Consider the following 225,392-nt stretch of genomic DNA (forward strand, 5'->3'; position numbering starts at 1 on the left):
TATTGCAGCTCCCCGATGGAACGGGATCCCAGGCCCAGCTGGCCAGGGTCGTGAGAACTATACTTGCTGCGCTGACAGCTCATTTACTAAAAGAGTTTAACCTTATCAGGAGAGCATTATGGCTGTAACCAATGTCGCTGAATTGAACGCGCTCGTCGCCCGTGTCAAAGAAGCCCAGCGCGAGTATGCCAACTTTACTCAAGAGCAAGTCGACAAAATCTTCCGTGCCGCTGCCCTCGCGGCCGCTGATGCCCGCATCCCCCTGGCGAAGATGGCCGTTGCTGAGTCCGGCATGGGTATTGTGGAAGACAAAGTCATCAAAAACCACTTTGCCTCTGAATATATCTACAATGCTTACAAAGATGAAAAAACCTGTGGCGTTCTGTCAGAAGATGACACTTTCGGCACCATCACCATCGCAGAACCCATTGGCCTGATTTGTGGGATTGTCCCCACCACCAACCCCACCTCCACCGCTATCTTTAAGGCGCTGATTAGCCTGAAAACCCGTAACGGCATCATCTTCTCTCCACACCCACGCGCCAAAAACGCCACCAACAAAGCAGCCGACATCGTGCTGCAAGCGGCCATTGCGGCTGGCGCGCCGAAAGACATCATTGGCTGGATTGACGAACCGTCTGTTGAGCTCTCCAACCAGCTGATGCACCACCCTGACCTGAACCTGATTCTGGCGACCGGTGGCCCGGGCATGGTGAAGGCCGCCTACAGCTCGGGTAAACCGGCTATCGGCGTGGGTGCCGGTAACACGCCAGTCGTTGTGGATGAGAGCGCTGACATCAAACGTGTGGTGGCCTCCATCCTGATGTCCAAGACCTTCGATAACGGCGTTATCTGCGCCTCCGAACAGTCAGTGATTGTGGTTGACGCCGTTTATGAAGCGGTGCGTGAGCGCTTTGCCACCCACGGCGGCTACCTGCTGCGCGGCCAGGAGCTGAAGGCAGTGCAGGAGATTATCCTGAAAAATGGCGGCCTGAACGCGGCCATCGTTGGCCAGCCGGCGGCTAAAATCGCCGAAATGGCTGGCATCAAAGTGCCAGCGTCTACCAAAGTGCTGATTGGCGAAGTCTCTCTGGTGGATGAGTCTGAACCGTTCGCCCATGAGAAGCTCTCCCCGACGCTGGCGATGTACCGGGCCAGCAACTTTGAAGACGCAGTCGTCAAAGCGGAGAAACTGGTGGCGATGGGCGGCATCGGCCACACTTCCTGCCTCTACACCGACCAGGACAACCAGCCAGAGCGCGTGAAGTACTTCGGCGACAAGATGAAGACCGCGCGTATCCTGATCAACACCCCGGCCTCCCAAGGGGGGATTGGTGACCTGTACAACTTCAAGCTGGCGCCTTCCCTGACACTGGGCTGCGGCTCTTGGGGCGGTAACTCCATCTCTGAAAACGTGGGTCCGAAACACCTGATCAACAAGAAAACGGTCGCGAAACGGGCAGAAAACATGCTGTGGCACAAACTTCCGAAATCCATCTATTTCCGTCGCGGCTCACTGCCGATTGCCCTGGAAGAAGTGGCGACCGATGGTGCCAAACGCGCCTTCATCGTGACTGACCGTTTCCTGTTCAACAACGGCTATGCCGACCAGGTGACCAGCGTACTGAAAGGCCACGGCATTGAGACTGAAGTCTTCTTTGAAGTGGAAGCTGACCCGACCCTGAGCATCGTGCGCAAGGGCGCAGAGCTGATGAACTCGTTCAAACCGGACGTCATCATCGCGCTGGGCGGCGGTTCACCGATGGATGCGGCGAAGATCATGTGGGTGATGTATGAACACCCGGAAACCCACTTCGAGGAGCTGGCGCTGCGCTTTATGGACATCCGTAAACGCATCTATAAATTCCCGAAAATGGGCGTGAAGGCGAAGATGGTTGCCATCACCACCACCTCTGGCACCGGTTCTGAAGTGACGCCGTTCGCCGTGGTGACGGATGATGCCACCGGCCAGAAATATCCGCTGGCGGACTATGCCCTGACCCCGGATATGGCGATTGTGGATGCCAACCTGGTGATGAACATGCCGAAATCCCTGTGCGCCTTTGGCGGCCTGGATGCGGTCACCCACGCGCTGGAAGCCTACGTTTCCGTGCTGGCGAACGAGTACTCAGACGGCCAGGCGCTGCAAGCGCTGAAACTGCTGAAAGAGAACCTGCCGCAGAGCTACCGTGATGGCGCGAAAAACCCGGTTGCCCGTGAGCGTGTGCACAACGCCGCCACCATCGCCGGTATCGCGTTTGCCAACGCCTTCCTTGGGGTGTGTCACTCCATCGCCCACAAACTGGGTTCAGAGTTCCACATTCCGCACGGTCTGGCGAACGCCATGCTGATCGCCAACGTCATTCGCTACAACGCCAATGACAACCCGACCAAGCAAACTGCGTTCAGCCAGTATGACCGTCCGCAGGCACGCCGTCGCTACGCAGAGATCGCTGACCATCTCGGCCTGAGCGCACCGGGCGACCGTACCGCGCAGAAGATTGAGAAGCTGCTTAACTGGCTGGATGAGATGAAGACCGAGCTGGGCATCCCAACCTCCATCCGTGAGGCGGGCGTGCAGGAAGCGGACTTCCTGGCGAAAGTGGATAAACTCTCTGAAGATGCCTTTGATGACCAGTGTACCGGTGCCAACCCGCGTTATCCGCTGATCTCTGAGCTGAAACAGATTCTGCTGGATACCTACTACGGCCGTAAATTTACCGAAGAGGAGCACGGCGAAGAGGCAAAAGAGCCAGTGCTGGCCTCCGCAGGTAAAGCGGACAAGAAAGCCAAGAAATAAGCGTCAGCCTTGCGAGGCGCAACGCTAATAAAAAACCCGCCCTATGGGCGGGTTTTTTATTGCTGCTAAAAAATTTACTACAGCGCGTCCTGAGACGGCTCGGCGCTGGCCAGCGCATCCTTATAGTGTCTACGGCACACTGACACGTAACGCTCATTGCCGCCAATCACCACCTGCTCGCCCGCCTGCATGGGTCGGCCATTCTGGTCGAGGCGTAATACCCGGTTGGCTTTGCGGCCACAGTGGCAGATGGTTTTTAACTCCACCAGCTTATCCGCCCAGGCCAGCAAATATTGGCTACCGATGAAGAGTTCACCCAAGAAATCAGTACGCAAGCCATAACACAATACCGGAATATCCAGGTCATCAACCACATCACACAATTGGTTAACCTGCTCTTTGGTAAGAAATTGGCTCTCATCCAGTAACACGCAATGTACGGGCTGCTGCACATGCTCCTGGTTAATCATCGCCAATAGATTGGTCTCTGCATTATAGAGTTGCGCTTGCGAAGATAGCCCAATACGTGAACTGACTTTGCCGACGCCAAAGCGTTGGTCAATTTCAGCAGTGAATACCAATGTCCGCATCCCTCGCTCCTGATAGTTATAGGAGGATTGCAGCAACGCCGTCGATTTACCGGCATTCATTGCGGAATAATAGAAATAGAGTTGAGCCATACGCCCTTGCGCTCCCTAACTGGCTTAGCAAAAAAATTGCCGCGAGTGTAGCACAGCCTCCCTAAGAGATCAGTGGCGATCGCCATAGCCCCTGTGGTGGCAGTAGCGTGAAGTAAATTACCGCAGGCCCGCCCCTTTACACTTTTCTTACAGAATAGCGCCACGGCCCTGATGTGGCTGGCGATAAATGCCGTGAAATATATTTTGTTATAGTAAGCCATTTAGCGGTTGCCGATTCCTGACAGGCTTTCTGCACTCTTTTGCTGCGCAATTCCCCGATGTTTACAGGCTCTTTTTTATAAAAATTTAATAATTTCACGAGTAAGATTACCAGAAGTAACTATTGCCAGTTGCAGAAGTTAAGCCCGCCCTCTATTATTACGCCGAATACCCCATATCATAATTAGAGAGTAGGACAATGAGTGAATCCTTAAAAATTTTAAACAACATCCGTACTCTGCGGGCGCAGGCAAGAGAGTGTTCTCTTGAAACGCTGGAAGAGATGCTGGAAAAACTGGATGTTGTTGTTACCGAACGCCGGGAAGAAGAACAACATGCAGCTGCGGAAAATGAAGAACGTTCCCGCAAATTGCAGCAATACCGCGAAATGTTAATTGCCGACGGTATTGATCCGAATGAGCTGATGCAAACCATGGCGGCATTGAAGCCTGCTGCGGGTAAAACCAAGCGTGCAGCCCGTCCGGCTAAATATCAGTATCAGGATGAGAACGGTGAAATGCGCACCTGGACCGGCCAGGGCCGTACTCCAGCGGTGATTAAAAAGGCAATGGATGAAGAAGGCAAATCATTGGATGATTTCCTGCTATAACGTTTTTTCTCCCTCTATTTAAAATACTCCCGCCTGGGAGTATTTTTTTATACATTTTATTTACAAAATCCAAACAAATAAGGGATAAAAAAAGAGCGCCGAAGCGCCCTCTTTTGTTTGCCGATTGTTATTGCTGGTAAAATTCCCGATACCACGCAACAAACCGGTTAATTCCCTCGTTAACGCTGGTCTGCGGTTTGAAGCCAATTGCCTCATAGAGCGCCTGCGTATCCGCGCTGGTTTCCAGCACGTCACCCGGCTGCATCGGCAACAGGTTCTTCCTCGCCTCCATCCCCAGCGCCGCTTCCAACGCCTCGATATACTCCATCAGCTTCACGGGTTGGCTGTTGCCGATGTTGTAGACGCGATAAGGGGCAGAACTGGTCGCTGCCGACCCCTGCTCTACCGTCCAATTCGCATCTGGCTGGGGGATCACATCCTGCAACCGCACAATCGCTTCCGCGATGTCATCGATGTAGGTGAAGTCACGGCGCATCTGGCCGTGGTTATAGACGTCGATCGCCTCGCCGGCCAGCATGGCACGGGTAAACTTGAACAACGCCATATCCGGGCGGCCCCACGGGCCATACACGGTGAAGAAGCGCAGGCCGGTGGTGGGCAAGCCATAGAGATGCGAATAAGTATGGGACATCAGCTCATTCGCTTTCTTGGTGGCTGCATAGAGGGAGACCGGATGATCGACAGAATCATCGGTCGAGAAAGGCATTTTCTGGTTCAGGCCGTAGACCGAACTGGAGGAGGCGTAGAGCAGATGCTCAACCTTATGGTGTCGGCACCCTTCCAGAATATTCAGGTGCCCCACCAAATTGGCCTCGGCATAGGCATGGGGGTTCTCCAGCGAGTAGCGCACCCCTGCCTGCGCAGCCAGGTGAATCACCCGCTGGAAGCGATGGGTAGCGAACAGATCCGCCATGCCCTGCCGATCGGCCAGGTCGCACTTAATAAACGTGAAACCTGGCTGCTCCAGTCTGGCCAGGCGCGCCAGCTTTAAATTGACGTCATAATAATCATTCAAATTATCGATCCCGACCACCTGATGGCCGGCGGCGAGCAACCGCTCGCTGACGTGATAACCAATAAAACCGGCGGCGCCTGTTACCAGAAATTTCATACCTACCTCTTAATCATGCACTTGCACCGAGGCGCCACGGCCGATGCCGTAGTAGGTGAAACCACGCTTGGCCAGACGCTCCGGATCGTAAAGGTTACGCCCATCAAAGATGATCGGCTGCTTCAGCGACGCCTTGATCACATCAAAGTCAGGGGCGCGGAAGTTTTTCCATTCGGTACAAATTACCAGTGCATCAGCGCCTTGCAAAGCAGCTTCTTTGGTGCCCATCAATTTCAGTGCGTCAGTGTGGCCATAGATGCGCTGGGTTTCGTCCATCGCTTCCGGGTCGAACGCCTGAATTTTTGCGCCAGCGGCCCACAGGGTTTCCATCAGCACACGGCTGGAGGCTTCACGCATGTCATCCGTGTTCGGCTTGAAGGAGAGGCCCCACAGCGCGAAGGTTTTGCCTTCCAGGTTCTCGCCAAACTCACGTTTGATGAACTGGGTCAGCTTGTATTTCTGCTGGTAGTTGACCTGCTCTACCGCCTGCAGCAGTTTCGGCTGGTAGCCAATCTGCTCGGAGGTGCGGATCAGCGCCTGCACATCTTTCGGGAAGCAGGAGCCACCGTAGCCGCAGCCCGGATAGATGAAGTGATAGCCAATACGGGAGTCAGAACCGATGCCCTGACGCACTTTCTCGATGTCCGCGCCCAGGATCTCCGCCAGGTTGGCGATTTCGTTCATGAAGCTGATTTTGGTCGCCAGCATACAGTTAGCGGCATATTTGGTCAGCTCGGCACTGCGCACATCCATCATGATCATGCGATCGTGATTGCGGTTGAACGGCTCGTACAGCTCGCGGATCGGCTCAATGACGTCCGGGTTGTCAGTACCGATAACGATACGTTCCGGGCGCATACAGTCTGCCACCGCCGCGCCCTCTTTGAGGAACTCCGGGTTGGAGACCACGTCAAAGGCATACTCTTCGCCACGCTGGCGCAGGGTTTCTGCCATGACGGCACGCACTTTGTCCGCGGTGCCGACCGGCACGGTAGACTTGTCGATCACCACTTTGCGATCGGTCATGTGCTGGGCGATGGTACGGGCCACGGCAGTAACGTACTTCAGGTCAGCGGAGCCATCTTCGTCCGGCGGGGTGCCGACGGCGATGAACTGCATGATGCCATGCGCCACGCCTTGGGCGGCGTCAGTGGTAAAGGTCAGGCGGCCCGCTTCATAGTTCTGTTGAACCAGCGGGGTCAGGCCCGGCTCATAAATGGGGATAATGCCCTTTTTCAGGTTCTCGACCTTGCGCTCATCCACATCCACACACAGGACATCGTGACCAACTTCAGCTAGGACGGCGGCTTGCACCAGGCCGACATAACCAATACCAAAAACTGTTACTTTCATAGGAAAATCCTAGTTTTTAAAATTGAAAAAAAAGAGGTGTCAGGCGTGCTTGGCGGCCTGGGCTTCGTCCTGCTTGACGAACTCGGCTACCCACTCACTGAATGCTTTGCCCAAACCCTGGTGGCGCATGCCGTACTCGACGAACGCCTGCATGTAGCCCAGTTTGTTGCCACAGTCGTGGCTCACGCCCTGCAGGTGGAACGCTTCAACCGTCTCTTTGTCCATCAGCGTGGCGATGGCATCAGTCAGTTGAATTTCGTCCCCTGCGCCGGGTTGGGTCTTGGCCAGCAGCGGCCAGATTTCGGCGGAGAGCACATAACGGCCCACGACCGCCAGGTTGGAAGGCGCGGCATCCACGGCCGGTTTCTCGACCATGCCGACCATCGCGACGCTCTCACCGGCCGCCAGCGGCTGGCCCTGGCAGTCCGCCACGCCATAGCTGGAGACCTCTTGTTCCGGCACCGGCTCAACCAGAATCTGGCTGTGGCCGCTCTCATCAAAGCGGGCCAGCATGGCGGCCAGGTTCTCTTTGCGCAGGTCAGCGCTGTACTCGTCCAGGATCACGTCCGGCAGCACCACGGCCACCGGCTCATCACCCACCAGCGGCTGGGCGCACAGGATAGCGTGGCCCAGGCCCTTCGCTTCGCCCTGGCGAATCTGCATGATGGTGACATGTTTCGGACAGATGGCCTGAACCTCTTCCAGCAGCTGGCGCTTGACGCGTTTTTCCAGCATCGCTTCCAGCTCAAAGCTGGTATCGAAATGGTTCTCAATGGAGTTTTTAGAGGAGTGGGTCACCAGGATGATCTCCTGGATGCCTGCGGCGATGCACTCATTGACCACATACTGGATCAGCGGTTTGTCTACCAGCGGCAACATCTCTTTAGGAATCGCTTTTGTAGCAGGCAGCATTCGCGTCCCAAGCCCCGCCACAGGTATCACAGCCTTTTTTACTTTTCTATTTGGTGCAGACATTGACTATCTCTCTCTTGCCTCGTTCATTTAATGAACATTAGCGGGTTCACCCTAAATTAGCGGATTTGAGTATACCACCTTCATTCGGGCGCGCTTATTTCATCGTGAGGTTTGAGAAAAATTAAGAAAATTACCTAATAAGGGGGATCCGCATTATATTGAATAGGGTTAATTAATGAATAAAACCGGATGAAAAACCGCTGACCCCAGATTAATCTGAAGTCAGCATCAGGCGCAGACGCCCGCCCGCGCCCCATACCTGGCACTGCCAGGCGGTACAACGCTGGGAAATTTGGTTCGAGTAGGTTGCGCCCAGTGTACCGAGTGGTACGCCATTACTGAGCTGAATCTGATTTTCACCCGTATTGACCGTGGCATGCAGACCTGCGGAGACTAATATTAAATTTTTATGTTCCGCATGATAATAACCCAGCAGCAGCGGGAATTGCCCCTCCAGGTGTGCCTGTTTTAATAGCTGATTCACCTGTTTTAAAATAGTGGACATTTGCGGCAAGCGCTGGCGTTGATTGGTTAAATGGTCACGCAGCAACCCGTTGAATATGGCACGCAGCAATAATGCCGCCAATACCCCATTCTCCCCCGCACGAGTGACATCCAGACAATAGAATGCCAGATCGTTGGGCGAGAGCGCGGCAATATCCAGCACCAGCCCCGGGTGCTCCGCCATCGTCAGCTGGCGGTAGTTGATGCGGCAACGCGCCAACACCTGCTGCACCGGCGGCTGCAACTGTTTGAGCAGCTTGGCCGCTTGGGTTGGATCCTGGCACAGGGCCGACCAATCCTGAATTAGGTCGTTTCCCTCCATCGCCTGCGAGGTGAACATGTTGGGATAGAGCAACGCCAGCAACGCCTCGCGCAGCCGGTTGAGGTCGGTAAGCGGTTTCAGCAACACATCTTCCACACCCAGACGCAACACTCTGGCGACATCGCTCATGTTGTCCGTCGCGGAGATCACCAGTACCGGGATCTTGTTGCCTTGCAGGCGCAGGTTCTCAACAAACTCGATGCCATCCATCTCAGGCATGGCCAAATCGCACAGGATCAGGTCAGGGACAATCTCCTCTACCGCAGATAATGCTTCCAGTCCATTCTCCGCCTCACTGGTGGTGGCCCCCAGTGTTTTTAGGTAGCCGACAAGCACTGAGCGAAAAACGGCTTCGTCTTCCACTATCAAGATATGTTTGCTTGTTAACGGTTTATCCATCTGGCCCCCTCACTGACTCCTCTCTAATAGTGGCCTAAAAAACGGTTTTTTTCCTGTCGGATGTAAAACCGGTGCACCAAACTGGTGAACCTGCCCCCGTCATCCGGGCGCGTTAGCCCCGGTAAACAGGTGACGCAAAGGTTAACCGGCGCACCATTGACCACAATATATCGCTCGCGATCGTACCCAATGTTCCTGCCAAGGTAAACGCTTGCATACATCTGCCAGCAGACAAAAGCGCACAGCCCCCCTCTCCCGCATTGTCAGCCGGCAAGATTGTTAGGTAACATAGTCTCCCTGCCAGATTCAAGTGCGCTGATGCACCAACCAGTTGTTAAATCAGGAGTCATTGTGTCCGAGACCTGCCCTTGCGGAAGCGGTTCAGCTTACGCCCTGTGCTGCCAGCCCTACCATACGGGCGCCAAGCCAGCCCCGACCCCGGTGGCCCTGATGCGCTCACGCTATACTGCCTATGTGCTGGGCGATGTGGAGTATCTGCTGGCCAGTTGGCACCCGGCGTGCCAGGCGCAACAGTGGCGCGACAGTCTGGTGCAGAGCGCGGCAGAGACGTGCTGGCTGGGGCTGCATATCCTGGAGGAGGCGCCCGGCGCGCAGCCTGACGAGGGGTATGTGGAGTTCGCCGCCCGTTTCAGCGACGGCCCGGCAGCCCCGGTACAGCTGCTGCATGAGCGTTCACGCTTTCTTCGTGTAAATGAACGCTGGTACTATAGGGACGGAGTCCACCTGCAGAGCGGCCGTAATGACGCCTGCCCTTGCGGGTCGGGCAAAAAATATAAAAAGTGTTGCGGACGATAATCCAGAACATTCCGATCGTTCAGCAGCGCTCACAACATCGCAAACGCAACAGGATTAACCCCCGATGTCACATCAGCACGTACAACGTAAAATTTTGCGCACCATCTGCCCGGACGCCAAGGGCCTGATCGCCAAGATCACCAACATCTGTTACAAGCATGAGCTGAACATCGTGCAGAACAATGAGTATGTTGATCACCGTACTGGCCGTTTCTTTATGCGCACCGAGCTGGAGGGAATTTTCAACGATCACACCCTGCTGGCCGATCTGGACAGCGCCCTGCCAGCCGGTTCCGTCCGTGAGCTGCACAGCGCTGGCCGCCGCCGCATTGTGGTGCTGGTGACCAAAGAGGCGCACTGTCTGGGCGACCTGTTGATGAAGAGCGCCTACGGCGGGTTGGATGTGGAGATTGCCGCGGTTATCGGTAACCATGACACGCTGCAAACTCTGGTGGAGCGTTTTGACATTCCTTTCCATCTGGTGAGCCACGAGGGACTGACGCGCGAGCAGCATGATACCCAGCTGGTTGCGCAGATTGACCAGTACCAGCCGGACTACGTGGTGCTGGCGAAGTACATGCGCGTCCTGACGCCGGAGTTCGTGCGCCACTACCCGAATCAGGTGATCAACATCCACCACTCCTTCCTGCCGGCCTTTATCGGCGCACGCCCGTACCATCAGGCTTATGAGCGTGGCGTGAAGATCATTGGTGCCACTGCGCACTATGTGAATGATAATTTGGATGAAGGCCCGATCATCATGCAGGATGTGATTCACGTCGATCACACCTACACGGCAGATGACATGATGCGCGCTGGCCGTGACGTCGAGAAAAACGTTCTGAGTCGTGCCCTGTTCAAGGTGCTGGCGCAGCGCGTCTTTGTCTACGGCAACCGTACAGTTATCCTGTAATGGCCGTGCCGGGCGTTGAAAAAGCTGAAGAATGCAGCGCCTGGGGCAAAAAACCGACAAACGATTCATTTTCTTCATTTTAAGGCTTTACAGGGGCGGTTCATTTGATATGATGCGCCCCGCTTACCGCGATAGAGCAGTAAGCAAGGCCAGTGGTGGGGTTCCCGAGCGGCCAAAGGGAGCAGACTGTAAATCTGCCGTCACAGACTTCGAAGGTTCGAATCCTTCCCCCACCACCACTTTCGATATCAGCGATGATATCAACACTCAGAGCCGCCAATAGCCAGGCAGTTTTGAGGAGGGAGAAATCCTTCATACAATTCGCAAATCCACGAATTTCGTGGTGGGGTTCCCGAGCGGCCAAAGGGAGCAGACTGTAAATCTGCCGTCACAGACTTCGAAGGTTCGAATCCTTCCCCCACCACCATCCTTTCTGATATTTCCCTACGTTGACTCAAGCATATAAGCTGTATAGATCTTCCCAATGGGGAAGGACGAGAACCTTCGACCAAGGTTCGAGCGAGCAGCGCGAGCAACGTTGCGCAGCAACGGCCCGCAGGGCGAGCCGCGTAGCGGCGAGTTATCCTTCCCCCACCACCATCCTTTCTGAAATCGCCTTAATCTTGTTTAAACACTGATGCTTCCTGTGTCTTCCCAATGGGGAAGGACGAGAACCTTCAACCAAGGTTCGAGCGAGCAGCGCGAGCAACGTTGCGCAGCAACGGCCCGCAGGGCGAGCCGCGTAGCGGCGAGTTATCCTTCCCCCACCACCATCCTTTCTGATATTTCTCTACGTTGATTCAAACATATAAGCTGCATAGAACTTCCTGACAGACGGTTACCCTCGTCTGTAAGCCCCCTGCCCGTTGGACAGGGAGACACTCAGTTGCGGGTGGTGCCTTTGGTCAGCGCGCCCTTGACCTGGCCAATCAAGTCGCGGCGGAAGTCGCCGAGGCGGGGTTTATCATCCTCCAGCCACGGCAGCGGGCGGCACAACTCCATCGCCTTGATGCCGAGCCGGGCGGTCAGCAGCCCGGCACCGATGCCCTGCGCCGCGCGGGCGGAGAGCCGGGCGGCCAGATCCTGCGACAACCAGTCCACCCCCACCTCGCGCACCAGCTCCGATGCGCCAGCAAAGGCGATGTTCAACAGCACCAGCCGGAACAGCCGCAGTCGGCTGAAGTAGCCCAGCTCAATGCCATACAGTTGCGCGATGCGGTTAACCAGCCGCAGGTTGCGCCAGGCGATAAAGGCCATGTCCACCAGCGCCAGCGGGCTGACGGCGATCATCAACGCTGACTCGGCGGCGGAGTGGCTGATCTCGCGGCGTGCCTGCTGATCGAGTACTGGCTGCACCAGCTGCGCGTAGAGCGCCACCACCTCGCGGTCGCTCTGCGTCTCATGCAACGAGGCTTGCCAGCGCTGAAGCGCCGGGTGGCCGCGGTCAATACCGGCCTGCTGTGCCAGATTTTCGCAGAACGCCCGCCCCTGCCCCAACGCGTGGCTGTGCAACAGGTCACGGGCGGTGTCGCGCATCTCCGCACGTTGCCGCAGGCGGTAGAGGCGTCGCCACTCGGTGATCAGCGACCCCGCCCCGGCGACCACTACCAGCCCACCGGCCACGCAGCCGCCCAGCGCAATCCACTCCTGCTGCACCCACGCCTGATGCGCCCACTGCACCCCCTGTGCCACCACGCTAATGCCAAAAATCCCCAGCCCCAGCGTCACCATGCGCCGCCACAGGCTGCGGCGTGGCTTCAGCGCCTGCGCCACTGCCGCTTCGGCCTCGCCCTCTGCCACCGGCTCCTCAGCGTGGGCTGGCAGGAAGTGCTCCGCCTCCTCACCGCTGAAGGCCTGTGCCGCACGCAGCGGCGGCGGCTCCGGGTGCGCCAGCGGCGCCTCAAAGTTGATGCGTGGTTTCAGCGGCTCGTTCATCGCAATTTATCTCCCAATAAAAACTCCATCACCGCATCCAGCCGGATGTGCGGCAGCGGCGTATCGACACCCATCGCCTGCGGCCGGAACTGCTCAAAGTGGAACCCCTGCCGCTGCCAGAAATCCGGGTCAGGCAGCCGGGCCGGCACCTCGCCGGGGAACAGGGTGAGCGGCGCGCCATCGGCCAGCCGTTGGCCCTTCAGCGCCGGTACCGGCTGGCCCTGATAGTCAATCATGCCCGCCTGTGTCGCCTGCACCGAGGCCAGCCCAACGCAGTCCATGCTGATCCCCTCGAAGGCGGCATTCTGCCACGCCTCCTGCACCAGCTGCTGCAACAGCGACACCAGATTGGCATGTTGGTCGCCGGTGATGTGGTCGGCCTTGGTGGCGGCAAACATCAGTTTGTCGATGCAGGGGGCGAACAGCCGACGGTAGAGCGTGCGTTTGCCATAGTGGAAACTCTGCATCAGCTGGGTCAGCGCCAGCCGCATGTCATTGAACGCCTGCGGCCCGCTGTTGAGGGGTTGCAGGCAGTCCACCAGCACAATCTGCCGATCGAAGCGAACAAAGTGCTCCTTATAGAAGCCTTTGACGACGTGCTGGCAGTAGTAGTGGAAGCGCTCACGCAACATGCCGATGTTGGTCTGCTTGCCAGCCTGCGCCAGCCGCGCCTCGCCCAGCGCATTGATCTCCGGCCAGGGGAAAAACTGCAACGCCGGTGCGCCAGCCAGTTCACCCGGCAACACAAAGCGGCCCGGCTGGATGAAGTGCAGCCCCTCCTCCTTGCAACGGATCAGGTAGTCGCTGTAGGCCTGAGCGATGGCCGCCAGCAGGTTCTCATCGGCCGGGGCCAGCGGATCGCAACGACGGCACAGCTCCAGCCAGGGTTTGGCCCATTCGGCGCGTTGCCCCTGCAACAGGCCGCCCATCTGCCGCGACCACTCCAGATAGGAGTGATCCAGCATCGGCAGGTCGAGCAGCCACTCGCCGGGATAGTCGACAATCTCCAGATAGAGGGTGGCGGTCTCCTTGAAGTGGCGCAGCAGCGACTCCTGCGAGCGGAAGCGCAGCGCCAGCCGCATCTCGCTGACGCCGCGGGTTGGCGCTGGCCAGGTGGGCGGCGCGCCATAGAGCGAGGCCAGCCCTTCATCATAACGGAAACGGGGAATGCCGAGATCGCGCTGGGGCACGCGTTTGACGCCCAGCAGGCGATCCTCCCGGGCGGCGGCGAACAGCGGCAAGCGGGCGCCGCTGTGCAGGTGGAGCAGTTGGTTGACGAAGGCGGTGATAAAGGCGGTTTTGCCGCTGCGGCTCAAGCCAGTGACGGCCAGCCGCAGATGCCGATCCATGCCGCGGTTGACCAAAGACGTTAACTCATTTTGTAATCGTTTCATTCGGCTCCTTGGTGAAACGGCCCAGCAGCGCGGTCAACCCACGCTTCAACAATGGTTCCAGCACCAGCGCCAGAACAAAACGCAACGGGCGGCTGCCCACCACGCCCAGAATGCGCGTCGCCACACCCGCCGGGCCATAACTGATCGCCATCATAAACAGAAAGCGCAGTACTTTTTTCAGTATATGGCTTTTCGCCGGTGCAGCAGAAGCATAGCGTGTCACGATGGCAACTCCTTGGAAAATCAGGCTACGGCGTGTGCGCCGGCACACGCCGCCGGGATCAAGGTGGGATTACAGCTGGCGGAAACGGCTGCGGACGCCAAAGGTTTCGGAGGTGACATAGCGCTCCATCTCTCGCAGCCGTTGCTCACTCTGGCTGAGCACCGCGTCTGCCTCATCCAGCAGCTCATGCGGGGTGGCTTCCGGCTCGTCCTGATAGCGGTTGGCTGGCACCGGATCGAGCACAAAGCAGAGGATCACATAGGCCAGCACGGTAAAGAAGAACAGCCCGAAGAACAGGGAGAGCACCACCATGACGCGCAGCAACTTCACCGGCACGTTGAAGTAGTGGGCCAAACCAGCCAGCACCCCTTTCAGCATCCCCTCTTCCGGCACACGGTACAGTTTCTTTTCGTTGGTCATTATGAGTCTCTCCATTGCGGGTGTTCAGCATCCAAAATCTCCTCCAGCGCGCGGATCCGCTCCTGCATCCGGCGCGCATCCTGCGTCAGCTGGGTCAGGTGGTGCAGATCCTGCTGGCTGAGCTGCCCGCCGCGCTGCTGGCGGCTGTAGTGCAGCCAGAGCCAGATCGGGGCGACGAACAGAACAAAGATGGTCAGCGGAATGGCTAAAAATAGGGCGCTCATTACTTCTCCTTAGTCTTGCTGTCAGGCCGCCGGCCCGCCGATGCAGGCCGGTCGCTGCCGGTTACTCCGGGCGTTGCATTTTGGCCTTCAGGGCCGCCAGCTGGGCGCTGATCTCATCGTCGGCCTTCAGTTCGGCGAACTCCTGGCTCAGTGACTTCTTCTTGCCAATGCTGTGGCTCTCCGCCTCGGCTTCCATCTGGTCGATGCGGCGCTCAAACTGTTCAAAGCGCACCATCGCCTCATCCAGCTTGCCGCTGTCGAGCTGGCGGCGTACATCACGCGAGGAGGCCGCCGCCTGATGGCGCAGGGTCAGCGCCTGCTGGCGTGCGCGCGTTTCGGTCAGCTTTTTCTCCAGCTCGCCAATCTCACCCTTCATGCGATCCAGCGTCTCTTCCACGACGGTCACCTCTTCTTTCAGGGTGGTGACCAGATCGGAGAGCTTCTGCTTCTCGATCAGCGCGGCGCGGGCCAGATCCTCTTTATCACGGCGCAGGGCCAGTTCGGCCTTCTCCTGCCACTCCGCCTGCTGGGCCTCGCCCTGCTCAATGCGGCGCAGCAGCTGTTTTTTCTCGGCCAGCGCGCGGGCGGAGGTGGAGCGCACCTCAACCAACGTATCTTCCATCTCCTGAATCATCAGGCGCACCAGCTTCTGTGGATCTTCCGCCTTGTCCAACAGGGCGTTGATGTTGGCATTTACGATGTCGGCGAAACGCGAAAAGATACCCATAAAATGCTTCCTCTTTGACGTTGGCGCATGATGCGCCTTAAACATAGGATTGCCATCCGGCACCAAGGGTAATTCAAGCGGCGTGCCAACTTTTTGGAAAAATTATCCTGCTGAAATAGATGCACTTTTTATCCAGCGGGCTGCTAAGCTAAAACAGGGCTATGTCATTTTCACTAACTAATGGCGAATTTCACCATGAGCGAATCCTTAGATAACCTGCTGGGCGAGGCCAATGAGTTTATTGAGGTGCTGGAGCAGGTGTCGCGTCTGGCAAAGCTGAACAAACCCGTGCTGGTGATTGGCGAGCGCGGTACCGGCAAGGAGTTGATTGCCCACCGGCTGCACTACCTCTCTGACCGTTGGCAAGGGCCGTTTATCTCGCTCAACTGCGCGGCGCTGAACGAGAACCTGCTGGACTCCGAACTGTTTGGCCATGAGGCGGGGGCGTTCACTGGCGCGCAGCGCCGCCATCTGGGACGATTTGAGCGCGCTGACGGCGGCACGCTGTTTTTGGATGAGCTGGCGACCGCGCCGATGCTGGTGCAGGAGAAGCTGTTGCGGGTGATTGAGTATGGCCAGCTGGAGCGCGTCGGCGGCAGCCAGCCGCTGCGGGTCGATGTGCGGCTGGTGTGTGCCACCCACGCTGACCTGCCAGCGCTGGCGGCGGCCGGCAAGTTCCGCGCCGACCTGCTCGACCGGCTGGCGTTTGACGTGGTGCCGCTGCCGCCGCTGCGCCGCCGCCAGCAGGACATCATGCTGCTGGCGGAGCACTTCGCCATCTCCATGTGCCGCGAGCTGCACCTGCCGCTGTTTCCCGGCTTCAGCGAGCGCGCCCGTGCCACCCTGCTGGGCTATGGCTGGCCGGGCAACGTGCGTGAACTGAAAAACGTAGTGGAGCGCTCGATGTATCGCCACGGCACCAGCGACCACGCGCTGGATGAGATCATCCTCAACCCCTTCCAGCCACAGGGAGCCGCGCCAGAGCCGTCCACCGCCCAGACTGGCGCACTGCCGCCGCTGCCGCTGGATCTGCGCGGCTGGCAGCACCAGCAGGAGCATGACCTGCTGCGGCAGGCGCTGGCTCAGGCGCACTATAACCAGCGCCGTGCCGCCACCCTGCTCGGCCTCACCTACCACCAGCTGCGCGGGATGCTGAAAAAACATGCTCTTTTGCCGGGCGAAGGGCCAGAAACGACAAAAAATCTCTGACCCAAGGCCCGCTACCGGCGCAACAGATTGGGGTGATCGCCAGAGTACGGTACAATCATCTTATTGCTTACTTAACAATGAAGCGCTTATGCGAGTTTTAACCTATTGGATGCTGGCGCTGGCCGGTCTGGCCAGCAGCGTCTGTGCCGCGCCCCGGCCGGTGCCCGCCACACCCCCGGACATCCGCCAGAGCGGGTTCGTCTACTGTGTCAGCGGCGTCCTCAACACCTTCAACCCGCAGATGGCCAGCAGCGGGCTGACGATCGACACTTTGGCGGCGCAGATCTACGATCGCCTGCTGGATGTTGACCCCTACACCTACCGGCTGATCCCGGAGCTGGCGCAACGCTGGGAAGTGCTCGACAACGGCGCGACCTACCGTTTCCACCTGCGCCGCGATGTGCCGTTCCAGACCACTGGCTGGTTCACGCCGACCCGCAAGCTGAATGCCGATGATGTGGTATTCAGCTTCCGGCGGATCATTGACGCGCACCACCCCTACCATGAGATCAACGGCGGCAGCTACCCCTACTTTGACAGCCTGCGCTTCGCGGAGAGCGTCAAGCGCATCCGCAAGCTGGATGACAATACGGTGGAGTTCCAGCTCAACCAGCCAGACGCCTCTTTCCTCTGGCATCTGGCGACCCACTACGCGCCGGTGCTGTCGGCCGAGTATGCCGATAACCTGACCCGGATTGGCCGTCAGGAGGAGCTGGATCGCGAACCAGTGGGCACCGGGCCGTTCATGCTTAATGAGTACCGCGCCGGGCAGTATATCCGTCTGGCGCGCAACGGCGCCTACTGGAAGGGCGTGCCGCGGATGCCGCAGGTGATCATTGATCTGGGTGCCGGTGGCACGGGCCGCTTGTCCAAATTGCTGACCGGCGAGTGCGACGTGCTGGCCTATCCGGCCGCCAGCCAGCTCACCATCCTGCGTGACGACCCGCGCCTGCGGATGACGCTGCGCCCCGGCATGAACGTCGCTTATCTGGCGTTCAATACTGGCAAGCCGCCCCTCGACAACCCGAAGGTGCGGGAAGCGATTGCGCTGGCGATCAATAATCAGCGCCTGATGCAGTCCATCTACTACGGCACCGCCGAAACCGCCGCCTCGATCCTGCCACGCGCCTCCTGGGCCTATGACAACGCCTCGCGCGTGACGGCCTATGACCCGGCGCGCGCGCGCCAGCTGCTGCAAAGTCAGGGCATCACCAATTTGCAACTGCACCTCTGGGTGCCGACCGCCTCACAATCCTATAACCCCAGTCCGCTGAAGACCGCGGAGCTGATCCAGGCTGATCTGGCTCAGGTGGGCATTCAGGTGGTGATTCGCCCGGTGGAGGGGCGCTATCAGGAGGCGCGGCTGATGGAGATGAACCACGACCTGACGCTGGCGGGCTGGGCCACGGACAGCAACGACCCGGACAGCTTCTTCCGGCCGCTGCTGAGCTGTGCGGCCATCGCCTCGCAGACCAACTACGCGCACTGGTGCAACAGCGAGTTTGATGCCCTGTTGCAACGCGCCTTGCGCTCCCAACAGCTGGCCCAGCGCATCGATGAGTACCAGCAGGCGCAGCGCATTCTGGCGGAGCAGCTGCCGGTGCTGCCGCTCGCCTCTTCGCTGCGCTTGCAGGCCTACCGTTATGACATCAAGGGGCTGGTGCTCAGCCCGTTTGGCAACGCCTCGTTCGCTGGGGTGTACCGCGAGGCCCCGGAGGGATCGCAACCATGATTATCTTTACCCTGCGCCGCCTGTTGCTGCTGGTGATCACGCTGTTCCTGCTGTCGCTGGTGGGCTTCAGCCTCAGCTACTTTACGCCCCACGCCCCGTTGAGCGGCGCGGCGCTGACCGATGCCTACGCTTTCTACTTCCACAGCCTGTTGCAGTGGGAGTTTGGCGTCTCCAGCATTAATGGCCAGCCGATCCGCGAGCAGCTGCATGAGGTGTTCCCGGCGACCCTGGAGCTGTGCCTACTGGCCTTCGGGCTGGCGCTGCTGATCGGCATCCCGCTCGGCATCACCGCCGGGGTGACGCGCCACAAGTGGCCCGACACCCTGATCAGCACGCTGGCGCTGATTGGTTTCTCCATGCCGGTGTTCTGGCTGGCGCTGCTGCTGATGCTCTTCTTCTCGCTGCACCTCGGCTGGTTGCCGGTCTCTGGCCGGCTGGATCTGCTCTACCAGCTGAAGCCAGTCACCGGCATTACGCTGGTGGATGCCTGGCTCTCTGACTCGCCCTACCGCCATGACATGCTGGTGAGCGCCCTGCGCCACCTGGTGCTGCCGGTGGCGGCGCTGGCGGTCGCCCCCACCACCGAGGTGGTGCGGCTGATGCGCATCAGCACCGATGAGGTGTTCAGCAAAAACTACATCAAGGCCGCCGCCACCCGTGGCCTGTCGCGCTTTACCGTGATCCGCCGCCATGTGCTGCACAACGCGCTGCCGCCGATCATCCCCAAGCTGGGGCTACAGTTCTCCACCATGCTGACGCTGGCGATGATCACCGAGGTGGTGTTCAGCTGGCCGGGGCTGGGGCGCTGGCTGGTCAACGCCATCCGCCAGCAGGACTATGCCGCCATCTCGGCCGGGGTGATGCTGGTCGGCGGGCTGGTGATTGTGGTGAACGTGCTCTCCGACATCCTGGGCGCGCTGACCAACCCATTGAAACATAAGGAGTGGTATGCCCTTCGATAACGTCTACCGCGAAAAGCGCACCATTGGCCCGATGCGGGCGCTCTGGCTGCACTTCTACCGCGACAGCCTGGCGATGATCGGCTTCTACGGCGTGCTGCTGCTGCTGGTGCTCTGCCTGTTCGGCCACTACTTCGCGCCCTATACGCTTGACCAGCAGTTCCTCGGCTACCAACTGCTGCCGCCCTCCTGGTCGCGCTATGGCAACGTCTCCTTCTTCCTCGGCACCGATGATCTGGGGCGCGACATCCTGAGCCGCCTGCTTTCCGGCGCAGCGCCGACGCTCGGCTCGGCCATCGTGGTCACCTTTGGCGCGGCGCTGTTTGGCATCCTGCTCGGGGTGCTGGCTGGCATCACCCACGGGCTGCGGTCGGCGGTGATGAACCATGTGCTGGATACGCTGCTCTCCATCCCGACCCTGCTGCTGGCGATTGTGGTGGTGGCCTTCATTGGGCCGAAGCTGGAGCACGCGATGCTGGCGGTGTGGCTGGCGCTGGTGCCGCGCATGGTGCGCACTGTCTACAGCGCGGTACACGACGAGCTGGAAAAAGAGTATGTGGTGGCGGCGCGGCTGGACGGTGCTTCTATTCGTTATCTGCTCTGGTATGCCATACTTCCTAATATTGCTGCGGTGCTGGTGAGTGAGTTCACCCGCGCCCTCTCGATGGCGATCCTGGACATCGCCGCCCTCGGTTTTCTCGATCTCGGTGCCCAGCTTCCCTCCCCGGAGTGGGGGGCGATGCTGGGAGACTCGCTGGAACTGGTCTACGTTGCCCCCTGGACAGTGATGCTGCCGGGCGCTGCCATTATGGTCAGCGTCCTGTTCATCAACCTGATGGGCGACGGTATGCGCCGGGCAATCAATGCGGGGATCGAATCATGACAGGTAGACAGATGCGTAATCTGATCCCGATGGGGGTGCGCTGATGCCCCTGCTGGATATCCGTAACCTCACCATTGAGTTCATGACGCCGGACGGCCCGGTCAAGGCGGTCGATCGCGTCAGCATCTCGCTGATGGAGGGGGAAGTGCGCGGGCTGGTGGGTGAGTCCGGCTCGGGCAAGAGCCTGATCGCCAAAGCAATCTGCGGCGTGACCAAGGACAACTGGCGTGTCACCGCCGACCGCTTCCGTTTCAATGACATCGATCTGCTGCAACTGACGCCGCGCGAGCGGCGCAAGGTGGTGGGCCACCATGTGTCGATGATCTTCCAGGAGCCGCAATCCTGCCTCGATCCCTCGGAGAACATTGGCCGCCAGCTGATGCAGGCGATCCCCGGCTGGACTTTCAAAGGCAAATGGTGGCAACGCTGGCACTGGCGCAAGCGCCGGGCGATTGAGCTGCTGCACCGGGTGGGCATCAAGGATCACAAGGACATCATGGGCAGTTACCCTTACGAGTTGACCGAGGGGGAGTGCCAGAAGGTGATGATCGCCATCGCGCTGGCCAACCAGCCACGGCTGCTGATTGCCGATGAGCCAACCAACGCGATGGAGCCGACCACTCAGGCGCAGATCTTCCGCCTGCTGGCGCGCCTGAACCAGAACAACAACACCACCATTCTGCTGATCAGCCACGATTTGCAGATGATGAGCAAGTGGGCCAACCGCATCAATGTGCTCTACTGCGGCCAGACGGTGGAGAGCGCCACCTGTGAGGATCTGCTCTCCACGCCGCACCACCCCTATACGCAGGCGCTGATCCGGGCGATGCCCGATTTTGGCCGCTCCCTGCCGCACAAGAGCCGGCTCAACACCCTGCCGGGGGCCATCCCCTCGCTGGAGCACCTGCCGATTGGCTGCCGGTTGGGGCCGCGCTGCCCCTATGCGCAGAAGAAGTGCATTGAGACGCCGCCGCTGAAGCCAGTGAAAAGCCACGCCTTCGCCTGCCACTTCCCGCTTAACATGGAGAAGTCGTGATGGAGACGCTGTTTGAGGTGCGCAACCTCAGCAAAACCTTCCGCTATCGCACCGGCATGTTCCGGCGCATGATGGTGGAAGCGGTGAAGCCCGTGAGCTTTACCCTGCGCGAGCGCCAGACGCTGGCGATCATCGGCGAGAACGGCTCCGGCAAATCGACGCTGGCGAAGATGCTCTCTGGCATGGTGGAGCCAAGCGGCGGCGAGATGCTGATCGACAACCATCCGCTGGAATTTGGTGATTACGGCTACCGCAGCCAGCGCATCCGCATGATTTTGCAAGACCCGAGCACCTCGCTCAATCCGCGCCAGCCCATCGGCCAACTGCTGGACGCGCCGCTGCGCATCAACACCGATCTGGACGCGCCGTCGCGCGAGCAGCGTATCTACCAGACCCTGCGCCAGGTGGGACTGCTGCCTGACCACGCCAGCTACTATCCGCACATGCTGGCCGCTGGCCAGACGCAGCGCGTGGCGCTGGCGCGCGCGCTGATCCTGCAACCCAAGGTGATCATCGCCGATGAGGCGCTGGCCTCACTGGATATGTCCATGCGCTCACAGATCATCAACCTGATGCTGGAATTGCAGGAAAAACACGGCCTATCCTACATTTACGTGACCCAGCACTTGGGAATGATGAAACATATCAGCGATCAGGTGCTGGTGATGCACAACGGCGAGGTGGTGGAGCGCGGCTGTACCGCCGAGGTGTTGGCGGCACCGCTGCACGACCTCACCCGCCGCCTGATCCACAGCCACTTTGGGGAGGCGCTGACCGCCGACGCCTGGCGGCGCGATGGCCGGTTTTGACCACTGATCGGAGCAGATCGCGAATCGTCTCCCAATTTCCTCCGGGCATGCTAGAATCGCCCGGTTTATTCACGCGGACGCGCGGCCAGGCCAGATGCCGGCGCGCCCTCCGCACGCAACAATGACCACAAGGATTATTGCTATGGGTTTTCTTACCGGCAAACGCATTCTGATTACTGGCGTTGCCAGCAAACTTTCCATTGCTTACGGTATCGCTCAGGCTATGCACCGCGAAGGCGCGGAACTGGCTTTCACTTACCAGAATGACAAGCTGAAATCCCGCGTTGAAGAGTTCGCGACCGAGCTGGGTTCTAACCTGGTGCTGCCGTGTGACGTGGCAGAAGATGAAAGCATCGATGCAATGTTTGCTGAACTGGCTAAATCCTGGCCGAAATTCGACGGTTTCGTTCACTCCATCGGCTTCGCGCCGGCCGACCAGCTGGACGGTGACTACGTGAACGCTGTAACCCGTCAGGGCTTTGGCATCGCGCACGACATCAGCTCCTACAGCTTCGTGGCGATGGCGAAAGCCTGCCGCAGCATGTTGAACCCGGACTCCGCCCTGCTGACCCTCTCCTACCTGGGTGCAGAGCGCGCGATCCCGAACTACAACGTAATGGGTCTGGCGAAAGCCTCCCTGGAAGCCAACGTGCGCTACATGGCGAACGCCATGGGCCCGGAAGGCGTGCGCGTCAACGGCATCTCCGCTGGCCCGATCCGCACCCTCGCCGCTTCCGGCATCAAGAACTTCCGTAAGATGCTCTCCCACTGCGAAGCAGTCACCCCGATCCGCCGTACCGTGACCACCGAGGACGTGGGCAACTCCGCCGCGTTCCTGTGCTCCAACCTGGCAGCGGGCATCTCCGGTGAAATCCTGCACGTTGACGGCGGCTTCAACATCGCTGCGATGAACGAGCTGGAACTGAACTAACCTCCCCCTGACGCGCCACGGCGCGCCTGACCAAACCGGCCATCTGGCCGGTTTTTTTATGCCTGTACGTCCCCTCTCCCCAACACCTCTTCCTTTACCTACCTCCTCGGCGTGACAAACCTCATTACAATACGCAACCGTTTGCTTGCACTGCTCATTTCGTGATCAGCATGTTATGTTTGTGTCGGAATTGTGATTTAAAACAGATAAAACCCTACCGTCTCCTGCCTTTTATTGGCCTTCCCGGTAAAAACATTTTTTTCAACCTGAAATTTAGGCAAAAAACGCGAACCAAGTCACATTTTTATATTCCTAACGGATATCAGAAAAATGCCATTTATTGTTAAACAGGGCGATATGATGGCAAAGCGTGGTCACACCCTATCATCGGCAGTAATGTAGTTTATGAGCAATCAGATAAACTGTATGACTTAAGAAAAGCAGAATATATCACTTCGTAAATTTTGATTGCTCATTAATCAAAATATTAATTTGGTAAATCCCCAAGCGGCAATCTTTCATGCTGCATTGTATTTGCAAGGGCTGCGCAATCTGTCGGCAGGGATGTTTGTAACAGATTATTTCTAATCCCTTGCCTGATTGACAAAGATAGGGAACATTACCAGCCGCTATTTATCTTATAACAACGCGAAGGATGCCACGGCATCACTTACGCCCCTCCCCTGTGCAACTTAAAACAGGTCGTGAAAAAAGAGGTTTTAGTGTCCACATCAAACAAACAATCATCACAAGAGGTCAGCCTTAACGCGTTTAAGCAACCCAAAGCGTTTTATCTGATCTTCTCCATCGAACTCTGGGAACGTTTCGGCTTTTATGGCCTGCAAGGCATCATGGCCGTCTATCTGGTCAAAATGCTGGGCCTGAGCGAAGCAGAATCCATTACGCTCTTCTCCTCCTTCAGTGCACTGGTCTATGGTTTCGTCGCCATTGGCGGCTGGCTGGGCGACAAGGTGCTGGGCACCAAGCGCGTGATCGTGCTCGGGGCGCTGGTGCTGGCAGTGGGCTATGCCTGCGTGGCCTACTCCGGCCATGACATCTTCTGGGTCTACCTTGGTATGGCGACCATCGCCGTTGGTAGTGGCCTGTTCAAGGCCAACCCATCGTCCCTGCTCTCAACCTGCTATGAGAAGGATGACCCGCGTCTCGATGGCGCATTCACCATGTACTACATGGCGATCAACATTGGCTCCTTCTTCTCGATGCTGGCAACCCCGTGGCTGGCCGCCCACTATGGCTGGAGCGTGGCCTTCTCACTGAGCGTGGTCGGGATGCTGATCACTCTGGTTAACTTCCTGTGCTGCAACCGCTGGGTGAAGGCGCATGGCTCCAAGCCAGACTTCGAGCCGCTCCAGATGGGCAAACTGCTGATGACCGTGGTGGGTGTGGCCGTGCTGGCCGCCATCTCCAGCTGGCTGCTGCACCATCAGGACATCGCCCGTCTGGCGCTGGCCGTGGTCTCTGTGGGCATCATCATTGTCTTTGCCAAAGAGACCTTCGCGCTGCATGGCATTGCCCGCCGCAAGATGATTGTCGCCTTCCTGCTGATGCTGGAAGCGGTAGTGTTCTTCGTGCTCTATAGCCAGATGCCGACCTCGCTGAACTTCTTCGCCATCCATAACGTTGAGCACACCATCTTCGGCCTCAACGTGGAGCCGGAGCAGTTCCAGGCACTCAACCCGTTCTGGATCATGCTGGCCAGCCCGCTGTTGGCTGCGGCCTACGCCAAATTCGGTGACCGCCTGCCCATGCCGCACAAATTTGCCATCGGCATGGTGCTCTGCTCCGCCGCCTTCCTGGTGCTGCCGTGGGGCGCGAGTCTGGCGAATGACGCTGGCATCGTCTCCGTGGGCTGGCTGGTGCTGAGCTATGGGCTGCAAAGCATTGGTGAACTGATGATCTCCGGCCTTGGTCTGGCGATGGTGGCCCAGCTGGTGCCGCAGCGCCTGATGGGCTTCATCATGGGTTCCTGGTTCCTGACCACCGCGGCGGCTGCCATCATTGCTGGCAAGGTAGCGAACCTGACCGCCGTGCCGCAGGATATCCCGGATGCCAACGCCTCACTGGCGATCTACAGCCATGTGTTCCTGCAAATCGGTATCGTGACCGGCGTGATTGCGCTGCTGATGATCCTGACCGCACCGAAGCTGTTCCGCATGACGCAAGAGACTGCGGCCGAGAGCGCACCGGCCAAGGCCCACGCGCAGTAAGCGAAGCTGACCCCATAAAAAACGCCCCGGATGGGGCGTTTTTTTTAGCGCGACGCCAGCAACTTCAGCGCCTTCGCCATGCAATTCTCAATGCCAACGATCACCGCCGCTGGCTTGAGCAACTGCTGCCGGGCCTGTTGTGCCTGCTCCGCGCCCTGCTGCAACGCCTCAGCCAGCACCGCGTAGTGGGCGGTCTGCGTGCCAATCACCTCCAGCAACAACCCCTTTTTCAGCGGGTAGAGTTGCGCCAATAACCCATCGGCCCGCTTGCCCGCACTGCCGCCGTCGGCACTGATGCGCTCCAACTCCGCCAGCACGGCATTCAATTGCTGTAATACCTGATTACTCATTGCTCCCCTCCTGCTCTGGCCTGTTCAGCAACAGCATCATCCGCTCCGTCTGGCCGACGCCCTGCCGGAAGTGCGCCAGCGCCGGGCGCGTCTCGCCGCCCTCCTCCAACTGCAACAGGGTGGCATGCTGGGCGCTCCGCAACTCCGTCAGCATCTCCACCAGCTGGTGCCCCAGTGTCTCGCCCTGTTCGCGCGCCTGCTCCGCCATCTCCAGCGCCGCCAGCGCATCGCGCCGCTGGCTGGCCGTGACCTGCGAATCAGTGAGCCGTTGCCGCGCATGGAGACGCAGCTCAGCCGCGCTGGTCAGGAACAGCGCCATATAGCCACTGCCCTCCGGGGAGAAATCCTCCACCAGTAGTTCGGTCAGCTGATCAACGGCGGGCTGGTAGAGCCGCATCAGGGTTTTTACCTGCGTGAGTTTGCGTTGCAGGAAGTGGCGCTCCGCCAGCTCGTCGCCCAGCGCCCGCAGGGGGGCCACCGGCAGGGCCAGCCCGGTCGCCGCCAGCGTGCTGTCAATCAAGCCACTGAAGGCAGCGGCGGCCTCTGGGCTACGATCCTGCCGCGCCAACGCAGTCAGCGCCTCGCCGTACTGCGCCAGCGCATTGGCCGCGGCCATGCGTTGCACGGTATGCTCCAGCGGCAGCGGCTGCCGCGCCGGAATGCCCGGCTGGCTCTCCAGCACCAGCTGCTGTTGGCGGCGGTTGAGCGCCCCAATGCCCCGATGCAGCTCCAGCAACGCCTGACCGCTGACCTGCCCGGCCCGGTTGCTGGTTACGGCAAAACTCTCCGCCGCCTGCTGCGTCTGCGTACTGGCGCACCCGGCCAGCCACAGCATCATCAACGGTAATACACGCCTCCACATCGTCTCGCATCCCCCTTCCACGGCAGCATGGGGGTAAGCGTAGTGCGCCACCTTGAGCACGATCACCTTGCCCACGGCTAAATGAGGAAAAATGAGGGGCGTGAGCGGCGGTTACAGATTGCTGATCCAGTTGAGGTGGGTGGCTGGTGCCTCGCGCCCGGCGGCCTGCCCCTGCAACGCCTGACGCAGATCGCGCGGCGACAATCCATACTCCTGCGACAGGATACGGCGCAGCGCCGTTGGTGAGAGGCCACAGCGGCGGGCAATGGTCGCCAGACTCTGGTCGGCAAGCGAGGTGGTGCGCATCAGCCGTCTGGCCAGCGTGGCGCGGCGGTTACGCACAAACTGCGCCACGCCGCCCATCGGTTCAAACAGCCGGTAGAGCGCGGCGCGCGAGAGGGCGAACTCCTTGCACAGCCCCTCCACGGAGAGCGGCTGCGCCAGATTCTGCTCAATGAAGAGGCAGATGCGCTCCAGCCGCGAACTGAAGGCGAACGGTGCCTCCAGCGGCTGGCCGCCCACCAGCGCCAGGGTGTGCAGGAACATGGCGCTGGCCCCCTCGCCGGTCGCCAGAATCTCCGCCTCGGTCAGGTTATCAAACACCTGTAACATGCTATTGAAGTGCTGGCGCAACAGGAAGTTCATCGGCGCGGCGGCTGGCAGCACATGCCCATGCAGGGCAGCGATATCCAGGTTCAGTGAGACCAGATGCTTGGGCAGGATAATGTACTGGTAGGTACAGAGGTGCGGCGGCTGCTTGCCGGGGTGGACGTGGATCAGGATCGGCTGCGAGGAGTCCTGAATCAAAATGTCCCCCTGCTGGAGCAGCGTCCGTCGGCCAAAGCAGCGGCAATCCATCGCCCCCATCACCACGATAAAGATCAGGATGTGATCGGGCATTGAGAACAGGTTGCCGCGCTGGCGGTGGATGTCATGCTCGCTGACATTCAGCACCCCGCCAATCAGCCGGCCAAAGTTATAGCCGGTGACATTCCAGTCAAAACCAGCAAAATCCTGCTTCGCCAGCTCCAGTTTCAGGCCGGCTGACGCCATCCCATCCTCCCACTCATAGAAGCGGGTATCGAAATCCTGATAAACGTGTGCGGAATCAGTAATTTTGCGCTGGCTCATAAAGCTCTCCATGTCATCTACAGGCGGCGTCGCACCCTGCGCCGCCTGCCTGCTGGCGTCAGCCCTATTATCGGCACCGGCTGCGCAACATTTACCCCACAAGCCAGGGGAAATGATTTATGGTTAACAGGGGCGGCAAGATAACGGAGAGACGAGATGCGAAAAATATTGGGCCGGAGTTCATCAATCAATGTGCGCAAGGTGCTGTGGGCCTGTGACGAGCTGCAACTGCCCTATCAGCAGGAGTCCTGGGGCGCGGGGCATCGCGATCCCCAGCAGCCGGAGTTTCTGGCGCTCAACCCGAATGGGATGGTGCCGGTATTGCAGGAGGGGGATTTTATCCTGTGGGAGTCGAACGCCATCTGCCGCTATCTGGCCAACAGCCAGCCGGACAGCCCACTCTACCCCGCCGATGCGCGCCGCCGGGCGGACATTGACCGCTGGATGGACTGGCAACTGGGCGATCTGAACAGCGCCTGGCGCTACGTGTTTAACGCCCGGATGCGCAACACCCCGCCCAACCCCAATGCCGCGCAGCTGGCTGAAGGCGAGCGGCAGTGGAACCACGCCATCGGCATTTTGGCGCAGCAGCTGGCGCATACCGGGGCCTACGTGACGGGCGCGCACTTCACGCTGGCGGACATCGTGCTGGGGCTGTCGCTGCACCGCTGGATGATGACGCCGCTCCAGCGGCCCCACTGGCCGGCCCTCGAACACTACTACGATCGACTGCGCGAGCGGCCGGCTTTCGCCCGTTACGCCTGCCAGCAGTGGCCTTGACCGCATAAAGCATGGGAAGTTGACGCTAAGGCGTGGTAAAGAAAAAGGAATTTCCCCTATGCCCCCACAATCTGCGCCAGAAATTGGCGCAATATATTCATGGAGATTATTCCCTCGCGTAATGCCTGCACTCTTTGCTACATTTAGGCCGCCAATGCCGCATGATTCCGCCCCTTTTAGTCGCCCAGCCCGCTGAGATGCCACGATGGAAAAACGAAAATTCCTGGATGAGTCGCGCCAACTCAAGCGGTTGAATGCCCTGACCCGTCGCCAGTCCCACCTCTATAAGTGGTTTGCCATTGTGGCAGCGCTGGATTGCCTGCTGGTCAGCCTGTATGACCAGGACATGCGCAACATTGTGTTCTCGGGCGCGGTCTGCGTGGTCAGCGCCTATCTCTACCTGCGTGACCGGGCCAAAGCGCGCCGCTACCGCCGTGAGTGGGATGAGAAGTACGGCCCGAAGCCCTAAGGCAGCGCGCCACCGCCAACCTGATAAAAACATGACTATGCATCTCAACGTCTACACGTTATTCGTGCTGGAACTCGTTGTTCTGGCCTTTTTGGCAATTTTGATGTTCTTTGCCTGGCTGGGGGGCCGCCGTGACCCGACCCTCGGCTACCTCGCCGCCACCATGCTGAGCGCCGTTTTTGGTACCCTGATGGGCAGCCTGCGCGGTCTCCATATGGACATCGTGCCAATCCTGTTTGGCAACATGACGCTGCTGCTGGCCTATGGCCTGCAATGGACGGCAATGCGGGTCTTCACCGGGCGCCCGCCCCACTGGCAGGGGGTGCTGGCTGGCCCGATCGTCTGGCTGCTGCTCTGCCTCTGTCCGCTGTTTATGCAGACCCTGACGCTGCGCATCATTGTCAGTGGCCTGCTGACCATGATCTATACCCTGCTGGCGGCGCGTGAGGTGTGGCGGGGCCGGCGGGCGCTGCTGGTGACCTACTGGCCAGCGCTGCTGCTGATGCTGCTGCACAGCGCCGTCTACTTTATCCGCCTGCTGTTTGACCGGGGCCAGCCGTTTGCCGAGCTGACCACCGTTCCCGGCGCCAGTTTCTTCGCCCTGCTGATCTTCGAAACCATCCTTTATGCCACCGGCATGGCCTTCACCACGCTGGCGATGGTCAATGAACGCGCCCAGCTGATGTACAAACATGCCTCTCTCAGCGATCCGCTGACCGGCATCGCCAACCGGCGCGCGCTGATTGAGCGCGGTGAACAGCTGCTGGCGCGGTGCGAGCGTGAGCAGGCACCGGTGACGCTGATCCTGTTCGATCTCGATAACTTCAAGGGCATCAATGACAGCCACGGCCACCACGGCGGCGACCGGGCGCTGGTGGCGTTCTGTGACATCGCCGCGCGCTGCCTGCAACCGCACCATATCTTCGCCCGTATTGGCGGCGAGGAGTTTGGCTGCCTGCTGCCGCTGCCCACCCAGGATGCCCAGTCGTTAGCGGAGCGCATCCGCTGCCAGGTGGCTGCCCAACAGCGGCTGGCGCACCCATTGACGGTGAGCGGTGGCATCGCCTCCAGTACCCAAAGTGGCTTCAATATCTCCAGTTTACTGGTCGAGGCAGACCACGCGCTCTACCGCGCCAAGGCTGGTGGAAAAAACCGCATTGAGGTGAATTAGGGGCAAAAATGGGTCTAATTCATCGATTTGCCTTAAGGGTGATGGATTTATCGCCGCATAAAATGCGGCCCAGTTTACTTAGCACATGATAAACAGCCGATGATTCTTAAATAATCAGAATGGCATTATGATTGTCTAAATAAATGAAAAAAATGAGTAAAATAATCCACTTATAGTCATGTGCAGTGGAGACGCCGCAATTTTTCAGTGCTAATCTTGCTGCTTCCCTCTGCTCAGGACGTTTGAAAATGTTCAATGACATCGCCATATGTCAAGCCGTGCTTAACGCACTCCCGGAAGCCACACTCATTAAAGATGACACACTGAAACTGGTGTTTATCAACCAGAAAGCCTGTGATTTATTTGGCTATTCGCATGATGAGCTGGTTGGGCAGGGTTTTGCTTTTTTTCTCGATGAGGAGCAGGCGCAACGCCACCATAACCGGGCGCTGGAGGTGTTGCAGAGCGGGGAGAAGCAGATGAGCGAAGAGGTGATCACCGATGGCAAAAACAAAAGCCGCACGGTGATGATCCGTAAGTCGCGCATCCTGATTGACCAGCGTGCCTACGTGCTCTCCATCATCAGCGACATCTCGCTGCTGCGCAGTTCAGAGGCCCAGATCCGCTACCTGGCCTACCATGACACCCTTACCGGGCTGCCCAACCGCACCTCGCTGAATGATGAACTGAACCAGCTGGCGGCACGCACCCTCTACCACCCGCAAAACTGCGCGCTGATTGTGCTCAACCTGAACCACTTCACGGTGCTGAACAACACCTACGGCTACCAGTCTGGCGACACCATCCTGTGCGAATTCAGCCAGCGGCTGCGCACGCTGGTGGGCCAGCAGGGGATGCTGGCGCGACTGAATGGCGATGAGTTCGCCATCCTGCTGCGCGGCATGTCCACGGAGCCGGAGGTGCTGCCGATTGCCCGGCAAATCATCGCCATGATGCATGAGCCTTTTACCCTGACGCAGGCCAAGCCGGTGGTGACCCTCTCCTGCGGCATTGTCAGCATCAACAGCGAAAACCTGACCGCTGGCGAGATCCTGCGGCGCGGCAACTCTGCCCTGCGTGAAGCGCAACGCCAGGGGCAGAATATCTTCTGCTTCTACTCCGAGACGCTGGACGCCAGTGCGGAGAATAAGCGGGTGATGGTGAAGGCGCTGGCGGAGTCCCTGACCAAAGAGGGGGAGCTGACTTGCGTCTACCAACCGATTTTGCGCAGCAGTGACGAGAAGATCATTGGCGTGGAGGCGCTGGCGCGCTGGAACCACCACCAGCTTGGCCCGGTGCCGCCGGTGCAGTTCATCGCCCTCGCGGAGGAGACCGGGCTGGTCAGCCAGCTGGGCGAGTGCGTGCTGCGGCAAGCCTGTCGCCATATCAAGCCGCTTGGCGATTTGCGGCTGGCGATCAATGTGTCAGCGGTGCAGTTGCGCGAGGGGCAGTTTGCTGAAAAGACCCTCGGCCTGCTGCGTGAGGAGGGCTTCCCCTGCCAGCGTCTGGAGCTGGAGCTGACGGAGACCGCGGTGATGAATGCCGATGCCAACAGCCTGCACCAGCTGATGCAGCTGCGCACCGCGGGCGTGAAGATCTCGCTGGATGACTTCGGCACCGGTTACTCCAGCCTCAGTCTGCTGAAGGACATTGCGGTGGACAGCGTGAAGATTGACCGTTCCTTTGTGCAGTACGTCAATGAGGTGACGGACACGGCGGCGATCGTCACCGCGGTCTCCCAGCTCGGCCATAAAATGAAGCTGAACGTGATTGCCGAAGGGGTGGAGAACGCCCAGCAGAAGACCTTCCTGCTGACCGCCGGCTGCTCACACATGCAGGGTTACCTCTTCTCCCGCCCGGTGCCGGTGGAGACCCTCACCGCCCTGCTCAGTGCCTGACCGGCCGCCGTTTCACCCTTTTGGCGGGTGAAACGGCCATATATAAGCAGCGTAAATAATCCCACAACCAGCATTAACCCATTGAATTGACATAAACCGGCGCCAAACGCATTATCTCCTCAGGCGCCACGGTGCGCCCCATGTGCCCTCATTCAATGGATTAGACGATGATGCAACCCGTTTCCTGCCTTGCCCAATGTGATGCCTTTCCGGCAGCCAGTGGCGCGGTGCGTCATATGAAGCTCAAGAAACAGCCGCTCATTTGACCGGGCGCTGTCCCGTCAGATGAGATGACAGGACAGCGGCCCACAGCAGTGTGACTCCCCCTGACCTCTCCTCCTGACGGCAAACCCAATGCGCGTTACCCTCTAAGACAGGAGAGAATTATGTCAGTATTTTCAGGTATTTGGATTCCGTTGGTCACCCCTTTCAGCCAGGGCAAGCTTGACCTGCCCGCCTTGCAGCGCCTGGCGGTCTCCCTGCTGGCGCGTGGCGCGGACGGGCTGGTAGTATGCGGCACCACCGGCGAGGCACCAGCGCTGAGCCAGGAGGAGCAGTTGCAGGCGCTGGACGCGGTGCTGGAAGTGGTACCAGCCGCCAAGGTGGTGATGGGGCTGGCCGGCAACCATATGCCCTCCATTTTGGCGATGCAGGATGCCATCATGCAGCGCCCGCTGGCGGGCCTACTGGTCTCCGCGCCCGCCTACATCCGTCCGACCCAAGCGTCGCTGGTGCACTACTTCACCCAACTGGCTGACCGTTCGACGGTGCCCTTGATCCTCTACAACGTGCCCTACCGTACCGGCATCGCGCTCTCCTGGGAGACGCTGCAACAGCTGAGTGACCACCCGCGCATCGTGGCGATCAAGGATTGCGGCGGCAACCCGGAGCTGACGCTGGATCTGATCAACGCTGGCAAGCTGGACGTGCTGACCGGCGAGGATACCCAGATCCTGACGGTGCTGGCGCTGGGCGGCACCGGGGCGATCACCGCCTCTGGCCACCTCTGCCCGGAGGCGCTGGCAACGCTGGTGAAGCAGGTACAGGCGGGCGATCTGCCTGCGGCGCGCGCCACCTTCTACGGCCTGCTGCCGATGATCCGCTTGCTGTTCTCCGTCGCCAACCCTACCGCCATCAAGTGCGCGCTGGCGCTGCATGGCGAGATGGAGCCAGACCTGCGCGAGCCGCTGCTGCCCTGCCCGCCCGAGGTAGAGCAGGCGCTGCGCGACCACTTCAACCTCCACAGCCGCTGAACCCCAGCCAGCCCGGCCGCCCTGGCCGGGCCATGAGAGTTTTCGTTTTCTTTTCGCACAGATACGTAATGACTTTTGACAGAATGGCTTCCAGGATAGAGGCTTAATTGCACTCCCCCACTACTGGAGCGTTACCATGAAACTGTATTACAAACCGGGCGCCTGCTCGCTCTCCCCGCATATCGTGCTGCGCGAGGCGGGTGTCGATTTCAGCATTGAGAAAGTTGACCTGGTGGCGAAAACCACCGAGCACGGCGCGGACTACCTGACCATTAACCCCAAGGGGCAGGTGCCGGCGCTGCAACTGGATGATGGCTCCATCCTGACGGAAAATGCGGTGATTGTGCAGTATCTGGCCGACCAGAAGCCCGATCGCCAGCTGTTGCCCGCAGCGGGTTCGCTGGCGCGCTACCACGCGCTCGAACTGCTCAACTTCATTGCCACGGAACTGCACAAGGGCTTCAGCCCGCTGTTCAACCCGCGTTTCCCGGAGGAAGCAAAAGAGGTGGCGCGTGAGCAGTTGCGGAAGAAACTGGCCTACATTGATGGCGAGTTGGCGGGGAAAGAGTATCTGCTCGGCAGCCGCTTCAGCGTGGCCGACGCCTACCTGTTCACTATCCTGAACTGGGCGCGAGTACTGAAGTTTAACCTGGATTTGCCGAACCTGACGGCCTTTATGGCACGGATGGCGGCGCGCCCGGCGGTGGATGCCGCACTGGCGGCGGAAGGGCTGAAGTGATGGGAGGGCGCGCACCCTGCGCGCCCCACCCGATTACAGCTTAACTGCCGGGAAGTAGTGGCGCGGGTTGACCAACGCATCTTGCGCCGCCACCACCTGCAACTCGTACTCGCCCATCTGCTGGGTCGCCAGCATCACCTCGTAGACTGCGGCAGTGACATGCTCCAGCGCCTTGTCGAGCGGCTCCCCCTTCAACAGGTTCACCAGCAGCAGGCCACTGGTGAGATCGCCCACGCCCACCGGCTGGCGATCGGCAAAGGCCACCAGCGGGCGGCTGATGTGCCATGCCTCGTCAGCGGTGACCAGCAGCATCTCAAAGCTCTCTGCCGAGCGGGCGGCGCGGGCCAGATGTTTCACCAGCACCACCTTTGGCCCCAGCGCGCACAGCTCACGCGCGGTGGCCACCGCCTGCTCCACGCTGTTCACCGCCTTGCCGCTCAGCTGCTCCAGCTCAATCAGGTTTGGCGCAATCACGTCGCTGCTCGGCAGTGACTGCTTGACGTGGAACTCCGCCACACCAGGGGCCACGATGCAGCCCTTCTCCGGGTGGCCCATCACCGGGTCACAGAAGTAGAGGGCATTCGGGTTGGCGGCCTTCACCTGGCGGACAATCGCCTGGATGTGCTCGCCCTGCTCTGATGCGCCAATATAGCCGCTCAGCACCGCGTCACACTTCGCCAGCTGGCCGATGTCCGCGATGCCCTGCACGATTTCGGTCAGGTGGCTGGGCGGCATCACGCAGCCTGTCCAGCGGCCATATTGGGTGTGGTTGGAGAACTGCACTGTGTTGAGCGGCCAGACGTTGGCGCCCATGCGGCGCATCGGGAATTCGGCAGCGCTGTTGCCGGCGTGGCCGAACACGACGTGGGACTGGATGGAGAGAATATTTTTCATCACGACAACCTGTACTCTTTTACCCTTGCCAAAGACACCGGCATGGCCGGTGGCCGGTGCCCCCTGCCAAGGCGGCGGCACTGTTCGTTATTATTGGGGCAAACCCCGTTAAAAATAAGGGGGGCTGCTAGCCCCCCGTTTTCACTCTGTCGCGCTTACTTCCAGCTGATCAGGCAGTAGTGCTTCTTGCCGCGGCGCAGCAAGGTGTACTTACCAAACAGGCGGTCGCTGTCGGTGAAGGTGTACTCCGCATCACCCTGCTTCTCGCCATTCACCTGCACGGCGTTCGAGTTGATCATGGTGCGTGCCTGTCCGCGGGAGGGCACCAGCTCGGCCGTGACCAGCGCCTGTTGCAGGTCGCTGCCCGCCTCCAGTTCGATGGTCGGCATACCGTCCTGCGCCAGCTGGGCGAAGTCCGCCTCGGTCATCTCACCCAGAGAGCCAGAGAACAGGCTGGCGGTGATGCGCGTGGCTGCAGCCAGCCCCTCTTCGCCATGCACCATGCGGGTCACCTCTTCCGCCAGCACATACTGGGCGCGCGGGGCCTTGCCGCTGTTTTTGTCCTCTTCTTCCAGCGCGTTGATCTCTTCCAGGCTGAGGAAGGTGAAGAACTTGAGGAAGCGGTACACATCGGCGTCCGCGGTGTTGATCCAGAACTGGTAGAACTTGTACGGGCTGGTCTTCTTCGGATCCAGCCACACTGCGCCGCCCTCGGTCTTGCCGAATTTGGTGCCGTCAGACTTGGTGATCAGCGGTACGGTCAGGCCAAACACCTGCTTCTGGTGCAGGCGACGCGTCAGGTCGATGCCAGAGGTGATGTTGCCCCACTGGTCAGAGCCGCCAATTTGCAACTCCACGCCGTGCTCGCCGCACAGCGAGGCGAAGTCATAGCCCTGCAACAGGTTGTAGGAGAACTCGGTGAAGGAGATGCCGCTGTCATCGCGGTTCAGGCGCTGCTTCACTGCCTCTTTGTTGATCATCTGGTTGACGGAGAAGTGCTTGCCGATGTCACGCAGGAAGGTCAGCACGTTCATGTTGCCGAACCAGTCGTAGTTGTTGGCGGCAATGGCGCTGTTGTCACCGCAGTCGAAATCGAGGAACGGCGAGACCTGGCGGCGGATCTTCTCTACCCACTCAGCGACGGTATCGCTGGTGTTGAGCTTGCGTTCAGCGGCCTTGAAGCTCGGGTCGCCAATCAGGCCGGTCGCCCCGCCCACCAGCGCCACTGGCTTGTGGCCAGCCAGCTGGAAGCGTTTCAGGCACAGCAACGGAACCAGATGGCCCAAGTGCAAGCTGTCTGCGGTGGGATCGAAACCGCAATAGAGTGCAATTGGCCCTTGCGCCAGTCGCTCTGCTAACGCTTTTTCGTCCGTAACCTGGGCAATGAGGCCCCGCTCTTGCAATTGAGTAATCAAGTTACTGCTTGTCATCAATGACTCCGTTGAGGGTTGGTAAAGGGAGTGTCCCGGCCGGCGGCGCTGACCTGTGTGGCCGCCTGATCCGAGGAAGCGCATAGAATAAAGCGCCCGTAGCCCGAGCGCCAGAAGTAAGCACGGATTTTGGCGTTCAGGGCGCCAGTCGGTCGATTTTCCAGCCATTCCCCTCGCGCAGGTAGAGGAAACGGTCATGCAGGCGGTGCTCGCCTCCCTGCCAGAACTCCACGGAATCAAAGGCCACGCGGTAGCCGCCCCAGAAACTGGGCAGTGGCACCTCACCCTGCTGGAACTTCTGTTTCAGCTCGAGGAATTTGCTCTCCAGCACCCCGCGCGCCGAGATGCGGGACGATTGCGGCGACACCCAGGCCCCAATCTGGCTCTCCTTGGGTCGGCTACTGAAGTACTTCATCACCTCCAGCGTGGAGAGGCGCTCGGCGCGGCCGGTGAAGCTGACCTGCCGCTCCAGCATGTGCCAAGGAAAGTGCAGGCTGATTTTCGGGTTGTGGCTCAGGTGCTGCGCCTTGCGGCTGCCCAGGTTGGTGTAGAACACCAGCCCGCGCTCATCGATGTGCTTGAGCAGCACAATGCGTTGGAATGGCTGGCCCTGCTCATCCACCGTCGCCACGCACATGGCGGTGGGGTCGGCCAGTTGCGCCTCGCACGCCTGTTGCAGCCACAGCCCGAAGAGATCCAGCGGGTCATCGGTCAGATCGTGGCGGCGCAGGCCGCCCTTGGTGTATTCGCGCCGCAGGTGGGCAATATCGAGTCTTTCAGTCATGGCAAGATCCTTGGAACGTCAGGGGGTCACGGCCATCAGCGGCTGACCACACAATCATTGATTATCACATCATCCCCGCGCTGCACCAGCGCCCGCGCCCCCTGTGACCAGAAGGTGTAGCGCCCGTCGCTGTAGCGCGCGCCGGAGGCCGCCTCCACCTGCGTCAGGTGGAGTTGCTCGCCATCCAGCAGCAGGCTGACGCTGTGGCGATCCGGGGCCAGCGTCACGGTCAGCGGCAGGGTGCCGCAACGGTAGTGGACAGGCTGGGCCGCTGGCGCGTGGCCGAAGTGGCTACACCCAGCCAGCGCCAGCAATGCGGCCCCGGTAAGCAGATACCTGAACATACTGCCTCCTCTCACTCGCCCGGCTGGCGCAGGCCAGCCGGGTAGATGGCGCCCAACACCGCCGGCGCGCGCGCGCCAGTCACCGAGGGCAGGTTGCCCGGCAGGCCGGACAGGGTACGCGCCGCCAGCCAGGCGAACGCCAGTGCCTCCATGTCATCGCCACGGATGCCGAACTGGTCGGTCGGGCACACCTCGGTACCCGGCAGCAGCGCCGCCAGACGGGCCATCACCAGCGGGTTGCGCGCGCCACCGCCACACACCAGTAGCCGGTCACAGCCGCCGGAGAGCTGTACCTGCTCTGAGATGGTGGTCGCGGTCAGTTCCGCCAGCGTGGCCTGCACATCCTCCGGGGCAAGATTGGGATGCCCGGCGAGATGGCGCTCCAGCCAGGCCAAATTGAAGTACTCACGCCCGGTACTCTTCGGCGCTGGCGCGGCAAAATAGGGGTCAGCCAGCATCTGCTGCAACAGGGCGATGTCAGGCAGGCCTGCCAGCCCCAGCGCCGCATCCTCATCGTAGGGCAGCGCCCGCTGCCGCCAGATCCAGGCGTCCATCAGCATGTTGCCGGGGCCGGTGTCATAGCCGCGCACCGGCTGGCCCGGCAGCTGCAGGGAGAGGTTGGCGATGCCGCCGATGTTGAGCACCATCCGGCGCTCGTCCGGGTGCGAGAGCAACGCATCATGGAACGCGGGCACCAGCGGCGCGCCCTGCCCGCCAAGCGCGATGTCCCGCCGGCGGAAGTCACCGATGGTAGTAATGCCGGTCAGGGCCGCGATGCGGTTATTGTCGCCCAGTTGCAGCGAGAACGGCGCCGGGCCGTTCGGCTCGTGCCAGACCGTCTGGCCGTGGCAGCCAATCGCGGTGATCTCTTCGGCACGCAGGTTGTGCTGCGCCAGCAGCGCCAAAATGGCCTCGGCGAACAGATCCCCCAGCTGCGCATCCAGCTGGCCCACTTGTGACAGTGTCACCTGCTGGCCCTGGCACATCCCTAAAATCGCCTGCCTGATGGCCAACGGCATCGGGTGGGTATAGCTGCCCTGCTGGGCTACCATACGCGCATCAATGGCGGCCAGCACCACATCGATCCCATCCAGGCTGGTGCCCGACATGACACCGATATAACGACCTGACTTCATAACCTCTCCCCTTCCCGGCAATGCAATGTTTTTCTCCCCCACTAAAGCAGATTTAACCGGTTAACGCTATGAAAGGGAGTGATTATTTACGGCCAGGCCGTTGATCTGTCGACGAGATCATTTTATCGAGGTTTATGGGGCATTGAGGCTATGGGGCATATGCTGGGGACTTTACATCAGGCAAAATAGCGATTGGGCCGCAGATCAGCCATACTTTTAGCGTCATTGTCCATTCGTAGTCAGGCAGGCAATGCTGAGGACTATGTTAAAAAATATAGGAGTCTTTATGATTAAGCGTCTTCTCGTGGTGGCGCTCGCTGGCGCCACGCTGGCGGGCTGTGTGAACGATAGCGCCCTGTCCGGTGATGTCTATTCCGCCAATCAGGCGAAACAGGTTCAAAACGTAACCTACGGCACCATCGTCTCAACCCGGCCGGTACAGATTCAGGGTGGCGACGAGAGCAACGTGATTGGCGCGATTGGCGGCGCAGTGTTGGGCGGCTTCCTGGGTAACACCGTCGGGGGTGGCACAGGCCGTAGCCTGGCGACCGCGGCCGGTGCCGTGGCCGGTGGCGTCGCAGGTCAGGGCGTGCAGGGTGCGTTAAACCGTAGCAATGGCGTAGAACTGGAGATCCGTAAGGATGATGGCAATACCATCATGGTGGTGCAGAAAGCAGATGCCACCAAATTCAGCGTGGGGCAGCGTGTGAGCATGGCCAGCAGTGGCAGCCAGGTAACTGTCTCGCCGCGTTAAGCAGCACAAAAACAAGACCGGCGGCCAAAGGCCGCCGGTCGGGTAGATTCGCTGTGAGTCAAAAAAAATCGCGTTATTTGTTTTGTAGTTGGATAATGTTCTCTTCTATCTGATCGATCATCCTGACCAGCAGCGAGAGCTCATCATGTGAGATGCCCGTCAGGATCTCATGCCGTGTAGAGTCAATCACCCTCTCCACCTCATCAATAATCGGTGCCGCTTCCGCCGTCAGCTTGATGCGTTTGGCGCGGCGATCGCTGGAGCAGGTATGGCGGGTAATCAGCCCCTTCTCCTCGAGTTGATCCAAGGTGCGCACCAGTGAAGGCTGCTCAATGCCGATCGCTTTGGCCAACTGAATCTGCGACTGCTCAGGCGGTAATTTGTTGATATTGTGCAAAGTCACCCAATGAGTTTGGGTCAATTCCAACGGTTTGAGCCGGTGGTCAATCAAGGCGCGCCATACTCGCACCAGCCGTGCTAAATCTGAACCTAATGATGAACCTAAATTGGAGTCCAATTCCCCCTCCTTATAATTAGCTTGCTAATAGTGCTTCCCAGAGTGTAGCCTATTTTGCGGAGTTAAGAACGGAAATTCAATTATATATGTAATATGAATGATATTTAGATCAATAATTTGGATGAAAAATAATTAGAGCCTTTTTACATCCTGCGCCTTATTCTCTGCCTGAATATTAACATGCCAAATTTGGCATAATTCCTTTGGCGAATGTTGCCTGTTTTGAGCTATCCCTTTGCTGTCTCTCTGCTTTTGTCCGGCGATTGGGCTGCGCTAATTTTGCCTGCGGCCACATGGGCCAAGCCAGGCGCACACCAGGCAAGTGTGGCTGCGACGGACATACTCCGTGCAATTTGTCAAATTTCGCTAAAATTTAAGGGGATAGCGTGGGCTAGGGTCAGTGGGGGTAAATAAATAGTGACAGTTACAAAAATAAAATACATTTTCTAACTTTGATCTGAATCGTGGCAATATCTAAACACTTCTGAATTAAATAAATTTGCCTACCCGTTATTGGCACTGGCCGGGCAAATGCCCAGCCAGCAGTCAGTCAAACTAAATCACACCACAAGCAATACGGCCACCGCCGCCACCCAAGGGTTTCGGCATATCCGCGTGGTTATCACCGCCCTCATGGATCATGAGCGCATGGTTCTCAACCTGCGACAGCTGTTTCAGGCGCGGTGCCAGTACCTGATCGCTGGCACTGCCATCCTGATGCACATAGATCACGGGCAGGTCACCCAGGTGGCCATTTTCATATGGCCCGAGGTGCTTGCCGGTTTTCTCTGGATCCAGGTGATCGCCGGCTGCTTGCGCCGCCACCTTCTTGCCATCCTTCTCTGCGGCCTCACAGCTGCCATTCTGGTGCACATGGAAACCGTGCACCCCCGGCGGCAGTGAGGTCAGTTTGGGGGTAAACAGCAGGCCATACTCGGTTTCACTGATGGTGACAGTGCCGATGGGCTGCGGTGCGCCCTCAGCCGACACCCGGTTCATAGTCACCACTTTACTGGCCGCCTGCGCGGCCCCGCAGGCCAGCATACATGCCAACGCCACGCCGGAAAGATACTTCATAACGCCTCCAATGCCTGTCGCTTCAGAGCGTTAAGTATAGGCAAAGCCTTCCTATGCTGGTTTGCCGTTCCGCTTTCCGGCCCTGCCCGGCTGATATTTGCGATCCAGTTCACAAAAACTGCCCCTAGGGCACGTCATAACCCAGCGCCGCCTTGCGGATGCGGAACCACTGCTGGCGGCTCAACGGCAGGGAGAGCGCCTCCCAGGCAGCACGCACGCGCTCAATCTTGCCGGTGCCCAGAATCGGCAACGGGCGGCTCGGCAGGCGCAGCACCCAAGCATAGACCACCTGCTCCAGGGATTGCGCGCCAATCTCCTCAGCGACGGCGTACAGCTCATCACGCAGCGGCTGGTAGCGCGGTTCCCGGAACAGCCGGCCGCCGCCCAGACATGACCACGCCATCGGCCGGATGCGCAACTGCTGGCACTGGTCGAGCGTGCCGTCCAGCGTCACCGTCTGATTGAGCGGCGAGATCTCCACCTGGTTGGTCGCCAGAGTAAAGGGCAGGCGCGATTGCAACAGCGAGAACTGCGCTGGCGTAAAGTTGGAGACACCAAAATGGCGCACCTTGCCGCTGCCATGCAGGGCGGTGAACGCTTCTGCCACCTCATCGGCATCCATCAGCGGATCGGGGCGGTGGATCAGCAGCAGGTCGAGGTAGTCAGTGTTCAGATGCTGCAATGACTGCTCGGCGCTGGCAATGATGTGGGACTTGTCCGTGATGTAGTGGCCAAGGCTATGGCCGGGTTTGGCGGTGGTGGCAATGCCGCACTTGCTGACCAGCTCCAGCTGGTGGCGCAGCGAGGGGGCCAGCCGCAACGCGTCGCCAAACGCGGCCTCACACTGGTAGTCGCCATAGATGTCAGCGTGATCGACGGTGGTGATGCCCAGCGCCAGATGCTGCTCAATAAAGGTCACCAGCTCCTGCGGGCGCATTGCCCACTCCATTAACCGCCAGTAGCCACAAATTAGCGGGGAAAACTCAGGGCCCTGCGGGGCAATCGGACTGCGAAGATTCATAACCGGCCTCCTTGGTTGGATGGGGAGAGCATACACAATTGCGTGGCCCGGCACGACGTTGGCGCACGGCTTTGCGCGGCGCCTCGCAAGAATTAAAACAGGGAGGGTTGTTCTGGCGGCGGGTCATCGGCTTTGCGCGCTTGCCGCTGCTGACGCAGGTAGCGCTGGCGGCAGAGATGGAGGACGTGGCGCTTCTGGGCGTCGCTCATGCTCATCCAGTTGAAACGCTCTTCCCGGCTGCGCAGGCAGCCACGGCAAAAACCGCGCTCATCTGACTGACAGATGCCGCGGCAGGGGCTGGGAATGGTGAAAAACTCAAGCTGCTCGGCCACAATCTCCCCTTTTGCGCAAACGGGCGGCACGTTGCGCGCTGGTTAATTTATCGCCCGCTTACTCATTGAAGCCCCTTTGCGCCGGGCTGGCAAGCCTGCCCGCCATTTTTCCCGCCCATGCCATCAAATTTCTGTCATAACCGGGTGATAGGGTGGCGTCGCGGTAAAGGCTCTTTGCCGCCGAGAACATCACGGCGTGGCCCTGTGCTGCGCAAACGTGAGCCTTTGGCGTGCCGCCCGCTGGCCACGCCCCTTGCGCCCCCTTCACCCGGCGTGCCTGTACGCCGGTTTCTTTCAACGCCTTAGAGCGCACGTTTGAACAATCTGCCCCAGCCTTTCCTCTGCATAGTGGCCCGGACACTTTTTCAGGAGGCATTGGCCATGAGCACACTCTTTACCCCGTTGACCATTGGCGGGCGCACCCTGCCGAACCGAATCTTTATGGCCCCCCTCACCCGCCTGCGTAGCCAGGAGCCGGGCGATTTGCCGACTGCCCTGATGGGCGAGTACTACAGCCAGCGCGCCAGCGCCGGGCTGATTATTAGCGAGGCGACGCAAATCTCCCTGCAGGGCAAGGGTTACGCCGGCGCGCCGGGCATCCACTCCCCTGAGCAGGTGGCCGCCTGGCGCCAGATCACGGACGCCGTCCACGCGCGCGGCGGCCACATCGCCCTGCAAATGTGGCACGTTGGCCGCATCTCCCACACCTCGCTGCAACCGGGCCAGCAGTCGCCGGTCGCCCCCTCGGCACAGACCGCCGACACCCGCACCACGATCCGGGATGAACAGGGCAACCTGACGCGCGTTCCCTGCTCGCCGCCGCGCGCCCTGACCGTGGCCGAGATCGCCGAGGTGGTGGCACAATTCCGCCAGGCCGCCATCCATGCGCGGGAAGCCGGGTTTGACTATGTGGAGATCCACGCTGCCCACGGCTACCTGCTGCACCAATTCCAGTCGCCGGAGTCCAACCTGCGGGATGATCAGTATGGTGGCAGTGTCGAGAACCGCCTGCGCCTGACGCTGGAAGTCGTGGAGAGCGTGGTGGCCGAGCTGGGGGCTGACCGCGTTGGCATCCGCATTTCGCCGGTCGGTGCCGTCGCTGGCATGGGCAATGGCGAGCAGGAGGAGCAGGACGCGCTGACGCTGGTGGAGCAACTGAGCGCCCGCCAACTGGCCTACCTGCACATCTCCGAGCCGGACTGGGTCGGCGGCCGCCCCTATTCGGAGGCGTTGCGCAAGGCGATTCGCGCCCGCTATCAGGGGGTGATCATCGGGGCCGGCGGCTATACGCAGCAGAAGGCGGAACAGTTGATTGACGCCGGTTACGTTGATGCCGCCGCCTTTGGCCGCGACTACATCGCCAACCCGGATCTGGTGGCGCGCTTTGCCCAGCAGGCGCCGCTCAACCCACCGCAGCCAGAGACCTTCTATGGCGGTGGCCGTGAGGGCTACACCGACTACCCAACGCTGTGACTATCTGCATCACATTGAATTTATTCGCCTGCGAAGGCTATACTTAACTGTTTTTATCCATGCGGCGAACACCTCGCCGCGTGCCAACCTGTTATCAGAGGACTTTATGCGCTTACTCCATACCATGCTTCGCGTCGGTGACCTGCAACGCTCCATCGACTTCTACACCAAGGTATTAGGCATGCGTCTGCTGCGTTCCAGTGAAAATACCGAATACAAATACTCCCTGGCGTTCGTCGGCTATACCGAAGAGAGCGAAGGCGCAGTGATTGAACTGACCTACAACTGGGGCGTCGAGAGCTACGACATGGGGACGGCCTACGGCCACATCGCGCTGGGCGTGGATGATGTCGCAGCAACCTGTGACCAGATCCGCAATGCTGGCGGCAATGTGACCCGTGAAGCTGGCCCGGTCAAGGGCGGCACCACCGTGATCGCCTTTGTGGAAGACCCGGATGGCTACAAGATTGAGCTGATTGAAAACAGCCACGCTGGCAAAGGCCTCGGCAACTGATAGCTTCCCTGATCCTACGGGCGCGGCACGCCGTCGCCCGTCTTCTCCTGCGTATTGCCCTTCCCCTGCATCGGCCGCGAAAATTTGCCATAATGCGCGCTGAATTCGAACCTGATAAGAAACTGATGGCTGATAAAAGTGATCCCAACGCCCTGAGTGGCCGCTTCCGCGGGTTCTATCCCGTGGTGATTGATGTTGAAACCGCTGGCTTTAACGCCCGTACCGATGCCCTGCTGGAGATCGCCGCCGTGACGTTGCGCATGGACGACGACGGCTGGCTGACGCGTGATGAGGCGCTGCACTTCCATGTCGCCCCGTTTGAGGGGGCGGTGCTGCAACCGGAGGCGCTGGCCTTCAACGGCATCGATCCGCACAACCCGCTGCGTGGCGCGGTGAGTGAGTATGAGGCGCTGCACGCCATCTTCAAGATGGTGCGCAAGGGCATGAAGGAGCAGAACTGCAACCGGGCGATTATTGTGGCGCACAATGCCAACTTTGATCACAGCTTCCTGATGGCGGCCGCCGAGCGCGCCAGCCTCAAGCGCAACCCTTTCCACCCCTTCGCCACCTTTGATACCGCGGCGCTGAGCGGGCTGGTGCTCGGGCAGACGGTGCTGGCGAAAGCCTGCATCACCGCCGGCATCCCCTTTGACAGCGCCCAGGCGCACTCCGCGCTGTATGACACTGAGCAGACGGCACTGCTGTTCTGTGAGCTGGTCAACCGCTGGAAACGGCTGGGTGGCTGGCCGCTGGCAACGCCAGAAGCCGACGAGTAAAACAAAACGGGCGACCCTAGGGTCGCCCGTTTTCATTGCCACTGAGGTTGCCCCCGCGCCCGGATTACTGTTGCTCTTCCTGGGAACGGTGCTTCTCGGCGGTCTCTTTAATCAGCTGTTGCAGTTCGCCGCGCTGGTACATCTCTAGCACGATGTCACAACCGCCAACCAGTTCGCCATCCACCCACAGCTGCGGGAAGGTCGGCCAGTTGGCGTACTTCGGCAGCTCGGCACGGATGTCCGGGTTCTGCAGAATGTCCACATAGGCAAAACGCTCACCGCACGCGGACAGCGCCTGTACCGCCTGAGCGGAGAAGCCGCAGCTTGGCAGCTTCGGAGAGCCTTTCATGTACAGCAGGATCGGGTTTTCCGCGATCTGGGCCTGGATCTTTTCAATTGTCGTCATTGTCTTGCTTCCTCAAGCCATTGGCTGGCTATTACGCGTCACATCAAATCAGCAGTGGCCTATTGTAACGAGGGCGGCAACGGGATGAAAACACCATTTTTTGCAGGGTTTTCTTACACGCCCTAAATTCGTCGGCCTGACTGCTAACAATAATTAAACATATGTTAACAGTAACAGATCTGAACGATGAGGTTTATCGGAAAAACGCGTTGCCTCACTGTGCCGCCAGGCCGCTAACCGCTTGAGTTGCGGATAAAAGCAGCATATCCCCCCCCTGGTTTTCACTAATGAAAAAAGCTATTAACTTTTTCTGACAATATGAATTAGAATCAGGGGGTTTCATGCTTTTTTGTGCGGCAGGTTTCAGTAATACTGGGCCTCCATGGATGTTTGTCGGACACTTTTGGTAGCGTTGCCATGCGTTTACTCGTTACGCTTTTCGTTTTGCTTTTTACTCAGCTCTGTATGAATCTGGCGCATGCGTCGCCCCATGCGCGCACGTCGGCCGACCCCCGCAAGGGCCATGCCAGTGAGGCCAGGACGGATGACCGTAAAAAGCGCAAGCCGGTGAAAACCAGCGTAAAGAAAAAAGCCACCAGCCGCGATAAGGCTCAGGTGGTCAAGGTCACGACCAAAAGCGGTAAAACGCGCAAAACCGCCTCCACCCACCTGGTCAAGGTGACGCCGCCGAAAAAGGGCTACAAAAAAGGCTATGGCCGCCAGCGCCTGCCCGGCCACGAGGCCAAGGCCGTGGAGAGCGGCCCGCTGGCACTCAGCCCGGCGCATAAAAAGCGCTACCAGAAAGCCAAGCAAACGGCGATGACCAAGCTGATGAAGCAGGTAGGCAAGCCCTACCGCTGGGGCGGCACCTCCCCCACCACCGGTTTCGATTGCAGCGGACTGGTCTATTACGCCTATAAAGATGTGATGAAGATCCGCCTGCCACGCACCGCCAACGAGATGTACCACCTGCGTGATGCCGCACCGGTCAAACGTGGCGAGCTGGAGAGCGGCGATCTGGTCTTCTTCCGCATCGCCAACCGTGGCGCGGCCGACCATGTTGGCGTCTATCTCGGCGATGGCAAATTTATCCAGTCGCCGCGCACCGGCGAGGACATCCGCATCAGCTATCTGGACAATGACTACTGGCAAGACCATTACGTCGGCGCCCGCCGCGTGATGACCCCCAAGACCGTACGCTGACCACCGCGAAACAAAAAAGACGCCCAAGGGCGTCTTTTTTGTTTCTGGTGCAGGCGGGTTAGCCCAAAACAGCGGTAAAGCTAAAGGCAATGATCACGGTGAGCGCTGCCACGGTGGTGCATAGCGACAGTTTCAAATTGGTATCCATGTGTTCTCCTGAATAACGCACACAAAACCACAATGTTTGTATGAGTTCCCATATTCTCACATTATGGCAGGCAATGCCTATCGCGTTGTGATGCGCAACGGGATAATTTTCTGCTTCCCCTTTGCGCAAGAATAGGGGAAAATTCGCGGTTTACACACTGCGTACCCGGCCACGGCTGCAATGCCCCACCGCTCCCCAGCGAAGATGACCGTCCTCTCCCCCTAGAATTCACTGCATCTCTTACGGTGGGCAGAAGAATAAACGCAGGCAAACGATTAACATTATAGTTACGTGCTGTAACACGTACTTTCAGGAGTCACTTTTCCCATGGCCACGATTAAAGATGTCGCCAAACGTGCTGGCGTGTCCACCACCACCGTGTCACACGTTATCAACAAAACACGTTTCGTCGCTGAAGAGACGAAGGCGGCGGTCTGGGCCGCCATCAAGGAGTTGCACTACTCCCCAAGCGCCGTGGCGCGCAGCCTGAAAGTCAACCACACCAAATCCATCGGGTTGCTGGCGACCTCCAGTGAGGCCCCCTACTTCGCTGAGGTGATTGAGTCCGTGGAGAACAGTTGCTACAGCAAGGGCTATACCCTGATCCTCTGCAACTCCCACAATAACCTCGACAAGCAGCAGGCTTACCTGGCGATGCTGGCGCAAAAGCGCGTCGACGGCCTGCTGGTGATGTGCTCTGAGTACCCGGATCAGCTGATCGGTATGCTCGAGGAGTACCGCAACATCCCGATGGTGGTGATGGACTGGGGTTCAGCACGCAGCGACTTTACCGACTCCATCATTGATAACGCCTTTGAGGGCGGCTACATCGCAGGCCGTTACCTGATCGAGCGCGGCCACCGCGACATCGGCATCATCCCCGGCCAGCTGTCACGCAACACCGGCGGCGGCCGCCATCAGGGTTTCCTGAAGGCGATGGAGGAGGCGAATATTACTGTGCGCCCGGAGTGGGTGGTACAGGGTGATTTTGAGCCGGAGTCCGGCTACAAGGCGATGCAGCAGATTTTGGTGCAGAAGCAGCGCCCAACGGCGGTGTTCTGCGGCGGCGACATCATGGCGATGGGCGCCATCTGCGCCGCCGACGAGATGGGCCTGCGCGTGCCGCAAGACATCTCGGTGATTGGCTATGACAACGTGCGTAACGCGCGCTACTTTACCCCGGCGCTGACCACCATCCACCAGCCGAAAGAGCGCCTTGGCGAGAGCGCTTTTGCCATGCTGTTGGATCGCATCACCAGCAAGCGTGAAGACCCGCAGACCATTGAAGTGCGCCCGAAACTGGTGGAGCGTCGCTCCGTGGCCGATGGCCCCTACCGCGACTACCGCCGTTAATCGGCCAGCCGGGGCCATGCGCCCCGTTTTTTACTCCCCACGCAACCACTCCCGGTTCAAGGTTTCGCTGTCCCCCAGATAATCCAGCAGCCAGCTGAGCGCCGGCGAGGCGCGCGCCTGATCCCAGGTCAGGCAACAGGCGCTGTCCGGGAAGGGTTGCGCCAGCGTCAGCAGCACCAACTCTCCACGATCGATCAGCGGTTGCGCCATGTGCGCCGGAATCATCCCCACGCACAGGCCAGCCAGCAGGCAATCCAGCGCGCTGGTCCAGTCTGGTGCCACCAGCCGCCGTTGGTTATCCAGCGTCCAGGTATCGCGCTTCGGCAGGGTGCGGGAGGTGTCCTCCAGACAGAGGGCTGGCCACGGGCGTAACTGCTCATCCGCCAACGGGCCGGGCAGTTGTGCCAGCGGATGGGTACGGCTCACCACACAGCGCCACGGCAGAAAGCCCATGTCGCGGAAGCGGTAGCTGCCGCCCACCGGCACGGCGCGGGTGGCCCCAATCGCTGCATCCACCCGTCCATCCGCCAGCGCATCCCAGACGCCGTTAAACACCTCCGGCGAGATCAGCAGCTCCATATCGGGAAACTCGCGGTAGAAATCGAGCACTAGCTGCCGGGTGCGATCCGCACGCACCACCCGATCCACCGCCAGATTGAGCTGCCCACGCCAGCCATTGGCCGCCTGTTGGCACTGGCGACGCGCGGCCTGCATTTTTTTGATAACACCGCGCGCCTCCTCAATAAAAACCTGCCCGGCTTCGGTAATTGCTACATCACGGTGGCGGCGCTCAAACAGTTCCACCGCCAGCCACTGTTCCAGCTGGCGCACGGTGTAACTGACTGCCGAGGGCACCCGGTGCAGCTCCTGCGCTGCCGCGCTAAAGCTGCCGGTACGCGCCACGGCGTCCACCACCTCCAGCGAATATTCTGACCACATGGCGCGGCCCCCCTGTTTCTGCTTGCAAAATTTTTCACAGCATGGCGCAAATTTTAACGTTTCACAATGCCCCGGCTGCTCCAGTAGAGTGCACACCGCTATGCGTTTTTCTTATCACCTGCTAACAAACCATAGGGATTTGCTATGACCCACTCCCCTCTTTTCATGCTCTATCTGGCCGGACTGAGCGTGCTTGGCTTTTTGGCCACTGACATGTACCTGCCGGCCTTCGCCCAGATGCAGGCGGATCTTTCGCTGACGCCCAATGCCATCAGCGCCAGCCTGAGCCTGTTTTTGGCCGGTTTCGCCTGCGCCCAGCTGATCTGGGGGCCGCTCTCTGACCGCATCGGCCGCAAGCCCGTGCTGGTGCTGGGGCTGTTGATGTTTGCCGTCGGCTGCGCCGGGATGCTGTGGGTGCAGGATGCGCGCCAGCTCTGGCTGATGCGCTTTGTGCAGGCGGTGGGGGTCTGTTCGGCGGCCGTAAGCTGGCAGGCGCTGGTGGTGGAACGCTGCACGGGCGAGCAGGCGAAACGGGTGTTTGCCACCATTATGCCGCTGGTGGCGCTGTCACCGGCGCTGGCCCCGCTGCTGGGTGCCTGGCTGCTGAACCACTTTGGCTGGCGCGCCATCTTCCTGGCGCTGCTCGCCATCACCCTGCTGCTGCTGGTGCCAACGCTGCGGCTCCAGCCTGCCAACCGGCCGGGCACTGATCACCCGGCCCCCAAGGTAGGGATGCTGGCGCTGCTCGGCTCCCGCGTCTTTAGCGGCAACGTGCTGATGTATGCCGCCTGCTCGGCAGGCTTCTTCGCCTGGCTGACCGGCTCGCCCTTCATCTTGCACGCCATGGGCTATGGCGCGGATGCCATCGGCCTGAGCTACGTGCCACAGACCTTTGCCTTCCTGATTGGTGGGTTTGGCTGCCGCTACGTGGTTAGCCGCCGTGATGGCAAGGTGCTGGTGCCGTGGCTGCTGGCTGGCTATGGCCTGAGCATCATCGCGCTGTTCCTGCTGGCCTGGCTCGCCACGCCGGGGCTGGCGCTGCTGCTGGTGCCATTTTGTGTGATGGCTTTGGCAAATGGCGCACTCTATCCCATAATTGTGGCTAACGCGCTGCTGCCCTTCCCACAAAGCACCGGCAAGGCCGCGGCCCTGCAGAACGCCCTGCAACTGGGACTCTGCTTCGTCGCCAGTCTGGTGGTGTCGGCCTTTATCAGCCAGCCGCTGATGGCAACCGTCAGTGTGATGCTGAGCACCGTGGGCCTGGCGTTGGCGGGCTACCTGCTCCAGCGTAATGCGCCGGCGCAGGCGGCCATCCGTCAGGAGCGGCATACTAACCAAACGGCATAATTGCCTTATTGAATAATCGCTTGATTATTCTTTGCGCCAGAAGGGATTGACTATTGAGTATCGTTTCTGGCGCGCCTATACTCTTTTTCAGTCGATAAAAACAACGGCTTTACAAAACTTTTATCAAGTCTTGGTGCGCGAGGAGTGCGCGCATTTTGTCAGGGATGATGCCCCGCTGCCCTGCCCCTGGGCCACCGGGATTCGTCCCACTTTCCTCTGTACATAGTCGAATATCAGATACGGCGGGTCACCCCGCGGGTTCTCGTATACGCCTGCAAATTGTCTATGCTTTTCCTTGCAGGTCATAAGTCAGAAGAAAAGGTGATGGAGAAGCTATGAGTTCATCGTGTATAGAAGATTTGAGCATTCAGGATAACCAGTGGTATCGCATTGCCCATGAGATGCTCAGCCAGGCGGATATCGAAATCAATGGCTCCCGGCCCTTCGATATCACCATCAATAACCCCGATTTTTTTAAGCGCGTATTGCAGGAAGGCTCACTGGGCCTTGGCGAAAGCTACATGGATGGCTGGTGGGAGTGCGAGCGGCTCGACATCTTCTTCCAGCGCGTGGTGGCCGCCGGTCTGGAGCACAAGCTGCCCCACCACCTGAAAGATACCCTGCGCATCGCTGCCGCCCGCCTGACCAACCTGCAATCCAAAAAGCGTGCCTGGATCGTCGGCAAGGAGCACTACGACCTTGGCAACGATCTCTTTACCCTGATGCTTGACCCCTACATGCAGTACTCCTGTGGCTACTGGAAAGAGGCGGAAACGCTTGAGCAGGCACAGGAGCACAAATTGCGCATGATCTGTGAGAAGCTGCAACTGAAGCCCGGCATGTCGCTGCTGGATATCGGCTGTGGCTGGGGTGGGCTGTCCGCCTTCGCCGCCCGTCACTACGGCGTCTCCGTGACCGGTGTCACCATCTCCGCCGAGCAGCAGAAGCTGGCCCAACAGCGCTGTGAGGGGCTGGACGTCACTATCCTGTTGCAGGACTACCGCGATCTGGACCAGCAGTTCGATCGCATCGTCTCCGTCGGGATGTTTGAGCACGTCGGGCCGAAAAATTACCAGACCTACTTTGACGTGGTGGCGCGCAACCTGCGGCCAGATGGCCTGTTCTTGCTGCACACCATTGGCTCGAATAAAACGGACATGCATGTCGATCCCTGGATCGACAAATATATCTTCCCCAACGGCTGCCTGCCGTCGGTCAAGCATATTGCCCAAGCCAGCGAGGGGCAGTTTGTGATGGAGGATTGGCACAACTTCGGCGCGGATTACGATCGCACGCTGATGGCCTGGCATGAGCGTTTCATCAAGGCGTGGCCGCAACTGGCGGAGAACTACTCCGACCGCTTCTACCGGATGTTCACCTACTACCTGAATGCCTGTGCGGGGGCCTTCCGCGCGCGCGATATCCAGCTCTGGCAGGTGCTGTTCAGCCCGCACGGCGTCGAGGGCGGGCTGCGGGTACCGCGCTAAACATGAAAAAACCGGCCAGGGGCCGGTTTTTTTTCGCCTGTACGCCGCTTAGAGATAGACGCGCAGATACTCGGAGAGGCAGAGGATCGCCATCGCCTGCCCATAGGGCATGGAAGTCAGCGGGATCTCGCGATAGAAGTCGAGGTCATTGCCCATCGCGGTGCCAAAGGAGACTTGGGTCAGCTCGCCCTGATCGTTGATGTGGCGCACCACCCCCTGTGCGGCGCGCAGCCCCATCTCCGCATACTGCTTGCCAACGTAGCGCTTGCGCACCGCCTTCATAATGCCGTAGGCAAAGCCAGCGGTGGCAGAGGCTTCCAGATAGGAGTTCGGGTCATCCAGCAGGGTGTGCCACAGGCCGGAGGCATCCTGATACTGTTGCAGCGCGGCGATCTGGCTCTCCAGCACCTGGATCAGGAAGCGGCGGGTGGCATCGTGCTCGGGCAGATCCACCATCTCCAGGAAGTCCGGGATGGCGACGGTCAGCCAGCTATTGCCGCGCGCCCAGCGTGCCTGCGCAAAGTTGTGGTTGCCCTCAAAGGTCCAGCCGTGGAACCAGAGGCCGCTCTGGCGATCCATCAGGTACTGGACATGGGTCAGGAACTGGAATTTCGCCTCTTCCACGTACTCCGGCCGATTGAGCAGCTTGCCAATCTTCGCCAGCGGCAGCACGCTCATCATCAGGGTGTCATCCCACAGCTGCTGGTGGTTCTCATTGTTGTAGACGATATGTTGCAGGCCGCCCTTCTCAGTGCGCGGCATCTCATACATCACCCACTCGGCCCACGCCTCCAGATAGGGCAGCCAGCTCTGGTTGCGCGTCTCTTCATAGCGGAAAGCCAGCGTCAGGAACGGGCAGACGGTGTTGACGTTTTTGGTCGGCATTGGCTCCTGCAGACGCGCGGCAAACCAGTCATCAATGATGGCGAGCGCCTGCGGGTCATTGGTCTGCTGGTAATATTTGTAGATGCCATACAGCCCGATGCCGTGCGTCCACTCCCAGCCCGCCCAGCCCTTGGTATCAATCACCCGCCCGTCATCCAGCCGCAGCAGGAACTCGCCGGTCTTGTCCTCGATATGGATCAAGTTGTCCGCCACCTGGTGGATCAACCGGCGCACCTCGTCACGGGTGATAAAGTAGTCGGGCTGGCGCAGCAGTTCACTATGTTTGACGGGAAATACGTTCATTTTTCACCTTTGCAAGAGAACGGGTTAGCAATCGCCGCAGTGTAGGCCAGCCGCCCGGCTATCGCCTTTGGCTGACTGCCAGCCCTGCGCGCGCGCTGGCAACGCCGGAAAGGGGTGGCGCGCGGGCCTCACAACTTTCACTTGGGCAAAAAAAGGGCATAAAAAAGCCCGGCGCAGAGGCCGGGCTTAAGGAGCGGCGGGCGTCAGGCTTTCGCCGGATCCTCGTCAGCCGCATCGGCATCGGCCTGCGCCAGATTCTCGCCGATGGCCTTGGCGGCCGCCATCGCGGCCTCGCGGCTGGCAAGCACGCGCTCCACGGTGTCCACCACCGCCTGAGTCTGCGGGTCAATCTCAATGTTGACCGTGTCCCCCAGACGCTTTTTGCCGAGCGTGGTGCGCTCCAGCGTCTCCGGGATCAGGTGCACGCAGAAGCGGTTCTTCACCACTTCGCCGATGGTCAGGCTAATGCCATCAATGCCGATGTAGCCCTTATGCAGGATGTACTTCATGTACTCCTCGTGGGCGATGCGGAACCACACCTGACGGTTGTTCTCAGAGGTGAGGATTTTGCTGATCTCGGCAGTGCAGATGATATGGCCGGACATCAGGTGCCCACCAATCTCATCGTTGAACTTCGCCGCCCGCTCCAGGTTGACCAGATCGCCCACCTTCAGCGCCCCCAGGTTGGTCAGGCGCAGCGTCTCTTTGATCAGGTCAAAGCTGACGCGGTCGCCCTCAATGGCCGTGACGGTCAGGCAGCAGCCGTTATGGGACACCGAGGCGCCCAGCTCCAGGCCCGGCAACAACTCCGGCGGGAGCTGCACCACGTGGGTACGGAAGTTCGGTTTTTCATCAATGGCAACCAGCGGCGCGGTGCCCTGTACAATACCGGTGAACATGCAAGCCTCTTCTCTTTTTTCCGGCGTAATCATTCCCCCCAGTGTGCCGCAGTTTGCCCGGCTTGCCAACTCAGCATCCGCCGCCGGGGGTTGCTTGCGGCGCGCAGGCAGGTACAATCCCGCTAACTTATTCTTAACACTTCATCCCTGCCGCCAGTGACGGCCGGCATTTCCCCCTCCCCATAATAAAAAAGGTGTAGTCGTGCAGAAGTATCTGATCGAAGCGCGCAGCTTGTTGGCCCTCGCCATTCCGGTAATCATTGCGCAAATCTCCCAGACCGCGATGGGGTTTGTCGATACCATCATGGCGGGCGCCGTCAGCGCCACCGACATGGCCGCCGTGGCGCTCGGCACCTCCATCTGGCTGCCCACCATCCTATTCGGCCACGGCATCCTGCTGGCGCTGACGCCGGTAGTGGCGCAACTCAACGGCGCGGGGCGGCGTGCCCACATCGCCCACCAAGTGCGCCAGGGCTTCTGGCTGGCGGGCGGCCTATCGCTGCTGGTGATTGGGGTGCTGTGGCACAGCGACCAATTGATCGGGCTGATGGACAATGTTGACCCGGCGCTGGAGGCGAAGGCGATCGGCTACCTGCACGCCATTATGTGGGGCGCGCCCGGCTACCTCTTCTTCCAGGTGTTGCGCAACCAATGCGAGGGGCTGTCGCGCACCCAGCCCGGCATGGTGTTCGGCTTCATTGGCCTGCTGGTCAACATCCCGGTGAACTACATCTTCATCTATGGCAAGTTTGGCGCACCGGCGCTGGGCGGCGTGGGCTGCGGCGTGGCCACCGGTACCGTCTACTGGGTGATGTTCCTGCTGATGAGCGCCTATGTGAAGCGCGCCTACTGGCTGCATGACATCCGCTTGCAGGGCGCGTTTGACAAGCCGGACTGGGCGGTGCTGCGCCGCCTGACGCAGCTCGGTTTGCCGATCGCTCTGGCGCTGTTTTTCGAGGTAACGCTGTTCGCGGTGGTCGCGCTGCTGGTGTCGCCGCTGGGGATTGTGTCGGTGGCTGGCCACCAGATTGCCCTGAACTTCAGCTCGATGATGTTCATGCTGCCGCTCTCCATTGGCGTGGCGGCGACCATCCGTGTCGGCCACCGGCTGGGGGAGGGATCGGCGGAAGGCGCGCGCACCGCCGCCCTCTCTGGCCTGAGCGTTGGTGTGGCGGTGGCGGTCTGCACCGCCATCTTTACCGTGCTGATGCGCGAGCGTATCGCCCTGCTCTACAATGAGAACCCGGCGGTGGTGGCGATGGCCAGCCAGCTAATGCTGCTGGCGGCGCTCTACCAGATCTCCGACTCGCTGCAGGTGATTGGCTCTGGCGTGCTGCGCGGCTATAAAGATACCCGCGCCATCTTCTTTATTACCTTTGTCGCCTACTGGGTGCTGGGGCTGCCAAGCGGCTACCTGTTGGCGCTGACCGATGTGCTGGTGCCACGCATGGGGCCGAGCGGATTCTGGTGTGGCTTTATCATCGGCCTGACCTTCGCGGCACTGATGGTGATGCTGCGGATACGCTGGCTGCAACGCCAGCCGACTGAGCAGATCCTGAAGCGCGCCGCCCATTAATGCAGCAATGCTCCCGGCGAGGATGGCCGGGAGCGCTGAAAAAAACAGCGGAGTGCGCACTCGCTCGGCAATCACGTGAAATATGGAAGAAAATTGCGTTTTTCCGCTTGCCAGCCACCCGCCGCGCCGTTAATATTCGTCCCCGTTGCCGGCACCGGCAATCAGAAAAACGATGCGTCCGTAGCTCAGTTGGTTAGAGCACCACCTTGACATGGTGGGGGTCGGTGGTTCGAGTCCACTCGGACGCACCAAATTTCTGGCAGGTCTTCTGATGTTGTGCGTCCGTAGCTCAGTTGGTTAGAGCACCACCTTGACATGGTGGGGGTCGGTGGTTCGAGTCCACTCGGACGCACCAAATCAGCTTCCCAATGCGTTCTTAGCTCAGTTGGTTAGAGCACCACCTTGACATGGTGGGGGTCGATGGTTCGAGTCCATTAGAACGCACCATTCTCGTTATCTCTTGTTCTCCCCTTTCCTATTTATCTCCATAAATTCAAACAGTTTACTCCGTTATTCTCTTCTGCGTATCTCTTGCTGCCCTGACACGCCCCAAGCCATTTTACGCCATTGACGCGACTGTTTTACCCTTGCTCAACAATCTGATCCCCCTTTCCTGACGGGTTGCGCAACTTCTTAAACGCAACTGCGCTATTTGCGTCACATTCCCTGCACTTTAATTGTTCAGCCTAGGCCTTTTCTGATTTTTGTTTTGTTTCCCCGTCGCTTACCCTCTATAATGCCTGCGTCAATTCAATTGAAAGGTTTCAGCGCCTTGAACTGTCGATACCTATTACAATTATCATCCCGACCCCTGCAACCGGCGTTTGCCCTGCCCGGCGCTGTCCCAACGAACATTTCCACCCTGAACCTGCTGCAATCGCCTACGCTTAACTATGTTTTGCAGCGCCCAACACCACTCAAATTCCGCGCTGGCGGCTCCGCAGCCAGCCCATTGCACTTTCCAATCCATCACAACTTGTAGAAACCATTGTCATGAAAAAGACCAAAATTGTTTGTACTATCGGCCCGAAAACAGAATCTGAAGAGATGCTGACCAAGCTGCTGGATGCCGGCATGAACGTAATGCGTCTGAACTTCTCCCACGGCAACTATGAGGAGCATGGCCAGCGCATCAGCAACCTGCGCGCTGTCATGGAAAAGAGCGGCAAGAAGGCAGCCATCCTGCTGGATACCAAGGGCCCGGAGATCCGCACCATGAAACTGGAGGGCGGCAAAGACGCCTCTCTGGTGGCGGGTCAGACCTTCACTTTCACCACCGATCAGGGCGTGATTGGCAACCATGAGCGCGTCGCCGTGACCTACTCCGGTTTTGCCTCTGACCTGAAAATCGGCAACACCGTGCTGGTGGACGATGGCCTGATCGGCATGGAAGTGGTCGAGGTTACCGAATCTGAGGTGATCTGTAAGGTGCTGAACAACGGCGACCTGGGCGAGAACAAAGGCGTGAACCTGCCGGGCGTCTCCATCCAGCTGCCAGCACTGGCGGAAAAAGACAAACGCGACCTGATTTTTGGTTGCGAGCAGGGCGTCGACTTCGTCGCGGCCTCATTTATCCGCAAACGCTCTGACGTCCTCGAGATCCGTGAGCACCTGAAAGCCCACGGCGGCGAGCACATCCAGATCATCTCCAAAATCGAGAACCAGGAAGGCCTGAACAACTTCGACGAGATCCTGGAAGCCTCTGACGGCATCATGGTTGCCCGTGGCGACCTGGGCGTGGAGATCCCGGTGGAAGAGGTGATCTTCGCCCAGAAGATGATGATTGAGAAGTGCAACCGCGCACGTAAAGTGGTCATCACCGCGACCCAGATGCTGGACTCCATGATCAAAAACCCGCGTCCGACCCGTGCGGAAGCAGGCGACGTGGCAAACGCCATCATCGATGGCACCGATGCGGTGATGCTCTCCGGCGAAAGCGCCAAGGGCAAGTACCCGCTGGAAGCCGTGACCATCATGGCAACCATCTGTGAGCGTACTGACCGTGTGATGCAGAGCCGCATCGACGTGCTGAATGACAGCCGCAAGCTGCGCATCACTGAAGCGGTCTGCCGCGGTGCGGTAGAGACAGCTGAAAAGCTGGATGCCCCGTTGATCGTGGTTGCTACCAGCGGCGGCAAGTCCGCCAAAGCCGTGCGTAAGTACTTCCCGCATGCCACCATTCTGGCACTGACCACCAATGAAACCACGGCTCGTCAGCTGATCCTGACCAAGGGCGTGATCACCCGTATCGTGAAAGAGATTGCCTCAACCGACGACTTCTACCGTATTGGTAAGGAAGCGGCGCTGGAGAGCGGCCTGGCACAGAAAGGGGATGTCGTGGTCATGGTCTCTGGCGCACTGGTGCCGAGCGGCACCACCAACACTGCGTCGGTACACGTGCTGTAATTTCGAACACGTTATTTCATCCTGCCAAAACGCCGCTTTCATGCGGCGTTTTTTTCATCATTCGCACGCCGATTTTCAGAATTTCGCTATTTTTTTAGCTGCTGAATAATTGAGACGGTTCCCATAGAAGCAGCATGTTTTCGCTGGTTTTTTTAACTTTTAAGTCAAATAAGATGCTTCTTTGAGCGAACGATCAAAATAAAGTGCTTCAGCCCCAAAAATTTATTCTCAACTCAAAAAACTTTGTGTAATACTTGTAACGCTACATGGAGATTAACTCAATCTAGAGGGTATTTATAATGAATCGCACTAAACTGGTACTGGGCGCTGTTATCCTGGGTTCCACTCTGCTGGCAGGCTGCTCCAGCAACGCTAAAATCGACCAACTGTCTTCCGACGTTCAGACTCTGAACGCGAAAGTTGACCAGCTGAGCAACGACGTGAACGCAATCCGTTCTGACGTTCAGGCTGCTAAAGATGACGCAGCACGCGCTAACCAGCGTCTGGACAACCAAGCTCACGCTTACAAAAAGTAATCGAGCTAGGTTAACGAAAATGGCGCACCCGGTGCGCCATTTTTTTTGCCCCTTCCCTGCCCTCTTTATCTACCCGCGCGCCTCCCTGCGCACTCGCTTACTGTACGCTCTCCGGCGTCGTCAGGTCAGTCACCGGCGATTGATGCGCTGCACTCTGCGGCATCGGCAACTCTGGCACCACCGCATCCACGGGCATCCCATTATTCACCAATACCGGCATACCCGAACGCCGCGCAATCACCTGTTCCACCACTTGGGCATCCGTTGAGGGATCATGGATAAAGGTCTTCACCGCCTTGACGGGCACAATCGGCATGGTTTGCGGATCGTCTGCGTCAGTGCGTGACAGGGGCTGGTGCACCTCCATATAGCGCTTGCCGTCCGGCTCTACCGCGAATTTGATCGGTTGGTTGATGACCTGCACGCGCGTCCCTTTGGGTACGCTGTTGAACAGCGCCTCAATGTCATCCGCCCGCAACCGGATACAGCCGGAACTGACGCGCATCCCAATGCCGAAATTGGCGTTGGTGCCGTGGATCAGGTAGACGCCGCCCCCGGACGCCAGACGCAGCGCAAACAGCCCCATCGGGTTATCTGGCCCGGCAGGCACCACCGCTGGCAAGGTGACGCCCTGTGCCAGGTAGTGCTTGCGGATATTGGCAGTGGGTGTCCAGGTGGGATTGGGCACCTTCTGGATCACCGACGTCACCATCGTCGGCGTATTGCGTCCCAGCTGGCCAATGCCTATCGGGTAGACCACCACGCGATTTTCCCCTTTCGGGTAGTAGTAGAGGCGCAGCTCAGCGAGATTGATGACGATGCCTTCGCGGGGCGTATCAGGCAGCAGCATCTGGGTGGGGATGGTCAGCACCGAGCCGGGGGTAGGCAGCCAGGGGTCGGTGCCGGGGTTGGCCTCCAGCATCGCCAGCAGGCCAATCTTGAACTCGGCGGCGATGGTCTCCAGCGAGTGGCCATCATTGGGTACGGTGTAGGTAATGTTCTCGCCAATCAACCGGCTGTTATCCGGTGGCAGAGGGTAATCGGTGGCTTTGGCAAGGGTACAGGCCAACAGCCAGAGGGTGGTGCCGAGGAGTAGTGAGGTCACTCTATTCATGCCTGTATCCTTATTACGTCACACAAAGGGTTGGGTGGCGGTTCCTGGCGCCCTGGGAGGGGCAAGGTCAAAGATACAGCCGCGCAGGGCGCGCGGCAACAGGTTCTAGCTCAGCTCTGCGGCGTTGGCACGGATGGCGCGGATCATCGCCTCCAGCCCTTGTGAGCGGGAAGGCGTCAGGTGCTGGCTCAACTCCAGCTCGGCAAAGAAGGGGCGGACGTCCAGCGCGACAATCTCTTCTGGCGTCATATTGCCATAAAGAATGAAGACAATGGTCAGCAGCCCCTTGACGATCGCGGCATCGCTATCGCCCTGGAAAACCACCCGGCCATCCACCTGCTCCATCGCAATCCACACCTGGCTCTGGCAGCCAGAGATGCGGTAGCGGTCCTGACGCAGTTCATCGCTGAGCGCCGGCAATTTGGCCCCCAGCTCGATGACATACAGGTACTTCTCTTCCCAATTTGCGCAACGGGAGAAGTTGCGCAGCAATTTCTGTTTATCTGGCAGCGTCGCCATAAAGCCCATCCTGCTCCAGTGATTAAAGGCTGCGGGTCAGCCCAGCAGCCGGTGGATGCGCTGTAGACCAGCGACTAAACGATCAACCTCTTCGCGGGTATTGTACATCGCCAGCGAGGCACGGCACATCGCCGGCACCTGGTAGTAGGCCATCAGCGGCATGGCGCAGTGGTGGCCGGTACGGATGGCGATGCCGTACTGATCGAGGAAACTGCCGACGTCATAGGCGTGGTGCTTGCCCAGATTGAACGGGATCACCCCGGTGCGGGTGGCAGGGCCATACAACGTGATGTCCGGCACCTGTGCCATCGCTTCCAGCGCGTAGCTCATCAGGGAGGTTTCATACTGATGAATGGCATCCAGACCCACCGACTCCACATAGTCGATGGCGGCGCCCAGCCCCATCATGCCAGCCGTATTGGGCGAACCGGCCTCAAAGCGCCACGGTGCGGCCACAAAAGTGGTGCCCTCGGTGAAGCTCACTTCGCGGATCATCGACCCGCCCCCTTCCCACGGCGGCATCTGCTCCAGCAGATCGGCCTTGCCGTAGAGGATGCCAATGCCCGACGGCCCATACAGCTTGTGGCCAGAGAAGACATAGAAGTCGCAATCCAGCGCCTGTACGTCCACTTTCTGGTGCATCACGGCCTGAGCACCATCCACCAGCACCTTCAGGCCCGCGGCCTTGGCTTGCGGGATGATCTGCTCCAGTGGGTTGATGGTGCCCAGCACGTTGGAGACCTGGGTCAGCGCCAGCAGCTTGGTCTGCGGCGTGATCAGCTGCTCCAGCATTCCCGGTTGCAGTTCACCTTCCGGGGTAATGGGCCAGACGTCAATGTGCAGGGAGCGCGCCTTTGCCAGCATCTGCCACGGCACGATGTTGGCGTGGTGCTCCATCTCGCTGATGATGATGCGATCGCCCGGTTGCAGGAAGGCATTGCCAAAGCTGTTGGCCACCAGATTGATGCCTTCGGTGGTGCCTTTGACAAAGACAATCTCCTCGGGAGTGGCGGCGTTGATGAAACGCGCCACCTGGGCGCGCACGCCCTCCATCTGCTCGGTGGCTTCGGCGCTCAGCGTATGGATGCCGCGGTGAACCGCGGCATAGCCATGACGATAGAACTCCGCCTCACGGGCAATGACCTGCTCCGGCTTCTGGGCGCTGGCGGCGCTGTCGAGGTAGGCCAGCGGCTGGCCATTCACCTCACGCGCCAGCAGCGGGAAATCCTGCCGGATCCGTTCAATCGGATAACTCATCGCTGTCCTCCACGCAGGCGGCCGGCGATACGGGTCAGAACCGTTTCGCGCAGCGCCTCGTCCTCCAGCGCCTCTGTCAGTTCAGCGGCAAAGGCAAAGATAATCATCTCCTGCGCCGCGTCGCCGGCAATGCCGCGCGAGCGCAGGTAGAAGAGCTGCTCATCGTCGATGCGGCCGACAGTCGCGCCGTGGCTGCACTTGACGTCATCCGCGTAGATCTCCAGCTGCGGCTTGGTGTCCACTTCCGCCTGCTTGCTCAACAACAGATTGTTGTTGGTCATCTGGCCGTCAGTTTTCAGCGCGTGCTGTGCCACCTTGATCATGCCGTTGAATACTGCCTTGGCGCGATCGTGGACAATCACCTTGTGCATCTGGCGGCTCTGGCAGTAGCCCTGATTGTGCTCCAGATAGGTGCGGGTGTCGCAGATTTCGTCATCCACCGGCAGGATCAGGCTGTTGATGCTCAGGTTGCTGTTCTCACCGTTCAGCTGCGCGCTGGTGTTGTGGCGGCAGAGGCCAGCACCCAACAGGAAGCTGTGGCTGCTCACCTGCGCGTCACGGCCCACCACCAGATCGTTGTGCGCCAGGTGGTAGCTGCTCTGGCTCTCAAACGCCAGTTTGACGTGGCGCAGCACCGCGTTGTCACCCACTTCCGCTGTCAGGCGCGCGCCGGTAAAGTGGCCGTGCTCATCCAGGCTGATGTAGTGCTCAATCACCTCGGCCTCAGCGCCACGGCCAATTTCCAGGTGGTAGCGGTGATGGACGGTATTGATCTCGCTCTGCTGTGCACGTCCGCTGGAGATGTGCAGCAGGTAGAGCGGCTTCTCCGCCTGCTGGCCCGCCGCCAGACGGATCAGGCGTGGCTGGTGCGCCAGACTTTCGGTCAGGTGCAGGAACACCTCGGACTGTACCGGGGCTGGCAGCGCGGTGTGCATTGACGGCGTCAAGGTTTCCACCACAAAGCGGCCGGTCTCGCTGTCGCTCAGCTCGGCATTGAACTCGCCATCCACAAACACCAGACGGTAGGCGTCAATCGGCAGTGCCTGTTGGTCGCAGTCAGCGCGGCTGAGGCTCTGGCTCTCCGGCGCGAAGAACTGCTTGCCCAGTAGCGGGGAAACCGGGGTGTATTTCCAGTTTTCCATCTTCGGGTGCGGGAACCCGAGGCGCATTACCTGCTGCCAATGAGTATGGGCGTGGGCGGAGTGCTCGCCGCCGCGGCTCTCAAACAGCCGGTAAAGTTGCTGCATGGCACGTGGGCTACCGGCCTGGGGTGCATCACTCTTGCTCGGTAAGCCAGCCATAACCCTGCTCCTCTAACTGTTTGACCAAGGTAAAGTCGCCAGACTTCACGATACGCCCCTGGTAAAGCACATGGACGTAGTCCGGCTTGATGTAGTCCAGGATGCGCTGGTAGTGGGTCACGATCACAAAGGAGCGTTTGCCGTCGCGCAGCGCGTTGACGCCGTTGGAGACGATCTTCAGCGCATCAATGTCCAGACCAGAGTCGGTCTCATCGAGGATGCACAGGGAAGGCTCCAGTGCCGCCATCTGCAGGATGTCATTACGCTTCTTCTCACCACCGGAGAAGCCCACGTTCACGGAACGGGTCAGCAGGTCAGACGGCATCTTCAGCAGTTCAATCTTCTCTTCGATGAAGTCCGCGAAGTCAAAGCGATCCAGCGGCTCCTGCTCACGGTATTTGCGCACCGCGTTCACCGCGGTTTGCAGGAAGAACTGGTTGCTGACGCCCGGGATCTCAACCGGGTACTGGAAGGCCATGAAGACGCCCTCGCCAGCGCGCTCCTCAGGGTCCAGCTCCAGCAGGTCTTTGCCGCGGAACAGGACGTCGCCGTCGGTCACTTCATACTCTTCGCGGCCCGCCAGCGTGGCGGAGAGCGTACTTTTGCCGGAGCCGTTTGGCCCCATGATGGCGTGAACTTCGCCCGGCTTGACCTCCAGGTTGATGCCCTTGAGGATCTCCTTGTCTTCGACGCTCACCTTCAAATCTTTAATGCTTAACATGTCTGTCCTTTAGCGCGCCTGCGCCCTGTTCAGCGTGGACCTGCACGCCTTTACTTGACTCAAAATTCGTTCTTAACGCCGGCTTAGCCGACGCTGTGTTCCAGACTGATGGCCAGCAGTTTTTGTGCCTCAACGGCAAACTCCAGCGGCAGCTCGGAAAAGACGTCCTTACAGAAACCATTCACGATCATGGAGATCGCGTCATCTTCGCTGATCCCGCGTTGCAGGCAGTAGAAGAGCTGGTCATCACCAATTTTCGAGGTGGTGGCCTCATGCTCCAGCTGTGCGCTGTTGTTGCGCACTTCCACATACGGGAAGGTGTGCGCCGCGCTGTCCGGGCCAATCAGCATCGAGTCGCACTGGGTAAAGTTACGGGCATTTTCTGCGCCCGGTAGCACTTTCACCAAGCCGCGGTAGCTGTTCTGGCTGTGGCCAGCGGAGATACCTTTCGAGATGATGGTGGACTTGGTGTTCTTACCAATGTGGATCATCTTGGTGCCGGTATCGGCCTGCTGCTTGCCGCTGGTGAGTGCCACGGAGAAGAATTCACCGATGGAGTTGTCACCCTTCAGGATCACGCTCGGGTACTTCCAGGTGATGGCGGAACCGGTTTCTGACTGGGTCCAGGACATCTTGGAACCCTGGCCTTCGCACAGCGCACGCTTGGTCACGAAGTTCAGGATGCCGCCGGTGCTCTCTTTGCTGCCGGAGAACCAGTTCTGGACGGTCGAATATTTCACTTCCGCGTTTTTGTGCAGGATCACTTCCACCACCGCCGCGTGCAGCTGGTAGGTGTCACGCACCGGTGCCGAGCAGCCCTCGATGTAGCTGACGTAGCTGTCTTCGTCGGCAATCAGGATGGTGCGCTCGAACTGGCCGGTTTTCGCCGCGTTGATGCGGAAATAGGTGGAAAGCTCCATCGGGCAGCGCACGCCTTTCGGCACGTAGACGAAGGTGCCGTCAGAGGCCACCGCCGCGTTCAGCGCTGCGAAGAAGTTGTCCTGCGCCGGCACCACGGTACCGAGGTACTTGCGCACCAGCTCCGGGTGCTCCTGGATCGCTTCGCCGAAGGAGCAGAAGATCACGCCCTGCTCGGCCAGCTTGCCACGGTAGGTGGTCGCCACGGAGACGGAGTCAAAGATCGCATCGACCGCCACTTCCGCGCCTTCACGTACCGGCACGCCAAGCTGGTTGAACGCCTCTTCCACCTCTGCGGTCAGGTAGTTTTTGTGGGTCTCCAGCGCCGGGACACCGAGCGCTTCCGCCGCCGTGGGCTGCTGGGTGGCGCCGGGCTGGGAGCCACAGGCATCATCGCAACTGCCACAGGAGGGGGCGGAGTAGTAGCTGTAGTCCTGGTAGTCGAGCGGCTTATAGTAGGCTTTCAACCAATGCGGCTCTTCCATTTTCGTCCAGGCGTGGTAGGCCTGCAGGCGGAATTCCAGCATCCACTCAGGTTCATTGCGCTTGGCGGAGATGGCACGCACCACATCCTCATTGATCCCTGACGCCAGCTCATCGGTGGCGAGCTGGGTGAAGAAACCTTCCTTGTATTTGCCCTCACCGACCCAAGCCTGTACGTTCTCAGGAATTTCTACATTGCTTCGTGTCATGTTGGAGTTCACTTAAACGCCAAAGCTCTCACCACACCCGCAGGCATGTTGAGCTTTAGGATTGTTAAATTTAAAAATCTGATTCAGCCCTTCGCGGACAAAATCGACCTCAGTACCGTCGATAAACGGCATGGCTTTCAGCGGAACATAGAGCCGCGCCCCATCCAGCTCAAACACCAGATCGTCATCAGCCGGGTTTTTGGTCAGGTCGAGGACGTAACCAAAGCCCGCACAGCCGGACTGCTTCACGGCCAGTTGTAGCCCCTTGATCTCAGGGTCTTGCTCAACCAGCTTCTTGATCTGCTGGGCAGCCGTCTCGGTTAATGTCAGTCCCTGCCAGATGTTCTCTTCCAGCGAGAAAGTGCCGACATTCTCTTTTGGCAACGTATTCTCTGTCTGCATGGTAACCACCTCATAATGAGCAATAATTGTGCGCACCGGCCTGTTTCGTTGACAAAACCCGCATGACGCCCAATCTGTTCTTACCTAAATTATAGTGTATCGGCACTGACCAGTTGAGCCGGCGGCCTGGCGGCGTTGTCGCATAGCGACTATCTTAGTGATAAGAGAAATCACTTCAACCTCTTGTTTTGAGAGGGTATACCGATTGTTACCCCATCTGAGGGGCCACAGGCAGGCGGGCCAGGCTTCTGATTCCACGCGCGCCGGGCGGGCGCAGCCAGAACGCATTGAAATTGTTGTGAATTTAATGTTAACGGTTTTGCGCCGCAGAGTTTATTCAATGTAACAATTTAAACGATCAGCCGATCACTGAAGATCTATCGGAAATACCTATTTATTTTACAGGTCCTGACAATGAAGCGAAACCTGTTTGACGGGCTTTGTTGCTTCTTAGTTACATGAGGGCGTAAAAGAGGATCTACAACCGTTGATCGCCATGAAATTTGTGCATATGATAATAATTATCATTCATAATCTGTGGGACACCCATGACGGTTTCCATGAATGCCTGGCTGCAAGGCAAAATTGACGATTATAAGTTCCAGGTACGTGACGCGACGGTGGATTTTTATATGGCCGACGCCGCGCTGAACCGCCCGCAGGCGGGCGTTGAACAGCTTACGCGCTATAACCGGGTCAGTCTGGAGATGGCCAACCTGTGTGCGATGAATGGCGATGAGGAGAGCTATGTGCATGCGCTGAGCAAGTTGCACAACCGGCTGATTCTTGAGATCAACAACCCCGAGCGTGAGTACCTGTTTCGCGTGCAGTGTTACACCTTTGCCCGCCATACGCTGAAACTGATCTGCCAGCACTACATGCTGCTGGGCATCTGGGAGAAGGCGAGCGCCTTCCAGAGTGATTTCCTCAAGCGGGTGCCCAACCCACTGTAAGCACGGGGGCCAGATGGCCCCCGTCATTGTTTCAGGCCGGGGCGTCGATGATGGAGGTGGTGAGCCGCGCCACGCAACAGAGTTGGCCCTGCTCATCCTCAATCTCAATCTGCCACACCTGATGCCGCCGCCCGGTGTGCAGCGCCCGGCAAATGCCGCGCACCTTGCCGCCGCGCACCGCGCGCAGGTGGTTGGCATTCACCTCCAGCCCCACCACCTGCTGCCCCTCGCGGCTACAGAGGTAGCCCGCCACTGATCCCAGCGTCTCTGCCAGCACCACTGACGCGCCGCCATGCAGCAGGCCAAAGGGCTGGGTGGTGCGGGCGTCCACCGGCATGGTCGCCTCCAGCCAGGTAGGCTCCAGCCGCGTGAACTGGATGCCGAGGTGGCCGACCATGTTCCCCTGCCCCATCTGGTTGAGCGCCTCCAGCGTGGCGTGGCGTTGCCAGATCATCACATCAGCTCCAGCAGGGCCTGCAACGGATGGCGCAGGCCGTTGCCCTCAATACGCTTCACCTGGCTGCGGCAGGAGTAGCCGGTCGCCAGACAGCGCTGGCGCGGCAGGCGCTGCAACGACTGGTGCCACGACAGCTCATAGATGCCGAGGGAGTTGGCGATGTTTTTCGCCTCATGGCCATAGGTGCCAGCCATGCCGCAGCACCCGACGCTGATGTTCTCCAGCTTCGCGCCGTAGCGGGCAAAGATTGCCGCCCACTGCTGGCTGCTGGAGGGGAGCGAGGTGGTCTCGGTACAGTGGCCGAACAGGTACCAGGACTCACCGCTGATCTGCTGCGCCGGGCGCGCCGCCAGCGCCTGCGTCAGCCACTCGTGCACCAGCTGCACCTGGAAGCTGCCACGGCTCTCGCCGAGCACCTGCTGGTACTCTTCGCGGTAGCAGAGCACCAGCGCCGGATCGACGCCCACCATCGGCATGTCGAGCTGGGCGAGGCGGTTGAGCAGATCCGCCGTCTTGCGCGCGGTCTTGGCAAAGCGCACCAAAAAGCCCTTGATGTGCTGCGCCTTGCCGTTCGGCGCAAAGGGCAGCAGCACCGGCCGCAGGCCAAGCTTCTCCACCAGATAGACCAGATCGCTCACCACTTCGGCGTCGTAGTAGCTGGTGAAGGGGTCTTGCACAATCAACACATACTGGTTGCGCTCATCGCGTGGCACCGCTTCCAGCTGCTCTAGCGTCATGGTGGTGGCGCGGTGGCCCAGCAGTTGCTGCTTCAGCGTCGGGCTGGAGAGCAGCGGCAGGTCAACCATGCCGAGCGCGTTGCGGCTCAGGTCACGCACCCAAGGCTGGCGGAAGAAGAAGTTGAACACCCGCGGCGCCTTTGCCATCAGCGGGGTGTAACTCTCGACGCTGGCCACCAGGTGGTCACGCGCCGGGCGCAGGTAGCGGGTGTGGTAGAGCTGCAAGAAGCGCGAGCGGAAGCCGGGCACGTCAATCTTGATCGGGCACTGGGTGGAGCAGGCCTTGCAGGCCAGACAGCCGGACATCGCCTCCTTTACCTCGTGGGAGAAGTCATACTCGCCCTTGCTGGCGTGCCAGCTATTGCGCGTGCGCTCAATCATGCCGCGCAGGCTGACGCGGTTTTCGCTCAGGCGCTTCTCCAGCTCCAGCGGATCGACCCCCTGCTCCGCCAACAGGCGCAGCCACTCCCGCACCAACCCGGCGCGCCCCTTGGGCGAGTGGATGCGGTTGCCGGTGATCTTCATTGACGGGCACATCGGGCTTTTGACATCAAAGTTGAAGCACAGGCCATTGCCGTTGCACTCCATCGCGCCACGGAAGGAGGTACGCACCGAGAGCGGGATGCGGCGGTCATAGGTGCCGCGCTTCACCGCGTCCACCTTCATCATCGGGTCATCCCGCTCCAGCGGCGGGCAGATCTTGCCGGGGTTGAGGCGGTTGTCCGGGTCAAAGGCTGACTTGATGCGGCGCAACTCAGTGTAGAGCGTCTCACCGAAGAAGGCCGGGCTGTACTCGGCGCGGAAACCCTTGCCATGCTCGCCCCACAGCAGCCCGCCATAGCGGGCGGTCAGCGCCACCACCTCATCAGAGATCTGCTTGAGCAGCACCTCCTGGCGCGGGTCGCACATGTCCAGCGCCGGGCGCACGTGCAGCACCCCGGCATCGACGTGGCCGAACATGCCGTAGCTCAGGTTGTGGCTGTCGAGCAGTTGGCGGAACTCGACGATATAGTCGGCCAGGTGTTGCGGCGGCACACAGGTGTCTTCGGCGAAGGGGAGCGGCTTGGCCTGCCCCTTGGCGTTGCCCAGCAGGCCCACCGCCTTTTTGCGCATCGCGTAGATGCGCTCGATATCCGCCAGTTCGCCACACACTTGATAGCCAATCACGCCATCCTTGCGGTCGGCCATCAGCCCATCCAGCCGCGAGCAGAGGTCGGTCACCTGATTCTCAATCAAATCATGGTCGTCGCCAGCGAACTCAACGATGTTCAGCCCCAGCATCTCCTGATTCGGCACGTCAGTGATCAGCGCCTTCACCGAGTGCCAGACAATGTCCTCACGCGCCAGATTGAGCACGCGCGAATCGACCGTCTCCACCGACAGGGCGTTGGCGCGCACCATAAAGGGCGCGTTGCGCAGCGCGGAGTCGAAGGAGTCATACTTGACGTTGACCAGCCGCCGCACCTTGGGGATGCGCGTGATGTTGAGGCGCGCCTCGGTAATGAAGGCCAGCGTCCCCTCGGCCCCGGTCAGGATGCGCGTCAGGTCGAAGGTTTGCAGGTCATCGCTCAGCACATGGCGCAGGTCATAGCCGGTGAGGAAGCGGTTGAGCTGCGGGAATTTCTCCAGAATCAATTGGCGTTGCTCACGGCAGCGCCCCAGCACGGTGCGGTAGATGGCGCCGGTGGGCGACTGCTCCTTGGCCAGCTGCTCCGCCAGCGCGGTTGGCATGGCGCGGGTGTCGAGGATCTCGCCGCCCAGCAGGATGGCGCGCAGCCCCAGCACGTGGTCGGAAGTTTTGCCGTAGACCAGCGAGCCTTGCCCGGAGGCGTCGGTGTTGATCATGCCGCCGAGGGTGGCGCGGTTGCTGGTAGAGAGTTCAGGGGAGAAGAAGTAGCCGAAGGGCTTCAGGTAGTCGTTGAGCTGATCCTTGATGACGCCCGCCTCCACCTTCACCCAGCCCTGCTCGAGGTTGAGATCCAGGATGCGGTTCATGTAGCGCGACATGTCCACCACAATGCCAGCGTTGAGGGCCTGGCCATTGGTGCCGGTGCCGCCGCCGCGCGGGGTGAAGGTCAGGGAGCGGAAACGCTCCTCGCCAGCGATGCGCGCCAGCAGCGCCACGTCGGAGGTGGAGCGCGGGAAGACCACCGCGTCCGGCATCAGTTGGTAGACGCTGTTGTCAGTCGCCATGGTCAGGCGGTCGGCATAGCTGGTGGCGGTATCGCCGTTAAACCCGTTCTTCTTTAAAGCTTCCAAAAAGTCCAGCACCCGCTGAATCAGCCCAGGTGCCTGAGATATCTGTGGGATCATTGCTGTTGACCCTGTCCGTCGGTTGTTGTGTTCACGCCTGTCTCGCCGGAGAACCGAGTACGCAGGCCCTTCCTGTCTGCCGCGCCTTACCCTTTTTGGTTGCGGATAATGTTTTACGGCCTACGTTGCCCAGAAAAACTACCACACTTCCTTTTTTAACGCGCCGTCACCTTAACGCTTTTCAGCCGCTGCGGCTAACAACTAATCCTGATGCCAGCAGGAAAAACTCCCTATAATGCGCCATGATACAGTCGTTCTATCAAGGCATAACGCCGTTTAATGAGATGAGACTCTTCCATGATGTATTCGAATAAGAATTATGATCTGCCGCAGATTATGTTTGGCGTCCTGTTCATCTCGCTGATGACCATCGCCAGCATCTGGGTGGTGCAACCCTTTATCCTCGGCTTTGCCTGGGCCAGCATGGTGGTGATCGCCACCTGGCCGCTGCTGATTAAATTGCAGGGGATCCTCTGGGGCCGCCGTTCGCTGGCGGTGCTGGTGATGACCCTGATGCTGATCCTGCTGTTTGTGCTGCCGATTGCCCTGCTGGTCAACAGCGCCATTGAGAATGGCGCGCCGCTGGTGGCGCTGGCGAGCGATCCGTCGCAGTTGAAACTGCCGACGCTGGAGTGGCTGCGTGACATCCCGATGGTGGGCGATAAGTTCTACCACGGCTGGAATAGCCTGCTGGATGGCGGCGGCAGCGCGCTGGTGGCGAAGCTGCAACCCTACATTGGCCGTACCGCCAGCTGGGTCGGCATTCAGGCGGCGCACCTTGGCCGCTTTATCATGCACTGTGCGCTGATGGTGCTGTTCAGCGCCCTGCTCTACAGCCGTGGCGAGCAGGTTGGCATGGGGATCCGCCACTTTGCCTACCGTCTGGCGGCCGAGCGCGGCGACGCGGCGGTGCTGCTGGCCGGTCAGGCGATCCGTGCCGTGGCGCTGGGGGTGGTGGTGACCGCCATTGTGCAGGCGGTACTGGGCGGCGTGGGGCTGGCGATTGCCGGCATCCCCTACGCGACCCTGCTGACGGTAGTGATGTTCACCCTCTGCGTGGCGCAACTGGGGCCGCTGCTGGTGCTGATCCCGGCGATTATCTGGCTCTACTGGTCAGGCGACACCACCTGGGGCACCGTGCTGCTGGTGTGGAGCTGTGTGGTGGGCACGCTGGATAACGTCCTGCGCCCGGTGCTGATTCGCATGGGTGCCGACCTGCCGATGATCCTGATCCTCTCTGGCGTTATCGGCGGCCTGCTGGCCTTCGGCATGATTGGCCTGTTCATTGGCCCGGTGGTGCTGGCGGTCTCCTACCGGCTGATCTCGGTCTGGGTCAGTGAAGCGCCGGAGCCAGAAAAAGATCAGCGTGATGCTGGCCACGGGCTGGACGATATTAAATAAAAAATTCCGCCAGACAGTGTAGCCATACTGAATTCCTCTGGCTGGCGGTAAAATTATTGGGCGGCCGCTAACTTCGCCGCCCGATTGATAAAAACAGAGTAAAATCATCCTGCCCTTAGGCTATTTTTCATGATAAATAGCGATCGGCGTCAAGAAATGGTTAATGATGGTAATCATTTATCTCATTAGACCCTAATGATTAGGATGATTCTTAAAGACTCTCCCGCCCCATCTCTCTAGTATTATTGGTAATTCGGATTTCAACCCACTGATTTATATACAACCTTTCCCCTGAGTGAGTATAGTGAATCATCGAATTGCTGTGTGTAGTCTTTGCCCGTCATCCTATGATGGGCTTTTTTTTGCCTATAATTTTTGCCCTCTATTTCCCGGCGGCAAAACAGTTTACTGCCCCCGCCCCTTCCCAGCGTGATATTCACTGGCCTGACCATGTCGTTTCCTCCCTCATCACACTCACAAAGAAAAATTATTATCCTGTCCTTTGCGCTGGCATAAAAAATGAGGAACGGGCGCGACAAAATTTAAAAAAGGTTGCGCTTGGTTATCACCATAAAAAAACCACGGCCGGGGCCGTGGTTTAAAGCGGGGTAAACTGGGATCAGGCTGGCTTGGCCGCCAGGTTCATCCAGGTTTGCACCACGGTGTCCGGGTTGAGCGACAGGCTATCAATGCCCTCATCCATCAGCCAGGCGGCGAAATCCTCATGGTCGGATGGCCCCTGCCCACAGATGCCGACATATTTACCCTGCCGTTTGGCCGCCTTGATCGCCATCGAGAGCAGCGCCTTCACCGCCTCATTGCGCTCGTCAAACAGCTCGGAGACCACGCCGGAGTCGCGATCCAGCCCCAGCGCCAGCTGCGTCATGTCATTGGAGCCGATGGAGAAGCCATCAAAGTGCGCCAGGAACTGGTCAGCCAGCAGGGCGTTGGAGGGGATCTCGCACATCATGATCACCTTCAGGCCATTTTCGCCACGCTTCAGCCCCTGCGCCGCCAGCTCGGCCACCACCGCCTCGGCCTGCGCCACGGTACGCACGAACGGCACCATCACCTCGACGTTGGTCAGCCCCATCTCATTGCGCACCCGTTTCATCGCCTCACACTCCAGCGCGAAGCAGGCGCGGAAGCTGTCCGCCACGTAGCGGCCCGCGCCACGGAAGCCGAGCATCGGGTTCTCCTCATGCGGCTCATACTTCTCGCCGCCCACCAGGTTGGCGTACTCATTGGACTTGAAGTCCGAGAGGCGCACAATCACGCGTTTCGGCCAGAAGGCCGCGCCCAGAGTGGCGATCCCTTCGGTCAGGCGTGCCACGTAGAACTCCACCGGATCGTCATAGCCCTGCATCAGGGTGCGGATCTCGGCCTGCAACGCTGGCTCCTGCTGGTCAAACTCCAGCAGCGCGCGCGGGTGGACGCCAATCATGCGGTTGATGATAAATTCCAGCCGCGCCAGCCCTACCCCCTCATTCGGCAGGCAGGCGAAGTCAAAGGCGCGGTCAGGGTTGCCGACGTTCATCATGATCTTCAGCGGCAGCTCAGGCAGCGCATCGACGGTGGAACTCTGTACGCTGAAGTCCAGCAGGTCGCCGTAGACGTAGCCGGTATCGCCCTCGGCACAGGAGACGGTGACCTTCTGGTTCTCCTGCAGGCGTTCGGTGGCGTCGCCACAGCCCACCACCGCCGGGATGCCCAGCTCACGGGCGATGATCGCCGCGTGGCAGGTACGGCCGCCACGGTTGGTAACGATGGCCGACGCCTTCTTCATGATCGGCTCCCAATCGGGGTCGGTCATGTCCGTGACCAGCACGTCGCCACTCTGGATACGGTTCATCTCACTGATGTCATGGATCACCTTCACCGGGCCAGCGCCGATGCGGTGGCCGATGGCACGCCCCTCCACCAGCACCTTGCCGCTGCTGTTGAGCTGGTAGCGCTCCATCACCTGGCCGTTGGAGCGCACTGTCTCCGGCCGCGCCTGCACGATAAACAGCTTGCCGGTGTGGCCATCCTTCGCCCACTCGATGTCCATCGGCCGGCCATAGTGCTGCTCAATCTGCACCGCCTGCTGCGCCAGCGCCTGCACCTCTTCATTGGTCAGGCAGAAGCGGCTGCGGTCGGCTTCTGGCACATCCTCAATCCTGACCTGCTTGCCATGCTCCTGGCTGGCGGCGTAGACCATGCGGATCTTTTTCGACCCGAGGGTGCGGCGCACGATGGCTGGCTTGCCATTGGCCAGCGTCGGTTTGTGGACGTAGAACTCGTCAGGGTTGACCGCGCCCTGCACCACCATCTCACCCAGCCCATAGGCGGCGGTGATGAACACCACCTGGTCAAAGCCCGATTCGGTGTCAATGGTAAACATCACGCCCGCGGAGGCCAGGTCGGAGCGCACCATGCGCTGCACACCAGCGGAGAGCGCCACGCCACGGTGGTCATAGCCCTGATGCACGCGGTAGGAGATGGCGCGGTCGTTGAACAGCGAGGCATAGACATGCTTCACCGCCACCAGCACCGCATCAAAGCCCTGCACGTTAAGGAAGGTCTCCTGCTGGCCAGCGAAGGAGGCGTCTGGCATATCCTCGGCGGTGGCTGAGGAGCGCACGGCGAAGGAGGCCTCCGGGTCATCGGCGGAGAGCTGCTCATACGCGTCACGGATCGCCTGCTCCAGTTCCGGCTGGAAAGGGGTGTCCACAATCCACTGGCGGATCTGGGTGCCCGCTTTGGCCAGTTCGGTGACGTCATCAATATCGGTCTGGTCCAGCAACTGATAGATACGCTGGTTGACGCCGCTCTGATCCAGGAAGTCGTTAAACGCCTGCGCGGTGGTCGCAAAACCGTTCGGCACGGAGACGCCCAGCTCAGAGAGGTTGGTAATCATTTCACCCAGAGAAGCATTCTTGCCCCCCACTTTATCTACGTCTTGCATGCCCAGCTGGTTGTACCAGAGGATATTACGCACGTCAGGCTCTTTATTGGACATCGAGGCAATCCTTTTGATATTCAGTAAGATACAAACGGATGCAAAACCCAACATCAGGTTCGGCAATGTCAGACTAGCATAATGCTCCATATGGCTTTACTGGGTGAATCGATACAACACCACAAAGTCTGCTCTTTAGGATTAATCCCGGTTGGCTTTGCCTCGGCCAGAAATATTCAAGCTATTGAAATGTATTCAATTAATTATATAGCCCACTGGTAAGCGAAATTTAATTTCCACTAAATGAAAAAATGGAATTTAATATTTCACCGGGTCGCGCCCTGCGGTTAATTGGCAATAGCTGGATTAACGCGCTAAAACAACATTTCATTTGCCAGAGTGCCTCACGCTTTACCGCTTTTCATTCGCCTGCCGATTTTCTCTGTGCCAGACTGGGGAAAAGCCGGAAAGTCTGGCTGGCCACTAAGGATTAACGGAGGGATAAATGGAAAGGTATGTATTTTATATTTCTGACGGCACGGCAATTACCGCCGAGGTGCTGGGCCACGCGGTGCTGTCGCAGTTTCCTATCAAATCCACCATCTTCTCGCTGCCCTTCGTGGAGAATGAGGGGCGCGCCAGAGCGGTCTGCCAGCAGATCAATGAGATCTACCAGAAGAGCGGCGTGCGGCCGCTGGTGTTCTACTCCATCATCTCGCCAGCGGTGCGCGACATCATCAACGGCAGCGAGGGGTTCTGTCAGGACATCGTGCAGGCACTGGTGGCACCGCTGCAACAGGAGCTGGGCATGGCGCCAACGCCGGTCGCCAACCGCACCCACGGCCTGACAGAGAGCAACCTCAGCAAATATGACGCGCGCATCGCGGCGATTGACTACACCCTGGCCCACGATGACGGCATCTCGCTGCGCAACCTCGATCAGGCCCAGGTGATCCTGCTTGGCGTGTCACGCTGCGGCAAGACGCCCACCAGCCTCTATCTGGCGATGCAGTTTGGCGTGCGCGCCGCCAACTACCCCTTTACCGCCGATGACATGGACAACATCCAGCTACCGGCGGCCCTGCGCCCCTACCACCACAAGCTGTTCGGGCTGACCATCAACCCGGAGCGGCTGGCGGCCATCCGCGAGGAGCGGCGCGAAAACAGCCGTTACGCCTCCCTGCGCCAGTGCCGGATGGAGGTGTCAGAGGTGGAGGCGCTGTTCCGCAAGCACCAGATCCGCTACCTCAACAGCACCAACTACTCGGTAGAAGAGATCTCCACCAAAATCCTCGACAGCTTCGGCATGAGCCGCCGCCTGTTCTGATGCCCCCGCTGGCGCATCCCCCGCGCCAGCTTCCCCTACCGCGGCCACAGAATGCGCGGTGGGTGGTTGAAATCAGCGGAATTTGCTTTATTGTGATCGCCATCACTTCCCGGCACTTCTGCCGCAGAGAAGAACTAATTTTGAGATCCCTATGAACAAGACCGATGAATTGCGGAGCACGCGCATCGACACCCTGATCACCCCGCAGGCGCTGGCTGACCGGCTGCCGATCTCGGCGCGGGTGGCGGACGGGGTAACGGCGGCGCGCCAACGCATTGAGAAGATCGTGAATGGCGATGACCGACGCCTGCTGGTTGTGATTGGCCCCTGCTCCATCCACGATGTGGAGGCGGCCATTGACTACGCCCAGCAACTGAACGCCCTGCGCCTGCAATACCAGGATCGTCTGGAGATTGTGATGCGCACCTACTTTGAGAAGCCGCGCACCGTGGTGGGCTGGAAGGGGCTGATCTCCGATCCGCATCTGGATGGCAGCTTCCGCGTCAATGAGGGCATTGAGCTGGCGCGCCGTCTGCTGCTGGCGGTGAACGAGATGGGCCTGCCAACCGCCACTGAGTTTTTGGATATGGTGATCGGCCAGTATATCGCTGACCTGATCAGCTGGGGCGCCATCGGCGCACGCACCACCGAGAGCCAGATCCACCGCGAAATGGCCTCCGCCCTCTCCTGCCCGGTGGGCTTCAAGAATGGCACCGACGGCAACACCCGCATCGCGATTGACGCCATCCGCGCCGCGCGCGTCAGCCACATGTTCCTTTCGCCAGACAAGGGCGGCCGGATGACGGTCTACCAGACCAGCGGCAACCCTTATGGCCACATCATCATGCGTGGCGGCAAGACGCCTAATTATCAGGCAGAGTTTATCCAGCAGGCGTGTGACAACCTGCGCGAGTTCGCCCTGCCAGAGCGGGTGGTGGTGGACTTCAGCCACGGCAATTGCCAGAAAATTCACCGTCGCCAGCTGGATGTGGCCGCTGACATCTGCCAGCAGATTCGCCAAGGCAGCACGCAGATTGCTGGTATCATGGCGGAGAGCTTCCTGGTAGAGGGCACCCAGCGGGTAATCGCTGGCGAGCCGCTGACCTACGGCCAGTCAATCACCGATCCTTGCCTCAACTGGGCAGACAGCCAGCGCCTGTTGGCGATGCTGGCGGACGCGGTTGACAGCCGCTTCTGATCCCAACGTTAGAGCATAAAAAAAGCCTTGCCGCAGCAAGGCTTTTTTTTAGCTGGAGCAGGAGATCTCCAGGTGCTTGCCCCAGTCCGGTGGCAGCGCGGCAAACTCCGCGTAAGCGGGATCGTCGCTGTAGGGGTTGCGCAACGCCTGATGCAAACGGCGCAACATCGCGGTGTCCTCTCTCTCCGCGCCATCAATCGCTTGCTGCGCCAGATAGTTGCGCAGGATGATGCGCGGGTTGACCGCCTTCATCGCCGCCTGCCGCTGGGCGTCACTGACGCCCTCCTGTACCAGCCGCTCGCGGTAGCCCTGATACCAGCGGTCAAACGCCTCACGATCGATAAACTCATCGCGCAGCGGCGACACCCGCTCCTCCTGCTGCACGTCGCTTAGCAGGCGGAAGGTGCGGGTATAGTCACGCCCTTCGTTCGCCATCAGGCCGAGCAGGCCGGTTAGCACATCGTTGTCCCGCTTGTCCTGCGTGAACAGCCCCAGCTTGGCGCGCATCCGCTCGCCAAAGGCGGCCATCAGCGCTGGCTCATAGGCCGCCAGCGCCGCCTGTAACACCTCAGTGCTCATCAGGTCAGAGAGCGCCTGCGCCAGCCGGTGCAGGTTCCAGAAGGCCACCGCTGGCTGGTTGTCAAAGGCGTAGCGCCCCTGATAGTCGGAGTGGTTGCAGATGTAGCCGGGCTGGTAGTCATCAAGGAAACCAAACGGGCCGAAGTCGATGGTCAGGCCCAGAATCGACATATTGTCGGTGTTCATCACCCCGTGGGCAAAGCCCACCGTCTGCCAGTGCGCCATCAGCCACGCGGTGCGCTCCACCACGTCCGTCAGCCAGCGCGCATAGCGATCCGGCTCACCCTCAAGCTGCGGCCAGTGCTTCTGGATGACATAGTCCGCCAACTGGCGCACCTGATCCGGCTGCTGCCGGTAGTAGAAGTGCTCGAAATGGCCGAACCGCACATGGCTCTCCGCCACCCGTAGCAGCATCGCCCCGCGCTCCTCGCGCTCGCGGTAGACCGGCTCATCGCTGGTGACAATGGTCAGCGCGCGGGTGGTCGGAATGCCCAGGTGATGCAGCGCCTCGGACGCCAAAAACTCCCGCACCACTGAACGCACCACCGCGCGGCCATCGCCCATGCGCGAATAGGGCGTCAGCCCTGCCCCTTTCAGGTGCCAGTCCAGATGGCGGCCATCTGCCAGTTGTTGCTCACCGAGCAGAATGCCGCGGCCATCGCCCAACTGGCCAGCCCAGACGCCAAACTGGTGACCGCTGTAGACCTGTGCCAGCGGCTGCATCCCCGGCAGCAGACGCTCACCAGCCCACACCGGATTGTTCTCCGGGCTGAACCAGCTGGCATCCAGCCCCAGCTCCTGCGCCAGCGGTTCGCTGTGGTAGAGCAGGCGGGCGTTTTTCAGTGGCGTGGGTGTCAGGGCCGTGTAGAAACCGGGCAGGCGTGAAAAATAGGTGTTATCAAAATGTGGCATAAATGTCCCCCTGCACACAGTGTAGAACGCCGGGCAGGCAATTGACACCGCTCAATGGCAGTGGCGGCGTCAATCAAACTCCGGCGGGGGGATCAGCAGGCTGTCCAACTGGCTACCCTCGCGGCCCGGCCAGAGTTGCCCCTGTACGCCAGCCAGCGGCAGCTCGGAAAAGGCGTTGAAATAGGTGCGGCTGTCCGCCCCTTCAATAATGATGCCGTGACAGAAGCGGTTGACGTTACGGATTAAGGAGGGCATGACAATGGTGAAGTGATCGCCATCCACCAGCTGCCAGAAGAAGGTCTTGTCCACCTTCACATAGTCGAACAGGCCATCAAACAGCGGGGTCAGGGTGGCGCTGCCGGAGCCGAAGTTGTCCAGCCAGAGGGTGAAGTCACGCCGCAGCGCCGCCAGCACCGGGTTGCGCTTGCCGCTCGAGAGGGAGGGAAAGGACTCGACAATCTCCAGGTGGATGAAGGGCAGCGCCATCAAATGGCGGCGCAAGACGCTCTCCTGCACGATGGCGCGCGCCGCCGGTTCGCCAATGTTCAGGTTCAGCGAGACACCCGCCCGCTGGAACCAGTCAGCGTGTTGCTCCGCCCAAGCCAGCTGCTCCGCCAGCAGTGCCACCACCTGCTCGCGCTCCAGGGATTTCATCACCAGCTCGGTGGGCGCGCTGAGCTTATGGTCTTCACTGTTAAAACGGACGATCAACTCCACTGCCAGCAGCTTACCCTGGAGGGTATAGATGGGCTGGAAGGCAAAGGTACTGATGAAAGCCGTGTCGCGTTGTATTTTCATCTCTGTTCCAAACGGGCACCACGATGTTGCCTGAACAATCCTCTCCTGCCTGTCAACGCTTTTGCCTCCAGACCGCAGCGCTCCCTGCGCCACACGCAACCTCACGCGGATAGAAGCATTATCTTGTTTTTCAAGAAAAAATTAAAGGCAGGGGACAAAATTAAGATTTTGTTTATTCTCTGCGCCGGGAAACGCTGAACCCCGGTTTAAGCATCGTCGCCGACGCGAAAGCGGCGAAAAAATAGCCGGCAATGCAGCCGGCTGATTTTGTGGTGATTGTGCCGCGCGCGGCGGTAGGAAAAGATAAAGCAGGAGTGATAAGTTTCGGGTGTCACTACTCCAGCACGCCAGCCAGCCACTCCGCGACCTGTGCCAGTTCGGTCTGCTGCTCGGGGTAGTCGGCGATCGTCCCCTGACAGCGTTCAACCACCGCCCCACTGCGGTAGGGACAGCCGACCAGCCGGGCGGCCAGCGCCTGCAACGGTGCCGGGTGCAGGCTGTCGGTAAACAGCTGTGCCCGGCTGATATGCCCCTGTTCAATGTCGAGGTGCAGATCCACCCCGCCCCAGCCAAAGCGCTCATCCAGCAGATGGGTAAAGGCCGGTGCCTTGCCAAAATTCCACTCCCAGCTGCTCTGCTTGGCGAACTGCTCCGGGAAGCCGGGCAGATCCGGCAGACGGTGTGGGGAGATCACCTCCGCCTCCACCCGCTCGCCATACCACGCAAAGAATGCCTCGGTCACCGCCTGGCAGATCTGCTCATGGCGGATGCCGGGCCGCAGCTCATTCAGGTTGGCGACGCGGCCACGCACCGAGGTGATCCCCTTCGCCTGCAACTTTTTCGGATCGGGGTTGAGATAGTCCGCCAGTCGGCTGAGGTCGGCATCCAGCAACAGGGTGCCGTGGTGGAAACCCCGGTCACTGGTTTCGCGGTAGGCCGAGCCGGAGATTTTGCGCTCCCCCTCCGGTGTGTTGACCACCAGATCGTTGCGTCCCGAGACCGTGGCCGGGATGCCCAACGAATGCAGGGCGTTGAGGATGATCTGCGTGGAGACGGTTTTGTCATACTCCGGCTTGCCGGCCATAAAGGTGAAACAGGTGTTGCCCAGATCGTGGAATACCGCGCCGCCACCGCTGCTGCGACGCGCCAGCTTGATGCCGTCTGCCGCCATGCGGCGGGTATTGCACTCTTTCCACGGGTTCTGCGCCTGACCAATCACCACGGTTTCGGCATTGCGCCACAAGAACAGCACCCGCTGGGTGGTGACCTGGCGGAAGATACACTCCTCCACGGCCAGGTTGAACCAGGGATCGTGGGAGTCTGACAACAACAGGCGTAAACGGGGCGCCATATACCCTCCTCGGTTGGCTGGCACCGGCGGGCGCTAGATGCGCCGCGCCTGCCAGTAAGCTTTTTTCCAATAGACATTGTCCAGCGAGGAGCGCGTCACCCCCTGGCTGGTGGAGGCGTGGATAAAGGCGTCGTCGGTATCATAGATGCCGACGTGCAAGCCATTTTCGCCCCGGCCGGTCTTGAAGAAGATCAGGTCGCCCGGCAGCAGCTCATCGCGGGAAATTTTGGTGCCGATCTCGGTCTGGGCGCGCGTGGTGCGCGGCAACTGGATGTCAAAGCGATCCTGGAAGGTGCGGTAGACAAAGCCCGAGCAGTCTACGCCGCGCCGATCCAGCCCGCCATAGCGGTAGGGGGCACCCCGCCACTGGCGCAGCTGGTCATGCAGTTGCGCCACCACGGTGATGGAGTCCGCCAGCCGGCCGCTGGGCGGCGGCGCATGGCTGCTGCACCCTACCAATAACCCACAGGCGAAGAGGACGCTGATAAGCAGAGGCCAGATTCTCATGGCGGAACATCCTTGATGTCGAGCGGAAAACCCTGTACAGGCCGTCAAAGGGGGCCGGATATGCTGCTCAATGTAGCCTGATTTTGGCGATCGGCCAATGAAAAAACGGTGGAAATACTGGGGTGTAGCCACTTTTTGCCACACCCCAGTAAGAAGCGGAGGGTCAGGCGCTGCGGGTCATGATCCAGTGGCGATCATCGGTGGTGTGGCGCTGGAACGCCACGCCATAGACCGGGCCAAGGCGCGCCGGATCAATCACCTGCTCGGGCGGGCCATCGGCCAGCAGTTCGCCGTGGTGCAGGAGCCACACGTGTTGCGCATGGTGCAGGCTCTGGTTGAGGTCATGGGCGCTGAGGATCACCGTCACGCCGTGGCGGCAGAGATCGGTGATCAGCTGCTCGAGGGCGGCGCGTTGCGCCACATCAAGGCTGTTGGCTGGCTCATCCAGCAGCAGCAGGCGCGCGTCGGGGTTCAGGGTGGGCCAGATTTGCAGCAGCACCGCCATCAGCCGCACCCGTTGCCACTCGCCGCCGGAGAGCGCGGTGGTGATGCGCGCCAGCTTGTCATCCATCCGCAGGCGCGCCGCCAGTTGCGCCGTCACCTGCTCCACTGCGCGCGGGTCAGCGGCCGGGGGGGCGTGCAGCGCCAGATACTGGAAAACCGGCATCATGGCGAGCGGCGGCTGTTGCTGGCTAAGGTAGGCGCGACAACCCGCCTGCTGCCGTCCACTGAGGGCGATGAGGGGCTGCCCAGCCAGCCGGGCCTCCCCGTGGCTGGGCATCACCCCAGCCAGTGCTGCCAGCAGCGAGCTTTTGCCCGCCCCATTCGGCCCAATCACATGCAACTGTTGGCCTGCCGCCACCTCGGCGCTGAACGGGGCCAGCCGCCCCGGCACGGCAAAGTGGCGCAGGTGCAGCATGTTATTTCGCCAGCGCGATTTTGATGGCTTCCATCACGATCGGGTCTTGCGGCCCCATGTCCGGCGCAAAGCGTTGGATCACCGTGCCGTCGCGGCCCACCAGGAACTTCTCAAAGTTCCACAAAATGTCTTGGGAGAATTTCGGCGCGCGCCCCTTGCTCACCAACTTCTGGTAAAACTCGCTCTCCTCTGGCTGCACCGCCGTCGGGCAGGCCTCCACCAACGCCTGATAGAGCGGGTGGCGGTTGTCGCCGTTGACCTCAATCTTGCTGAACATCGGGAAGCTGACGCCATAAGTGGTCTGGCAGAAGGCCTGAATCTCCGCCTCACTGCCCGGCTCCTGACCGGCGAACTCATTGCTCGGGAACCCCAGCACCTCAAAACCGCGCGGGTGCCACGCCTGATAGATCTCCTCCAGCTGCTCATACTGCTTGGTAAAGCCGCACTTGGAGGCGACGTTAACAATCAACAACACCGACCCTTTATAGGCCTCCAGCGTGGTGGCCTTACCGTCAATGGTCTGCAACGGGATAGTAAAATCGACTTGATTCATTGCTTCTCTCCTTCGTTCAGGTGGGTTGGGCAGTAGACTGCCACAGAAAAGGGGGTTGCCATTACACCTGCCGGCCCGGCAACCGAACCAGCAGCCAAATAAAGACCGGCGTGCCCAGCGTGGCAGTCACCACGCCAATCGGCAGTTCCGCCGCAGGCAGCACGACACGGGCCAGCACATCCGCCAGCAGCAGGATGCCCGCCCCGGCCAGCGCACAGCCGGGCAACAGGCGGCGTTGGTCAGTCAGGCCGCACAGCCGCAGGATGTGGGGGATCACCAGACCCACGAAGCCAATCACGCCAGCCAATGCCACGCTGACGCCAACCAGCCAGCCGACCGCCAGCACCAGCAGGTTACGCCAGAGGGCGACATCCAGCCCCAGCTGGCGCGCCGGGATAGCACCCAACGCCAACAGGTTGAGCGCCCGCCCCTGCCCCGCTAGCCAGAGCACCACCGGCACCAGCGCCAGCATCAGCCAGCCCTGTTGCCAGTCGACGCCGCCAAAGCCGCCCATCATCCAGTACATCAACTGGCGCAGATCGAGTTCGGTACTGAAGTAGACCGCCCAGGTCATGATGGCGCTGCCGACGATGCCAAGCGCCACGCCGACTAATAATAGCCGCGCATTGCTGAGCAGGCGCCGCCGCGCAACCATCAGTAACAAAAAGGTGACCAGCAGGGCGCCTGCCACGGCACTGAGGCTGACCAGCCAGCCGGGCAGCGCCCCCTGCCCGATAAACAGCGCCAGCACCAAGGCCACGCCAGCGCCATTGGCGACGCCAAGCAGGCCCGGCTCCGCCAGTGGGTTCTCAAACAGCGACTGCATCACCGCGCCCGCCATCGCCAGCGCCGCGCCAGTCAGCATCACAGCCAGCGCGCGCGGCAGGCGGATCTGCCAGACAAACAGGCGGCTGGTCGGCTCCCACCAGTGCGCAGGCCCAATCCAGCTGTCGCCGGCGCTCAGGCTGAGCACCACACCCACCAGCAGCAGCAGCGATAACAGCCCGAGACGGCGGGCATCATGGCGGCGTTGTTGCGCCAACAGCTGGGTGAAGGTGGCGGATGTAGGGACTGGAGTGGCGCGTCGCATAGGTTCTGGCATCACCGGGTCTGGCTGGGATCAAAGGGTTATCCTACCGGGAAGCGGCGGCAGCGGGAAGCGTGACGGCAACGAGGAGAAAAAAACAGGCCGCACAAGGGCGGCCTGAGAGGTGGGAGGGTTACGGGCGGTGGTCACTGCCCTGCGGCGGCACTGGCTCGCCACCGCGGTTGTCGCCGCCGCGGTTGCCACCGTGGTTATCCGGGCCGCCATGATTATTGGCGTTGCCGTGGTTGTCCGGGCCGCCCCGTCCGTGGTCGCCACCGCGGTTGTCATGGCCGCGCGGCCCATTGTTATGCGGCTCATTATTGCGATGCTCTGGACGGTGCTGCTGCCAGCCACCGCCATTCCAGTACATCCCACGCTCATTGCGGTCACCGATGTGGCCGCCCTTGTGGCTGTGCCACCACTGCGGCGGACGCCAGTCATAGCCATCCCAGTAGTAACCACGGTTATCCTGGTCACCCAGATGCAACGAGACGCCGGGAACATTAATATCCAGAGACACACCTGCCTGCGCAATCGCTGGCAACGCCAATACGCCGCACAACACCAGACTACGCACCAGTAATAGAGAAGTTTTCATTTTATGCTCACCTTATTTATTTAGGCATGGCTTCTTATATCAATTCCAAAATGGGGCCGCCATCACTTTATGGCGCGTTTGCATATCTATTTCGCTGGTCTTACACAATCCTTACACTTATTTATTTCTGTGCTTTTATTTTTAGCCCTTTATTAATAAGCACCCTCCTTAACATCTCTTAACGATAATCTTACGTGCTTTATTTAATGGCTTTCATATACTGGATTTCTTCAATGAGAGGGTTATAACAATGATGCGTAAATTAATTGCCCTGATGGGCGTTGCTCTGGTGGTCTCTTCTCTTTCTGGTTGCCTGTTCCCGCCTCCGGGCGGCGGCGGTGGCTGGGGCGGTGGCGGCGGCCCAGGCGGCGGTTTCCACCATATGCGCTAACGTGCACGGCACTTGCCATCCTGTGTGAAAATCTATTCAACCACATGATAGCCAACCAAATAATTAAGGGGAGCGATGCTCCCCTTTTTTATTCCCGCCGCCCTTAATTATTCCTTAACAGATATCAGAATAATCTTGAAGAGTATTTACATGAACTGAAGAAAGGAATTAATTGATGGAAGACGTCTCGCTGCAATCGGCGAAATCTTATTACGTTGGACGGGAATAAAAAAAGAAGGCCGCACTGGGCGGCCTTTTTTTACGGTGTTTGCTTACTCTTTCGGCGTCGCGTTTTCTACCCGGCTCTTTAACTTCTGGCCTGGACGGAAAGTTACCACACGACGCGCCGTAATCGGAATGTCCTCACCCGTCTTGGGGTTACGGCCCGGACGTTGGTTTTTGTCGCGCAGATCGAAGTTACCGAACCCGGACAACTTGACTTGTTCTCCATTCTCCAAAGCACGACGTACTTCTTCGAAGAACAACTCCACCAGGTCTTTCGCATCCCGTTTGCTCAGCCCGAGCTTCTCAAACAGGTGTTCTGACATTTCAGCTTTAGTAAGCGCCATAGGTTCAATCCCTCAAGGATGCTTGGAATCGCTGTTTCAGGGCCTCTACGCATTTTGCAACGGTAGCGGCGATCTCCTCTTCTTCCAGTGTACGAGCGGTATCCTGCAATACCAGACTGATAGCCAGGCTCTTAAAACCGTCTGCCACGCCCTTGCCACGGTACACATCAAACAAGTTTACGCCAACTACCTGATTTGCGCCAACTTTCTTACATTCGGCCAAAATATCGTCTGCCGGAACGTTTTCAGCCACGACAACAGCGATGTCACGGCGGTTTGCCGGGAAGCGGGAAATCTCGCTCGCGTCAGGCACCACGCGGTCTGCGGCCTTGTTCCAGAGGATTTCAAACACTACGGTGCGGCTGTTAAGATCCAGTTTGCGCTCGAGTTCTGGGTGCACGACACCAATGAAACCAATGTGTTCGCCGTGCAGATAGATGCCAGCGCTCTGGCCCGGATGCAGCGCCGGATTGGCCGCGGCACGGAACTGAATGTCCGCTGCTTTGCCAGTAAGTTCCAGAATTGCTTCGACATCCCCTTTCAGATCGTAGAAGTCCACTGGCTGGCGCGCCAGATCCCAGTGCTCTTCATAACGGTTACCCGCGATCACCCCTGCCAGCATGAGATCCTGTCGGATACCCAAATCGGCCGCCTGATCAGGCACAAAGCGCAGGCCGCTCTCGAACAGGCGTACCCGGCCCTGCTGGCGGTTCTGGTTGTAAACCACGGCAGAGAGCAGGCCCGTCCAGAGGGAGAGGCGCATGGCGGACATCTCAACCGAGATCGGGCTTGGCAGCACCAGCGATGCCTCGCCGGGGTGCAGCAGTGCCTGCACTTTCGGGTCAACGAAGCTATAGGTGATCGCTTCCTGATAGCCGCGATCCACCAGCAGGGTTTTCACGCGCTTCAGCGGCAGATCGGCCTCACGGTGCTTGGTCATCTCCAGATTGGCCCTGACCGGCACATCGGGAATATTGTTGTAGCCGTAGACGCGTGCCACCTCTTCCACCAGATCCTCTTCGATCTGCATGTCGAAGCGCCAGCTCGGTGCCACTGCCTGCCAGCCGTTCTCGGTGGCGGTCACGGTGCAGCCAAGGCGCGTCAGGATGTCGCTGACCTGCTCATCGGCAATCTCGATGCCGATCAGGCGCGCCAGCTTCTCGCGGCGCAGGGTGATGGTCGCTGGCTGCGGCAGGGTCGCCTCGTGGGTGGCATCAATCACCGGGCCAGCCTCACCGCCACAGATCGCCAGCAGCAGCGCCGTAGCGCGCTCCAGAGCCTTGGGTTGCAGCGCCGGATCCACGCCGCGCTCGTAGCGGTGGGAAGCGTCAGTGTGCAGACCATAGCGGCGCGCACGGCCGGTGATTGCCAGCGGGTCAAAGTAGGCGCACTCCAGCAGCACGTCCTGCGTCTCTTCATTGACGCCGGAGTGTTCGCCGCCGAAGATGCCGCCCATTGCCAGCGCTTTCTGGTGGTCTGCGATCACCAGGGTGTCATCGCGCAGCTTCACTTCGTTGCCATCCAGCAGCACCAGCGTCTCATCCGGTTGCGCCATACGTACTACGATGCCGCCTTCAATGCGGTTCAGGTCAAAGGCGTGCATCGGCTGGCCCAGCTCAAGCAGCACATAGTTGGTGACGTCCACCACCGGATCGATGGAGCGGATGCCGCAACGGCGCAGCTTCTCTTTCATCCACAGCGGGGTGGCCGCCTTGACGTTGATCCCTTTCACCACACGGCCCAGATAGCGTGGGCAGGCTTCCGTGGCTTCCACCTTGATTGGCAGCGTGTCAGCAATGGTAGCGGCAACCGGCGCAATTTCCGGCGCATTCAACGGCAGTTGGTTATTGACCGCCACATCGCGCGCAACGCCAATGATGCTCAGGCAGTCCGCACGGTTTGGCGTGACGCTGATCTCGATGGTGTTGTCATCCAGTTTGAGGAATTCACGGATGTCAGTGCCAATCGGCGCATCTTCTGGCAGCTCAATGATGCCGTTGTGGTCGTCCGAAATGCCCAGCTCAGAGAAGGAGCAGAGCATCCCCTCTGACGGCTCGCCACGCAGCTTGGCAGCCTTGATTTTGAAGTCGCCCGGCAGTACCGCGCCAACGGTGGCAACGGCCACTTTCAGGCCCTGACGGCAGTTTGGCGCGCCGCAGACGATGTCCAGCAGGCGCTCGCCGCCCACATTGACCTTGGTAACGCGCAGTTTGTCGGCGTTCGGGTGCTGGCCGCACTCCACCACCTCACCCACCACGACGCCGTGGAACGCGCCCGCCACTGGCTCGACGTCATCCACTTCCAAACCGGCCATGGTGATTTGCTCGGCCAGTTCATTGCTGCTGATGGCTGGGTTTACCCACTCACGCAACCAGAGTTCGCTGAATTTCATGTGATATTCCCGCCTTACTTAAACTGTTTGAGGAAACGCAGATCGTTTTCGAAGAATGCGCGCAGATCCGTCACGCCGTAGCGCAGCATGGTCAGACGCTCGATGCCCATGCCAAAGGCGAAGCCAGAGTAGACTTCTGGATCGATGCCAACATTGCGCAGGACGCTCGGGTGCACCATGCCGCAGCCCAGCACTTCCAACCACTTGCCGTTTTTACCCATCACATCCACTTCCGCAGAGGGTTCGGTGAACGGGAAGTAGGAGGGACGGAAGCGAATCTGCAGATCGGCCTCAAAGAAGTTGTTCAGGAAGTTGTGCAGCGTGCCCTTCAGGTTGGTGAAGCTGATGTCCTTATCCACGATCAGCCCCTCCATCTGGTGGAACATCGGGGTATGGGTCTGATCGTAGTCATTACGGTAGACGCGGCCCGGCGCAATGATGCGGATCGGCGGCTGCTGGTTCTCCATGGTGCGGATCTGCACGCCGGAGGTCTGGGTGCGCAGCAGGCGGGTGGCGTCAAACCAGAAGGTATCGTGGTCAGCGCGCGCCGGGTGGTGGCCTGGAATATTCAGGGCATCAAAGTTGTGGTAGTCATCCTCAATCTCCGGGCCGGTGGCGACGGAGAAGCCCAGCTCGCCAAAGAAGGCTTCCAGACGCTCCTGAGTGCGGGTGACCGGGTGCAGCCCACCATTCTCCATGCGGCGGCCGGGCAGCGAGACATCAATCGTCTCCTGCGCCAGACGCGCGTTCAGGGCGGCGCTGTCCAGTTCACTTTTACGGGCATTCAGGGCGTCCTGCACTTCCTGCTTCGCCTGATTGATCACCGCACCGGCAGCCGGGCGCTCCTCGGTCGGCACCTCGCGCAGGGATTGCATCTGCTGGGTAAAGTGGCCTTTTTTGCCAAAATATTCGACGCGCACCAACTCCAACGCGGCAGTATCTTTGGCGTCTTCTACGGCTGCCTTCGCGTTGGCAACCAGCTCTGCGAGATGTGGCATTGCTTTCCTCTTCTCGATCTTTGTTTATTATTCGCGCCGGACAACCCTCTCCCGCTCCTGCAAGGCACTGAATGGTTTGCAAGGGCGAGACACATTGCCTGCTCATGACGCCAAAAAAAAAGCCTCCGCGAGGGAGGCTTTGGCGCTACTTTTCGTTTCTTTTCTTACGCGCAGAAGCCTCCTGAAATCAGGCGCTAAAGTAAAAAAAGAAGCGGAAAACAGCGGTATTCATGCTTGCATTACCTTGGAAATCAACTGACGGCTATTGTCGGGGCTAGCGGCGGTAAAAGTCAATTGTTCTTTGAATTACAACGTAAAAAGAGGGAGCAAGCTCCCTCTTTTCATCTGACTTACGCCAGAGCTGCTTTCGCTTTCTCAACCAGTGCGCTGAAGGCCACTTTGTCGAAGACTGCGATGTCAGCCAGAATCTTACGGTCAATTTCAATAGAGGCTTTTTTCAGGCCGTTAATGAATTTGCTGTAAGACATGTCGTTCTGACGGGCCGCAGCGTTGATACGTGCGATCCACAGTTGACGGAACTGGCGTTTTTTCTGACGGCGGTCACGGTAAGCGTATTGTCCAGCTTTGATAACTGCCTGGAAGGCAACACGATATACGCGCGAACGAGCACCGTAGTAACCTTTCGCCTGTTTTAAGATTTTTTTGTGACGTGCACGTGCAATCACACCACGTTTTACGCGAGCCATATGCTCTCCTGAGTTCTATTCTGAGTTAAAAAAGTTAGTTATGCGTACGGCAGACAAGCGACGACAAGGCCCAAGTCATTCTTGGAAACCATGCCTTTAGGACGCAAGTGACGTTTACGTTTGGTAGCTTTTTTGGTCAGAATGTGACGCAGGTTAGCGTGCTTACGCTTAAAACCACCTTTAGCGGTCTTTTTGAAGCGTTTAGCGGCGCCACGTACAGTTTTAATCTTTGGCATTTTAATTTCCACTTCGCATTGTTAATTACAACGAATCAGCAGGCGAAAAAAACCCACACTGCGCGAACGCAGCGCGGGAGTTTTTACTTGGAAGCCTTACTGTTTCTTCTTAGGTGCGAGCACCATGATCATCTGACGGCCTTCGATCTTCGTAGGGAAGGATTCGACAACGGCCAGATCAGAATCTTCACACAGGTCTTTACGGACGCGGTTAAGCACTTCCATACCGATCTGTTGGTGCGCCATTTCACGCCCACGGAACCGCAGGGTGATTTTGGCTTTATCGCCATCTTCCAGAAAGCGAACCAGGTTGCGTAGTTTGACCTGATAGTCGCCATCATCGGTACCAGGCCGGAATTTGATTTCCTTGACCTGAATAACTTTCTGTTTTTTCTTCTGCTCTTTGGTAGATTTGCTCTTCTCATAGAGGAATTTGCCGTAATCCATAATACGGCACACCGGCGGCTCGGCATTTGGGCTGATTTCGACTAAATCAACGCCCGCTTCCTCAGCTTTCTCAAGAGCTTCATTCAGACTGACAATACCAATCTGCTCGCCATCGACGCCTGTTAGGCGAACTTCTTGGGCGCGAATTTCTCTGTTAATGCGATTCGGACGCGCCGGTTGAACTCGTTTTCCGCCTTTAATACTCTATTCCTCCAGTTGATGAAGACTTCTGCTGCGAATCTCGTTGAGCAGTTTGTCTACGACTTCGTTAACGTCCATGCTTCCCAGGTCTTTCCCGCGGCGGGTACGAACGGCCACTTTGCCTGCTTCGACCTCTTTATCACCACAGACCAACATATACGGGACACGACGTAACGTGTGTTCGCGAATTTTAAAGCCTATCTTCTCGTTTCTCAAGTCCGCTTTCACTCGAATGCCGACTTCTTGCAATTTTTTGGTCACTTGATCGACGTAATCGGACTGGCTGTCGGTGATGTTCATCACCACAACCTGCACCGGTGCCAGCCAGGTTGGGAAGAAGCCTGCGTACTCTTCGGTAAGGATACCGATGAAGCGCTCCATAGACCCCAAAATGGCGCGGTGGATCATGACCGGGACCTGACGGTCGTTACTCTCGCCAACGTAAGAGGCATTCAGACGGCCTGGCAGAGAGAAATCGAGCTGCACGGTACCACACTGCCACGCACGATCCAAACAATCATATAAGGTAAATTCAATTTTCGGGCCGTAGAAGGCGCCCTCGCCCGGCTGATACTCAAACGGAATATCGTTTTCAGTCAGCGCGGCAGCCAGGTCATCCTCAGCGCGGGTCCACATCTCGTCACTGCCGATGCGTTTTTCCGGACGGGTCGACAATTTTACCACAATTTTCTCAAAGCCGAAGGTGCTGTACATGTCGTACACCATCTTAATGCAGCTGTTCACCTCATCACGCACCTGGTCTTCGGTACAGAAGACGTGGGCATCATCCTGGGTGAAGCCGCGCACGCGCATCAGGCCATGCAGCGCGCCTGACGGCTCGTTGCGGTGGCAGCTGCCGAACTCGGCCATGCGCAGCGGCAGGTCGCGGTAGGACTTCAGGCCTTGGTTGAAGATCTGCACGTGGCCGGGGCAGTTCATCGGCTTGATGCAGTACTCACGGTTCTCAGAGGAGGTGGTGAACATCGCCTCTTTGTAGTTGTCCCAGTGGCCGGTCTTTTCCCACAGCACACGGTCCATCATGAACGGGCCTTTCACTTCCTGGTACTGGTACTCTTTCAGCTTCATGCGCACAAAGGCTTCCAGCTCACGGAACACGGTCCAGCCGTCGTTGTGCCAGAACACCATGCCCGGTGCCTCTTCCTGCATGTGGTAGAGGTCAAGCTGCTTGCCGATGCGGCGGTGGTCACGCTTGGCCGCCTCTTCCAGACGTTGCAGGTAGGCGTTCAGCTGCTTCTTGTCCGCCCAGGCGGTGCCATAGATGCGTTGCAGCATCTTGTTCTTGCTGTCACCGCGCCAGTAGGCGCCAGAGGTCTTTTGCAGCTTGAAGTGGTGGCAGAAGCGCATGTTCGGTACGTGCGGGCCGCGGCACATGTCCACGTACTCTTCGTGATGGTAGAGGCCGGGATGGTCATCATGGCTGATGTTCTCATCCAGAATCGCCATCTTATAGGTCTCACCGCGCGACTCGAAGGTGTCACGCGCTTCCTGCCAGCTCACGCGCTTCTTGATGACGTCGTAATCTTTGTCCGCCAGCTCGTGCATACGCTTTTCGAGCAGCGCCAGATCTTCGTCCGTCAAGGTGCGATCCAGGTCGACATCATAGTAGAAACCGTTGTCAATCACCGGGCCGATGGCCATTTTGGTATCCGGCCAGAGCTGCTTGATGGCATGGCCGAGCAGGTGCGCACAGGAGTGGCGCAGGATCTCCAGCCCCTCCTGATCCTTAACGGTGATGATGGCCAGCTGGGCATCCGCCTCAATCAGGTCGCTGGCGTCAACCAGCTCGCCGTTGACGCGGCCGGCAATACAGGCTTTCGCCAGACCCGGGCCGATATCCATGGCGACATCCATCGGGGAGACGGCATGGTCAAAGTGGCGCTGGCTTCCATCTGGAAGAGTAATAACAGGCATGATAATTCCTTATCTACAGTGGTGAACCACACGACAGTTCACATGCAGTAATAAATTTAAGTGTATATTCAGCGTGTTGAGCGAAAATCTAACCCACAATTGTTACATTTCCCCCCAACCGGGCAAACAGTGAATCCTCCGGCCAAAGCCGGACAGCCTGTGGATAGTAACACTAAATAATTTGCTGATTCCAACCCCTTTCTTGGCGATCGGCAGATTGGTTGACGCAGAGGGGGGAAAGCGAAGGCCCGGCCAGTGGCCGGGCCGGGGAATCACTGGGCCGGTGCCTGAGCGCCCAGCACACCGGTGCCAGCGGGGATGGTGGTGAAGCGGCTCAGGATCTCATTCCAGGTGCGGTTCGGGTCGAGGGCGGCGAACTGCTGCGGGTAGATGTCCTTGGCGAGGAACTCCAGCCCGACGATATTGTACGGATGGTTGTAGAAGTTGTGGTAAACGCCGTAGAAACGGTTGTCACGCAGCGCCTTCACTTCGCTGAAGCCCGCACGTGTGCGCAGCGTATTGAAAGCGGCATCCACTTGCTGTTGCGTGACGTTGTAACCGAACGGCACTGCCGCGTTATTCTTGCTGGCCCACTGGGAACCGGAGACGATATAGACATCCGGTTTCAGGCTGATCACCTTCTCCAGCGAGACGTCACCCGTCGGGCCGGGCAGCAGGGAGGAGCCGACATTGCGCGCGCCAACCGCTTCGACCAGCGCGCCCCACCCTACGTGGGCGTGGGTAAAGCAGCAGGCATCCAGCCCACCGAGGCCCGCTTTCGCCTCAATGAACACCAGCGGTTTTGGCTCAACGCTGGCGGTCTTGTCGAGCAGCATACGGTAGTGTTGCTGGTAGAAGTCCGTGTACTCCTTGGCCTCCTGCTCGCGATTGAGCACCTCGCCCAGCAGCGTGATGCTCTTCGGCGTGTCCTCCACCGGTTTTTGCATGGTGTCGATGAACAGCACCGGCACATTCAGCGCCTTCATCTTCTCCAGCACCCCGGTTTCGCTCAGGGCCGGTTTGGCGCGCAACTGCGCGATCATCAGGTCAGGGCGCTCAGCAATCACGCTCTCCAGATTGACTTCCCCTTTGTCACTGAAACCCATGTCGAGAATTTTTTTCGCCGCCGGCCATTTGGTGTCGAGGATCTGCCAGGTCGCGTTGTCGCCCTTTTTCAACAGGTTGTTCCAGGCCACCACGCGGCCAAATGGATTTTCACGATCCAGCAGCGCCAGCGCCAGAATGTCACGGCCATCCTGCACGATGATGCGTTTCGGCTCCTGTTTAAGGGTCAGGGTCTGCCCGGCGGTGTCAGTGACGGTCAACGGATAGGTGGTGGCAACCGCCGGCGCGGCACAGCTGAGCGCCACAGCGGCAGCCAGCAGGGAGAGGAAACGTGGCACAAGGAACTCCTGTAAATAAAGTGTGCCAAGATAGTAATGAGAATTGATTGCATTATCAATCTCCCCGGCCGCTTTTCCCCTCGCCAGTGTGCTGCCGTTTAGGCATCCGGGGTCAGCGACTGGTAGGCGGTGTTCACTTTCCACAGATAGCGCGGTGCCTGCGGGGCCGGATGCTTGGCCTGAATATGGGCGTAGAAGTCCTCTGGCGAGAGGCGGTTGATGGCGCGCACGGCCTGCTGGCGATCGGAGGAGAAGGTGCGCAGCAGCGCGCCCGCGCCGTTAACATAGGCCACGGTGATGGCATACCGCTGGGTCAGCGGGTTGTCGATGCCTGCCAGCTGGCGTTGCAGCATGCTGAGGTAGGCGGTGCCCAGATCGATATTGATGGCCGGATCCTTCAATTCGCGGCTGCTCGGCTGGCCGCGTCGGCCCTTAAGCTGATAAGCGTCCCGCCCAGCGGTCGAGGCTTTCAGCTGCATCAGCCCAATGGCATTGGAGCGGCTGACCACCGCTGGGTTGAAGCCCGACTCCACCTGGATAATCGCCTTCACCAGCGTCTCATCGACGTTATAGCGCCGGGCGGCCTGATGGATCACGTTCGCGTACTCCAGTGCCGCCATATTGGTGCCGGTGAACACCTGATTGCTGCCGCGCCGTGCGGGCTGTGGCGCCTCTTTATGGCTGGCGCAGCTGGCCAGCAGCAATACCGCCAGCAAATAACCGATCTGTCGCTTCACGTGGCTCTCTTCCTTATTCAAACGCGTTAAGCGGGGGTGCGCGTCAGCATACCGGCAGCGAAGCGGCACCTGAATAGGATTATTGGACTATCCTGATGAATATCTCATTAATCAGGAGGAACAGTATGGATATCCAACGCTATGTGGTGACGTTCCGCTATCAGGAGGAGAGTCTGGCAGACCCGGCCAACCTGACCAACCAGCTGACGCTGGCTGGCTTCACCACCACCCTGACGGATGAACAGGGCGTGCTACACGAACTGGGCAGCAACAGCTACGGCGTGACTGGCGTGCGCAGCGAGGAGGAGACGCGGGAACTGGCCGAACGGCTGGGTGAGACGGCACTGGGCCGCCGCCCGGAAGTGACGCTGGAGACGCTGGCGGACTATCTGGCGCAGATCGACCAGACGCGGCTGACGCCCAAGGAGTGAGTCGCGCCGGAAAAAGTTGCTCTTTTTTTAGCCGTAGTATCAAACGCGTATATACTTCTTAGGGCAACCTGCCCCGGCGGGCGCCCACGCGCCAGCCTGTGCGCCAGATCGTAATCAGTGATTTGCATGCAACCTGATGAATCATCGGCCGGACGGAGGGGAATAGTATGTGGCAAGCCATCAGTCACCTGTTGAATGATCACTTGGGCCCGGCGGAGATCCGCGAGCGCGTGTCACTGCCCGGCGGTGAGATCCACCCGGCCTGGCGGCTCAGTTACGGCGAGCACGAGGTGTTCGTCAAGGCTGACCGCCGCGATCTGCTGCCGATGTTCACTGCCGAGGCGGATCAGCTGGCGCTGCTGGCACGCAGCCAGACGGTGCGGGTGCCGGAGGTGTATGGCGTGGGGAGCGATCGTGAAGAGAGCTTCCTGCTGCTGGAGTTCATTCCCCTGCGCCCGCTGGATGGCCACGGGGCCTACCGCCTTGGCCAGCAGCTGGCCTGCCTGCACCAGTGGAGCGAGCAGTTGCAGTTTGGGCTGGATTTTGACAATGAACTGGCAACGCTGCCGCAGCCCAACAGCTGGCAGCGGCGCTGGAGCACCTTCTTCGCCGAGCAGCGCATTGGCTGGCAGTTACAGTTGGCGGCCGAACAGGGCATGACCTTCGGCAACATGGAGGAGATCATTGAGGCGGTCAAACAGCGGCTCTACGGCCACCAGCCCCAGCCCTCGCTGCTGCATGGCGATCTGTGGGCGGGTAACTGCGCCCTTGGCCCGTCGGGGCCAGTGCTGTTTGACCCAGCCTGCTACTGGGGCGACCGCGAGTGCGATTTGGCGCTGCTGCCGCGCTACCCGCAGATTGCCGCCCAGCTCTATGACGGCTACCAGAGCATCTGGCCGCTGCCCGCTGACTTTCTGGATCGCCAGCCGCTCTACCAGCTCTATACCCTGCTCAACCGCAGCAACCTGTTTGGCGGCCAGCATCTGGTGGCGGCGCAGCGCGCCGTCGACCAGTTGCTCTACCCAGAGAATGCCTGAGACGCGGCCTCAGGCAATCAGCCCCACCAGCCGCAGCACCAGCCAGGCCAGCACCGCAATGATCACCGGCAGCACATAGAGCGGGAAGAATTGCAGGAAGATGGTGTGGTGCGGCAGGCTAATTCTCTCCTCCACCTGCTCCCGGCTGCGCCCCTCCGTGCCGCGCGCCTGCTCGAGGATCATCTGGTCCTCCACCCCTTCACGCACATGGCGCACCTGACGTGACATCCGCGCGCCCGAGGCGCGCAGCGCCAGTCCGACAAAGATCAAAATATAGATGAGGATGAACATCAGGTTGGCACCGGCCAACCCCTGCCCCAGCACGGGCACCGGCGAATTTTGCCAGAAAGTGTTCAGGAAAGGCGTATTGAAGCGGGCCATCTCAATCATCACATGCATGAAATCGATCATGACCGCATTGATGCCCTGCGTCTGCTTGCTCTGCGCGTAGATAAAATTCAGCAATGACACCAGCGTCGAGAGCAGCGCCGGGATAAAGACCACCCAGCCCGCAATCCTTTTGAGCACGGCGATGCGCCCCGCCTGTTGATACGTCATGGTTTCCCCTTGTATAGACGTGATTTCCATCTGCCAAGTTTACCCACAGATAGAAATTCCGCCCAACCATTTAATCATTTAGCAGAGCGCGGCCACGGTGCTACAGTGGCGGCAGATTCCGTTCACTTGCCACGAGGAGCCGTTGCGCATGGCCTATGTTCGCCCGATACACGCCGTGATTTTTGATATGGATGGCCTGCTGATTGATTCAGAGCCGCTATGGACTCAAGCCGAGCTGGATATTTTCGGCACGCTGGGGCTGGATCTCTCCCAGCGTGACAGCCTGCCCGACACGCTGGGGTTACGCATCGATCAGGTGGTGGCGATGTGGTATCAAACGATGCCGTGGCAAGGCCCAAGTCAGGCGGAGGTGGCAGCGCGCATCATTGACCGCACCCTGGCGCTGGTTGAGCAGCAACAGCCGCTGCTGCCGGGCGTCGGCCACGCGCTGGCGCTCTGTCGCCAGCTGGGGCTGAAAATCGGCATCGCCTCTGCTTCGCCGCGTATGATGATTGACCGGGTATTGGCGATGTTTGGGCTGGAGGCGGATTTCCCGGTGCGCGTCTCGGCCCAGCCCCTCGCCTACAGCAAACCGCACCCGGAGGTCTACCTGCTGGCGGCGCAGCAACTGGGGGTCGATCCCTTGAACTGCGTAACGCTGGAGGATTCAGTCAACGGCATGATCGCCACCAAGGCGGCGCGGATGCGCTCTATCGTGGTGCCCGCGCCGGGGGATCGGGGGGACGTGCGCTGGGCGCTGGCTGACATCCGGCTGGACTCTCTGGCACAACTGACGGCGGCGCACTTGCGCTAAGGCGGCATGGCGGGCGGCGTGCCGCCCGTTCACGCACTTAGAGGAAGTCGGCGCGTTTTGGCGAAAAGGTGTCAATCAGCAGGCTGTTTGGCTCCAGCGCCACCACGCCGTGCATCTCATGTTTTACCGCCCGGTAGGCGTCGCCGGTTTTCAGCACCCGTTTCGCCCCCTCAATCTCCACCTCAAAACTGCCAGCGGCGACGTAGGCGATCTGGTCATGGATCTCATGGCTGTGCGGCGTGCCGATCGCCCTCTCATCAAACTGCACCGCCACCATCATTAAATCTTCGCTCCAGGTCATCACCTTGCGTCTGACGCCCCGCCCCAGATCTTCCCACGGGGTCTCCTGATCAAAAAAGAATGTGTTCATGCCCTGCTCCTGTCGCCATAAGTGGGATTACTTGGGCAATGATAGCAGCCCCGTCCGGCTGGGCGTCAGTTGCCGGGTGCAAAAGCATGACGCCGCTCAAAGTATAAATAAAACGTCATTTCATTTTTATTGAATTCATATACCGCCGGCACTATGCTTTGTGAAGACGAGGATGCACCGGGCGCCCAAGATGGGCAGGCTGTCGCTGCCACGCGGCCTCTCCCTCTGCCCGGCGCATCCCTCTCCCTTCCTCCCCAATCCCTATGAGGCACTGACATGCAAGTCCGTCAAAGCATCCACAGCGACCACGCCAAACAGCTCGACACCGCCGGCCTGCGCCGTGAGTTCCTGATCGAAAAGATTTTCGAAGACGATACCTACACCATGACCTACAGCCACATCGACCGCATCATCATTGGCGGCATCAAGCCGGTGCAGAAGACGGTCTCGATTGGCGGCGAGGTGGGCAAGCAGCTGGGGGTGAGTTACTTCCTGGAGCGCCGCGAACTGGGCGTGATCAACATTGGCGGGCCGGGGCTGATTGTGGTGGATGGCGAAACTTTCGAGGTAGGTAACGAAGAGGCGCTATACGTCGGCAAAGGTGCAGAGGTGGTGGAGTTCAGCAGCGTCGAGGCATCACGCCCGGCCAAGTTCTACTACAACAGCGCGCCGGCACATACCACCTACCCCAACCGCAAAATCACGCTGGCCGAGGCATCGCCGCAGACGCTGGGCGAGGACGCCACCAGCAACCGCCGCACCATCAACAAATTTATCGTGCCGGATGTGCTCCCCACCTGCCAGCTCACGATGGGGCTGACCAAGCTGGCCGACGGCAATCTGTGGAATACCATGCCGTGCCACACCCATGAGCGCCGGATGGAGGTCTACTTCTACTTCGACATGGATGAAGAGACCGCCGTGTTCCACATGATGGGCCAGCCGCAGGAGACGCGCCACCTGCTGGTGCAGAATGAGCAGGCGGTGATTTCACCCAGCTGGTCAATCCACGCGGGCGTCGGCACCAAGCGCTACACCTTCATCTGGGGCATGATCGGCGAAAATCAGGTCTTCGGCGATATGGACCACGTCGCCGTCCGCGACCTGCGCTAGACGCCGTGACCTTCACCTGCATAAAACAGCTGCCATAAGAGAGTGAACGATGATGCTGAGCGCGTTTGAACTGAAAGATCGAGTGGCCCTGGTAACGGGGTGCAACACCGGGTTGGGTCAGGGAATGGCCATCGGGCTGGCGCAGGCGGGATGCGACATTATTGGCGTCACCCACTCTGACGCTGGCGAGACCCAACAGGCGGTGGAAGCGCTCGGGCGTCGCTTCCTGAGTATCCGGGCGGATCTGAGCAGCATCGAGGTGATCCCCGGCATTCTGGAGCAGGCGGTGGCGCACTTTGGCCGCATCGATATCCTGGTCAACAACGCGGGCATTATCCGCCGCCAGGACGCCCTGGCGTTCAGTGAGCAGGAGTGGGATGAGGTGATGAACGTCAACATCAAAACCGTCTTCTTCCTGTCGCAAGCGGTGGCGAAGCAGTTTATCCAGCAGGGCGACGGCGGCAAGATCATCAACATCGCCTCAATGCTCTCTTATCAGGGCGGCATCCGCGTCCCCTCCTACACCGCTTCGAAGAGTGCGGTGCTGGGCGTCACCCGCCTGCTGGCCAACGAGTGGGCGAAGCATGGCATCAACGTCAACGCCATCGCGCCGGGTTACATGGTAACCAACAACACCCAGCAACTGCGTGAGGATGAGGATCGCAGCAAGGAGATCCTCGACCGCATCCCGGCGGGCCGCTGGGGGGTGCCAGAGGATATGATGGGGCCGGTGGTATTTTTGGCGTCCAAAGCCTCGGACTATGTCAACGGCTACACGCTGGCGGTTGACGGCGGTTGGCTGGCGCGCTAACGTCTTTCCTTTATCACGCGGCCAATGGCCGCGTTTTTTATGCGCGATATTTCCCTGTGCTTGCAAATAGTTACACCGTCACCGCTTCCGCCGTCCCTGAATATGCCTTATACTGGATAAAATAACAGTTTTACCCGTCAGGATGTTTGGTTATGACCGCCGAAGGGCATCTCATTTTTTCCGTTGCCTGCGCCATTTTTGCGAAAAAGGCCGAGCTTACCCCTGAGCTGGCCCAAGGCGACTGGTGGCACATTATTCCCGGCGCGCTGGTTACCTCCCTGCTGCCCGACATTGATCACCCCCGCTCGCTGCTTGGCCGACGGCTGAAGTGGATCTCCGTCCCGATCTCGCGCATGTTTGGCCACCGTGGCTTTACCCATAGCCTGCTGGCAGTGGCGATCGGCATTCTGCTGTTCCGCGCCAAACTGCCGCCGGAGTGGGGCATCCCGCTGGATGTGCTGCATGCCATGATTGTTGGCTACCTCAGCCACATCGTGGCAGATATGCTGACCCCGGCTGGCGTACCGCTGCTGTGGCCCTTCCGCTGGCGCTTCCGTATGCCGATCCTCAACAGCCAGCGCGGCAACCAGCGGGAGCGCACCCTCTGCCTGCTGCTGGTGGGGCTGGCGGTCTGGTGGCAACAAGGGCCAGCGCTGGCCAGCATGTTGCACTTGCAGGATGTCAGCGCGCTCATCAAAAACTTCACATCTATCTGACCGGCTTATCATCAAGCCGGTGAAAGATCGCACAAAAAAATACAAAAAGTTATAAGCCATAAGATCTGGTTATAAGGCCGCGCGATGCGGCCTGTTACCCTATGCGCCATCGCTTTATCAGGTGAAGGCACTGCAAAGTGGGCCAACCTGAAAATGATTCACTGTTTAACCCGTTTACTTCTGGAGAGATGAGTATGAACCTTGCGCTCGTCATAAATGTCGTGGTGTTTGTCGCGCTGCTGTGGCTGCTGGCGCTGACCCGCCGCACCCAATGGAGCCTGGCGAAAAAGGTGCTGGCCGGTCTGGTACTGGGCGTGCTGTTTGGCCTGGGGCTGCAAGCAGTCTATGGCGCAGAGAGCGCCACACTGAAAGAGTCCATCAGCTGGTTCAATATTGTTGGTAACGGCTACGTGCAGCTGTTGCAGATGATTGTGATGCCGCTGGTGTTCGCCTCTATCCTGAGCGCCGTTGCCAAGCTGCATAACGCCTCGTCGCTCGGCAAAATCAGCCTGCTGACCATCGGTACGCTGCTGATCACCACGCTTATCGCCGCACTGGTCGGCGTGTTCGTGACCTGGCTGTTCAACCTGACCGCCGAAGGGCTGGTGCAGGGTGCGCAGGAGAGCGCGCGTCTGGCCGCCATCCAGAGCAACTATGCGGGCAAGGTCTCTGACCTGACCGTGCCGCAGCTGCTGCTCTCTTTCGTGCCGAAAAACCCGTTCGCCGAACTGACCGGTGCCAACCCGACCTCCATCATCAGCGTGGTGATCTTCGCCGCCTTCCTGGGTGTGGCCGCGCTGCACCTGCTGAAAGATGACAAAGTCAAAGGCGAGCGCGTGCTGACCGCCATCGACACCCTGCAATCCTGGGTGATGAAGCTGGTGCGTCTGGTGATGAAGCTGACCCCGTATGGCGTGCTGGCGCTGATGACCAAAGTGGTCGCTGGCTCCAACGTGCAGGACATTATCAAGCTGGGCAGCTTTGTGGTCGCCTCCTACCTCGGCCTCGGCATCATGTTCGTGGTACACGCGCTGTTCCTGGCAGGCGTCGGCGTTAACCCTGGCCGCTTCTTCCGCAAGGTCTGGCCGGTGATCACCTTCGCCTTCACCAGCCGCTCCAGCGCCGCCAGCATCCCATTGAATGTGGAAGCGCAGACCCGCCGCCTTGGCGTGCCGGAGTCAATCGCCAGCTTCTCCGCCTCCTTTGGTGCCACCATCGGCCAGAATGGCTGTGCCGGCCTCTACCCGGCGATGCTGGCAGTCATGGTGGCCCCGACCGTGGGCATCAACCCGTTTGACCCGGCGTGGATCGCCACTCTGGCAGGCATCGTGACCCTCAGCTCAGCCGGTGTGGCAGGCGTGGGCGGCGGTGCGACCTTCGCCGCGCTGATCGTGCTGCCGGCGCTGGGCTTGCCCGTGACGCTGGTGGCGCTGCTGATCTCTGTGGAGCCGCTGATTGACATGGGCCGTACCGCGCTGAACGTCAGCGGTTCCATGACCGCCGGTACGGTGACCAGCCAGCTGATGCGCCAGACCGACAAGAGCGTGATGAACGCAGACGAGAGCGCCGAACTGGCACACCGTTAAGCGCATCGCACACAAAAAAGGCCGGGTTATCCCGGCCTTTTTTTATGGCTGCAATTTAGAAGGGGTAGTCGTGGTAGCCCATCTGCTCAGAGATATTGCGGGCGGCGGTGTGCAGCATCTCCACGTAGTGGGCCTTGGCCTCTTCCGAGAAACGGATGGTGGGGAAGGACATGCTCAGGCCAGCAATCACCACCCCAAAGCGGTCAAAGACCGGCACCGCCAGGCAGCGCAGCCCCTCCTCCTGCTCCTCATTGTCCTCACCGTAGCCCTGCTCGCGCACCGTCTCCAGCACCGGCATCAGCTCCTCGGCGCTGCCCACGGTACGCGTGGTACTGCGGGTGAACTCCACCTGCGACAGGATTTCAGCCACGTCATTACGGTCACGCCAGGCGAGCAGCACCTTGCCGATGGCGGTGCTGTGCAGCGGGTTGCGGCGGCCAATGCGCGAGTACATGCGCAGGTTATACATCGAGTCAATTTTGTGGATGTAGACGATGCTGTCCTCATCCAGCGCCCCGAGGTGGATGGTCTCGCGCGTCAATTTGGAGAGTTCACGCATCTCGATGTCCGCGCTACGGATCAGATCGACGTTTTGCAGCGCCTTGGCACCCAGCTCAAACAGCTTCAGCGTCAGTGAATACTTCTCCGACTCCCCCTCCTGCGCGACATAGCCCAATGACTTCATGGTCTGCAGAAAACGGTAGACGGTGCTCTTGGACATCATCACCCGCTGCGAAAGTTCGGTGATGCCGATCTCCCGCTCCTCCCCCAGCGCCTGAAGGATGCCGAAGACTTTCAGCACGGATGAGACGGAATCGGGTTGTTTATCAAGATCTGCAATCGCCATGGTGTCTTACCTGTTTCAGCGACCAATGGCCGCGGGCATGAATGGGTTTTAAAAAAATCAGAACAGCAATTCAGTATAAGAGAAATGCAATCACCATAGCAATCTACGGCACTTTTTCCGCCCTTTCACGCTTTCTCATGCCAAATGCGAAAATATCTCACCTGCGTCACAATTTAATGAAACGTCGGTTTATTTTTTTTATTTATGCGTTTTAATTAACACCATACCCCTATCTGACCGCTGCGGCGCGGCCTGTCTGAGTGAGAGAAACGTATGTATACCTTGCGCAGTGATGACTACTTCCCGCACCGGGAAGATGCGGTGGCCCTGGCATTCCGTGAGCCTCAGGAACCCTTCCCAGAGCACACCCATGACTTCAACGAAATCTTCATTGTTGACGGCGGCAGCGGCCTGCATGTGTTGAACGACTTCCCGTACACCATCAACTGCGGCATGTGCTTTTACATCAACGCCAGCGACCGCCATCTGTTTGAGCAGGTGGATGACCTGCGGCTGGTCAATATCCTCTACCGGCCCAGTGATAACTTCACCTTTATCAAAAACTTCACTCACCTGCTGCCAACGCCGGATGATGGCTGTGTCTGGAACATTAGCCCGACACTGAAAAAGGCGCTGAAAAGCCTGCTGGATGAGATGCGGCAGGAGACCAGCCCGGTGCCCCTGATTGAGCAGTGCCGCCAGGAGACGCTGTTCCTGCGCATTCTGCTGCTGTTGCATCAGGGCCGCTACCGCATCAGCCACAGCGACTCCAATCAGGATAAGCTGCAACAGATTCTGCTCTATCTACAGCAAAACCCGCTGGACGAGGTGAACTGGGAGGCGCTTGCTGAACGGTTTTATATCACGCCGCGCACCCTACACCGCCAGTTCCTCAGCCACACCGGCCAGACGCCCCAAAAATACCTCAACACCCTGCGGCTCAACCGGGCGAAGTACCAGATCCAATCCTCGGATGACACCCTGACCGAAATCGCCTTCGCCTGCGGTTTCAGCGACAGCAACAATTTTTCCACCTCGTTTAAAAAGGCGTTTGGCATCAGTCCCAGCCAGCTGCGCAAGTCCCTGCACTATAATTGACTGTTTGGGCGGGTGAAAAAGGCGTTATCTAATGCCCATCGCGGGCCGCCATAAAAGGTTAGCATGTTAATATTTTATACCTTTTGCTCTCCATTACATCGGATTTATGACCGCAACCCAAGCTGACGGCCTGCCCGTCCCCCAACGTTATGGCGCGATCCTGGCGATTGCGCTGGGCATCACCGTGTCCGTGCTGGATAGTGCCATCGCCAACGTGGCGCTGCCGACCATCGCCCATGACCTGAATGCCAGCCCGGCCGCCTCTATCTGGATCGTGAACGCCTACCAGCTGGCCATCACCATCTCCCTGCTCTCCCTCTCGTCACTGGGAGACATCCTTGGCTACCGGCGCATCTATCAGGCGGGATTGCTGGTGTTCAGCCTTACCTCGCTGCTTTGCGCGCTCTCAGACTCTCTGACCACCCTGACCATCGCCCGTATCCTACAGGGGTTTGGCGCGGCGGCCATCATGAGCGTCAATACCGCGCTGATTCGCATTATCTACCCGCAGCGCTATTTGGGGCGCGGCATGGGCATCAATGCGCTGATCGTCGCGGTCTCCTCCGCCGCCGGGCCAACGGTGGCCGCTGGCATCCTCTCCTTCGCCTCCTGGCCCTGGCTGTTCGCCATCAACCTGCCGATTGGCCTGCTGGCGTTGCTGCTGGGGCTGAAGTTCCTGCCAGCCAACAGCCGTAGTCAGGGGCAGAAATTCGATCTGGTCAGCGCTATCCTGAATGCCCTGACCTTCGGCCTGCTGATCAGCGCGCTGAGCGGCTTTGCCCAAGGGCAGAGCCTGCTGCTGACGTTGGGCGAGTTAGTGGCGCTGGCGGTGGTGGGCGTGATTTTTGTCCGTCGCCAGCTGGGCCAGCCCTTCCCGTTGCTGCCGGTTGACCTGCTGCGCATCCCGATTTTTGCCCTGTCACTGGGGACGTCGATCTGCTCCTTTAGCGCGCAGATGCTGGCGTTTGTCTCGCTGCCGTTCTTCTTGCAGACGGTGGTGGGACGTGATGAGGTGGCGACCGGGCTGCTGCTGACGCCCTGGCCGCTGGCGACCATGGTGCTGGCGCCCATCGCGGGCCGACTGGTGGAGCGTTACCACGCCGGGCTGCTGGGGGGAATTGGTCTGGCGGTGTTCGCCTCGGGCCTTGTCTCACTGGCGCTCCTGCCGGACAACCCCAGCGATCTGGACATCATCTGGCGGATGATAATCTGCGGTGCGGGCTTCGGGCTGTTCCAATCCCCGAACAACCACACCATCATCAGCGCCGCACCGCGCAACCGCAGTGGCGGCGCCAGCGGTATGCTCGGCACTGCCCGCCTGCTCGGCCAGACCACCGGGGCGGCGCTGGTGGCGCTGATGTTCAACCTGTTTGACCACAACGGCACCCACGCCTCGCTGTTGTTGGCCGGTACGCTGGCCGCGGGTGGCGCGGTAGTGAGTTTCCTGCGCATGACCCAACCTGGCACGGCGGCCAAAGGCCCCTCGCCACGCGCATAAAAAAAGCCCCGCTCTGCGGGGCTTTTTCTTGGTGCACTCTTACTTCAGGTACTGGCCGCTGCGCAGTGCTTCAATGCGCTTATCCAGCGGCGGGTGCGACATGAACAGCTCGCTCAAGGACTTGTTCTTGCCGTTGATGCAGAAGGCCATCATGCTGCTTGCCTCCTGCGGCTCGTGGCTGGTCTTCAGACGCTGCAACGCGGCGATCATCTTGTCACGGCCCACCAGTTTCGCGGAGCCTGCATCGGCGTAAAACTCACGGTGGCGCGAGAACCACATGGTGATGATGCTGGCCAAAATGCCAAACACCAGCTCCAGCACGGTTGCCACAGCGAAGTAGATCAGCGGGTTGCCGTTGCCACCCTCGCCCTCCTCCTCACGGTTGCCGCCGAGGAAGCCTGCCGCCACCTGCGCCAGCATACGGGAGATGAAGATGACGAAGGTATTCACCACACCCTGAATCAGGGTCATGGTCACCATGTCGCCGTTGGCGATGTGGCTGATCTCGTGGGCCAGCACGGCCTCCGCTTCGGCCTGGCTCATGCTCTGCAACAGGCCGGTACTCACGGCCACCAGCGATTTGTCGCGGCGGGCGCCCGTGGCAAAGGCGTTGATGTCCGGTGCATGGTAAATCGCCACCTGCGGCATCGCAATGCCCGCCTGTTGCGCCTGCTGGCGCACGGTATCCATCAACCAGCGCTCGGTCTGGTTGCGGGGTTGTTCAATCACTTCGCCGCCAACGGCGCGCAGCGCCATCCATTTGGACATCAGCAGCGAAACCAATGCGCCGCCGAAACCAAACAACCCGGCCATGATCATCAACCCCATGGCGCTGCTTGATTGGATCCCTGTCAGGCTGAGCACCAGCCCAAAGACCACCATGACTGCCAGGTTGGTCAGCAGGAATAACGCTATACGCATCATAAAATGTCACTTCCTCTTGTTGAAATGGTACACAGGCCACATGCCTGCCCCCCTAGATCCTATGGGCTTCCCCGCTCGTTTCAAGCGTTGAACGCGCTTAAGCTGCTAAAATCACAAAACTTTACATAATGCAGCGATCTGTCTCGCATCATGACAAAGTGTAAGCGAAATATTTTCCGGGCATAAAAAAAGGCGCACCTCGGTGCGCCTTTTCTGGCCTGCCGCTTACTTCGCGGCAGTGGTCTGGTCTGAAGTCTTCAACTCCCCGGCCAGATCCAGCGCGATGTGCGCCGTCTCATCCAGGTAAGGGTCTGGCTGCTGGTAATCCTTCGGCAGATCGTCGAGTGATTTCAGCGGCTTTTTCCCTTCACGCTTGAAGCGCTCATTGATGCGCGTCAGGCGGGTAGCGTCATCTTCCTGATTCTCTTTTTCACGCTGGGCGAAGTTGAGGGAGACGATGTCACGCTTGTCCTTGGTCGCTTTGTACTTCTCAATGTCCTGCGCGATGCTCTGGAACTCAGGATCCTTGGCGATGCGGTCATTGTGGGCCTTCAGCAGCTCCGGCACGAACGGCTTCATGTCGCCGGTCTTGCTGTAGGTAGCCGCGTTGATGCTGTCCCACGGCAGGGCGTTATCCTCGAACGCTTCGCCGGTGTCCGCCGCTTCCACGCCGGTCGGCATCAGGATATCAGGCGTTACGCCCTTACGCTGGGTACTGCCGCCATTCACCCGGTAGAACTTCTGGATGGTGTACTGCACTGAGCCAAGCGCCGGCCACTCTGGGCGCAGCATCTGGTCATAGATGCGGTTGAGCGAGCGGTACTGCTGCACGGTGCCCTTGCCGAAGGTCGGTTCGCCGACAATCAGCGCACGGCCGTAGTCCTGCATCGCCGCAGCGAAGATCTCGGACGCCGAGGCGCTGAAGCGGTCAACCAGCACCACCAGCGGGCCTTTGTAGTAGACCACGCCGTCCGTGTCGCTGTCTTCGCGCACCTTGCCGTTGTTGTCACGTACCTGCACCACCGGGCCGCTAGGAATAAACAGGCCGGAGAGCGACACCGCCTCGGTCAGCGCGCCGCCGCCGTTGGTGCGCAGGTCAATCACCAGACTGTTGACGTGCTGCTTCTCCATCTTCTGCAACTGCACCTTGACGTCATCCGTCAGGCCAACGTAGAAGCCGGGGATATCCATCACCGCCACTTTCTCTTTGCCGACGTTCTTCACCGTCATCTTCACCGCGCGGTCTTCCAAACGGATGCGCTCGCGGGTCAGGGTCACGGTGCGGGTTTTGGTGCCCTTGCCAGCTGGCAGGATCTCCAGGCGCACTTTGCTGCCCTTCGGCCCCTTAATCAGTGCCACCACGTCATCCAGACGCCAGCCAATCACATCCACCATCGGCTTGCCGCTCTGGCCGACGCCGACCACGCGATCGCCCACGGTGATGTTTTTGCTCTTGGCCGCCGGGCCACCCGGCACCATGGAGTTGATGACGGTGTAGTCATCATCCTGTTGCAGCACCGCGCCGATCCCCTCAAGGGAGAGGCTCATCTCGGTGTTGAACTGCTCGGTATTGCGCGGCGAGAGGTAGTTGGTGTGCGGATCGATCTCATGGGCGAAGGCGTTCATCATCAGCTGGAACACATCTTCGCTGTTGCTCTGCGCCAGTCGCTTGATGGCGAACTGATAGCGCTTGTTGAGGATCTCGCGGATCTCTTTCTCATCTTTGCCGGTCAGCTTGAGGTTCAGCTCGTCATATTTGACTTTCGCGTCCCACAGGCTGTTCAGCTCATTGATATCCTTCGGCCACGGCGCTTTGCTGCGGTCGAGGTCAATGGTGTCATTGCCGGTGAAGTCCATCGGTTTGGCCAACACCGTCAAAGCATATTGGAAGCGTTCGAACCGGCGTTTCTGCGCCAGGTTGAACAGGGCATAGGCGGTCTCGAGCTTGCCGGTTTTTAGCTCGTCGCCCAGCTCGCCCCGCTTGTCCGCAAATTGCGCCACATCCGCGGCCATCAACACATTGTGGTTGAAGTCCAGCATATTGAGGTAGCGATCAAAAATTTTGGCGGAGAATTCACTGTCCAGGTCAAACTGGCGATAGTGGGAGCGGGTAAAACGGGCCGTCACGCGTTCGCTGACGGTGGCATCCTGCGGCTCCTGCTGGAGCTGCGGAAGCGTATCCAGGGTCACGGGTGCGTCATTGGCAAAGCTTGCGCCCGCCAGCAACAGCCCCGCTACCGCGGTCAATCTGACAAATTTGTTCATGCCTGGGTTGGCCTCCGTATCAGAACTGCAAGTGTTCTGCGCGCACGATCATCGCGAGACCGGAAGAGAGCTGCACACGGACACCGTCTTTGGCAATTTCCAATACGGTTGCGTCCATCGCGCTCTTACCAGCACGGACTTTGATCTCTTGGCCAATTTGCAGTTTCGAGATATCGGTGACGGGCGCCGTTTGGCGGGCCGGGCTATCCTGGCGTTCAGCACGTGGCGCTTTGGCCTGCTGAGGACGCGGCTGGCGCGGCTTGCGAGGCTCCTGGGCAGCGGCGTTGTCACGGCGCGGCGCAGGCTTTTTCCCCGCTGGGCGCGGACGGCGCGCTTCCGGGGCTTCCCCGTTAGCGGCGGCGGCTTCGCGGCGCTTGGCCTGCTGCTCGGCGCGCTGGGCCTGGACGCGAGCTTTCGCCTCTTCCAGCTGCTTACGCGCGTGCTCGACGTGCTGCTCTTCCAGCTCACCGCACGGGTTGCCGTCAAGGTCTACGCGCTGCGCGCCGACTTTGACGCCGTACAGATAACGCCAGCTCGAGGTGTAGAGGCGCAGGGCAGAGCGCAGTTGCGTCTTGCTCAGGTTCTCCTCAGCTTGGACGCGCTCCACCAGATCCTGAAAAATGCCGATCTTTAATGGGCGCGCTTCGCCTTCGGCGGTGAAACAGAGCGGGAACCGCTCAGCCAAATAGGCGATGACTTCTTTACTACTGTTCAACTTAGGTTGATTTTCCATGAAATTTCCTGATTACAACGGGTTTGCCAACCGGCGCAGGCATGAACAGGCGCCATTATAATGACGCCATCAGTAAATGCCACGTTATCCGTTAATCATCGTGAGAAAGGCGAACATATTTTCCTGCTTCACATGCTTCCAGCAGGGTGCAGAGCGTCTCGACCACGGCCGCCAGACCGGTTTCGTCCTCCTGGTCGAAGCGGTTATAGACGGTGCTGTCGATATCCAGCACGCCAATCACTTCGCCATTGACCCGCAGCGGCAGGACAATTTCGGCATTGCTGGCAGCGTCGCACGCGATGTGGCCTGGGAACGCATGGACGTCCGCCACGCGCTGAATGGTGCCCTCGGCCACGGCGGTGCCGCACACGCCCTTCCCAACCGGGATGCGCACGCAGGCAATCTTGCCCTGGAACGGCCCGAGCACCAGCGTTTTACCATCCATCAGGTAGAACCCGGCCCAGTTGACGCCCTCCAGGCGCTCATAGAGCAGCGCGCTGGCGTTGGAGAGGGTGGCGATAAAGTTGGTCTCGCCGGCCAGCAGCGCGCCCATGTCACGTTTTAATTCGGTGTAGAATGCTTCTTTATTCATGTTATGACCATAGAATCTGTGGGGACAGCCAGCGTCGCACTGCGCTTAGCCCCTATAAAATAAGCATTAAATGCGTATCGTCACAAGGTTAATCGGCGGTTACTTCACAAAACACCCCGTGTCGCGGTATGTTGGCGGCACGAAGTTGCCGGATTTCTCCCAGCCATGCCTGATCACTTCCTAATTTCACGCTACGCTAAGTTTCTGGACGCGCATCAAAAAGTGATCGCGCCGGCCGGCCGGCAAGGCCGGGAGCGGATTGTGCCCCAGAGAGCCTGCCGGGCGCGCGCGTTTTTTTGTAACCAGGTGGCACAGACCCCATCCAGGCTGTTCACGCACCTTATGCCGAGACCGGGATCATGAAAATAGAGTCACTCTCCGGCCCCCTGCCGCAGGCCCACTACCGACGTTGCGGTGAATGCGACGCGCTGTTTACCCTGCCTCCGCTGCAACGCATCCAGGTCGCCTACTGCCCTCGCTGCAATGCCCGCATTGAGAAGGGCCATGACTGGTCGTTGACGCGGCTGGCGGCGGTAGCGGTGGCCGCGCTGGTGCTGATGCCCTTTGCCTTCAGCGAGCCGCTGATCGCCATCCGCCTGCTCGGTACGCGCATTACCGCCTCGCTGCTCGACGGCATCGGGCTGATGACCCAGCAAGGCTCGCCGCTCACCGCCAGCATGGTCGCCTTCTGTACCCTCGGCGCGCCGCTAACGCTGGTGCTGGCGATCCTCTACCTGTTTATCGGCCGCCAGCTGGGGATGAACCTACGGCCGGTGCTGTTGATGCTGGATCGCGTCAAGGAGTGGGTGATGCTCGACATCTACCTGATTGGCATGGCGGTAGCCTGCATCAAGGTCAAGGATTTCGCCGACATCTCCCCCGGCCCGGCGCTGGCCGCCTATCTGGCGATGCTGCTGCTGACGCTGCTGTTGCTGATCCACCTCAACGTTGACCAGCTCTGGCGGCGGCTCTACCCGCAGCCGCGGCCCACGGAGACGCCTGAGCAGCTGCGCCTCTGTTTGGCGTGCCACTTCACCGGCACCCCCGACAGCCGTGGCCGCTGCCCGCGCTGCCATGTGCCGATGCGCCTGCGCCGCCGCCACAGCCTGCAAAAGAGCTGGGCGGCGCTGATTGCCTCGATGGTCTTCCTGCTACCGGCCAACCTGCTGCCCATCTCGGTGATCTACACCAATGGCCAGCGGATGGAGGACACCATCTTCTCTGGCGTGGTCTCCCTCGCCACCTCCGGCAATGTGCCGATTGCTGGCATTGTCTTCATCGCCAGCGTGCTGGTGCCGTTTACCAAGGTTATCGTGCTGCTGGTGCTGCTGCTCAGCATCCATTTCCGTACCCAGCAGAGCCTGAAAACCCGTATCCGCTTGCTGCGTCTGGTGACCTGGATTGGCCGCTGGTCGATGCTGGATCTGTTTGTGATTGCGCTGATGATGTCACTCATCAACCGCGATCAACTCTTCTCGTTTACTATGGGGCCGGCTGCTTTCTACTTTGGCAGCGCGGTGATCTTAACTATTCTTGCCGTTCACTGGCTGGATAGCCGTTTGATTTGGGATGCACATGCAACAAGAAACGCCGAATACGCCGACTGAGGCGCGGGTCAAAAACAAGCGCCGGCTCTCCCCCTTCTGGTTACTGCCGTTCATCGCGCTGTTGATCGCCGGCTGGTTAATCTGGAGCAACTATCAGGAGCGCGGCACCACCGTCACCCTCTCCTTCCAGTCAGCGGAGGGGATTGTCGCGGGCCGCACCCCGGTACGCTATCAGGGGGTGGAGGTCGGCACCGTCCAGACCATTAGCCTGAGCAAGGATCTGCACAGCATTCTGGTGAAGGTGAGCATCCGCAGTGAGATGGAGGATGCGCTGCGCGAGGGCACCCAGTTCTGGCTGGTGACGCCCAAGGCCTCGCTGGCTGGCGTCTCCGGGTTGGATGCGCTGGTGGGCGGCAACTACATCGGCATGATGCCCGGTAAGGGCGAGCCGCAGGATCACTTCACCGCGCTCGACACCCAGCCCAAGTTCCGCCTCAACACCGGCGAACTGATGGTGCACCTGCGCGCCGCCGATCTTAGCTCGCTCAACACCGGCTCGCTGGTCTACTACCGCAAGGTGCCGGTCGGCAAGGTGTATGACTATGACATCTCCCCCGGCAAGGAGGGGGTGACCATCGATGTGCTGATCGATCGCCGTTTCGCCAATCTGGTGAAGACCGACAGCCGCTTCTGGAACGTCTCGGGCTTCCAGGGCGATTTCAGCCTACAGGGTGCCTCGGTGAAGATGGAGAGTCTGGCGGCGCTGGTCAACGGTGCCATCGCCTTTGACTCACCGCCCGGTGGCACGCAGGCCCGCTCCGAGCAGAACTATGAGCTCTACCCCGATCTGGCGCACAGCCAGCGCGGCGTGGTGATTCATCTGGCGCTGCCCTCTGGCGACGGCCTGAACGCTGGCCATACGCCGCTGATGTACCAAGGGTTGCAGGTCGGCACCCTGACGGACGTCACGCTGGAGAAAGGGGGCAAGGTCACCGGTGAGTTAACGGTAGATCCGTCGGTGGTGGAGCTGATGCGCAGCGGCACGCGCATTGAGCTTAACAGCCCGAAACTGAGCCTGACGGACACCCGCCTGAGTGCGCTGCTAACCGGCAGTACGCTGGAGTTGATCCCCGGCGAGGGCGAACCGCAGCAAACTTTCCAAGTGCTCGACAGCAGCCAGAAGCTGTTGCAGCAACCCGATGTGCTGACGCTGGAGCTGCTGGCCTCGCAGAGTTACGGCATCCATCCCGGCCAGCCGCTGGTGCTTTATGGCCTGAACGTCGGGCAGGTGCTGTCACGCGATCTGACGGATCAGGGCATCCTGTTCAAGGCGGCGATCAAGCCGGAGTACCGCCATCTGGTGCATCAGGACAGCAAGTTTGTGGTCAATAGCCGAGTCAGCGTGAAGGTGGGGCTGGATGGATTGCAGGTCACCGGCGCCAGCCCGGAGGAGTGGCTCAACGGCGGCATCAAGATCCTGCCGGGCGGCAAGGGCACGCCAGCGGGCCGCTACCCGCTCTACAGCGATGAGCAGAAGGCCGAAGAGGGCACGCTGGGCGAGCGGCCCAAGCCTTCGCTGACGCTGACCGCCGACAGCCTGCCGGATGTGCAGGCCGGTTCGGTGGTGCTCTACCGCAAATTCCAGGTGGGTGAGATCACGGACATCCGCCCGCGCGCCCACGCCTTTGACATCGACGTCTATATCCAGCCGGAGTACCGCAAGCTGTTGACGGAGAAGAGCATCTTCTGGGCAGAGGGCGGTGCCAAGGTGCAACTGAATGGCGCGGGCCTGTCGGTACAGGCGTCGCCACTGAACCGCGCCCTGAAGGGGGCGATCAGCTTCGACAACCTGGAGGGCGTGACGCTGAACAAAGGGGCGAAACGGATGCTCTACAGCAACGAGACCGCCGCCCGCGCGGTGGGCAGCCAGATCACCCTGACCACCTTTGACGCCAGCAAGCTCTCGCCGGGTATGCCAATCCGCTATCTGGGGATCGACATTGGCCAGGTGGAGTCGCTGAAACTGACGTCGGCCCGCAATCAGGTAGACGCCAAGGCAGTGCTCTACCCAGAGTTCGTGCAGACCTTTGCCCGCGCTGGCACCCGCTTCTCTATCGTCTCGCCGGAGATTTCGGCGGCTGGCGTCAGCAATCTGGACACGCTGATCCAGCCCTATATCAACGTCGAGCCGGGCGTGGGCAACATGACGCGCAGTTTTGAGTTGCAGGAGGCAACCATCACCGACTCCCGTTACACTGACGGGCTGGCGATTGTACTGGATGCCGTGGAGACCGGCTCGCTCACCATTGGCACGCCGATCCTCTACCGCGGTATTGAGGTCGGCACCATCACCGGCTTTGCCCTCGGCAACCTCGGCGACCGCGTGCACGTTTCCCTGCGCATCAGCAAAAAGTTCCAGCATCTGGTGCGCAACAACACCGTGTTCTGGCTCGCCTCGGGTTACAACCTGAAGTTTGGCCTGACCGGCGGCGTGGTGAAGAGCGGCACCTTCCAGCAATTTATCCGTGGCGGCATCGCCTTCATGACCCCGCCCAGCATCCCGCTTGCGCCGAAAGCCCAGCCGGGCAAGCACTTCCTGCTCAACAGCGAAGAGCCAAAAGAGTGGCAGAGCTGGGGCACCGCCATTCCGCAAGGGTAACCCTCCCCCCGGCAGCCTGCGGGCTGCCGGGTTTCCCCCATTTCACCGCCAACGCCGGAGTGTGCTAGACTGCGCGGCACTTTTTACCCTGTATCTGGATTGACTCCCCGTGGCTAAACACCTCTCTGCTTACCTGCCGCCTGAATTCCTGACGGCCACTCGCGCCATCATGCCTGCCGAACTGGATATGGAGGGGTTTATCGCCGCCTGCCAACGCCCGCTGCGCAGCAGCCTGCGCGTCAATACGCTGAAGATCAGCGTGGCGGATTTCCAGACGCTGGCTGCCCGCTACGGCTGGCAACTCGCCCCGATCCCGTGGTGTGAGGAGGGGTTCTGGATCGAGCGGATGGATGATGAGAGCCTGCGGCTCGGCAATATGCTGGAGCACCTGGCCGGGCTGTTCTATATCCAGGAGGCCAGCTCGATGCTGCCGGTCAGCGCGCTGTTCAACGACGGTGTGGAGCCGGAGCGGGTGTTGGACGTGGCGGCGGCCCCCGGCTCCAAAACCACCCAGATCGCCGCGCGGATGGGCAACCTTGGCGGCATCGTCGCCAATGAGTACTCCGCCAGCCGCGTTAAGGTGCTGCACGCCAACATCAGCCGCTGTGGCGTCAGCAACACCGCCCTCACCCATTTCGACGGCCGGGTGTTTGGCGCGGCGCTGCCAGAGAGCTTCGATGCCATCCTGCTGGACGCCCCCTGCTCCGGCGAGGGCGTGGTACGCAAAGACCCGGATGCAATGAGCAACTGGTCGCCGGAGAGCATCCTCTCCATCGCCGCCACCCAACGCGAGTTGATTGACAGCGCCTTCCACGCCCTGAAACCGGGCGGGGTGCTGGTCTACTCCACCTGTACGCTGAACGCGCAGGAGAACCAGGAGGTGTGCCGCTGGCTGCTGGCGCGTTACCCGGAGGCGGTCAGCGTGGAACCGCTGAATGGCCTCTTCCCGGAGGCCGCGCGCGCTGCCACGCCGGAGGGCTTCCTGCATGTCTTCCCACAGATTTTTGACAGCGAGGGCTTCTTTGTCGCACGGCTGCGCAAAACAGCGGCCGTCGCGCCGCTGCCCGTGCCCGGCTACAAGGTGGGAGCCTTCCCCTTTGCGCCGCTGCCCGGCAAAGAGCGCGCGCTGCTGGAGCAGGCGGCCGGGGCGGCTGGCCTGCCGCTGCCTGCCACCCATGCCCTGTGGCAGCGTGACAAAGAGATCTGGCTGTTCCCGGAGGCGCTGGCGCCGCTGTTTGGCAAGGTGCGCTTCTCACGCATCGGCCTGAAACTGGCGGAGCGATTCCCCAAGGGCTACCGCTGGCAGCATGAGGCAGTGATCGCGCTGGCCGATGCCGCTGGCCATGCAACGCTGGCGCTGGATGCCGAACTGGCGCAGGCGTGGTTTATGGGGCGCGATCTCTACCCAGAGAGCCTGCCGGCGGGCGATGACTTTATCCTGACCTACTGCGGGCAACCGGTAGGGTTGGCCAAGCGCATTGGCAGCCGCATCAAAAATGCCCTGCCGCGCGAACTGGTACGCGACGGCGCGGCCTTCGTCGCCCTGCCTGCGGCCGAATAACCCCTTTTCTCCTCCTCAAAGCGGGCACCTGCCCGCTTTCTTCACTTTTGCTTACCTGATAACCCGGTTTTCCTGCGCAAAAAAGCATCACACCCCGCCTTTCAGCCCTCATTTATATTAGCAATACTAATGCTTATCCTAAATGATTGAAGTTACACTCCTTATCCTTTCTTAACTCTCTCATAACATTTATTTGAAGCGATGGCCTTCAAACCGTGCGCGATTGTTGCATTACTGAACGATCGGCTGGTTTAGTGCGCAAGTTAACTTTTTTTAAATTTTGAGATGAAATATGTCAAAAGTTATCCTAATAATTAATCAGATTAATAAACCTAACCATTGTCATTGAGGAGGGGAATCGCAGCGTCTGTCATTCAACCACTGTTGCAGCTTTTGCTTTTACTTAAAGGAACAGGACATGAAGAAAACACTACTCACGCTGGCTTCCGTGCCGTTGATGATGTCCCTGACTGCGACACCGCTCTTCGCCGGGACAGTCACCGGCAACCTCGGCGTGACGCTCACCATCGGCGCCGGTTGCGAAGTGATTGGGGGCAACTCAACCGGGGCGGTGAACCAGTTCGGCACCCTGAGCTTTGGCGAGTACTCCTCACTGGCTAACATCATTAACTCCCAGTCCACCGATGCCGCCGGCACCGGCAACTTGCAGTTGCTGTGCACCACTGGCACGCCCTTCACGGTCGGGCTGGACAATGGCCTGAATGCGGCGGCCGGGCAGCGGCGCATGGCGGGCACGGGCGGGGCCTTTATTGTCTACAACCTCTATCAGGAGCCAGCGCGTACCACCCTGTGGGCACCTGGCACCCCGCTGGCGGGCACCGGCACCGGCACCCCGGTTAACCTGATTGTCTATGGTCAGGTGCCTTCTCAGGCGACACCCGCTGCGGGCACTTATACCGATACTGTGACCATGATCATCACCTGGTAAGCGTCACCTGGACGAAGGAGCGTACGGTGGGGAGATCGTTGTGGGTAAGCCCTCTGGTCTGGGGCATGGGCCTGCTGGCTGCCGGGGGGTGCTGGCCGGTTACCGCCGTGACCAAAACCGCCAGCGTCAATGTCAGTACGACGCTGGTGGCCTCCTGCACGGCGGGCACCACCGTCAATGGCGTGGTCAGCTTCGGCACGCTCAACTTTGGCACCACCGCTTTCCTCTCCCGCGCCGTGAATGTCACCGGCCAGCAAAACGCGGGCGCCATCCAGATTAAGTGCAATAACGGCACCGCCTGGCGAGTCCTGCTGGGCGGTGGCAACAGCGGCAACACCACCAGCCGCTATTTGGTCGGGGGGCCATCGGCCCAGCGCGTCACCTACAACCTGTACACCAGCGCGGCGTATACCACCGTCTGGGACAACGTCACCGGCGTGGCAGGCACGGGCACCGGCCAGACCCTGTTCTTGCCGGTGTATGGCCGTATCCCGGTACAGGCCACACCGGCCATTGGCACCTACAGCGACACGGTGCAAGTCACCGTCAGCTGGTAGCGGGTGGATGATGAACGCCTCCCGCCTGCGCCGCTGCTGGCCCCTGCTCTGCCTGCTGCCGTGGGGAGCATCGGGTGACACCGGCGTGGATGATTTGAGCAGAACCCAGGCGTTTACCGTCAACGCCACGCTGGTCAATGGCTGTGTGCTGGGCAGCGGCACCAGTGATGTCAGCACGTTCGGTACCCTGAGTTTTGGTAGCCGCTCCTCACTGGATACCGCTGCCGACGTGGCCTCCAATCAGGGCACTGGCTCGGTGGTGCTGCGCTGTACCCCCGGCACCAGCGTCACGCTGGCGCTGGGCAATGGCAATAACGTCACCGGTTCGATTGCCAGCGGCCGCCTGCTGCGCAATGCCTCGACCGGCGAAACGCTGCTCTACCAGATCTATCAGGATGCCGGTCGCACCACGGTTTGGGGCAACGGCAGTAACGGCGGCACCGTGCAGGCATTCAGCGCCACCGGGGCCGTGCAGGAGTACAAATTGTATGCCCGCCTGTTCGCCAGCAGCACGCTGCCGACCGCCGGCAACTACAGTGATAGCGTGCTGGTCACTGTCACGTACTGAATTTGAAAAGGATGTTTTATGACGTTACGCATGTTCGGCGCGCTGTTGGCCGCCCTCTCTACCCCGTTTCTCAGCGCCACGGCCCACGCCGCTGCCGCTATCCTGATCTGGCCCATTGATCCGGTGATCGAATCCTCTGAAACCGCCACCGCCCTCTGGCTGGAGAACCGCGACAGCCAGCCGGTCTACCTGCAAATCCGCGTGCTGGGCTGGCGGCAGGTGAATGGTGAGGAGAGCTACAACAGCCAGACCGAAGTGATCCCCAGCCCGCCGATGGCCACCATCGGCCCCGGCAAGCGCCAGCTGGTGCGGCTGGTGAAGAACAGCCAGGTGCCGCCCGGCCAGGAGCGCGCCTACCGCATCCTGGTGGATGAGGTGCCGCAAGGGCAGTCACCCCAGACAACCGGCTCACTGGGGCTGAAGTTCCAGATGCGCTACTCGGTGCCGCTGTTTGTGAGCGGCCAGGGGGTATGGACAAAACAGGATTACGAAAACCCGCGCGACTACAGCAAGGCGACCCAGCCGGCGCTGGCCTTCCGGCCAATCTCCATGCAGGGCAAGCCGGGGCTGCTGGTGCGCAATCAGGGGATTGTGCATGCCCGCATCTCCAAGGTGAGTTTGGTCAGTGGGTCGCGCCGCCAGACGGTCAATGACGGGCTGCTCGGCTATGTACTGCCGGGGCAGGAGGTGCGCTTCCCCCTGACGACGGCATTGGGTGGCGGTGGCCAGTTGGAGGCGACAGTCAATGACAATCCGCAGCCTGTCACCATCAGCCGTTACTGACCGGGGCCATTTATGATGATCACTGCCGTCCGCCGGGGGCACTGATGCCAGCCTGGCGCAGGCGGCCGCTGCCGCTGCTGATCACGCTGGCGCTGCTGGGCGGCCGGGCGTGGGCGGCTGACCTGCCGCCGCCGCCCACCGCCGCTGCCATGCCCAACGCGCAGCTCTATCTGGAGATTGTGGTCAATGGCCGACCCAGTGGACAGGTGCTGCCCGTGGAGTACCGCGACGGCCACTACTACCTCTCCCCTGACCAGTTGCAGCAAGCCGGGGTGCCGATGCTGCAAAAGGGCGACCAGCCGGTGGCGATTGACCAGATAGACAGTCGGCTGAAGGTCACGTACAGCGGCGAAACCCAGCAACTGCTGATCCAGGTGCCCAACGACTGGCTGCCGGAACAGCGCGTGGGCGATCCTCAGGCGGGTGACTACCTGCCGGCGCAGAGCAGTCTGGGGCTGCTGTTCAACTATGACATCTACGCCAACCAGACGCCGGACGCGCCGGAGGATGGCTACGTCTCCGCCTGGACGGAGCAGCGGCTGTTCGGCAACTTTGGCGCGTTGACCAACTCCGGCGTCTATCGGCGTGACATCGGCGCGGGTGAAGGGGTGGTGGCGCAGAACCGCTATATCCGTTATGACACCCAGTGGCAGTACAACGATGATCTCACCATGATGAGCTACAGCGCCGGTGACGTGATCACCGGTGCGCTGCCCTGGACCAACGCCGTGCGGCTCGGCGGCGTGCAGATTGCGCGCAACTTCTCCACCCGCCCGGATCTGGTCACCTACCCGCTGCCAGCCTTCGCCGGTCAGGCGGCGGTGCCCAGCACCGTCGATCTCTACATCAACAACTATAAAACCAGCAGTGCGCAGGTGAACCCCGGCCCCTTCACCCTCGACACCGTGCCCTATGTCAGCGGTGCTGGCGAGGCCACGGTGGTCACCACCGATGCGCTGGGCCGGCAGGTCTCTACCGTGGTGCCGTTCTACGTCGCCAGCGACCTGTTGCAGGCCGGGCTGACCGACTACAGCGTCAGCCTCGGGGCGCTGCGCCAGAATTATGGCATCAGTTCAATGGATTATGGCGAGCTGGCGGCCAGCGGCACGGTGCGCCACGGCCTGACCGACTGGCTGACGCTGGAGGGGCGCGCTGAAGGCGCGCGTGGCATGGCGGTGGCCGGTGCGGGCACCGGGCTGCGGCTCGGCCGCTTTGGGGTGCTGAACAGCGCCTGGAGCGCCAGCCAGAGCCAGTATAACGCCTTCGATCACGATGATGATGGCGCCGCGCGCGACAACCGTGCCGAGGGCAGTTTTACCGACAGCGACATCACCGATCCCTTTGCCGCCACCTCCGCCTATGGCCTCTATCAGGCGCCCACCGGCGGGCGCGGCAGCCAGACCGCCGTCGGCTACACCTACAGCACCTCCCTGTTCAGCCTGAGCGCGCAACGCATCCTGCGCAGTGAAAACTACGCCGATCTCTCCAACTACCAGACGCGCTACCGCCTGAGCCGCCGCAGCGACCAGCTGACCGGCAGCCTAAGCCTCGGGCGCTTCGGCACGCTGGGCAGCGGCTACTTTGACGTGCGCGACGCCGACGGCGGCCGCACCCGGCTGGTAAACCTGAGCTACAGCAAGAGCCTCGGGCGCAACATCTCCTTCTACGCCACTGCCAACCGTGAAATCGGCGGCAATGGCTTCAATGCCCAGCTGATGATCAGCATCCCGTTCGGCGACATGGGCACCGCCAGCTTTGGCGCGACGCGCGACACCGAAAACCGCTGGAACGGCCGCGCCACCTACAGCCGCGCCATCCCCACCGATGGCGGCTTCGGCTGGAACCTCGCCTATGCCGACGGGCAGACCAGCGACAGCCAATACCGGCAGGCCGATCTCAGCTGGCGTGGCGACCATACCGAAGTGCGCGGTGGCCTCTATGGCAGCCGCAGCAACTACACCCGCTGGGGGCAATTGAGTGGCTCGCTGGTGGCGATGGATGGGCGCGTCTACGCTGCCAACCAAGTAAATGACGCCTTCGCGCTGGTCTCCACCGATGGCTATAGCGGCATCCCGGTCTCCTATGAGAACCAGAAGATCGGCGAAACCGACGATCGCGGCTATTTGCTAGTGCCGACCGTCACCTCCTTCTACCACGCACGCTTCCAGATTGACCCGCTCGACCTGCCGGCGGATGTCAGTACCCCGACGGTGGAGCGCACCCTCTCCATCCGCCGCAACAGCGGCCTGCTGGTCAACTTCCCGGTGAAACAGCTCTCCGCCGCCAACCTGACGCTGGTCGGCCCGGATGGCAAGCCGCTGCCCAACGGCAGCACGGTGCGGGTGGAGGGACGCCCAAGCCCGATCTATGTGGGCTGGGATGGGCTGGTGTGGCTGGAGGAGGCCAAACAGGAGAACCGGCTGACCATCACACGGATGGATGACGGCAGCGTCTGTCATGTCACCGTGCGCCTGCCGCAGCCGAAAGGCCTTCACACCTTGGGGCCGCTGGTATGCCGCCCATGAAACAGGAGCGTTTAATGATGACCCCCTCCCTGCGCCGCGCGCCGCTGTGGGCCGCCACCCTGCTGCTGGGCCTACTGGGCCTCGGCCACGACGCCCGCGCCGACTGCGCCATCAGCAACGGCACCGTCAACCTCGGCAGCCAAAGCTCCTTCACTGCCTACAACAGCCGCCTGCGCGCTCAGGGCACCGGTGGCCTGACCTGCTCCGGGCTGACGGTCAACCTGGGCGGCGCCAACACCCTGCGCGCCACCATCGCCTCCACCAGCAACAATATGCGGCTGCTGAACACCGACGGCTCCGGTGACGCCATCCCCTACCTGATCTACCCGGACGCCAACTATCAGTACGCCTTCAGTAGCGGCCAGACCATCGACTACAACAGTCTCAACCTGGTGGCGGCGCTGTTCCAAAACCCCAACGTTACGGTACCGCTCTATATCCAGACCACCACCGGCGCCAATGTGCGCTCCGGCACCTACAGCGACGTCATTAGCGTCGTCTGGAACTACTCGGTCTGCTACCTTGGGGTGCTGACCTGCCTCGGTGCTTGGACTGGCACCGGCACCGCGCTGGTGACCGTGACCGCCATCATCACCAAGGATTGCGCCATCAACAGCGCGCCCAACGTCAACCTCGGCAGCGTGGCGCTGGTCGGCCAGTTCAACGCCGTCACCCAGAGCATCACCCTCACCTGCACCAAAACCGAGGGCTACAAAACCTACGTCACCAACGGCAACAACTACGTTAGCCCTTGGAAGCGGATGGCCAACACCACCACGCCCGGCACCTTCCTGCAATACCAGATCTACCAATCCAACGGCACCACCCTATGGGACAGCAACAACAAGCTGAACGGCAGCGGCACCGGGCTGAGCCAGAGCATCGCCTATGTGGTGCGGGTCAACGGCTCGCAGGCGCAGCAACCCGCCGGCAGCTACAGCGACAACGTGACCCTGACGCTCGAGTATTAGTCCTTGTTAGCGTTGAAAAAATCGGCAGTTCGCTGGTTTGGTATGATAAAAGCGTTGCGTGTAAGAATAATCCTAATAAGCTGGGGCAATAAAAATGGCCTGGCCGCCAGACCCCATGCCCCAGAGATTGTTGCCGGTTGGAGAGCACATCATGTTGAATGATGAGAAAGAAAAGATCCTCGCAGAAAACGCGATGCTGCGCGACGTCATCAGCTTGCGGGAGATGATAGACAATAACTCCGACTGGCTGTGGGAAGTTGACGCACAGGGGCGCTACACTTTTTCCTCCAACAAAAGCATCGAGTTCCTTGGCGTGCCGCCGGAGCAGGTGCTGGGCAAGACGCCGTTTGATTTCATGCCGCCGGATGAGGCGAAACGGGTCGGCGAGCAGTTTGCCGCCATCGTCGCCAGCCGCGCGCCCTTTGGTGGCCTGCTCAACCGCAACGTGCGCGCCGATGGCAGCGAGGTGGTGCTGGAGACCAGCGGCATCCCGCTGTTTGACGCGCAGGGCGCGTTCCGTGGCTACCGGGGCATTGACCGCAACCTCACCTCGCTCTACCACGCGCCGGGGCAGCGCCTGTTCCAGCTCGAGTCGATCTACGCCAACGCCCCCGTCGGCCTCTGCTTTGTCGATATGGCCGCCCGCTACGTGACGGTGAATGACGCGATGGCCGCCATCCTCGGGGTGGAGCCTTATCAGGCGATTGGCCGCCAGGTGGGCGACTTCATCCCGGCGCTCAGCCCGCTGCTGATGGACGCGCAGTCGCAGGCGGCCGGGCGGCAGGCGATGCTGGATCGCGAGTTCACCCTCGGCGAGCGCATCTACTTTATCCGCCTCAAGCCAGCCTATGACAGTCAGGGCGCGGCCCTCGGCCTGTCGCTGGCGATGATTGACATCACCACCATGAAGCAGATGGAGCGGGCGCTACGCGAGAGTCAGGAGCACTACCGCAACATGGTGGAGCTGAACCCGCAGATCCCGTGGACGGCCGACCCGGACGGGCTGCTGACCGATGTCAGTTCGCGGTTCCAGCGCATCAGCGGCCTGTCACGGCAGGAGATTTTGGCCGACCGCTGGGTGCAGGCGATCCATAGCGATGACCGGCGGCAGGCGCTGGAAGTGTGGGGCCACGCCCTCGCCACCGGCGCGCCGCTCGATATCGAGCTGCGCTTCTGCCACGTCGATCGCGGCTGGAACTGGATGCGCATCCGCGCCGCGCCCAGCCATGCACCAGATGGCCGCATTGAGCGCTGGTACGGCACCGCCGAGGATATCCATGAGCGCAAGCTGCTAGAGCTGAAGCTGGTGAAGGTCAATCGACGGCTGGCGATTCAGGCGCGCACCGACTCCCTGACCCGGCTGCCCAACCGCCGCGAGTTCAAAAAGGTGCTGAACCATGAGTTCCTGCGCGCCAAGCGCACGCTGACGCCCATTTCGTTGATGATGATCGACATCGACTACTTCAAGCATTTCAATGACCACTACGGCCACCTGTCAGGCGATGCCTGCCTGCGGCTGGTAGCGCGCACCCTGCGCCGGGCGCTGAAGCGCAGCACCGACGTGGTGACCCGCTTTGGTGGCGAAGAGTTCGCCGCCATCCTGCCGGACACCGACGCCGAGGGCGCGCGGGTGGTGGCGCACCACATCATGGAGGCGATCAGCGGGCTGGGGATCCATCACCAGATGAGCCCGTTCCAGCGCGTCACCATCAGCCTTGGCATGACCACCTACTCCCCCGGCGAGCAGGCGGAGGTGACCGATCAGGCGGAGCTGGTCAGCGCCGCCGACGAGGCGCTCTACCTGTCGAAAAACCGTGGCCGCAACCAGTTCAACATGATGGCCGTCACATCCCATCAGCCCGCCCCCTGACCTTTGTGCTCTGGGGCCGGGCGGCGCTGGCAAATTCCAGTCGCTCGGCTACGCTCACAGAGTCACCACACCGGACATCCCCCTCCCGCCAGCCATTGAGGAACCGATTATGGGCAAGACCACGGTTAGAATCGGCAGTTATGAGATCCAGGATGCCGAGCTGTCAGCGCCGGACACCTCCTGCGGCCACAATACCCTGCGCATTCCCTGTCAGTCTGACCCGGAGCTGTGTATGCAACTGGATGGCTGGGACGATCACACCAGCATTCCCGCCACGCTGGATGGCTGCCAACGTACGCTCTACAAGGAGCGCTATGACAAGCAGTGCGATGCGTGGGTACTGCGGATGGAGTAGCCGTCAGGCGCGCGCCTGTAGGGCAATGCCACGGCCAGCGTAGAAGCGGGCGAAGGTCGCCAGCGGCAAGGTAACGTGGGACTGGGTCTCCGGGCGATCGCCGGAGGGGTTGTGGAAGGTCAGCTGTTGCGCATCGGCGTGGGAGACCAGCACCAGATGGCCACCGGTCTTGGGCGGCTGGCTCTCCGGCTGGCGAATGCTGGGGTGCACCGAGGCGATGAACCAGCGGTAGCGGCGCAGCACTTCGGCAATCTCCGTCGCTGCGCGCCCGACCTCCACCTCCGCTGCCCAGCCCCACGCTTCCCGCACATACTCCACGAATGGCGCATAGATCAGGCCGCGGATGGCCGCGCCTTCGCGCACGTAGGTGCCATAGGGCAAGCTGGCGCGCGCCAGCGCCAGCAGCGGCGGTGGCTCACGCCCCTCCGCCGTCAGCGCCATCTGCAAGCAGCACATCCCGCACAGGTGGCTGGCCCACTCGACAAACTCCGCCTGGGTCAGCGCACCGGCCTCCCGCCAGTGGGGAATCTCTGCCAGCGTCTTGTCGCCGCTGACGATCGCTGCCGCGTCGCCGGGTGACGCCCACTGGCTGAAATAGGGCACCGGCCCGGCAGGCTGCTGCCCCATCGGTCAGAACGTCTCGACCACACGGAAATTCATCAGCACCAGCGTCATCTGCGGGGAGAACATCTCATACTCCTCGAAGAACGCCTGCTGCTGCTGACGCCAGTCAGCCAGGGTGCCATCCCCCTCGGCCTCGGCGCGCGCGTGGGACTCCGGCACCTGATCGAACGGCACCAGATCGGTGGAGGTCAGCTCAATGGCGCACACCGGCTGGTTGCGGCCATCCACCACCACAAAGGTGTCACCCACCTGCGGCACACCCTCATCATCCAGCGGGGCGCAGGTGGCGGTTTTCACCCCCTCCACCACCTTTTTCGCCAGCGCGTCGGCCAGCGCTTCATTGTCAGCGAATGCCCAGCGATCGGCATCCTGGTACTTCTCAGGCAAATTTTTCATGGGGTTCTCACTCTTCAGGCCCGGCGACGGGCCGGGCGTTATTATCATTGGCGGCGTCACAGCGCACCGGCAGGGAAGCCGGCCACTGGCGCTCACTGCCGGGGCCATACAGCACCCGTACGCCGCATTCGGTCACAATCCGTGCCAGCGGCCTGCCAGCGCGATCAATCATCATGGCGGTGGCACCGTTGGCAGCCACCGCCACCCCCTCGGAAAAGGGCGACACGGCGTCAAACACTGGTGGAATGACAAAGTTGCCGCGCACATCGACAAAGCCATAGTGGCCGGCGGTGCGGGCGAAGGCCAGGCCATCCGCTGGCAGGCCCAGCTCCTGATAGCGCACGTTGCCGATGGGCTGCCCCTGCCCATCAATCCAGATCTGCGTCTGCGGCCCCTGCGCCAGCACCGCGCGCCCATCCTGCATCTGGCTGCCGCGCCCGGCGATCGTCAGCGCCACGTGGCCATTGATGTCAGCATAGCGGGTGGTGGCTTCGCCGCCATTAGCCAGAATGCTGAAACTCATCTCACTGGCGGGCGGCCAGAACCACTGCCCGGCGGGCAGCTCCCCCACCTTCGCGCCAGTGGCGTCGATCACCTGCGTCAGCGGCCCCTGCCCGCGCAGCGCACGGCCATTGGCAAAGGCGGTGGCACTGCGGCCATCGGCCGGGATCTGCCAGCTGCCCTGCTCATTCAGGTAGCCCGCCTGCGGCAGGCGCGTCAATTTGATCCACTCCCCCAGCGCCTGAATGGTGGTGTCCTGCTCATTCAGCTCCGGCTCGCCGCTGGCCGACAACAGCCACGACTGGCCGTCGGCGGCGCTGGCCAAAATGCGGCCGTCGTTGAAGTGCCCATAGCGCAGGCCGCTGGTCGGCGGCACCCGCTGCTGGCCATCGGCACCAAGCAGGGTATGGCGGGTGGCCGCCTCGCCAGCCGGTGCTGGCAGCGTGGCGAACCAGAGCGCGTCATTGATGCGCTCCAGCGCCGCGTACTGCGGGGCGATCACCCAGTGGTTCTGGCTATCAATCACCCCCCACTGGCCGTCGGGCTGCTGCACCGCCACCTCGCCCCCGACGCTATTGGCAACCTGGCGGAAGGCGGGCGCGGCCACCTCGCGCCGGGCCAGCGCGTCAAAGATACCCCACGGCGCGTCCTGCGCCGCCGAGGCGCGGAAACGGAACCAGCCACCGCCAATCGACTCAATCTGCACCTCATCCGGCAGGGCGTAACGCTGGCCCTGATGGTCAACGGCGCTGAGCAGCCCATCGCGATACGCAAAAGCGTAACCCTGCACAAACGGGGTGATGTTATCCTCGCCGAAGGCCAGCCGCTGCTGCCCCTGGCTGTCCACCAGCCCCATGCCACCCTCGGTGGCAACGATGAATTGCAGCGGCGCGCTGCCCTCCACCGCGGCGTCCGCGCCATCGGCCAGCGTCACTGACTGCCAGTCCGGCTGTTGCAACAGGCTGCCGTCGGCGCGCAGCAGGCCAGCGTTGCCCGCCTGCCCCGGCACCGGGTCGATGCGCGCCAGCGGCAGATCCGGCTGCACCGCGCGCTGGGCGCGATCGTGGCCGTAGAGCGGTTGCAGCGGGTGCGCCGCCAGCGTCTCGAGGGTACGGGCGCTGAGCAGCGCCTTGCCCTCGGGATCAAGGATATTGAGCAGCTTGCCGCGCTCATCGCGCAACCAGAGGCGGCCATTGATCAGCTCAGCGGAGGCGGCCTGCCCGAGCCAACCGGCATTCAGCAGGGTGCCAGCAGGTGACACCACGCCATTGATCTTGCCCCCCGCGCCAGCCAGCGTCACCAGATAGGGCAAGGTGTCGCGCTCATCCATCACGCTGCCCGCTGGCAGGCTGAGCGGCCGCTCCTGCCCATCCAGATAGAGCGCGGGCGCGCCCTTGCCGCGCACCAGCACCGCGTGGTCATGCACCGTCAGGGTGGCATCGGCGGGCAGGCTGTGCAGCGCCTTGCCACGATCATTGAGCAACAGGGTCTGCCCATCCGGCTGGGTGGCCTGCCAGAGGCCCGCCGTCAGCGGCTCGGCCTGCGCATAGTGCCCCTCCATCCGCGAGCCATCGGCGCGGATCAGCGCCACCTCACCCCCCTGCTCGGCGCGCGCCAGCCCAGCGCCCTGCGGCGGCAGGGTAATGGCGCTGAATTGTGGCGCGATACGCCAGTTCAGGTCAGGGTCGGCAATGCCATACTGGTGCGCGCCGTTGCGGGCGATGAACAGCCCCTCGTTGCCGAAGGGCTGGACAATCTCCATCTTGTCGCTGGCGAAGTGGCGCTGGCCATCAGGTGAGATAAACACGGTGCGGGTAGTGAGGCGCAGCAGCAGCGGATTGCCATCCTCGAGGGTGAGGCTCTCGACCCGGTCATCAAGCGGCGGGCCGACGGGCGCGCCGCTGCGGTTAATCAGTTGCGGCCGGCCATCGCGCGTCACGGCTGCGAGGCCAGCCTGGGTAAAGTCGGCGGCGCTGTCGAACTGCGGAGCAATGGCCCAGTTGCCGCGGGCATCCAGGTAACCCCATTTGCCCTGCTGGCGCGCTGCCGCCAGATCGTGGTGGTAGTCGCCCACCTGTTCAAACACTGGCCGGATCACCAGTTGCCCGTTGCCGTCGAGGAATCCCCAACGGTGCCCGGTCAGGCCGGGCGACAGTGCCACATCGTCCACCGGCAGATCGGCGGAGGGGAGCAGCACCGCCGCCCGCCCCTGATGCAGATCGCGCAGGCAGAGGGGGATCGCCTGCGGCAATGCCGCCCGCGCCCGCGCCTCGGCCTGCACGCCCTCCTGCACCGGCATACTGCACGCCGTTTGCGCCTGCGCCTGCTGGCCGAGGGCCAGCAGGATCAGCACACCGCCGCCGCGCAATGCCCGGCCGGGGTCTGGTTTCATCTCTTCTCCCCTTGCGGGCTGCCCGCACAGGTCAGGGCCTTGGCCGGCCAGAGCGGGCGGCCTTTGGCGGTGATGACGATCCGCTGGTTGCAGCGCACCACTACCTGGGCCTGCACCTTGCCGTGGGAATCGATCAGTTTGGTGACGCCCTTGTGCACCACCCAAGCGCGATGGTCACTGAAGTCGCCTGCCGCGCTGTAGGCCGGCTTGATGGCGAAGTGACCATCCTTGTCAATATAGCCGTTGAGCGCGCCATAGGTGGCGCGTTTCACCGCGCGGGCGCGCTCATCATGCAGCGGCCCCAGCTGGTCGAAGTAGGCCGCCACACGGGTGGCGCCGCTCTCGTCGATCAGGCCGTAGCGGTTCCCCTCGCCACGCAGCGGCACCACGCCACCGCCAGCGGCCGCCACCAGAATGCTGTCCAGCCCTGGGTAGCGCTGGATCTCCTGGCCGCTGAAGTCACGCAGCACGCTCTGGCCGGTGGTTGGGTCATTTTCCGCCACGCGGTTCATGCCCGCCAGCGGCACGGCCGTGGGGAACTCCGGCAGCGGCTGGCCGCCGTTGCCATCAATCAGCAGGGTGTTCTGGTCACGGTGGGCCACCGCCCACTGGCGCGGGCCACTGAAGGTGAGCGGCGCGGTGTAGATCGGTGCCACCTGCCACTCGCCGCGTGCGTTGATCGCCCCGTAGCGCTGGCCAAAGCTGAGCAACACGCGCTCGCCGTCAATGGTCGCTTTCTCCACCGGCACCGCCTTCTCCATCACCGGGCGGCCATCGGCATCAATCAGCGCCACGCCGCCACTGGCTGGCTTCACCAGCCAGTGCGTCGGCCCGACGGCCCGCGGTTTCTCCAGCAGGTCAGCGGCCAGGGTGCGGCTGGTGGCAGCGTTGACCAGACTGAAGCGGCGCTCCGCCTCTTTGCCGGTTTCCAGCAGGTAGAGGCCGTGGCCCATCGCCTGCGGCTTGCCATGCCCCTCTTGTGCCGCAAGCGCCCAGCGGCCCTCTGGGGTGATCACGCCCCACGCCTTGCCACTGCGCGCCAGCGCGTAGCCCTCGGCGAAGGGTTCAATCTGCTCAAAGGTCGGTGCCAACAGCTCGCGTTTCGCGGCGATATCCCAGACGCCCCAGCGCTGCTGGTCGCCCTCGCCAGCCGCCGTCAGCAGCAGGTTGCCGGTGATGTCGCGCGCCATTTGCAGGGTGCGGGTCGGGATGTCCTGCACGTTGCCGCTGCGGTCAATCAGGCGGCGGCTTTCGGTTTTGCCGTCTGATACCGTGGCCCATGCGTAGTCGCCCGTGAAGGGCTGAACCTGCACGAACTGCGGTGCCACCACCCACTGGCCATTGGCATCCACCGCGCCCATCTTCTTGTCCTGCGTGCGCACGCGCAGCGGCGCGGCATCCGCGCCCGCTTCAAAGCCGGCCCACTGCGGGTCGGTCACGATCTCGCCATGCGCCGACAGCAGCGCCAGCGGCTGTTTGCTGTCGGTCGGGGTGAGGATCGCCAGCGGCAAGCGGCGGCTGGCGTCGGTGTCATCCGCCGCTGGCTCACCGCGCAACGCTTTCAGTTGGTAGCCTGCCAGCGCCTTCAGGGTGACATCCGAGAGCAGCCCCACGCCGCGGGTGTCAACGATCTGCTCCAGATGCGCGTCCTTGCCAGCGCGGATCCAGAGCGAGTCCGGCCGCACTTCCAGCTTCGCGTTTTCAGCGGGCAGCAGGGTGACATGGTTGTCCGGGCCAATCAGCACCACCCCGGCATCACTGGTTCCCACCTGCCACTGGTGCCACGGGCGCAGGGAGTCCCCCAGCCCGGCGGGCAGATCCGGCTGCTTCTCCAGCGCGCCGTTGAGCAGCTGCCACGCGCCCTCACTGGTCTGCACCAGCCAGTTGCCGTTGGCCAACGGGGCGGCGGTTTTATAAGGGGTTTTGCTGCGCAGCGTACCCTGACGATCAATGAAGAACCAACCGGCCTTGCCCTGCACCGCCAGCGTGTCGCCATTCAGCTTCGGCAGGGTGCGGCTCTTGATCTTCATCGGGTCAATCGCCCACTCGCCACCCTCATTGAGGTAGCCCCAGTAGCCGTTGTCATGGGTGTCACGTTTCTGGGCTGGTACTAAACCCGACTGCGGTGCCTCAAGCGCCATGACGTCATCGGGCAGGGCCAGCGCGCGATCGATGTCGGCGCGCCACAGGGCCGGTGCAATCTGCATCTGCACGCTGGCCAGCGATTGGCCGCCGACAAAGCCGTCGGTCGCCAGACTGACGGCGAATGGCAGGGTGCGAACCACCGCGCCCTGCTTGTCAATCAGCGCCAGACGATCGTTGATCTCCACCAGCGCGGTGCCCTCGGCATTGAACGGGGTGACGCGGGTGAAGCGCGCCGGGATGGCCCACTTGCCGCGCTGATCGATATAACCATATTTGCCATCCTGCGCCACGGCCGCCAGGCCATTCACGAAGCCTTGGGCGTCGCTGAATGCTGGCTCAATCACCAGATGGCCGGAGGTATCCATGAACCCCCACTTGCCCTGCTTCTCTTTGGCGCTGCCCAGCAGCACGGGTGCCAGCCCTTGCTGGAAGGGCTGCTGGCAGGCATTCAAGGTTTGTGAGGGTGCACAGCGTGACAGCCAGCTCTCATCGGCGCTGGCCGGAAACAGAAAGAGGGCGTTAATCGCCAGTGCCAACGCGCTGATTGCTCCAACGCGGGTAACATGTTCGGCGTAATGCATCCGATTCCCTTTATGGCAAAATTAGGTAAAAGTGTAGCGCACTCCGCATCAGGCCAGCCTGACGCCTCATCGCCCGGCGGCGGCCGGGGAGCGGTGCCCCAGCTGTCGCCATTCTGCGCAGCCTCTTGGCTGCTTATATCCAGGCATAAAGAGGAGGGTTCTCGCCAGCAAGCTCCGCGCCCTGCCTGACGCCATCCCTCTTCTTCACATTCAGAATAACCGCAGCGTTTATAACATAGGCGCGGAATTTTTAAAAACTGACCCACCCATCAGTCGCTTAGAGAAAGCCCTTAACCAGAATATTTCAGAAGATTTACCGCACAAGAACGTTATGCAGTTGTTAACTTTATTTCAGAGGCGTCTATTTTGTGCTCTAATAATTACGCACGTTAATAATAAGATAGCCGTCTATATAGAAGTCCAGATAGTGCAGAGCTAACGTATAACGATGGGTATAAGGAGAACGCCATGAAAGTCGGATTTGCGGGCCTGGGCGCGATGGGAAGCGCGATGGCCAAAAATATTCTGCAAGCGGGTCATACGGTGATGGTCTGGAACCGCAGCCCGCAGGCAGCAGATGACCTGGTGGCGTTAGGGGCAACCCGCGCTGCCGATCCTACTGAGCTGGCGTACGTGGATGTGTTGATCTCCATGTTGGCGGATGACCATGCCACCTGGTCTGTGATTGTCGAGAGTGGCCTGTTGAACCAAATGGCGCCGCACGCGGTGCATGTCAATATGGCGACCATCTCAGTGGCGCTGGCGCAGCAGCTGGATGCGCTGCATCAGGCGCGGCATGTGGGCTACATTGCCGCCCCGGTGCTCGGCCGCACGGAGGTGGCCGCCGCTGGCCAGCTGAATATCCTGGCGGCTGGCGACGCCGCCACCCTGGCAAAGGTGCAGCCGTTGTTGGACATCATGGGCCAGAAGACCTGGTACTTTGGCGATACGCCAGCGCAGGCCAACGTGGTCAAGATTGCCGCCAACTTCACCCTCGCCTCCGCCATTGAGACCATGGCGGAAGGGGCGGCGCTGGTACGCAACCACGGGGTCGGCGCACAGGATTTCCTGTCGATGCTCTCTGGTACGCTGTTCAACTGTCCCGCCTACAAGAATTATGGCGGCATGATTGCCGAGGAGCGTTTCTCGCCCGCTGGCTTCAAGCTGACGCTGGGGCTGAAGGATGTCAGTCTGGCGCTGGAGGCCAGCCAGCAGAGCAGAACCCCGCTGCCGTTCGCTGGCGTATTGCGTGACAATTTCATTGATGCGATAGCGCAGGGCGACGGCGATCTGGACTGGGCAGGGGTAGCGACCGTCTCTGCCCGTCGCGCTGGCCTGAAGTAGTTACGCCAAGGATTTGACCGGCCGGGCCGGCGTCCCGACACAGACGCTGTTGTCCGGCAGGTCATGCACCACCACACTCCCTGCCCCCACCACCACGTTGTTGCCAATGGTGACGCCGGGGCAGAGGGTGACATGCGCGCCAAGCCAGACATCATCCCCCAGCGTAATCGGCTTGACGAACTCCTCACCGGCGGCACGCCGCACCTTGTCCAGCGGATGCCCGGCGGTGGAGATCACCACATTGGGGGCAATAAACACATTTTTGCCCATCACGACCCGCGCCCCATCCAAAATGGTCAGCCCGTGGTTGGCGTAGAAGTTGTCCCCTACCAGTATGTTGTAACCATAATCCACATAGAGCGGTGGCTCGACATAGAAGCTGCCCTGAAAATTGATCAAGGCTGCCAGCTGCGCGTTGCGGCCCGCCTCGTCATCGTAGTCGCCCTGATTGATCAGCTGGCACGCCTTTTTCGCCTGCCGGCGATCGGCTGTCAATTGCGGATCGGTGGCGAGATAGGCCTCACCGGCCAACATCTTCTCTTTTTCCGTTTTCATGCCCTGCTCCTGTTGGTGGATATGTTGTCTGTTATAACGGCCTGACCAGAGGCTGTCATCTGGCGAGGTGGCATTATCGATTTTTGCGGAAAGGCTCTGTATTGATAAATAAACTGTATGTTTGTCCCGACCTATTATTAAATATATTTGGTGAAACCGCCCCCTATTTCATCCATTCTTCCACTTGCCGACCCAGGCTGATTACCCACGCTGATAAGTGGTTATTTACCTGCCTCTCCGCGGCTCAGCACCGCTTATCCTTTCCCGCCCTTCGCAATATGTTTCTCACTCGACATAGCAATAATTCATCACTCTGCGAACTTCTCCTAAAAAATAACGGACAACTTTCGGACGATTAAACCTTACTTTATTTAATAAACCAATTTACCTGACTTAATCCATTGTTTTAAATGATATAAAATACTTGGATTCTTTGGGATGATTCTTATTTAATGATGATAATTCTCTTTTTTACGTGCACAGAAAGCGTCATGCATTGCGGTTTCACGCGGTTTATTTACAATTCTCCCACTTATTAACCCTGGGAACCCACCATGATACCGAATAAGCGTTTTGAGGCGCTGGATAGCTTTCGCGGGTTGTGCGCCATGTCTGTGGTGATATTCCACGTTAATATTGTTGGCAGTTTGACCGAGCTGGCTTTTTTCCGCGAAAGCCACCTGCTGGTGGATTTCTTCTTTGTGCTAAGCGGCTTTGTGCTGACCCACGGCTATGGGTTTAAACGCGATGTGCGGTTCAGGGATTTCTTTATCTCACGCACCTTCCGCATCTTCCCGCTGCATATCGTGATGCTGGGCGTCTTTATCCTGCTGGAGGTGGGCAAATGGCTGGCGTACCAGAAGGGGTTCGTCTTCAACAGCCTGCCCTTCACTGGTGTGACCGCCCCGCAGGAGATACTGCCCAACCTGATGCTGGTGCAGTCCTGGACGCCGCTCACCTCGCCGCTCAGCTATAACTTCCCGGCGTGGAGCATCAGCGTTGAGTACTACATCTATATGATCTTCTTTGCCCTGACGCTGCTGCGCGGGCGCGGAAAAGTTGTGGCTTGGGCGCTGGTTGCTGGCGTAGCCCTTTATCTGCTGCTGCACGGCCACCCCTACCTGACGGAGAAGTCCCTGCATGGGCTGGCCTGCTTCTTTGGCGGGGCGCTGACCTATGTCCTTTATCGCCAAGTCAGCGACAAGATTGCACTGGGCTTTACCCTGGGATCGCTGGTGGAAGTGGTGGTGCTGGCGACCACCATCACCGTGGTGGCGCTGCCGCTGCCCGACAAGACTTTGCTCGCCATCCTGCTGTTCTGCCTGTGCGTTTTTACTTTCGCACTGGAACTGGGTGCCGTGTCGCACTTGATGAAGCGCCGGTTCTTCCTGCGGCTGGGCGTGCTCTCCTACTCCATCTATATGACCCACGCCGCGCTGCTGTTCTGCCTGATCTCCCTGCTGATCGTGGTGCAGAAGGTGACCGGTTGGCAGATTGCGCCAATGGTGGGCGAGCACCGCTACCTCGATTTTGGCAACCCGTTCATCAATGACCTGCTGCTGCTGGCCATTCTGGCTGGGGTGGCCGCGGTCGCCAGTTTTACCAATAGACATATTGAGAAGCGTTGGCAGCAAATTGGCCGCACGCTCCAACAGGGCATCACTCTCCGACGTGCAGAAAAACAATAATAAATACCCCCTCAGATTGGCCTCTTCGGAGGCCCTTTTTTTGCCTGCCGTAGGGCTGGCATGGCCACGATATCTACCGCTTCCAGTCACCTTTTCCGGCACTTCTATCTAAGATTTATCTTAGAAACCCCACGGAATGCTTAACTGTTTCCCGGCGGAACCACTACACTTTTATAAGATTATTCTTACAAAGGGGGAGTTATGGCTCTGTTTATTTTTCTGTTATGCAACGTGGCGTTAGTGCTTGCATCGTTGAAAGTACGTAGCTAAGACGCGCCCGCCGCGCCCCTTCCGGGGGCGCAACACGCCCGGCCCCTTGGCCGGGCTTTTAATTGCTTACGGTTCCAGGGGGGCAATCCCTGTCACCTGATGGTGAAACACATAGGGATCGGAGAGGAGTGCAAACTGCTCATCGTCTGGATAGGTAACGGCAACGTGGTAACGCTCACCCGCGAAGGCGCGCACGGCCTCCAGATCCTGCCACCAGGTCGCCAGAAAGAAGTGTTCATACTCCCCTTGGGTTTCGCGGCGCACCTGTGCCCCACAGCAACCGGGCAGGCCCTCGGCGTGCTGTACCCCGGTCAGCTGCAAATGTCTGGCAAAGCCCTCTGCATGTTCACGTGGCACGCACCCGTGCCAGGTTCGACAAATCATCCCTTTTCACTCCATATTTATTCATAATAGCAGCATAATTATTAACGCCTTGGGATCACAAAAACAACCTTTGCCCGCTGATAACCGTTGAAAAGCCCGCCCGCTCCCCTATGCTGGAACCCGTAACCAGGAGAGTGCCTATGCTGCTTTACCACTACACCAACCAGACCGGTTTTCTCGGCATCACGGAGAGCGCCACGCTCTGGGCGACCAAGATCCAATATCTCAACGACAATAAAGAGTTTTTCCTCGCGCTTAGCATCGCCGATGAGATTTTGAAAGAGCGCCTGCGCACCGAGATCGCACGCGACGTGGTGATCCGGTTGATCCGCTTCCGGGAGGCGCTACCGCGGATGAATGACGTCAATGTCTGTGTCTGTTCCCTCTCTGAGAATGGCGATCTGCTCAGCCAGTGGCGTGGCTATGCCGCCGGGCTGGGGGGCTATTCGATTGGTTTTGATTATGAAGGGCTGCGCCGCAGCCTTGCCCGGCAGGAGTATGTGCTGATGAAGTGCCTCTACCAGCCTGCGGAGCATGAGGCGGCGCTCAATGCCATGATCGATGAGGTGCTCAGCCAGTTTGCCGGCCAGCCGGAGCCAGACCACGCGCACATTGAGCAGCCCTCGGCCGCCTCGCGGCTGTTTCAGGAGAAGCTCTACTGCGTGGCGGCCGTGCTGAAGGACAGCAGCTTCAGCGAGGAGGCGGAGTGGCGCGCCATCTCCCGCCGGTCGCTCAGCCCAGTGGAGCTGGCCTTCCGCCCCGGCCGCTCGACGCTGGTGCCCTTCCATAAGCTGCCCTTTGATCAGCCGCAGGATCGCTGCATCCGTGAGATCATTGTGGGCCATACGCCCAACAGCGATCTGGCGCTGGCGGCCACCCATACCTTGATGCAGAAGATGGGACTGGAGGTGACGCTGCGCGCCAGCGGCATCCCGTTCCGCAACTGGTGAGGCCATGCCATCTACCGGCCGTCTGGCAGGGGGTTTCTCCGCGGCGGCCTTGCAAAACGATCACAAAACCCTAACCCAACGACATAATTCAGCGCAATTTTTCGCAACAATCGCCGCCAAGGATCGGGTAAAGTAGGCCCTGACCTTTCCGCCGCTGAAGAGATGCCATGTTTATGCCAGATTTTTCCCGATGCCTGCGCACATTATGCGCGCTGCTATTGATCGCCGCGGCCCCCCAAGCGCTGGCCCATGCCCACCTTGCCAGTGCCGAGCCGGCCGCCAATGCGCTGGTCGCGGCCAGCCCACAACAGTTGGTGCTGGGCTTTACTGAAGGGGTGGAGCCACGCTTCAGCCAGGTGACGCTCAGTGGCCCGGAGGAGGTGATTGTCTCTGCCAAGCAGCTGCGCAACGCGCAGGATGACAAAGCCCACCTGCTGGTGCCGATTCCGCACCGTCTGGCGGCTGGGGAGTATCTGGTAAACTGGAAAGTGGTCTCCGTTGATGGCCACCGCACCCAAGGAAGCTACCGCTTCACCCTCAAATGAGCACGCTCTCCCTGATTTGGGTTGTCTGCCGCTTCCTGCATTTTCTGGCGGTGATGCAACTGTTTGGCATCAGCGTTTTTACCCGCCTGCTGGCCCCGGCCTCTTTTGGGCCGGTGCTACTGCGCCAATTGCGCCGCTGGCAGGGCATCGCCGGGGTCATCACCCTGCTGACCGCCTTCGCGATGGTGGCGATTCAGGGCGGGCTGATGGGCGACGGGTGGCAGGATAGCTTCTCCTATCCCATCTGGCTGGCGGTGCTGGACACCGCGTTCGGCCAGGTGTGGCGCTGGCACCTGTTGTTCACCGCCCTGATGATGCTCTGCCTGCTGCTGCCTGCCGACCGCCTGCGTGAAGCGCTACTGCTGCTGGCCGCCACCGCGCTGCTGGCCGGGCTGGGTGCCGTCGGCCATGCCGCGATGCGTGACGGCTGGGTGGGCACGCTCCAACGCACTAACCATACGCTCCACCTGCTGGCCGCGGCTTACTGGTTCGGCGGCTTGCTGCCGCTGCTGGCTTGCCTGCGCCAGTGCCGTGGGCCACGGCGGACGGAAGCCATCACTACCCTGTTGCGCTTCTCCGCCTACGGCCATCTGGCCGTGGCGCTGGTGATCGGTACCGGTATGCTGGACACCCTGATGGTGGTCGGCACCTGGCCGGTGAACTGGCACTCGCCCTACCAGATGCTGTTGCTGCTCAAAATGGGGCTGGTGGTATTGATGGTCGGGGCAGCGCTCTATAACCGCTACCACATTGTGCCGGGCTTCGCGGCCGATCCGCAGCGGGCGCAGCGCGATGTGGTGCGTACCACATTGCTGCTGCTGGCGCTGTCATTGCTGGTGATTTTGCTGGTCAGCCTGTTTGCCACCCTGGAGCCGGTGCCGGCAGGCTAAGAATTCTCTGTCTATAAGGACTTTCCATGAAAAAAGTGATCCTCTCTCTGGTTTTGACCACCCTGTGCGGCAGCGCCGTGGCGGCGGACATTGTGACCGTCAGCCGTTTCCAGTTTGGCAAGGCATGGCCCTTCACCCGTGAGGAGGTGATGTTGCAGTGCCGCACTGGCAAGGCGCTGTTTGCCATTAATGACAGCACGCTGGTGCAGTACCCGCTGAATGAGGTGGCTGAAGCAGAGGTTAAAGCCGGCAAAACTCAGGCGCAGCCGATTGCCAAAATCCAGCTTGACGATCCGCAACAGCCGGGCCAGAAAATGAGCCTGGCCGCCGTGCAGCAGAAAGCGTTGACCCTCTGCGATTAAGCCAGAACGCACCGTGAAAAGTCATGAAAAAGGCAGAACGCCAATGTTAAGGAATTGTTTTGGGATAGTTATCACAAAAGTGAATTCCGATGGCGTTCACGCTCACACAGCCGGTGTGTGATGCTGGAAAAATCACCTCTGTCGTCTACGCTATAAAGTGCAAGGCATAACAGCCTGCATTAATGCCAACTTTTAGCGCACGGCTCTCTCCCAAGAGCCATTTCCCTAGACCGAATATAGGAATCGTATTCGGTCTTTTTTTATGCCTGCCATTTGGCAATTTCTCTACCCCCGCCCAAAAGGCACCGGCCCACCAGAGGTGGGCCGAGGGCAGCAGTACGCCAGTGGTTGAGTAAAGTGCTGGCTGCACTACCTTACTGGTGTCGTAACAAAAACCGTGCGATTCGCCCACTTCTTTTTCAGGAATTGACTGAACCTATCTTCAATGTATTTGTGGGTAAAGTGAGCAACGATAAAGGTCGTACTGATAGAAAGTAACATCAACCAGTATGGATGCGTAATCACACCGCCCGAGGCATGTTTGAAGAGTTTAATAAAAATGTTCTGGATATTGAATTGCAGCAAGTAGATCGAATAAGAGATAGTACCAACGTAGAGCAGGAGCGGGTTTTTAATAGCATAGCCGCACTTCTCCAGTTTCAATAAGGCAACAATCAGCAGCGCCAAATACCAACCGCGGGTGTGTATGCCATGCACATTGGTGTTGAGACTGTAGGTATTGACGACAAACACCCAAACCGTCGCGAGAATAAGCGCCCACCATAAGAGAGTAAGCCGTGCATTGATTTTCGGATAGAGCACACCAATTAGCACGCCTAACAAAAATTCCAGAATGATGGGGTGCGTCATCATTGATAAATAGGGCAGTGAGAACTGGAAACCATGTGAGAGGTAATCGGCCGGTACACCAAAAGCAATAAGCGGCATAATGATAATGGTACCGAGTGCCAGTGCAGTAAAGACCCACTTCTTCTTACCGAACATAAACGAGAGTGCAACGATAAAATAGAAGAACATCTCATAGTTCAATGTCCAGCCCTGCCCAATTCGCGCGCCACCATAAATAGGCCCTATGGCGCTGGCGGGCAGTGAAGTATTGCCCGCTGGGATAAATAGCATAGATTTTATGCTCTTCCACCACATTTCGCTGTCAGCACCAAAGCTACTGAGTGTCAGCAGGTAGTAAAGTGGAACAATACGGATTAGACGCTGAACAAAATAGTTGAGCGCCGGTGCATACCCTGCGACACCAGGTGGAATAGTATAAGCGGCAATAAATCCGCTGATAATAAAGAAGAGATCAACCCCCCATGAGGCACAGGAAAACAGAATGCCAAAAGGTTCCGTTTTTGGAATCTGAATGAATCCGTAATGATGGGTCAAGAGTACGGCGACTGCGGCGATGCCACGCAGTACATGTATTGAATAGATCGTTTGTTTGCTGTCGCTCATGGGGTGATGGTATTCCGTTACATAAAAAAGAGCCGCCAACCGGCCATGCTGCCTAAAGTACGGCAAGAGTGATGAGTAGACATTGCGCTGGGGCAGCTTAAAAGGCTGGCGTGTTATGCACCTCACTTATTATTTGTAAATATTCTTTAAAAATTGCCTCAACAAATATCTGGAGAAGGAATTATTCGTTACCTAATAATGGGCCAATCAATAATTTCCCCAGAGCAGCACCTCACTCCACCTCAAGTCCAATTAAAATAAATGGTGCAAGAAATAGCCATCAATAGGATAGAAAAAAGAGGTAAAACATGTTGATAAAACTACTCCCTCACCTTGCCAATCGCCATCCTTCATTGGTAAAGAACAAACAGGCTAACGATTTTCCCGTTGTTCACGCGATTAATGTTTAGTGCTGACATCAATAAAAAAGCCCGCACAAGGCGGGCTTTTAGGGAGCAGCGGGATTATGCCGTCGGCTCTACGCCGGGGGTCATGTTTTTCAGCTCTTTGTCGACAAAGAACAAGCCGTTGCCGGTATTGCTCACCAGACCCAGCTTGTCGAGCACCGACTTGAACAGCTTCTCCTCTTCATGCTGCTCGGCCACATACCATTGCAGGAAGTTAAAGGTGGAGTAGTCCTGCAAAGTCATCGCCAGATGCGCCAGCTCGTTGATTTTGCCCGTGATCAGCTGCTCATGTTCATAGGTCTGGGCGAACAGCTCAGACAGAGAGGCAAACTCCACCGGCGGCGCGGCAATCGCGCCCAGCAGCGGCAGGGCACCGGTGTCGCTGACATAATCAAACAGACGCTGCATGTGCTCCATCTCTTCACGCGAATGGGCTTTCAGGAAGGCGGCGGCCCCCTCAAAACCCTTGTCGCTGCACCAGGCGCTCATTTGCAAGTAGAGGTTGGCGGAATAGAACTCCAGGTTCAGTTGTTCATTGAGGCGGCTGACCATCTCTGGCTTTAACATAGGTGCATCCTTAAATATGACAGGCGAAAGCGATGATTAATTTTGCGCATTATGCCGCCCCACGCCGCAAATAGAAACCATCAATCGGAAATTTTTTAAATAAAATTACAATCCATTGAATTTAATAGTTTATTTAATATGATAATGTCAATATAAAACTCGATTTAATTAATAAATGAGAACCATTACCCTGCCAGAAATTAATAAGGAGAATCGTTCTTATTTATATTCTTGCATGGCGGTTGCCAGGATTTCCTCTTTTTGTCGTGATGTTGCTGCCTTGCCATTTGGCCGGGCTTGCTTTATTTTTGCCGCAGCACAACCAACGCCCGGAGAGAGAGCAATGGGATACAACCTGGCTGAACGGCCTATCGAAGAGATGAACCGAATCAATGTGGATCTGGCGGCGTCCGGCGTGGCCTTCAAAGAGCGCTACAATATGCCGGTGGTGCCGGAACTGGTGGAGCGGGAACAGCCAGAAGCGCTGCGCGCCTACTTCCGCGAGCGTGTGGCCTTCTATCGCGGCGAGTCCTACAAATATTCCCGCCTGCCCTACGAACCCAAAAAGTAACTGCCGCCCCGGCCGGGGCGGTCATGCCTTGCCGGCAAAGCGATCCGTGGCGCGGATCAGGCGATCCAGAATGCCCGGCTCGTCGAAGGAGTGGCCAGCCCCCTCAATGATATGTAACTCCGCTTCTGGCCAGCGCTGCGCCAGATCCCAGGCATTCTGTACCTGACAGGCCATATCATAGCGGCCATGCACAATCACGCCCGGCAGGTGGCTGATGCGCGGCATCTCGTCCAGCAACTGATTGTCATGTTCCAGAAAGCCATTGTGGCTGAAGTAGTGGTTTTCGATGCGCGCGAACGCCAGGGCAAACTCATCTTCGCCAAAGGAGGCGGAGTTGATGGCGGGCATCAGCGTCACCGTCTCCCCTTCCCACAGGCTCCAGAGGCGTGCGGCTTCCAGCTGTACCTCCAGATCGCTGCTGGTCAGGCGACGCCGGTAGGCGGCAATCACATCCTGCCGCTCCTCCTCTGACAGAATCGACAGCACTCGCTCCCACTTATCCGGGAAGAAACGTGACGCCCCCTCTTGGTAGTACCATGCCAGCTCGCGCTGCCGCAGCGTAAAGATGCCGCGCAGCACCAGTTCACTGACGCGATCAGGGTGCGCCTGCGCATAGGCCAGACCCAGGGTCGATCCCCAGGAGCCGCCGAACACCAGCCACTGCTCGACCTCTGCCATTTCACGCAGCTTCTCCATGTCCTCTATCAGGTGCCAGGTGGTGTTGTTGTCCAGACTGGCATGGGGACGCGACCGGCCACAGCCTCGCTGGTCAAACAACGTGACGTTGTAACGTTCAGGGTCGAATAACTGTCGGTGGATCGGCGAACAGCCGCCGCCGGGGCCACCGTGGATGAAAACTGCCGGCTTACCCGCCGGGTTGCCGCTACGTTCCCAGTAAACCTGATGGCCGTCGCCGGTGTTAAGCCAGCCACTGGCGTAAGCTCTGATGGGGGGATATAACCCCTTTAATGCCGTCATCTGCTGTCCCGATCTGCCTGCTCCTCGGGTTAATAAAACTGATTGTTATATTTACGTCAATGAATTAGCTCTTATTTGTAAGAAATCGCGTTCTTTCGGCCATTTTATCGTCAATCTTGCCGGATTTTGTAAGCAAAAAAAGAGTGACGAAAAAACAGTCGTTTTTGAAAAATCCGCTGAATTCTACTTGAAAAAATAGTTTAAACAGATGTTAATAAGGGTGCATACCAACCCAATCACCGGTATAGAGAGGCCACCATGAGTAAGGGAATGGATAGCAAAAAGAATGCGAAGAAGAAGCCGTTGAAAACCCCTGCTGAAAAACGGGCGGACAAGCGTGCCAAAAAAGCACATCCGCAAGAGTGATTCCGGCTGACCCGCGTACTTAAACCCGCTCAGGCGGGTTTTTTATTGTTTGATACCAAAAGGATTGATGGCATGAATAGAATTGTCATTGCAGCGGCGCAATACTGTAGTGTGCCATGCGATATTGAGAAAAATATCGCGTTGCACCGTGAGTTTGTGGCAATTGCTGCCGAAGAACAGGTCAACATGCTGATCTTCCCTGAACTCTCTATTACTGGTTATGAATTGGGTCAGGCCAGCGATCTGGCCCTGACTCTGGACGATCCGCGCCTGATGCCCCTCTGTCAGGATGCACAGCGCCATGCCATGACCATTGTGTTTGGCGCGCCGCTGCTGACCGATCCCCAGGGTACCTGCTGCATTGGCGCGATTGCCTGTGAAACTGACGGCTCGCTCTATGCCTATACCAAACAGCATCTGGTGGAGCACGAACTGGCCTACTTCAGCCAGGGCCAGGGCGGCCCGTTGGTGCGGGTTCAGGAGTACAATGTCGGGCTGGCCATCTGTGCCGATGTGACAGTGCCATCGCACCCGGAGCAGGCAGCGCTGGCCGGTGCCAACATCTATACCGCGGGTGTGCTGTTCTCTGAGGATAATTACGAGCGGGATAGCGGACGCTTGCAGGGGTATGCCAGCCGTCACCAGATGGCGGTATTGATGGCCAACCACGGCAGCCAGACCGGTGGCCTGCTGGGTGTGGGCCAGAGCGCCATCTGGGCGGAGGATGGCCGCTGCATCACCCGCGCCGGACGCACCGGCAATGCGCTGGTACTGGGCGAGCGGTTAAATGGCCAGTGGCAGGGCCGCACCATCTCTTTAGACAGCTAATTAACGAGGAGTACTATGATCCTGCGAGTCATTGACACTGAAACCTGCGGCCTTGACGGCGGCGTGGTGGAAGTTGCGTCAGTGGATGTGGTAGAGGGGCAGATTGTGAATCCAATGAGCGATCTGGTCTCGCCCGACCGGCCCATCAGCATTGAGGCGATGGCTATCCATCACATCACGGAAGAGATGGTGGAGGGCAAGCCACGGATTGCGAAAGTGATTGGCCGCTACCAAGGCAGCCCCTACTATGTGGCGCACAATGCGGCCTTTGACCGCGCCATGCTGCCAGAGATGCATGGCCGCTGGATCTGTACCGTCAAGCTGGCGCGCAAGGCGTTCCCCGGCCTGAAGTACAGCAACCAACACCTGCGCTATGCCCTGCGGCTGAAGGTAGATCTGCCAGAAGGGCTGTGGCCGCACCGCGCGCTCTATGACTGTTACGTCACCGCCGCTCTGTTGCAGCGCATCATGCAGGAGACGGGCTGGAGCGCCGAAGAGATGGCAGAGATCACCGAACAGCCGGTGCTACTGCGCACCCTTAAGTTCGGCAAGTACCGTGGCCGGCCGATTGAGGCGATTGCCCAGGAAGATCCCGGCTATCTGCGCTGGATGCTGAAATCCATCGATGACCTCAGCCCCGATATGCGCTACACCCTCACCCACTACCTCACGCCCTGACTGGCCAGGGGGCAGCGCTGACGCGCTGCCCCGGCAGGCATCAGGCCAGCGTGCCCTCGCTCAGCGCCAGCACAAAGGCATACTCCATCGCGATATCCTCATAGGCCTTGAAGCGCCCAGACTTGCCGCCGTGTCCGGCATCCATATCGGTATAGAGCAGCAGCGGGTTGCCGTCGGTCTTCAGCTCGCGCAATTTAGCGACCCACTTGGCCGGCTCCCAGTACTGCACCTGTGAGTCATGCAGGCCAGTGGTGACCATCATGCTTGGGTAGGCTTTCGCCTCCACCCGGTCATACGGGCTGTACTGCAACATATAGTGGTAGTACTCCGCCTGATTGGGGTTGCCCCACTCGTCGTACTCGCCAGTGGTCAGCGGAATGCTCTCATCCAGCATGGTGGTGACCACATCCACGAACGGTACTTGCGCCACGATGCCGTGGTAGAGGTCGCCAGCCTGATTGATCACCGCCCCCATTAACAGGCCGCCAGCGCTGCCTCCCATCGCATAGACCCGATCCTGGCGGCCATAGCGTTGCTCCACCAGCGCCTGCGTGACGTCAATAAAGTCATTGAAGGTGTTGAGCTTGTGAAGCAGCTTGCCATCTTCATACCACTGCTGGCCCAACTCCCCGCCGCCGCGGATGTGCGCCAGCGCAAACACAAAACCACGGTCAAGCAGGCTCAGGCGGCTGGTGCTGAATGAGGGATCCATGCTACTGCCGTAGGAGCCATAGCCATAGACCAGCAGCGGGTTGGCCCCCACCTGGAACAGATCACGCCGGTAGACCAGCGACACCGGCACCTTCACCCCATCGCGCGCCGTCACCCATAGCCGTTCGCTGGCATAGTGGCCGCTATCAAAATTCTTCACCTCCTGCTGCTTCAGCAGGGTGCGCTCGCCGCTCTCCATATCCACCTCAAACAACGAGCTGGGGGTGGTCATGGAGGAGTAGCCGTAGCGCAGCAATTCAGTTTCCGGGTCTGGGTTATAGGCCAGCCAGGTGACGTAGGTGGGATCGTCGAAGCGAATCTCCTTCTGCGCCCCGCTCTGCCAGTGGATCTGGCGCAGGTGGGTCAGCCCCTCGCTGCGCTCCTCCACCACCAGCCAGTGGCGGAACAGGCTGAAGCCCTCCAGCATCACCTCCTGGCGCGCCGGTATCACCACCTGCCACCCCGCCTCGTCCGGGCGATCGGCCTGATAGAGGCCAAAGTTTTTGCCCTCTTTATTGGAGCGGATATAGAAGTGGTCACGGTAGTGATCGATGGCGTATTCGTGGTCACGGCGGCGCGGCACAAAGATCTGTGGCTCGGCCTCTGGCTCCGCCGCATCCAGCAGCAGGATCTCTGAGGTGGTGGTGCTGCTGAGGTGGATCAGGATATAGCGCTCGGAGGTGGTCTTCTCCAGGCTGACGTAGAAGGTGTCATCCTGCTCCTCATACACCAGCACATCCTGCGCCGGATCGCTGCCCACTACATGGCGATAGACCTGATAAGGCAGCAGCGTTTTGTCATGCTTGCGCACGTAATAGAGGGTGCGGGAGTCATTGGCCCACTCAAAGCTGGCGGAGGTGTTGGTGATCACCTCTTCCGACCACTGCTCGCTGGCCGCCTCACGGATGCGGATGTCGTACTGGCGGCGCGAGAGGAAATCCTCCGCCATCGCCAGCCGCTGGTTGTCCGGGCTGACGTCCAGCGCGCCGAGGGTGTAGAACTCATGCCCCTCCGCCCGCACGTTGGCATCCAGCAGCACCTCCCATGCCTGCGTCTCGGCGGCAGGCTGGCGCACGTAGATCGGGTACTCCTTACCGGGCTGGTAGCGGGTCTGGTAGCGGTAACCGTGGCGCACGTAGGGTACTGAGGCATCCTCCTGCGGGATACGATCTACCATCTCCTGATAGAGGGTTTCACGCAGTGCCTGATGGGGCTGCATCATCTGCTCGGTGTACTGGTTCTCGGCGGTCAGGTGGGCCAGCACATCCGGCGCGCTGCGCTCATCATCACGTAGCCAGTAATACTCATCGATACGGCTATCACCGTGCGTGGTGAGGGTATGGGGGCGCTTGTCAGCTTTGGGTGGTGTGATCATCGACTGTTCCCTGGCACTGCCATTGTTAACCGATAAGGGGCGAAAGGACGCACCGGCGCATGGAATCCTGCTAAGTATGGCTACTGCGCCGGTCAGGCGTTGGATAAATGTTGGCGCCTCAGGCAACCTGAAAACAACATCTTAACAAAAGAGGCATGATAGCCCCTAACAGAGGGCGAACTCAATGCAGTAGAGTTGCTGGATATCGGGATAGAGGGTCTGGATAAGCTGTCGCAGCTCAGGGAGGGACATGTTCTCCTGCCGGGCGTGGGTGTCGTTTAGCTCGGAAGGGGCCACTGGCGTTACGGCAAGCACGCGCAGATGGCAGAAGACGCCGCCATCCTCAAGGCGCGAGACGCACAACACCTCACCCGGCGTAACGTCGGCCTCAAGGCTGTCACGCAGGGTAATGGTTTTGCGGCCGGCCAGGATGTCATCCTGGAAGCGGCCATAGAAGGTAAAGGATCGCATGGCATCACTCCTTGATGGCGTCAGGCTCAGGCGGCCTGATTGTCGCTGTCCGCCGCCTCTTTGCCGCGGCCCTTGGGCTTCAGGCGCGCCGGCTCTTCAGCACCCTCTTCCGCTTTGCTCGCCAGCACGCTCTCCAGCGAACCGCCGCGCAGGATCTGGGTCAGCGGATCTTTATGCTCGGCCAGGAAGAAGCTCAGGCTTTCACGCTCGCCCTCCTCCATCTCCAGTGCGGAATGGGCCAGCCATTCAGACAGGGTATCGGCCAGATCCAGCATCTTGTCGTAAGCGTCAGCCTCTTTCTTGGTCGCAAACGTCATCTTTTCCTCGCCTTGTCGCACCACGACATATTTCACTTCAACCGTCATGAGTGTTAATCCTCTTAATGGCACACTACTGTATAGATATACAGTTTAAGGAAAATAGGACGGGGAGGCAAGCCCTTTCGCACAAACCGGAACCCGCCTCCCAAAAAATAAATTACTTCAATAACCGGGCTTTACAGCTTTTGCCTTTGATTTTACCTTGCTGGAGCTGCGAGAGCGCACGACGGACGCTGGCACGGCGGATCGCCACATAGGCATGTATCGGGAACATGTCGATTTTGCCGACTTCCGCCGCCGTCAGCCCGGCGTCACCGGTCAGCGCGCCAAGGATATCGCCGGGGCGGATTTTCGCCTTGCGGCCGCCATCGATGCAGAGCGTAGCCATCTCTGGCTCGAGCGCCACGGACGGGGTCGCCATCAGCTTGTCAGCCGGCTGCCACTGGGTGCGGATGGCGAGGTAATCCTCCAGCGCGTGCACGCGTACCATCTCCTGTGGGGCGCAGAAGCTGACCGCTACACCGGCCGTACCCGCGCGGCCAGTACGGCCAATGCGGTGGACGTGCACCTCGGGGTCGAAGGAGAGCTCGTAGTTCACCACCAGCTCCAGATCCTTGATGTCGAGGCCGCGCGCGGCGACATCGGTCGCCACCAGCACCCGGCAGCTGCGGTTGGCGAAGCGCACCAGCACCTGATCGCGGTCACGCTGCTCCAGGTCGCCGTGCAGGGCCAGCGCGCTGATGTTCTCGGCAGCCAGCGCGTCGGCCACCTCCTGACAATCGCGTTTGGTGTTGCAGAACACCACACACGAGGCCGGCTGGTAGTGGCGCAGGGTGCCGGTCAGCAGGCGCAGGCGTTTGTCGCGGCTGGTCTCGATGAAAATCTGTTCAATGGAGGGCGGCTGCTCACCGCCGTCGATCTCAATCGTCAGCGGCTCGCGCTGGACACGGGCGCTGATGCGGGCGATCCCCTCCGGGTAGGTGGCGGAGAACAGCAGGGTCTGGCGCTGCGGCGGGGTGTAGCGGATCACCTCGTCGATGTCATCGCTGAAGCCCATATCGAGCATACGATCGGCCTCATCCAACACCAGCAGGCGCAGTGCGTCCAGGTTCAGCGTCTGCTTGCGCAGGTGCTCCTGTACCCGGCCCGGCGTGCCGACCACGATATGCGGCGGGCGCACCAGCGAATCAAGCTGCGGGCCAATGGGCTGGCCGCCGCACAGGGTCAGGATCTTGATGTTCTGGGTGAAGCGCGCGAGGCGGCGCAGCTCTTTGCTCACCTGATCCGCCAGCTCGCGGGTTGGGCAGAGCACCAGCGCCTGAGTGAGGTACTGGCCAGCGACAATCTTGTCCAGCAGGCCAATGCCGAAGGCAGCGGTTTTGCCGCTGCCGGTCTGTGCCTTGGCACGGACGTCACGGCCATCGAGGATGGCCGGCAGGGCGGCGGCCTGTACCGGGGTCATGGTGGCGTAACCCAGTTCCGCCAGATTGTCGAGTTGCTCCGCCGGCAGCGGCAGGGAAGAAAATGGGAGTGTGCTCAAGACAGTCGCTCTTATGATGGAAAAAAAGGGGGGCGGGCGTGTGCTGCAATACAGTCAGTTCCGGCAAGCGCCCATCATAGCAGAGAGCGGGCCGGGCGCGGTAACCCGGCGGGGGCCTGGGGCAAAAAAACCCGCGCCGGGCGGGTTTTCAGGCGCTCACCGCACGGGGCGGCAACGCGCAGTCAGATGGCAACCACGTTGGCAGCCGATGGGCCACGCGGGGTCTCCTGTACGGAGAACTCCACCTGCTGCCCTTCCGCCAGGGTTTTGAAGCCGTCGCTGACGATCGCCGAGAAGTGGACGAAGAGGTCATTGGAACCGTCAGCCGGGGTGATGAAGCCGAAGCCTTTGGATTCGTTGAACCACTTCACGTGGCCAGTTTTCTTGCTCATGGCGTTTTCCTTCATTGGTAAGTCTGCCCGCAGGCGCGAGACGCCCTGCGCCACAGGCCAGCATCAGGATAACGACACCAGAACCGCTGAAAAGCCGGGAGGGCCATCACATAAAAATCGCTCATCCCATTGAGGTACCGCACCTGCTGCCTGCTCCGCAGGACCGGGGAATTAACGCATATTCATGCGGGCAGCGCAAATTTTTCTCCTGTCCTAAGCTATGGATTGTATTGGATTTCCTGCCAAAATGCCCGATGCGTGGATGGCGTGGCCTGCTGTCGGCGCCTAAAAATCGCACATGAACGCGGGCCGAAAAACATCGGTGGGGCTGCACACGCAAACGTTTTCGTTTATACTGCGCGCGTTATTTTGAGTCGAGTCAGTCAACCCTGAAACAGATAGGTAAGCTATGTTGATCCTTGGAACTGCCCTGCGCCCCTCCGCGACCCGTGTCATGCTGTTAGGCTCGGGTGAATTAGGTAAAGAAGTGGCCATTGAGTGCCAGCGTCTTGGCCTGGAAGTCATCGCCGTTGACCGCTATGCCGATGCCCCGGCCATGCACGTCGCCCACCGCAGCCACGTGATCAATATGCTGGATGGCGACGCGCTGCGCGCCGTGATTGAGCGCGAGCGTCCTGACTTTATCGTGCCGGAGATTGAGGCCATCGCCACCAGTATGCTGGTGACGCTGGAGCAGGAGGGCCACCACGTGGTGCCGAGCGCCGAGGCCACCCGCCTGACCATGAACCGCGAGGGCATCCGTCGTCTGGCGGCGGAGACCCTGGGCCTGCCTACTTCCAGCTACCGCTTTGCCGACAGCGAAAGCGCTTTCCGCCAGGCCGTGGAGGAGATTGGCCTGCCCTGCATCATCAAGCCGGTGATGAGCTCCTCTGGCAAGGGCCAGAGCCTGATCCGCACCGCAGACCAGATGCAGGCCGCCTGGGAGTATGCCCAACAGGGCGGGCGCGCTGGCGGCGGGCGGGTGATTGTCGAGGGGCTGGTGCGTTTTGATTTCGAAATCACCCTGCTGACCATCAGCGCGGTGGATGGCATCCACTTCTGTGCGCCGATCGGCCACCGTCAGGAAGAGGGTGACTACCGTGAGTCCTGGCAGCCGCAGCAGATGAGTGAACTGGCGCTGCAACGCGCGCAGGCCATTGCTGAGCAGGTGGTCAAGGCGCTGGGCGGTCGCGGCCTGTTTGGCGTCGAGCTGTTTGTGTGTGGCGATGAGGTGATCTTCAGTGAAGTGTCGCCGCGCCCGCATGATACCGGCATGGTGACGCTGATTTCACAGGATCTGTCGGAGTTTGCGCTGCATGTGCGCGCCTTCCTTGGTCTGCCGATTGGCGAAGTGCGCCAGTTTGGCCCATCAGCCTCGGCGGTCATCCTGCCGGAGCTGACCAGCGGCGACGTGCGCTTTGCGGGCGTGGAACAGGCGCTGGGCGGCCATAACCAGATCCGCCTGTTTGGCAAGCCCGAGATTGCTGGCAAGCGCCGCCTTGGCGTGGCACTGGCGACCGGCGATACGGTCGAGGCGGCGGTCGAGCGCGCCATTCAGGCCGCGGCTGCCGTCAAGGTGAGCGGCTGATTCAAAACATAACGGGCGCCTCGGCGCCCGTTGTGGCTGGCAGGGGTTAACGGGCGTGCCCGTCCTCCTCTTCCGCCTCGTCATCCTGATCCTGCTCATCCTCTTCGTCAAAACGCACCGCCACCTGTGCGCCACGGTGGGCTTCCCGGATCTCCTGCGCGACCCGCGCGATCGCCTCCCCGCTGCTCATCCCCTGCTCCATGAGCTGGTGAATACGTTCCGCAGCCTGCTGCTGCTCCTGGTGTGTAAGTGCCGGCATACCCGATTGCATGGATCTCTCCTCTGTTAATGTTCCAGTATACGCGCCAGCGGGCCGATGGCCTAGCGGCCTGCTTTCCCCTCTGCCGGGGTTCTGTGGTAGGCTGGCTGCCTCTTTTTTTGCCGCCCCGGCGGCAGGCCGCTGAGATTGCTTGAGATCATGTGCACGACCACCACCCTCGACTATACCCCTGATGCGCTGCTGACGCGTTTTGCCCCCCTCTCCTCCCTGCCGTGGGCGATGCTGCTGCACTCCGGGCAGGCGGATCACCTGCATAACCGCTTCGATATTCTGGTGGCAGACCCCTGCGCCACGCTGGTGACGCAGGGGGCCTCCACCGTGATCGAGGATGCGACCGGCACGCGCGTGAGTGATGCCGATCCCTTCACGCTGGTCAGGGAAGCGATGGCCGCGCTGGGCGTGACGCCGTCCGCCGATGCGAACCTGCCGTTTCAGGGTGGGGCGCTGGGGCTGTTTGGCTACGATCTCGGCAGGCGGGTGGAGGCACTGCCGACGCAGGCCGAGGCCGATCTGCACGCGCCGGACATGGCGGTCGGTATCTATGACTGGGCGCTGATCGCGGATCACCATCGCCAGCGCCTGACGCTGGTGTGCCAGGGCGATCGGGATGCCCGCCTCGCCTGGCTGGCGCGCCACGCCACCCTGCCCGCACCAGCGGCGGATTTTCGCCTGACCGGCGAGTGGCAGGCCAACCTGAGCCGCGAGGGCTATGGCGAGCGTTTCCGCCGGGTACAGGCCTATTTGCGCAGCGGCGACTGTTACCAGATCAACCTGACCCAGCGCTTCTCTGCTCCCTACCAAGGCAGTGAGTGGCAGGCTTTCACCCGCCTTAACGCCAGCAACCGCGCGCCCTTCTCCGCCTTCCTGCGCCTGCCGCAACAGGCGGTGCTGAGCGTCTCGCCGGAGCGCTTCCTGTGGTTGGAGCAACAGCAGATCCAGACCCGTCCCATCAAGGGCACGTTGCCACGGCTGGCTGACCCGGAAGCGGATGCCCGTCAGGCGGCGCGGCTGGCTGCCTCGGAGAAAGACCGGGCAGAGAATTTGATGATTGTTGACCTGCTGCGCAATGACATCGGCCGCGTCGCCGAGCCGGGCAGCGTGCGGGTGCCGGAGTTGTTCGTGGTGGAGCCGTTCCCGGCGGTACACCATCTGGTGAGCACCATTACCGCCCGGTTGCCGGACGATCGCCATGCCACTGACCTGCTGCGCGCCTGCTTCCCCGGCGGCTCCATCACCGGCGCGCCCAAAGTGCGAGCGATGGAGATCATTGAGGAGCTGGAGCCGCAGCGCCGTAACGCCTATTGCGGCAGCATCGGCTACCTGAGCCTGTGCGGCGCGATGGACACCAATATCACCATCCGCACGCTGCTGGCCGAGCAGGGGCGGCTATACTGCTGGGCTGGCGGCGGTATCGTCGCCGACAGCGACGAGCAGGCGGAGTACCAGGAGACTTTTGACAAGGTGGCGCGCATCCTGCCGCAGCTGCGCGACCACGCCCGGCAACCGGAGAGGGAAACGGCTGAATGAGTGCTGACTATACGCTGGATGAGTTCATTACCCGCTTTATGCTGCAACAGCCCGCTCCGGCGCGGCCGCCGCGCGCGGTGCGTCAGGCGGCGGTGCTGCTGCCGGTGGTCTGCCGCCCGGCACCGACGCTGCTGCTGACCCGCCGGGCCGATACGCTGCGCAAACATGCCGGGCAGGTCGCCTTTCCCGGCGGCTCGGCTGACCCCGACGATCGCTCGCTGATCTTCACCGCGCTGCGCGAGGCGCACGAGGAGGTGGGCATCCCGCCTGAGGCGGTGCAGGTGCTGGGGCAGCTGGGGCCGGTCGAAAGCTCCACCGGCTTTCAGGTTACGCCGGTGGTGGGGCTGGTGTCGCCGGATATCGTGCTGCAACCCAATGCTGATGAGGTGGCAGAGGTGTTTGAGATGCCGTTGCAGGAGGCGCTACGGCTGTCGCGCTACACGCCGCTGGACATCGAGCGGCGCGGCATTCGCCACCGCATCTATTTAAGCTGGTATCAGCAGCAGTTTGTCTGGGGCATGACCGCTGGCATCATCCGTGAACTGTCGCAGCATGTCGCCCGTCCAGAGGATGGATATAGCATGAACAGCTCCCCACTCGCGTCCTGAGCATCACGTCATCCTCTGCCATCGCCTTTTTGTGCGCAATCTTGCTGATTACGCACAGAGGAAGGCGATCCCTGTCACCGTATTTATGGTAATCTTCTGTATATTAGCCTCCTGACCTAATTTGCTACTGTAAAAATCCCTGTTTTTTGTATGAGAAACTGCTCCATGCCTGTGTCGCGGTGTTTTGTGATCTTTTTTTCACCACCCGGCCGTTGAGCACGGATGCGTTTATTTCATGCGAAAAGGGGTTTGGGTGCAGGGCGGCAACACTACAATAAGCATGATGGCTGCTTTTTATACAGCCACCCGTTTTTCCCCGTGAAGGAGTTTGAGTGTGATCAGCGTTTTCGACATGTTTAAGATCGGCATTGGCCCGTCGAGTTCCCATACTGTTGGGCCTATGAAAGCGGGCAAACAGTTCACTGATGATCTGGTCAGCCGCGATCTTTTGCCTGCCGTAACCCGTATCGCCGTTGAGGTTTACGGGTCGCTCTCCCTGACCGGCAAGGGCCACCATACTGACATCGCCATTATCCTCGGGCTGGCTGGCAACCTGCCGGACAGCGTGGACATTGACGGCATCCCGGCATTCATCCGCGACGTGACCGAGCGCCAGCGGCTGCTGCTGGCCAATGGCCGCCATGAGGTAGAATTCCCGCGTGAGGGCGGCATGATTTTCCGTCAGGACAACCTGCCGCTGCATGAGAATGGGATGCAGATCCACGCCTACGCGGGCGAGGAGTGTATCTACAGCAAGACCTACTACTCCATCGGCGGCGGCTTCATCGTCGATGAGGAGCACTTCGGTCAGGCGGACACCCATGAGATCGCCATGCCCTACCCCTTCAACCACGCCAGCGACCTGCTGGCGCATTGCAGCCAGACCGGGCTGTCGCTCTCCGGGCTGGTGATGCAGAACGAGATCGCGCTGCATGGCAAGGCGGAGATTGAGCGCTACTTCGGCCAGATCTGGCAGACCATGCGCGCCTGCATCGACCGTGGCCTGAACACCGAGGGCGTGCTGCCCGGCCCGCTGCGGGTGCCACGCCGCGCCTCCGCGCTGCGCCGGATGCTGGTGGCCTCGGACAAGCTCTCCAGCGATCCGATGAACGTCATTGACTGGGTGAACATGTTCGCGCTGGCGGTCAATGAGGAGAACGCCGCCGGTGGCCGCGTCGTGACCGCGCCAACCAACGGTGCCTGCGGCATCGTGCCAGCGGTGCTGGCCTACTATGACCACTTCATTGAGCCGGTGTCGCCTGAGATCTATGTCCGCTACTTTATGGCGTCCGGGGCCATTGGCGCGCTCTACAAGATGAATGCCTCCATCTCCGGCGCGGAGGTGGGTTGTCAGGGTGAGGTGGGCGTCGCCTGCTCAATGGCCGCTGCCGGTCTGGCGGAGCTGCTGGGTGGTAGCCCGGAGCAGGTGTGTGTCGCTGCTGAGATTGGCATGGAGCACAATCTGGGGCTGACCTGTGACCCGGTCGGCGGTCAGGTGCAGGTGCCGTGCATTGAGCGTAACGCCATCGCTTCGGTGAAGGCGATCAACGCCGCGCGTATGGCGCTGCGCCGCACCAGCGCACCGCGCGTCTCCCTCGACAAGGTGATCGAAACCATGTACGAGACCGGCAAGGACATGAACGCCAAATACCGCGAAACCTCGCGCGGCGGCCTCGCCATCAAGGTCCAGTGTGACTGATTGATCCCCGGCGGCCCCCCCGCCGGGTTTTGCCGGCCACCCCACGCGGTGGCCGCTTCTCTCCCCCTTTCCCTGATGCATCTATCAATATTATTGATATTTTTCCTGCCTGCGCGCGCGGGAATCCTATAATTTTGTGCACGGGATGCCGGCCAGTGCGGCGGCCTTCACGCCCTCCTGCTCCCTTTCCCAGCCGGGCGTTCGGGGTTGCCCGCCTGTTCACGGCCAGCCAGACCATAAGAATAAGGGATTGCCCTATGCTGACGCCTGTTGACGCCATCGCCAAATACCGTTTCTACCGCTGGAGTCTGGCGGCCGCCATTGGCCTGCTGACCCTGCTGTTGGTGCTGGCACTGCGTTTTTATGAAGAGAGCCGCCGCATCGCCCATAGCCAGCAGGGGCTGGTGGCGCGCACGGTACAGCAGCTGGATATGTTGATTGCGCCGGTGGATCGGGTGCCGCTTGGCTTTGATGCCTTCTATGGCATGACCTGCCCGCAGATCCAGCCCAAATTGATGCAGCAGGCGGCAGCGCTGCAAACCCTGCGCTCAATTGTGCTGGTGCGGGATGGCCGGTTGGTCTGCTCCAGCCTGCGCGGCACGCTCAACCAGCCCTTTACCGCCATCCTGCCGGTTCTGCCGCCCAAAAATCGGCAGCTGGTGCTGATCCATGCCGACGATCCGGCCCTGCATGAGCCGCTGATGCTGCTGTGGAAATCCTTCGGCCCGCGGGATGACAGCGGGCAGATCTACATCTTCAATATCCGGTTGCTGGCCGGTTTCCTGCTGGAGCCGCAGCCGCCCTACGCCGATCGGCTGGTGCTGAATGTCTCGGGAAATAGTCTGGAGTACCACAAGGCCACGCTGACCTCCCCACAGGAGCTGCATGAGACGCCGCAGTTCACCTGGCACTCCGCGCACTACCCCTTCTCCATTTCACTCTATGCGCTCTCCGCGCACCGGCTGGCGGCCACCCAACTCTACCAGCATCTGCCGCTGGCGCTGCTGCTCAGCCTGCTGGTGGCGGGCGCGGCCTGGCTGGCAGCCGGGCGGCGCATGACGCTGGCCCATCCGCTGGGCTATGCTCTGGCCCATCAGGAGTTCGCTGTCTTCTGCCAGCCGATTGTCGATTGCCACAGCGAGCGCTGCGTCGGCATTGAGACGCTGCTGCGTTGGGACAGCCCGCGCTATGGCGCGGTGCCGCCGAATGTCTTTATCCCGCTGGCGGAGGAGCACGGCCTGATTGTGCCCCTCACCCGCTACCTGATGGAGCAGGTGGCGCAACAGATTGCCCTCTTCCCGGCCAGCGCGGATTTTTATATCAGCGTCAATGTCGATTCGCGCCATTTTGAGCGCCAGCAAATCGTGCGCGACATTGAGCAGGTATGGCTCCCCTGCCAGCCGCAGCCAACGCTGATGGTGGAGCTGACCGAGCGCAGCACGCTGGCGGAGATTGACCCCGGCCTGATCGCGCGGCTCAAGGCGCTGGGGGTGCTGCTGGCGATTGATGATTTTGGCACCGGCCACAACGCCTTGAGTACCCTGAAGGCGCTCAATCCGGATGCGCTGAAGATCGATCAGGGCTTCACCGCCGCCATCGGCACTGACGCGGTCAACGCCACCGTGACGGACATGATCATCACCCTGGCGCAGCGGCTGAAGCTGAAACTGGTGGTGGAGGGGGTGGAGACGGCGGAGCAGATCGCCTACCTGCGCGAACGGCAGGTGGAGGCGGTGCAGGGTTACTACTATGCGCGGCCCATGCTGCTCACCGCCTTCCCGGCGTGGCTGGCGGCCTTTGACGCCGCCCACGGCCGATAAAAAAACAGCGGCCGATTGGCCGCTGTGCGTTACTCTTGCTCGGCGTCTGCCTCCGGCAGCCGTTCGACGTAGATGAGATCGATGCGGTAGTCTGACACTTCGCGGATCTCAAAGCGGAAGTTGTGCAGCTCCAGCACGTCGCCCGCCTGCGGCATCTGGCCAATATGCGACAGCAGCAGGCCAGCCAGCGAGGCATAGTCCTCGGAGGGGCTGACCAGCTCGGAGCAGTTCAGCGCCTGCTCCAGCGAGTGCACATCCGCCCCGCCCTTCACCAGCCAGCCTTTGCCTTCCGGTACGATGTCCGGCGTCTCATCTTCGTCCGGGAATTCACCCGCGATCGCTTCCAGTACGTCCAGCGGCGTCACCAGCCCCTGTACCACACCGAATTCGTTGCTGACCACCACCAGCCGCCCCTTGGCGCGGCGCAGCACGGCCAACAGGTTAATGACGTCCATGGTCTCCGGCACGATGATCGGCGGGGTCTGGGCGGCAAAGGCGACGATATCCTCGCCCTGCTCCAGCGCCACCAGCAGATCCTTGGCGCGCACCACGCCCACCACCTCATCCAGCGAGCCACGGCAGACCGGGAACAGGCTGTGCGGCGTATCCAGCAACTGCCCACGGATCTCCTCCGGCTGGCGATCGGCATCGACCCAGGAGATGTCAGTACGCGGCGTCATTACGCTGCGCAGTGAGCGGGAGGCCAGCGTCAGGACGCCACTGATCATATAGCGCTCCTCTTCGGCAAAGGCCTCCACCACCGGCGCGTCGTTTGGCTGCGCTGGCTCGGCAGCGTCACTTTGGCGGCGGCCGCCCATCAGGCGCATGATCGCCTCGGCGGTGCGCTCACGGCGCGGGCGGCGCGACTCATGCTTGAGGAAGTTGCGGCGCGCAATCTGGTTGAACAGCTCAATCAGGATGGAGAAGCCGATGGCCGCGTAGAGGTAGCCTTTCGGAATGTGGAAGCCGAAGCCCTCTGCCACCAGACTCAGGCCAATCATCAGCAGGAAGCTCAGGCAGAGCACCACCACCGTCGGGTGGGCATTGACGAAGCGCGTCAGCGACTTTGAGGCCACCAGCATTACGCCCATCGCGATCACCACCGCGGTCATCATCACCGCCAGATTGTCCACCATCCCGACGGCGGTGATCACCGCATCCAGCGAGAAGACGGCGTCCAGCACCACAATTTGCAGCACCACCAGCCAGAAGCTGGCATAGCCGCGGTTGTTGTCGCCATTGCCATGCTGCCCCTCCAGCCGCTCATGCAGTTCGGTGGTGGCCTTGAACAGCAGGAACACGCCACCAAACAGCAGGATCAGGTCGCGCCCAGAGAAGCTCAGGCTACCGATGGCGAAGAGCGGCGTGGTCAGACGCACCAGCCAGGAGATCAGTGACAGCAGGCCCAGACGCATCACCAGCGCCAGCGACAGGCCAATCAGCCGCGCCTTGTCACGCTGCTTTGGCGGCAACTTGTCCGCCAGGATGGCAATGAACACCAGGTTGTCGATGCCGAGCACAATCTCCAGCACCACCAGCGTCAGTAAACCGGCCCAGATTGAGGGATCCAGCAAAAATTCCATGTCAGACTCCAGAAAGTGAACGGGTTAACGGGCGGAAACCCGCCAGATCATGCGCCGCCGGACGCAGGGGCGCCCACGGGTGGTCATGGCAGGAGGAGGCGTTGAACAGTGGGGTGAAGCGGAAGATCGTGCGCGTTTGGCAGGCCGGCAGCAGGCGATCGATAAACAGAGAGCGACGTCGGTGACAGTCCATAAAGTGGGTTAAACCCTGTACTCCTCGTGATAATAAGAACCGGCACTGTATCAGCATTTTTATTTACCAGCCATATCCCCTGCTTACAATTTGAATCACCTGGTCATGAACGTGACACTTTTTACACTGCTTTACGTTGGATTGACGCATCAACAAATAACGGAGCGGCATCACATAAAATATTTTTTTACTGACTAAAATAAATGGGGTTGCTAACGCCTGTTGTTCATCCAACTGAAAATATTAGGGTATTTATTATTTCTTCGCCTTTTCGCCAGGGTGGAGCGGGCGTTGTTTTATCCAACAAAAGCCAGCCGGACGGCAGCCTAAAAAAGGGATGCCGCCGGAATAGACCCACAGGAGGTAGCGAGTGAGCATTGCTATTATCATCGGCACGCACGGGCAGGCGGCCGAGCAATTGCTGAAAACCGCGGAGATGGTATTGGGGGCGCAGAGCAATGTGGCCTTTATCGATTTCGTCCCCGGCGAGAATGCAGAAACCTTGATCGACAAATACCAAGCGATCGTCCAGACCCTGGATACCCAGGAGGGCGTGCTGTTTTTGGTGGATGTCTGGGGCGGCAGCCCGTTCAATGCCGCCAGCCGGGTCGCGCACAGCGAAGAGCATTATGAAGTGGTCACCGGGGTGAATGTCCCGATGCTGGCCGAAACCTTTATGGCACGTGACGACAACCCAACGCTGGAGGCGTTGACGCGGGTGGCGCTGGAGAGCGGCCGGCAGGGGGTCAAGGCGCTCAAGACCCTGGAACTGGAGCCAGAGGTCAGCGCGCCCGCCGCGGAGGCGACAGCGCCACCGCCCGCGGCCCCAGCCAGCACGCCACCCGCTGGCCCCGGCGGCCATATGCAGATTGGGCTGGCGCGCATTGATGACCGCCTGATCCACGGCCAGGTGGCGACCCGCTGGACCAAGGAGACGCGGGTGTCACGCATTATCGTGATCAGCGATGAGGTGGCGGCCGACACCATGCGCAGTACCCTGCTGAAGCAGGTCGCCCCGCCGGGCGTCACCGCCCATGTGGTCGACGTCGCCAAGGCGGTGCGCGTCTACAACAACCCGAAATATGCCAACGATCGCGTGATGCTGCTGTTCACCAACCCCACGGATGTGCTGCGGGTGGTGCGCGAGGGCGTGGCCATCAACTCCGTCAACATCGGCGGCATGGCCTATAAAATCGGCAAGAAGCAGTTGACCAATGCCGTCTCCGTCGATGATCAGGACGTCAGCGCCTTTAGGGAGCTGAACGAGCGTGGCATCGAGCTGGAGGTGCGCAAGGTCGCCAGTGACAGCCGGCTCAAAATGATGGATTTGATCAACAAGGCCAGCGCCTGACGCGCGGCGACGCAACCCCACCCAACCGGGCCACTGGCCTGAAGGAGAGAGTGTATGGAGATCTCCACCCTACAAATCGTTTTAATCTTTATCGTCGCCTGCGTCGCTGGCATGGGATCGGTGCTGGATGAGTTCCAGGTTCACCGCCCGCTGGTGGCCTGTACCCTGATTGGCATGGTGCTGGGCGACATGAAAACCGGCATCCTGATTGGCGGCACGCTGGAGATGATTGCCCTTGGCTGGATGAACATCGGCGCCGCGGTGGCACCTGATGCCGCGCTGGCGTCGATCATCTCGACCATTCTGGTGATCGCCGGCGGGCAGTCGATTGGTGCTGGCATCGCGCTGGCCATTCCGCTGGCCGCCGCCGGACAGGTGCTGACCATCATTGTGCGTACCCTGACGGTGGCCTTCCAGCACGCCGCCGACAAGGCTGCCGAACGCGGCAGTTTGACCGGCATCACCTGGCTGCACATCTCGGCGCTGATCTTGCAGGCCATGCGCATCGCCATCCCGGCGGCGATTGTTGCCGTGTCGGTGGGCACCGCCGTGGTCAATGACCTGCTCAGCTCCATCCCGGAGGTGGTTACCAACGGCCTGAACATCGCCGGTGGCATGATCGTGGTGGTCGGCTACGCGATGGTGATCAACATGATGCGCGCTGGCTACCTGATGCCCTTCTTCTATTTGGGCTTCGTCACCGCCGCTTTCACCAACTTCAACCTGGTGGCGCTCGGGGTGATCGGCATCGTGATGGCGATCCTCTATATCCAGCTCAGCCCGAAATATAACCGCCCGGCCGGTACCCAAGCTGCCGCGCCTGCCAATAACGATCTCGATAACGAACTTGATTAACAGGGGCAATCCGATGAGTGAGCACCAAAACCCACAAACCACGACGCCCGACCAGAAGAAACTGACCTCCGGCGACGTACGCGACGTGTTCCTGCGCTCTAACCTGTTCCAGGGTTCCTGGAACTTTGAGCGGATGCAGGCGCTGGGCTTCTGCTTCTCCATGGTGCCGGTGATCCGTCGCCTCTACCCGGAGAACTCCGAGGAGCGCAAACAGGCGATTAAACGCCACCTGGAATTTTTCAACACCCACCCCTACGTGGCCGCGCCGGTGCTGGGCGTCACCATGGCGATGGAGGAGCAGCGTGCCAACGGTGCGCCCATCGACGACGGCGCCATCAACGGCCTGAAGGTGGGCCTGATGGGGCCGCTGGCTGGCGTCGGCGACCCGATCTTCTGGGGCACCGTGCGGCCTGTGTTTGCGGCGCTGGGCGCCGGGCTGGCGATGACCGGCAGCCTGCTCGGGCCAGTGCTGTTCTTTGTGCTGTTCAACCTGCTGCGGCTGGTGACGCGCTACTACGGTGTCGCCTATGGCTATCGCAAGGGGGTAAACATCGTCAATGACATGGGCGGCGGCTTCCTGCAAAAGATGACCGAGGGGGCATCAATCCTCGGCCTGTTTGTGATGGGGGCGCTGGTCAACAAGTGGACGCACGTCAACATTCCACTGGAGGTGTCGCGCATCACCGACCAGGCCGGCAACACCACGGTCACCACGGTACAGACCATCCTCGACCAGCTGATGCCGGGACTGGTGCCGCTGCTGCTCACCTTCGGCTGCATGTGGCTGCTGCGGCATAAGGTCAATGCGCTGTGGATTATCATTGGCTTCTTCGTGATTGGCATCCTCGGCTACGCCGTTGGCCTGTTTGGTTTGTAATCCCCCTGCCGGGAGCCTGGCTCCCGGCCTCTCTGAGGAGCGCCCATGACCCTGACGAACGGCCTGCTGCTGTTGGGTATCACCCTGTTGCTGGCCTATGCCCTGTGCCTGGAGTGGTGGCTGCCGCGCCGCCGGGGTAACACCTTGTTGCAGGTTAACTTATTGCGAAAGAACCGGCTGGATAGCGTGATCTTTATCGTGCTGCTCGGTATCGTGATTTACCGCCATTTTTCCGGCCAGGGTGATCCCCTTACCCTCTATTTACTGACCTTCCTGTTAATTGCCACGCTCTATATTTCTTTTGTCCGTCGGCCCAAATTACTGTTTAAACCGCAGGGGTTTTACTACGCCAACTGGTTCATTTCCTATACGCGCATTCGTCATCTTCATTTATCTGAGCAGGGAGTGTTATTCATCCAACTTGAAAAGCGTGCGCTGCCAATTCACGTACAACATATAAGCGATCTCGAGAACATAAAAAACATTCTATATAAAGATCAAAAGGTTACTTAAAAACAAAAATATAGCCAAGGCTATATTCCAATTATAGCTTTGGCTATATCTGCTTTTATTTTCAACACTTCCCCCGTTTTTCCTGCATGCAGGCTAATCATTATTTTATTTTCTATTCCCGCCCGAAGTTGGTGGTTATTTAACCACGGTATATGCGGGGACGTTTACCCATATAGATTTAGTGTTGTCTGGGGCAGAAATAATATGCTAATGTTGCGCCGTCATTGGGGAGTAGCCGGTTTCTGAACACTCTATTTCAGAAACGCCCGTATCAACATACTCGTTTTTTTCTAAAACGTGGTGCGGGCAGCCAGGTAAGGTTGGCGAGACCATAGGCATGTAACTCCGTCAATAGGTTCGGGGGTGGGTTACGTGCGTATGAAGGCACCCGGCCGAGGCTTTTTCCATGAATCTTTCCGCAACGCTCATCCTTGCTTTTGGCATGTCTATGGACGCTTTCGCCGCGTCAATTGGCAAGGGCGCCACTTTGCATCGTCCGCGTTTCCGCGAAGCATTCCGCACTGGGCTGATCTTTGGTGCCATTGAAGCCATCACCCCGCTGATTGGCTGGGGCCTGGGGCTGATGGCCAGCCGCTACATTATGGAGTGGGATCACTGGGTGGCCTTTGGCCTACTGTTTATCCTCGGTGCCCGTATGGTGATGGAGGGGCTGAAAACCCCGGATATCGCCGAACCCTGCAAAGATTGCCACAGTTTCTGGGTACTGGCCGCCACCGCCGTTGCCACCAGCCTCGACGCCCTGGCGATTGGCGTCGGTCTGGCCTTCCTGCAAGTCAATATCATCCATACCGCGCTGGCGATTGGCATGGCCACCATGGTGATGGCGACGCTCGGTATGTTGATTGGCCGTTTTATCGGCCCGATGCTCGGCAAACGGGCAGAGATCATTGGCGGGCTGGTGCTGATTGGCATCGGCAGCAACATCCTGTTGCAGCACCTCGGCCTGCTGGCCTGATCAGGCGTCCGGTTGCCGCTGGTGCAGCCGGATGACGAAATCCGTTTCACACGTCAGGCCGCTGCTTCCCAACGCCTGACGGGTCTCCTCACTGGCGCGCCAGGCAAAGGGCGTCATCTGCAACAGTTGTAACGCCTCCGGCCCCGTCAGCGTCAGGGTATATCCCAGCGACTGCTGATCGACACGCGTAAACCCTTCCAACTGCTCATCCTGCTCCACATGCAACTGTACCTGTGCGTAGATGGCCGCCTTCAGCTGCAACAGGTGACGTGGCCCCGGTGCGACCGTCAGCACATAGCCGCCCGGCTTGACGGTACGCGCCAGCTCCGCCGCATTGCACGGGGCATAGATGCGCACCACGGCGTCCAGCACACTCTCCTCAAACGGCAAACGCTGGCTGGAGGCCACGCAGAAGTTGACCTGCCGGTAACGTTTGGCGGCATGGCGCACCGCCACCTTGGCAACGTCCAGCCCATACAGCGTGAGGGTGCGCCGCGCGCCCAAGCGGCCTGCCAGCGCCGCGGTGTAGTAGCCCTCGCCACAGCCGATGTCCAGCACCGCCTGAGCTTCGGCTGGCAGTGCCTGATCGAGCAGATCACACACCCGTTGTTGCAGCGGCTGATAGTGGCCCGCGTCGAGGAAGTCGCGGCGCGCCTGCATCATCTCCGCACTGTCGCCGGGTTGCTTTGAGCGTTTATGCTGCACCGGCAGCAGGTTGACATACCCCTCTTTGGCGCGGTCAAACTGGTGGTTATTTTCACAACGCCATTGTTGATGGTTCTGCCGCAGCGGCAGGTGACAGAGGGGACACTGATAAGCCATGAGAGATTCCGTAAGCGCGGCATGTTGCCGCCAGTCAATAAGGCGGCCAGTCTAATCAACCACGCCGGCCCGTGCAACCGATGGGGCTAGCCAAGGCAGTGGCTGGCTGGCTACACTGCCCTTTTCCCCTGCTGCCCGGATGGCCTATGGAATCGTTCTCTCCCCTGCTTGATGCAATCCCTACCCTGCGCCACGGCTTCGGCCACAAGCGCGCCCTGATGCCGGAGGTACTGCAACCCTGGCGCGCCACCGCCCCCGAGAAAAAGCAGGTGCATGGCACCCGCATTGTCGAGGTGAGCCAGCCACAGCAGCCGTGCGGTGAGGCGGACGGGCTGTTTACCCGCCAGCCGGGCATCCTGCTCACGGTATTGACCGCTGACTGCCTGCCGGTGCTGTTCAGCCGTCGCGACGGCACGGCGATTGGGGTGGCGCACGCCGGCTGGCGCGGGCTGGTCGAAGGGGTTCTGGAGCAGATGGCGGCGCACATTGCGCAAGACGATCACCCGTCACAGTGGGTGGCGGCGATTGGCCCGGCGGCCCATGCCTGCTGTTATGAAGTGAGTGAGGAGCTGGTGGAGACGTTCCGCCAACGCTTGCCGACGCTGCCGGCAGAGTGGATGACGCCACGGCCACGCCACCTTGACCTGCCGGGCATCGCCGCCGCCAAGCTGCGGGCGCTGGGCTTTGCAGCGGTGGATAATCTGGCGCCCTGCACCATCTGCCAGCGCAGCGCGCAGCCAGAGGGGCCGCACTTCGCCTTTACCAGCTACCGCCGCAATAGCCACCGGCGCGCGGCCGATCCGGCTCACCCTGGCATCAAGGGCCGTAACCAGCACTCAGGGCTGGTGATCCTGCCGCCATAACGCGCCCACAAAAAAACCCGCACTTGGCGGGTTTTTTTACAGCTGACGCTGCTTAGATTGCAGTTACGTTAACTGCAGACGGGCCTTTCTGGCCGTCTTGGATTTCGAACTCAACGTTCTGGCCTTCAGCCAGGGTCTTGAAGCCGTTACCCTGGATAGCAGAGAAGTGTACGAACACGTCTTTGCTGCCGTCAGCCGGGGTGATGAAACCGAAACCTTTAGACTCGTTGAACCACTTAACTTGACCTTTGATCTTTGCCATCTTGAGTATTTCCTTTGGATTGTTTAAACCGCCCGTGGGCGTTACATAGACAAACTAGAGTCGTTACTGCTTGAGGCACTAAGATAAAAATCGGCAGAGAAGCGGTATTCAACGTGAACGTCTTTACTCAGAACTTCTTTACTGAAAATGCCACACATATACAGAACTGTACCTCGTTTTACCCAGATGCGTTATCACATACATTGATATTAATGGCAAGCCATTTTTAATCAGCGATGGATATGTCGCACATATTTGAGACGGTTAAACGCGTTGACCATGCCCTTAAGCGAAAATAAGTTGATAGCCACGCTATTTTCTGCTCTGTATTTGACGCCTTCCGCCGGGGTGGGTGATTCCCTTCCCATACGGCTAAGCAATAACAACCCTGCACTGATTATTGATCATTTATCTGCCAACCGTAAGCAGAAAACATCCAAAAATGATAATTATTATGGAAATTGATAGACTTAGAATGGTTTAGCTGCGCCAATTGGGCACTTTTGAGCAAAAATTATTTGACCGAGGGGCTGGGGCAGCCTACCTAAAAGGTTGAAATATTAAGCAATTGACTCAATTGGTTACCTGGTTCCCCCGGCCAGCCCATTCTGTTCTCAGCCATCCTCACCGATCACGCAGTGGCAAAGCGCCATTTTCGCTACAGCCTGCGCCAGTGCTGGCAGCGCTTCACTGATGCCGCCCTTACCCTAACTCTATGACAGCTTGATGAAAAGTGGTTTTTTTTGCCCAAAGGGGCCTGTCTACGGCTGTGGGCGGGGTTATGCGCCGTCATGGCCCTTCAGACTCCCTAAATTGGTGCAGCCTGCTACCACGGCATTTTCAGATTTTTACCTACCGCTGCTGGACGTCTCTTTACCTGTCAAAAATGAGCCAGACAAATAGCGTTGATAGAAAAACCCTATTATCTCTGTCTGAATTGCGTTGCTTAAATGAATATCGCATAACAACAGCCATTATTTTCATAAGGGGAAAATAGTAGGAAAATATTTATAGGGGTAAATTTAGGCTTATTATTTTTCCTGCTCCATCACTGAGCTTTTATTAATAAAAGAGGTGCCGGAAAATAGCCATTCATTAAAAAATTTTTTGTATGATGATTGTTTATCAGGCTGTGATCACTTTTTTGCCACGAGTTGTCGGCCGCCCTACTCACTCCCCCTCAGATGACCCCGAGGGCGTCACAGCACTGGTCAGCCAGCTGATATCCCTACAATTAACGGGACTTTCGATCGGTTGCGCGGTTACCTTAAGCCAAATGGGTATAGTTCTCATTAAAGTCAGTGACTTCAACAAATCGATAACATTTCACCAATAATTATCAGCCACATTTAATTTATCTTACGCCGGGCTTCCGGCGTAAATTGCCGATCAATACCCGTTAGCCCGCGCCAGTGGTCAGCTCTCTGGCCCGGTTAAATTAATCCGGCCACCGATTTTCAGCGCACTGAACGCCTGCTCGGATATATTCTCCGCCAGAATGGCTTCGCGCAAAATTTCCGGTGGTTCGTCAAGGGATTCATCCGCTAATTCAAATACGCCCCAGTGAATGGGGATGGCGCGGCGGCAATTGAGTTGCCGAAACAATGCCGCCGACTGTTGCGGGTCCATATGCTGTGGCCCCATGAACCAACGTGGTGCATAGGCCCCGATTGGCAACGCAGCCAGATCAAAGGGGCCAAAGCGCTCACCTATCTGTTGCAACAGGGGTGTATAGCCGCTGTCGCCAGAGAAGTAGAGGCGTTGGCGGGCGGTATTGATGACCCATCCACACCAGAGCGAGCGGTTGCGATCCCACAGGGTGCGCATACTCCAGTGCTGCGCCGGCACGCAGTGGAAGGTCAGCCCCTGCTGTGGCGTTTCGTCCCACCAGTCCAGCTCCTTCACCTGGCGTACACCCTGCCGCTGGAGCCAACGTTTCATCCCTAAGGGCACGAGAAAGCTCACATCAGGGAAACATTTAAGCAACTTTTTGACCGTTCGCTTGTCAAGATGATCATAGTGATTGTGCGAGAGAAGCACCGTGTCGATGGGCGGCAGTTGCTCAACGGTGACCACCGGCGGCGTCTTGCGCCTTGGCCCATAGAATGAGAGGGGCGAGGCGCGCTCAGACAGCGCCGGGTCGGTGAGGATATAACGGCCATCCAGCCGGAACAGCAGGCAGGCATGGCCCAGCCACCAGGCGGCGTCCTCGCTGCCGCTGAAGTCGGGGGATTGCCACCAGTCGGCAATGAAGTGGGCATACCCCTTTTTCGGCGGCTTGGGTAGCCCCTGCCGTTTGCGCTCCTCCTGCCACCGCTTGAAGTCACCCTCGGCCCGTGTCTGGGCCTGCTGGGGATTGCGAAAGCCTTCAGGGGTGTGGTGGGGCTTGTCAGCCTGATAGTAGGGGTTTTTATATCGCATGGTGCGCTCCTCTGCCCTTTCCCTCGGTGCGGGGCGCTGCACCGGGGAGTGAAGTCCTAAGCTGATCCGGGTGTGCGATCAAGGCACCCACCGGTCAGTCGCCTATGATCAATGGCCCGGTACGCCCTGTGGCGGCTGGTGCCTCACCGGGCCAAGGCCCGTTACCCAACTATGCAGTCAGGAGTGGTTATGAAGCAACAAGAGAGTACCCCCCACCCCGCGGCCAAACGGCGCCCCTCGCCGCTGGCGCGGCTGGGCCGGGCGGCACGCCAGGGCTGGCAGCGAAGCACCCTGCCCGCCAGCGGCCTGAAACTGGTGAAGTGGACGGCCAATGGTCTGGTGATGCTGCTGGTGATGCTGAGCGTGGTGGTGATTGACATCACCGCGACTCTGGCACGCGCGCTCTGCCGGCTGTTTGGCGAACGTGAGATACGCAATGCGGGCCACCACGCGCGCTGAGCGCCCACAAAAAAAGCCAGCCCCTTGGGCTGGCTTTACCGGCTGCTGGCCCTGTCAGGCCGCCATGCCACAGAGCTTGCTGAGATTGCGGGCACCTACCATCACGGTGGCAACATAAGATTGCCGCCGCGTCACGACCTCCACCGCCACACGCGTGCCTTTATAATTGACTAAGTAAGTTGAGGGCCAGCCCTGCCGGCGGGTGCCGTGGGCCTTTTCATGGCTGTCGATGGCAGCATGGGCCACGACCAGATGGGAGAGGGTTCTATCGCCTTTGATAATTCGCTTCATAATGGACTCCGCCTTAGACAAAACTGTCGTCATGAAGAAACATTAATCAGTTAAAAGGTCTGACTTTTTGCTCTGCTTTCGCTCACCCTCTTTATATAGCGTATTTTCAGGCCTGTTGCAGCATAGGCATCTGACTTAACAGGAAACACTCCATCGCGGCGCGCAATGGGCAGGTGTGGTAAGCCAGCCATTCGCCACGCTCATTGGTAATGCAGGCAATCCATTGCTGGCCGGGGTTGTCGGTGGGGAAACGCAGGTTGATGCGATAGGTACAGATGATCGGCCAGGCATCGGCCGGATTGTTGCAATAATCCTTGCCCTTCATGCCGCCATAGGGATACCACTTGTCGGGATTTTCGCCCACCAACTCGGCGATGGTGCGGTTAATGTCGCTATCTTGCTCTTCAGCCCAGTCAATCATAGGGTCCTCCTGATTCAGGTTGACCCAGCTTACGACGGCTTTACGTCACTTTTATGACATGTCAGGGAGGGAGGCGGTTAACGCTCTGGTACAAAACGGAAGGGGGAGATCTCCTCCTCCGGCGGCGGGGGAGTGCCAGCCTGGCGGTTGGCCAGCTGCATCAATAATTCGGTCTGGCGGCGCTGCTGCTCCGCGATCTCGGTGAGCAGCCGGATCTGCTCGTTGGCCCTGACGCTGGCGCGGTTCACCATAAACCAGATGACCAGCAGCAACAGCGCGCTGACCAGCGAAAGCGCCAGTAACGCCACGCCAGAAGATCCCGATAAAAACTCAAACATTGCCCGTCCTACCTACTCAATGACCAAACCCCTATCCTATACCGGCTGGCCGGTGCCGGACAACGCCCTAGAAGGGGATAAACGAGGTGACCGAGCACATGCCCAAGGTAAAGTTTCCCCCCTGGTCGCAGTAGCTGTTCAGCGCCAGCAGGTAAAGCGCGATACAGGCCGCGCCAATCAGCAATAAAGTGCCCAAGGTTTTCAATTTCAAACAGCGCTCCACCCTTTCGTGGCTGAGAGAGGGTCAGGTTACGCCCCCTATCTTAAACCATGCTGTAACTGGCCGGTGATTGCCTGCCCCGGCTTTTCAGAGTGTTACCCTTTCCCTGCGGCCGCCTACGCCGTAGAGTCGGGCGGATGGCCGGTTATCGGCCCGTCACAATCAGGAGAACGCATGCGGTTTGGTCTATTTTTCATTGCACTACTCTACGCCCTGTTTCTATTTTCAGGCTATGGCGTGCTGGTGGGCAGCGCGCAGAACGCGGCGGGCCTTGGCCTGCAGTGCCACTACCTGACCGCGCGTGGCGTGGTGAGCGCCCAGTACCTGCACTCTGACAGCGGCATCGTAGGCGTAAGCCAATGCCCGGTGCTGAAAAAGATGGCGGAAGTGGTGGAGTAGAGGGAAAAAACCCCGCAGCGCGGGGTTTGGGTTACTCCGTGGTCGGGGTAAACTTCAGGTCGATCAGCGCGATGGCTTTCTGGACGGCACGCTGGGTCACCAGATCGGCACCGGCGGGATGGCGGCTGAAATCGATGCTTTTCAACTGGTGGGACATTTTGTCGCGCACTTCAGCGGGCGCGATGATCTCAATCACATCCAAAATCTGCTTAATCACCAGTTGGCAGGCGACCAGGTCGGACACCAGCTCCTGATCCTGCGTCAACATCTCTGACATGGGTTACCTCAATCACAATTTTCTACAACAGAATGGCCGCCAAGCATACCATGCGGCTGCCCTGCCCGCCAAAAGCGGAAAACCCGCCGTGGCGGGTTCTCCTGAACGCAGTTCGATTGGGGGGATTAGTTGGCGAGCGAAACCACCAGCCACGCTACCGTGCACCAAAACGCAACACAACCGGCCAAAACATAGGACAAACGTGATTGAACCATATAGTGCATAACGACCTCCCAGCGACAACTGTTTTTATGAATATCGCCTCAGCGACTAAGATTAATCTTACACCATCCTCCACCTTTTGCCGCTGATCTGACAGCTAATTGTTCTGATAGGGCGTGGCTATTTTCCGAAATGCCAGTTCTGTCACAAAGCTGGCATCCCGTTGTGCATTCGAGTGGCAGAAGTTGAGAAAAATGTAACCCTGTTGTCCTGTTTTGGGGCAGACGCCCGCGACGGTGGCAGCGACCGCCCGGGGCCGGATGCGGTAACAATGGGCCGGCGGCGCTATGCTTACCCTGTGCGAACCCCTTTTTCCCGCTCGCACGGGAGTGATGAACAAGGAACCCTGAGCCATGTATGCGCTAATCCTGTCAATCTGTTACTTGGGTGGCGGTTGTGACGATCTGGTCATTGATGCGTTCAACACACAGCCACAGTGCCTGCGGGCTATGGAGGAGCAGCGCCTGCGCCACGCCGCCTGTATGCCGGTGGAGGACTTTATCGAGGGGTATGGGCTGCCTGCCCAGGAGCACGCTGACTTTTGATCGCCGGCAGAAATTTGCCCTAAACCACGCCACAGGGGTTGCCTGACGATCTACAGGTGTTAAATTGATGATAATTTAAACAAAGCCGAGGTGAGCATGAAGTTCTCGGAACACGAGATTCAGCCATTATGGGATGAGGTGACACGGATCATTGGCGAAGGGGTGATCCAACTGCGTCGCCAGCAGCAGCCGCTCAGCACGGCCGCGCTGGTGGATCTGCTGGTGGAGCAGTTGCACGCCACCAGCAATACCCAGCGCCGCATCATGCTGGGCGCGGCCATTAATATGCTCAAGGATAAGAGTAAGGTGAATTAGCCCTGACGCTCGTCACTGATGGTCAGTGCCGGGGTTTTCAGGCACTTTTCCAGCACCACGTAGTCCTGGCCGTCCAGAAACAGGTAGTCATTGACCACCATCCAACGCACCATGGCGTCAAAGTCATCCATCAGGGCGCGGGCGTTCGCCTCCTGTGGGTCGATGCGCTCGGCACTCTCTCCCCGGCAGAAGTAGTACTCATAGAGCGGTTCGGTGGCGAAGATGCTGCCGCTCGGCTCCTCCTCATTGCTCAAGCGCTGGATCTGCCAGTCGCGCCGCTCCTCGCCCAACTGGCCGGTCGCCAGCGCGCGGTTGAGGGTCAGCAGCGGGTTAAGGTCATGGGCTTGCGGCAGTGACGCCAGCAGGGCCTGGCGGATGATGCGGTACAACAGGGTAAAAGTGTTCATGCACGTAAACGCCTCTCTGGCGGCCACGAGGTGGCCTGGACACGCGGATTATGCCGGGGGTGGCCCTGTGTTGTAGCAGCTGTCGAACGGCCTGACAATAGGCGTCAGTCTGGATCGCGGCGGTCACGCTGGGCGAAGATGAACATTCGCTGCGCCACCTCATCTGCCCCTTTGATCAGGGTGGTCTGTTTGGTGTTGGCCTGATTGACCGCTCGGTTGAACGCAATCTCATGGGCCTGCTCCACCAGCGCGATCACTTTGTCACGGGTAGGCTTGTCGATGGAACCCAACAGGGTGGTGATGATGGCCTGATAGGCATGGGAGGCGTAGGTCAGGCTCTGCTCACGCTGTTCCAGCGCCTCAATGCGGGCCGTTAACTCTTCTAGTGAAGCATGATTTTCCATGGCTGTTCCCTCTGAACGACGCCAGCGCCCGGAAAGACGCCTGCGGGTGGCGCACCCGCAGGCCATGTTGGGCGTGACTGTTTAAAGTCTAGCAGAGGAAGCCGGGGGAGGATCTACCGGCGGGCGATGATCCAGACAGCGTGGATGATGCCGGGGATGTAGCCGAGCAGCGTCAACAGGATGTTCAGCCAGAAGGCCCCGCCGAAGCCTACCTGCAAAAAGACGCCCAGTGGTGGCAAGATAATGGCGATAATAATTCGGATAAGATCCATGCAGCCTCTCCTTTTTGTTGTCAGCTACCTTAAGCCTAGCCGATTTCGCTGGTTATTCAAGACTATACAAAATTTTACAAAGCGCTCCCGCGCTGGGGCAGCATAAGCGGCCAGGGGCCGGCCTCACGCATGGCCGGCATCCTGGCGACGATTGATAATGTTCTCTTGGTGGAACGTGACCTCCTGCCCTTGCCGCAGCTCCCAGAGGTCGACCGGGATATCCGTGGTAGGCGAGGCCACCACAATATTGCCAATCAAAGCATCGCCTTCCCGGCGACTCAGCATTACGTCCAGCAGATAGACGTGCCTCAGGTTTCGTGTCTCCAGCCGCACAATGTCGCCCACAATAATGTTGTGGCTGCTGGCCGGTTCCTGGCGGGTGAACTGCACATCCGTCGTCATGATTTCTCTCCTTTTTTTGTGTCTCCCTTTCAGCGTAGATGATGCTACCGCACCTTGCCGCCGGATCTTTGTGATGATGGCGTGCGGCAGCGAGCAGTAACGCCCTTAACGATAGAGCGTGGCCTCCGCGACCCACTGGTCTGGTGCCTGCGTGGGTTCAACTTTGGAAACAAAATAGTAGTGCGCGCCCGCGGCATCGGCCTTTTTCTGGATCAGTTCCGCGGCGTTCATCGGATTGCCATAGACCGTGGCTGAGGCCACGCCAACGCGCGTCAGGTTGGCGGTCTGTTCACGGCGGATCTCCTGCGCATGGGCGCCAGGTGAGAGCGCCCCCATTGGCGCACTCTCTGTGGTGCTGCAACCGGCCAGGCCGAGGGCGAACAGGGCAGGAATCAGGTGTTTTACATGCGGCATAATGTCACTCCCTTGGATGAAAGATCACCCAGCATACCGCCCTGCCCCAGTATGCCGCCACTGACTTTTTTCCAACTCCTTGATGCCGCAGCTTAAACAAAAGTTAAACGGAACTGTCATAATATTTGGGAGACACCTCATAAAAAACCAACCGCAGTGGCCTGACCACCCATTCCCCATGTAATATACTGTCTACTCTTGGCCCGCTTCCTATTTCTGCTGCCTTTCCGCCGGCCCCGCTTTTCCTTTTTTAACTGGTTATTCATTGACATATCTTGAGGATGCGCATTGTGACAATTAGTTTTCCTGAATTATTGTCAATATTATTATTCGTTATATCGATACTTATCGCTTTCCGAAAAGGGATTAACAACCTCTACTGGTTGATCTCGCTCTTTTTAACCTCCGTGATATTTATTCTGCTAAATATCATCTGGTATGCCAGTAATTACTTTACCGGTAATGGCATCAATGATTCGGTGCTCTATACCCTGACCAGCAATCTCCAGGGCGCTGGAATGGGCAAATACCTGATGCCCGCCCTGAGCCTGACTGGCGGCTTGCTGCTGGTGATGGCGGCGGTGTTATGGGCGCTGCTGCACGGGCGGCGAATGAAAACCCGGCCCGCCTACAATTTGCTGGCTTTGGGGCTGGTGAGCGCCTCCTTGATCATTACCCCGGCCACCGGCGAGATCTACACCATGATCAAGTCGCGCCACGCCAACAAGGGTGAGGAGTTTTACACCTACTACAAAACGCCGACCACGCTGATTGAGGGCCGCAAGCGCAATCTGGTCTATATCTACGCCGAGAGCTTTGAGCGCACCTATTTTGATGAGCAGGAGTTCCCCGGCCTGACCCCAGATTTAACGCCAGTCAAACAGCAGGCGCTGGACTTCAGCGACACCCGCCAACTGCCCGGCACCGAATACACCATCGCTGGCATTGTTGCCTCCCAGTGCGGCATCCCGCTGTTTGCCCCCTTTGACGCCAACGCGGCCAATCAGGTGGATGGCTTCTACCCCGGCAAGGTGTGTCTGGGGGATATTTTGAAAGCCTCCGGCTACAGCCTGCACTTCTACCAAGGGGCGGATCTGGCGTTTGCCGGCAAGGGGCAGTTCCTCAATGCCCACGGCTTTGACCATGTCTATGGCCGCAAGGAGCTGCAACCACAGCTGCCCGATCCGGGCTATGTCAATGACTGGGGGCTGTATGACGACAGCCTGCTGGATCTGGCCTATCGCCAGTTTGAGACCCTCTCCCAGCAGGGCCAGCCGTTCGCCCTCTTTACCCTGACGGTGGATACCCATCACCCGGATGGCTATGTGTCGCGCAGCTGCCGCCAGAACAGCTACCGCAGCGGCGGCAAGGAGAACCGCTCCCTGAGCGCCATCCTTTGCAATCAGGAGACGGTGACGAAATTCATCCAGCGCATCCAGCAGTCGCCCTACTACAAAGACACGGTGATTGTGCTCTCCTCCGATCATTTGGCGATGAACAACACCGCCTGGAGCCAGCTCACCCGCCACGATCGCCGCGATCTGTTCTTTATCCTGGATGGCAGCGGCGAACAGCAGGGCCTGAACAGCCAGCCGCGCAGCACGCTGGACAACGGCGCGACGGTGCTGGACTTGCTCGGCGGCGACAACTTCATTGGCCTTGGCCGCAGCAGCCTGAGCAATGCCTCGCTGGCCTCCACGATGGCGGATTTCAGCGGCCGCATCACCTCCTGGATGCCAGCGCTGATTGAGCTATGGGGCGTGCCGAAGCGTATCACGCGCTATAACGTCGATCTCGAGAGCCACAGCTTCTCCTTTGCTGGCAGCACCTTTAAGTACCCGCTGATCCTGAAGGTGGGCAACCAGAAGATTGAGGCGAAGTTTGAGACCTACCTGCTGGCGCCGCTCAATGAGCAGCTCTCCCACTTCCGGCCGGATGACCTGTTTGTCTGGGTGGACGCCTGCGACCGCATCGGCAAGGTGTGGCAGGAGGCGCCCACCAGCGGCCTCTGCCTCGCCTCCGGCAAGCTGGGGTCACACCCGGACATCGTGCCGATTGACCAGCCCGGCTATCAGGGCGTGGTGCGCTTCCCGCTGGACAAGCACAGCGACGCCCTCTACCGCCAGGCGCTGGCGCGCCTGCCAGAGGCCAGGGAGCCGGGCTGACGCCATAAAAAAACCGCCTGAAGAGGCGGTTTTTTTCATTGTGCCGTGCTGTGGTTACCCCACAGGCCGGGAGTTAAGGTGATTGTGTCAGATCGTCCTCATCCTCATCATCCTCATAGTCATCCTCGACCATATCGTCGTCGCCGACCACATCGTCATCCCCTATGACATCATCATCCGCCACCTCATCATCTCCCAGCGGGTCGCCGCCACCTGGGATCTCCTCCGGTGTATCACCCGGCACCACTTCATCATCCGGCAATGGTTCAAATTCATCAGGACGTTCAGACATAAGTACCTCCATCCACCCGATATGGGCTTAAAGAGTATAGGTGAGCATGGATTAACCATTCCTGTCGCACATCACAACTTCAACAAAGGCCCGGCCCCCTGCGCAGGCAAAAAAAACGGGAGCCGCTTGGCTCCCGTTCAGGCAGATAATGATGCTTACATGTTGCTGATGATGTCGTCGCCGAACTCGCTGCACTTACGCAGGGTGGCGCCTTCCATCAGGCGTTCGAAGTCATAGGTCACGGTCTTGGCGGCGATTGCGCCTTCCATGCCCTTGACGATCAGGTCTGCCGCTTCGAACCACTGCATGTGGCGCAACATCATCTCAGCGGAGAGGATCACGGAGCCTGGGTTCACCTTGTCCTGACCGGCGTACTTCGGCGCGGTGCCGTGGGTCGCTTCGAACAGGGCGCACTCGTCACCGATGTTGGCGCCCGGCGCGATGCCGATGCCGCCAACCTGGGCTGCCAGGGCGTCAGAGATGTAGTCGCCGTTCAGGTTCATACAGGCGATGACGTCATATTCAGCCGGGCGCAGCAGGATCTGTTGCAGGAAGGCGTCAGCGATCACGTCTTTGATGACGATCTCTTTGCCGCTATTCGGGTTCTTGATCTTCATCCACGGGCCGCCGTCGATCAGCTCGCCGCCGAACTCGTCACGTGCCAACTGGTAGCCCCAGTCCTTGAACGCGCCTTCGGTGAACTTCATGATGTTGCCTTTGTGCACCAGGGTCAGGGAGTCACGGTCGTTGGTGATCGCGTACTCAATCGCCGCGCGCACCAGACGTTTGGTGCCCTCTTCCGAGCACGGCTTGACGCCGATGCCGCACTGCTGCGGGAAGCGGATCTTCTTCACGCCCATCTCGTTTTGCAGGAAGTTGATCACCTTGTCTGCTTCGGCAGAGCCAGCTTTCCACTCGATTCCCGCGTAGATGTCTTCGGAGTTTTCACGGAAAATCACCATGTCGGTGTCTTCCGGGCGTTTGACCGGGCTTGGGGTGCCCTGGTAGTAACGCACCGGACGCAGGCAGATGTAGAGATCCAGCTGTTGGCGCAGGGCGACGTTCAGGGAGCGGATACCGCCACCGACCGGGGTGGTCAGCGGGCCTTTGATGGCGACGCGGTATTCGCGGATCAGGTCGAGGGTCTCTTCTGGCAACCAGACATCGTCGCCGTAAACGTGGGTCGATTTTTCACCGGTGTAAATTTCCATCCAGGAAATTTTACGCTCACCCTTGTAAGCTTTCTCAACCGCTGCATCCACAACCTTGATCATGGCGGGGGTCACGTCAACGCCAATGCCGTCACCTTCGATGAACGGGATGATCGGGTTATGTGGCACAACCAGTTTCCCCTGAGCATCAACCGAAATCTTTTCACCTTCCGCCGGAACAACTACTTTGCTTTCCATTAACCTCTCCTTCAAAGCGCACTTTGTTAATGATTTGTAAGATGCGTGTCAATACTACTTGAATATTTTGCTCGCGCCAATCTGAAAGCGTTATCGGCTATAATGCGCCTATTCAGTTCAACGTCAAAGATTATGAAAAAATTCCCTGTTAAAAATCACCGCGTTAAACGATTCAGCGCCCCGCCCGCCGCGCGTCCGGCAGCGCCTGCTGGCCCACGGCGCATTGTGTTGTTCAATAAACCGTTTGACGTGTTGCCACAATTTACCGATGAGGCGGGCCGCGCCACGCTGAAAGATTTCATTCCGTTGCCCGGCATCTACGCCGCCGGTCGCCTCGATCGCGACAGCGAGGGGCTGATGGTGCTGACCAACGACGGCCAGTTGCAGGCACAGCTCACCCAGCCGGGCAAACGTACCGGCAAAATCTACTATGTGCAGGTGGAGGGCGAGCCGGATGAGGCGGCGCTGGCGGCGCTGCGCCACGGCGTGACGCTGAAGGATGGCCCGACCCTGCCGGCTGGCGTGGAGCGGGTAGAAGAACCCGCGTGGCTCTGGCCGCGCAATCCTCCGATCCGCGAGCGCAAGGCCATTCCTACCGCCTGGCTGAAGATCACCCTGTATGAGGGGCGCAACCGTCAGGTGCGAAGGATGACCGCCCACATCGGCTTCCCGACCCTGCGCCTGATCCGCTACGCACTGGGCGAGGCCACCCTCGGCGATCTGGCACCGGGCGAGTGGCGTGAAGTGCCACGCCTGTAGCGGCAAAGCGGCCGCCGCACCTGTAGCGGCCGCTTCCTCCACGCTCGCTATTCGCCGGTCGGGAGCGTGCGCCGAGCCGGATTCCTGAACGCCGCTTTCAAATCCCACAGACGCTCATGCTTGCCGATGGCCGAAGCGAACAATGCCCCGCCCACGATCGAGAACAGCCCCAGCACCCCCCAAGCCAGCGTCATCTCCGTGCCGCCGCCGAGGTGTTTCAGGTAGCCCGCCACCAGCGGGCCGCCAAACTGGCCGATAAAGTTGCTGCACGCCCCGACAAACGCTACCGCTGGCACCGCCTTGCGGGTGGGCAGGATCTCGGTAAGCCGCACATAGACCAGTGGCACCAGCATCTTCATTGTCAGGCCCACGAACATAAACAGCGCAATCTGGAGCCAGTAGAGTGACTGCGGCACGAACGCAGCGGCCGAGAGCGCCACGCCGCAGAGCACGGTAGGGATGGCCGCATGTAGCCGCCGCTCCTGGTTGAACCGGTCAGAGCGGCGCGTGATATACCAGATGCCCACCATCGTCATCAGGAACGGCAGGCCGCTGATAAACCCCACCATAAATTCGCTCAACGTGCCATAGCCCTTGAGCGCCGTCGGCAGCCACAGGGTAAAGCCATACGCCAGCATACTGTGCAGCGAGTAGCCAGCCAGCATCAGCCACAGCGCTGGTATGCGCAAAATCGTCCACCACGGGTCGGATTTTTGCTCGGCGTGGTGCGCCTGCTCGGCCGCCAGCTCCGCCTCGATCACCTCCCGGTCTGACTGGCTAAGCCAGCGGGCGGACTGAATATTTTTCGGCACCAGATAAAACCAGATGGCGCAGAACAGCCAGGCGGGCGCGCCCTCAATCACCATCATCATGCGCCAGTCATGGTGCGCCAAAATCCAGCCGGAGATTGGCCCGGCCAAAAATGCGCCAGCCCCCAGACTCAGGTTCCAGATGCCGAAGGCCCGGCCACGCTCGCGCTTCATAAACCACTGCGCCAGAAACATCGCGGTCGCCGCCTGAATCGGGCCTTCCGCCAGCCCCAGCAAAAAACGCACGGCAATCAGGTCGCTGAAGTTACGGGTCAAGCCAGTGACCATTGCGCAGGCACCAAACAGCAGCAGGCTGACGCCAATCACCCGGCGCGAGCCAAAACGCAGGGCCAGCCAACCGGCCGTAAACTGCGTGGCCACATAGCCCCAGGCGAATGCGCCACCCAGCCAGCCGGCCTCCACCGGCGTCAGTTTCAGTTCAGCGACAATATGGGGGAGCGCCATGCCAATGTTGACGCGGTCAAAGAAAGAGAGGGTGTACATGATAAACACGGCGGGCAGGATAATGGTCCACCGCTTGTTACCGACCAGACTGTGTTCACGCAGGGAAGGGACACTCATGGTAACGTCCTCGTCATCGGGCTTTTGTAGGGTAAGGGGTGAGGTTTACTGCTCCTTGATGAATCCGCTTTTCGCTGTTTTTTTAGGGGGTAATGTCCCCTCCCAAGGCTGGGAGAGGATAAGGTGCGGCTACTCCGCCAGCGCGCGCATCTCTTTGATCAGGGAAGCTTTGCCCTCAAAACCGATGCCCGGCAGTTCCGGCATGGTGATGTACCCCGCCTCAACGGTGACGGAGTCCGGGAAGCCGCCATAGGGCTGGAACAGATCCGGGTAGCTCTCGTTGCCACCCAGCCCAAGGCCCGCGGCAATGTTCAATGACATCTGGTGGCCGCCGTGTGGGATGCAGCGGGAGGGAGACCAGCCAAACTGCTCCAGCACTTCCAGCGTGCGCAGGTATTCGACCAGCCCATAGGAGAGCGCGCAGTCAAATTGCAGGTAGTCGCGATCGGGGCGCAGCCCGCCGTAGCGCAGCAGGTTGCGGGCGTCCTGATGGGAGAAGAGGTTCTCGCCAGTGGCCATCGGGCCGGGGTAGAACGCTGGCAGCGCTGCCTGTAGGGCGTAGTCCAGCGGGTCGCCCGCCTCTTCGTACCAGAACAGGGGGTATTCCCGCAGCATTTTTGCATAGGCGATGGCGGTTTCCAGATCGAAACGGCCGTTGGCGTCCACCGCCAGCCGCCCTTCACTGCCAATCTCCTCCAGTACGGCCTCAATGCGGCGTCGATCCTCCTCAAGCGGGGCGCCACCGATCTTCATTTTCACCACGGTATAGCCACGGTTGAGGTAGCCACGCATCTCCTGGCGCAGCGCGCCCAGATCCTTGCCGGGGTAGTAGTAACCGCCCGCCGCGTAGACAAACACGCGCGGGTTGGCCTCGACGCCCTTCATCTGCGCCAGCAAACGGAACAGCGGCAGGTTGGCAATCTTGGCGGTGGCATCCCAGATAGCCATGTCCAGCGTGCCGACGGCCACCGAGCGCTCGCCGTGCCCACCCGGTTTCTCGTTGCTCATCATGGCATCCCAGATGGCGTGCGGGTCGAGGTTATCGCCGCGCGCGTTCAGCACACTCTCCGGCGGTGCCTGCAAGATACGGTCACGGAAGCGCTCGCGGATCAGCCCGCCCTGCCCGTAGCGGCCATTGGAGTTGAAGCCATACCCCACCACGCGGCGCCCCGCCACCTCGACATCCGTTACCACGGCGACCAGACTGGCGGTCATTTTGCTGAAATCGATATAGGCATTGCGGATGGGGGACGCGATGGGTTGGGTTATCTCTACAACGTCAAGGATACGCATGTTCTCTCCCTCAGGGGTCAGTTATCATTTGGCGATGCCACTTTATTGGCAAGCGGGATCACTCAGGATGGCAAAGTGGGTGATGCGTGCTGGCTATTTCGCCATCTTATGGGCTGGCACTGGGCTTATCTAATGCAAATCAGGAAGTCTGTTATGCAAAACCGGCATCACCTGGAACTGACGTGGCTGGAAGACTGTCTCGCGCTGGCGGAATCGCTGAATTTTTCGCGCGCGGCGGTTGCACGATATGTGACCCAGCCAGCATTTAGCCGACGCATCCAGTCGCTGGAGGAGTGGCTGGGCACGCCGCTGTTTGAGCGTAACCGGCGCGGCGTGGCCCTGACGCGGGCGGGCGAGGTGTTTATACAGCAGGTGCCGGGGATTATCCGCGCGCTCTACACGCTGCGCAGCGAGGCAAATGAGGCGGCGGGCGACACCCGGCCAGACGTGATCTTTTCAGCGACCCACTCACTCTCCTTCTCCTTCTTCCCGCAACTTATGCGCGAGAATGAAAAAATCGCCCGTTTTGGCTCTTTCCGTCTGTTGTCAGACTCCCTGAGCGCCTGCGAGCGAATGATGGCGAAGGGTGACGCGCAGTTCCTGCTCTGCTACTCCCACCCGCACATGCATATCCATCTGGAGCAGCAGAAGTACCTGAGCGTGCGCCTCGGCCAGGAGCGGCTGATCCCCTACGCCCAGTGCCTGCCGGAGAGCGGGCGGCCGCGCTGGCGCGTCACCGGCGGCCAGCCCTTCCCCTATCTCTCTTTCTCTGCGGAGTCCGGGCTGGGGCGGATCATTGCTGCCACCTCGGCGATCAACCGCGCCAAGCGCGGCATGGAGGCGGTGTTTACCGCCGATCTGGCCGCGACGCTGCTGGCGATGGTCAAGGCCGGCGAGGGGGTGGCCTGGCTGCCGGAGACGCTGGCCGCACCCGATGTTCAGGCAGGGAACATCGCGGCGGCGGCGCCCGCGGAGAGCGGTCTGTGGGTGCCGATTGACATCCGTCTGTTTCGGCCAGCCGCCAGCATGTCGCGCGCGGTGGAGGCGCTGTGGGCGATCTTTGTCGAGGGGCAGTGCTGACACGCCTGTCGGCGGCCCCCCGGCGCTTTTGGTATAGTGTTAGCGGGAGGGCACTCTTTGCCCTGCCCCAACCCGCTCGCTGCCAACGGAGAAATTCATGTTCAAACCCCATGTCACCGTCGCCTGCGTGGTTCATGCGCAGGGAAAGTTTTTGATCGTCGAGGAGACCGTGCGCGGCAAGGCGCTGTGGAATCAACCGGCTGGCCATCTGGAGGCCAATGAGACGCTGGTACAGGCGGCCGAGCGCGAGCTGTATGAGGAGACTGGCGTTGAGGCGCGGGTGGAGCACTTCCTGCGCCTGCACCAGTGGATTGCGCCGGACAACACCCCCTTCCTGCGCTTCGCTTTTACGCTCACCTTGCCGGAGCCGGTGGCGACAGCACCGCAGGACAGCGACATCGACCGTTGCCTGTGGCTGACGGCCGACGAGATCCTTAGCGCGCCCAACCTGCGCTCGCCGCTGGTGGCCGAGACGCTGCGCTGCTGGCAGCAGCCGGAGCGCTATCCGCTGTCGCTGCTGGCGGCCTTCCACTGGCCCTTTCCCCATTAGACAATTTGCATGATTGTTGCATTCGGCGGTGCAGCAGGGCCGCCAACGTGTTAAAATCCGGCGCTCGTTTTTAACTGGCAGTGGCCGGCCGTCCCGCCCACTGCCGCGCGACGTGTGCCACTGCGCACGCCGCCCAGTAATCCAGGCTCGTGAGATCCCCATGTCAGAGAACAGTCAGAAAAAAGTAATCGTCGGCATGTCCGGCGGCGTCGATTCCTCGGTTTCCGCTTACCTGTTGCAGCAACAGGGCTATCAGGTGGCCGGGCTGTTTATGAAGAACTGGGAGGAGGATGACGGCGAGGAGTACTGTACCGCCGCCACCGATCTGGCGGATGCGCAGGCAGTGTGTGACAAGCTCGGCATCGAGCTGCACACCGTCAACTTCGCCGCCGAGTACTGGGACAACGTCTTTGAGCTGTTCCTGGAAGAGTACAAGGCGGGCCGCACCCCCAACCCGGACATCCTCTGCAACAAAGAGATCAAGTTTAAGGCGTTCCTTGAGTTCGCCGCGGAAGATCTTGGCGCGGACTACATCGCCACCGGCCACTATGTGCGCCGTCAGGACGTGGACGGCGTCAGCCGCCTGCTGCGTGGCGTGGATAACAACAAAGACCAGAGCTACTTCCTCTACACCCTGAGCCACGAGCAGATCGCCCAGAGCCTGTTCCCGGTCGGCGAACTGGAGAAGCCGGAGGTGCGCCGCATCGCCGAGCAACTTGACCTGATCACCGCCAAGAAGAAGGACTCCACCGGCATCTGCTTCATTGGCGAGCGCAAGTTCCGTGACTTCCTTGGCCGCTACCTGCCGGCACAGCCGGGGCGCATCGTCAGCGTTGACGGCGTGGAGATGGGCCAGCATCAGGGGCTGATGTACCACACTCTCGGCCAGCGCAAGGGGCTGGGCATCGGCGGCATCAAGGATGGCGGCGAAGATCCGTGGTACGTGGTGGACAAGGATGTGGAGAACAACGTGCTGGTGGTGGCGCAGGGCCATGAGCACCCGCGCCTGATGTCCACCGGCCTGATCGCCCAGCAACTGCACTGGGTTGACCGCCAGCCGCTGAGCGCCCCGCTGCGCTGCACGGTAAAAACCCGCTACCGCCAGCAGGATATCCCCTGTCTGGTGACGCCGCTGGACGAGGGGCGCATTGAGGTGCGCTTCGATGAGCCGGTGGCGGCGGTCACGCCCGGCCAGTCGGCGGTCTTCTACCTGGATGAGGTCTGCCTCGGCGGCGGCATCATCGAACAACGCATACAGGGGTAAACGTGGCGAAAAATTACCGTGACATCACGCTGGCGCTGGCAGGGATCTGTCAGGCCGCCCGGCTGGCACAGCAGCTGGCCCATGAGGGCCAGTGCAACCGCGACGCGCTGGCGGTCTCGCTGAAGAGCATTTTGGAGACCAACCCGGCATCCACGCTGGCGGTGTTCGGTAATGATGAGAGCAACCTGATGCTCGGCCTGGAGACCCTGCTGGGCGTGCTGAATGCCCAACGTCAGGGGCCGGGCGCCGAACTGACCCGCTACACCCTCAGCCTGATGGTGCTGGAGCGCAAGCTCAGCGCCAACAAGGGCGCGCTGGAGAGCCTCTCCACCCGCATCAGCCAGCTGGAGCGCCAGCTGGTTCACTTCGATCTTGAATCTGACACCCTGATGAGCGCGATGGCCAGCATCTATGTGGATGTGGTCAGCCCGCTCGGCCCACGCATTCAGGTCACTGGCTCCCCCGCCGTGCTGCAAAACCCGCAAACTCAGGCCCGCGTGCGCGCGGCGCTGCTGGCCGGCATCCGTGCCGCGGTACTGTGGCACCAAGTGGGCGGCGGCCGCCTGCAACTGATGTTTTCGCGTAACCGCCTGTTTGAACAGGCCAAGAAAATCCTAGCTCAATGTTAACCAATACCCAGGAGTTGCTCCCGATGGAATTATCCTCACTGACCGCCGTTTCCCCCGTTGATGGACGTTACGGTGATAAAGTCAGCGCGTTGCGCGCCATTTTCAGCGAATTCGGTCTGCTGAAATTCCGCGTGCAGGTTGAAGTACGGTGGCTGCAAAAACTGGCCTCCTGTGCAGGCATTGTTGAAGTTCCTGCATTTGACGCCGACGCAAACGCTTACCTTGACCAGATCGTGGCCAATTTCAACGAGCAGGATGCGCAACGGATCAAGGATATCGAGAAGACCACCAACCATGACGTGAAGGCGGTGGAGTACTTCCTGAAAGAGAAAGTGGCGGCGGTGCCTGCGCTGCACGCGGTCTCCGAGTTCATCCACTTCGCCTGCACCTCCGAGGACATCAACAACCTCTCCCATGCGCTGATGCTGCACACCGCGCGTGAAGAGGTGGTGCTGCCCTTCTGGCGCAAAATCATTGACGCGCTGAAGGCCCAGGCCCTGCAATACCGCGACATCCCGCTGCTGTCACGCACCCACGGCCAGCCAGCCACGCCGTCCACCATCGGCAAAGAGTTCGCCAACGTCGCCTACCGCATGGAGCGCCAGTACCGCCAGCTGGCCCAGGTGGAGATCCTCGGCAAAATCAACGGCGCGGTCGGCAACTACAACGCCCACCTGGCGGCCTACCCGGACGTTGACTGGCACCAGTTCAGCGAAGAGTTCGTGACCTCCCTTGGCATCCAGTGGAACCCCTACACCACTCAGATCGAGCCGCATGACTACATTGCGGAGCTGTTCGACTGCATCGCGCGCTTCAACACCATCCTGATCGACTTTGACCGCGACATCTGGGGTTACATCGCCCTCAACCACTTCAAGCAGAAGACCATTGCCGGTGAGATTGGCTCCTCCACCATGCCGCACAAGGTCAACCCGATTGACTTCGAAAACTCCGAGGGCAACCTGGGTCTGGCGAACGCGGTGCTGGGCCACCTGGCCAGCAAACTGCCGGTCTCCCGCTGGCAGCGCGATCTGACCGACTCCACCGTGCTGCGCAACCTCGGCGTGGGCGTGGGCTACGCGCTGATCGCCTATCAAGCGACCCTGAAGGGCATCAGCAAGCTGGAAGTGAACGAAGCCAACCTGGCCCATGAGCTGGACCACAACTGGGAAGTGCTGGCCGAGCCGATCCAGACCGTGATGCGCCGCTACGGCATCGAAAAGCCGTATGAGAAGCTGAAAGAGCTGACGCGTGGCAAGCGCGTGGACGCCGCCGGGATGCAGGCCTTCATCGACGGCCTCGCCCTGCCGGAAGAGGAAAAGACCCGCCTGAAGGCGATGACGCCGGGCAACTACATCGGCCACGCCACCCAGCTGGTCGACAATCTGAAGTAATCCCCTACGGGCGGCGCCTGCCGCCCGTTTTTTCCCTTCTGCCCCCTCTATTTTTCGTTTAGCCTGTCTGGGTGCTGGTTGACCCGCCGTTTACGTTTCTCAGCGATAATGGGTGACCTTTCGCGCGCTGTCCGGCGCGGCCAACGTTGCGGGTGCGCCCGCCCGAGGAGAGATTGATGCGAGTATTGGTAGTGGAGGATAACGCCCTGCTGCGTCACCACCTGACGGTGCAGATGCGTGAGCTGGGCCACCAGGTGGATGCCGCGGAGGACGCCAAAGAGGCGGACTACTTTTTGCACGAACATGCGCCGGATATCGCCATTGTCGATCTCGGCCTGCCGGGCGAGGATGGCCTCAGCCTGATCCAGCGCTGGCGCGGCCATCAGGCCAAGCTGCCGATTTTGGTGCTGACTGCCCGTGAGAGTTGGCAGGACAAGGTGGCAGTGCTGGAGGCGGGCGCGGATGACTATGTCACCAAGCCGTTCCACCTGGAGGAGGTGATTGCCCGGATGCAGGCGCTGATGCGCCGCAACAGCGGGCTGGCCTCACAGATCATCAGCCTGCCGCCGTTCCAGATTGATCTCTCACGGCGCGAATTGAGCATTCAGGGGCAGCCAGTGCGCCTGACCGCCTTTGAGTACACCATCATTGAGACGCTGATCCGCAATGCCGGCAAGGTGGTGAGCAAGGACACGCTGATGTTGCAGCTCTACCCGGATGCCGAACTGCGTGAGAGCCACACCATCGACGTGCTGATGGGCCGTTTGCGCAAAAAGATGCAGGCTGGCTACCCACAGGATGTGATCACTACCGTGCGCGGTCAGGGCTATCGCTTTGATGCCGTCTGACGCCCGCTGACCGAGGCCGCCACCGATGACCCGTAAAGCGCCCTTCTCGCTGCGCTCCCGCTTTTTGCTGGCCACGGCGGGCGTCGTGCTGGCGCTCTCCCTCTCCTACGGGCTGGTGGCGGTGGTGGGTTATACCGTCAGCTTCGACAAAACCGCCTACCAGCTGCTGCGCGGCGAGAGCAATCTATTCTTCAGCCTGGCGCAGTGGCGCAACCGGCAACTGACCATCGCGGTGCCGCCGGATCTGGAGCTGAACTTCCCGACGCTGGTGTTCATCTATGATGATCGGGGCACGCTGCTGTGGCGGCAGCGGGCAGTGCCGGAGATGGAGGCGCGCATCCAGCCCAACTGGCTGCGCAAGGGCGGCTTCTATGAACTGGACGCCAACCCGCACCTGAGCAGCGCGGTGGTCGGCAACAACCCGCGCGCCCAGCACCAGCTGCGCGGCTATGACAACAACGATGATCAGTCCCTGACCCACTCGGTGGTGGTCAACCGCTACGCCGCCACCGCCCGCCTGCCGCCGCTGACCATCGTGGTGGTGGACACCATCCCGCAGGAGTTGCAACGCACCGATCTGGTCTGGCAGTGGTTCAGCTACGTGCTGGCGGCCAACCTGCTGCTGGTGCTGCCGTTGCTGTGGCTGGCGGCGCACTGGAGCCTGCGGCCGATCAAGGCACTGGCGCGCCAGATTGGCGAGCTGGAGAAGCGCGAGCGCGACATGCTGGATGAGAACCCGCCGCGCGAGTTGCGCAGTCTGGTGCGCAACCTCAACCTGCTGCTAAGCAATGAGCGCGGCCGCTACACCCGCTACCGCACCACCCTCGCTGACCTCACCCACAGCCTGAAGACCCCGCTGGCGGTGCTGCAATCGACCCTGCGATCGCTGCGCGGCGGCCAGCAACTGACCATCGATCAGGCAGAGCCGGTGATGCTGGAGCAGATTAGCCGCATCTCGCAGCAGATTGGCTACTACCTGCACCGTGCCAGCGTCAGCTCTGAGAAAAACGTGCTGACGCGCGAGATCCACTCGGCGTCGGCGCTGCTCGACAGCCTCTGTTCGGCGCTGAACAAGGTCTACCAGCGCAAAGGGGTGGTGCTGACGCTCGACCTGCCGCCGGAATTGGCCTTTGTCGGCGAGAAGAATGACTTTATGGAGGTGATGGGAAATATCCTCGACAACGCCTGCAAGTATTCGCTGGAGTTTGTCGAGGTGAGCGCCATCCCGGCGGAGCACGCGCTGGTGCTGGTGGTGGACGATGACGGCCCCGGCATCCCGGCCAGCAAGCGCGACCTGATTTTCCAGCGCGGCCAGCGCGCCGACACCCTGCGGCCCGGTCAGGGCATCGGTTTGGCGGTGGCCAGCGAGATCATCGCCCAGTACCAAGGTGACATCCAGATTGATGACAGCCCGCTCGGCGGCACGCGGATGCGCATCACCTTTGGCCGCCAGACCGGCAGCGACGCCTGAGGCACGGGAATTTCTCGCCGCGAGTGCCCCCGCGGCGGCCGCCATCCGTTATACTCGCTGCTAGTCTTCACCCATCATTGGAACACACAATGGATTATCAACTCGATCTCGACTGGCATGACTTCCTGCAACGCTACTGGCAGAAACGCCCGGTCATCCTGAAGCGCGGCTTCAAAAACTTTATCGATCCCCTCTCCCCGGATGAACTGGCCGGTTTGGCGATGGAGAACGAGGTGGACAGCCGGCTGGTCAGCCATGAGGAGGGGCGCTGGCAGGTGAGCCACGGCCCATTCGAGAGCTATGACCATCTGGGTGAGACGAACTGGTCGCTGCTGGTGCAGGCGGTCGATCACTGGCACGAGCCTTCCGCGGCGCTGATGCGCCCGTTCCGCCACATCCCGGACTGGCGGATGGATGACCTGATGATCTCCTTCTCGGTGCCGGGCGGCGGCGTTGGCCCGCACCTCGACCAGTATGACGTGTTCATTATCCAGGGCACCGGCCGCCGCCGCTGGCGTGTCGGCGAAAAGGTGCCGATGAAACAGCACTGCCCGCACCCGGATCTGCTGCAGGTTGAGCCGTTCGACGCCATCATTGATGAGGAGATGGAGCCGGGCGATATCCTCTACATCCCGCCGGGCTTCCCGCATGAGGGCTACTCGCTGGAGAACGCCCTCAACTACTCCGTCGGCTTCCGTGCGCCGAGCGGCCGCGAGCTGGTCAGCGGTTTCGCGGACTATGTGCTGTCACGCGAGCTGGGCAGCAAGCGCTACAGTGACCCGGATCTGCCAGCGCGTGAGCAACATGCCGACATCCTGCCACAGGAGCTGGATGGCCTGCGCGGCATGATGCTGGAGCTGCTGCAACAGCCGGAGCACTTTGAGGGGTGGTTTGGCGAGTTTATCTCCCAGTCGCGCCATGAGCTGGATCTGGCACCGCCAGAGCCGCCCTATCAGGCCGGTGAGATCTATGAGCTGCTGCAGGGCGGGGAGACGCTGCAACGCGTCGGCGGGCTGCGGGTACTGCGGATTGGTGAGCGCTGCTTCGTCAACGGCGAGCGCATCGAAACCGATCACCATGAGGCCGCCAACGCGCTCTGCCAGCACCACACGCTGGACGCCTCGCACTTCGGCGATGCGCTGGACGATCCCTCCTTCCTGGCGCTGCTGGCCGCGCTGGTCAACAGCGGTTACTGGTACTTCCAGGATTGATGCCGTAGGCCGGGCTTTCGCCCGGCCTTCTGTTACTCCGCTTTGGCGCGCTGCGCCGTCAGCTCTGCGATGCGGGCAATCACCGCCACCGTCTTCTCCATCCCCTCCAACGTGGCGAACTCATGCTTGCCGTGGTAGTTGTAGCCGCCGGTGAAGATGTTCGGGCAGGGCAGGCCCATGAAGGAGAGCTGCGCCCCGTCGGTGCCGCCCCGGATTGGCTTGATCTCCGGCTCGATGTCGCAGCGGCGCATCGCCTCGGCGGCGATCTCGACAATGTGCGGGTGCGCCGCCACCTGGTCATGCATGTTGTAGTAGCTGTCCTCCAGCGTCACCTCAATGTAGCACTCCGGCGGCAACCCCTTGCCCACCTGCTCCGCCACCGCCACCAGCTGCTGTTTGCGCGCCTCAAATTTCGCCCGGTCAAAGTCGCGGATGATGTAGTGCATCTCGGCGCGATCGACGCTGCCCTTCATGCTGTTGAGGTGGAAAAAGCCCTCGTAGCCGTCCGTGCGCTCCGGCACCTCCTCCGCGGGCAGCGCCTGCTGGAAGCGGGTCGCCAGCGTCAGGGCGTTGACCATCACCCCTTTGGCGCTGCCGGGGTGGACGTTGTTACCGACAATCTTGACGGTGGCGGAGGCGGCGTTGAAGTTCTCATACTGCAACTCGCCGATGCCGCTGCCGTCAATGGTGTAGGCCCACTCCGCGCCGAAGGCTGGCACATCGAAGTAGTGCGGCCCCTTGCCCACCTCCTCGTCCGGGGTGAAGGCGACGCGGATTTTGCCGTGCGGGATATCCTGCTGGATCAGCTGCGCCAGCGCGGTCATGATCTCGGCGATGCCCGCCTTGTCATCGGCCCCGAGCAGGGTTTTGCCATCGGTGGTGATCAGCGTGTGCCCCTGCAACTGGTGCAGTACCGGGAACATCACCGGCGACAGCACCTCCTCGCCGCTGCCGAGCGCCACGTCGCCGCCACGGTAGTTCTCCACCACCTGCGGGTTGACGTTTTTCGCGGTGAAGTCCGGCGAGGTGTCGAGGTGGGAGATAAAGCCAATCACCGGCACCGGCCACGCCACGTTGGCCGGCAGCGTCGCCATGACGCAGCCATGCTCGCTGAGGGTGATGTCTGTCAGCCCGAGCGTCGCCAGCTCCTCCTGGAGCACGCGCGCCAGACGCCACTGGCCCTCGCTGCTCGGCACCTGCCGGACATTGGGCTTGGACTGGCTGTCAATCGAGACATAGTGCAGAAAACGGTCGAGTAATTTATCCATAGCGTTGTCCTCCGGGAAATGCTGGCCATTATGCGCAGCATAAATGGGTCTGATCTTGCGTCAGGTCACTTTTCATCTTGGTTAACCTTAGCGTTTATTTGCCTTAAAAACAGCGGCCAGCGAAATTTGCTGGCTTTTTCTGCCCTTAGGACGTGCAACCGTTGGTCATCGCGCTATATTCACGTAGAATTCCCCACCTCCGAGATCAGACTCACTGTATGAGACGATAGCTTGCTGCACGTTGCCCACCGGGCAACCTGAGCGATGAAAAGAGTGCCCCGATAAATGACTGAAAACCTGGCCCCGACCCCGCTGGTAACCCTGAGCGGATTGAGTAAAGCTTTTGACGGCAAAACGATAATCCGCGATCTCAACCTCACCATCAATCATGGTGAATTCCTGACCCTGCTCGGCCCCTCCGGCTGCGGCAAAACCACTGTGCTGCGGCTGATTGCCGGGCTGGAAGAGACCGACACCGGCCGCATCGTGCTGGATGGGCAGGAGATTACCGCCGTGCCGGCGGAGCAGCGCAACGTCAATACCGTGTTCCAGAGCTATGCGCTCTTCCCGCACATGAGCGTGTTTGAGAACGTGGCATTCGGTCTGCGGATGCAGAAGACCGCAGCGGCGGAGATCACGGCGCGCGTCACCGAGGCGCTACGCATGGTGCAGCTGGATGAGTTCGCCCAGCGCCGCCCGCACCAGCTCTCCGGCGGCCAGCAGCAGCGGGTGGCGATCGCCCGCGCCGTGGTCAACCGCCCGCGCGTGCTGCTGCTGGATGAGTCGCTCTCTGCCCTCGACTACAAGCTGCGCAAGCAGATGCAGAATGAGCTGAAGGCGCTGCAACGCAAGCTCGGCATCACCTTCGTGTTCGTGACCCACGATCAGGAGGAGGCGCTGACCATGTCCGATCGCATCGTGGTGATGCGCGACGGCCGCATCGAGCAGGATGGCACCCCGCGCCAGATCTACGAGGAGCCAGAGAACCTGTTCGTCGCCAGCTTTATCGGGGAGATCAACATCTTTGAGGCGGAGGTTCTCCATCGGCTGGATGGCGACCGGGTGCGCGCCCGCATTGAGGGGCGCGAGTGTGACATCACCGTCAACCGCCTGGCGGTGACGCCGGGGCAAAAGCTGAACGTGCTGCTGCGCCCGGAGGATCTGCGCGTCGAGGAGATCAGCGACGCCGACGAGGCCGAGGGCTTTATCGGCCACGTGCGCGAGCGCAACTATAAGGGCATGACGCTGGAGTCCACGGTGGAGCTGGCGAGCGGCAAGCTGGTGATGGTCAGCGAGTTCTTCAACGAAGATGACCCGGATGTGGACCACTCCCTCGATCAGCGCGTGGCGGTGACCTGGGTGGAGAGCTGGGAGGTGGTGCTGGCCGATGAATAGCGCACGCAAGCACTTCCAGCGGGGGGTGATCACTCTGGTGGTGGCGTGGCTGACGCTGTTTGTCTTCCTGCCCAACCTGATGATCATCGGCACCAGCTTCCTGACCCGCGACAACGAGAGTCTGGTCAGTCTGGTCTTTACCCTCGACAACTACCGCCGATTGCTCGATCCGCTCTATGCCGATGTGCTGCTGCACTCGATCAACATGGCGCTGATCGCCACGCTCTGCTGCCTGCTGATTGGCTACCCGTTCGCCTTCATTTTGGCGCGGATGCCGAAAAAGGTGCGGCCGCTGCTCTTGTTCCTGCTGATTGTGCCCTTCTGGACCAACTCGCTGATCCGCGTCTACGGCCTGAAGATCTTTCTCAGCACCCGTGGCTACCTGAATGAGTGGCTAATGGCGCTCGGCCTGATCGACACCCCGCTGCGCATCATGTACACGCCGCAGGCGGTGATTCTGGGGCTGGTTTACATCCTGCTGCCCTTTATGGTGATGCCGCTCTACGCCAGCATCGAGAAGCTGGACAAGGGCTACCTGGAGGCGGCCCGCGACTTGGGCGCGAACCGGGTGCAGGCTTTCGTGCGCATCATCCTGCCGCTCACCATGCCCGGCATCATCGCCGGCTGCCTGCTGGTGATGCTGCCAGCAATGGGGCTGTTCTACATCGCTGACCTGATGGGCGGGGCGAAAAACCTGCTGATCGGCAACGTCATCAAGAGCCAGTTCCTCAATATCCGCGACTGGCCGTTTGGCGCGGCCACCAGCATCTGCCTGACACTGCTGATGGGACTGCTGTTGCTGGTCTACTACAAGGTCGCCAAGGCGCTGAACAAGAAAGGGGAGCTGGAATGATTGGACGCTGGCTGCGTGGCGGCTTTATGACGCTGGTCTACGCCTACTTCTATATCCCCATCATCATCCTGATTGTGAACTCCTTCAACCGCTCACGCTTCGGCTTTGACTGGCAGGGCTTCACCACCCAGTGGTATGACACGCTGTTCAACAACGACAGCCTGATTCAGGCGGCGCGCCACTCGGTGACCATGGGGGTGCTCTCCGCCACCTTCGCCACCCTGATTGGCACCCTGACCGCCGTGGCGCTCTACCGCTATCGCTTCCGTGGCAAGCCGTTCGTCAGCGGAATGCTGTTCGTGGTGATGATGTCGCCGGACATCGTGATGGCCATCTCCCTGCTGGTGCTGTTTATGCTGGTGGGCATCTCGCTCGGCTTCTGGTCGCTGCTCTTTTCGCACATCACCTTCTGCCTGCCCTTTGTGGTGGTGACGGTCTACTCGCGCCTGAAGGGCTTTGACGTGCGGATGCTTGAGGCGGCGCGCGATCTGGGTGCCGGTGAGCTGACCATCCTGCGCAAAATCATCCTGCCGCTGGCGATGCCCGCGGTGGCGGCCGGCTGGCTGCTGAGCTTCACCCTCTCGATGGATGATGTGGTGGTCTCCTCCTTCGTCACCGGGCCGGGCTATGAGATTTTGCCGCTGAAGATCTACTCAATGGTGAAGGTCGGGGTGTCGCCGGAGGTGAACGCGCTGGCGACGCTGCTGCTGGGGCTGTCACTGGTGCTGGTGTTTGCCAGCCAGTGGCTGCTGCGCGAACGCGAGGGGCGCTGAGGCGCCTTTCATCTGTCACAGGCGCTTTTTATACTGCGCCTGCTTTTTATCAGGCATCTATAACTGGATGGTGATACCCGCCGCAGCCTGCATGGGCTGTGGCCCACACAGAGAATCAGGGGAGAGAATGAAAAAGAGAGCACACTGGCTGGTGGCTGGCCTGCTGGCCGCCAGCACCTTCGCCCAGGCCGCCGATGATGGCAAAACCTTGTACTTCTACAACTGGACTGAGTATGTGCCGCCGGGGCTGCTGGAGCAGTTCACCAAAGAGACCGGCATCAAGGTGATCTACTCCACCTATGAGTCCAATGAGAGCATGTACGCCAAGCTGAAGACTTACAAGGATGGCGCCTACGATCTGGTGGTGCCCTCCACCTACTTCATCGCCAAGATGCGCAAAGAGGGGATGCTGCAAAAGATCGACAAGAGCAAGCTGAGCCACTTCTCTGCCCTGGATCCGAACCTGCTGAACAAGCCGTTTGACCCGAACAATGACTACTCCATCCCCTATATCTGGGGCGCGACTGCCATTGGCGTCAACAGTGACCAGATCGATCCGGCAACCGTTACCCGTTGGGCTGACCTGTGGAAACCGCAGTACAAGAGCAGCCTGCTGCTGACTGACGATGCGCGGGAAGTGTTCCAGGTTGCCCTGCGCAAGCTCGGCTACTCCGGCAATACCACCGATCCGAAAGAGATTGAGGCGGCCTATCAGGAGTTGAAAAAGCTGATGCCGAACGTGCTGGCCTTCAACTCTGACAACCCGGCCAACCCCTTTATGGAGGGAGAGGTGAATCTGGGGATGGTGTGGAACGGCTCCGCCTACGTGGCGCGCCAGTCGGGCATCCCGCTGACGGTGGTGTGGCCGAAAGAGGGTGGCATCTTCTGGATGGACAGCCTGGCGATCCCGGCCAACGCGCACAACGTGGAGGGCGCGCACAAGCTGATCGACTTCCTGCTGCGCCCGGAAGTGGCGGCGCAGGTGGCGGAGACCATCGGCTACCCGACGCCCAATCTGGAGGCCAAGAAGCTGCTGCCGCCTGAGGTGGCCAATGACCCCTCCCTCTACCCGCCCGCTGAAGTGCTGAAAAACGGCGAGTGGCAGAATGACGTGGGTGCCGCCAGCGAACTCTACGAAACAGAGTACCAGAAGCTGAAAGCCGGCCAGTAACGCCGTTCAGGCCGGGCGCCCTGCCCGGCCTGTTTTACTCCCACTTACCGGCACCGCCGGCCAGCATCTCCCGCACAAACGCCGGTACTACCTCACTCGCCAACCCGTAGCGCCGCTCATGGAACTGGCTCTCCACCTGGCTTGGTTCCAGGTTCAGCTCCACCGTGTGCGCGCCGCCCAGCCGGGCCTCATGCACAAAGCCAGCCGCCGGGTAGACGTGGCCCGAGGTGCCGATGGCGATAAAGTAGTCAGCCTGCGCCAGCGCCTGATAGATCTCATCCATGCCGATCGGCATCTCGCCGAACCACACCACATGCGGGCGCAGCGGCGCGGGGAACTGGCAACAGTGGCAGCGATCTTCCAGCGTCAGGTCGCCGGGCCACGCCACCACCTGACCGGAGCGGGTGCAGCGCGCCTTCAGCAGCTCGCCATGCATATGCAGCACCTGATGATTGCCGCCGCGCTCGTGCAGGTCATCAATATTCTGCGTCACCAGCAAAAAGCGGTCGCCGAGCGCCGCCTCCAGCTCTGCCAGCGCGCGGTGCGCGGCATTGGGCGCAATCTCTGGCTGTTGCAACTGCCGACGGCGGGCGTTGTAGAAGTTCTGCACCTTGAGCGGATCGCGCTGGAACCCCTCCGGCGTGGCGACCTCCTCCACCCGGTGCTCCTCCCACAACCCATCCGCCGCCCGGAAGGTACGGATGCCCGACTCCGCGGAGATGCCCGCGCCCGTCAATACCACCACAAAAGGTTTTTTCATCTCGGTAGCCGCCATATTGTCCCGATGGAAAATGCGTGAGCGAAAACGTTGTTGCCGCAAGCGCTTGTGCTTACGGAAACGGCGCAACCTGTGGCGCGTCTGCATGACACCTGCTCCCCTGTAGCCGCCCAGCCCGGCCCAATGCCGGGTCAGGTATTAGTCTAACAAATTTAAACAGGCTGCCCCGCGTGCGCCGCCCGCATCGCCGTGGCGCGCCCGTTCAATGCGTGGCGCCACGCTGCCCGGCAGCAGGTGGGCTGGCAGCCGCGCCGCCAGCGCCGGGTAGATCTCCGCCATGTTTGACAGCCCGCCGCCTATCACCACCAGATGGGGGTCAAGCAGGGTCAGCAGGTTGCCAAGGCAGATGGCGAGCAGATCCAGGTAACGGTCAAGGTGCGCCTGCGCCGCGCCATCACCGGCCCGGCTGGCGGCGATGATCGCGGGCGCAGAGAGCATCTGGCCGGTGGCCTGCGTATAGAGCCACTCAAAGCCGCGGCCTGACAGGTAGTTCTCAATGCACCCCTGCTGGCCGCAACCGCAGGCCAGCAGCGGCGTCTCCCACCCCAGCCGCGCCAGTGCATCCACCGGCAGGCGGAGGTGGCCGAACTCACCGGCCACGCCGTTGCGCCCGGCAAACACCCGGCCATTGAACACCAGCCCGCCGCCGACGCCGGTGCCCAGAATCAGCCCCAGCACCGACGGGTAGGCGCGGAACTCCTCATCCCACGCCTCGGAGAGCGCAAAGCAGTTGGCGTCATTGTCGATGCGCACCGCACGCCCCAGCGTGGCCGCCAAATCAGCCTGAAAGCTGCGGCCAGAGGCAGCGGGCACATTGGCAGAAAACAGCGTGCCGTCGGCGCGTACCAGACCGGGAATGCCGACGCCAACGCGGCCGGTGCCAAAGCGGGCATCCGCCTCCTGCGTCAGGCTGGCGAAGGCCGCCAGCAACGCGGCATAGTCATCCCGTGGCGTCGGCACCCGCTTGCGCCACAGTGGCGTGAGCTGTGGATCAAACACCGCCAGCTCAATCTTGCTGCCGCCCATGTCGAAGCCGTAGTACATGCCGTCCCCTGCCATCACTGGCCGCCGCTCAGCACTCGCGCCGGGTCGATACGGCTGGCGCGCCGTGCTGGATACCAGCTGGCAATCAGGCTCAGCACGATGGCGGTCAGCAGTACGCCAGCCACGTCGAGCCAGTGCAGTTCCGAGGGCAGGAAGTCGATGAAGTAGATGTCACCCGACAGGAATTGGTGACCAATCAGCGTCTCCAGCCCGTGGATGATGGGCGTCAGTTGCAGCGCCACCACCACGCCCACCACCACGCCGCTCAGGCTGCCGAGCAGCCCGGCCAGCAGGCCGTACCAGATGAATACCGCGCGGATCAGCCGGTCGCTGGCCCCGAGGGTGCGCAGCACCGCGATGTCACTGCTTTTGTCCTTCACCGCCATCACCAGCGTGGAGACGATGTTGAAGCAGGCAACGCCAATCACCAGCACCAGCGCCAAATACATGATGCCGCGCACCATCTCAATGTCGCGGTACATATAGCCATAGGTGCCGATCCAGCTACGGATGTAAACGTAGGCTTCGGTCACCTTGCCAGCCTCACGCACCAGCGTGTTGGCGGTGAACGGATCCTGCGCCTTGATGGCGATGCCCGTGACACTGTCACCCATGTCCTGATAGCGTTGGGCATCCGCCAGCGGCACCATCGCAAAGCTGTGGTCAAGCTGGCCGCTCAGTTGCAGGATGCCGGTCACATGCAGGCGGATACGCTTGGGCTGCAACAGCTTGCCCTGCGGATCGCTGTTAGGGATCATTACCGTCACCGAGGAGCCAGCCTTGACGCCCAGCTCATCCGCCAGCCCTTTACCGATAATCACCTGCTGCTCGCCAGCGCGGAAGTGGCTCCAGGCGTCACCCTGCACAAAGTGCGGCAGTGCGCTCAGGCGCGCCTCCTGCTGCGGATCGACCCCCTTCACCTGCACCGCACGCAGCTTCGCGCCGCTCTCCAGCAGGCCGGTAAAGTTGATGTAGGGCGCGGCGGCCGCCACGCCCGGCACCTGCGCCACCTTCGGCAGCAGCGCCTGCCAGCCCTCGAAGGGCTGGTTCACCGGCTCAATCTCGCCGTGCGGCACCACCGCCAGAATGCGGTTGTTCAGCTCCCGTTCGAAGCCGTTCATGGCGCTCAGGCCAACGATCAGCACCGCCACCCCCAGCGCGATGCCGACGGTGGAGATGATGGAGATCAGCGACACCATGCCGCTGCGGCGACGGCCGCGGCTAAAGCGCAGGCCAATCACCAGAGAGAGAGGCAGCCCCATTACGGCGTCCCCAGCAGGGTCAATTCCTGCTGCAACTGGCCGTCACGCATCTCCAGCTGGCGGTTGAGGCGGCGCGCCAGATGCAGGTCATGGGTTACCACCAGAAAGGCGGTGCCCTGACGCACGTTCAGTTCGCCCAGCAGCTCAAAAATGCTGTCGGCGTTGCGCTGGTCGAGGTTGCCAGTTGGCTCATCCGCCAGCACCAGCGCCGGGCTGTTCACCAGCGCCCGGGCAATCGCCACGCGCTGGCGCTCGCCGCCGGATAGCTCAGAGGGGCGGTGGTGGGCGCGCTTCTCCAGCCCGACCGCCGCCAGCATCTCGCGCGCCTTCTCCTGCGCCGCGCCCATTTTGCCCGCGCCAATCAGCAGCGGCATGGCGACGTTCTCCAGCGCGGTGAAGTCCGGCAGCAGGTGGTGGAACTGATAGATAAAGCCCAGCTCGCGGTTGCGCAGCTCGGCCTTGGCGCGTGACGAGAGGCGGCTCAGCGCCTGCCCCTTGAACACCACGTCGCCAGAGGTAGGGGTATCCAGCCCGCCCAGCAGGTGCAGCAGGGTACTCTTGCCAGAACCCGAACTGCCGACGATCGCCATCATCTCACCCGGCTGCATGGCAAAGGTGACGTCGCGCAGCACATCGGTATGCAGCTTGCCCTCCTGGTAGGTCTTGCACAGGCTGTCGCACTGCAATAAGGGATGGTTACTCATAACGTAAAGCCTCAGCGGGTTGAACGGCGGCAGCGCGCCAGGATGGGTAGAGCGTGGAGAGCAGCGCCACCGCCATTGCCACCAGCGCGATGCTGATGATTTGCAGCGGTTCGATGTCCACCGGCAGCGCGGTGCCAGCCACCGCCATGCCGAGCGCTGGCATGATGTGGTCGAGCTGGCTGGCCAGCAGCGTGCCGAGGGTCGCGCCCAGCAGCGCGCCAATGATGCCCGCGCTGGCGCCCTGCACCATGAACACCGCCATGATCTGGCGGCGGGTCAGCCCCTGGGTTTGCAGGATCGCCACCTCACCCTGCTTCTCCATCACCAGCAGGCCAAGGGAGGTGATGATGTTGAAGGCGGCCACCGCCACGATCAGGCTCAAGAGCAGCCCCATCATGTTCTTCTCCATGCGCACCGCCTGGAACAGCTCGCCCTTGCGCTCACGCCAATCCTTCCACTGGGTGTGGGCTGGCAGCGGCTGGCGGCTCAGGGTATCGACCGCCAGCGGCTGTTGCAGCGTCAGGCGCCAGCCGGTGATGTTACCGGCCGGGTAGCGCATCAGGCGCGAGGCGTCCTGCTGGTTGACCAGCAACTGGTAGCCATCGACCTCGCTGTTGGCGGCAAAGGTGCCGATCACCGTAAACAGGCGCTGGCTGGGGATGCGCCCCATCGGCGTGAACTCGCTGGCGCTGGTGACCATCAGGCGCAGGGTGTCACCGCGCTTGACGCCCAGCTGGCCGGCCAGCTGCTCGCCCAGAATCACGCTGTAGCCGCCGGGCTGGAGTTGCTGCTGGCGCACGCCCACCAGATAGCGGGCCAGCGGCTCCGGCTGATCAGGGGTGACGCCCAGCATCACGCCGACCGCCACGCCGCGGGCGCTCTGCAACACCACCTCGCCAGTGGTCAGCGGCACAATGCCACTGACGCCCTGTAACCCTTTCAGGTCAGTGGCAGGCAGCGTTTTTGGGTTGATTGACCCCTGCGGGGCGGTGATCAGGGCCTGGGGCATCAGCCCGAGGATGTTGCGCTCAAGATCGCGCTCAAAGCCGTTCATCACCGACAGGACAGTCACCATCGCCATCACGCCGAGCGTAATGCCAATGGTGGAAAGCCAGGAGACGAACCGGCCAAAGCGGTCTGAGGCTCGCCCGCGCATGTAACGCAGGCCGATAAATAACGCGACAGGTTGATACATGAAATCCGTTTTGAGGCAGTTGCTAAAGCAAAGTGATCAAGGATAATAAAGGGTAGTCCCGCATTAGGGAACCACTAACCGATTAACTGCTAGGCTTTTATTGTTGCTTACGCTGAACACCCGTCGCTTACGCTTCACATCGCGTTGACTGGCGCCAAGGCGCCAGCCATGCTTAAGACTGCCAGCCCGGAACCGGTGCGAGTGAGGCATGATGCCGCCGCGCCGTCGCCGTCCGTGACTGAACAATGAGAATGTAAAACTGCCTATGCCTCACACATACCGCTATTCCCTGCCCGCCCGCCGTGGTGATGTCCGCCTGTTGGGCCAACTGACCGGTTCGGCCTGCGCCGTTGAGTGCGCCGAGATCATTGAGCGCCATGATGGCCCGGTGATGCTGATTGCGCCCGACATGCAGAACGCCCTGCGCCTGCGTGACGAGATTCAGCAATTTACCTCGCATTTGGTGACCGCGCTGGCGGATTGGGAGACACTGCCCTACGACAGCTTCTCGCCGCATCAGGAGATCATCTCCGCCCGCCTCTCCAGCCTCTACCAGTTGCCGACCCTGGAGCGCGGCGTGATCATCCTGCCGGTCAACACCCTGATGCAGCGTGTCTGCCCGCACGCCTTCCTGCACGGCCACGCGCTGGTGATGCGCAAGGGGCAGCGGCTGTCACGCGACAAGCTGCGCGCCCAGCTGGAGCAGGCGGGCTACCGCAGCGTGGATCAGGTGATGGAGCATGGCGAGTATGCCACGCGCGGCGCGCTGCTCGACCTCTATCCGATGGGCAGTGAGGAGCCGTACCGCATCGACTTCTTCGATGACGAGATCGACAGCCTGCGGGTGTTTGACGTGGATACCCAGCGCACTCTGAGCGAGGTGGATCGCATCAACTTGCTGCCAGCGCATGAGTTCCCCACCGACAAGGCGGCGATTGAGCTGTTCCGCAGCCAGTGGCGCGAGAAGTTCGACGTCCGGCGCGAGCCGGAGCATGTCTACCAGCAGGTGAGCAAGGGCACCTTCCCGGCCGGGATTGAGTACTGGCAGCCGCTGTTCTTCAGCGAGCCGCTCACCACCCTGTTCAGCTACCTGCCGGAGAATGCCCTGCTGGTGAACACCGGCGACCTTGAGGCCTCCGCCGAACGTTTCTGGCAGGATGTGAACCAGCGCTATGAGAACCGCCGCGTTGACCCAATGCGCCCGCTGCTGGAGCCGGAGGCGCTCTGGCTGCGGGTCGATGCCCTGTTCAGTGAACTGAAGCAGTGGCCGCGCGTGCAGCTTAAGGGTGACACCCTGCCGGAGAAGGCAGCCAACACCAACCTCGGTTACCAGCCGCTGCCGCTGCTGGCGGTAGAGCCGCAACAGCGCACGCCGCTGGACAACCTGCGCCGCTTTACCGAATCCTTCGACGGCAGTCTGGTCTTCTCCGTGGAGAGCGAGGGGCGGCGCGAGGCGTTGCAGGAGCTGCTGGCGCGCATCAAGCTGCGTCCGACGCTGATTGATCGTCTGGAGCAGACTGAACCGGCTGGCCACTACCTGATGATTGGCGCCAGCGAGCGCGGCTTCCTTAACGCGGATCGCCAGTTGGCGCTGGTGTGCGAAAGCGATCTGCTGGGCGAGCGCGTTAGCCGCCGTCGGCAGGACAACCGCCGCGCCATCAATACCGAGACCCTGATCCGCAACCTGGCGGAGCTACACCCCGGCCAGCCGGTGGTGCACCTTGAGCACGGCGTCGGGCGCTACGCGGGCATGACCACGCTGGAGGCTGGCGGCATCAAGGCGGAGTATTTAATCCTGACCTATGCCGGCGAGGACAAACTCTATGTGCCGGTCTCCTCGCTGCACCTGATCAGCCGCTACGCTGGCGGGGCCGACGAGAACGCGCCGCTGCACAAACTGGGCGGCGACGCCTGGAGCCGGGCGCGGCAGAAGGCCGCCGAGCGGGTGCGTGACGTGGCGGCGGAGCTGCTGGACATCTACGCCCAGCGCGCCGCCAAGGCCGGTTACGCCTTCCGCCACGACCGCGAGCAGTACCAGCTCTTCTGCCAATCCTTCCCGTTTGAGACCACGCCGGATCAGGAGCAGGCAATCAATGCCGTGCTGGATGACATGCGCGAGCCGCTGGCGATGGATCGGCTGGTGTGTGGCGACGTCGGCTTCGGCAAGACCGAGGTGGCGATGCGCGCCGCCTTCCTGGCGGTGGAGAACAACAAACAGGTGGCGGTGCTGGTGCCGACCACCCTGCTCGCCCAGCAGCACTTTGACAACTTCCGCGATCGCTTCGCCAACTGGCCGGTGCGCATTGAGCTGATGTCACGCTTCCGCAGCGCCAAGGAGCAGCAGGGCGTGCTGGAACAGGCGGCCGAGGGCAAGGTGGACATCATCATCGGCACCCACAAGCTGCTGATGAGCGACCTGCGCTGGAAAGATCTCGGCCTGCTGATTGTCGATGAGGAGCACCGCTTCGGCGTGCGCCACAAGGAGCGCATCAAGGCGATGCGCGCTGACGTCGACATCCTGACCCTGACCGCCACGCCGATCCCGCGCACGCTCAACATGGCGATGAGCGGGATGCGCGATCTCTCAATCATTGCCACCCCACCGGCGCGCCGGCTGGCGGTGAAGACCTTCGTGCGCGAGTATGACAGTCTGGTGGTGCGCGAGGCGATCCTGCGTGAGGTGCTGCGCGGCGGCCAGGTCTACTACCTCTATAACGACGTCGAGAACATCGAGAAGGCGGCGCGGCGGATTGAGGAGCTGGTGCCGGAGGCGCGGGTGGCGGTCGGCCACGGCCAGATGCGCGAGCGCGATCTGGAGCGGGTGATGAATGACTTCCACCACCAGCGCTTCAACGTGCTGGTCTGCACCACCATTATTGAGACCGGCATCGACATCCCGAGCGCCAACACCATCATCATTGAGCGCGCCGATCACCTTGGTCTGGCGCAGTTGCACCAGCTGCGCGGCCGCGTGGGCCGTTCGCACCATCAGGCCTACGCCTACCTGCTGACGCCGCCGCCGAAGGCGATGAGCACTGACGCGCAGAAGCGGCTGGAGGCGATCGCCTCGCTGGAGGATCTGGGTGCCGGGTTTGCGCTGGCGACCCACGATCTGGAGATCCGCGGTGCGGGCGAGCTGCTGGGCGAAGACCAGAGCGGCCAGATGACCAGCGTCGGCTTTACCCTCTACATGGAGTTGCTGGAGAGCGCGGTCAATGCCCTGAAAGAGGGGCGTGAGCCGTCGCTGGAGGATCTCACCAGCAGCCAGACCGAGGTGGAGCTGCGGATGCCGTCGTTGCTGCCGGAGGACTTTGTGCCGGACGTCAACACCCGCCTCTCCTTCTATAAGCGCATTGCCAGCGCCAAGCACGAGGGTGAGCTGGAGGAGATCAAGGTGGAGCTGATTGACCGCTTCGGCCTGCTGCCGGATGCGGCGCGCAACCTGTTGAGCATCGCCGCGCTACGGCTGGCGGCGCAGGCGCTGGGCATCAAGCGGATTGAGGGCAACGACCGTGGCGGCTTTATTGAGTTTGGCGAGAAGAACCGTGTCGATCCGGGCTACCTGATTGGGCTGTTGCAGAAGGAGCCGCAGGTCTACCGGCTGGATGGGCCAACCAAGCTGAAGTTCACCCGCGATCTCAGCGAGCGCAACCTGCGCCTCTCCTTTATCGGCGACCATTTGAAGGCCTTCGCCGCCCACACCCTGTAACCCACCGGGCGGCGTTGCGCCGCCCAAAAAAACGCCCGTGCCAATGTTAACGCCGCTCGCTTAGCCCGCTAAGCGATCAGAACTAACACTGCGCACGGGCGCGGTTTTTTTATCAGGCGCGGTGGCTGTCGGTCAGTACCAGCTGGCCATTGTGATCCAGCGGGATCTGGCTGCCCGGCTGGTGATCCATCCGCACTTTGCCCTCTTGCTCGCCGATCTTGTAGGTCACGTCATAGCCCAGCGTCTTCTGCGACTTGTCATAGACCGTGCTGCATGACTGCTGGGTGGTGGTGTAGGTGTCGCGATCCTGCAATGCGCTCTGCGCGCGGTTGCCCGCGAAACCGCCTGCCAGCGCACCGGCCACCGTGGCGACATCACGGCCACGGCCGCCGCCAAACTGGTGTCCCAATACCCCACCCGCCACCGCGCCCAGCACTGAGCCGGTCAGTTGGTGCTCATCCTGCACCGCCCGGCGGTGGGTCACCGTGACATCGCGGCATGACTGGCGCGGCGTTTTGATGGTTTCAGTGATTGGCGTGCTTTTGATGACCTGCGCGTAGCGTGGGCCGGAGAACGCATCCATGTTGCTGGCGACTGCCGCAATGCCCAGCGCCGCGGCAATGCCGATGCCGATACCGGCGACCATTGATTTATTCATAGAGATACCCCCGGTTTTACTCACGCATTCTGCTGATTGCGCCTGCAAAGTGCGGGCGCAAGCCCTCCAGCCGGAGGGGGAGGCGTGCGTGTATCGCCCCCTGCTAATGGCGCAGAGTGTGCCTCTGCCAACGGCGGCCTGCAATAAGCGGAATGGACGAAAGGTGCGGATTTATGGCGGGAAAACGCGGGTTTCGGAGTAGTCTGAAGGAGGAATGCGACTTAAGCAAAATTTTATGCTGCGGGACAGGATGAAAAATCCTGGCGGCGGGCTAATACCGTCTGCCTAAGATAAATTTAGTGAATGGGATAGTGGGTGTTTGATAAGCGAACCGCCTTAAATAGCCCCATCAGCGTTGATGGGGCTTTTGATCTTAGTGCAGCTTCAGGTGCGGGCGAATAACGCGGTTGATACGGCTGACCAGCATCATCAGGCCAGTGCGCAGGTAACCATGCAGCGCCACCTGGTGCATCCGGTAGAGGGAGATGTAGACGAAGCGCGCGATGCGCCCCTCCACCATCATGGAGCCGCGCATCAGGTTACCCATCAGGCTGCCTACGGTACTGAAGCGCGACAGCGACACCAGCGAGCCGTGGTCTTTGTAGACGTAGGGCTTCAGCTTGTCATCGTGCCCCTTAAGCTGCTGCAAAATGTTTTCGTAGCAGCGCGAGGCCATCTGGTGCGCCGACTGGGCGCGGGGCGGCACAAACTTGCCGTCTGGCTGCGGGCAGGAGGCGCAGTCGCCAATGGCGTAGATGGCCGGATCGCGCGTGGTTTGCAGCGTCGGCTCCACCACCAGTTGGTTGATGCGGTTGGTCTCCAGACCCCCAATCTCCTTCATGAAGTCCGGTGCCTTAATGCCCGCCGCCCAGACCATCAGATCCGCCTGAATATACTCGCCACCCTTGGTGTGCAGGCCGCCAGCGTCGGCGCTGGTGACCATGGTGTTGGTCAGCACGCGCACGCCCAGCTTGTTCAGCTCCTGATGGGCGGCAGCGGAGATGCGTGGCGGCAGCGCAGGCAGGATACGTTCGCCCGCCTCGACCAGCGTCACGTTCAGCGCCTGGCTGTCCAGCCCCTTGAAGCCGTAGCTGTGCAGCTCTTTTACCGCATTGTGCAGTTCGGCTGACAATTCCACGCCCGTCGCGCCGCCGCCGACGATGGCGATGTTGACGCGCTCGCCCTCTTTCTGGCTGGCCGAGAACTTCAGGAACAGGTTTAGCATCTCGTTGTGGAAACGGTGCGCCTGATGGGGGTTATCCAGGAAGATGCAGTTGTCTTTGACGCCCGGCGTGCCGAAGTCATTTGAGGTGCTGCCCAGCGCCATCACCAGAATGTCATAGGGCAGTTCGCGCTCCGCCACCAGCAGCTCGCCCTGTGCGTCACGGATCTCCGCCAGACGGATGGTTTTGCCTTCGCGGTTGATGTCAGTCAGCGATCCCAGTTGGAAGGCAAAGTGATGGTTGCGCGCATGGGCCAGATAGCTCAGCTCATCCACGCCAGCATCCAGGGAGCCGGTGGCTACCTCATGCAGTAACGGTTTCCATAAGTGGCTATTGTTGCGATCCACCAGGGTAATTTCAGCCTTGTTGCCACGGCCTAATTTTTTCCCCAGGCTGGTTGCCAGCTCCAGCCCGCCGGCGCCACCACCTACGATTACGATTTTCTTCATTGGTGCAGTCAATTTGACCCCCTCAAATGTGAACCAATTGTGATCTAAAAGTTAAAGTAATATCCTTAGAAAACATATGGTTCGCGTAAATTAAACCAGCATCTCCCGGCAGAATATCACGGCAGGTTATTTGGTCATACCAAAATTGATATACATCAAACTTTTTTGTTTATGTTGTGGACAAATGAAGATTTTTACTTATTTAAATCATTGGGTTATTACGCGCGACACTCTCTCGTCCAGTCAGTTATAAGGCGAGGGAGCGTACAACCCTGGTATGGAAAAGCGACAAGCGCAGTGGAAGCGAGGTGACCAATGGCCGCACCGTGCGGGCGCGGGCCATTTGTTAAGGATAGTCTGAAAATCAGCCAGCGATTTTGAAGGCGCTGATGCGTTGGAGATGCGGGGAGAGATCTTTGAATTTGTGGCTCTGCCGCTCATCCCACAGGGTTTCATAGTAGGGGTGCAGGGCCGTGGCGCTGCGCTGGCTGTCGAGCACCTCATCATGGCGGGAGAGGATCAGCAGGCAGCGCCCCCGGTTGCGCTGGCGAAAGTCGCTGACGCACTTGGTGGCGATATCCAGATACTCCTCCGGGCGGTCAATCTTGCCCGGCATGTTCTCCTCTGGCCACAGGTTGGGGTTGACCGCCACCTGCCGGATGCCGCACAAAAAGCCGATACGCTCGGCCCAGAAGCCGCCCAACCCCACGCCGCAAATCAGCGGGCGCGTATCCCCGCCCTGTTGCAACGTCCGGTCGACCTCCCGCAACAGGTGCTGCATGTCGTGGCGCGGATGGCGGGTGCTGTAGCTCAGCAACCGCACATCCGGGTCAATGAACTGGAGCTGCAACACCTTTTCATGGTTGCCGGGACTGGTTGAATCAAAGCCGTGCAGATAGATGATCATGCGCTTCCCCTCTGGCGTAAGGCGGCCCCGTAGGGCCGCAGCTTATCCGGCGAGTTGCTGTTTATGCGCCTGCCAGCGGGCATCCAGGGCCGTCAGATCCTGATGGGCCTGTTTCCAGCGCGGCGAATCCAGCAGCTCCTGCCGGGTGTAGTTACCGCGATGATACAATTGCGCAACCTGGGATGCGTTGACCGGTGTCAGGTTATCCAGCACGCTGACCGCCCCGGCGCGGTTGTTGCACACCAAAATCATGTCGCAACCGGCATCCAGTGAGGCCTGCCCACGCTCGGCGTAGCTGCCCATCACGGCCGCGCCCTCCATCGAGAGATCGTCAGAGAAGATAATGCCGCCGAAGCCCAGCTCCTGCCGCAGCACCTGCTTCAGCCACCACGGCGATCCGCTGGCCGGGCGCGGGTCGGCCTCGGTATAGATGACGTGCGCGGGCATGATGGCGTCCAGCCGGCCGCGGGCAATCAGCTCGCGGAAAATCAGCATGTCATGGGCGCGGATCTCCGCCAGCGGACGCGGGTCGTGCGGGGTCTCTTTGTGGGAGTCGGCCGCCACCGCACCGTGGCCGGGGAAGTGCTTGCCGGTGCTCTTCATACCGGCGGCGCGCATCCCCTGGATAAAGCGATCCGCCACCGCCAGCGCCTGTTGCGGCTCGGCGTGGAAGGAGCGCTCGCCAATCGCCGCGCTGCCGTGGCCAATATCCAGCACCGGCGCAAAGCTGATGTCGATGTCCATGGTGATCATCTCGGCGGCCATCAGCCAGCCGGCCTCTTCCGCCAGTCGCCCCGCCTCATGCGGGTCGTTGAGCGCGGCGAAGGACTGCGCCGCTGGCAGGCGGGTGAAGCCCTCGCGGAAGCGCTGGACGCGTCCCCCCTCCTGATCGACCGCCACCACCAGCCGCTCGCGCGAGGCCTGACGGATCTGGCGCACCAGCTCGCGCAGTTGCGCGGCGTCATGGAAATTGCGGCTGAACAGGATCAGGCCACCCACCAGCGGATGGCGCAGGATCTCGCGCTCCTCGGCATCCAGTTCATACCCTTCAACATCTAACATTAGCGGGCCCACGGTACTCTCCCTTCTCTACTCGCGTTACAGGAAACCGGCCAGCGGCCGGTTTCGTTATCGGTTCAATAAGTGGGCGTGCAGCGCATCGGCTGCCGCCCGGAACGGCGCTTCACCGCTCTGTTGCCAGCGTACTTCGTACCACATCAGCATCAGGTAGTCGATCCAGGGTAGCCAGCGCCCGATCGCCGCCGCCAGCCGCCGGGCATCGCCGTAGCCGCCCTGCGCGCAGTAGGCGTCCACCAGCGCTGGCAGGCACGTCTCAGGCCAGCCATTGCCGCGCACCAGTGCCGCCAGTTCGCAGGCGATGTCGCCATCGGCGGCGTACTCCCAGTCAATCAGCCGCCAGCCGGACGGCGTGGCGATCAGGTTGCTGGCATGGATGTCCATATGCAGCGGCGCGCACTTCAGCGTTGGCGGCAACGGCGCGCGCATCAGTGCCCGGTGCCAGCGCAGCCAGCGTGGCGTCAGGCGGCGGCGATCAATCTGCTGCCACTGGCGCACCAACTGCGCCTTCAGCGCCAGCGGTGTGCCGCCACGCGGTTGACGGTGTACCCGCGCCAGCAGCGCCGCCAGTGGCTCAAGGCCCGCGGCGAAGGCGGACGCCTCCAGCGGTGCGCCCGGCAACCAGCGCAGCCATAGCCAGCCGAGGTGGTAGCCGAGCGGCTGCGGCCCGGTCTCCCCGGCTGCCTGCGCCCGCAACATGCGCTGTTCGCGACGGCGGCTGACGCCCATCCGCTGCATCGCGGCACTCTGGCGGCGCGCCAGAAAGCAGCCAGCCGACGTCTCCACCCGCCAGCTCTGGCCGGAGAGACCGGCCACCGGGCTGAAATGACAACCGGCGGTTTTCACCGCCGGCAGGAGGAGACGCAGACTGTCCAGCAGGCTGGGATCAACGTTGGGTATCGCCACTGCCTGACCAGACAATTTCACCGGTCTGCACCAGCATCAGTTGCATCTCCAGCGTTGGCGCCTTGGCGCTGCCGCTGGCGTCGCTGTAGAGCACGTACTGCGCCTTCAGGTAACGCGCCAGGCCAATCGCCTTGCTGCGCGACACCAGACTGTCATCCGCCGACAGGCCGAGGGTCTGCTTGGCCTGCGTCAGCTGGCTGGCCGGCACCACCGAGAAGGTGTTGTTGGATGCCAGCGCATTATAGAGCGCGGAGGTGGCGGCACCGGTTTGCAGGCGGCCATTGGTGCTGTTTTTCACGTTGTCCAGCAGCAGCACGCTGCCGCTCTCCACGCCGTCAGCTCGCAGCATCTGCGCAATCAGCGGCTGCACGCTGGCCTGCCAGTCAATCGGCTTTTGCATTTTTGGCGGCTGCGGCACAGTGTCCGTTGGCGTGGGCTGCGTCGGTTGCGGCTGCGGTTGCGGCGGCACGGGCTGGGTCGGCTGCGGCTGGCCGGGAATGGTGGTGACAGGCGCCTGCGGCTCTTCTGCCGGACGGTTGATACAGCCTGACAGAATCAGCGCGGCGGCGGCCACGAACAGGAACTTTTTCATCTACCCTCTCGATGCTTTAAAGATAAAGGTATAAACGCACGCTGTCGGCATACAGGTTGCCCATCAGCGAATAGACGGTGGCCGTGGAGGCTGGCGCGATGGTCACGGTGCGCGGCGGCTCAAATGGCATCAGCTCCAGCCCCTTGGCGTCGTACCAGTAGAAGCGGTAGTGCACGGTGACCGGCACGTTCTGGCCATTGGAGAGCACCGAGGCGGCGCTCTTGCGCCCGGAGGCGTCGGCGATGGTGGGCTTGCCAGCAATCACCCCGGCGGTCAGCACCGGCGACTCCATCACCACGGTTTGTTGCTCATTTAAGGCAATGTGCTGTGGCGTGCTGCACCCGGCCAGGGCGCAACCCGCCAGCAGGGCCAGCACGGCCCGGCCATAAAGCTGCATAGTGTTTTCCCGTCAGCGCGACAGCATCGGCCCCAGCGCACGGCCACCCAGCAGGTGCATATGGATGTGGTACACCTCCTGACCGCCATGCTTGTTGCAGTTCATGATCAGGCGGTAACCATCCTCCGCGATCCCCTCCTGCTCGGCGATTTTCGCTGCCACGGTGAACATCCGGCCCAGCGCGTGCTCATGCTCCTCGGCGACGTCATTGACCGTGGGGATCAGCAGGTTCGGCACAATCAGGATGTGGGTGGGCGCCTGAGGGGAGATGTCGCGGAATGCGGTGACCAGCTCATCCTGGTAGACCACGTCAGCGGGGATCTCGCGGCGGATAATCTTACTGAAAATTGTCTCTTCGGCCATGGCGGTTGTCCTTTGGTGACGATAAAACGATGTACGCAGTATGAGTGACAATTTCCATCTCTTTCAACCTCATTCCACAGATTAACCGCTGACTGCCGGAGAAAAGAGCAGCGGATCGGCCAGCGCTCGCCCTTCGCCGCATAAAAAAAGGGGGGCTTTCGCCCCCCCTCTGTCGCTCCCCAACCGGCATTAGTGATTACGGATGTAATCGTCCATGTCCGTTTTGAGGTTGTCGGATTTGGTGCCAAAGATTGCCTGAACACCTGAGCCAGCCACGACCACGCCAGCCGCGCCCAGTTTCTTCAGCCCAGCCTGATCAACGCGGGAGACATCCGCCACGCTGACGCGCAGACGGGTGATGCAGGCGTCGAGGTTGGTGATGTTCTCTTTGCCGCCGAAGGCCTGTACCAGCGCTGCTGACATTTCGCTGCCGCTCTGGGTGGACTTGTCGCCCGCCACATCTTCACGGCCCGGAGTTTTCAGATCCAGCTTGGCAATCAGCAGGCGGAAGATGGAGTAGTAGATCAGACCATAGATGACACCGATGATTGGGAACAGCCAGATGTTGCTGCTGTTGCCGCTCAGTACCACGAAGTCGATCAGGCCGTGCGAGAAGCTGGTGCCGTCACGCATTCCCAACAGGATACAGATCGGGAAGGCCAGACCCGCCAGGATGGCGTGGATGCCGTACAGGATCGGTGCCACGAACATGAAGGAGAACTCGATCGGCTCGGTAATACCGGTCAGGAACGAGGTCAGCGCGGCGGAGATCATGATACCGCCCACTTTGGCGCGGTTTTCCGGCTTGGCCGAGTGCCAGATGGCGATGGCCGCGGCCGGCAGGCCGTACATTTTGAACAGGAAGCCGCCAGAGAGTTTACCTGCGGTCGGGTCACCCGCCATGTAGCGCGGAATGTCGCCGTGGAAGACCTGACCAGCTGCGTTCACGTACTCACCAATCTGCATCTGGAAAGGAACGTTCCAGATGTGGTGCAGGCCGAACGGTACCAGCGCGCGCTCAACCACGCCGTAGATGCCGAACGCCACCACCGGGTTCTGGTAGGCCGCCCACTGGGAGAAGGTCTGGATCGCCGTACCGACCGGAGGCCAGATGAAGGAGAGCAGCACGCCCAGAATGATCGCCGCCAGGCCGGAGATAATCGGCACAAAGCGTTTCCCGGCGAAGAAGCCCAGATACTCTGGCAACTGGATGCGGTAGAAGCGATTGAACATGTACGCCGCGATGGCACCGGCGATAATGCCGCCGAGCACCCCGGTGTCCGCGAGGTGTTTCGCCGCGATCTCCTCTGCCGGCAGGTGCAGTACCAGCGGGGCCACCACTGCGATGGTTTTCACCATGATGCCGTAGGCCACCACTGCCGCCAGCGCCGAGACGCCGTCGTTATTGGTGAAGCCCAGCGCCACGCCAATGGCGAAGATCAGTGGCATATTGGCGAATACTGAGCCGCCCGCTTCCGCCATCACATGGGAGACGATGAGCGGCAACCAGCTGAAGTTGGCGGAACCGACCCCAAGCAGGATACCTGCGATGGGCAGTACCGACACCGGCAGCATAAGCGATTTACCTACTTTCTGTAGGTTGGCAAATGCATTCTTGAACATAATTGAGTGTGCTCCTGAGTAATAGTGCTCTTGGTACTACATGCACCTGACAGCTAAGAGGAGGCAGTCCGGTGTCCAGTAAAGGGGGGAGAGAGCCTTTACTGAGGGGTGTCTGAAGCACCCCTTTAATTTTTACGAAGAGTAAAATAAATGCCGTTTGCAATGTTTGATAACAATCACGTTTCTCAAAATAAAAGATGTATCTTTCATTTCAAATGACGTTTTTTAACGGCAAAGGCCATTTATTGGCAGATAAGCCGCCAAAATGGGTGCCGGTGACCAGGATTTCATCGCCATTAATTACGCGCTGAAAAATAAAGCACCGGCACGGTGCGCCTTAAGATTAGGCCAGGGTGGGAAGATTGACGTGGAACAGGCGAGAAAAGTTTTCGCTGGTAGCCGTGGCCAGCTCGTCGAGGGAAACACCCTTCAGCACGGCCATGTACTCCGCGACGTCACGCACATAGGCTGGCTGGTTCTCCTTGCCACGGTGCGGCACCGGTGCCAAATAGGGGGAGTCCGTCTCCACCAGAATGCGGTCAAGCGGCACATAGCGCGCGGCCTCCCGGATCTGCTCGGCATTGCGGAAGGTCAGGATGCCGGAGAAGGAGATGTAGAAGCCCAGATCCAGCAGCGCCTTCGCGGTGGCCTGATCCTCAGTGAAGCAGTGCAGCACGCCGCCACACTCGCCAGCCTGCTCCTCACGCAGGATCGCCAGCGTGTCTTCGCGCGCGTCACGGGTGTGCACGATCACCGGTTTGTTCAGCTCGCGGCCAATGCGGATATGGTTGCGGAACGACTCCTGCTGCACATGCAGGTTCTCTTTCTGGTAGAAGTAGTCCAGCCCGGTTTCGCCCATCGCCACCACCCGCGGGTCGGCGGCCAGGCGGCGCAGCGTCTCCACCTCATACTCCTCCTCCATGTTCAGCGGGTGCACGCCGCAGGAGAAGGCCACATCGGGCCGCTCGCCAACCAGCTCGCGCATGGCACTGTAGCCCGGCAGCGTGGTCGCCACCGCCAGGAAGAACTTCACGCCGCGCTGGTGCGCTTTGGTCAGCGCGTCATCGACGCTGGTATGGAGATCCTGATAGTTCAGGCTATCAAGGTGGCAATGCGAATCAACTAACAACATAATTTTTAAACTCTACAACCGGTTAAAAGGAGGGTGTTGGCGCGGCGAGCCGGGCTTCCCAGCCGAGCAGGCACTCCGTCAGCAGCAGCTCGCGGTTGACGGCGGTGACCGTCAGCAACTGGTGGCGGCAGGTGAGCCACGCCTGCAAGGTCGCCTGCAACGCGCCCGGCGAGTGGGCCGCCGCCAGTGCCGCCGCCAGCGGTTGCTGGTCTTGGTTTAGCAGGTAGTGGAACGCGCCCTGCTGCCACTTCAGGGCATCCAGCAGCAGCGTGCTCAACCAGTGTAGCCGCTCGGCGGCATCCTCGTGGTTGAGTTGCGGCAGGAGTGCCAACAGGTTGCGCGTGGGCAACAGCTCGCCGAGCATCCGGCACAGCTGTTGGCGCTGCTGCCAGCGCTCTGGCTGCAACAGCGCGGCGGCGGCCAGCGGCGCGCCGCGGCTCAGCTTCAGCGCCGTGGCCACGCTCTGCGCCTCCGCCGGCTGCTGGCGCAGGATCCACTGGCTGCTCAGTGCCTCCGGTGGCGTGGGCAGTGGCCAGTAGCTGCAACGGCTGCGCAGCGTTGGCAACAGGCGGGCAGCGCTGCGGCAGCCCAACAGGAAATGGGTCTTCTCCGGCGGCTCCTCCAGCGTCTTCAACAGGGCGTTGGCGGCGGCCTCCGTCAGCCCCTCCGCCTGCGCCAGCCACACCACCTTGGCCCCACCCTGCTGGGCGTGATGATAGAGCGAGTCGATCACCTGACGCACCCGGTCGATGCCGAGCGCGCTTTTGCCCTTCTCCGGTGCCAGCACGTGCCAGTCCGGGTGATTGCCAGCCAGCATCAGGCGGCAGCTGTGGCACTCGCCGCAGCTCTTCTCCCCCTGTGGATGCTGGCACAGCAACCAGCGGCTCAGCCCGTAGACCAGCGCGTCAGCCCCGTTGCCCTCTTCGGCCTGAATCAGCAACGCATGGTGGCCACGCCCGGCCTGATACTGGCCAATCAGCTGGCGGTAGGGGCCATTGAGCCACGGATACCAGTTCATCCGCCCTGCCCCGGCTGTTGCAGCCACTGTTGCAGCACGGCGGTAATCTGGGCGGAGACCTGTGGCAGCGGCTGGGCGGCATCAATGGTGCGGATGCGCGCATCCTCGGCGGCCAGCGCCTGATAACGGGCGCGGGTGCGCTCGAAGAAGTCCAGCGACTCCTGCTCAATGCGATCCAGCGCACCGCGCTGGCGCGCGCGTTCCAGCCCCACTGCTGGCGGCAGGTCAAGGTAGAGCGTCAGGTCAGGGCGAAATGCGCCCAGCGCCACGTCACGCAACGCGGCCATCATCTGTGGGTCAATGCCACGCCCGCCACCCTGATACGCCTGTGAGGAGAGGTCATGGCGATCGCCCACCACCCACGCGCCGCGTGCCAGCGCTGGCTTGATCACCGTCTCCACCAGCTGGACGCGCGCCGCGTAGAGCATCAGCACTTCGGCCTTGGCGGTCAGGCTCTCCCCTTCAATGCCCTGCTTGATCAGGGTACGCAGTTGCTCCGCCAGCGGTGTGCCGCCCGGCTCACGGGTAAAGACAATCTCGGTGATGCCTGCGGCGTGCAGCGCTGCCACCACGGTATCGCGGGCAGTGGTTTTGCCAGCCCCCTCCAGCCCCTCAATCACAATAAATTTGCCGTTCATGGTTGGTTAGCGCCCCGCACTGGTTTTCAGGATTTCACGGTAATGTTGCACCGCCTTGTTGTGGTTCTCAAGGTTGGTGCTGAAAGTGTGCCCGCCGGTGCCATTCGCCACAAAGTAGAGGTAGGGCGTTTTGGCCGGATGCGCCGCCGCTTGCAACGAGGCCAGACTCGGCATGGCGATCGGCGAGGGCGGCAGGCCGGAGATGACATAGGTGTTGTAGGGGGTCGGCGTCTCCAGATCCTTGCGGGTGATGTTGCCATTGTAGGCCTCACCCATGCCGTAGATCACGGTCGGATCGGTTTGCAGGCGCATCCCGATGCGCAGGCGGTTGATAAACACCGAGGCCACCTCATCACGCTCCTCACTGACGGCGGTCTCCTTCTCAATGATGGAAGCCATGGTCAGCAGGTCATTGGGCGTTTTATACGGCAGGTTGGGCGCACGCTGTGCCCAAATCTCCGCGATGCTCTTCTGCATCCGCGCATAGGCACGTTTCAACAGCGAGAGATCGCTCATGCCCGCGGTGTAGAGGTAAGTATCGGGGTAGAGTTGCCCCTCCACTTTTTCGCCCGCGTTGATGCCCAGCGCCGCGGCAATGGCGGCCTCATCCTTGCCCGCCAGTTCATGTTTCAGGTAAGGGGCCGCCTGCAACACCTGCAACCAGTCGGTCAGGCGCAGTCCTTCAATAAAGCGAATGCCAAATTGCGCCTCTTTGCCGCTCACCAACAGCGCCAGCATCTGTCGCACGGTCATCCCCGGCGTAAAGCGGAAGGTGCCAGCTTTGACATTCGCCAGCGAAGGCTCAATACGCAACAGCCAAGCGAACCACGGGCTGGGTGCCAGCACCTGTTGCTCGTTCAGTAGCGTCTCCAGGCCAGTGCGGCCTGTTCCCGCTGGCAGGGTAAAAATCGTCTCCTGACGGATGGTCAGTTTCTGGTCGGCAAAGTGTTCCGTGCTCTGGTAGACAAACACTGCCGCCGCAATCAGGGCCGCGGCCAGTACCACGAGAAGCTTCAGTCTCTTATTTTTCATTCAACAGCCAATAGTTAACAATGGGGGGCCAATGCCTGATAGAGGGTATGGGAGTGATAGCGCCATGACGCCGCACTCTTCACCGGCAGCAGCGGCATCAACGCGTTGCAGACCAGTACCTCGTCCGCCTCCGCCAGCGCCGCGAGGGGTTCCCGGACAATCTCGACCTGATACTCTGGCCGCTCGGCCAGCAGCGCCAAAATATGTTGGCGCATGATGCCGTCCACGCCTGAGAGGCGTAGATCCGGCGTCTTTACCCGCCTGCCCTGACGCCAAAATAAATTAGCCGCACAGCATTCCACCAGCATCCCGGAAGTGTCAAGCACCAGCGCCTCCTCGGCGGTTGTCTGCTCAAGATGCATCCGAATCAACACTTGCTCCAGCCGGTTGAGGTGCTTGATGCCAGCCAGCAGCGGGCTTTGCGCCAGCGGCACCGGGCTGGGTGCCAGCGTAATGCCACGCTCACGCCAGAGGTGGTAGTGCGCGGGATAGGCAGAAGTACTGACTACGCGCGTCGGTTGCTGGCAGCCAGCTGGGCTGTAGCCGCGTCCGCCGCTGCCGCGCGTCAGCACCACTTTCAATACCCCCTCCCCCTGCGCGGCGGCGGCCTGTTGCATCTCTGTCGCCAGTGACGCCCAAGGCACGCCCTCAATTCTGAGCGCCGTTGTGCCAGCGTGCAGGCGCGCCAGATGGGCGGTGAGCCACTGCACCTCCCCCGCCTGTACGCGGGCAGTGGTAAAGCAACCATCGCCAAACTGCATACCCCGGTCGCTGACCGGCAGAGTGGTGGCGGGCTGGCCGTTGATCCAATACATCGCGCCTCCAACGGTTAAAATGGGAAAATCCTTGTGTCCTGAGACTGGCAAGCGCCACCGGGGTTCCGGCCGCTGGCGCTGCCGCAATAAAAAAGCCCGGCAGAACCGGGCTTAGGTAGGCATCTCGCTTGCGCGTTATCGTTATTTATACCCGACGGAAGACCAACGAGCCGTTGGTGCCGCCAAAGCCAAACGAGTTGCACAGGGTGTACTCCATCTCCTTCACCTGACGCGCCTCATGCGGCACGAAGTCCAGGTCACAGCCCTCATCCGGGTTGTCCAGGTTGATGGTCGGCGGCACGGCCTGATCGCGCAACGCCAGTACGGTAAAGATTGACTCCACGGCACCCGCCGCGCCCAGCAGGTGGCCGGTCATGGATTTGGTGGAGCTGACCATGACACGTTTCGCGTCGTCACCGAACACCGATTTCACCGCCTGCGCTTCAGCCTTGTCACCCGCAGGGGTGGAGGTGCCGTGGGCATTGATGTAACCGATGTCAGAGGTGGTCAGGCCGGCATCCTGGAGGGCGTTTTTCATCGCCATCGCCGCGCCTGCGCCATCTTCCGGCGGAGAGGTCATGTGGTAAGCGTCGCTGCTCATGCCGAAACCGACGATCTCTGCATAAATTTTCGCGCCGCGTTTTTTCGCATGCTCATACTCTTCCAGCACCATGATGCCTGCGCCGTCACCCAGCACAAAGCCGTCACGGTCGCGATCCCAAGGACGGCTGGCCGCCTGCGGGGCATCATTGCGGGTGGAGAGCGCGCGTGCCGCACCGAAACCGCCGACACCCAATGGGGTACTGGCTTTTTCTGCGCCGCCGGCCAACATGACGTCCGCATCGTTATAGGCGATGATACGGGCAGCATGGCCGATGTTGTGCACGCCAGAGGTACAGGCGGTGGCAATGGAGATGCTCGGGCCACGCAGGCCATACATGATGCTCAGGTGGCCGGCGATCATGTTGACGATGGTGGAGGGCACGAAGAACGGGCTGATTTTGCGGGGGCCGCCATTGACCAGCGCGGTATGGTTCTCTTCGATCAGGCCCAGTCCGCCGATGCCGGAGCCAATAGCTGCCCCGAAGCGGGTGGCGTTCTCTTCCGTGACCTGAATACCGGAATCTTGCATGGCCTGGATACCGGCCGCAACGCCGTATTGGATGAAGGCGTCCATCTTGCGTGCATCTTTGCGCGAGATGAAGTCTTCACAGTTAAAATCCTTTACTAAGCCTGCAAAACGCGTTGCATAGGCAGTAGTATCGAAATGGTCGATTAGGCTGATGCCGCTCTGACCGGCAAGGAGAGATTTCCACGTGGACTCTACAGTATTGCCGACAGGAGACAACATGCCCAGTCCGGTCACAACAACTCGACGCTTAGACACGTTTGTCCTCCAGGGAGGGAAAAAAATATTGATACTCAGGGATAGAAAAACTTAGGCGGTCGAATGACCGCCTAGATATGTTCGCTTACTGCTGGCTAGCCTGGATGAAATCAATGGCTGCTTGAACAGTAGTGATCTTCTCAGCTTCTTCGTCCGGAATCTCAGTATCAAACTCTTCTTCCAGAGCCATTACCAGCTCAACGGTGTCAAGAGAATCAGCGCCGAGGTCATCAACAAAAGAAGCGTTGTTTGTAACTTCTTCCTGCTTAACACCAAGCTGTTCAACGATGATTTTCTTAACGCGTTCTTCGATAGTGCTCATACTCTTAAATTTCCTATCAAAACTCGCTTTCGCGATGGTTTTCGTAGTGTATAAAATGTTGAAAAAGATGCAACTAAATCCCGGCTGGTCAAACCACGATTTTACGCTATTTTGCGGTGTTTACCTCAAATAACGCAAATAGTTTTCGTGATTTTTAAATCATATACATGCCGCCATTGACATGTAACGTTTCACCGGTGATGTAGCCAGCCTCATCAGAGGCTAAAAAAGCAACAGCGCTGGCGATTTCTTTAGCTTCCCCAAGCCGGCTAGCCGGAACCTGGGCCAAAATGCCTGCGCGTTGATCTTCTGTCAACGCCTGTGTCATGTCCGTCTCAATAAAGCCGGGCGCCACGACGTTGACGGTAATGCCACGTGAAGCAACTTCACGTGCCAAAGATTTGCTAAAACCAATCAGACCCGCTTTAGCCGCCGCGTAGTTCGCCTGACCTGCATTGCCCATGGTGCCGACGACGGAACCGATGGTGATGATACGGCCAAAACGCTTTTTCATCATAGCGCGCATTACCGCTTTTGACAGGCGGAATACGGAAGTCAGGTTCGTGTCCAGGATATCCTGCCACTCATCATCTTTCATACGCATCAACAGGTTGTCACGGGTGATACCGGCGTTGTTGATCAGAATATCGATCTCGCCGAATTCCGCACGAATTGTTGCCAGTACGGCATCAATTGAGGCAGAATCCACCACGTTCAGCATCAGGCCCTTGCCGTTCTCGCCCAGATAGGCGCTGATGGCTTCAGCCCCTTTTTCGCTGGTTGCGGTGCCGATAACTTTGGCGCCGCGCGCGACCAGCGTCTCAGCGATAGCCCGGCCGATGCCGCGGCTTGCCCCAGTGACCAGGGCAATTTTTCCTTCGAAGCTCATTGTTTTCCTCTTTTTATTGTTCAAGCGCCGCCGACAGGCTGGCCGGATCGTTTACCGCAGCCGCTGTCAGGGTGTCAACAATACGTTTGGTCAGACCGGTCAATACTTTGCCCGGCCCTACTTCAATCAGGTGCGCCACGCCATTGGCGGCCATGAACTCCACGCTCTCGGTCCAGCGAACCGGGCTGTAGAGCTGGCGAACCAGCGCGCTGCGGATGGCTTCCGGCGAGGTTTCGCTCTTCACGTCAACGTTGTTGACGACCGGGATGGCTGGGGCGGAGAAGGTCACGCTCTCCAGCGCCTGCGCCAGTTTCTCTGCGGCAGGCTTCATCAGCGCACAGTGGGACGGCACGCTGACCGGCAGCGGCAGGGCGCGCTTCGCGCCAGCGGCTTTGCAGGCGGCATTGGCGCGCTCTACGGCCTCTTTGTTGCCGGCAATCACGACCTGGCCTGGGGAGTTGAAGTTGACCGGTGATACCACCTGCCCTTCCGCAGACGCTTCACACGCCTTGGCAATGGCATCATTGTCCAAGCCGATAATGGCGGACATCGCACCAGTGCCTTCCGGCACGGCTTCCTGCATCAGCTTGCCGCGCAGTTCCACCAGACGGATCGCTTCCTGGAACTCCAGCACGCCAGCGCACACCAGCGCTGAGTACTCACCCAGGCTGTGGCCAGCCAGCATGGTTGGCATCGCGCCGCCCTGCTGCTGCCAGACGCGCCAGATGGCCACAGAGGCCGCCAGCAGTGCCGGCTGGGTCTGCCAGGTCTTGTTCAGCTCTTCTGCTGGCCCCTGCTGAACCAGCTGCCACAGGTCGTAGCCCAGCGCCGCGGAGGCTTGGGAGAAGGTCTCTTCCACAATCGGATACTGCGCGGCCAAGTCAGCCAGCATACCCAGCGCCTGGGAACCCTGCCCAGGGAATACCATTGCAAATGTCGTCATTATTTTTATCTCGCGAGGTTAGAAACGAACCAGTGCCGAGCCCCAGGTGAAACCGCCACCGAAGGCCTCCAGCAGCACCAATTGGCCGCGCTGGATGCGCCCGTCGCGCACCGCTTCATCCAGAGCGGAGGGCACGGAGGCCGCGGACGTATTGCCGTGACGGTCAAGCGTCACCACCACGTTGTCCATGCTCATGCCCAGCTTCTTGGCGGTCGCGCTGATAATGCGCAGATTAGCCTGATGCGGCACCAGCCAGTCCAGCTCGCTGCGGTCGAGGTTATTGGCCGCCAGCGTCTCATCCACGATGTGCGCCAGTTCCGTCACCGCCACCTTGAAGACCTCATTGCCGGTCATAGTCAGGTAAGCCGGGGTGTCCGGGCTTTGGCGGTTGTGGTGCGGCAGGGTCAGCAGGTTGCCGTAGCTGCCATCGGCATGCAGGTGGGTGGAGAGGATACCCGGCTCTTCCGAGGCGCCCAACACCACGGCGCCCGCGCCGTCACCGAACAGGATCACGGTGCCGCGATCCTGCGGGTCAAGGGTACGGGTCAGCACATCGGAGCCAATGACCAGCGCGTGGCGCACGGCGCCGCTTTTGACATACTGGTCAGCCACGCTCAGGGCGTAGGTGAAGCCGGCACAGGCAGCGGCCAGGTCAAACGCCGCTGCGTCTTTGACACCCAGCATTTGCTGGATCTGGCAGGCGGCGCTGGGGAAGGCATGGCTGGCGGAGGTGGTGGCGACAATGATCAGGCCCAGGTCATCTTTGCTGATGCCAGCCATGTCCAGCGCGCGCTGCGCCGCTTCGAAACCCATCGTCGAGACGGTCTCGTTGGCGTCGGCCACACGGCGCTCACGGATACCGGTGCGGGTGACGATCCATTCGTCGGAGGTATCCACCATTTTTTCAAGGTCGGCGTTAGTACGCACGTGTACGGGTAAATAGCTCCCCGTACCGAGAATCTTAGTATACATGTACGATCAGTCACTCTTGGGTAATACAGCCTCAAGGCGCGCGGCAATACGTTCAGGGACCTGCCGCTGCACCGCCTGCACAGCCTGTTCAATCGCGACAGCAAATGCTCGTTGATTCGCTGCGCCGTGGCTTTTGATAACAGTGCCCCGCAATCCTAACAGACATGCGCCATTATACTGGTCAGGGTTCAAATGACCGAACCGCTTTGCCACGCGTTTCTGTAACCATCTGCCCAGCAGTGTTACCCACCAGGCTTTCCGCTTCCCTTCGCCAGAGGATTTGAGGAGTGACAAAAAGAGTCTTATCACACCTTCCATGGTCTTCAGGGTGACGTTACCCACGAAGCCGTCACACACCAGGACATCCGTCTTGCCAGTCAGCAAGTCGTTGCCTTCAAGATAGCCTATATAGTTTATTGTGGGCGTTCTTTTTAGCACGGCGGCGGCTTCGCGGATATTATCCAGGCCTTTGGTCTCTTCTTCCCCGATGTTGAGCAATGCCACCCGGGGTTGCGCTATGCCGACCACCTCTTCCGCCATGACGGCCCCCATCACAGCGAACTGGACCAGCATCGTGCTATCGCACGCCACATTGGCGCCAAGGTCGAGCACCACGGTCTTACTGCGTTGCTGATTGGGCAGTACGCTCATCAGCGCTGGCCGTTCAATACCCGTCAAGGGTTTGAGCACCAGCTTGGCCAATCCCATCAGCGCGCCGGTGTTGCCTGCGCTGACGCACCCCTGCGCTTCCCCCTGCTTGATCAGCTCCAGCGCCAGGCGCATTGAGCTGCCGCGGCTGTTGCGGATCGCCTGTGACGGCTTGGCATCACTGGCTATCACCGATTCAGCAGGAATGACCCGCAAGCGCGTCAATAAAGACGGATCGGTTTTGTGCAGATGGGGCGAAATCGCGTCGGGATCACCGACTAAAAGAAGGTTTAGCTCTGGATTGGAGGCCAGTGCCTGCAATGAAGCAGGCACTGTGACGGACGGACCGAAATCCCCGCCCATTGCATCTAACGCGAGGGTCAGACAAGCCAAGGCATCTATCGCTTTGCTAAATTACTTAGCAAAAGCTACTCAGATAACCTTGCGACCGCGGTAGTAACCGTCGGCAGTGATGTGGTGACGACGGTGGGTTTCACCAGACGTTTTGTCCACAGACAGAGTGGTGGTGGTCAGAGCATCGTGAGAACGACGCATGCCACGCTTGGAACGGGTTGGTTTATTCTGTTGTACGGCCATGGACCTTACTCCTCAATTACTTTTTCTTTAAACTGGCTAATACGGCAAATGGGTTGGGTTTCTCCGCCTCTTCAGGCAGTTTACCGAAGACCATGTCCGCGTCGGACACTTCACAGTGTTCAGAATCATGTACCGGAACCACCGGCAGTGAAAGAATGATTTCATCTTCAATCATTGCCAACAGATCAACTTCGCCAAACTCGTCGACGTCGATCGGTTCGTAGGCTTCCGGCAATGCCTCAGCCTGCTCATCACTGACGACCGGGCTGAAACAATACGTTGCGTGAACGTGATGCTCAAACGGCTTGCCGCAACGTTGACACTCCAGCGTCACTGTCACATCCGATGTCCCGGAGATCACAGCCAGTCGCTGGTTATCAATGTTGAACGACAGAGAGGTCTGTACGTCACTGTCCACACTGACCACGGAATCGGCAACTCGTGTTACCTGCTCAGGCGAGTAGACACCGGAGTAGTCTAAACGCTTCTGGGCGGTACGAACCGCATCAATGGTCAAGGGTAATTTTACCTTTTGCATAGGGCGCGCATATTAACTTTGTAACGACATAGAGTCAAAGAAAAAGGCCGGTTAACCGCACCTTTCACCAATATTCGCTTCCGCAGCGGCCGATAGTTTAAAATGCTGAATTCAATTACGCTATGGTTTGTGGAAAAAATATGTCCATCCCTGTAATCCTCGCCTCCACCTCCCCCTATCGCCGCGCGCTGCTGGAAAAAACCGGCCTCGCGTTCACCACTGCCGCGCCTGACGCCGATGAGACGCCACAGCCCGGCGAAGAGGCTGACACGCTGGTGACCCGGCTGGCCGCCGCCAAGGCCCGTTCGCTGGCTGAGGCGTTTCCGCACCACCTTATTATAGGCTCTGACCAGGTCTGTGTGTTGGACGGTGAGATAACGGGTAAGCCGCACACCCTTGAGCGCGCATTCGCGCAACTGCGGCGCGCCAGCGGCCGCTGCGTCACCTTCTATACTGGGCTGGCACTCTACAACAGCGCCAGTGGCCGGTTGCAGCAGGTATGCGAGACTTTTGACGTGCACTTCCGCGCCCTGAGCGATGAGGAGATCCACGGCTACCTGGCGCGTGAGATGCCGCTGGATTGCGCTGGCAGCTTCAAAAGTGAGGCGCTTGGCATCAGCCTGTTTGAGCGTCTGGCGGGGCGCGACCCCAACACCCTGGTGGGGATGCCGCTGATCGCCTTGCTGGCGCTGCTGCGCGCCGAGGGCGTCAATCCGCTGCTGGGGTAGCGCCTAACAAAAAGGCGCCCGTGGGCGCCTTAAGTAGGGTCAGGCTTTCGCCTCTTTACGCAGCACGTTCAGGCAGCGTTGCAGCGCCGCATCCAGTGGGGCCTCAATGCGCATGGTTTCGCCGCTGTTCGGGTGCTCAAAGCGCAGCGCCGCCGCATGGAGGAACAGGCGTTTCAACCCGGTCGACGCCAGCTGGCTGTCGAACTCGCGGTCGCCATAGCGATCGTCAAAGGCGATGGGGTGCCCGGCGTGCAGGGTATGGACGCGGATCTGGTGGGTACGCCCGGTGATGGGGCTGGCCTTGACCAGCGTCGCGAAGGTGAAACGCTCTTCAACCTTGAACCGCGTCTCCGACGGCTTGCCCTCACTGTTGACGCGCACGATGCGCTCGCCGCTCTGCAAGATATTCTTCAGCAGCGGTGCCTGTACCACCTTGCAGTGGGACTGCCACTGCCCGCGCACCAGCGCCAGATAGTCCTTCTGCATCCCTTTCAGGCGCAGCTGCTCATGCAGCGAACGCAGCGCCGAGCGCTTTTTCGCCACCAGCAATACGCCAGAGGTGTCGCGGTCGAGGCGATGCACCAGCTCAAGGAAACGGGCCTCCGGGCGCAGGGCGCGCAGCCCCTCAATCACGCCAAAGCTCAGGCCGCTGCCGCCATGCACTGCCGTGCCTGCGGGTTTGTTGAGGATCAGCAGATGCTCATCCTCATACAAAATGCACTCCGCCAGGGCCGCCACCTTGTCCAGCTTGGCGGAAACCTGCGGCTCCTCACGCTCGGCGACGCGCACCGGCGGGATGCGCACCTCATCCCCGGCTTCCAGCTTGTACTCCGGTTTGATGCGCTTTTTGTTCACTCTGACTTCGCCCTTGCGCACGATGCGGTAAACCATGCTCTTCGGCACCCCTTTCAACTGGGTACGCAAAAAGTTATCGATACGCTGGCCGGCCTGATCGTCGGAGATGGTGACGATCTGCACTGATGGGTTCTCTGTTTTCATGGCGGCGATTCTAAATACCCGGCCGGTTTCGCGCCACTGATTTTTGTGATGCGGCGCGGCTTTTCACGCCCCTTCTGGCGCAAAGTTGGCTATTAACTCGGCAACCGTGATCGCCATGCTTTCTAGTGCGTGAGTTTCTTGTTAGGCACTGCTAAAGTCACCTTGCTATAACCGTGTCAGCAATGGAATAATGCGTCTACTTTCCGCGTTGATTCTCGTTGAGACAGGGAAAATAGCGGAATAATAATATTGCCTGATCGCACAAACGCAGCAATGGCGTAAGACGTAGTGATAAATCAAGCAATTAGCGGGCTGCGGGTTGCAGCCTGGCCGGCATAATGGAATGAGATCTGTCGACGTAACTGAGAGGCTATTCCCCTACAAAGAGCGCCGCTTTTCACAAAGAAAAACGGGCTTACCGAAGTAATGCGCCCCTATGCAGGCGACAACCGGGAGGTTGACGGCTTAGCGAGAAGACACGGGGCCAACGGTAAAACCGGTCAGGAGGTTATTTTGCCCGCAGCTTTATCGACAATGCAAAAATAACGAGTAAGTTAAGATGAAAAGAATGTTGATTAACGCAACTCAGCAGGAAGAGTTGCGTGTTGCCCTTGTAGATGGACAGCGGTTGTATGATCTGGATATTGAAAGTCCGGGCCATGAACAGAAAAAAGCCAATATCTATAAAGGCAAAATCACCCGTATAGAACCTAGCCTTGAAGCCGCCTTCGTTGATTACGGCGCCGAGCGACACGGTTTTCTCCCCCTCAAAGAAATTGCCCGCGAATATTTCCCCAGTAACTACGCCTCCCACGGTCGCCCCAACATCAAAGATGTCTTGCGCGAAGGCCAGGAAGTCATTGTCCAGGTAGATAAAGAAGAGCGTGGCAACAAGGGCGCGGCCCTGACCACCTTCATCAGCCTGGCGGGTAGCTATCTGGTACTGATGCCGAATAACCCGCGCGCGGGTGGCATCTCCCGTCGTATCGAAGGTGACGACCGCACCGAGCTGAAAGAGGCGCTCTCTGCCCTGCAACTGCCAGACGGCATGGGGCTAATTGTGCGCACCGCTGGCGTCGGCAAGTCCGCCGAAGCGCTGCAGTGGGATCTCTCTTTCCGCATCAAGCACTGGGACGCCATCAAGAAAGCCGCAGAGGGCCGACCGGCGCCCTTCCTGATCCATCAGGAGAGCAACGTCATTGTCCGCGCCTTCCGCGACTACCTGCGCCCGGACATCGGTGAAATCCTGATCGATAACCCGAAGATCCTCGACCTGGCGAAAGAGCACATTGCCGCGCTGGGCCGCCCGGACTTCAGCAGCAAGATCAAGCTCTACACCGGCGAAATCCCGCTGTTCAGCCACTACCAAATTGAGTCGCAGATTGAGTCTGCCTTCCAGCGTGAAGTGCGCCTGCCCTCTGGCGGCTCCATCGTGATTGACAGCACCGAAGCGCTGACCGCCATCGACATCAACTCCGCTCGCGCCACCCGCGGCGGCGACATTGAAGAGACGGCGTTCAACACCAACCTGGAAGCGGCCGACGAGATTGCCCGCCAGCTGCGCCTGCGTGACCTCGGTGGCCTGATCGTCATCGACTTTATCGACATGACCCCGGTGCGCCACCAGCGCGAGGTGGAGAACCGCCTGCGCGACGCCGTGCGCCAGGACCGCGCCCGTATCCAGATCGGCCGCATCTCCCGGTTCGGCCTGCTGGAAATGTCCCGCCAGCGCCTTAGCCCGTCTCTGGGCGAGTCAAGCCACCACGTCTGCCCGCGCTGTAGCGGTACTGGCACCATCCGTGACAACGAATCGCTGTCGCTCTCCATCCTGCGCCTGATCGAAGAAGAAGCGCTGAAGGAGAACACCAAAGAGGTGCACGCCATTGTGCCGGTGCAGATCGCTTCCTACCTGCTGAACGAAAAACGTGAAGCGGTGAACGCGATTGAGAAGCGCCAGGGCGGCGTCCGTGCCGTCATCGTGCCGAGCGACCAGATGCACACCCCGCACTACTCCGTACTGCGCGTGCGCAAAGGGGAAGAGACTTCAACCCTCAGCTACCTGCTGCCGCAGCTGCATGAGGCGGAGATGGTGCAGCCGTCCGACGAAATGCCAGCCGAGCGCAAACGCCCGGAGCAGCCGGCACTGGCGACCTTCGCCCTGCCTGCCGAAGCCCCGCCGGTGTTCGAGGAAAAAGCCCCTGTGGCCAAGCCAGCCGCCGCTGCCGCGCCTGTCGCCCAGCCGAAACCGGCTCCGGCTGCTGCCGCGCCAACCCCTGGCTTCTTTGGCCGCCTGTTGGGTGGGCTGAAAAACCTGTTCGCTGCCGAGCCGCAACCGGAAGCCAAACCGGTAGAAGAGCCGGTGGTGAAGCAGGAAGAGAGCAGCGATACCCGTCGCAACGATCGTGAGCGCCGTGCGCCACGCCGCCAGAATGGCAACCGCAAGGACCGCAATGGCGACCGCCGTCAGCGTGACGACCGTGAGCCACGCGAGGCGCGTGAACCGCGTGAGTCCCGCGAGCCGCGTGAACCCCGCGAAGCCCGTGAGCCGCGCGAATCTCGTGAACCGCGTGAATCCCGCGAGCCACGTGACGATCAGCGTCGCAACAAGCGCAATCAGGATGTGGTGGTTGAGCGCAGTGAAGAGGCGGAAAAAGCGCTGCGTGAAGAGCAGCAGCAACGCCGCGAGCAGCGTGCCGAGCGCCAGCGCCGTCGTCAGGAAGAGAAGCGCAAAGCGCAGCTGGATGCCAAGACCGAAGAGATCGTGGCAACCC

221 protein-coding genes, 5 tRNA genes, 3 other RNA genes, 1 riboswitch and 1 other annotated feature (1 of these 231 cut by a window edge) are annotated in these 225,392 nt (G+C 60.3%); of the genes, 103 read left to right on the top strand and 126 right to left on the bottom strand.

What is annotated here, in order from left to right; all coding sequences use genetic code 11:
• The first annotated feature begins 118 nt into the window (after positions 1-118).
• Complete coding sequence (gene adhE, locus C1N62_RS09135) at positions 119-2,800, top strand: bifunctional acetaldehyde-CoA/alcohol dehydrogenase (protein ID WP_137763345.1); 2,682 nt, start codon at positions 119-121, stop codon at positions 2,798-2,800.
• 77 nt (positions 2,801-2,877) lie between these two features.
• Here adhE and C1N62_RS09140 read toward each other — a convergent pair whose 3' ends face one another.
• A complete protein-coding gene (locus C1N62_RS09140) occupies positions 2,878-3,480 on the bottom strand; it encodes a thymidine kinase (protein WP_137763346.1) in 603 nt (200 codons plus the stop codon).
• Positions 3,481-3,898: 418 nt separating this feature from the next.
• Here C1N62_RS09140 and hns point away from each other — a divergent pair, with 418 nt between their 5' ends.
• Entirely contained in the window at positions 3,899-4,309 is a 411-nt protein-coding gene (gene hns / locus C1N62_RS09145) for a histone-like nucleoid-structuring protein H-NS (RefSeq protein ID WP_137763347.1), read from the top strand.
• Between the two features lie 127 nt (positions 4,310-4,436).
• Here hns and C1N62_RS09150 read toward each other — a convergent pair whose 3' ends face one another.
• The 4 genes from C1N62_RS09150 to rssB all read right to left on the bottom strand — a co-directional run bounded on the left by C1N62_RS09150 (position 4,437) and on the right by rssB (position 8,994).
• The gene (locus C1N62_RS09150) at positions 4,437-5,441 is read right to left on the bottom strand and encodes an NAD-dependent epimerase (RefSeq protein ID WP_137763348.1); all 1,005 of its coding nucleotides are present in this window, start codon (positions 5,439-5,441) and stop codon (positions 4,437-4,439) included.
• 9 nt (positions 5,442-5,450) lie between these two features.
• Positions 5,451-6,794: a UDP-glucose/GDP-mannose dehydrogenase family protein gene (locus C1N62_RS09155; protein ID WP_137763349.1), complete on the bottom strand. Its 1,344-nt coding sequence runs from the start codon at positions 6,792-6,794 to the stop codon at positions 5,451-5,453.
• A gap of 39 nt (positions 6,795-6,833) precedes the next feature.
• Positions 6,834-7,769 carry a UTP--glucose-1-phosphate uridylyltransferase GalU gene (gene galU / locus C1N62_RS09160; RefSeq protein ID WP_137763350.1) on the bottom strand — a complete coding sequence of 312 codons (936 nt, stop codon included), beginning with the start codon at positions 7,767-7,769 and terminating at the stop codon, positions 6,834-6,836.
• Between the two features lie 211 nt (positions 7,770-7,980).
• Positions 7,981-8,994: a two-component system response regulator RssB gene (gene rssB, locus C1N62_RS09165; protein WP_137763351.1), complete on the bottom strand. Its 1,014-nt coding sequence runs from the start codon at positions 8,992-8,994 to the stop codon at positions 7,981-7,983.
• Positions 8,995-9,345: 351 nt separating this feature from the next.
• On the opposite strand from rssB, the gene C1N62_RS09170 reads away from it, so the two are divergent.
• The 6 genes from C1N62_RS09170 (at position 9,346) to C1N62_RS09195 (ending at position 11,496) form a co-directional block, all read left to right on the top strand.
• Positions 9,346-9,810: a YchJ family protein gene (locus C1N62_RS09170; protein ID WP_137763352.1), complete on the top strand. Its 465-nt coding sequence runs from the start codon at positions 9,346-9,348 to the stop codon at positions 9,808-9,810.
• Between the two features lie 64 nt (positions 9,811-9,874).
• Positions 9,875-10,723: a formyltetrahydrofolate deformylase gene (purU, locus tag C1N62_RS09175; RefSeq protein WP_137763353.1), complete on the top strand. Its 849-nt coding sequence runs from the start codon at positions 9,875-9,877 to the stop codon at positions 10,721-10,723.
• 154 nt (positions 10,724-10,877) lie between these two features.
• Positions 10,878-10,962 (top strand) — tRNA-Tyr (locus C1N62_RS09180).
• Between the two features lie 103 nt (positions 10,963-11,065).
• A tRNA-Tyr gene (locus C1N62_RS09185) sits at positions 11,066-11,150 on the top strand.
• A gap of 46 nt (positions 11,151-11,196) precedes the next feature.
• Positions 11,197-11,323: non-coding RNA, RtT sRNA (locus tag C1N62_RS09190), on the top strand.
• 46 nt (positions 11,324-11,369) lie between these two features.
• Positions 11,370-11,496: non-coding RNA, RtT sRNA (locus C1N62_RS09195), on the top strand.
• A 109-nt stretch (positions 11,497-11,605) separates the two neighbouring features.
• Here the strand turns inward: C1N62_RS09195 and C1N62_RS09200 are convergent.
• The 6 genes from C1N62_RS09200 to pspA form a co-directional block, all read right to left on the bottom strand.
• Positions 11,606-12,658 (bottom strand): TIGR01620 family protein, encoded by a 1,053-nt coding sequence (locus C1N62_RS09200; RefSeq protein ID WP_137763354.1) that lies wholly within the window; start codon positions 12,656-12,658, stop codon positions 11,606-11,608.
• On the bottom strand, positions 12,655-14,052 hold the full coding sequence (locus tag C1N62_RS09205) for a YcjX family protein (protein WP_137763355.1): 1,398 nt from the start codon (positions 14,050-14,052) through the stop codon (positions 12,655-12,657). Before C1N62_RS09205 ends, C1N62_RS09200 begins: the two co-directional genes overlap by 4 nt.
• Positions 14,033-14,275: a phage shock protein PspD gene (locus C1N62_RS09210; protein WP_240775679.1), complete on the bottom strand. Its 243-nt coding sequence runs from the start codon at positions 14,273-14,275 to the stop codon at positions 14,033-14,035. Before C1N62_RS09210 ends, C1N62_RS09205 begins: the two co-directional genes overlap by 20 nt.
• 69 nt (positions 14,276-14,344) lie before the next feature.
• The gene (gene pspC / locus C1N62_RS09215; RefSeq protein ID WP_137763356.1) at positions 14,345-14,695 is read right to left on the bottom strand and encodes an envelope stress response membrane protein PspC; all 351 of its coding nucleotides are present in this window, start codon (positions 14,693-14,695) and stop codon (positions 14,345-14,347) included.
• Complete coding sequence (gene pspB, locus C1N62_RS09220) at positions 14,695-14,919, bottom strand: envelope stress response membrane protein PspB (protein WP_137763357.1); 225 nt, start codon at positions 14,917-14,919, stop codon at positions 14,695-14,697. The genes pspC and pspB overlap by 1 nt, the downstream gene beginning before the upstream one ends.
• A gap of 61 nt (positions 14,920-14,980) precedes the next feature.
• Positions 14,981-15,646 carry a phage shock protein PspA gene (gene pspA / locus C1N62_RS09225; RefSeq protein ID WP_137763358.1) on the bottom strand — a complete coding sequence of 222 codons (666 nt, stop codon included), beginning with the start codon at positions 15,644-15,646 and terminating at the stop codon, positions 14,981-14,983.
• 195 nt (positions 15,647-15,841) lie between these two features.
• Between pspA and pspF the strand changes: the two genes are divergently transcribed.
• The 8 genes from pspF to dtpA all read left to right on the top strand — a co-directional run bounded on the left by pspF (position 15,842) and on the right by dtpA (position 25,433).
• Positions 15,842-16,855, top strand: a complete 1,014-nt coding sequence (pspF, locus tag C1N62_RS09230; RefSeq protein ID WP_137763359.1) for a phage shock protein operon transcriptional activator — start codon at positions 15,842-15,844, stop codon at positions 16,853-16,855.
• 88 nt (positions 16,856-16,943) lie between these two features.
• On the top strand, positions 16,944-18,587 hold the full coding sequence (sapA, locus tag C1N62_RS09235) for an ABC transporter substrate-binding protein SapA (protein ID WP_137763360.1): 1,644 nt from the start codon (positions 16,944-16,946) through the stop codon (positions 18,585-18,587).
• The gene (gene sapB, locus C1N62_RS09240) at positions 18,584-19,549 is read left to right on the top strand and encodes a putrescine export ABC transporter permease SapB (protein WP_137763361.1); all 966 of its coding nucleotides are present in this window, start codon (positions 18,584-18,586) and stop codon (positions 19,547-19,549) included. The genes sapA and sapB overlap by 4 nt, the downstream gene beginning before the upstream one ends.
• On the top strand, positions 19,536-20,429 hold the full coding sequence (sapC, locus tag C1N62_RS09245) for a putrescine export ABC transporter permease SapC (protein WP_137763362.1): 894 nt from the start codon (positions 19,536-19,538) through the stop codon (positions 20,427-20,429). The genes sapB and sapC overlap by 14 nt, the downstream gene beginning before the upstream one ends.
• A 43-nt stretch (positions 20,430-20,472) precedes the next feature.
• Positions 20,473-21,465, top strand: a complete 993-nt coding sequence (sapD, locus tag C1N62_RS09250; RefSeq protein ID WP_137763363.1) for a putrescine export ABC transporter ATP-binding protein SapD — start codon at positions 20,473-20,475, stop codon at positions 21,463-21,465.
• Complete coding sequence (gene sapF / locus C1N62_RS09255) at positions 21,462-22,274, top strand: putrescine export ABC transporter ATP-binding protein SapF (RefSeq protein ID WP_137763364.1); 813 nt, start codon at positions 21,462-21,464, stop codon at positions 22,272-22,274. Before sapD ends, sapF begins: the two co-directional genes overlap by 4 nt.
• Before the next feature lie 142 nt (positions 22,275-22,416).
• Positions 22,417-23,205 (top strand): enoyl-ACP reductase FabI, encoded by a 789-nt coding sequence (gene fabI / locus C1N62_RS09260; RefSeq protein WP_137763365.1) that lies wholly within the window; start codon positions 22,417-22,419, stop codon positions 23,203-23,205.
• A 722-nt stretch (positions 23,206-23,927) separates the two neighbouring features.
• Entirely contained in the window at positions 23,928-25,433 is a 1,506-nt protein-coding gene (gene dtpA / locus C1N62_RS09265; RefSeq protein WP_137763366.1) for a dipeptide/tripeptide permease DtpA, read from the top strand.
• 44 nt (positions 25,434-25,477) lie between these two features.
• Here dtpA and C1N62_RS09270 read toward each other — a convergent pair whose 3' ends face one another.
• The 3 genes from C1N62_RS09270 to C1N62_RS09280 all read right to left on the bottom strand — a co-directional run bounded on the left by C1N62_RS09270 (position 25,478) and on the right by C1N62_RS09280 (position 27,776).
• Positions 25,478-25,783 carry a hypothetical protein gene (locus tag C1N62_RS09270; protein ID WP_137763367.1) on the bottom strand — a complete coding sequence of 102 codons (306 nt, stop codon included), beginning with the start codon at positions 25,781-25,783 and terminating at the stop codon, positions 25,478-25,480.
• A complete protein-coding gene (locus C1N62_RS09275; RefSeq protein WP_137763368.1) occupies positions 25,776-26,621 on the bottom strand; it encodes a hypothetical protein in 846 nt (281 codons plus the stop codon). Before C1N62_RS09275 ends, C1N62_RS09270 begins: the two co-directional genes overlap by 8 nt.
• Positions 26,622-26,756: 135 nt before the next feature.
• Positions 26,757-27,776 (bottom strand): AraC family transcriptional regulator, encoded by a 1,020-nt coding sequence (locus C1N62_RS09280; RefSeq protein ID WP_137763369.1) that lies wholly within the window; start codon positions 27,774-27,776, stop codon positions 26,757-26,759.
• A 156-nt stretch (positions 27,777-27,932) separates the two neighbouring features.
• Here C1N62_RS09280 and C1N62_RS09285 point away from each other — a divergent pair, with 156 nt between their 5' ends.
• The 6 genes from C1N62_RS09285 to gstA all read left to right on the top strand — a co-directional run bounded on the left by C1N62_RS09285 (position 27,933) and on the right by gstA (position 34,086).
• Positions 27,933-28,556 carry a glutathione S-transferase family protein gene (locus tag C1N62_RS09285; RefSeq protein ID WP_137763370.1) on the top strand — a complete coding sequence of 208 codons (624 nt, stop codon included), beginning with the start codon at positions 27,933-27,935 and terminating at the stop codon, positions 28,554-28,556.
• Between the two features lie 205 nt (positions 28,557-28,761).
• Complete coding sequence (locus tag C1N62_RS09290; protein WP_137763371.1) at positions 28,762-29,025, top strand: hypothetical protein; 264 nt, start codon at positions 28,762-28,764, stop codon at positions 29,023-29,025.
• Between the two features lie 31 nt (positions 29,026-29,056).
• Positions 29,057-30,196, top strand: coding sequence for a diguanylate cyclase (locus C1N62_RS09295; protein ID WP_206057746.1), 1,140 nt, complete (start codon positions 29,057-29,059; stop codon positions 30,194-30,196).
• Positions 30,197-30,474: 278 nt separating this feature from the next.
• Positions 30,475-32,094 carry an EAL domain-containing protein gene (locus tag C1N62_RS09300; RefSeq protein ID WP_240775680.1) on the top strand — a complete coding sequence of 540 codons (1,620 nt, stop codon included), beginning with the start codon at positions 30,475-30,477 and terminating at the stop codon, positions 32,092-32,094.
• 386 nt (positions 32,095-32,480) lie between these two features.
• Positions 32,481-33,347, top strand: a complete 867-nt coding sequence (gene dapA, locus C1N62_RS09305; protein WP_137763373.1) for a 4-hydroxy-tetrahydrodipicolinate synthase — start codon at positions 32,481-32,483, stop codon at positions 33,345-33,347.
• A 136-nt stretch (positions 33,348-33,483) separates the two neighbouring features.
• Positions 33,484-34,086, top strand: a complete 603-nt coding sequence (gene gstA, locus C1N62_RS09310) for a glutathione transferase GstA (protein WP_137763374.1) — start codon at positions 33,484-33,486, stop codon at positions 34,084-34,086.
• Between the two features lie 33 nt (positions 34,087-34,119).
• Here the strand turns inward: gstA and pdxY are convergent, their stop codons facing one another.
• The 5 genes from pdxY to anmK all read right to left on the bottom strand — a co-directional run bounded on the left by pdxY (position 34,120) and on the right by anmK (position 38,674).
• A complete protein-coding gene (gene pdxY / locus C1N62_RS09315; protein ID WP_137763375.1) occupies positions 34,120-34,980 on the bottom strand; it encodes a pyridoxal kinase PdxY in 861 nt (286 codons plus the stop codon).
• A 155-nt stretch (positions 34,981-35,135) separates the two neighbouring features.
• Complete coding sequence (gene tyrS, locus C1N62_RS09320) at positions 35,136-36,410, bottom strand: tyrosine--tRNA ligase (protein ID WP_137763376.1); 1,275 nt, start codon at positions 36,408-36,410, stop codon at positions 35,136-35,138.
• A gap of 136 nt (positions 36,411-36,546) precedes the next feature.
• On the bottom strand, positions 36,547-37,194 hold the full coding sequence (pdxH, locus tag C1N62_RS09325; RefSeq protein WP_137763377.1) for a pyridoxamine 5'-phosphate oxidase: 648 nt from the start codon (positions 37,192-37,194) through the stop codon (positions 36,547-36,549).
• 35 nt (positions 37,195-37,229) lie between these two features.
• Complete coding sequence (locus C1N62_RS09330; protein WP_137763378.1) at positions 37,230-37,538, bottom strand: MliC family protein; 309 nt, start codon at positions 37,536-37,538, stop codon at positions 37,230-37,232.
• Between the two features lie 11 nt (positions 37,539-37,549).
• Entirely contained in the window at positions 37,550-38,674 is a 1,125-nt protein-coding gene (gene anmK, locus C1N62_RS09335; protein WP_137763379.1) for an anhydro-N-acetylmuramic acid kinase, read from the bottom strand.
• A 286-nt stretch (positions 38,675-38,960) separates the two neighbouring features.
• Here anmK and slyB point away from each other — a divergent pair, with 286 nt between their 5' ends.
• Positions 38,961-39,428 carry an outer membrane lipoprotein SlyB gene (slyB, locus tag C1N62_RS09340; protein ID WP_137763380.1) on the top strand — a complete coding sequence of 156 codons (468 nt, stop codon included), beginning with the start codon at positions 38,961-38,963 and terminating at the stop codon, positions 39,426-39,428.
• A gap of 73 nt (positions 39,429-39,501) precedes the next feature.
• Here slyB and slyA read toward each other — a convergent pair whose 3' ends face one another.
• From slyA to C1N62_RS09360, 4 genes are all read right to left on the bottom strand, one after another.
• On the bottom strand, positions 39,502-39,945 hold the full coding sequence (gene slyA / locus C1N62_RS09345; protein ID WP_137763381.1) for a transcriptional regulator SlyA: 444 nt from the start codon (positions 39,943-39,945) through the stop codon (positions 39,502-39,504).
• 555 nt (positions 39,946-40,500) lie between these two features.
• Positions 40,501-41,022 (bottom strand): superoxide dismutase family protein, encoded by a 522-nt coding sequence (gene sodC, locus C1N62_RS09350; RefSeq protein WP_137763382.1) that lies wholly within the window; start codon positions 41,020-41,022, stop codon positions 40,501-40,503.
• 124 nt (positions 41,023-41,146) lie between these two features.
• Complete coding sequence (locus C1N62_RS09355; protein ID WP_137763383.1) at positions 41,147-42,043, bottom strand: aldo/keto reductase family oxidoreductase; 897 nt, start codon at positions 42,041-42,043, stop codon at positions 41,147-41,149.
• 92 nt (positions 42,044-42,135) lie between these two features.
• Positions 42,136-42,375: a DUF1289 domain-containing protein gene (locus tag C1N62_RS09360; protein WP_137763384.1), complete on the bottom strand. Its 240-nt coding sequence runs from the start codon at positions 42,373-42,375 to the stop codon at positions 42,136-42,138.
• 381 nt (positions 42,376-42,756) lie between these two features.
• On the opposite strand from C1N62_RS09360, the gene C1N62_RS09365 reads away from it, so the two are divergent.
• From C1N62_RS09365 to rnt, 3 genes are all read left to right on the top strand, one after another.
• The gene (locus C1N62_RS09365) at positions 42,757-43,848 is read left to right on the top strand and encodes an alkene reductase (RefSeq protein ID WP_370465555.1); all 1,092 of its coding nucleotides are present in this window, start codon (positions 42,757-42,759) and stop codon (positions 43,846-43,848) included.
• 106 nt (positions 43,849-43,954) lie between these two features.
• On the top strand, positions 43,955-44,362 hold the full coding sequence (gloA, locus tag C1N62_RS09370) for a lactoylglutathione lyase (protein ID WP_137763386.1): 408 nt from the start codon (positions 43,955-43,957) through the stop codon (positions 44,360-44,362).
• Between the two features lie 92 nt (positions 44,363-44,454).
• Positions 44,455-45,138 carry a ribonuclease T gene (gene rnt, locus C1N62_RS09375; RefSeq protein WP_137763387.1) on the top strand — a complete coding sequence of 228 codons (684 nt, stop codon included), beginning with the start codon at positions 44,455-44,457 and terminating at the stop codon, positions 45,136-45,138.
• Positions 45,139-45,202: 64 nt separating this feature from the next.
• Here rnt and C1N62_RS09380 read toward each other — a convergent pair whose 3' ends face one another.
• Positions 45,203-45,544: a Grx4 family monothiol glutaredoxin gene (locus C1N62_RS09380; RefSeq protein ID WP_137763388.1), complete on the bottom strand. Its 342-nt coding sequence runs from the start codon at positions 45,542-45,544 to the stop codon at positions 45,203-45,205.
• A 417-nt stretch (positions 45,545-45,961) separates the two neighbouring features.
• On the opposite strand from C1N62_RS09380, the gene C1N62_RS09385 reads away from it, so the two are divergent.
• A complete protein-coding gene (locus C1N62_RS09385) occupies positions 45,962-46,747 on the top strand; it encodes a C40 family peptidase (protein WP_137763389.1) in 786 nt (261 codons plus the stop codon).
• A 58-nt stretch (positions 46,748-46,805) separates the two neighbouring features.
• Here C1N62_RS09385 and C1N62_RS09390 read toward each other — a convergent pair whose 3' ends face one another.
• The gene (locus C1N62_RS09390) at positions 46,806-46,895 is read right to left on the bottom strand and encodes a YnhF family membrane protein (RefSeq protein ID WP_137763390.1); all 90 of its coding nucleotides are present in this window, start codon (positions 46,893-46,895) and stop codon (positions 46,806-46,808) included.
• A gap of 327 nt (positions 46,896-47,222) precedes the next feature.
• Between C1N62_RS09390 and purR the strand changes: the two genes are divergently transcribed.
• On the top strand, positions 47,223-48,248 hold the full coding sequence (gene purR / locus C1N62_RS09395) for an HTH-type transcriptional repressor PurR (protein ID WP_137763391.1): 1,026 nt from the start codon (positions 47,223-47,225) through the stop codon (positions 48,246-48,248).
• A 30-nt stretch (positions 48,249-48,278) separates the two neighbouring features.
• Here the strand turns inward: purR and punR are convergent, their stop codons facing one another.
• A complete protein-coding gene (gene punR, locus C1N62_RS09400) occupies positions 48,279-49,187 on the bottom strand; it encodes a DNA-binding transcriptional activator PunR (RefSeq protein WP_137763392.1) in 909 nt (302 codons plus the stop codon).
• Positions 49,188-49,331: 144 nt separating this feature from the next.
• On the opposite strand from punR, the gene punC reads away from it, so the two are divergent.
• The gene (punC, locus tag C1N62_RS09405) at positions 49,332-50,534 is read left to right on the top strand and encodes a purine nucleoside transporter PunC (protein ID WP_137763393.1); all 1,203 of its coding nucleotides are present in this window, start codon (positions 49,332-49,334) and stop codon (positions 50,532-50,534) included.
• A gap of 335 nt (positions 50,535-50,869) precedes the next feature.
• On the top strand, positions 50,870-52,021 hold the full coding sequence (cfa, locus tag C1N62_RS09410; protein WP_137763394.1) for a cyclopropane fatty acyl phospholipid synthase: 1,152 nt from the start codon (positions 50,870-50,872) through the stop codon (positions 52,019-52,021).
• A 48-nt stretch (positions 52,022-52,069) separates the two neighbouring features.
• Here cfa and C1N62_RS09415 read toward each other — a convergent pair whose 3' ends face one another.
• Together C1N62_RS09415 and C1N62_RS09420 are read right to left on the bottom strand one after the other, a co-directional pair.
• The gene (locus C1N62_RS09415) at positions 52,070-53,209 is read right to left on the bottom strand and encodes a glycoside hydrolase family 105 protein (protein WP_137763395.1); all 1,140 of its coding nucleotides are present in this window, start codon (positions 53,207-53,209) and stop codon (positions 52,070-52,072) included.
• Between the two features lie 203 nt (positions 53,210-53,412).
• Positions 53,413-54,108 (bottom strand): riboflavin synthase subunit alpha, encoded by a 696-nt coding sequence (locus C1N62_RS09420; protein WP_137763396.1) that lies wholly within the window; start codon positions 54,106-54,108, stop codon positions 53,413-53,415.
• 202 nt (positions 54,109-54,310) lie between these two features.
• On the opposite strand from C1N62_RS09420, the gene C1N62_RS09425 reads away from it, so the two are divergent.
• The 6 genes from C1N62_RS09425 (at position 54,311) to C1N62_RS09455 (ending at position 58,626) form a co-directional block, all read left to right on the top strand.
• The gene (locus C1N62_RS09425; protein WP_137763397.1) at positions 54,311-55,684 is read left to right on the top strand and encodes an MATE family efflux transporter; all 1,374 of its coding nucleotides are present in this window, start codon (positions 54,311-54,313) and stop codon (positions 55,682-55,684) included.
• Between the two features lie 174 nt (positions 55,685-55,858).
• Positions 55,859-55,935: transfer RNA gene (locus C1N62_RS09435), tRNA-Val, on the top strand.
• 27 nt (positions 55,936-55,962) lie between these two features.
• Positions 55,963-56,039 (top strand) — tRNA-Val (locus C1N62_RS09440).
• A 15-nt stretch (positions 56,040-56,054) separates the two neighbouring features.
• Positions 56,055-56,131: transfer RNA gene (locus C1N62_RS09445), tRNA-Val, on the top strand.
• Positions 56,132-56,677: 546 nt separating this feature from the next.
• The gene (gene pykF / locus C1N62_RS09450) at positions 56,678-58,090 is read left to right on the top strand and encodes a pyruvate kinase PykF (protein ID WP_137763399.1); all 1,413 of its coding nucleotides are present in this window, start codon (positions 56,678-56,680) and stop codon (positions 58,088-58,090) included.
• A 299-nt stretch (positions 58,091-58,389) separates the two neighbouring features.
• Positions 58,390-58,626, top strand: coding sequence for a major outer membrane lipoprotein (locus tag C1N62_RS09455; protein WP_004943717.1), 237 nt, complete (start codon positions 58,390-58,392; stop codon positions 58,624-58,626).
• A gap of 97 nt (positions 58,627-58,723) precedes the next feature.
• On the opposite strand, the gene C1N62_RS09460 is transcribed toward C1N62_RS09455, so the two are convergent.
• The 7 genes from C1N62_RS09460 to sufA form a co-directional block, all read right to left on the bottom strand.
• Positions 58,724-59,740: a L,D-transpeptidase family protein gene (locus C1N62_RS09460; RefSeq protein WP_137763400.1), complete on the bottom strand. Its 1,017-nt coding sequence runs from the start codon at positions 59,738-59,740 to the stop codon at positions 58,724-58,726.
• Positions 59,741-59,845: 105 nt separating this feature from the next.
• The gene (sufE, locus tag C1N62_RS09465; protein WP_137763401.1) at positions 59,846-60,259 is read right to left on the bottom strand and encodes a cysteine desulfuration protein SufE; all 414 of its coding nucleotides are present in this window, start codon (positions 60,257-60,259) and stop codon (positions 59,846-59,848) included.
• Between the two features lie 36 nt (positions 60,260-60,295).
• On the bottom strand, positions 60,296-61,516 hold the full coding sequence (gene sufS / locus C1N62_RS09470; RefSeq protein WP_137763402.1) for a cysteine desulfurase SufS: 1,221 nt from the start codon (positions 61,514-61,516) through the stop codon (positions 60,296-60,298).
• Positions 61,513-62,817: a Fe-S cluster assembly protein SufD gene (sufD, locus tag C1N62_RS09475; protein WP_137763403.1), complete on the bottom strand. Its 1,305-nt coding sequence runs from the start codon at positions 62,815-62,817 to the stop codon at positions 61,513-61,515. Before sufD ends, sufS begins: the two co-directional genes overlap by 4 nt.
• Positions 62,792-63,538, bottom strand: coding sequence for a Fe-S cluster assembly ATPase SufC (gene sufC / locus C1N62_RS09480; RefSeq protein ID WP_137763404.1), 747 nt, complete (start codon positions 63,536-63,538; stop codon positions 62,792-62,794). The genes sufD and sufC overlap by 26 nt, the downstream gene beginning before the upstream one ends.
• Before the next feature lie 83 nt (positions 63,539-63,621).
• Positions 63,622-65,148 (bottom strand): Fe-S cluster assembly protein SufB, encoded by a 1,527-nt coding sequence (gene sufB, locus C1N62_RS09485; protein ID WP_137763405.1) that lies wholly within the window; start codon positions 65,146-65,148, stop codon positions 63,622-63,624.
• A gap of 12 nt (positions 65,149-65,160) precedes the next feature.
• On the bottom strand, positions 65,161-65,550 hold the full coding sequence (gene sufA / locus C1N62_RS09490; protein WP_370465557.1) for a Fe-S cluster assembly scaffold SufA: 390 nt from the start codon (positions 65,548-65,550) through the stop codon (positions 65,161-65,163).
• Positions 65,551-66,098: 548 nt separating this feature from the next.
• On the opposite strand from sufA, the gene C1N62_RS09495 reads away from it, so the two are divergent.
• Entirely contained in the window at positions 66,099-66,503 is a 405-nt protein-coding gene (locus C1N62_RS09495) for a hypothetical protein (RefSeq protein WP_137763406.1), read from the top strand.
• 31 nt (positions 66,504-66,534) lie between these two features.
• On the opposite strand, the gene C1N62_RS09500 is transcribed toward C1N62_RS09495, so the two are convergent.
• Positions 66,535-66,957, bottom strand: coding sequence for a hotdog fold thioesterase (locus tag C1N62_RS09500; RefSeq protein WP_137764966.1), 423 nt, complete (start codon positions 66,955-66,957; stop codon positions 66,535-66,537).
• Entirely contained in the window at positions 66,957-70,010 is a 3,054-nt protein-coding gene (locus C1N62_RS09505) for an FAD-binding and (Fe-S)-binding domain-containing protein (RefSeq protein WP_137763407.1), read from the bottom strand. Before C1N62_RS09505 ends, C1N62_RS09500 begins: the two co-directional genes overlap by 1 nt.
• Before the next feature lie 297 nt (positions 70,011-70,307).
• Between C1N62_RS09505 and ydiK the strand changes: the two genes are divergently transcribed.
• Entirely contained in the window at positions 70,308-71,411 is a 1,104-nt protein-coding gene (gene ydiK, locus C1N62_RS09510) for an AI-2E family transporter YdiK (protein ID WP_137763408.1), read from the top strand.
• Between the two features lie 251 nt (positions 71,412-71,662).
• Positions 71,663-71,777: antisense sRNA RprA (gene rprA, locus C1N62_RS09515), an RNA gene on the top strand.
• Positions 71,778-72,030: 253 nt separating this feature from the next.
• Here rprA and ppsA read toward each other — a convergent pair.
• Entirely contained in the window at positions 72,031-74,412 is a 2,382-nt protein-coding gene (gene ppsA / locus C1N62_RS09520) for a phosphoenolpyruvate synthase (RefSeq protein ID WP_137763409.1), read from the bottom strand.
• A gap of 445 nt (positions 74,413-74,857) precedes the next feature.
• On the opposite strand from ppsA, the gene C1N62_RS09525 reads away from it, so the two are divergent.
• Both C1N62_RS09525 and C1N62_RS09530 read left to right on the top strand, forming a co-directional pair.
• Complete coding sequence (locus C1N62_RS09525) at positions 74,858-75,679, top strand: pyruvate, water dikinase regulatory protein (protein ID WP_137763410.1); 822 nt, start codon at positions 74,858-74,860, stop codon at positions 75,677-75,679.
• Between the two features lie 151 nt (positions 75,680-75,830).
• Positions 75,831-76,877 (top strand): 3-deoxy-7-phosphoheptulonate synthase, encoded by a 1,047-nt coding sequence (locus C1N62_RS09530; RefSeq protein ID WP_137763411.1) that lies wholly within the window; start codon positions 75,831-75,833, stop codon positions 76,875-76,877.
• Between the two features lie 48 nt (positions 76,878-76,925).
• Here the strand turns inward: C1N62_RS09530 and C1N62_RS09535 are convergent, their stop codons facing one another.
• The 8 genes from C1N62_RS09535 to C1N62_RS09570 form a co-directional block, all read right to left on the bottom strand.
• On the bottom strand, positions 76,926-78,368 hold the full coding sequence (locus C1N62_RS09535; protein ID WP_137763412.1) for a YdiU family protein: 1,443 nt from the start codon (positions 78,366-78,368) through the stop codon (positions 76,926-76,928).
• Positions 78,369-78,437: 69 nt separating this feature from the next.
• Positions 78,438-79,166 (bottom strand): EAL domain-containing protein, encoded by a 729-nt coding sequence (locus C1N62_RS09540; protein ID WP_137763413.1) that lies wholly within the window; start codon positions 79,164-79,166, stop codon positions 78,438-78,440.
• A 334-nt stretch (positions 79,167-79,500) separates the two neighbouring features.
• On the bottom strand, positions 79,501-80,517 hold the full coding sequence (locus tag C1N62_RS09545) for a lipoate--protein ligase A (RefSeq protein WP_137763414.1): 1,017 nt from the start codon (positions 80,515-80,517) through the stop codon (positions 79,501-79,503).
• 33 nt (positions 80,518-80,550) lie between these two features.
• Complete coding sequence (locus C1N62_RS09550) at positions 80,551-81,024, bottom strand: NlpC/P60 family protein (protein ID WP_137763415.1); 474 nt, start codon at positions 81,022-81,024, stop codon at positions 80,551-80,553.
• A gap of 163 nt (positions 81,025-81,187) precedes the next feature.
• Positions 81,188-81,943 (bottom strand): vitamin B12 ABC transporter ATP-binding protein BtuD, encoded by a 756-nt coding sequence (gene btuD, locus C1N62_RS09555; protein ID WP_137763416.1) that lies wholly within the window; start codon positions 81,941-81,943, stop codon positions 81,188-81,190.
• A gap of 1 nt (position 81,944) precedes the next feature.
• Entirely contained in the window at positions 81,945-82,496 is a 552-nt protein-coding gene (locus C1N62_RS09560; RefSeq protein ID WP_137763417.1) for a glutathione peroxidase, read from the bottom strand.
• Positions 82,497-82,557: 61 nt separating this feature from the next.
• Entirely contained in the window at positions 82,558-83,586 is a 1,029-nt protein-coding gene (gene btuC / locus C1N62_RS09565; RefSeq protein ID WP_240775681.1) for a vitamin B12 ABC transporter permease BtuC, read from the bottom strand.
• A 130-nt stretch (positions 83,587-83,716) separates the two neighbouring features.
• The gene (locus tag C1N62_RS09570) at positions 83,717-84,181 is read right to left on the bottom strand and encodes a DUF2502 domain-containing protein (RefSeq protein WP_137763419.1); all 465 of its coding nucleotides are present in this window, start codon (positions 84,179-84,181) and stop codon (positions 83,717-83,719) included.
• Between the two features lie 250 nt (positions 84,182-84,431).
• On the opposite strand from C1N62_RS09570, the gene C1N62_RS23180 reads away from it, so the two are divergent.
• On the top strand, positions 84,432-84,572 hold the full coding sequence (locus C1N62_RS23180; RefSeq protein ID WP_168195782.1) for a hypothetical protein: 141 nt from the start codon (positions 84,432-84,434) through the stop codon (positions 84,570-84,572).
• Positions 84,573-84,844: 272 nt separating this feature from the next.
• On the opposite strand, the gene ihfA is transcribed toward C1N62_RS23180, so the two are convergent.
• The 10 genes from ihfA to C1N62_RS09620 form a co-directional block, all read right to left on the bottom strand.
• On the bottom strand, positions 84,845-85,141 hold the full coding sequence (gene ihfA, locus C1N62_RS09575; protein WP_004717732.1) for an integration host factor subunit alpha: 297 nt from the start codon (positions 85,139-85,141) through the stop codon (positions 84,845-84,847).
• A gap of 4 nt (positions 85,142-85,145) precedes the next feature.
• On the bottom strand, positions 85,146-87,533 hold the full coding sequence (gene pheT, locus C1N62_RS09580) for a phenylalanine--tRNA ligase subunit beta (RefSeq protein ID WP_137763420.1): 2,388 nt from the start codon (positions 87,531-87,533) through the stop codon (positions 85,146-85,148).
• 14 nt (positions 87,534-87,547) lie between these two features.
• A complete protein-coding gene (gene pheS / locus C1N62_RS09585; protein WP_137763421.1) occupies positions 87,548-88,531 on the bottom strand; it encodes a phenylalanine--tRNA ligase subunit alpha in 984 nt (327 codons plus the stop codon).
• A gap of 112 nt (positions 88,532-88,643) precedes the next feature.
• Positions 88,644-88,768 (bottom strand) — a sequence feature (Phe leader region).
• Positions 88,719-88,763, bottom strand: a complete 45-nt coding sequence (gene pheM, locus C1N62_RS23185) for a pheST operon leader peptide PheM (RefSeq protein ID WP_168195886.1) — start codon at positions 88,761-88,763, stop codon at positions 88,719-88,721. (Overlaps the previous feature by 45 nt.)
• 113 nt (positions 88,769-88,881) lie before the next feature.
• Positions 88,882-89,238, bottom strand: a complete 357-nt coding sequence (gene rplT / locus C1N62_RS09595; RefSeq protein ID WP_013576134.1) for a 50S ribosomal protein L20 — start codon at positions 89,236-89,238, stop codon at positions 88,882-88,884.
• 38 nt (positions 89,239-89,276) lie between these two features.
• On the bottom strand, positions 89,277-89,474 hold the full coding sequence (gene rpmI, locus C1N62_RS09600) for a 50S ribosomal protein L35 (RefSeq protein ID WP_137763422.1): 198 nt from the start codon (positions 89,472-89,474) through the stop codon (positions 89,277-89,279).
• A gap of 96 nt (positions 89,475-89,570) precedes the next feature.
• On the bottom strand, positions 89,571-90,122 hold the full coding sequence (gene infC / locus C1N62_RS09605) for a translation initiation factor IF-3 (RefSeq protein ID WP_137763423.1): 552 nt from the start codon (positions 90,120-90,122) through the stop codon (positions 89,571-89,573).
• Between the two features lie 3 nt (positions 90,123-90,125).
• Entirely contained in the window at positions 90,126-92,054 is a 1,929-nt protein-coding gene (thrS, locus tag C1N62_RS09610; protein WP_137763424.1) for a threonine--tRNA ligase, read from the bottom strand.
• A gap of 272 nt (positions 92,055-92,326) precedes the next feature.
• Positions 92,327-93,457 carry an ABC transporter substrate-binding protein gene (locus tag C1N62_RS09615; RefSeq protein ID WP_137763425.1) on the bottom strand — a complete coding sequence of 377 codons (1,131 nt, stop codon included), beginning with the start codon at positions 93,455-93,457 and terminating at the stop codon, positions 92,327-92,329.
• A 98-nt stretch (positions 93,458-93,555) separates the two neighbouring features.
• Entirely contained in the window at positions 93,556-94,194 is a 639-nt protein-coding gene (locus C1N62_RS09620) for a transglycosylase SLT domain-containing protein (protein WP_137763426.1), read from the bottom strand.
• A gap of 125 nt (positions 94,195-94,319) precedes the next feature.
• Here C1N62_RS09620 and ghoS point away from each other — a divergent pair, with 125 nt between their 5' ends.
• Together ghoS and C1N62_RS09630 are read left to right on the top strand one after the other, a co-directional pair.
• Positions 94,320-94,625 (top strand): type V toxin-antitoxin system endoribonuclease antitoxin GhoS, encoded by a 306-nt coding sequence (gene ghoS, locus C1N62_RS09625; protein ID WP_137763427.1) that lies wholly within the window; start codon positions 94,320-94,322, stop codon positions 94,623-94,625.
• Positions 94,626-94,792: 167 nt separating this feature from the next.
• On the top strand, positions 94,793-95,662 hold the full coding sequence (locus C1N62_RS09630) for a fructosamine kinase family protein (protein WP_137763428.1): 870 nt from the start codon (positions 94,793-94,795) through the stop codon (positions 95,660-95,662).
• 9 nt (positions 95,663-95,671) lie between these two features.
• Here the strand turns inward: C1N62_RS09630 and C1N62_RS09635 are convergent, their stop codons facing one another.
• Positions 95,672-96,220: a YniB family protein gene (locus C1N62_RS09635; protein WP_137763429.1), complete on the bottom strand. Its 549-nt coding sequence runs from the start codon at positions 96,218-96,220 to the stop codon at positions 95,672-95,674.
• A 148-nt stretch (positions 96,221-96,368) separates the two neighbouring features.
• Between C1N62_RS09635 and hxpB the strand changes: the two genes are divergently transcribed.
• Entirely contained in the window at positions 96,369-97,034 is a 666-nt protein-coding gene (gene hxpB / locus C1N62_RS09640; protein ID WP_137763430.1) for a hexitol phosphatase HxpB, read from the top strand.
• Between the two features lie 37 nt (positions 97,035-97,071).
• Here hxpB and C1N62_RS09645 read toward each other — a convergent pair whose 3' ends face one another.
• Positions 97,072-97,404, bottom strand: a complete 333-nt coding sequence (locus tag C1N62_RS09645) for a cupin domain-containing protein (RefSeq protein ID WP_137763431.1) — start codon at positions 97,402-97,404, stop codon at positions 97,072-97,074.
• A 276-nt stretch (positions 97,405-97,680) separates the two neighbouring features.
• Here C1N62_RS09645 and kduI point away from each other — a divergent pair, with 276 nt between their 5' ends.
• From kduI to C1N62_RS09665, 4 genes are all read left to right on the top strand, one after another.
• Complete coding sequence (kduI, locus tag C1N62_RS09650; RefSeq protein ID WP_137763432.1) at positions 97,681-98,517, top strand: 5-dehydro-4-deoxy-D-glucuronate isomerase; 837 nt, start codon at positions 97,681-97,683, stop codon at positions 98,515-98,517.
• Between the two features lie 49 nt (positions 98,518-98,566).
• Positions 98,567-99,328, top strand: coding sequence for a 2-dehydro-3-deoxy-D-gluconate 5-dehydrogenase KduD (kduD, locus tag C1N62_RS09655; protein ID WP_137763433.1), 762 nt, complete (start codon positions 98,567-98,569; stop codon positions 99,326-99,328).
• A gap of 152 nt (positions 99,329-99,480) precedes the next feature.
• Positions 99,481-100,044, top strand: a complete 564-nt coding sequence (locus C1N62_RS09660; protein WP_137763434.1) for a metal-dependent hydrolase — start codon at positions 99,481-99,483, stop codon at positions 100,042-100,044.
• 194 nt (positions 100,045-100,238) lie between these two features.
• A complete protein-coding gene (locus C1N62_RS09665; protein WP_168195844.1) occupies positions 100,239-101,630 on the top strand; it encodes an L-cystine transporter in 1,392 nt (463 codons plus the stop codon).
• 55 nt (positions 101,631-101,685) lie between these two features.
• On the opposite strand, the gene kdgR is transcribed toward C1N62_RS09665, so the two are convergent.
• A complete protein-coding gene (kdgR, locus tag C1N62_RS09670) occupies positions 101,686-102,477 on the bottom strand; it encodes a DNA-binding transcriptional regulator KdgR (RefSeq protein WP_137763436.1) in 792 nt (263 codons plus the stop codon).
• Positions 102,478-102,750: 273 nt separating this feature from the next.
• Between kdgR and rhaS the strand changes: the two genes are divergently transcribed.
• Both rhaS and C1N62_RS09680 read left to right on the top strand, forming a co-directional pair.
• Positions 102,751-103,575, top strand: a complete 825-nt coding sequence (gene rhaS, locus C1N62_RS09675; RefSeq protein ID WP_137763437.1) for an HTH-type transcriptional activator RhaS — start codon at positions 102,751-102,753, stop codon at positions 103,573-103,575.
• Positions 103,576-103,681: 106 nt separating this feature from the next.
• On the top strand, positions 103,682-105,073 hold the full coding sequence (locus tag C1N62_RS09680) for an MFS transporter (RefSeq protein WP_137763438.1): 1,392 nt from the start codon (positions 103,682-103,684) through the stop codon (positions 105,071-105,073).
• A gap of 39 nt (positions 105,074-105,112) precedes the next feature.
• Here C1N62_RS09680 and htpX read toward each other — a convergent pair whose 3' ends face one another.
• The 4 genes from htpX to C1N62_RS09700 all read right to left on the bottom strand — a co-directional run bounded on the left by htpX (position 105,113) and on the right by C1N62_RS09700 (position 109,587).
• Positions 105,113-105,997 carry a protease HtpX gene (gene htpX, locus C1N62_RS09685; protein WP_137763439.1) on the bottom strand — a complete coding sequence of 295 codons (885 nt, stop codon included), beginning with the start codon at positions 105,995-105,997 and terminating at the stop codon, positions 105,113-105,115.
• Positions 105,998-106,222: 225 nt separating this feature from the next.
• A complete protein-coding gene (gene prc, locus C1N62_RS09690) occupies positions 106,223-108,262 on the bottom strand; it encodes a carboxy terminal-processing peptidase (protein WP_137763440.1) in 2,040 nt (679 codons plus the stop codon).
• Positions 108,263-108,281: 19 nt separating this feature from the next.
• On the bottom strand, positions 108,282-108,995 hold the full coding sequence (gene proQ / locus C1N62_RS09695) for an RNA chaperone ProQ (RefSeq protein WP_137763441.1): 714 nt from the start codon (positions 108,993-108,995) through the stop codon (positions 108,282-108,284).
• 91 nt (positions 108,996-109,086) lie between these two features.
• Positions 109,087-109,587, bottom strand: a complete 501-nt coding sequence (locus C1N62_RS09700; protein ID WP_137763442.1) for a GAF domain-containing protein — start codon at positions 109,585-109,587, stop codon at positions 109,087-109,089.
• Between the two features lie 359 nt (positions 109,588-109,946).
• Between C1N62_RS09700 and yebS the strand changes: the two genes are divergently transcribed.
• The 11 genes from yebS (at position 109,947) to C1N62_RS09755 (ending at position 123,932) form a co-directional block, all read left to right on the top strand.
• Complete coding sequence (yebS, locus tag C1N62_RS09705) at positions 109,947-111,194, top strand: membrane integrity lipid transport subunit YebS (protein WP_168195845.1); 1,248 nt, start codon at positions 109,947-109,949, stop codon at positions 111,192-111,194.
• Complete coding sequence (locus tag C1N62_RS09710) at positions 111,163-113,793, top strand: PqiB family protein (RefSeq protein WP_137763444.1); 2,631 nt, start codon at positions 111,163-111,165, stop codon at positions 113,791-113,793. The genes yebS and C1N62_RS09710 overlap by 32 nt, the downstream gene beginning before the upstream one ends.
• A 169-nt stretch (positions 113,794-113,962) precedes the next feature.
• Positions 113,963-115,354, top strand: a complete 1,392-nt coding sequence (rsmF, locus tag C1N62_RS09715; RefSeq protein WP_370465598.1) for a 16S rRNA (cytosine(1407)-C(5))-methyltransferase RsmF — start codon at positions 113,963-113,965, stop codon at positions 115,352-115,354.
• A gap of 418 nt (positions 115,355-115,772) precedes the next feature.
• The gene (locus C1N62_RS09720) at positions 115,773-116,303 is read left to right on the top strand and encodes a spore coat U domain-containing protein (protein ID WP_137763446.1); all 531 of its coding nucleotides are present in this window, start codon (positions 115,773-115,775) and stop codon (positions 116,301-116,303) included.
• A gap of 65 nt (positions 116,304-116,368) precedes the next feature.
• On the top strand, positions 116,369-116,860 hold the full coding sequence (locus C1N62_RS09725) for a spore coat U domain-containing protein (RefSeq protein ID WP_137764968.1): 492 nt from the start codon (positions 116,369-116,371) through the stop codon (positions 116,858-116,860).
• A 10-nt stretch (positions 116,861-116,870) separates the two neighbouring features.
• Positions 116,871-117,428 carry a spore coat U domain-containing protein gene (locus C1N62_RS09730; RefSeq protein ID WP_137764969.1) on the top strand — a complete coding sequence of 186 codons (558 nt, stop codon included), beginning with the start codon at positions 116,871-116,873 and terminating at the stop codon, positions 117,426-117,428.
• A 30-nt stretch (positions 117,429-117,458) separates the two neighbouring features.
• Positions 117,459-118,211: a molecular chaperone gene (locus tag C1N62_RS09735; RefSeq protein WP_137764970.1), complete on the top strand. Its 753-nt coding sequence runs from the start codon at positions 117,459-117,461 to the stop codon at positions 118,209-118,211.
• 44 nt (positions 118,212-118,255) lie between these two features.
• Positions 118,256-120,736, top strand: coding sequence for a fimbria/pilus outer membrane usher protein (locus C1N62_RS09740; RefSeq protein ID WP_370465558.1), 2,481 nt, complete (start codon positions 118,256-118,258; stop codon positions 120,734-120,736).
• Positions 120,737-120,750: 14 nt separating this feature from the next.
• Complete coding sequence (locus C1N62_RS09745; protein ID WP_240775684.1) at positions 120,751-121,707, top strand: spore coat protein U domain-containing protein; 957 nt, start codon at positions 120,751-120,753, stop codon at positions 121,705-121,707.
• A 151-nt stretch (positions 121,708-121,858) separates the two neighbouring features.
• The gene (locus C1N62_RS09750; RefSeq protein WP_137763447.1) at positions 121,859-123,577 is read left to right on the top strand and encodes a diguanylate cyclase; all 1,719 of its coding nucleotides are present in this window, start codon (positions 121,859-121,861) and stop codon (positions 123,575-123,577) included.
• 109 nt (positions 123,578-123,686) lie between these two features.
• Positions 123,687-123,932 carry a DUF1480 family protein gene (locus tag C1N62_RS09755; RefSeq protein ID WP_137763448.1) on the top strand — a complete coding sequence of 82 codons (246 nt, stop codon included), beginning with the start codon at positions 123,687-123,689 and terminating at the stop codon, positions 123,930-123,932.
• Positions 123,933-123,935: 3 nt separating this feature from the next.
• On the opposite strand, the gene C1N62_RS09760 is transcribed toward C1N62_RS09755, so the two are convergent.
• From C1N62_RS09760 to C1N62_RS09775, 4 genes are read right to left on the bottom strand one after another with little or no spacing between them, the layout of a single operon-like run.
• The gene (locus C1N62_RS09760; protein ID WP_137763449.1) at positions 123,936-124,559 is read right to left on the bottom strand and encodes a hypothetical protein; all 624 of its coding nucleotides are present in this window, start codon (positions 124,557-124,559) and stop codon (positions 123,936-123,938) included.
• A 3-nt stretch (positions 124,560-124,562) separates the two neighbouring features.
• On the bottom strand, positions 124,563-124,952 hold the full coding sequence (locus tag C1N62_RS09765) for an ASCH domain-containing protein (protein ID WP_137763450.1): 390 nt from the start codon (positions 124,950-124,952) through the stop codon (positions 124,563-124,565).
• A gap of 7 nt (positions 124,953-124,959) precedes the next feature.
• Positions 124,960-127,845, bottom strand: a complete 2,886-nt coding sequence (locus tag C1N62_RS09770) for a WG repeat-containing protein (protein WP_137763451.1) — start codon at positions 127,843-127,845, stop codon at positions 124,960-124,962.
• Positions 127,842-130,571, bottom strand: a complete 2,730-nt coding sequence (locus C1N62_RS09775) for a WG repeat-containing protein (RefSeq protein WP_137763452.1) — start codon at positions 130,569-130,571, stop codon at positions 127,842-127,844. The genes C1N62_RS09770 and C1N62_RS09775 overlap by 4 nt, the downstream gene beginning before the upstream one ends.
• A gap of 468 nt (positions 130,572-131,039) precedes the next feature.
• Here C1N62_RS09775 and C1N62_RS09780 point away from each other — a divergent pair, with 468 nt between their 5' ends.
• A complete protein-coding gene (locus tag C1N62_RS09780) occupies positions 131,040-131,915 on the top strand; it encodes an NAD(P)-dependent oxidoreductase (RefSeq protein ID WP_137763453.1) in 876 nt (291 codons plus the stop codon).
• On the opposite strand, the gene C1N62_RS09785 is transcribed toward C1N62_RS09780, so the two are convergent.
• Positions 131,916-132,470 (bottom strand): sugar O-acetyltransferase, encoded by a 555-nt coding sequence (locus tag C1N62_RS09785; protein ID WP_137763454.1) that lies wholly within the window; start codon positions 132,468-132,470, stop codon positions 131,916-131,918.
• 554 nt (positions 132,471-133,024) lie between these two features.
• Here C1N62_RS09785 and C1N62_RS09790 point away from each other — a divergent pair.
• A complete protein-coding gene (locus C1N62_RS09790) occupies positions 133,025-134,158 on the top strand; it encodes an acyltransferase (RefSeq protein ID WP_137763455.1) in 1,134 nt (377 codons plus the stop codon).
• A gap of 336 nt (positions 134,159-134,494) precedes the next feature.
• Here the strand turns inward: C1N62_RS09790 and C1N62_RS09795 are convergent, their stop codons facing one another.
• The gene (locus C1N62_RS09795; protein ID WP_137763456.1) at positions 134,495-134,812 is read right to left on the bottom strand and encodes an antibiotic biosynthesis monooxygenase; all 318 of its coding nucleotides are present in this window, start codon (positions 134,810-134,812) and stop codon (positions 134,495-134,497) included.
• Between the two features lie 140 nt (positions 134,813-134,952).
• Here C1N62_RS09795 and C1N62_RS09800 point away from each other — a divergent pair, with 140 nt between their 5' ends.
• The 4 genes from C1N62_RS09800 (at position 134,953) to C1N62_RS09815 (ending at position 137,559) form a co-directional block, all read left to right on the top strand.
• Positions 134,953-135,762, top strand: a complete 810-nt coding sequence (locus C1N62_RS09800) for a DUF2971 domain-containing protein (RefSeq protein WP_168195846.1) — start codon at positions 134,953-134,955, stop codon at positions 135,760-135,762.
• A gap of 167 nt (positions 135,763-135,929) precedes the next feature.
• The gene (gene copC / locus C1N62_RS09805) at positions 135,930-136,307 is read left to right on the top strand and encodes a copper homeostasis periplasmic binding protein CopC (protein WP_240775685.1); all 378 of its coding nucleotides are present in this window, start codon (positions 135,930-135,932) and stop codon (positions 136,305-136,307) included.
• The gene (gene copD / locus C1N62_RS09810; protein WP_137763458.1) at positions 136,304-137,197 is read left to right on the top strand and encodes a copper homeostasis membrane protein CopD; all 894 of its coding nucleotides are present in this window, start codon (positions 136,304-136,306) and stop codon (positions 137,195-137,197) included. Before copC ends, copD begins: the two co-directional genes overlap by 4 nt.
• A gap of 26 nt (positions 137,198-137,223) precedes the next feature.
• Complete coding sequence (locus C1N62_RS09815; protein WP_137763459.1) at positions 137,224-137,559, top strand: YebY family protein; 336 nt, start codon at positions 137,224-137,226, stop codon at positions 137,557-137,559.
• Positions 137,560-137,928: 369 nt separating this feature from the next.
• Here the strand turns inward: C1N62_RS09815 and C1N62_RS09825 are convergent, their stop codons facing one another.
• Together C1N62_RS09825 and ftnA are read right to left on the bottom strand one after the other, a co-directional pair.
• Complete coding sequence (locus tag C1N62_RS09825) at positions 137,929-139,032, bottom strand: acyltransferase (RefSeq protein WP_137763461.1); 1,104 nt, start codon at positions 139,030-139,032, stop codon at positions 137,929-137,931.
• 464 nt (positions 139,033-139,496) lie between these two features.
• Positions 139,497-140,006, bottom strand: coding sequence for a non-heme ferritin (gene ftnA, locus C1N62_RS09830; RefSeq protein WP_137763462.1), 510 nt, complete (start codon positions 140,004-140,006; stop codon positions 139,497-139,499).
• A 343-nt stretch (positions 140,007-140,349) separates the two neighbouring features.
• On the opposite strand from ftnA, the gene C1N62_RS09835 reads away from it, so the two are divergent.
• Positions 140,350-140,577, top strand: a complete 228-nt coding sequence (locus C1N62_RS09835) for a DNA polymerase III subunit theta (protein ID WP_137763463.1) — start codon at positions 140,350-140,352, stop codon at positions 140,575-140,577.
• Between the two features lie 21 nt (positions 140,578-140,598).
• Here C1N62_RS09835 and pip read toward each other — a convergent pair whose 3' ends face one another.
• Positions 140,599-141,555, bottom strand: coding sequence for a prolyl aminopeptidase (gene pip, locus C1N62_RS09840; RefSeq protein ID WP_137763464.1), 957 nt, complete (start codon positions 141,553-141,555; stop codon positions 140,599-140,601).
• Positions 141,556-141,993: 438 nt separating this feature from the next.
• Here pip and C1N62_RS09845 point away from each other — a divergent pair, with 438 nt between their 5' ends.
• Positions 141,994-142,749 carry a carbon-nitrogen hydrolase family protein gene (locus C1N62_RS09845; protein WP_137763465.1) on the top strand — a complete coding sequence of 252 codons (756 nt, stop codon included), beginning with the start codon at positions 141,994-141,996 and terminating at the stop codon, positions 142,747-142,749.
• 15 nt (positions 142,750-142,764) lie between these two features.
• Positions 142,765-143,427 carry an exodeoxyribonuclease X gene (exoX, locus tag C1N62_RS09850; RefSeq protein ID WP_137763466.1) on the top strand — a complete coding sequence of 221 codons (663 nt, stop codon included), beginning with the start codon at positions 142,765-142,767 and terminating at the stop codon, positions 143,425-143,427.
• 40 nt (positions 143,428-143,467) lie between these two features.
• On the opposite strand, the gene C1N62_RS09855 is transcribed toward exoX, so the two are convergent.
• From C1N62_RS09855 to C1N62_RS09875, 5 genes are all read right to left on the bottom strand, one after another.
• Positions 143,468-145,513 (bottom strand): S9 family peptidase, encoded by a 2,046-nt coding sequence (locus tag C1N62_RS09855; RefSeq protein ID WP_137763467.1) that lies wholly within the window; start codon positions 145,511-145,513, stop codon positions 143,468-143,470.
• Positions 145,514-145,678: 165 nt separating this feature from the next.
• Positions 145,679-145,984 (bottom strand): N(4)-acetylcytidine aminohydrolase, encoded by a 306-nt coding sequence (gene yqfB, locus C1N62_RS09860; RefSeq protein ID WP_137763468.1) that lies wholly within the window; start codon positions 145,982-145,984, stop codon positions 145,679-145,681.
• 26 nt (positions 145,985-146,010) lie between these two features.
• Positions 146,011-146,349, bottom strand: coding sequence for a YebG family protein (locus C1N62_RS09865; protein ID WP_137763469.1), 339 nt, complete (start codon positions 146,347-146,349; stop codon positions 146,011-146,013).
• A gap of 112 nt (positions 146,350-146,461) precedes the next feature.
• Entirely contained in the window at positions 146,462-147,844 is a 1,383-nt protein-coding gene (gene dbpA / locus C1N62_RS09870) for an ATP-dependent RNA helicase DbpA (RefSeq protein ID WP_137763470.1), read from the bottom strand.
• Between the two features lie 182 nt (positions 147,845-148,026).
• Complete coding sequence (locus C1N62_RS09875) at positions 148,027-148,236, bottom strand: cold shock domain-containing protein (protein WP_137763471.1); 210 nt, start codon at positions 148,234-148,236, stop codon at positions 148,027-148,029.
• Positions 148,237-148,645: 409 nt separating this feature from the next.
• Here C1N62_RS09875 and purT point away from each other — a divergent pair, with 409 nt between their 5' ends.
• Positions 148,646-149,824, top strand: coding sequence for a formate-dependent phosphoribosylglycinamide formyltransferase (purT, locus tag C1N62_RS09880; protein ID WP_137763472.1), 1,179 nt, complete (start codon positions 148,646-148,648; stop codon positions 149,822-149,824).
• A gap of 46 nt (positions 149,825-149,870) precedes the next feature.
• Here the strand turns inward: purT and C1N62_RS09885 are convergent, their stop codons facing one another.
• Positions 149,871-150,095 (bottom strand): YoaH family protein, encoded by a 225-nt coding sequence (locus tag C1N62_RS09885; RefSeq protein WP_137763473.1) that lies wholly within the window; start codon positions 150,093-150,095, stop codon positions 149,871-149,873.
• Between the two features lie 147 nt (positions 150,096-150,242).
• Between C1N62_RS09885 and pabB the strand changes: the two genes are divergently transcribed.
• From pabB to C1N62_RS09905, 4 genes are all read left to right on the top strand, one after another.
• Positions 150,243-151,631, top strand: a complete 1,389-nt coding sequence (gene pabB, locus C1N62_RS09890; RefSeq protein ID WP_137763474.1) for an aminodeoxychorismate synthase component 1 — start codon at positions 150,243-150,245, stop codon at positions 151,629-151,631.
• Entirely contained in the window at positions 151,628-152,239 is a 612-nt protein-coding gene (locus C1N62_RS09895; protein ID WP_137763475.1) for a CoA pyrophosphatase, read from the top strand. Before pabB ends, C1N62_RS09895 begins: the two co-directional genes overlap by 4 nt.
• A 334-nt stretch (positions 152,240-152,573) precedes the next feature.
• On the top strand, positions 152,574-153,938 hold the full coding sequence (gene sdaA / locus C1N62_RS09900; RefSeq protein ID WP_137763476.1) for an L-serine ammonia-lyase: 1,365 nt from the start codon (positions 152,574-152,576) through the stop codon (positions 153,936-153,938).
• Between the two features lie 257 nt (positions 153,939-154,195).
• On the top strand, positions 154,196-155,758 hold the full coding sequence (locus C1N62_RS09905; RefSeq protein WP_137763477.1) for a cyclic diguanylate phosphodiesterase: 1,563 nt from the start codon (positions 154,196-154,198) through the stop codon (positions 155,756-155,758).
• 29 nt (positions 155,759-155,787) lie between these two features.
• Here C1N62_RS09905 and C1N62_RS09910 read toward each other — a convergent pair whose 3' ends face one another.
• Positions 155,788-157,341, bottom strand: coding sequence for a TerC family protein (locus C1N62_RS09910; protein ID WP_137763478.1), 1,554 nt, complete (start codon positions 157,339-157,341; stop codon positions 155,788-155,790).
• A 563-nt stretch (positions 157,342-157,904) separates the two neighbouring features.
• Here C1N62_RS09910 and manX point away from each other — a divergent pair.
• From manX to mntP, 5 genes are all read left to right on the top strand, one after another.
• A complete protein-coding gene (gene manX / locus C1N62_RS09915) occupies positions 157,905-158,885 on the top strand; it encodes a PTS mannose transporter subunit IIAB (RefSeq protein ID WP_137763479.1) in 981 nt (326 codons plus the stop codon).
• 54 nt (positions 158,886-158,939) lie between these two features.
• Positions 158,940-159,740, top strand: a complete 801-nt coding sequence (locus tag C1N62_RS09920) for a PTS mannose/fructose/sorbose transporter subunit IIC (RefSeq protein WP_137763480.1) — start codon at positions 158,940-158,942, stop codon at positions 159,738-159,740.
• Between the two features lie 13 nt (positions 159,741-159,753).
• Complete coding sequence (locus tag C1N62_RS09925; RefSeq protein WP_137763481.1) at positions 159,754-160,617, top strand: PTS mannose transporter subunit IID; 864 nt, start codon at positions 159,754-159,756, stop codon at positions 160,615-160,617.
• A gap of 45 nt (positions 160,618-160,662) precedes the next feature.
• A complete protein-coding gene (locus C1N62_RS09930; RefSeq protein ID WP_137763482.1) occupies positions 160,663-161,130 on the top strand; it encodes a DUF986 family protein in 468 nt (155 codons plus the stop codon).
• Positions 161,131-161,344: 214 nt separating this feature from the next.
• Positions 161,345-161,524: riboswitch (yybP-ykoY riboswitch) on the top strand.
• A gap of 12 nt (positions 161,525-161,536) precedes the next feature.
• The gene (mntP, locus tag C1N62_RS09935) at positions 161,537-162,106 is read left to right on the top strand and encodes a manganese efflux pump MntP (protein WP_137763483.1); all 570 of its coding nucleotides are present in this window, start codon (positions 161,537-161,539) and stop codon (positions 162,104-162,106) included.
• Here the strand turns inward: mntP and rlmA are convergent, their stop codons facing one another.
• Positions 162,107-162,928, bottom strand: coding sequence for a 23S rRNA (guanine(745)-N(1))-methyltransferase (gene rlmA / locus C1N62_RS09940; protein WP_137763484.1), 822 nt, complete (start codon positions 162,926-162,928; stop codon positions 162,107-162,109).
• Between the two features lie 146 nt (positions 162,929-163,074).
• Here rlmA and C1N62_RS09945 point away from each other — a divergent pair, with 146 nt between their 5' ends.
• Entirely contained in the window at positions 163,075-163,791 is a 717-nt protein-coding gene (locus C1N62_RS09945; protein ID WP_137763485.1) for a polyphenol oxidase family protein, read from the top strand.
• 52 nt (positions 163,792-163,843) lie between these two features.
• Here C1N62_RS09945 and cspE read toward each other — a convergent pair whose 3' ends face one another.
• The 3 genes from cspE to C1N62_RS09960 form a co-directional block, all read right to left on the bottom strand.
• Positions 163,844-164,053, bottom strand: a complete 210-nt coding sequence (gene cspE / locus C1N62_RS09950) for a transcription antiterminator/RNA stability regulator CspE (RefSeq protein WP_002221949.1) — start codon at positions 164,051-164,053, stop codon at positions 163,844-163,846.
• 41 nt (positions 164,054-164,094) lie between these two features.
• Positions 164,095-164,211, bottom strand: a complete 117-nt coding sequence (locus C1N62_RS09955; protein WP_072925258.1) for a DUF2627 domain-containing protein — start codon at positions 164,209-164,211, stop codon at positions 164,095-164,097.
• 1,258 nt (positions 164,212-165,469) lie between these two features.
• Positions 165,470-166,474 carry an MBL fold metallo-hydrolase gene (locus C1N62_RS09960; RefSeq protein ID WP_137763486.1) on the bottom strand — a complete coding sequence of 335 codons (1,005 nt, stop codon included), beginning with the start codon at positions 166,472-166,474 and terminating at the stop codon, positions 165,470-165,472.
• A gap of 189 nt (positions 166,475-166,663) precedes the next feature.
• On the opposite strand from C1N62_RS09960, the gene C1N62_RS09965 reads away from it, so the two are divergent.
• The gene (locus C1N62_RS09965; protein WP_137763487.1) at positions 166,664-166,933 is read left to right on the top strand and encodes a hypothetical protein; all 270 of its coding nucleotides are present in this window, start codon (positions 166,664-166,666) and stop codon (positions 166,931-166,933) included.
• Positions 166,934-166,987: 54 nt separating this feature from the next.
• Here the strand turns inward: C1N62_RS09965 and C1N62_RS09970 are convergent, their stop codons facing one another.
• The 4 genes from C1N62_RS09970 to C1N62_RS09985 all read right to left on the bottom strand — a co-directional run bounded on the left by C1N62_RS09970 (position 166,988) and on the right by C1N62_RS09985 (position 168,194).
• Positions 166,988-167,224: a DUF4060 family protein gene (locus C1N62_RS09970; RefSeq protein WP_137763488.1), complete on the bottom strand. Its 237-nt coding sequence runs from the start codon at positions 167,222-167,224 to the stop codon at positions 166,988-166,990.
• A 106-nt stretch (positions 167,225-167,330) separates the two neighbouring features.
• Positions 167,331-167,645 (bottom strand): phage protein NinX family protein, encoded by a 315-nt coding sequence (locus C1N62_RS09975; protein WP_137763489.1) that lies wholly within the window; start codon positions 167,643-167,645, stop codon positions 167,331-167,333.
• Positions 167,646-167,722: 77 nt separating this feature from the next.
• On the bottom strand, positions 167,723-167,983 hold the full coding sequence (locus tag C1N62_RS09980; protein ID WP_137763490.1) for a YebO family protein: 261 nt from the start codon (positions 167,981-167,983) through the stop codon (positions 167,723-167,725).
• 67 nt (positions 167,984-168,050) lie between these two features.
• Positions 168,051-168,194 (bottom strand): PhoP/PhoQ regulator MgrB, encoded by a 144-nt coding sequence (locus tag C1N62_RS09985; RefSeq protein ID WP_137763491.1) that lies wholly within the window; start codon positions 168,192-168,194, stop codon positions 168,051-168,053.
• 183 nt (positions 168,195-168,377) lie between these two features.
• Here C1N62_RS09985 and C1N62_RS09990 point away from each other — a divergent pair, with 183 nt between their 5' ends.
• Positions 168,378-168,602: a YobH family protein gene (locus C1N62_RS09990; protein ID WP_137763492.1), complete on the top strand. Its 225-nt coding sequence runs from the start codon at positions 168,378-168,380 to the stop codon at positions 168,600-168,602.
• Between the two features lie 31 nt (positions 168,603-168,633).
• Here the strand turns inward: C1N62_RS09990 and C1N62_RS09995 are convergent, their stop codons facing one another.
• Entirely contained in the window at positions 168,634-168,879 is a 246-nt protein-coding gene (locus tag C1N62_RS09995) for a DUF2766 family protein (protein WP_137763493.1), read from the bottom strand.
• A gap of 575 nt (positions 168,880-169,454) precedes the next feature.
• Here C1N62_RS09995 and C1N62_RS10000 point away from each other — a divergent pair.
• Entirely contained in the window at positions 169,455-169,646 is a 192-nt protein-coding gene (locus C1N62_RS10000; RefSeq protein WP_137763494.1) for a YebW family protein, read from the top strand.
• Positions 169,647-169,742: 96 nt separating this feature from the next.
• Positions 169,743-169,961, top strand: coding sequence for a hypothetical protein (locus tag C1N62_RS10005; RefSeq protein WP_137763495.1), 219 nt, complete (start codon positions 169,743-169,745; stop codon positions 169,959-169,961).
• Here C1N62_RS10005 and C1N62_RS10010 read toward each other — a convergent pair.
• The 5 genes from C1N62_RS10010 to bsmA all read right to left on the bottom strand — a co-directional run bounded on the left by C1N62_RS10010 (position 169,958) and on the right by bsmA (position 171,860).
• Positions 169,958-170,368 carry a hypothetical protein gene (locus tag C1N62_RS10010; protein ID WP_137763496.1) on the bottom strand — a complete coding sequence of 137 codons (411 nt, stop codon included), beginning with the start codon at positions 170,366-170,368 and terminating at the stop codon, positions 169,958-169,960. The two genes, C1N62_RS10005 and C1N62_RS10010, sit on opposite strands and share 4 nt — an antisense overlap.
• 104 nt (positions 170,369-170,472) lie before the next feature.
• Positions 170,473-170,772 carry a hypothetical protein gene (locus tag C1N62_RS10015; RefSeq protein WP_137763497.1) on the bottom strand — a complete coding sequence of 100 codons (300 nt, stop codon included), beginning with the start codon at positions 170,770-170,772 and terminating at the stop codon, positions 170,473-170,475.
• A gap of 113 nt (positions 170,773-170,885) precedes the next feature.
• Positions 170,886-171,044 (bottom strand): YqaE/Pmp3 family membrane protein, encoded by a 159-nt coding sequence (locus C1N62_RS10020; RefSeq protein ID WP_137763498.1) that lies wholly within the window; start codon positions 171,042-171,044, stop codon positions 170,886-170,888.
• A 123-nt stretch (positions 171,045-171,167) separates the two neighbouring features.
• Positions 171,168-171,446 carry a hypothetical protein gene (locus tag C1N62_RS10025; protein ID WP_137763499.1) on the bottom strand — a complete coding sequence of 93 codons (279 nt, stop codon included), beginning with the start codon at positions 171,444-171,446 and terminating at the stop codon, positions 171,168-171,170.
• Between the two features lie 105 nt (positions 171,447-171,551).
• Entirely contained in the window at positions 171,552-171,860 is a 309-nt protein-coding gene (gene bsmA, locus C1N62_RS10030) for a biofilm peroxide resistance protein BsmA (protein ID WP_137763500.1), read from the bottom strand.
• 281 nt (positions 171,861-172,141) lie between these two features.
• Between bsmA and opgB the strand changes: the two genes are divergently transcribed.
• Positions 172,142-174,025, top strand: a complete 1,884-nt coding sequence (gene opgB, locus C1N62_RS10035) for a phosphatidylglycerol--membrane-oligosaccharide glycerophosphotransferase (protein WP_137763501.1) — start codon at positions 172,142-172,144, stop codon at positions 174,023-174,025.
• A gap of 73 nt (positions 174,026-174,098) precedes the next feature.
• Here opgB and C1N62_RS10040 read toward each other — a convergent pair whose 3' ends face one another.
• Positions 174,099-174,317 (bottom strand): hypothetical protein, encoded by a 219-nt coding sequence (locus tag C1N62_RS10040; protein WP_137763502.1) that lies wholly within the window; start codon positions 174,315-174,317, stop codon positions 174,099-174,101.
• A gap of 155 nt (positions 174,318-174,472) precedes the next feature.
• Complete coding sequence (gene icd, locus C1N62_RS10045; protein ID WP_137763503.1) at positions 174,473-175,726, bottom strand: NADP-dependent isocitrate dehydrogenase; 1,254 nt, start codon at positions 175,724-175,726, stop codon at positions 174,473-174,475.
• A 132-nt stretch (positions 175,727-175,858) separates the two neighbouring features.
• Between icd and rluE the strand changes: the two genes are divergently transcribed.
• A complete protein-coding gene (gene rluE / locus C1N62_RS10050; RefSeq protein WP_240775686.1) occupies positions 175,859-176,485 on the top strand; it encodes a 23S rRNA pseudouridine(2457) synthase RluE in 627 nt (208 codons plus the stop codon).
• Positions 176,486-176,532: 47 nt separating this feature from the next.
• On the opposite strand, the gene C1N62_RS10055 is transcribed toward rluE, so the two are convergent.
• A complete protein-coding gene (locus tag C1N62_RS10055; RefSeq protein WP_137763505.1) occupies positions 176,533-177,876 on the bottom strand; it encodes an MFS transporter in 1,344 nt (447 codons plus the stop codon).
• Between the two features lie 129 nt (positions 177,877-178,005).
• Entirely contained in the window at positions 178,006-179,169 is a 1,164-nt protein-coding gene (locus C1N62_RS10060) for a mandelate racemase/muconate lactonizing enzyme family protein (protein ID WP_137763506.1), read from the bottom strand.
• A gap of 153 nt (positions 179,170-179,322) precedes the next feature.
• Between C1N62_RS10060 and C1N62_RS10065 the strand changes: the two genes are divergently transcribed.
• The 8 genes from C1N62_RS10065 to C1N62_RS10100 all read left to right on the top strand — a co-directional run bounded on the left by C1N62_RS10065 (position 179,323) and on the right by C1N62_RS10100 (position 187,616).
• Positions 179,323-180,249, top strand: coding sequence for a LysR family transcriptional regulator (locus C1N62_RS10065; protein ID WP_137763507.1), 927 nt, complete (start codon positions 179,323-179,325; stop codon positions 180,247-180,249).
• Positions 180,250-180,346: 97 nt separating this feature from the next.
• Positions 180,347-180,799, top strand: coding sequence for an NUDIX domain-containing protein (locus C1N62_RS10070; protein ID WP_137763508.1), 453 nt, complete (start codon positions 180,347-180,349; stop codon positions 180,797-180,799).
• Positions 180,800-180,959: 160 nt separating this feature from the next.
• Positions 180,960-182,063, top strand: a complete 1,104-nt coding sequence (gene mnmA, locus C1N62_RS10075; RefSeq protein WP_137763509.1) for a tRNA 2-thiouridine(34) synthase MnmA — start codon at positions 180,960-180,962, stop codon at positions 182,061-182,063.
• Between the two features lie 2 nt (positions 182,064-182,065).
• Positions 182,066-182,692 (top strand): high frequency lysogenization protein HflD, encoded by a 627-nt coding sequence (gene hflD, locus C1N62_RS10080; RefSeq protein ID WP_137763510.1) that lies wholly within the window; start codon positions 182,066-182,068, stop codon positions 182,690-182,692.
• 23 nt (positions 182,693-182,715) lie between these two features.
• Entirely contained in the window at positions 182,716-184,086 is a 1,371-nt protein-coding gene (gene purB, locus C1N62_RS10085) for an adenylosuccinate lyase (protein ID WP_137763511.1), read from the top strand.
• 176 nt (positions 184,087-184,262) lie between these two features.
• Positions 184,263-184,934: a two-component system response regulator PhoP gene (gene phoP, locus C1N62_RS10090; RefSeq protein ID WP_137763512.1), complete on the top strand. Its 672-nt coding sequence runs from the start codon at positions 184,263-184,265 to the stop codon at positions 184,932-184,934.
• 25 nt (positions 184,935-184,959) lie between these two features.
• On the top strand, positions 184,960-186,405 hold the full coding sequence (gene phoQ, locus C1N62_RS10095) for a two-component system sensor histidine kinase PhoQ (RefSeq protein ID WP_137763513.1): 1,446 nt from the start codon (positions 184,960-184,962) through the stop codon (positions 186,403-186,405).
• An 89-nt stretch (positions 186,406-186,494) separates the two neighbouring features.
• The gene (locus tag C1N62_RS10100) at positions 186,495-187,616 is read left to right on the top strand and encodes a cupin domain-containing protein (protein ID WP_137763514.1); all 1,122 of its coding nucleotides are present in this window, start codon (positions 186,495-186,497) and stop codon (positions 187,614-187,616) included.
• A gap of 32 nt (positions 187,617-187,648) precedes the next feature.
• On the opposite strand, the gene pepT is transcribed toward C1N62_RS10100, so the two are convergent.
• A complete protein-coding gene (pepT, locus tag C1N62_RS10105) occupies positions 187,649-188,884 on the bottom strand; it encodes a peptidase T (RefSeq protein ID WP_137763515.1) in 1,236 nt (411 codons plus the stop codon).
• Between the two features lie 285 nt (positions 188,885-189,169).
• Here pepT and potA point away from each other — a divergent pair, with 285 nt between their 5' ends.
• The 4 genes from potA (at position 189,170) to potD (ending at position 193,076) form a co-directional block, all read left to right on the top strand.
• Complete coding sequence (gene potA, locus C1N62_RS10110) at positions 189,170-190,279, top strand: spermidine/putrescine ABC transporter ATP-binding protein PotA (protein ID WP_137763516.1); 1,110 nt, start codon at positions 189,170-189,172, stop codon at positions 190,277-190,279.
• Entirely contained in the window at positions 190,272-191,132 is an 861-nt protein-coding gene (potB, locus tag C1N62_RS10115) for a spermidine/putrescine ABC transporter permease PotB (RefSeq protein WP_137763517.1), read from the top strand. Before potA ends, potB begins: the two co-directional genes overlap by 8 nt.
• Positions 191,129-191,905: a spermidine/putrescine ABC transporter permease PotC gene (gene potC, locus C1N62_RS10120; protein WP_137763518.1), complete on the top strand. Its 777-nt coding sequence runs from the start codon at positions 191,129-191,131 to the stop codon at positions 191,903-191,905. Before potB ends, potC begins: the two co-directional genes overlap by 4 nt.
• A gap of 127 nt (positions 191,906-192,032) precedes the next feature.
• Complete coding sequence (potD, locus tag C1N62_RS10125) at positions 192,033-193,076, top strand: spermidine/putrescine ABC transporter substrate-binding protein PotD (RefSeq protein WP_137763519.1); 1,044 nt, start codon at positions 192,033-192,035, stop codon at positions 193,074-193,076.
• Between the two features lie 34 nt (positions 193,077-193,110).
• On the opposite strand, the gene cobB is transcribed toward potD, so the two are convergent.
• The 5 genes from cobB to lolC are packed head-to-tail and all read right to left on the bottom strand — an operon-like array spanning position 193,111 to position 198,059.
• A complete protein-coding gene (gene cobB / locus C1N62_RS10130; RefSeq protein WP_137763520.1) occupies positions 193,111-193,941 on the bottom strand; it encodes a Sir2 family NAD+-dependent deacetylase in 831 nt (276 codons plus the stop codon).
• Positions 193,942-193,992: 51 nt separating this feature from the next.
• The gene (nagK, locus tag C1N62_RS10135) at positions 193,993-194,898 is read right to left on the bottom strand and encodes an N-acetylglucosamine kinase (RefSeq protein WP_137763521.1); all 906 of its coding nucleotides are present in this window, start codon (positions 194,896-194,898) and stop codon (positions 193,993-193,995) included.
• 14 nt (positions 194,899-194,912) lie between these two features.
• Positions 194,913-196,160: a lipoprotein-releasing ABC transporter permease subunit LolE gene (lolE, locus tag C1N62_RS10140; protein WP_137763522.1), complete on the bottom strand. Its 1,248-nt coding sequence runs from the start codon at positions 196,158-196,160 to the stop codon at positions 194,913-194,915.
• Positions 196,160-196,864, bottom strand: coding sequence for a lipoprotein-releasing ABC transporter ATP-binding protein LolD (gene lolD / locus C1N62_RS10145; RefSeq protein ID WP_137763523.1), 705 nt, complete (start codon positions 196,862-196,864; stop codon positions 196,160-196,162). The genes lolE and lolD overlap by 1 nt, the downstream gene beginning before the upstream one ends.
• On the bottom strand, positions 196,857-198,059 hold the full coding sequence (lolC, locus tag C1N62_RS10150; protein WP_137763524.1) for a lipoprotein-releasing ABC transporter permease subunit LolC: 1,203 nt from the start codon (positions 198,057-198,059) through the stop codon (positions 196,857-196,859). The genes lolD and lolC overlap by 8 nt, the downstream gene beginning before the upstream one ends.
• A 265-nt stretch (positions 198,060-198,324) precedes the next feature.
• Between lolC and mfd the strand changes: the two genes are divergently transcribed.
• Entirely contained in the window at positions 198,325-201,768 is a 3,444-nt protein-coding gene (gene mfd, locus C1N62_RS10155) for a transcription-repair coupling factor (protein ID WP_137763525.1), read from the top strand.
• Between the two features lie 112 nt (positions 201,769-201,880).
• Here mfd and C1N62_RS10160 read toward each other — a convergent pair whose 3' ends face one another.
• From C1N62_RS10160 to yceD, 22 genes are all read right to left on the bottom strand, one after another.
• On the bottom strand, positions 201,881-202,426 hold the full coding sequence (locus tag C1N62_RS10160) for a glycine zipper 2TM domain-containing protein (protein ID WP_137763526.1): 546 nt from the start codon (positions 202,424-202,426) through the stop codon (positions 201,881-201,883).
• Positions 202,427-202,799: 373 nt separating this feature from the next.
• Positions 202,800-204,110 carry an NAD(P)/FAD-dependent oxidoreductase gene (locus tag C1N62_RS10165; protein WP_137763527.1) on the bottom strand — a complete coding sequence of 437 codons (1,311 nt, stop codon included), beginning with the start codon at positions 204,108-204,110 and terminating at the stop codon, positions 202,800-202,802.
• A 352-nt stretch (positions 204,111-204,462) separates the two neighbouring features.
• The gene (gene ycfP, locus C1N62_RS10170) at positions 204,463-205,005 is read right to left on the bottom strand and encodes an alpha/beta hydrolase YcfP (protein ID WP_137763528.1); all 543 of its coding nucleotides are present in this window, start codon (positions 205,003-205,005) and stop codon (positions 204,463-204,465) included.
• A gap of 42 nt (positions 205,006-205,047) precedes the next feature.
• Entirely contained in the window at positions 205,048-206,067 is a 1,020-nt protein-coding gene (nagZ, locus tag C1N62_RS10175; protein WP_137763529.1) for a beta-N-acetylhexosaminidase, read from the bottom strand.
• Between the two features lie 66 nt (positions 206,068-206,133).
• A complete protein-coding gene (locus tag C1N62_RS10180; protein ID WP_240775687.1) occupies positions 206,134-207,009 on the bottom strand; it encodes a phosphotransferase in 876 nt (291 codons plus the stop codon).
• Positions 206,969-207,580 (bottom strand): penicillin-binding protein activator LpoB, encoded by a 612-nt coding sequence (lpoB, locus tag C1N62_RS10185; RefSeq protein WP_137763530.1) that lies wholly within the window; start codon positions 207,578-207,580, stop codon positions 206,969-206,971. Before lpoB ends, C1N62_RS10180 begins: the two co-directional genes overlap by 41 nt.
• Positions 207,581-207,596: 16 nt before the next feature.
• Positions 207,597-207,977 (bottom strand): YcfL family protein, encoded by a 381-nt coding sequence (locus C1N62_RS10190; RefSeq protein WP_137763531.1) that lies wholly within the window; start codon positions 207,975-207,977, stop codon positions 207,597-207,599.
• A gap of 12 nt (positions 207,978-207,989) precedes the next feature.
• On the bottom strand, positions 207,990-208,340 hold the full coding sequence (hinT, locus tag C1N62_RS10195; RefSeq protein WP_137763532.1) for a purine nucleoside phosphoramidase: 351 nt from the start codon (positions 208,338-208,340) through the stop codon (positions 207,990-207,992).
• 189 nt (positions 208,341-208,529) lie between these two features.
• Complete coding sequence (gene ptsG, locus C1N62_RS10200) at positions 208,530-209,963, bottom strand: PTS glucose transporter subunit IIBC (RefSeq protein ID WP_137763533.1); 1,434 nt, start codon at positions 209,961-209,963, stop codon at positions 208,530-208,532.
• Between the two features lie 343 nt (positions 209,964-210,306).
• Positions 210,307-211,095, bottom strand: a complete 789-nt coding sequence (locus C1N62_RS10205) for a metal-dependent hydrolase (protein ID WP_137763534.1) — start codon at positions 211,093-211,095, stop codon at positions 210,307-210,309.
• Between the two features lie 22 nt (positions 211,096-211,117).
• Positions 211,118-212,113 carry a DNA polymerase III subunit delta' gene (gene holB / locus C1N62_RS10210; RefSeq protein ID WP_137763535.1) on the bottom strand — a complete coding sequence of 332 codons (996 nt, stop codon included), beginning with the start codon at positions 212,111-212,113 and terminating at the stop codon, positions 211,118-211,120.
• A complete protein-coding gene (gene tmk / locus C1N62_RS10215) occupies positions 212,110-212,751 on the bottom strand; it encodes a dTMP kinase (protein ID WP_137763536.1) in 642 nt (213 codons plus the stop codon). Before tmk ends, holB begins: the two co-directional genes overlap by 4 nt.
• Positions 212,752-212,757: 6 nt before the next feature.
• The gene (gene mltG, locus C1N62_RS10220; RefSeq protein WP_137763537.1) at positions 212,758-213,783 is read right to left on the bottom strand and encodes an endolytic transglycosylase MltG; all 1,026 of its coding nucleotides are present in this window, start codon (positions 213,781-213,783) and stop codon (positions 212,758-212,760) included.
• A 14-nt stretch (positions 213,784-213,797) separates the two neighbouring features.
• On the bottom strand, positions 213,798-214,598 hold the full coding sequence (gene pabC, locus C1N62_RS10225; RefSeq protein WP_137763538.1) for an aminodeoxychorismate lyase: 801 nt from the start codon (positions 214,596-214,598) through the stop codon (positions 213,798-213,800).
• 145 nt (positions 214,599-214,743) lie between these two features.
• A complete protein-coding gene (gene fabF, locus C1N62_RS10230) occupies positions 214,744-215,985 on the bottom strand; it encodes a beta-ketoacyl-ACP synthase II (protein WP_137763539.1) in 1,242 nt (413 codons plus the stop codon).
• 85 nt (positions 215,986-216,070) lie between these two features.
• The gene (acpP, locus tag C1N62_RS10235; protein WP_137763540.1) at positions 216,071-216,307 is read right to left on the bottom strand and encodes an acyl carrier protein; all 237 of its coding nucleotides are present in this window, start codon (positions 216,305-216,307) and stop codon (positions 216,071-216,073) included.
• Between the two features lie 154 nt (positions 216,308-216,461).
• Entirely contained in the window at positions 216,462-217,196 is a 735-nt protein-coding gene (gene fabG / locus C1N62_RS10240; RefSeq protein WP_137763541.1) for a 3-oxoacyl-ACP reductase FabG, read from the bottom strand.
• Positions 217,197-217,209: 13 nt separating this feature from the next.
• The gene (gene fabD, locus C1N62_RS10245) at positions 217,210-218,139 is read right to left on the bottom strand and encodes an ACP S-malonyltransferase (RefSeq protein ID WP_137763542.1); all 930 of its coding nucleotides are present in this window, start codon (positions 218,137-218,139) and stop codon (positions 217,210-217,212) included.
• 18 nt (positions 218,140-218,157) lie between these two features.
• Positions 218,158-219,111: a beta-ketoacyl-ACP synthase III gene (locus tag C1N62_RS10250; RefSeq protein WP_137763543.1), complete on the bottom strand. Its 954-nt coding sequence runs from the start codon at positions 219,109-219,111 to the stop codon at positions 218,158-218,160.
• A 6-nt stretch (positions 219,112-219,117) separates the two neighbouring features.
• On the bottom strand, positions 219,118-220,152 hold the full coding sequence (plsX, locus tag C1N62_RS10255; protein ID WP_137763544.1) for a phosphate acyltransferase PlsX: 1,035 nt from the start codon (positions 220,150-220,152) through the stop codon (positions 219,118-219,120).
• Positions 220,153-220,191: 39 nt separating this feature from the next.
• Entirely contained in the window at positions 220,192-220,356 is a 165-nt protein-coding gene (rpmF, locus tag C1N62_RS10260) for a 50S ribosomal protein L32 (protein ID WP_137763545.1), read from the bottom strand.
• A gap of 16 nt (positions 220,357-220,372) precedes the next feature.
• On the bottom strand, positions 220,373-220,894 hold the full coding sequence (yceD, locus tag C1N62_RS10265) for a 23S rRNA accumulation protein YceD (RefSeq protein WP_137763546.1): 522 nt from the start codon (positions 220,892-220,894) through the stop codon (positions 220,373-220,375).
• A gap of 140 nt (positions 220,895-221,034) precedes the next feature.
• On the opposite strand from yceD, the gene C1N62_RS10270 reads away from it, so the two are divergent.
• On the top strand, positions 221,035-221,622 hold the full coding sequence (locus C1N62_RS10270; protein WP_137763547.1) for a nucleoside triphosphate pyrophosphatase: 588 nt from the start codon (positions 221,035-221,037) through the stop codon (positions 221,620-221,622).
• A gap of 39 nt (positions 221,623-221,661) precedes the next feature.
• On the opposite strand, the gene rluC is transcribed toward C1N62_RS10270, so the two are convergent.
• The gene (gene rluC, locus C1N62_RS10275; protein WP_137763548.1) at positions 221,662-222,621 is read right to left on the bottom strand and encodes a 23S rRNA pseudouridine(955/2504/2580) synthase RluC; all 960 of its coding nucleotides are present in this window, start codon (positions 222,619-222,621) and stop codon (positions 221,662-221,664) included.
• A 559-nt stretch (positions 222,622-223,180) separates the two neighbouring features.
• Here rluC and rne point away from each other — a divergent pair.
• Positions 223,181-225,392, top strand: partial view of a ribonuclease E gene (gene rne, locus C1N62_RS10280; protein ID WP_137763549.1) — the 5' portion only. The gene runs 1,256 nt beyond the window's last position; only the first 2,212 of its 3,468 coding nucleotides appear in the window; its start codon is at positions 223,181-223,183; the stop codon falls past the right edge of the window.

It is taken from the genome of Nissabacter sp. SGAir0207 (assembly GCF_005491205.1).
Classification (GTDB): domain Bacteria; phylum Pseudomonadota; class Gammaproteobacteria; order Enterobacterales; family Enterobacteriaceae; genus Chimaeribacter.

Excerpts from the sequence above, each read along its gene's own strand:
- adhE (WP_137763345.1), top strand. The coding sequence starts at position 119 with ATGGCTGTAACCAATGTCGCTGAATTGAACGCGCTCGTCGCCCGTGTC.
- C1N62_RS09140 (WP_137763346.1), bottom strand. The coding sequence starts at position 3,480 with ATGGCTCAACTCTATTTCTATTATTCCGCAATGAATGCCGGTAAATCG.
- hns (WP_137763347.1), top strand. The coding sequence starts at position 3,899 with ATGAGTGAATCCTTAAAAATTTTAAACAACATCCGTACTCTGCGGGCG.
- C1N62_RS09150 (WP_137763348.1), bottom strand. The coding sequence starts at position 5,441 with ATGAAATTTCTGGTAACAGGCGCCGCCGGTTTTATTGGTTATCACGTC.
- C1N62_RS09155 (WP_137763349.1), bottom strand. The coding sequence starts at position 6,794 with ATGAAAGTAACAGTTTTTGGTATTGGTTATGTCGGCCTGGTGCAAGCC.
- galU (WP_137763350.1), bottom strand. The coding sequence starts at position 7,769 with ATGTCTGCACCAAATAGAAAAGTAAAAAAGGCTGTGATACCTGTGGCG.
- rssB (WP_137763351.1), bottom strand. The coding sequence starts at position 8,994 with ATGGATAAACCGTTAACAAGCAAACATATCTTGATAGTGGAAGACGAA.
- purU (WP_137763353.1), top strand. The coding sequence starts at position 9,875 with ATGTCACATCAGCACGTACAACGTAAAATTTTGCGCACCATCTGCCCG.
- C1N62_RS09200 (WP_137763354.1), bottom strand. The coding sequence starts at position 12,658 with ATGAACGAGCCGCTGAAACCACGCATCAACTTTGAGGCGCCGCTGGCG.
- C1N62_RS09205 (WP_137763355.1), bottom strand. The coding sequence starts at position 14,052 with ATGAAACGATTACAAAATGAGTTAACGTCTTTGGTCAACCGCGGCATG.
- pspC (WP_137763356.1), bottom strand. The coding sequence starts at position 14,695 with ATGACCAACGAAAAGAAACTGTACCGTGTGCCGGAAGAGGGGATGCTG.
- pspB (WP_137763357.1), bottom strand. The coding sequence starts at position 14,919 with ATGAGCGCCCTATTTTTAGCCATTCCGCTGACCATCTTTGTTCTGTTC.
- pspA (WP_137763358.1), bottom strand. The coding sequence starts at position 15,646 with ATGGGTATCTTTTCGCGTTTCGCCGACATCGTAAATGCCAACATCAAC.
- pspF (WP_137763359.1), top strand. The coding sequence starts at position 15,842 with ATGAGCGAATCCTTAGATAACCTGCTGGGCGAGGCCAATGAGTTTATT.
- sapA (WP_137763360.1), top strand. The coding sequence starts at position 16,944 with ATGCGAGTTTTAACCTATTGGATGCTGGCGCTGGCCGGTCTGGCCAGC.
- sapB (WP_137763361.1), top strand. The coding sequence starts at position 18,584 with ATGATTATCTTTACCCTGCGCCGCCTGTTGCTGCTGGTGATCACGCTG.
- sapC (WP_137763362.1), top strand. The coding sequence starts at position 19,536 with ATGCCCTTCGATAACGTCTACCGCGAAAAGCGCACCATTGGCCCGATG.
- sapD (WP_137763363.1), top strand. The coding sequence starts at position 20,473 with ATGCCCCTGCTGGATATCCGTAACCTCACCATTGAGTTCATGACGCCG.
- fabI (WP_137763365.1), top strand. The coding sequence starts at position 22,417 with ATGGGTTTTCTTACCGGCAAACGCATTCTGATTACTGGCGTTGCCAGC.
- C1N62_RS09270 (WP_137763367.1), bottom strand. The coding sequence starts at position 25,783 with ATGAGTAATCAGGTATTACAGCAATTGAATGCCGTGCTGGCGGAGTTG.
- C1N62_RS09275 (WP_137763368.1), bottom strand. The coding sequence starts at position 26,621 with ATGATGCTGTGGCTGGCCGGGTGCGCCAGTACGCAGACGCAGCAGGCG.
- C1N62_RS09280 (WP_137763369.1), bottom strand. The coding sequence starts at position 27,776 with ATGAGCCAGCGCAAAATTACTGATTCCGCACACGTTTATCAGGATTTC.
- C1N62_RS09285 (WP_137763370.1), top strand. The coding sequence starts at position 27,933 with ATGCGAAAAATATTGGGCCGGAGTTCATCAATCAATGTGCGCAAGGTG.
- C1N62_RS09290 (WP_137763371.1), top strand. The coding sequence starts at position 28,762 with ATGGAAAAACGAAAATTCCTGGATGAGTCGCGCCAACTCAAGCGGTTG.
- C1N62_RS09295 (WP_206057746.1), top strand. The coding sequence starts at position 29,057 with ATGACTATGCATCTCAACGTCTACACGTTATTCGTGCTGGAACTCGTT.
- dapA (WP_137763373.1), top strand. The coding sequence starts at position 32,481 with ATGTCAGTATTTTCAGGTATTTGGATTCCGTTGGTCACCCCTTTCAGC.
- gstA (WP_137763374.1), top strand. The coding sequence starts at position 33,484 with ATGAAACTGTATTACAAACCGGGCGCCTGCTCGCTCTCCCCGCATATC.
- pdxY (WP_137763375.1), bottom strand. The coding sequence starts at position 34,980 with ATGAAAAATATTCTCTCCATCCAGTCCCACGTCGTGTTCGGCCACGCC.
- tyrS (WP_137763376.1), bottom strand. The coding sequence starts at position 36,410 with ATGACAAGCAGTAACTTGATTACTCAATTGCAAGAGCGGGGCCTCATT.
- pdxH (WP_137763377.1), bottom strand. The coding sequence starts at position 37,194 with ATGACTGAAAGACTCGATATTGCCCACCTGCGGCGCGAATACACCAAG.
- C1N62_RS09330 (WP_137763378.1), bottom strand. The coding sequence starts at position 37,538 with ATGTTCAGGTATCTGCTTACCGGGGCCGCATTGCTGGCGCTGGCTGGG.
- anmK (WP_137763379.1), bottom strand. The coding sequence starts at position 38,674 with ATGAAGTCAGGTCGTTATATCGGTGTCATGTCGGGCACCAGCCTGGAT.
- slyB (WP_137763380.1), top strand. The coding sequence starts at position 38,961 with ATGATTAAGCGTCTTCTCGTGGTGGCGCTCGCTGGCGCCACGCTGGCG.
- sodC (WP_137763382.1), bottom strand. The coding sequence starts at position 41,022 with ATGAAGTATCTTTCCGGCGTGGCGTTGGCATGTATGCTGGCCTGCGGG.
- C1N62_RS09355 (WP_137763383.1), bottom strand. The coding sequence starts at position 42,043 with ATGAATCTTCGCAGTCCGATTGCCCCGCAGGGCCCTGAGTTTTCCCCG.
- C1N62_RS09365 (WP_370465555.1), top strand. The coding sequence starts at position 42,757 with ATGAGCACACTCTTTACCCCGTTGACCATTGGCGGGCGCACCCTGCCG.
- gloA (WP_137763386.1), top strand. The coding sequence starts at position 43,955 with ATGCGCTTACTCCATACCATGCTTCGCGTCGGTGACCTGCAACGCTCC.
- rnt (WP_137763387.1), top strand. The coding sequence starts at position 44,455 with ATGCGCGCTGAATTCGAACCTGATAAGAAACTGATGGCTGATAAAAGT.
- C1N62_RS09380 (WP_137763388.1), bottom strand. The coding sequence starts at position 45,544 with ATGACGACAATTGAAAAGATCCAGGCCCAGATCGCGGAAAACCCGATC.
- C1N62_RS09385 (WP_137763389.1), top strand. The coding sequence starts at position 45,962 with ATGCGTTTACTCGTTACGCTTTTCGTTTTGCTTTTTACTCAGCTCTGT.
- C1N62_RS09390 (WP_137763390.1), bottom strand. The coding sequence starts at position 46,895 with ATGGATACCAATTTGAAACTGTCGCTATGCACCACCGTGGCAGCGCTC.
- purR (WP_137763391.1), top strand. The coding sequence starts at position 47,223 with ATGGCCACGATTAAAGATGTCGCCAAACGTGCTGGCGTGTCCACCACC.
- punR (WP_137763392.1), bottom strand. The coding sequence starts at position 49,187 with ATGTGGTCAGAATATTCGCTGGAGGTGGTGGACGCCGTGGCGCGTACC.
- punC (WP_137763393.1), top strand. The coding sequence starts at position 49,332 with ATGACCCACTCCCCTCTTTTCATGCTCTATCTGGCCGGACTGAGCGTG.
- cfa (WP_137763394.1), top strand. The coding sequence starts at position 50,870 with ATGAGTTCATCGTGTATAGAAGATTTGAGCATTCAGGATAACCAGTGG.
- C1N62_RS09415 (WP_137763395.1), bottom strand. The coding sequence starts at position 53,209 with ATGAACGTATTTCCCGTCAAACATAGTGAACTGCTGCGCCAGCCCGAC.
- C1N62_RS09420 (WP_137763396.1), bottom strand. The coding sequence starts at position 54,108 with ATGTTCACCGGTATTGTACAGGGCACCGCGCCGCTGGTTGCCATTGAT.
- pykF (WP_137763399.1), top strand. The coding sequence starts at position 56,678 with ATGAAAAAGACCAAAATTGTTTGTACTATCGGCCCGAAAACAGAATCT.
- C1N62_RS09455 (WP_004943717.1), top strand. The coding sequence starts at position 58,390 with ATGAATCGCACTAAACTGGTACTGGGCGCTGTTATCCTGGGTTCCACT.
- C1N62_RS09460 (WP_137763400.1), bottom strand. The coding sequence starts at position 59,740 with ATGAATAGAGTGACCTCACTACTCCTCGGCACCACCCTCTGGCTGTTG.
- sufE (WP_137763401.1), bottom strand. The coding sequence starts at position 60,259 with ATGGCGACGCTGCCAGATAAACAGAAATTGCTGCGCAACTTCTCCCGT.
- sufS (WP_137763402.1), bottom strand. The coding sequence starts at position 61,516 with ATGAGTTATCCGATTGAACGGATCCGGCAGGATTTCCCGCTGCTGGCG.
- sufD (WP_137763403.1), bottom strand. The coding sequence starts at position 62,817 with ATGGCTGGCTTACCGAGCAAGAGTGATGCACCCCAGGCCGGTAGCCCA.
- sufC (WP_137763404.1), bottom strand. The coding sequence starts at position 63,538 with ATGTTAAGCATTAAAGATTTGAAGGTGAGCGTCGAAGACAAGGAGATC.
- sufB (WP_137763405.1), bottom strand. The coding sequence starts at position 65,148 with ATGACACGAAGCAATGTAGAAATTCCTGAGAACGTACAGGCTTGGGTC.
- sufA (WP_370465557.1), bottom strand. The coding sequence starts at position 65,550 with ATGCAGACAGAGAATACGTTGCCAAAAGAGAATGTCGGCACTTTCTCG.
- C1N62_RS09495 (WP_137763406.1), top strand. The coding sequence starts at position 66,099 with ATGACGGTTTCCATGAATGCCTGGCTGCAAGGCAAAATTGACGATTAT.
- C1N62_RS09500 (WP_137764966.1), bottom strand. The coding sequence starts at position 66,957 with ATGATCTGGCAACGCCACGCCACGCTGGAGGCGCTCAACCAGATGGGG.
- C1N62_RS09505 (WP_137763407.1), bottom strand. The coding sequence starts at position 70,010 with ATGATCCCACAGATATCTCAGGCACCTGGGCTGATTCAGCGGGTGCTG.
- ydiK (WP_137763408.1), top strand. The coding sequence starts at position 70,308 with ATGATGTATTCGAATAAGAATTATGATCTGCCGCAGATTATGTTTGGC.
- ppsA (WP_137763409.1), bottom strand. The coding sequence starts at position 74,412 with ATGTCCAATAAAGAGCCTGACGTGCGTAATATCCTCTGGTACAACCAG.
- C1N62_RS09525 (WP_137763410.1), top strand. The coding sequence starts at position 74,858 with ATGGAAAGGTATGTATTTTATATTTCTGACGGCACGGCAATTACCGCC.
- C1N62_RS09530 (WP_137763411.1), top strand. The coding sequence starts at position 75,831 with ATGAACAAGACCGATGAATTGCGGAGCACGCGCATCGACACCCTGATC.
- C1N62_RS09535 (WP_137763412.1), bottom strand. The coding sequence starts at position 78,368 with ATGCCACATTTTGATAACACCTATTTTTCACGCCTGCCCGGTTTCTAC.
- C1N62_RS09540 (WP_137763413.1), bottom strand. The coding sequence starts at position 79,166 with ATGAAAATACAACGCGACACGGCTTTCATCAGTACCTTTGCCTTCCAG.
- C1N62_RS09545 (WP_137763414.1), bottom strand. The coding sequence starts at position 80,517 with ATGGCGCCCCGTTTACGCCTGTTGTTGTCAGACTCCCACGATCCCTGG.
- C1N62_RS09550 (WP_137763415.1), bottom strand. The coding sequence starts at position 81,024 with ATGAGAATCTGGCCTCTGCTTATCAGCGTCCTCTTCGCCTGTGGGTTA.
- btuD (WP_137763416.1), bottom strand. The coding sequence starts at position 81,943 with ATGCTGCACCTGCGCCACTTTGCCGTGCCGGGGCGGCTGGCCCCGTTC.
- C1N62_RS09560 (WP_137763417.1), bottom strand. The coding sequence starts at position 82,496 with ATGAATCAAGTCGATTTTACTATCCCGTTGCAGACCATTGACGGTAAG.
- btuC (WP_240775681.1), bottom strand. The coding sequence starts at position 83,586 with ATGCGACGCGCCACTCCAGTCCCTACATCCGCCACCTTCACCCAGCTG.
- C1N62_RS09570 (WP_137763419.1), bottom strand. The coding sequence starts at position 84,181 with ATGAAAACTTCTCTATTACTGGTGCGTAGTCTGGTGTTGTGCGGCGTA.
- C1N62_RS23180 (WP_168195782.1), top strand. The coding sequence starts at position 84,432 with ATGATGCGTAAATTAATTGCCCTGATGGGCGTTGCTCTGGTGGTCTCT.
- ihfA (WP_004717732.1), bottom strand. The coding sequence starts at position 85,141 with ATGGCGCTTACTAAAGCTGAAATGTCAGAACACCTGTTTGAGAAGCTC.
- pheT (WP_137763420.1), bottom strand. The coding sequence starts at position 87,533 with ATGAAATTCAGCGAACTCTGGTTGCGTGAGTGGGTAAACCCAGCCATC.
- pheS (WP_137763421.1), bottom strand. The coding sequence starts at position 88,531 with ATGCCACATCTCGCAGAGCTGGTTGCCAACGCGAAGGCAGCCGTAGAA.
- rplT (WP_013576134.1), bottom strand. The coding sequence starts at position 89,238 with ATGGCTCGCGTAAAACGTGGTGTGATTGCACGTGCACGTCACAAAAAA.
- rpmI (WP_137763422.1), bottom strand. The coding sequence starts at position 89,474 with ATGCCAAAGATTAAAACTGTACGTGGCGCCGCTAAACGCTTCAAAAAG.
- thrS (WP_137763424.1), bottom strand. The coding sequence starts at position 92,054 with ATGCCTGTTATTACTCTTCCAGATGGAAGCCAGCGCCACTTTGACCAT.
- ghoS (WP_137763427.1), top strand. The coding sequence starts at position 94,320 with ATGGATATCCAACGCTATGTGGTGACGTTCCGCTATCAGGAGGAGAGT.
- C1N62_RS09630 (WP_137763428.1), top strand. The coding sequence starts at position 94,793 with ATGTGGCAAGCCATCAGTCACCTGTTGAATGATCACTTGGGCCCGGCG.
- C1N62_RS09635 (WP_137763429.1), bottom strand. The coding sequence starts at position 96,220 with ATGACGTATCAACAGGCGGGGCGCATCGCCGTGCTCAAAAGGATTGCG.
- hxpB (WP_137763430.1), top strand. The coding sequence starts at position 96,369 with ATGGCCTATGTTCGCCCGATACACGCCGTGATTTTTGATATGGATGGC.
- C1N62_RS09645 (WP_137763431.1), bottom strand. The coding sequence starts at position 97,404 with ATGAACACATTCTTTTTTGATCAGGAGACCCCGTGGGAAGATCTGGGG.
- kduI (WP_137763432.1), top strand. The coding sequence starts at position 97,681 with ATGCAAGTCCGTCAAAGCATCCACAGCGACCACGCCAAACAGCTCGAC.
- kduD (WP_137763433.1), top strand. The coding sequence starts at position 98,567 with ATGATGCTGAGCGCGTTTGAACTGAAAGATCGAGTGGCCCTGGTAACG.
- C1N62_RS09660 (WP_137763434.1), top strand. The coding sequence starts at position 99,481 with ATGACCGCCGAAGGGCATCTCATTTTTTCCGTTGCCTGCGCCATTTTT.
- C1N62_RS09665 (WP_168195844.1), top strand. The coding sequence starts at position 100,239 with ATGAACCTTGCGCTCGTCATAAATGTCGTGGTGTTTGTCGCGCTGCTG.
- kdgR (WP_137763436.1), bottom strand. The coding sequence starts at position 102,477 with ATGGCGATTGCAGATCTTGATAAACAACCCGATTCCGTCTCATCCGTG.
- rhaS (WP_137763437.1), top strand. The coding sequence starts at position 102,751 with ATGTATACCTTGCGCAGTGATGACTACTTCCCGCACCGGGAAGATGCG.
- C1N62_RS09680 (WP_137763438.1), top strand. The coding sequence starts at position 103,682 with ATGACCGCAACCCAAGCTGACGGCCTGCCCGTCCCCCAACGTTATGGC.
- htpX (WP_137763439.1), bottom strand. The coding sequence starts at position 105,997 with ATGATGCGTATAGCGTTATTCCTGCTGACCAACCTGGCAGTCATGGTG.
- prc (WP_137763440.1), bottom strand. The coding sequence starts at position 108,262 with ATGAACAAATTTGTCAGATTGACCGCGGTAGCGGGGCTGTTGCTGGCG.
- proQ (WP_137763441.1), bottom strand. The coding sequence starts at position 108,995 with ATGGAAAATCAACCTAAGTTGAACAGTAGTAAAGAAGTCATCGCCTAT.
- C1N62_RS09700 (WP_137763442.1), bottom strand. The coding sequence starts at position 109,587 with ATGAATAAAGAAGCATTCTACACCGAATTAAAACGTGACATGGGCGCG.
- yebS (WP_168195845.1), top strand. The coding sequence starts at position 109,947 with ATGAAAATAGAGTCACTCTCCGGCCCCCTGCCGCAGGCCCACTACCGA.
- C1N62_RS09710 (WP_137763444.1), top strand. The coding sequence starts at position 111,163 with ATGCAACAAGAAACGCCGAATACGCCGACTGAGGCGCGGGTCAAAAAC.
- rsmF (WP_370465598.1), top strand. The coding sequence starts at position 113,963 with ATGCCTGCCGAACTGGATATGGAGGGGTTTATCGCCGCCTGCCAACGC.
- C1N62_RS09720 (WP_137763446.1), top strand. The coding sequence starts at position 115,773 with ATGAAGAAAACACTACTCACGCTGGCTTCCGTGCCGTTGATGATGTCC.
- C1N62_RS09725 (WP_137764968.1), top strand. The coding sequence starts at position 116,369 with ATGGGCCTGCTGGCTGCCGGGGGGTGCTGGCCGGTTACCGCCGTGACC.
- C1N62_RS09730 (WP_137764969.1), top strand. The coding sequence starts at position 116,871 with ATGAACGCCTCCCGCCTGCGCCGCTGCTGGCCCCTGCTCTGCCTGCTG.
- C1N62_RS09735 (WP_137764970.1), top strand. The coding sequence starts at position 117,459 with ATGTTCGGCGCGCTGTTGGCCGCCCTCTCTACCCCGTTTCTCAGCGCC.
- C1N62_RS09740 (WP_370465558.1), top strand. The coding sequence starts at position 118,256 with ATGCCAGCCTGGCGCAGGCGGCCGCTGCCGCTGCTGATCACGCTGGCG.
- C1N62_RS09745 (WP_240775684.1), top strand. The coding sequence starts at position 120,751 with ATGATGACCCCCTCCCTGCGCCGCGCGCCGCTGTGGGCCGCCACCCTG.
- C1N62_RS09750 (WP_137763447.1), top strand. The coding sequence starts at position 121,859 with ATGTTGAATGATGAGAAAGAAAAGATCCTCGCAGAAAACGCGATGCTG.
- C1N62_RS09755 (WP_137763448.1), top strand. The coding sequence starts at position 123,687 with ATGGGCAAGACCACGGTTAGAATCGGCAGTTATGAGATCCAGGATGCC.
- C1N62_RS09760 (WP_137763449.1), bottom strand. The coding sequence starts at position 124,559 with ATGGGGCAGCAGCCTGCCGGGCCGGTGCCCTATTTCAGCCAGTGGGCG.
- C1N62_RS09765 (WP_137763450.1), bottom strand. The coding sequence starts at position 124,952 with ATGAAAAATTTGCCTGAGAAGTACCAGGATGCCGATCGCTGGGCATTC.
- C1N62_RS09770 (WP_137763451.1), bottom strand. The coding sequence starts at position 127,845 with ATGAAACCAGACCCCGGCCGGGCATTGCGCGGCGGCGGTGTGCTGATC.
- C1N62_RS09775 (WP_137763452.1), bottom strand. The coding sequence starts at position 130,571 with ATGCATTACGCCGAACATGTTACCCGCGTTGGAGCAATCAGCGCGTTG.
- C1N62_RS09780 (WP_137763453.1), top strand. The coding sequence starts at position 131,040 with ATGAAAGTCGGATTTGCGGGCCTGGGCGCGATGGGAAGCGCGATGGCC.
- C1N62_RS09785 (WP_137763454.1), bottom strand. The coding sequence starts at position 132,470 with ATGAAAACGGAAAAAGAGAAGATGTTGGCCGGTGAGGCCTATCTCGCC.
- C1N62_RS09790 (WP_137763455.1), top strand. The coding sequence starts at position 133,025 with ATGATACCGAATAAGCGTTTTGAGGCGCTGGATAGCTTTCGCGGGTTG.
- C1N62_RS09795 (WP_137763456.1), bottom strand. The coding sequence starts at position 134,812 with ATGATTTGTCGAACCTGGCACGGGTGCGTGCCACGTGAACATGCAGAG.
- C1N62_RS09800 (WP_168195846.1), top strand. The coding sequence starts at position 134,953 with ATGCTGCTTTACCACTACACCAACCAGACCGGTTTTCTCGGCATCACG.
- copC (WP_240775685.1), top strand. The coding sequence starts at position 135,930 with ATGTTTATGCCAGATTTTTCCCGATGCCTGCGCACATTATGCGCGCTG.
- copD (WP_137763458.1), top strand. The coding sequence starts at position 136,304 with ATGAGCACGCTCTCCCTGATTTGGGTTGTCTGCCGCTTCCTGCATTTT.
- C1N62_RS09815 (WP_137763459.1), top strand. The coding sequence starts at position 137,224 with ATGAAAAAAGTGATCCTCTCTCTGGTTTTGACCACCCTGTGCGGCAGC.
- C1N62_RS09825 (WP_137763461.1), bottom strand. The coding sequence starts at position 139,032 with ATGAGCGACAGCAAACAAACGATCTATTCAATACATGTACTGCGTGGC.
- ftnA (WP_137763462.1), bottom strand. The coding sequence starts at position 140,006 with ATGTTAAAGCCAGAGATGGTCAGCCGCCTCAATGAACAACTGAACCTG.
- C1N62_RS09835 (WP_137763463.1), top strand. The coding sequence starts at position 140,350 with ATGGGATACAACCTGGCTGAACGGCCTATCGAAGAGATGAACCGAATC.
- pip (WP_137763464.1), bottom strand. The coding sequence starts at position 141,555 with ATGACGGCATTAAAGGGGTTATATCCCCCCATCAGAGCTTACGCCAGT.
- C1N62_RS09845 (WP_137763465.1), top strand. The coding sequence starts at position 141,994 with ATGAATAGAATTGTCATTGCAGCGGCGCAATACTGTAGTGTGCCATGC.
- exoX (WP_137763466.1), top strand. The coding sequence starts at position 142,765 with ATGATCCTGCGAGTCATTGACACTGAAACCTGCGGCCTTGACGGCGGC.
- C1N62_RS09855 (WP_137763467.1), bottom strand. The coding sequence starts at position 145,513 with ATGATCACACCACCCAAAGCTGACAAGCGCCCCCATACCCTCACCACG.
- yqfB (WP_137763468.1), bottom strand. The coding sequence starts at position 145,984 with ATGCGATCCTTTACCTTCTATGGCCGCTTCCAGGATGACATCCTGGCC.
- C1N62_RS09865 (WP_137763469.1), bottom strand. The coding sequence starts at position 146,349 with ATGACGGTTGAAGTGAAATATGTCGTGGTGCGACAAGGCGAGGAAAAG.
- C1N62_RS09875 (WP_137763471.1), bottom strand. The coding sequence starts at position 148,236 with ATGAGCAAGAAAACTGGCCACGTGAAGTGGTTCAACGAATCCAAAGGC.
- purT (WP_137763472.1), top strand. The coding sequence starts at position 148,646 with ATGTTGATCCTTGGAACTGCCCTGCGCCCCTCCGCGACCCGTGTCATG.
- C1N62_RS09885 (WP_137763473.1), bottom strand. The coding sequence starts at position 150,095 with ATGCAATCGGGTATGCCGGCACTTACACACCAGGAGCAGCAGCAGGCT.
- pabB (WP_137763474.1), top strand. The coding sequence starts at position 150,243 with ATGTGCACGACCACCACCCTCGACTATACCCCTGATGCGCTGCTGACG.
- C1N62_RS09895 (WP_137763475.1), top strand. The coding sequence starts at position 151,628 with ATGAGTGCTGACTATACGCTGGATGAGTTCATTACCCGCTTTATGCTG.
- C1N62_RS09905 (WP_137763477.1), top strand. The coding sequence starts at position 154,196 with ATGCTGACGCCTGTTGACGCCATCGCCAAATACCGTTTCTACCGCTGG.
- C1N62_RS09910 (WP_137763478.1), bottom strand. The coding sequence starts at position 157,341 with ATGGAATTTTTGCTGGATCCCTCAATCTGGGCCGGTTTACTGACGCTG.
- C1N62_RS09920 (WP_137763480.1), top strand. The coding sequence starts at position 158,940 with ATGGAGATCTCCACCCTACAAATCGTTTTAATCTTTATCGTCGCCTGC.
- C1N62_RS09925 (WP_137763481.1), top strand. The coding sequence starts at position 159,754 with ATGAGTGAGCACCAAAACCCACAAACCACGACGCCCGACCAGAAGAAA.
- C1N62_RS09930 (WP_137763482.1), top strand. The coding sequence starts at position 160,663 with ATGACCCTGACGAACGGCCTGCTGCTGTTGGGTATCACCCTGTTGCTG.
- mntP (WP_137763483.1), top strand. The coding sequence starts at position 161,537 with ATGAATCTTTCCGCAACGCTCATCCTTGCTTTTGGCATGTCTATGGAC.
- rlmA (WP_137763484.1), bottom strand. The coding sequence starts at position 162,928 with ATGGCTTATCAGTGTCCCCTCTGTCACCTGCCGCTGCGGCAGAACCAT.
- C1N62_RS09945 (WP_137763485.1), top strand. The coding sequence starts at position 163,075 with ATGGAATCGTTCTCTCCCCTGCTTGATGCAATCCCTACCCTGCGCCAC.
- cspE (WP_002221949.1), bottom strand. The coding sequence starts at position 164,053 with ATGGCAAAGATCAAAGGTCAAGTTAAGTGGTTCAACGAGTCTAAAGGT.
- C1N62_RS09955 (WP_072925258.1), bottom strand. The coding sequence starts at position 164,211 with ATGTGTGGCATTTTCAGTAAAGAAGTTCTGAGTAAAGACGTTCACGTT.
- C1N62_RS09960 (WP_137763486.1), bottom strand. The coding sequence starts at position 166,474 with ATGCGATATAAAAACCCCTACTATCAGGCTGACAAGCCCCACCACACC.
- C1N62_RS09965 (WP_137763487.1), top strand. The coding sequence starts at position 166,664 with ATGAAGCAACAAGAGAGTACCCCCCACCCCGCGGCCAAACGGCGCCCC.
- C1N62_RS09970 (WP_137763488.1), bottom strand. The coding sequence starts at position 167,224 with ATGAAGCGAATTATCAAAGGCGATAGAACCCTCTCCCATCTGGTCGTG.
- C1N62_RS09975 (WP_137763489.1), bottom strand. The coding sequence starts at position 167,645 with ATGATTGACTGGGCTGAAGAGCAAGATAGCGACATTAACCGCACCATC.
- C1N62_RS09980 (WP_137763490.1), bottom strand. The coding sequence starts at position 167,983 with ATGTTTGAGTTTTTATCGGGATCTTCTGGCGTGGCGTTACTGGCGCTT.
- C1N62_RS09990 (WP_137763492.1), top strand. The coding sequence starts at position 168,378 with ATGCGGTTTGGTCTATTTTTCATTGCACTACTCTACGCCCTGTTTCTA.
- C1N62_RS09995 (WP_137763493.1), bottom strand. The coding sequence starts at position 168,879 with ATGTCAGAGATGTTGACGCAGGATCAGGAGCTGGTGTCCGACCTGGTC.
- C1N62_RS10000 (WP_137763494.1), top strand. The coding sequence starts at position 169,455 with ATGTATGCGCTAATCCTGTCAATCTGTTACTTGGGTGGCGGTTGTGAC.
- C1N62_RS10005 (WP_137763495.1), top strand. The coding sequence starts at position 169,743 with ATGAAGTTCTCGGAACACGAGATTCAGCCATTATGGGATGAGGTGACA.
- C1N62_RS10010 (WP_137763496.1), bottom strand. The coding sequence starts at position 170,368 with ATGAACACTTTTACCCTGTTGTACCGCATCATCCGCCAGGCCCTGCTG.
- C1N62_RS10015 (WP_137763497.1), bottom strand. The coding sequence starts at position 170,772 with ATGGAAAATCATGCTTCACTAGAAGAGTTAACGGCCCGCATTGAGGCG.
- C1N62_RS10020 (WP_137763498.1), bottom strand. The coding sequence starts at position 171,044 with ATGGATCTTATCCGAATTATTATCGCCATTATCTTGCCACCACTGGGC.
- C1N62_RS10025 (WP_137763499.1), bottom strand. The coding sequence starts at position 171,446 with ATGACGACGGATGTGCAGTTCACCCGCCAGGAACCGGCCAGCAGCCAC.
- bsmA (WP_137763500.1), bottom strand. The coding sequence starts at position 171,860 with ATGCCGCATGTAAAACACCTGATTCCTGCCCTGTTCGCCCTCGGCCTG.
- opgB (WP_137763501.1), top strand. The coding sequence starts at position 172,142 with ATGCGCATTGTGACAATTAGTTTTCCTGAATTATTGTCAATATTATTA.
- C1N62_RS10040 (WP_137763502.1), bottom strand. The coding sequence starts at position 174,317 with ATGTCTGAACGTCCTGATGAATTTGAACCATTGCCGGATGATGAAGTG.
- icd (WP_137763503.1), bottom strand. The coding sequence starts at position 175,726 with ATGGAAAGCAAAGTAGTTGTTCCGGCGGAAGGTGAAAAGATTTCGGTT.
- rluE (WP_240775686.1), top strand. The coding sequence starts at position 175,859 with ATGAAAAAATTCCCTGTTAAAAATCACCGCGTTAAACGATTCAGCGCC.
- C1N62_RS10055 (WP_137763505.1), bottom strand. The coding sequence starts at position 177,876 with ATGAGTGTCCCTTCCCTGCGTGAACACAGTCTGGTCGGTAACAAGCGG.
- C1N62_RS10060 (WP_137763506.1), bottom strand. The coding sequence starts at position 179,169 with ATGCGTATCCTTGACGTTGTAGAGATAACCCAACCCATCGCGTCCCCC.
- C1N62_RS10065 (WP_137763507.1), top strand. The coding sequence starts at position 179,323 with ATGCAAAACCGGCATCACCTGGAACTGACGTGGCTGGAAGACTGTCTC.
- C1N62_RS10070 (WP_137763508.1), top strand. The coding sequence starts at position 180,347 with ATGTTCAAACCCCATGTCACCGTCGCCTGCGTGGTTCATGCGCAGGGA.
- mnmA (WP_137763509.1), top strand. The coding sequence starts at position 180,960 with ATGTCAGAGAACAGTCAGAAAAAAGTAATCGTCGGCATGTCCGGCGGC.
- purB (WP_137763511.1), top strand. The coding sequence starts at position 182,716 with ATGGAATTATCCTCACTGACCGCCGTTTCCCCCGTTGATGGACGTTAC.
- phoP (WP_137763512.1), top strand. The coding sequence starts at position 184,263 with ATGCGAGTATTGGTAGTGGAGGATAACGCCCTGCTGCGTCACCACCTG.
- phoQ (WP_137763513.1), top strand. The coding sequence starts at position 184,960 with ATGACCCGTAAAGCGCCCTTCTCGCTGCGCTCCCGCTTTTTGCTGGCC.
- C1N62_RS10100 (WP_137763514.1), top strand. The coding sequence starts at position 186,495 with ATGGATTATCAACTCGATCTCGACTGGCATGACTTCCTGCAACGCTAC.
- pepT (WP_137763515.1), bottom strand. The coding sequence starts at position 188,884 with ATGGATAAATTACTCGACCGTTTTCTGCACTATGTCTCGATTGACAGC.
- potA (WP_137763516.1), top strand. The coding sequence starts at position 189,170 with ATGACTGAAAACCTGGCCCCGACCCCGCTGGTAACCCTGAGCGGATTG.
- potB (WP_137763517.1), top strand. The coding sequence starts at position 190,272 with ATGAATAGCGCACGCAAGCACTTCCAGCGGGGGGTGATCACTCTGGTG.
- potC (WP_137763518.1), top strand. The coding sequence starts at position 191,129 with ATGATTGGACGCTGGCTGCGTGGCGGCTTTATGACGCTGGTCTACGCC.
- potD (WP_137763519.1), top strand. The coding sequence starts at position 192,033 with ATGAAAAAGAGAGCACACTGGCTGGTGGCTGGCCTGCTGGCCGCCAGC.
- cobB (WP_137763520.1), bottom strand. The coding sequence starts at position 193,941 with ATGCAGACGCGCCACAGGTTGCGCCGTTTCCGTAAGCACAAGCGCTTG.
- nagK (WP_137763521.1), bottom strand. The coding sequence starts at position 194,898 with ATGTACTACGGCTTCGACATGGGCGGCAGCAAGATTGAGCTGGCGGTG.
- lolE (WP_137763522.1), bottom strand. The coding sequence starts at position 196,160 with ATGGGGCTGCCTCTCTCTCTGGTGATTGGCCTGCGCTTTAGCCGCGGC.
- lolD (WP_137763523.1), bottom strand. The coding sequence starts at position 196,864 with ATGAGTAACCATCCCTTATTGCAGTGCGACAGCCTGTGCAAGACCTAC.
- lolC (WP_137763524.1), bottom strand. The coding sequence starts at position 198,059 with ATGTATCAACCTGTCGCGTTATTTATCGGCCTGCGTTACATGCGCGGG.
- mfd (WP_137763525.1), top strand. The coding sequence starts at position 198,325 with ATGCCTCACACATACCGCTATTCCCTGCCCGCCCGCCGTGGTGATGTC.
- C1N62_RS10160 (WP_137763526.1), bottom strand. The coding sequence starts at position 202,426 with ATGAATAAATCAATGGTCGCCGGTATCGGCATCGGCATTGCCGCGGCG.
- ycfP (WP_137763528.1), bottom strand. The coding sequence starts at position 205,005 with ATGATCATCTATCTGCACGGCTTTGATTCAACCAGTCCCGGCAACCAT.
- nagZ (WP_137763529.1), bottom strand. The coding sequence starts at position 206,067 with ATGTTAGATGTTGAAGGGTATGAACTGGATGCCGAGGAGCGCGAGATC.
- lpoB (WP_137763530.1), bottom strand. The coding sequence starts at position 207,580 with ATGAAAAAGTTCCTGTTCGTGGCCGCCGCCGCGCTGATTCTGTCAGGC.
- C1N62_RS10190 (WP_137763531.1), bottom strand. The coding sequence starts at position 207,977 with ATGCAGCTTTATGGCCGGGCCGTGCTGGCCCTGCTGGCGGGTTGCGCC.
- hinT (WP_137763532.1), bottom strand. The coding sequence starts at position 208,340 with ATGGCCGAAGAGACAATTTTCAGTAAGATTATCCGCCGCGAGATCCCC.
- ptsG (WP_137763533.1), bottom strand. The coding sequence starts at position 209,963 with ATGTTCAAGAATGCATTTGCCAACCTACAGAAAGTAGGTAAATCGCTT.
- C1N62_RS10205 (WP_137763534.1), bottom strand. The coding sequence starts at position 211,095 with ATGTTGTTAGTTGATTCGCATTGCCACCTTGATAGCCTGAACTATCAG.
- holB (WP_137763535.1), bottom strand. The coding sequence starts at position 212,113 with ATGAACTGGTATCCGTGGCTCAATGGCCCCTACCGCCAGCTGATTGGC.
- tmk (WP_137763536.1), bottom strand. The coding sequence starts at position 212,751 with ATGAACGGCAAATTTATTGTGATTGAGGGGCTGGAGGGGGCTGGCAAA.
- mltG (WP_137763537.1), bottom strand. The coding sequence starts at position 213,783 with ATGAAAAATAAGAGACTGAAGCTTCTCGTGGTACTGGCCGCGGCCCTG.
- pabC (WP_137763538.1), bottom strand. The coding sequence starts at position 214,598 with ATGTATTGGATCAACGGCCAGCCCGCCACCACTCTGCCGGTCAGCGAC.
- acpP (WP_137763540.1), bottom strand. The coding sequence starts at position 216,307 with ATGAGCACTATCGAAGAACGCGTTAAGAAAATCATCGTTGAACAGCTT.
- fabG (WP_137763541.1), bottom strand. The coding sequence starts at position 217,196 with ATGAGCTTCGAAGGAAAAATTGCCCTGGTCACTGGGGCAAGCCGCGGC.
- fabD (WP_137763542.1), bottom strand. The coding sequence starts at position 218,139 with ATGACGACATTTGCAATGGTATTCCCTGGGCAGGGTTCCCAGGCGCTG.
- C1N62_RS10250 (WP_137763543.1), bottom strand. The coding sequence starts at position 219,111 with ATGTATACTAAGATTCTCGGTACGGGGAGCTATTTACCCGTACACGTG.
- rpmF (WP_137763545.1), bottom strand. The coding sequence starts at position 220,356 with ATGGCCGTACAACAGAATAAACCAACCCGTTCCAAGCGTGGCATGCGT.
- yceD (WP_137763546.1), bottom strand. The coding sequence starts at position 220,894 with ATGCAAAAGGTAAAATTACCCTTGACCATTGATGCGGTTCGTACCGCC.
- C1N62_RS10270 (WP_137763547.1), top strand. The coding sequence starts at position 221,035 with ATGTCCATCCCTGTAATCCTCGCCTCCACCTCCCCCTATCGCCGCGCG.
- rluC (WP_137763548.1), bottom strand. The coding sequence starts at position 222,621 with ATGAAAACAGAGAACCCATCAGTGCAGATCGTCACCATCTCCGACGAT.